At 40.4% G+C, this 230686-nt stretch carries 197 protein-coding genes and 1 pseudogene (1 of these 198 cut by a window edge); 86 read left to right on the top strand and 112 right to left on the bottom strand.

Annotation, left to right across the window (positions count from 1 at the left end; all coding sequences use genetic code 11):
* The 4 genes in view from ACNKW3_RS03625 to ACNKW3_RS03610 are tightly spaced (at most 18 nt apart) and all read left to right on the top strand, a layout consistent with a single transcriptional unit that may run on beyond the window.
* Nucleotides 1-818 carry the 3' portion of an efflux RND transporter permease subunit gene (locus ACNKW3_RS03625; RefSeq protein ID WP_427397904.1) on the top strand. It extends 1717 nt beyond the left edge of the window, so only the last 818 of its 2535 coding nucleotides appear in the window; the start codon falls outside the window, past its left edge; the stop codon is at nucleotides 816-818.
* A gap of 18 nt (nucleotides 819-836) precedes the next feature.
* Nucleotides 837-1622 (top strand): outer membrane lipoprotein-sorting protein, encoded by a 786-nt coding sequence (locus ACNKW3_RS03620; RefSeq protein WP_427397903.1) that lies wholly within the window; start codon nucleotides 837-839, stop codon nucleotides 1620-1622.
* 8 nt (nucleotides 1623-1630) lie between these two features.
* Nucleotides 1631-2935 carry a hypothetical protein gene (locus ACNKW3_RS03615; RefSeq protein ID WP_427397902.1) on the top strand — a complete coding sequence of 435 codons (1305 nt, stop codon included), beginning with the start codon at nucleotides 1631-1633 and terminating at the stop codon, nucleotides 2933-2935.
* A 13-nt stretch (nucleotides 2936-2948) separates the two neighbouring features.
* Nucleotides 2949-3170 carry a YgaP family membrane protein gene (locus ACNKW3_RS03610; RefSeq protein ID WP_427397901.1) on the top strand — a complete coding sequence of 74 codons (222 nt, stop codon included), beginning with the start codon at nucleotides 2949-2951 and terminating at the stop codon, nucleotides 3168-3170.
* 28 nt (nucleotides 3171-3198) lie between these two features.
* On the opposite strand, the gene ACNKW3_RS03605 is transcribed toward ACNKW3_RS03610, so the two are convergent.
* A complete protein-coding gene (locus tag ACNKW3_RS03605; protein ID WP_427397900.1) occupies nucleotides 3199-4491 on the bottom strand; it encodes a sigma-54 interaction domain-containing protein in 1293 nt (430 codons plus the stop codon).
* Nucleotides 4492-4705: 214 nt separating this feature from the next.
* Between ACNKW3_RS03605 and ACNKW3_RS03600 the strand changes: the two genes are divergently transcribed.
* From ACNKW3_RS03600 to ACNKW3_RS03560, 9 genes are all read left to right on the top strand, one after another.
* Nucleotides 4706-5983 (top strand): NAD(P)/FAD-dependent oxidoreductase, encoded by a 1278-nt coding sequence (locus ACNKW3_RS03600; protein WP_427397899.1) that lies wholly within the window; start codon nucleotides 4706-4708, stop codon nucleotides 5981-5983.
* A 12-nt stretch (nucleotides 5984-5995) separates the two neighbouring features.
* Complete coding sequence (locus ACNKW3_RS03595) at nucleotides 5996-6616, top strand: Tll0287-like domain-containing protein (protein WP_427397898.1); 621 nt, start codon at nucleotides 5996-5998, stop codon at nucleotides 6614-6616.
* Nucleotides 6617-6827: 211 nt separating this feature from the next.
* On the top strand, nucleotides 6828-8414 hold the full coding sequence (locus ACNKW3_RS03590; protein ID WP_427397897.1) for a cytochrome ubiquinol oxidase subunit I: 1587 nt from the start codon (nucleotides 6828-6830) through the stop codon (nucleotides 8412-8414).
* Nucleotides 8411-9547: a cytochrome d ubiquinol oxidase subunit II gene (gene cydB / locus ACNKW3_RS03585; protein ID WP_427397896.1), complete on the top strand. Its 1137-nt coding sequence runs from the start codon at nucleotides 8411-8413 to the stop codon at nucleotides 9545-9547. The genes ACNKW3_RS03590 and cydB overlap by 4 nt, the downstream gene beginning before the upstream one ends.
* A 14-nt stretch (nucleotides 9548-9561) precedes the next feature.
* Complete coding sequence (cydX, locus tag ACNKW3_RS03580; RefSeq protein ID WP_427397895.1) at nucleotides 9562-9672, top strand: cytochrome bd-I oxidase subunit CydX; 111 nt, start codon at nucleotides 9562-9564, stop codon at nucleotides 9670-9672.
* Nucleotides 9672-11282, top strand: coding sequence for an ABC transporter ATP-binding protein/permease (locus ACNKW3_RS03575; protein ID WP_427397894.1), 1611 nt, complete (start codon nucleotides 9672-9674; stop codon nucleotides 11280-11282). The genes cydX and ACNKW3_RS03575 overlap by 1 nt, the downstream gene beginning before the upstream one ends.
* Entirely contained in the window at nucleotides 11279-12865 is a 1587-nt protein-coding gene (locus ACNKW3_RS03570) for an ATP-binding cassette domain-containing protein (RefSeq protein ID WP_427397893.1), read from the top strand. Before ACNKW3_RS03575 ends, ACNKW3_RS03570 begins: the two co-directional genes overlap by 4 nt.
* Nucleotides 12858-13730, top strand: coding sequence for an MBL fold metallo-hydrolase (locus tag ACNKW3_RS03565; RefSeq protein ID WP_427397892.1), 873 nt, complete (start codon nucleotides 12858-12860; stop codon nucleotides 13728-13730). Before ACNKW3_RS03570 ends, ACNKW3_RS03565 begins: the two co-directional genes overlap by 8 nt.
* A gap of 44 nt (nucleotides 13731-13774) precedes the next feature.
* A complete protein-coding gene (locus ACNKW3_RS03560; protein ID WP_427397891.1) occupies nucleotides 13775-14179 on the top strand; it encodes a TIGR01244 family sulfur transferase in 405 nt (134 codons plus the stop codon).
* Nucleotides 14180-14256: 77 nt separating this feature from the next.
* Here the strand turns inward: ACNKW3_RS03560 and ACNKW3_RS03555 are convergent, their stop codons facing one another.
* The gene (locus tag ACNKW3_RS03555) at nucleotides 14257-15984 is read right to left on the bottom strand and encodes a RyR domain-containing protein (RefSeq protein WP_427397890.1); all 1728 of its coding nucleotides are present in this window, start codon (nucleotides 15982-15984) and stop codon (nucleotides 14257-14259) included.
* Between the two features lie 288 nt (nucleotides 15985-16272).
* Here ACNKW3_RS03555 and ACNKW3_RS03550 point away from each other — a divergent pair, with 288 nt between their 5' ends.
* From ACNKW3_RS03550 to ACNKW3_RS03540, 3 genes and pseudogenes are all read left to right on the top strand, one after another.
* Nucleotides 16273-16626 carry a hypothetical protein gene (locus ACNKW3_RS03550; RefSeq protein ID WP_427397889.1) on the top strand — a complete coding sequence of 118 codons (354 nt, stop codon included), beginning with the start codon at nucleotides 16273-16275 and terminating at the stop codon, nucleotides 16624-16626.
* A 15-nt stretch (nucleotides 16627-16641) separates the two neighbouring features.
* A pseudogene (locus tag ACNKW3_RS03545) lies at nucleotides 16642-16905 on the top strand (DUF4253 domain-containing protein); the annotation flags it as partial.
* A gap of 170 nt (nucleotides 16906-17075) precedes the next feature.
* Complete coding sequence (locus ACNKW3_RS03540; protein ID WP_427397888.1) at nucleotides 17076-17321, top strand: hypothetical protein; 246 nt, start codon at nucleotides 17076-17078, stop codon at nucleotides 17319-17321.
* 132 nt (nucleotides 17322-17453) lie between these two features.
* Here ACNKW3_RS03540 and ACNKW3_RS03535 read toward each other — a convergent pair whose 3' ends face one another.
* Entirely contained in the window at nucleotides 17454-19490 is a 2037-nt protein-coding gene (locus ACNKW3_RS03535; RefSeq protein ID WP_427397887.1) for a toll/interleukin-1 receptor domain-containing protein, read from the bottom strand.
* Nucleotides 19491-19754: 264 nt separating this feature from the next.
* On the bottom strand, nucleotides 19755-21122 hold the full coding sequence (locus tag ACNKW3_RS03530; protein WP_427397886.1) for a hypothetical protein: 1368 nt from the start codon (nucleotides 21120-21122) through the stop codon (nucleotides 19755-19757).
* 194 nt (nucleotides 21123-21316) lie between these two features.
* On the opposite strand from ACNKW3_RS03530, the gene ACNKW3_RS03525 reads away from it, so the two are divergent.
* The 3 genes from ACNKW3_RS03525 (at nucleotide 21317) to ccsA (ending at nucleotide 24124) form a co-directional block, all read left to right on the top strand.
* Nucleotides 21317-22393 (top strand): serine hydrolase domain-containing protein, encoded by a 1077-nt coding sequence (locus tag ACNKW3_RS03525; RefSeq protein ID WP_427397885.1) that lies wholly within the window; start codon nucleotides 21317-21319, stop codon nucleotides 22391-22393.
* Nucleotides 22394-22450: 57 nt separating this feature from the next.
* A complete protein-coding gene (locus ACNKW3_RS03520; RefSeq protein WP_427397884.1) occupies nucleotides 22451-23392 on the top strand; it encodes a DMT family transporter in 942 nt (313 codons plus the stop codon).
* A gap of 66 nt (nucleotides 23393-23458) precedes the next feature.
* Complete coding sequence (ccsA, locus tag ACNKW3_RS03515; protein WP_427397883.1) at nucleotides 23459-24124, top strand: cytochrome c biogenesis protein CcsA; 666 nt, start codon at nucleotides 23459-23461, stop codon at nucleotides 24122-24124.
* A gap of 52 nt (nucleotides 24125-24176) precedes the next feature.
* Here ccsA and ACNKW3_RS03510 read toward each other — a convergent pair whose 3' ends face one another.
* The 3 genes from ACNKW3_RS03510 to efpL form a co-directional block, all read right to left on the bottom strand.
* Nucleotides 24177-30374, bottom strand: a complete 6198-nt coding sequence (locus ACNKW3_RS03510; RefSeq protein WP_427397882.1) for an FG-GAP-like repeat-containing protein — start codon at nucleotides 30372-30374, stop codon at nucleotides 24177-24179.
* A 311-nt stretch (nucleotides 30375-30685) separates the two neighbouring features.
* Entirely contained in the window at nucleotides 30686-31471 is a 786-nt protein-coding gene (locus ACNKW3_RS03505) for a hypothetical protein (RefSeq protein WP_427397881.1), read from the bottom strand.
* Between the two features lie 160 nt (nucleotides 31472-31631).
* Nucleotides 31632-32213 (bottom strand): elongation factor P-like protein EfpL, encoded by a 582-nt coding sequence (gene efpL / locus ACNKW3_RS03500; protein WP_427397880.1) that lies wholly within the window; start codon nucleotides 32211-32213, stop codon nucleotides 31632-31634.
* Nucleotides 32214-32467: 254 nt separating this feature from the next.
* Between efpL and ACNKW3_RS03495 the strand changes: the two genes are divergently transcribed.
* The 4 genes from ACNKW3_RS03495 (at nucleotide 32468) to ACNKW3_RS03480 (ending at nucleotide 36457) form a co-directional block, all read left to right on the top strand.
* Complete coding sequence (locus tag ACNKW3_RS03495; RefSeq protein WP_427397879.1) at nucleotides 32468-33046, top strand: ECF-type sigma factor; 579 nt, start codon at nucleotides 32468-32470, stop codon at nucleotides 33044-33046.
* A 24-nt stretch (nucleotides 33047-33070) separates the two neighbouring features.
* Nucleotides 33071-35695: a protein kinase domain-containing protein gene (locus tag ACNKW3_RS03490; protein WP_427397878.1), complete on the top strand. Its 2625-nt coding sequence runs from the start codon at nucleotides 33071-33073 to the stop codon at nucleotides 35693-35695.
* A 151-nt stretch (nucleotides 35696-35846) separates the two neighbouring features.
* Nucleotides 35847-36260 carry a hypothetical protein gene (locus tag ACNKW3_RS03485; protein WP_427397877.1) on the top strand — a complete coding sequence of 138 codons (414 nt, stop codon included), beginning with the start codon at nucleotides 35847-35849 and terminating at the stop codon, nucleotides 36258-36260.
* Entirely contained in the window at nucleotides 36257-36457 is a 201-nt protein-coding gene (locus ACNKW3_RS03480) for a helix-turn-helix transcriptional regulator (RefSeq protein WP_427397876.1), read from the top strand. The genes ACNKW3_RS03485 and ACNKW3_RS03480 overlap by 4 nt, the downstream gene beginning before the upstream one ends.
* A gap of 61 nt (nucleotides 36458-36518) precedes the next feature.
* Here the strand turns inward: ACNKW3_RS03480 and ACNKW3_RS03475 are convergent, their stop codons facing one another.
* The 7 genes from ACNKW3_RS03475 to ACNKW3_RS03445 all read right to left on the bottom strand — a co-directional run bounded on the left by ACNKW3_RS03475 (nucleotide 36519) and on the right by ACNKW3_RS03445 (nucleotide 47736).
* Nucleotides 36519-36968, bottom strand: a complete 450-nt coding sequence (locus tag ACNKW3_RS03475; RefSeq protein ID WP_427397875.1) for a hypothetical protein — start codon at nucleotides 36966-36968, stop codon at nucleotides 36519-36521.
* Nucleotides 36969-37014: 46 nt separating this feature from the next.
* Entirely contained in the window at nucleotides 37015-38199 is a 1185-nt protein-coding gene (locus tag ACNKW3_RS03470; RefSeq protein ID WP_427397874.1) for a serine hydrolase domain-containing protein, read from the bottom strand.
* 417 nt (nucleotides 38200-38616) lie between these two features.
* Nucleotides 38617-41622 carry a tetratricopeptide repeat protein gene (locus tag ACNKW3_RS03465; RefSeq protein WP_427397873.1) on the bottom strand — a complete coding sequence of 1002 codons (3006 nt, stop codon included), beginning with the start codon at nucleotides 41620-41622 and terminating at the stop codon, nucleotides 38617-38619.
* 197 nt (nucleotides 41623-41819) lie between these two features.
* The gene (gene nagA / locus ACNKW3_RS03460) at nucleotides 41820-42935 is read right to left on the bottom strand and encodes an N-acetylglucosamine-6-phosphate deacetylase (RefSeq protein WP_427397872.1); all 1116 of its coding nucleotides are present in this window, start codon (nucleotides 42933-42935) and stop codon (nucleotides 41820-41822) included.
* Nucleotides 42936-43934, bottom strand: coding sequence for a glucosamine-6-phosphate deaminase NagB-II (gene nagB-II, locus ACNKW3_RS03455; protein WP_427397871.1), 999 nt, complete (start codon nucleotides 43932-43934; stop codon nucleotides 42936-42938). It lies immediately after the preceding gene.
* On the bottom strand, nucleotides 43931-44809 hold the full coding sequence (locus ACNKW3_RS03450) for a BadF/BadG/BcrA/BcrD ATPase family protein (protein WP_427397870.1): 879 nt from the start codon (nucleotides 44807-44809) through the stop codon (nucleotides 43931-43933). Before ACNKW3_RS03450 ends, nagB-II begins: the two co-directional genes overlap by 4 nt.
* 197 nt (nucleotides 44810-45006) lie before the next feature.
* Nucleotides 45007-47736: a TonB-dependent receptor gene (locus ACNKW3_RS03445; RefSeq protein ID WP_427397869.1), complete on the bottom strand. Its 2730-nt coding sequence runs from the start codon at nucleotides 47734-47736 to the stop codon at nucleotides 45007-45009.
* A gap of 237 nt (nucleotides 47737-47973) precedes the next feature.
* Between ACNKW3_RS03445 and ACNKW3_RS03440 the strand changes: the two genes are divergently transcribed.
* A complete protein-coding gene (locus ACNKW3_RS03440) occupies nucleotides 47974-48999 on the top strand; it encodes a LacI family DNA-binding transcriptional regulator (RefSeq protein ID WP_427397868.1) in 1026 nt (341 codons plus the stop codon).
* Between the two features lie 7 nt (nucleotides 49000-49006).
* On the top strand, nucleotides 49007-50488 hold the full coding sequence (locus tag ACNKW3_RS03435; protein ID WP_427397867.1) for a tryptophan halogenase family protein: 1482 nt from the start codon (nucleotides 49007-49009) through the stop codon (nucleotides 50486-50488).
* A 29-nt stretch (nucleotides 50489-50517) separates the two neighbouring features.
* Here the strand turns inward: ACNKW3_RS03435 and ACNKW3_RS03430 are convergent, their stop codons facing one another.
* From ACNKW3_RS03430 to ACNKW3_RS03420, 3 genes are all read right to left on the bottom strand, one after another.
* Nucleotides 50518-50955, bottom strand: coding sequence for a nucleoside deaminase (locus tag ACNKW3_RS03430; protein ID WP_427397866.1), 438 nt, complete (start codon nucleotides 50953-50955; stop codon nucleotides 50518-50520).
* Between the two features lie 57 nt (nucleotides 50956-51012).
* On the bottom strand, nucleotides 51013-53514 hold the full coding sequence (locus ACNKW3_RS03425; RefSeq protein ID WP_427397865.1) for a DUF7453 family protein: 2502 nt from the start codon (nucleotides 53512-53514) through the stop codon (nucleotides 51013-51015).
* A 119-nt stretch (nucleotides 53515-53633) separates the two neighbouring features.
* A complete protein-coding gene (locus ACNKW3_RS03420; protein ID WP_427397864.1) occupies nucleotides 53634-55523 on the bottom strand; it encodes a winged helix-turn-helix domain-containing protein in 1890 nt (629 codons plus the stop codon).
* A 223-nt stretch (nucleotides 55524-55746) separates the two neighbouring features.
* Here ACNKW3_RS03420 and ACNKW3_RS03415 point away from each other — a divergent pair, with 223 nt between their 5' ends.
* The 3 genes from ACNKW3_RS03415 (at nucleotide 55747) to ACNKW3_RS03405 (ending at nucleotide 58534) form a co-directional block, all read left to right on the top strand.
* Complete coding sequence (locus ACNKW3_RS03415) at nucleotides 55747-56550, top strand: sterol desaturase family protein (RefSeq protein WP_427397863.1); 804 nt, start codon at nucleotides 55747-55749, stop codon at nucleotides 56548-56550.
* A 361-nt stretch (nucleotides 56551-56911) separates the two neighbouring features.
* The gene (locus tag ACNKW3_RS03410; protein ID WP_427397862.1) at nucleotides 56912-57715 is read left to right on the top strand and encodes an XRE family transcriptional regulator; all 804 of its coding nucleotides are present in this window, start codon (nucleotides 56912-56914) and stop codon (nucleotides 57713-57715) included.
* Nucleotides 57716-58045: 330 nt separating this feature from the next.
* Nucleotides 58046-58534, top strand: coding sequence for a response regulator (locus ACNKW3_RS03405; protein WP_427397861.1), 489 nt, complete (start codon nucleotides 58046-58048; stop codon nucleotides 58532-58534).
* Between the two features lie 201 nt (nucleotides 58535-58735).
* Here the strand turns inward: ACNKW3_RS03405 and ACNKW3_RS03400 are convergent, their stop codons facing one another.
* From ACNKW3_RS03400 to ACNKW3_RS03390, 3 genes are all read right to left on the bottom strand, one after another.
* Nucleotides 58736-59029 carry a GIY-YIG nuclease family protein gene (locus ACNKW3_RS03400; RefSeq protein WP_427397860.1) on the bottom strand — a complete coding sequence of 98 codons (294 nt, stop codon included), beginning with the start codon at nucleotides 59027-59029 and terminating at the stop codon, nucleotides 58736-58738.
* Nucleotides 59030-59295: 266 nt separating this feature from the next.
* Nucleotides 59296-60477: an NAD(P)/FAD-dependent oxidoreductase gene (locus ACNKW3_RS03395; protein WP_427398179.1), complete on the bottom strand. Its 1182-nt coding sequence runs from the start codon at nucleotides 60475-60477 to the stop codon at nucleotides 59296-59298.
* Nucleotides 60478-60492: 15 nt separating this feature from the next.
* Complete coding sequence (locus tag ACNKW3_RS03390; protein WP_427397859.1) at nucleotides 60493-60933, bottom strand: methyltransferase family protein; 441 nt, start codon at nucleotides 60931-60933, stop codon at nucleotides 60493-60495.
* 149 nt (nucleotides 60934-61082) lie between these two features.
* Here ACNKW3_RS03390 and ACNKW3_RS03385 point away from each other — a divergent pair, with 149 nt between their 5' ends.
* Complete coding sequence (locus tag ACNKW3_RS03385) at nucleotides 61083-61973, top strand: dihydrodipicolinate synthase family protein (RefSeq protein WP_427397858.1); 891 nt, start codon at nucleotides 61083-61085, stop codon at nucleotides 61971-61973.
* Here the strand turns inward: ACNKW3_RS03385 and ACNKW3_RS03380 are convergent.
* Both ACNKW3_RS03380 and ACNKW3_RS03375 read right to left on the bottom strand, forming a co-directional pair.
* Complete coding sequence (locus tag ACNKW3_RS03380; RefSeq protein WP_427397857.1) at nucleotides 61970-62851, bottom strand: hypothetical protein; 882 nt, start codon at nucleotides 62849-62851, stop codon at nucleotides 61970-61972. The two genes, ACNKW3_RS03385 and ACNKW3_RS03380, sit on opposite strands and share 4 nt — an antisense overlap.
* 50 nt (nucleotides 62852-62901) lie before the next feature.
* Nucleotides 62902-66645, bottom strand: a complete 3744-nt coding sequence (locus ACNKW3_RS03375; protein ID WP_427397856.1) for a TIR domain-containing protein — start codon at nucleotides 66643-66645, stop codon at nucleotides 62902-62904.
* A 316-nt stretch (nucleotides 66646-66961) separates the two neighbouring features.
* Here ACNKW3_RS03375 and ACNKW3_RS03370 point away from each other — a divergent pair, with 316 nt between their 5' ends.
* Entirely contained in the window at nucleotides 66962-67789 is an 828-nt protein-coding gene (locus tag ACNKW3_RS03370; RefSeq protein ID WP_427397855.1) for a phytanoyl-CoA dioxygenase family protein, read from the top strand.
* A gap of 2 nt (nucleotides 67790-67791) precedes the next feature.
* On the opposite strand, the gene ACNKW3_RS03365 is transcribed toward ACNKW3_RS03370, so the two are convergent.
* From ACNKW3_RS03365 to ACNKW3_RS03325, 9 genes are all read right to left on the bottom strand, one after another.
* Nucleotides 67792-68265, bottom strand: a complete 474-nt coding sequence (locus ACNKW3_RS03365; RefSeq protein WP_427397854.1) for a peroxiredoxin — start codon at nucleotides 68263-68265, stop codon at nucleotides 67792-67794.
* Between the two features lie 16 nt (nucleotides 68266-68281).
* Nucleotides 68282-69082 carry a class I SAM-dependent methyltransferase gene (locus ACNKW3_RS03360; RefSeq protein WP_427397853.1) on the bottom strand — a complete coding sequence of 267 codons (801 nt, stop codon included), beginning with the start codon at nucleotides 69080-69082 and terminating at the stop codon, nucleotides 68282-68284.
* On the bottom strand, nucleotides 69063-71138 hold the full coding sequence (recG, locus tag ACNKW3_RS03355) for an ATP-dependent DNA helicase RecG (protein ID WP_427397852.1): 2076 nt from the start codon (nucleotides 71136-71138) through the stop codon (nucleotides 69063-69065). Before recG ends, ACNKW3_RS03360 begins: the two co-directional genes overlap by 20 nt.
* 78 nt (nucleotides 71139-71216) lie before the next feature.
* Nucleotides 71217-71534, bottom strand: coding sequence for a hypothetical protein (locus ACNKW3_RS03350; RefSeq protein ID WP_427397851.1), 318 nt, complete (start codon nucleotides 71532-71534; stop codon nucleotides 71217-71219).
* Between the two features lie 271 nt (nucleotides 71535-71805).
* Nucleotides 71806-72264, bottom strand: coding sequence for an N-acetyltransferase family protein (locus tag ACNKW3_RS03345; RefSeq protein WP_427397850.1), 459 nt, complete (start codon nucleotides 72262-72264; stop codon nucleotides 71806-71808).
* Between the two features lie 56 nt (nucleotides 72265-72320).
* The gene (locus tag ACNKW3_RS03340; protein ID WP_427397849.1) at nucleotides 72321-72617 is read right to left on the bottom strand and encodes a type II toxin-antitoxin system RelE/ParE family toxin; all 297 of its coding nucleotides are present in this window, start codon (nucleotides 72615-72617) and stop codon (nucleotides 72321-72323) included.
* 3 nt (nucleotides 72618-72620) lie between these two features.
* Nucleotides 72621-72839: an addiction module protein gene (locus tag ACNKW3_RS03335; RefSeq protein WP_427397848.1), complete on the bottom strand. Its 219-nt coding sequence runs from the start codon at nucleotides 72837-72839 to the stop codon at nucleotides 72621-72623.
* A gap of 149 nt (nucleotides 72840-72988) precedes the next feature.
* Nucleotides 72989-73372: a hypothetical protein gene (locus tag ACNKW3_RS03330; RefSeq protein WP_427397847.1), complete on the bottom strand. Its 384-nt coding sequence runs from the start codon at nucleotides 73370-73372 to the stop codon at nucleotides 72989-72991.
* A 344-nt stretch (nucleotides 73373-73716) separates the two neighbouring features.
* Nucleotides 73717-74475 carry a cell envelope integrity protein TolA gene (locus ACNKW3_RS03325; RefSeq protein WP_427397846.1) on the bottom strand — a complete coding sequence of 253 codons (759 nt, stop codon included), beginning with the start codon at nucleotides 74473-74475 and terminating at the stop codon, nucleotides 73717-73719.
* 338 nt (nucleotides 74476-74813) lie between these two features.
* Between ACNKW3_RS03325 and ACNKW3_RS03320 the strand changes: the two genes are divergently transcribed.
* Nucleotides 74814-75659, top strand: coding sequence for a hypothetical protein (locus ACNKW3_RS03320; RefSeq protein WP_427397845.1), 846 nt, complete (start codon nucleotides 74814-74816; stop codon nucleotides 75657-75659).
* A gap of 62 nt (nucleotides 75660-75721) precedes the next feature.
* Here the strand turns inward: ACNKW3_RS03320 and exaC are convergent, their stop codons facing one another.
* A complete protein-coding gene (gene exaC / locus ACNKW3_RS03315; protein ID WP_427397844.1) occupies nucleotides 75722-77242 on the bottom strand; it encodes an acetaldehyde dehydrogenase ExaC in 1521 nt (506 codons plus the stop codon).
* Nucleotides 77243-77397: 155 nt separating this feature from the next.
* Between exaC and ACNKW3_RS03310 the strand changes: the two genes are divergently transcribed.
* The gene (locus tag ACNKW3_RS03310; protein ID WP_427397843.1) at nucleotides 77398-78291 is read left to right on the top strand and encodes a helix-turn-helix domain-containing protein; all 894 of its coding nucleotides are present in this window, start codon (nucleotides 77398-77400) and stop codon (nucleotides 78289-78291) included.
* A 106-nt stretch (nucleotides 78292-78397) separates the two neighbouring features.
* Here ACNKW3_RS03310 and ACNKW3_RS03305 read toward each other — a convergent pair whose 3' ends face one another.
* The 4 genes from ACNKW3_RS03305 to ACNKW3_RS03290 form a co-directional block, all read right to left on the bottom strand.
* Complete coding sequence (locus ACNKW3_RS03305; RefSeq protein ID WP_427397842.1) at nucleotides 78398-80233, bottom strand: hypothetical protein; 1836 nt, start codon at nucleotides 80231-80233, stop codon at nucleotides 78398-78400.
* Between the two features lie 13 nt (nucleotides 80234-80246).
* Nucleotides 80247-81560 (bottom strand): conjugal transfer protein TraF, encoded by a 1314-nt coding sequence (traF, locus tag ACNKW3_RS03300; RefSeq protein WP_427397841.1) that lies wholly within the window; start codon nucleotides 81558-81560, stop codon nucleotides 80247-80249.
* A 75-nt stretch (nucleotides 81561-81635) separates the two neighbouring features.
* A complete protein-coding gene (locus ACNKW3_RS03295; RefSeq protein ID WP_427397840.1) occupies nucleotides 81636-82127 on the bottom strand; it encodes a hypothetical protein in 492 nt (163 codons plus the stop codon).
* A 171-nt stretch (nucleotides 82128-82298) separates the two neighbouring features.
* The gene (locus ACNKW3_RS03290) at nucleotides 82299-82787 is read right to left on the bottom strand and encodes an N-acetyltransferase family protein (protein ID WP_427397839.1); all 489 of its coding nucleotides are present in this window, start codon (nucleotides 82785-82787) and stop codon (nucleotides 82299-82301) included.
* A gap of 117 nt (nucleotides 82788-82904) precedes the next feature.
* On the opposite strand from ACNKW3_RS03290, the gene ACNKW3_RS03285 reads away from it, so the two are divergent.
* The gene (locus ACNKW3_RS03285; RefSeq protein ID WP_427397838.1) at nucleotides 82905-84050 is read left to right on the top strand and encodes a tetratricopeptide repeat protein; all 1146 of its coding nucleotides are present in this window, start codon (nucleotides 82905-82907) and stop codon (nucleotides 84048-84050) included.
* Nucleotides 84051-84097: 47 nt separating this feature from the next.
* Here the strand turns inward: ACNKW3_RS03285 and trmH are convergent, their stop codons facing one another.
* From trmH to gmk, 6 genes are all read right to left on the bottom strand, one after another.
* Nucleotides 84098-84787: a tRNA (guanosine(18)-2'-O)-methyltransferase TrmH gene (gene trmH, locus ACNKW3_RS03280; protein ID WP_427398178.1), complete on the bottom strand. Its 690-nt coding sequence runs from the start codon at nucleotides 84785-84787 to the stop codon at nucleotides 84098-84100.
* Nucleotides 84788-84802: 15 nt separating this feature from the next.
* Nucleotides 84803-85189, bottom strand: a complete 387-nt coding sequence (locus ACNKW3_RS03275) for a RidA family protein (RefSeq protein WP_427397837.1) — start codon at nucleotides 85187-85189, stop codon at nucleotides 84803-84805.
* Nucleotides 85164-87320 (bottom strand): bifunctional GTP diphosphokinase/guanosine-3',5'-bis pyrophosphate 3'-pyrophosphohydrolase, encoded by a 2157-nt coding sequence (spoT, locus tag ACNKW3_RS03270; protein ID WP_427397836.1) that lies wholly within the window; start codon nucleotides 87318-87320, stop codon nucleotides 85164-85166. The genes ACNKW3_RS03275 and spoT overlap by 26 nt, the downstream gene beginning before the upstream one ends.
* A 134-nt stretch (nucleotides 87321-87454) precedes the next feature.
* Nucleotides 87455-87727, bottom strand: coding sequence for a DNA-directed RNA polymerase subunit omega (gene rpoZ, locus ACNKW3_RS03265; RefSeq protein WP_427397835.1), 273 nt, complete (start codon nucleotides 87725-87727; stop codon nucleotides 87455-87457).
* A gap of 165 nt (nucleotides 87728-87892) precedes the next feature.
* On the bottom strand, nucleotides 87893-88192 hold the full coding sequence (locus ACNKW3_RS03260) for a hypothetical protein (protein ID WP_427397834.1): 300 nt from the start codon (nucleotides 88190-88192) through the stop codon (nucleotides 87893-87895).
* A complete protein-coding gene (gmk, locus tag ACNKW3_RS03255) occupies nucleotides 88189-88827 on the bottom strand; it encodes a guanylate kinase (protein WP_427397833.1) in 639 nt (212 codons plus the stop codon). Before gmk ends, ACNKW3_RS03260 begins: the two co-directional genes overlap by 4 nt.
* A gap of 103 nt (nucleotides 88828-88930) precedes the next feature.
* Here gmk and cyaY point away from each other — a divergent pair, with 103 nt between their 5' ends.
* From cyaY to ACNKW3_RS03215, 8 genes are all read left to right on the top strand, one after another.
* Complete coding sequence (gene cyaY / locus ACNKW3_RS03250) at nucleotides 88931-89251, top strand: iron donor protein CyaY (RefSeq protein ID WP_427397832.1); 321 nt, start codon at nucleotides 88931-88933, stop codon at nucleotides 89249-89251.
* A 9-nt stretch (nucleotides 89252-89260) separates the two neighbouring features.
* The gene (locus ACNKW3_RS03245; protein WP_427397831.1) at nucleotides 89261-89932 is read left to right on the top strand and encodes an alpha/beta hydrolase; all 672 of its coding nucleotides are present in this window, start codon (nucleotides 89261-89263) and stop codon (nucleotides 89930-89932) included.
* Between the two features lie 88 nt (nucleotides 89933-90020).
* Nucleotides 90021-90950 (top strand): hydroxymethylbilane synthase, encoded by a 930-nt coding sequence (hemC, locus tag ACNKW3_RS03240; RefSeq protein WP_427397830.1) that lies wholly within the window; start codon nucleotides 90021-90023, stop codon nucleotides 90948-90950.
* A 6-nt stretch (nucleotides 90951-90956) separates the two neighbouring features.
* Nucleotides 90957-91694 carry a uroporphyrinogen-III synthase gene (locus ACNKW3_RS03235; protein ID WP_427397829.1) on the top strand — a complete coding sequence of 246 codons (738 nt, stop codon included), beginning with the start codon at nucleotides 90957-90959 and terminating at the stop codon, nucleotides 91692-91694.
* Between the two features lie 16 nt (nucleotides 91695-91710).
* Nucleotides 91711-92907, top strand: coding sequence for a uroporphyrinogen-III C-methyltransferase (locus ACNKW3_RS03230; protein WP_427397828.1), 1197 nt, complete (start codon nucleotides 91711-91713; stop codon nucleotides 92905-92907).
* On the top strand, nucleotides 92904-94049 hold the full coding sequence (locus ACNKW3_RS03225) for a heme biosynthesis HemY N-terminal domain-containing protein (protein WP_427397827.1): 1146 nt from the start codon (nucleotides 92904-92906) through the stop codon (nucleotides 94047-94049). The genes ACNKW3_RS03230 and ACNKW3_RS03225 overlap by 4 nt, the downstream gene beginning before the upstream one ends.
* Before the next feature lie 66 nt (nucleotides 94050-94115).
* The gene (locus tag ACNKW3_RS03220) at nucleotides 94116-95852 is read left to right on the top strand and encodes a DUF4153 domain-containing protein (protein WP_427397826.1); all 1737 of its coding nucleotides are present in this window, start codon (nucleotides 94116-94118) and stop codon (nucleotides 95850-95852) included.
* Between the two features lie 20 nt (nucleotides 95853-95872).
* The gene (locus tag ACNKW3_RS03215; protein ID WP_427397825.1) at nucleotides 95873-97060 is read left to right on the top strand and encodes an RDD family protein; all 1188 of its coding nucleotides are present in this window, start codon (nucleotides 95873-95875) and stop codon (nucleotides 97058-97060) included.
* A gap of 8 nt (nucleotides 97061-97068) precedes the next feature.
* Here ACNKW3_RS03215 and ACNKW3_RS03210 read toward each other — a convergent pair whose 3' ends face one another.
* Entirely contained in the window at nucleotides 97069-98004 is a 936-nt protein-coding gene (locus ACNKW3_RS03210; protein ID WP_427397824.1) for a 2-hydroxyacid dehydrogenase, read from the bottom strand.
* 168 nt (nucleotides 98005-98172) lie between these two features.
* Here ACNKW3_RS03210 and ACNKW3_RS03205 point away from each other — a divergent pair, with 168 nt between their 5' ends.
* A complete protein-coding gene (locus ACNKW3_RS03205; protein ID WP_427397823.1) occupies nucleotides 98173-98715 on the top strand; it encodes an acyloxyacyl hydrolase in 543 nt (180 codons plus the stop codon).
* Between the two features lie 8 nt (nucleotides 98716-98723).
* Here the strand turns inward: ACNKW3_RS03205 and ACNKW3_RS03200 are convergent, their stop codons facing one another.
* Together ACNKW3_RS03200 and ACNKW3_RS03195 are read right to left on the bottom strand one after the other, a co-directional pair.
* Nucleotides 98724-99281 carry a hypothetical protein gene (locus tag ACNKW3_RS03200; protein WP_427397822.1) on the bottom strand — a complete coding sequence of 186 codons (558 nt, stop codon included), beginning with the start codon at nucleotides 99279-99281 and terminating at the stop codon, nucleotides 98724-98726.
* A gap of 106 nt (nucleotides 99282-99387) precedes the next feature.
* Complete coding sequence (locus ACNKW3_RS03195) at nucleotides 99388-100374, bottom strand: 2-hydroxyacid dehydrogenase (RefSeq protein ID WP_427398177.1); 987 nt, start codon at nucleotides 100372-100374, stop codon at nucleotides 99388-99390.
* Between the two features lie 456 nt (nucleotides 100375-100830).
* On the opposite strand from ACNKW3_RS03195, the gene ACNKW3_RS03190 reads away from it, so the two are divergent.
* From ACNKW3_RS03190 to ACNKW3_RS03170, 5 genes are all read left to right on the top strand, one after another.
* Complete coding sequence (locus ACNKW3_RS03190) at nucleotides 100831-101223, top strand: GntR family transcriptional regulator (protein WP_427397821.1); 393 nt, start codon at nucleotides 100831-100833, stop codon at nucleotides 101221-101223.
* Nucleotides 101224-101238: 15 nt separating this feature from the next.
* Entirely contained in the window at nucleotides 101239-102129 is an 891-nt protein-coding gene (locus tag ACNKW3_RS03185) for an ABC transporter ATP-binding protein (protein ID WP_427397820.1), read from the top strand.
* 2 nt (nucleotides 102130-102131) lie between these two features.
* Nucleotides 102132-102815, top strand: coding sequence for a hypothetical protein (locus tag ACNKW3_RS03180; protein WP_427397819.1), 684 nt, complete (start codon nucleotides 102132-102134; stop codon nucleotides 102813-102815).
* 47 nt (nucleotides 102816-102862) lie between these two features.
* Nucleotides 102863-104074 (top strand): acyltransferase family protein, encoded by a 1212-nt coding sequence (locus ACNKW3_RS03175; protein ID WP_427397818.1) that lies wholly within the window; start codon nucleotides 102863-102865, stop codon nucleotides 104072-104074.
* A gap of 502 nt (nucleotides 104075-104576) precedes the next feature.
* Nucleotides 104577-105293, top strand: coding sequence for a hypothetical protein (locus tag ACNKW3_RS03170; protein ID WP_427397817.1), 717 nt, complete (start codon nucleotides 104577-104579; stop codon nucleotides 105291-105293).
* A 520-nt stretch (nucleotides 105294-105813) separates the two neighbouring features.
* Here ACNKW3_RS03170 and ACNKW3_RS03165 read toward each other — a convergent pair.
* The 10 genes from ACNKW3_RS03165 to ACNKW3_RS03120 all read right to left on the bottom strand — a co-directional run bounded on the left by ACNKW3_RS03165 (nucleotide 105814) and on the right by ACNKW3_RS03120 (nucleotide 116876).
* Nucleotides 105814-107688 (bottom strand): alpha/beta hydrolase family protein, encoded by a 1875-nt coding sequence (locus tag ACNKW3_RS03165; protein WP_427397816.1) that lies wholly within the window; start codon nucleotides 107686-107688, stop codon nucleotides 105814-105816.
* 230 nt (nucleotides 107689-107918) lie between these two features.
* Nucleotides 107919-108827, bottom strand: a complete 909-nt coding sequence (locus tag ACNKW3_RS03160) for a universal stress protein (RefSeq protein ID WP_427397815.1) — start codon at nucleotides 108825-108827, stop codon at nucleotides 107919-107921.
* Between the two features lie 83 nt (nucleotides 108828-108910).
* Nucleotides 108911-110497, bottom strand: a complete 1587-nt coding sequence (locus tag ACNKW3_RS03155; protein WP_427398176.1) for an L-lactate permease — start codon at nucleotides 110495-110497, stop codon at nucleotides 108911-108913.
* A 137-nt stretch (nucleotides 110498-110634) separates the two neighbouring features.
* The gene (locus ACNKW3_RS03150) at nucleotides 110635-111741 is read right to left on the bottom strand and encodes a 1-acyl-sn-glycerol-3-phosphate acyltransferase (RefSeq protein ID WP_427397814.1); all 1107 of its coding nucleotides are present in this window, start codon (nucleotides 111739-111741) and stop codon (nucleotides 110635-110637) included.
* Between the two features lie 82 nt (nucleotides 111742-111823).
* A complete protein-coding gene (locus ACNKW3_RS03145; RefSeq protein ID WP_427397813.1) occupies nucleotides 111824-113029 on the bottom strand; it encodes a sensor histidine kinase in 1206 nt (401 codons plus the stop codon).
* On the bottom strand, nucleotides 113022-113711 hold the full coding sequence (locus ACNKW3_RS03140; RefSeq protein WP_427397812.1) for a response regulator transcription factor: 690 nt from the start codon (nucleotides 113709-113711) through the stop codon (nucleotides 113022-113024). Before ACNKW3_RS03140 ends, ACNKW3_RS03145 begins: the two co-directional genes overlap by 8 nt.
* 98 nt (nucleotides 113712-113809) lie before the next feature.
* Nucleotides 113810-114127: a diacylglycerol kinase gene (locus ACNKW3_RS03135; RefSeq protein ID WP_427397811.1), complete on the bottom strand. Its 318-nt coding sequence runs from the start codon at nucleotides 114125-114127 to the stop codon at nucleotides 113810-113812.
* Nucleotides 114128-114189: 62 nt separating this feature from the next.
* Nucleotides 114190-115206, bottom strand: coding sequence for a beta-N-acetylhexosaminidase (gene nagZ, locus ACNKW3_RS03130; RefSeq protein ID WP_427397810.1), 1017 nt, complete (start codon nucleotides 115204-115206; stop codon nucleotides 114190-114192).
* 18 nt (nucleotides 115207-115224) lie between these two features.
* Nucleotides 115225-116439, bottom strand: coding sequence for an anhydro-N-acetylmuramic acid kinase (locus ACNKW3_RS03125; protein WP_427397809.1), 1215 nt, complete (start codon nucleotides 116437-116439; stop codon nucleotides 115225-115227).
* Between the two features lie 23 nt (nucleotides 116440-116462).
* On the bottom strand, nucleotides 116463-116876 hold the full coding sequence (locus tag ACNKW3_RS03120) for a CBS domain-containing protein (RefSeq protein ID WP_427397808.1): 414 nt from the start codon (nucleotides 116874-116876) through the stop codon (nucleotides 116463-116465).
* Nucleotides 116877-117187: 311 nt separating this feature from the next.
* Between ACNKW3_RS03120 and ACNKW3_RS03115 the strand changes: the two genes are divergently transcribed.
* Together ACNKW3_RS03115 and ACNKW3_RS03110 are read left to right on the top strand one after the other, a co-directional pair.
* Entirely contained in the window at nucleotides 117188-118474 is a 1287-nt protein-coding gene (locus tag ACNKW3_RS03115; protein ID WP_427397807.1) for a winged helix-turn-helix domain-containing protein, read from the top strand.
* A 290-nt stretch (nucleotides 118475-118764) separates the two neighbouring features.
* Nucleotides 118765-119010 carry a hypothetical protein gene (locus ACNKW3_RS03110; RefSeq protein WP_427397806.1) on the top strand — a complete coding sequence of 82 codons (246 nt, stop codon included), beginning with the start codon at nucleotides 118765-118767 and terminating at the stop codon, nucleotides 119008-119010.
* Nucleotides 119011-119035: 25 nt separating this feature from the next.
* Here the strand turns inward: ACNKW3_RS03110 and ACNKW3_RS03105 are convergent, their stop codons facing one another.
* Together ACNKW3_RS03105 and ACNKW3_RS03100 are read right to left on the bottom strand one after the other, a co-directional pair.
* Nucleotides 119036-119308, bottom strand: a complete 273-nt coding sequence (locus tag ACNKW3_RS03105; protein WP_427397805.1) for a type II toxin-antitoxin system RelE/ParE family toxin — start codon at nucleotides 119306-119308, stop codon at nucleotides 119036-119038.
* A complete protein-coding gene (locus tag ACNKW3_RS03100; protein WP_427397804.1) occupies nucleotides 119305-119589 on the bottom strand; it encodes a damage-inducible protein J in 285 nt (94 codons plus the stop codon). The genes ACNKW3_RS03105 and ACNKW3_RS03100 overlap by 4 nt, the downstream gene beginning before the upstream one ends.
* Nucleotides 119590-119746: 157 nt before the next feature.
* Here ACNKW3_RS03100 and ACNKW3_RS03095 point away from each other — a divergent pair, with 157 nt between their 5' ends.
* Nucleotides 119747-121294 (top strand): bifunctional metallophosphatase/5'-nucleotidase, encoded by a 1548-nt coding sequence (locus ACNKW3_RS03095; RefSeq protein WP_427397803.1) that lies wholly within the window; start codon nucleotides 119747-119749, stop codon nucleotides 121292-121294.
* A gap of 223 nt (nucleotides 121295-121517) precedes the next feature.
* Nucleotides 121518-121853 (top strand): DUF3718 domain-containing protein, encoded by a 336-nt coding sequence (locus ACNKW3_RS03090; protein ID WP_427397802.1) that lies wholly within the window; start codon nucleotides 121518-121520, stop codon nucleotides 121851-121853.
* Between the two features lie 111 nt (nucleotides 121854-121964).
* Here the strand turns inward: ACNKW3_RS03090 and ACNKW3_RS03085 are convergent, their stop codons facing one another.
* The gene (locus tag ACNKW3_RS03085) at nucleotides 121965-124313 is read right to left on the bottom strand and encodes an EAL domain-containing protein (protein ID WP_427397801.1); all 2349 of its coding nucleotides are present in this window, start codon (nucleotides 124311-124313) and stop codon (nucleotides 121965-121967) included.
* Between the two features lie 257 nt (nucleotides 124314-124570).
* Here ACNKW3_RS03085 and ACNKW3_RS03080 point away from each other — a divergent pair, with 257 nt between their 5' ends.
* Both ACNKW3_RS03080 and lepB read left to right on the top strand, forming a co-directional pair.
* Nucleotides 124571-125374, top strand: coding sequence for a glucose 1-dehydrogenase (locus ACNKW3_RS03080; protein WP_427397800.1), 804 nt, complete (start codon nucleotides 124571-124573; stop codon nucleotides 125372-125374).
* Nucleotides 125375-126057: 683 nt separating this feature from the next.
* The gene (lepB, locus tag ACNKW3_RS03075) at nucleotides 126058-126879 is read left to right on the top strand and encodes a signal peptidase I (protein ID WP_427397799.1); all 822 of its coding nucleotides are present in this window, start codon (nucleotides 126058-126060) and stop codon (nucleotides 126877-126879) included.
* A gap of 202 nt (nucleotides 126880-127081) precedes the next feature.
* On the opposite strand, the gene ACNKW3_RS03070 is transcribed toward lepB, so the two are convergent.
* The 24 genes from ACNKW3_RS03070 to ACNKW3_RS02955 form a co-directional block, all read right to left on the bottom strand.
* The gene (locus ACNKW3_RS03070; protein ID WP_427397798.1) at nucleotides 127082-130558 is read right to left on the bottom strand and encodes an eCIS core domain-containing protein; all 3477 of its coding nucleotides are present in this window, start codon (nucleotides 130556-130558) and stop codon (nucleotides 127082-127084) included.
* Nucleotides 130555-131934 (bottom strand): ATP-binding protein, encoded by a 1380-nt coding sequence (locus tag ACNKW3_RS03065; RefSeq protein ID WP_427397797.1) that lies wholly within the window; start codon nucleotides 131932-131934, stop codon nucleotides 130555-130557. Before ACNKW3_RS03065 ends, ACNKW3_RS03070 begins: the two co-directional genes overlap by 4 nt.
* The gene (locus ACNKW3_RS03060) at nucleotides 131901-133388 is read right to left on the bottom strand and encodes a contractile injection system tape measure protein (RefSeq protein WP_427397796.1); all 1488 of its coding nucleotides are present in this window, start codon (nucleotides 133386-133388) and stop codon (nucleotides 131901-131903) included. The genes ACNKW3_RS03065 and ACNKW3_RS03060 overlap by 34 nt, the downstream gene beginning before the upstream one ends.
* The gene (locus tag ACNKW3_RS03055) at nucleotides 133378-136041 is read right to left on the bottom strand and encodes a hypothetical protein (RefSeq protein ID WP_427397795.1); all 2664 of its coding nucleotides are present in this window, start codon (nucleotides 136039-136041) and stop codon (nucleotides 133378-133380) included. Before ACNKW3_RS03055 ends, ACNKW3_RS03060 begins: the two co-directional genes overlap by 11 nt.
* Nucleotides 136038-138599 (bottom strand): hypothetical protein, encoded by a 2562-nt coding sequence (locus tag ACNKW3_RS03050; protein WP_427397794.1) that lies wholly within the window; start codon nucleotides 138597-138599, stop codon nucleotides 136038-136040. Before ACNKW3_RS03050 ends, ACNKW3_RS03055 begins: the two co-directional genes overlap by 4 nt.
* On the bottom strand, nucleotides 138592-141696 hold the full coding sequence (locus ACNKW3_RS03045; RefSeq protein ID WP_427397793.1) for a hypothetical protein: 3105 nt from the start codon (nucleotides 141694-141696) through the stop codon (nucleotides 138592-138594). The genes ACNKW3_RS03050 and ACNKW3_RS03045 overlap by 8 nt, the downstream gene beginning before the upstream one ends.
* A 15-nt stretch (nucleotides 141697-141711) precedes the next feature.
* Nucleotides 141712-142131: a GPW/gp25 family protein gene (locus ACNKW3_RS03040; protein WP_427397792.1), complete on the bottom strand. Its 420-nt coding sequence runs from the start codon at nucleotides 142129-142131 to the stop codon at nucleotides 141712-141714.
* A gap of 11 nt (nucleotides 142132-142142) precedes the next feature.
* A complete protein-coding gene (gene vgrG / locus ACNKW3_RS03035) occupies nucleotides 142143-143780 on the bottom strand; it encodes a type VI secretion system tip protein VgrG (RefSeq protein ID WP_427397791.1) in 1638 nt (545 codons plus the stop codon).
* A gap of 74 nt (nucleotides 143781-143854) precedes the next feature.
* Nucleotides 143855-144517: a peptidoglycan-binding protein gene (locus ACNKW3_RS03030; RefSeq protein ID WP_427397790.1), complete on the bottom strand. Its 663-nt coding sequence runs from the start codon at nucleotides 144515-144517 to the stop codon at nucleotides 143855-143857.
* A gap of 15 nt (nucleotides 144518-144532) precedes the next feature.
* Nucleotides 144533-144697, bottom strand: coding sequence for a DUF5908 family protein (locus ACNKW3_RS03025; protein ID WP_427397789.1), 165 nt, complete (start codon nucleotides 144695-144697; stop codon nucleotides 144533-144535).
* A gap of 1 nt (nucleotide 144698) precedes the next feature.
* Nucleotides 144699-145142 (bottom strand): phage tail protein, encoded by a 444-nt coding sequence (locus tag ACNKW3_RS03020; RefSeq protein ID WP_427397788.1) that lies wholly within the window; start codon nucleotides 145140-145142, stop codon nucleotides 144699-144701.
* Complete coding sequence (locus ACNKW3_RS03015; RefSeq protein ID WP_427397787.1) at nucleotides 145139-145573, bottom strand: phage tail protein; 435 nt, start codon at nucleotides 145571-145573, stop codon at nucleotides 145139-145141. Before ACNKW3_RS03015 ends, ACNKW3_RS03020 begins: the two co-directional genes overlap by 4 nt.
* A gap of 29 nt (nucleotides 145574-145602) precedes the next feature.
* Nucleotides 145603-147015 carry a phage tail sheath family protein gene (locus ACNKW3_RS03010; RefSeq protein WP_427397786.1) on the bottom strand — a complete coding sequence of 471 codons (1413 nt, stop codon included), beginning with the start codon at nucleotides 147013-147015 and terminating at the stop codon, nucleotides 145603-145605.
* 11 nt (nucleotides 147016-147026) lie between these two features.
* Nucleotides 147027-148025: a hypothetical protein gene (locus ACNKW3_RS03005; protein ID WP_427397785.1), complete on the bottom strand. Its 999-nt coding sequence runs from the start codon at nucleotides 148023-148025 to the stop codon at nucleotides 147027-147029.
* Between the two features lie 30 nt (nucleotides 148026-148055).
* Complete coding sequence (locus tag ACNKW3_RS03000; RefSeq protein ID WP_427397784.1) at nucleotides 148056-148625, bottom strand: DUF4255 domain-containing protein; 570 nt, start codon at nucleotides 148623-148625, stop codon at nucleotides 148056-148058.
* Between the two features lie 185 nt (nucleotides 148626-148810).
* Nucleotides 148811-149254, bottom strand: coding sequence for a YaiI/YqxD family protein (locus tag ACNKW3_RS02995; RefSeq protein WP_427397783.1), 444 nt, complete (start codon nucleotides 149252-149254; stop codon nucleotides 148811-148813).
* Nucleotides 149255-149355: 101 nt separating this feature from the next.
* Nucleotides 149356-150654 carry an NADPH cytochrome P450 oxidoreductase family protein gene (locus ACNKW3_RS02990; RefSeq protein WP_427397782.1) on the bottom strand — a complete coding sequence of 433 codons (1299 nt, stop codon included), beginning with the start codon at nucleotides 150652-150654 and terminating at the stop codon, nucleotides 149356-149358.
* Between the two features lie 3 nt (nucleotides 150655-150657).
* Nucleotides 150658-151488 (bottom strand): DUF4198 domain-containing protein, encoded by an 831-nt coding sequence (locus tag ACNKW3_RS02985; RefSeq protein WP_427397781.1) that lies wholly within the window; start codon nucleotides 151486-151488, stop codon nucleotides 150658-150660.
* Nucleotides 151489-151508: 20 nt separating this feature from the next.
* Nucleotides 151509-152042 carry a DUF2271 domain-containing protein gene (locus tag ACNKW3_RS02980; protein WP_427397780.1) on the bottom strand — a complete coding sequence of 178 codons (534 nt, stop codon included), beginning with the start codon at nucleotides 152040-152042 and terminating at the stop codon, nucleotides 151509-151511.
* A 19-nt stretch (nucleotides 152043-152061) separates the two neighbouring features.
* Nucleotides 152062-152682, bottom strand: a complete 621-nt coding sequence (locus ACNKW3_RS02975) for a PepSY-associated TM helix domain-containing protein (protein ID WP_427397779.1) — start codon at nucleotides 152680-152682, stop codon at nucleotides 152062-152064.
* A 33-nt stretch (nucleotides 152683-152715) separates the two neighbouring features.
* Entirely contained in the window at nucleotides 152716-155088 is a 2373-nt protein-coding gene (locus ACNKW3_RS02970) for a TonB-dependent receptor domain-containing protein (RefSeq protein WP_427397778.1), read from the bottom strand.
* A 239-nt stretch (nucleotides 155089-155327) separates the two neighbouring features.
* Nucleotides 155328-155528 carry a hypothetical protein gene (locus ACNKW3_RS02965; protein WP_427397777.1) on the bottom strand — a complete coding sequence of 67 codons (201 nt, stop codon included), beginning with the start codon at nucleotides 155526-155528 and terminating at the stop codon, nucleotides 155328-155330.
* A 43-nt stretch (nucleotides 155529-155571) separates the two neighbouring features.
* Nucleotides 155572-157689 (bottom strand): glucans biosynthesis glucosyltransferase MdoH, encoded by a 2118-nt coding sequence (mdoH, locus tag ACNKW3_RS02960; RefSeq protein WP_427397776.1) that lies wholly within the window; start codon nucleotides 157687-157689, stop codon nucleotides 155572-155574.
* The gene (locus ACNKW3_RS02955; protein ID WP_427397775.1) at nucleotides 157665-159281 is read right to left on the bottom strand and encodes a glucan biosynthesis protein; all 1617 of its coding nucleotides are present in this window, start codon (nucleotides 159279-159281) and stop codon (nucleotides 157665-157667) included. The genes mdoH and ACNKW3_RS02955 overlap by 25 nt, the downstream gene beginning before the upstream one ends.
* Before the next feature lie 480 nt (nucleotides 159282-159761).
* Here ACNKW3_RS02955 and ACNKW3_RS02950 point away from each other — a divergent pair, with 480 nt between their 5' ends.
* The 10 genes from ACNKW3_RS02950 (at nucleotide 159762) to moeB (ending at nucleotide 170880) form a co-directional block, all read left to right on the top strand.
* A complete protein-coding gene (locus ACNKW3_RS02950; protein ID WP_427397774.1) occupies nucleotides 159762-160292 on the top strand; it encodes a DUF5655 domain-containing protein in 531 nt (176 codons plus the stop codon).
* 34 nt (nucleotides 160293-160326) lie between these two features.
* On the top strand, nucleotides 160327-161586 hold the full coding sequence (locus ACNKW3_RS02945) for a DUF2264 domain-containing protein (protein WP_427397773.1): 1260 nt from the start codon (nucleotides 160327-160329) through the stop codon (nucleotides 161584-161586).
* A 104-nt stretch (nucleotides 161587-161690) separates the two neighbouring features.
* Nucleotides 161691-162608 carry a hypothetical protein gene (locus ACNKW3_RS02940; RefSeq protein ID WP_427397772.1) on the top strand — a complete coding sequence of 306 codons (918 nt, stop codon included), beginning with the start codon at nucleotides 161691-161693 and terminating at the stop codon, nucleotides 162606-162608.
* A 147-nt stretch (nucleotides 162609-162755) separates the two neighbouring features.
* A complete protein-coding gene (locus tag ACNKW3_RS02935; protein ID WP_427397771.1) occupies nucleotides 162756-165209 on the top strand; it encodes a TonB-dependent receptor in 2454 nt (817 codons plus the stop codon).
* 101 nt (nucleotides 165210-165310) lie between these two features.
* Nucleotides 165311-165601 (top strand): PAAR domain-containing protein, encoded by a 291-nt coding sequence (locus ACNKW3_RS02930; RefSeq protein WP_427397770.1) that lies wholly within the window; start codon nucleotides 165311-165313, stop codon nucleotides 165599-165601.
* A 771-nt stretch (nucleotides 165602-166372) separates the two neighbouring features.
* Complete coding sequence (modA, locus tag ACNKW3_RS02925; protein WP_427397769.1) at nucleotides 166373-167092, top strand: molybdate ABC transporter substrate-binding protein; 720 nt, start codon at nucleotides 166373-166375, stop codon at nucleotides 167090-167092.
* Entirely contained in the window at nucleotides 167093-167794 is a 702-nt protein-coding gene (gene modB / locus ACNKW3_RS02920; protein ID WP_427397768.1) for a molybdate ABC transporter permease subunit, read from the top strand.
* The gene (locus tag ACNKW3_RS02915) at nucleotides 167791-168855 is read left to right on the top strand and encodes an ATP-binding cassette domain-containing protein (protein WP_427397767.1); all 1065 of its coding nucleotides are present in this window, start codon (nucleotides 167791-167793) and stop codon (nucleotides 168853-168855) included. Before modB ends, ACNKW3_RS02915 begins: the two co-directional genes overlap by 4 nt.
* 28 nt (nucleotides 168856-168883) lie before the next feature.
* The gene (gene moeA, locus ACNKW3_RS02910) at nucleotides 168884-170116 is read left to right on the top strand and encodes a molybdopterin molybdotransferase MoeA (protein WP_427397766.1); all 1233 of its coding nucleotides are present in this window, start codon (nucleotides 168884-168886) and stop codon (nucleotides 170114-170116) included.
* Between the two features lie 14 nt (nucleotides 170117-170130).
* Nucleotides 170131-170880 (top strand): molybdopterin-synthase adenylyltransferase MoeB, encoded by a 750-nt coding sequence (gene moeB, locus ACNKW3_RS02905; RefSeq protein ID WP_427397765.1) that lies wholly within the window; start codon nucleotides 170131-170133, stop codon nucleotides 170878-170880.
* An 8-nt stretch (nucleotides 170881-170888) separates the two neighbouring features.
* On the opposite strand, the gene ACNKW3_RS02900 is transcribed toward moeB, so the two are convergent.
* Nucleotides 170889-171626: an MBL fold metallo-hydrolase gene (locus ACNKW3_RS02900; protein ID WP_427397764.1), complete on the bottom strand. Its 738-nt coding sequence runs from the start codon at nucleotides 171624-171626 to the stop codon at nucleotides 170889-170891.
* Nucleotides 171627-171657: 31 nt separating this feature from the next.
* Nucleotides 171658-172257 (bottom strand): hypothetical protein, encoded by a 600-nt coding sequence (locus tag ACNKW3_RS02895; RefSeq protein ID WP_427397763.1) that lies wholly within the window; start codon nucleotides 172255-172257, stop codon nucleotides 171658-171660.
* A gap of 360 nt (nucleotides 172258-172617) precedes the next feature.
* Here ACNKW3_RS02895 and ACNKW3_RS02890 point away from each other — a divergent pair, with 360 nt between their 5' ends.
* Both ACNKW3_RS02890 and ACNKW3_RS02885 read left to right on the top strand, forming a co-directional pair.
* A complete protein-coding gene (locus tag ACNKW3_RS02890) occupies nucleotides 172618-173016 on the top strand; it encodes a c-type cytochrome (protein ID WP_427397762.1) in 399 nt (132 codons plus the stop codon).
* Nucleotides 173017-173058: 42 nt separating this feature from the next.
* Nucleotides 173059-175635, top strand: coding sequence for a bifunctional diguanylate cyclase/phosphodiesterase (locus ACNKW3_RS02885; RefSeq protein WP_427397761.1), 2577 nt, complete (start codon nucleotides 173059-173061; stop codon nucleotides 175633-175635).
* 47 nt (nucleotides 175636-175682) lie between these two features.
* On the opposite strand, the gene rep is transcribed toward ACNKW3_RS02885, so the two are convergent.
* From rep to ACNKW3_RS02870, 3 genes are all read right to left on the bottom strand, one after another.
* The gene (gene rep / locus ACNKW3_RS02880) at nucleotides 175683-177692 is read right to left on the bottom strand and encodes a DNA helicase Rep (protein WP_427397760.1); all 2010 of its coding nucleotides are present in this window, start codon (nucleotides 177690-177692) and stop codon (nucleotides 175683-175685) included.
* A 104-nt stretch (nucleotides 177693-177796) separates the two neighbouring features.
* Nucleotides 177797-178684: a 4-hydroxybenzoate octaprenyltransferase gene (ubiA, locus tag ACNKW3_RS02875; RefSeq protein WP_427397759.1), complete on the bottom strand. Its 888-nt coding sequence runs from the start codon at nucleotides 178682-178684 to the stop codon at nucleotides 177797-177799.
* A 10-nt stretch (nucleotides 178685-178694) separates the two neighbouring features.
* Nucleotides 178695-179237, bottom strand: a complete 543-nt coding sequence (locus ACNKW3_RS02870; protein WP_427397758.1) for a chorismate--pyruvate lyase family protein — start codon at nucleotides 179235-179237, stop codon at nucleotides 178695-178697.
* A 144-nt stretch (nucleotides 179238-179381) separates the two neighbouring features.
* On the opposite strand from ACNKW3_RS02870, the gene ACNKW3_RS02865 reads away from it, so the two are divergent.
* Nucleotides 179382-179828 carry a flagellar basal body-associated protein FliL gene (locus ACNKW3_RS02865; protein ID WP_427397757.1) on the top strand — a complete coding sequence of 149 codons (447 nt, stop codon included), beginning with the start codon at nucleotides 179382-179384 and terminating at the stop codon, nucleotides 179826-179828.
* An 8-nt stretch (nucleotides 179829-179836) separates the two neighbouring features.
* On the opposite strand, the gene glpG is transcribed toward ACNKW3_RS02865, so the two are convergent.
* From glpG to ACNKW3_RS02845, 4 genes are read right to left on the bottom strand one after another with little or no spacing between them, the layout of a single operon-like run.
* The gene (glpG, locus tag ACNKW3_RS02860) at nucleotides 179837-180703 is read right to left on the bottom strand and encodes a rhomboid family intramembrane serine protease GlpG (RefSeq protein ID WP_427397756.1); all 867 of its coding nucleotides are present in this window, start codon (nucleotides 180701-180703) and stop codon (nucleotides 179837-179839) included.
* Between the two features lie 5 nt (nucleotides 180704-180708).
* On the bottom strand, nucleotides 180709-181032 hold the full coding sequence (gene glpE, locus ACNKW3_RS02855) for a thiosulfate sulfurtransferase GlpE (protein WP_427397755.1): 324 nt from the start codon (nucleotides 181030-181032) through the stop codon (nucleotides 180709-180711).
* 14 nt (nucleotides 181033-181046) lie between these two features.
* The gene (gene tdh, locus ACNKW3_RS02850; protein WP_427397754.1) at nucleotides 181047-182072 is read right to left on the bottom strand and encodes an L-threonine 3-dehydrogenase; all 1026 of its coding nucleotides are present in this window, start codon (nucleotides 182070-182072) and stop codon (nucleotides 181047-181049) included.
* The gene (locus tag ACNKW3_RS02845; protein ID WP_427397753.1) at nucleotides 182069-183265 is read right to left on the bottom strand and encodes a glycine C-acetyltransferase; all 1197 of its coding nucleotides are present in this window, start codon (nucleotides 183263-183265) and stop codon (nucleotides 182069-182071) included. The genes tdh and ACNKW3_RS02845 overlap by 4 nt, the downstream gene beginning before the upstream one ends.
* A gap of 239 nt (nucleotides 183266-183504) precedes the next feature.
* Here ACNKW3_RS02845 and ACNKW3_RS02840 point away from each other — a divergent pair, with 239 nt between their 5' ends.
* The 3 genes from ACNKW3_RS02840 to ACNKW3_RS02830 all read left to right on the top strand — a co-directional run bounded on the left by ACNKW3_RS02840 (nucleotide 183505) and on the right by ACNKW3_RS02830 (nucleotide 185501).
* Complete coding sequence (locus ACNKW3_RS02840; protein ID WP_427397752.1) at nucleotides 183505-183999, top strand: hypothetical protein; 495 nt, start codon at nucleotides 183505-183507, stop codon at nucleotides 183997-183999.
* Between the two features lie 240 nt (nucleotides 184000-184239).
* Nucleotides 184240-184773 carry a hypothetical protein gene (locus tag ACNKW3_RS02835; RefSeq protein ID WP_427397751.1) on the top strand — a complete coding sequence of 178 codons (534 nt, stop codon included), beginning with the start codon at nucleotides 184240-184242 and terminating at the stop codon, nucleotides 184771-184773.
* Between the two features lie 5 nt (nucleotides 184774-184778).
* Nucleotides 184779-185501 (top strand): SH3 domain-containing protein, encoded by a 723-nt coding sequence (locus ACNKW3_RS02830; RefSeq protein WP_427397750.1) that lies wholly within the window; start codon nucleotides 184779-184781, stop codon nucleotides 185499-185501.
* A gap of 21 nt (nucleotides 185502-185522) precedes the next feature.
* On the opposite strand, the gene ACNKW3_RS02825 is transcribed toward ACNKW3_RS02830, so the two are convergent.
* The 3 genes from ACNKW3_RS02825 to ACNKW3_RS02815 all read right to left on the bottom strand — a co-directional run bounded on the left by ACNKW3_RS02825 (nucleotide 185523) and on the right by ACNKW3_RS02815 (nucleotide 190099).
* Nucleotides 185523-187955 (bottom strand): polyprenyl synthetase family protein, encoded by a 2433-nt coding sequence (locus tag ACNKW3_RS02825; protein WP_427397749.1) that lies wholly within the window; start codon nucleotides 187953-187955, stop codon nucleotides 185523-185525.
* Between the two features lie 201 nt (nucleotides 187956-188156).
* Entirely contained in the window at nucleotides 188157-188918 is a 762-nt protein-coding gene (locus tag ACNKW3_RS02820; protein WP_427397748.1) for a phosphatase, read from the bottom strand.
* A gap of 140 nt (nucleotides 188919-189058) precedes the next feature.
* Nucleotides 189059-190099 (bottom strand): glycosyltransferase family 9 protein, encoded by a 1041-nt coding sequence (locus tag ACNKW3_RS02815; protein WP_427397747.1) that lies wholly within the window; start codon nucleotides 190097-190099, stop codon nucleotides 189059-189061.
* A 169-nt stretch (nucleotides 190100-190268) separates the two neighbouring features.
* On the opposite strand from ACNKW3_RS02815, the gene ACNKW3_RS02810 reads away from it, so the two are divergent.
* Nucleotides 190269-190988 carry a 3-deoxy-D-manno-octulosonic acid kinase gene (locus ACNKW3_RS02810; RefSeq protein ID WP_427397746.1) on the top strand — a complete coding sequence of 240 codons (720 nt, stop codon included), beginning with the start codon at nucleotides 190269-190271 and terminating at the stop codon, nucleotides 190986-190988.
* A 4-nt stretch (nucleotides 190989-190992) separates the two neighbouring features.
* On the opposite strand, the gene ACNKW3_RS02805 is transcribed toward ACNKW3_RS02810, so the two are convergent.
* Both ACNKW3_RS02805 and ACNKW3_RS02800 read right to left on the bottom strand, forming a co-directional pair.
* Entirely contained in the window at nucleotides 190993-191751 is a 759-nt protein-coding gene (locus ACNKW3_RS02805) for a glycosyltransferase family 25 protein (RefSeq protein ID WP_427397745.1), read from the bottom strand.
* A 16-nt stretch (nucleotides 191752-191767) separates the two neighbouring features.
* Nucleotides 191768-193234, bottom strand: coding sequence for a capsule assembly Wzi family protein (locus tag ACNKW3_RS02800; RefSeq protein WP_427397744.1), 1467 nt, complete (start codon nucleotides 193232-193234; stop codon nucleotides 191768-191770).
* A 160-nt stretch (nucleotides 193235-193394) separates the two neighbouring features.
* On the opposite strand from ACNKW3_RS02800, the gene coaD reads away from it, so the two are divergent.
* On the top strand, nucleotides 193395-193880 hold the full coding sequence (coaD, locus tag ACNKW3_RS02795) for a pantetheine-phosphate adenylyltransferase (protein ID WP_427397743.1): 486 nt from the start codon (nucleotides 193395-193397) through the stop codon (nucleotides 193878-193880).
* Here the strand turns inward: coaD and mutM are convergent.
* The 7 genes from mutM to radC form a co-directional block, all read right to left on the bottom strand.
* Complete coding sequence (mutM, locus tag ACNKW3_RS02790; protein WP_427397742.1) at nucleotides 193877-194689, bottom strand: bifunctional DNA-formamidopyrimidine glycosylase/DNA-(apurinic or apyrimidinic site) lyase; 813 nt, start codon at nucleotides 194687-194689, stop codon at nucleotides 193877-193879. The genes coaD and mutM overlap by 4 nt on opposite strands.
* An 8-nt stretch (nucleotides 194690-194697) precedes the next feature.
* Nucleotides 194698-195174 (bottom strand): hypothetical protein, encoded by a 477-nt coding sequence (locus ACNKW3_RS02785; RefSeq protein ID WP_427397741.1) that lies wholly within the window; start codon nucleotides 195172-195174, stop codon nucleotides 194698-194700.
* A gap of 125 nt (nucleotides 195175-195299) precedes the next feature.
* Entirely contained in the window at nucleotides 195300-195455 is a 156-nt protein-coding gene (rpmG, locus tag ACNKW3_RS02780; RefSeq protein ID WP_136252789.1) for a 50S ribosomal protein L33, read from the bottom strand.
* 11 nt (nucleotides 195456-195466) lie between these two features.
* Nucleotides 195467-195703 (bottom strand): 50S ribosomal protein L28, encoded by a 237-nt coding sequence (gene rpmB, locus ACNKW3_RS02775; protein WP_427397740.1) that lies wholly within the window; start codon nucleotides 195701-195703, stop codon nucleotides 195467-195469.
* Nucleotides 195704-195836: 133 nt separating this feature from the next.
* Nucleotides 195837-196667: a glycosyltransferase family 2 protein gene (locus ACNKW3_RS02770; RefSeq protein ID WP_427397739.1), complete on the bottom strand. Its 831-nt coding sequence runs from the start codon at nucleotides 196665-196667 to the stop codon at nucleotides 195837-195839.
* A gap of 2 nt (nucleotides 196668-196669) precedes the next feature.
* Nucleotides 196670-197431 carry a glycosyltransferase family 25 protein gene (locus ACNKW3_RS02765; protein WP_427397738.1) on the bottom strand — a complete coding sequence of 254 codons (762 nt, stop codon included), beginning with the start codon at nucleotides 197429-197431 and terminating at the stop codon, nucleotides 196670-196672.
* Between the two features lie 29 nt (nucleotides 197432-197460).
* Nucleotides 197461-198135, bottom strand: coding sequence for a RadC family protein (gene radC / locus ACNKW3_RS02760; protein WP_427397737.1), 675 nt, complete (start codon nucleotides 198133-198135; stop codon nucleotides 197461-197463).
* Between the two features lie 81 nt (nucleotides 198136-198216).
* Between radC and coaBC the strand changes: the two genes are divergently transcribed.
* Nucleotides 198217-199446: a bifunctional phosphopantothenoylcysteine decarboxylase/phosphopantothenate--cysteine ligase CoaBC gene (coaBC, locus tag ACNKW3_RS02755; protein ID WP_427397736.1), complete on the top strand. Its 1230-nt coding sequence runs from the start codon at nucleotides 198217-198219 to the stop codon at nucleotides 199444-199446.
* Nucleotides 199447-199463: 17 nt separating this feature from the next.
* Entirely contained in the window at nucleotides 199464-200051 is a 588-nt protein-coding gene (gene slmA, locus ACNKW3_RS02750; RefSeq protein WP_427397735.1) for a nucleoid occlusion factor SlmA, read from the top strand.
* 57 nt (nucleotides 200052-200108) lie between these two features.
* Here the strand turns inward: slmA and ACNKW3_RS02745 are convergent, their stop codons facing one another.
* Nucleotides 200109-201770: a M28 family metallopeptidase gene (locus tag ACNKW3_RS02745; protein WP_427397734.1), complete on the bottom strand. Its 1662-nt coding sequence runs from the start codon at nucleotides 201768-201770 to the stop codon at nucleotides 200109-200111.
* Nucleotides 201771-202033: 263 nt separating this feature from the next.
* Here ACNKW3_RS02745 and ACNKW3_RS02740 point away from each other — a divergent pair, with 263 nt between their 5' ends.
* The 5 genes from ACNKW3_RS02740 (at nucleotide 202034) to ACNKW3_RS02720 (ending at nucleotide 208074) form a co-directional block, all read left to right on the top strand.
* Entirely contained in the window at nucleotides 202034-203410 is a 1377-nt protein-coding gene (locus tag ACNKW3_RS02740; protein WP_427397733.1) for an NAD-dependent succinate-semialdehyde dehydrogenase, read from the top strand.
* Between the two features lie 172 nt (nucleotides 203411-203582).
* The gene (locus ACNKW3_RS02735) at nucleotides 203583-204161 is read left to right on the top strand and encodes a TetR/AcrR family transcriptional regulator (RefSeq protein ID WP_427397732.1); all 579 of its coding nucleotides are present in this window, start codon (nucleotides 203583-203585) and stop codon (nucleotides 204159-204161) included.
* 325 nt (nucleotides 204162-204486) lie between these two features.
* The gene (locus ACNKW3_RS02730) at nucleotides 204487-204810 is read left to right on the top strand and encodes a DUF1820 family protein (RefSeq protein ID WP_427397731.1); all 324 of its coding nucleotides are present in this window, start codon (nucleotides 204487-204489) and stop codon (nucleotides 204808-204810) included.
* 24 nt (nucleotides 204811-204834) lie between these two features.
* Complete coding sequence (locus tag ACNKW3_RS02725; protein WP_427397730.1) at nucleotides 204835-206583, top strand: DUF885 domain-containing protein; 1749 nt, start codon at nucleotides 204835-204837, stop codon at nucleotides 206581-206583.
* A gap of 75 nt (nucleotides 206584-206658) precedes the next feature.
* A complete protein-coding gene (locus tag ACNKW3_RS02720; RefSeq protein WP_427397729.1) occupies nucleotides 206659-208074 on the top strand; it encodes a YdgA family protein in 1416 nt (471 codons plus the stop codon).
* A gap of 1 nt (nucleotide 208075) precedes the next feature.
* Here the strand turns inward: ACNKW3_RS02720 and ACNKW3_RS02715 are convergent, their stop codons facing one another.
* From ACNKW3_RS02715 to ACNKW3_RS02695, 5 genes are all read right to left on the bottom strand, one after another.
* Nucleotides 208076-208684 (bottom strand): response regulator, encoded by a 609-nt coding sequence (locus tag ACNKW3_RS02715; RefSeq protein WP_427397728.1) that lies wholly within the window; start codon nucleotides 208682-208684, stop codon nucleotides 208076-208078.
* Nucleotides 208677-209768, bottom strand: a complete 1092-nt coding sequence (locus tag ACNKW3_RS02710; RefSeq protein ID WP_427397727.1) for a histidine kinase — start codon at nucleotides 209766-209768, stop codon at nucleotides 208677-208679. The genes ACNKW3_RS02715 and ACNKW3_RS02710 overlap by 8 nt, the downstream gene beginning before the upstream one ends.
* Nucleotides 209769-209834: 66 nt before the next feature.
* Nucleotides 209835-210623 carry an ABC transporter permease gene (locus ACNKW3_RS02705; RefSeq protein WP_427397726.1) on the bottom strand — a complete coding sequence of 263 codons (789 nt, stop codon included), beginning with the start codon at nucleotides 210621-210623 and terminating at the stop codon, nucleotides 209835-209837.
* Nucleotides 210620-211549: an ABC transporter ATP-binding protein gene (locus ACNKW3_RS02700; protein ID WP_427397725.1), complete on the bottom strand. Its 930-nt coding sequence runs from the start codon at nucleotides 211547-211549 to the stop codon at nucleotides 210620-210622. The genes ACNKW3_RS02705 and ACNKW3_RS02700 overlap by 4 nt, the downstream gene beginning before the upstream one ends.
* A 96-nt stretch (nucleotides 211550-211645) precedes the next feature.
* Nucleotides 211646-213568 (bottom strand): endo-1,4-beta-xylanase, encoded by a 1923-nt coding sequence (locus ACNKW3_RS02695; RefSeq protein WP_427397724.1) that lies wholly within the window; start codon nucleotides 213566-213568, stop codon nucleotides 211646-211648.
* Between the two features lie 338 nt (nucleotides 213569-213906).
* Between ACNKW3_RS02695 and imuA the strand changes: the two genes are divergently transcribed.
* Genes imuA through ACNKW3_RS02680 form a run of 3 tightly spaced genes read left to right on the top strand, consistent with a single transcriptional unit; the run spans nucleotide 213907 to nucleotide 219160 of the window.
* Entirely contained in the window at nucleotides 213907-214608 is a 702-nt protein-coding gene (gene imuA, locus ACNKW3_RS02690; RefSeq protein ID WP_427397723.1) for a translesion DNA synthesis-associated protein ImuA, read from the top strand.
* A gap of 15 nt (nucleotides 214609-214623) precedes the next feature.
* Nucleotides 214624-216060 carry a Y-family DNA polymerase gene (locus ACNKW3_RS02685; protein WP_427397722.1) on the top strand — a complete coding sequence of 479 codons (1437 nt, stop codon included), beginning with the start codon at nucleotides 214624-214626 and terminating at the stop codon, nucleotides 216058-216060.
* On the top strand, nucleotides 216044-219160 hold the full coding sequence (locus tag ACNKW3_RS02680) for an error-prone DNA polymerase (RefSeq protein ID WP_427397721.1): 3117 nt from the start codon (nucleotides 216044-216046) through the stop codon (nucleotides 219158-219160). The genes ACNKW3_RS02685 and ACNKW3_RS02680 overlap by 17 nt, the downstream gene beginning before the upstream one ends.
* 12 nt (nucleotides 219161-219172) lie before the next feature.
* Here ACNKW3_RS02680 and ACNKW3_RS02675 read toward each other — a convergent pair whose 3' ends face one another.
* On the bottom strand, nucleotides 219173-221230 hold the full coding sequence (locus tag ACNKW3_RS02675; RefSeq protein WP_427397720.1) for a winged helix-turn-helix domain-containing protein: 2058 nt from the start codon (nucleotides 221228-221230) through the stop codon (nucleotides 219173-219175).
* A 696-nt stretch (nucleotides 221231-221926) separates the two neighbouring features.
* Here ACNKW3_RS02675 and ACNKW3_RS02670 point away from each other — a divergent pair.
* A complete protein-coding gene (locus ACNKW3_RS02670; RefSeq protein ID WP_427397719.1) occupies nucleotides 221927-222748 on the top strand; it encodes a hypothetical protein in 822 nt (273 codons plus the stop codon).
* 3 nt (nucleotides 222749-222751) lie between these two features.
* Here the strand turns inward: ACNKW3_RS02670 and ACNKW3_RS02665 are convergent, their stop codons facing one another.
* A complete protein-coding gene (locus ACNKW3_RS02665; protein ID WP_427397718.1) occupies nucleotides 222752-223012 on the bottom strand; it encodes a calmodulin in 261 nt (86 codons plus the stop codon).
* A 396-nt stretch (nucleotides 223013-223408) separates the two neighbouring features.
* On the opposite strand from ACNKW3_RS02665, the gene ACNKW3_RS02660 reads away from it, so the two are divergent.
* From ACNKW3_RS02660 to ACNKW3_RS02650, 3 genes are read left to right on the top strand one after another with little or no spacing between them, the layout of a single operon-like run.
* Nucleotides 223409-224407, top strand: a complete 999-nt coding sequence (locus ACNKW3_RS02660) for a TRAP transporter substrate-binding protein (protein ID WP_427397717.1) — start codon at nucleotides 223409-223411, stop codon at nucleotides 224405-224407.
* On the top strand, nucleotides 224404-224907 hold the full coding sequence (locus ACNKW3_RS02655) for a TRAP transporter small permease (RefSeq protein WP_427397716.1): 504 nt from the start codon (nucleotides 224404-224406) through the stop codon (nucleotides 224905-224907). Before ACNKW3_RS02660 ends, ACNKW3_RS02655 begins: the two co-directional genes overlap by 4 nt.
* Nucleotides 224907-226208 carry a TRAP transporter large permease gene (locus ACNKW3_RS02650; protein ID WP_427397715.1) on the top strand — a complete coding sequence of 434 codons (1302 nt, stop codon included), beginning with the start codon at nucleotides 224907-224909 and terminating at the stop codon, nucleotides 226206-226208. Before ACNKW3_RS02655 ends, ACNKW3_RS02650 begins: the two co-directional genes overlap by 1 nt.
* A 21-nt stretch (nucleotides 226209-226229) precedes the next feature.
* On the opposite strand, the gene ACNKW3_RS02645 is transcribed toward ACNKW3_RS02650, so the two are convergent.
* The gene (locus tag ACNKW3_RS02645) at nucleotides 226230-227936 is read right to left on the bottom strand and encodes an SWIM zinc finger family protein (RefSeq protein ID WP_427397714.1); all 1707 of its coding nucleotides are present in this window, start codon (nucleotides 227934-227936) and stop codon (nucleotides 226230-226232) included.
* A 178-nt stretch (nucleotides 227937-228114) separates the two neighbouring features.
* Between ACNKW3_RS02645 and ACNKW3_RS02640 the strand changes: the two genes are divergently transcribed.
* Nucleotides 228115-230250 carry a diguanylate cyclase domain-containing protein gene (locus tag ACNKW3_RS02640; protein WP_427397713.1) on the top strand — a complete coding sequence of 712 codons (2136 nt, stop codon included), beginning with the start codon at nucleotides 228115-228117 and terminating at the stop codon, nucleotides 230248-230250.
* Nucleotides 230251-230686 lie beyond the last annotated feature (436 nt).

Raw genomic sequence — 230686 nt, 5'->3', positions numbered from 1 at the left:
CTCTTGCGGATGTCACAAAGATAGTGAATCGCGAGTTGCGTTCAGGTGAGGCTAGCGATTATAAAATTCCAAATTCACCTCAAGGTGTTGCCCAAACGCTATTGCAATATCAATCATCGCACCGTCCGGGAGACTTATGGCATTTTGTTACCCCAGATTATCAAAAAACGTTGATTTGGTTACAGCTTACTTCGGGCGACAATCAAGACATGACTCAGGTCATCGAACAAGTTGACAAATTTATTGAAGAGAACCCTTTGCCAGCAAACCTGACTTTGGGCTGGGCAGGTAAAGCATACTTAAACGTAGTCTGGCAAGACAACATGGTAGCTGGCATGTTAGACAGTTTGATCAGTGCCTTTTTCATCGTCTTTATCATGATGGTAGTACTGTTCAGATCCTTTGTGTTCGGCATTCTTGCGATGTTACCTTTGACCATCACAATTACCTTCATTTATGGATTAATTGGCATTGTTGGAAAGGACTACGATATGCCCATTGCTGTGCTTTCAGCATTAACCTTGGGACTTTCAGTAGACTTCGCCATCCACTTCCTTGAACGGGCGAGAGAAACTTATTCACAAACAAAGGATCTAAAACAAACCTTCGCCATTATGTTTGACGAACCAGCGACTGCAATTACGCGAAACGCTTTGGTAATTGCGCTGGGCTTCACACCTTTATTATTTGCCCCTTTGGTGCCATATATAACGGTAGGTATCTTTTTAGCAAGTATTATGGCGATATCTGCGCTGGTCACCTTGTTGATCTTACCAGCGGTAATGACAATGGCGAAACGCCTTGTTTTCGGTAAATAAATTAATTGGAGTACTAAAATGAAAAAACAAATTTTAGGATTAGCTTTAGTTGCATTGTCATTTTCTAGCTTGGCATCCGTTGATGTCGATGCTTTAGTGAAAGAAGCCGAAAAAGTCGCTTATTATGCGGGCGATGATGGTCGCTCCGATGCCAGAATGATGATTGTTGACTCTCAAGGGCGTAAACAGTTGCGCCAGTTTACTATTTTACGTCGTGACTCCCAAGACAACGGCGATCAACAAATGATGGTGTTTTTCTCACGACCTGCTGATGTCAAAGATTTTGTGTTTCGTGTAGAAAAGCATACAGCACTTGATGTTGATGATGACCGTTGGATGTATGCGCCTGGACTTGATTTAGTCAATCGAATCTCCGCTGGAGACAAACGCACTTCCTTCGTGGGTTCTCACTTCTTTTATGAAGATGTATCAGGTCGTGCCATCAGTGAAGATGACTTTACTTTGGCTGAAGAAACCGATACCAGTTATGTATTAAAAGCCGTTCCAAAAGTTCCAGATTCAGTTGAATTTGAATATTACATGGTGACTATAGATAAAGAGACCAAACTGCCTGTATTAATTGATTTTTACAACAAAGGCGACACTAATTACCGTAGAGTAGAAGCCGTAAAAATTGAGACCATTGAGGGCTTCCCAACGGTTGTGCGTTCAAAGGTCAGTGATTTAGCCAACGACGCCTATACCCTGATGGAATTTAGAAATATTAAATATAATGTCGGCTTAGAGGACGATGTATTTTCTGAGCGCAGTCTACGTAACCCTCCAAGAAAATGGTTGGATTAATAAAGCCCATGGGTAAACTTCGTAAATTAAGTGTCTTGGCCCTTTGTTTGGGTCTTAGCTCAACAATGGCTTTTTCTCAAGACGATGATTGGGATATGGGCGATTGGGGAGAGGAAGAAGAGGCTAAAGCCTACCAAATCACCGGCTTTATTGAGGGGGCACTAGGCACAAGATTAAGCTCTGATCCTGTTATTGACAGCGAAGGCACCTTGAGAGATTTAAGAGCGCAAATACAAGTCGACTATGATTTAGCCGCATCGCGTTTACAATTCAGTGCCGATGCTTACTACGACGGTGTATTACAGCAATCTAAACTCCAAGTTCGTGAGGCCTTTTGGCAAGGTAACCTAGATTCGGTAGGAGATTGGGGTAAAAACTTTGATGTTAAAATTGGCCAACAAATTCTCACTTGGGGTACGGGCGATTACATATTTTTAAACGATATGTTCCCAAAAGATTACCAGTCGTTCTTTTCGGGACGTGACGATGAATATTTAAAAGCGCCTTCTTTATCAGCAAAAATCTCCGGCTTTTTCGATTGGGCTAATGTGGATTTTGTGGTAACACCTAAATTCACTCCTGACAACTACATAAACGGAGATTATTTCTCTTTCTTTTCGCCAATGGCAGGACAAAATATAGCGCCAGGATTTGATGTCAAATCACCGCTAAAGCCCGATTCGCCAGAATATGCGATTCGCATTTATAAAAGTGTGGGACCAACGGAATACGCAGCTTATTTTTATGATGGCTTTCATAAGTCACCGAATAGTGCGACTCCTTTAGGCGAGCCTACATTTTCAGAGTTACAGGTAGTGGGTGCCAGTATGATCACTACCCTAGGGCCGGGCCTTTTTAATGCTGAATTTGCTCTATACGACTCAAAAGAAGACAGTGAAGGCACTAATCCTCTTATTCCTAACAGCCAACAACGTTGGTTGATAGGATACAAACAGGAATTAGCCAAGAATTTTACCGGCAGTGTGCAATGGTATTTAGAACGCAATGACGACTACGATGCACTAATAGCGAATAGCCCTGCTCCACAATTTGAAATTGGTCGAAGTAGAATTTGGATCACCCAACGCCTAATGTACAGAGCCTTGCAGCAAACCCTAACCTTAAGTGGATTTAACTTTTTTTCAACCACTGATCAGGATGGGTATTTTAAGTTCTCCGCCGACTATAGCCCAACTGACGACTGGCGACTATCAGGCGGGTTCAACATATTCTACGGTGATGAGCCTTTCACTTTTTTTAATCAATTTGAAGATGCGTCAAACGTCTTTGTTCGTTATCGATACTTTTATTAACTGAGGAGTAATTATGTCATCTGAACGTGCATTAACCGCTTTTGCAGGCTTTATGGTGTTATTGTCAGTAGCGCTCACTGTTTGGGTGCATCCAAATTTTGTGTGGTTTACTGTATTTATTGGTGCCAACCTATTCCAACAAAGCTTTACCGGCTTTTGTCCTGCGACCATAGTGTTGCGTAAAGTCTTTGGCTTTAAAACCGAAAAAGAGTTAGCAACAGGAATTACTGAATAACGATTTTCATATCGAAATTGGGCTGACGTTATTCATATTTCAGCCCGTATTTTTGTAGCTTCCTATAAAGTGTGCGAGTACTTACTTCCAATTTAGCTGCTAATTCATCGATTGGTAATTGCTCTGATTCACACAAATGCTGCAAATAGGATTTTTCAGCGTCATCCAAGGACATTAATTTGGTTAAGGCTTGCTTTGCGTTTGTTGTATTAGGTTTAACCTGAGCAGGTAAATCATCTAGCGATATAACATCTTCATTCGCTAACAACGCCGCCTGCTCCACTATATTTTTCAGTTCCCTTATATTTCCCGGGAATCGGTATTCAGACAGTTTTTTAAGGGATTCTGGACTAAATTTTTTATGTCGCATTTCTGATTGACTTAAAAAATGTTTGGCTAACGCAGGTATATCTTCCTCTCTTTGACTCAGAGAAGGTAGATCGATGGGAAAACCAGCAATACGATAATAGAGATCTTGTCGAAACTCCCCTTGGTCGACCAAATCGAGCAAATTCTTGTGGCTGGCACAGATCAAACGAAAATCAGCTTTGCGCTGTTTAATGCCACCAACGGTGCGGTAGCATTGCGTTTCTAATAACCTTAGCAATTTTACCTGCATGCTTAGAGGTACATCGGCTATTTCATCAAAAAATACCGTGCCACCATTGGCAATTTCAATCAACCCTTTTTTTGCATGAGTGGCGCCGGTAAAGGCCCCTTTTTCATGCCCAAAAAGTTCAGACTCAAACAAGTTCTCATTCAACCCTGTACACTCAATAACAACAAAGGGCTTTTCAGCTCTTCGACTAGAAGCATGTAAAGCTTTGGCAACTAATTCTTTACCTGTGCCGGTTTCACCGTGCAAGAGTACTGCAATTTCTGATTTTGCTGCGCGATTTATCTTAGTTAACATTTCCTTAAATGGCGCTGATGTGCCTATCATTTTGTTGTCTTGAGACTCTGCTGAAGCAAAGTTAATGCGGTCTAAAATTTCTAGATAGCCGGTAGTAATGCCATTTTCATCCTTAACCGGTTTCATCAAAATATCGCAGTAGGTTTTACCACCGGCCACATTATGAATGTGAATAACACTTGCTGCTTTTTCAGTTTTAGCACACTGCTGGATTGGACACTCCTCGCCATGCTTATCGCAAGGCTTACTATGTCCATGAGAAATTTCAAAACAACGACTGGTACCTACCTTTACTTCTGTTTCATAGGTGTCTCGATAAGCATCGTTAACAGCCAATATTTCATAATTATTGTTAATAAAAATAGCCGGTTTATCGATAGCGTTGATCATAGATTGCACGATTGACATAAAGAATTACCTAGTTTTTATTCTGTCATTGCTGTCTTTAACTTTGACAAATTTGACATAAAACGCAACGTTAAAACAACTTAATTTTTCCTTAGAGTATTTTTTCTAAAAAATTCAATTAGATAGATGTTTATCATTTTTGGCACGTCTTTTGTTTACATAAGTTTTACAAATTACAAATATTTCGGTGGCAACCGAATGAGAGGATAATTCGATGGCTAAAGTTGTGGTGTTAGGTGCTGGAACAGGTGGAATGCCTGCAGCTTATGAAACAAAAGAAATTTTAGGTAAAGATCACGAAGTCGTTGTTGTTAATGAAAGGCCTGAGTTTAGGTTCGTTCCTTCAAATCCTTGGGTTGCTGTCGGATGGCGACATGCTGAGGCTATTACCTTACCTATTGAAAAATATTTGAGTAAAAAAAATATAGGTTTTGTATGCGGTAAGGTAATCGAAATTGACGCCAAGAATAATCAATTGAAGACCGAACAAGGGGACGTTATCGACTATGATTATTTGATTATAGCTACCGGCCCCAAATTAGCTTTTGACACTATTCCAGGTGCAGGTCCTAAAGGATACACGCAATCAATCTGCACCCTTGATCACGCCGAGCAATGCTACGAAGATTTCGAACGATTGGTAAAAGACCCTGGACCTGTGGTTGTGGGTGCTTTTCAGGGCGCGAGCTGTTTTGGCCCAGCTTATGAATACGCCTTTATATTAGATAAAGCGCTACGTAACGCAAAAATTCGTCACAAAGTACCGATTCATTTTGTTACTAGCGAGCCCTACATAGGTCACCTTGGTTTGGGAGGTGTTGGCGATTCTAAATCAGTATTGGAATCTGAACTGCGTACTCGGGATATCAAGTGGACTTGTAATGCCAGTGTAGACAAAGTCGAAGACGGTACTATGTTTGTGTCGGAATTTAACCGCAAAGGCGAGGCCGAATATCAACATGAATTACCCTTTAATCATTCTATGTTGATACCACCTTTTGCAGGTATAGATGCGGTCGCTAAGGTTGAAGGCTTATGTAACCCCAAAGGCTTTGTGATCACCGATGAGTATCAACGCAATCCAACTTACCCAAACATTTTTTCAGGCGGTGTTTGTGTGGCAATTCCGCCAGTAGAAGTAACGCCAGTGCCAACGGGGACGCCAAAAACAGGTTACATGATCGAAACCATGATGACGGCTATTGCACATAATCTTAAAGCCATCATTGTCGATGGTCAGGCGCCGTCTACAAAAGGCACCTGGCATGCTATATGTCTTGCAGACATGGGGGATACTGGTGCAGCTTTTGTGGCAATGCCGCAAATTCCACCACGTAATATCACTTGGTTTAAAAAAGGAAAATGGGTGCATATTGCCAAAATTGCCTTTGAAAAGTACTTTATGCGAAAAATGAAGACGGGCACCAGCGAGCCAGTTTATGAAAAATACGTACTAAAAGTGCTTGGAATAGAAAGAACAGAACACGAGTAAAAGGATAACAACATGACAGCAAGTCGTTATATTGCGCCAGCTCTTTTATTGGTTTATTTGAATGTGTCAGCTCAACAACCCGCAGAAGGCTCTGACGCAATTTCCTTAGCTGAAAAACCAGCACTGACCGACGCTGAAATTGTCAATGAACAAGAAGCGTTAGCGCTGGAAGGCAAAATGCGAATAAGCAAATTCGCTGAAACCTTAAAGCACACCTTGGTTACAACGATTCAGACGCAAGGTTTAACTGCAGCGGTAGAAGTTTGTCATCAAGAAGCGCCTAAAATAGCGGACAAGTTATCTACCCATGGTTGGCAACTTGCTCGCACTAGTCTAAAAACTCGAAACCAAGCAAATCAGCCTGATGATTGGGAAACTCAGAATCTCATCGCTTTTGATAAGTCCTTTAAGTCGGGCGCCGCACCAGATACTTTGATGGTTACTTCAATTCAAGACAATCAATTTAGGATGATGAAGGCTATTCCTACTGGCCAAGTATGTTTAGCCTGTCATGGCACTTCAATTAGTGAAGAAGTCAGAACTGTCATTCACGAAAAATATCCTAAGGATGCTGCAACAGGGTTTACTTTAGAAGATATTCGAGGCGCTTTTACCCTAACCAAAGATCTTTAACACGCAACTAAATCCGTATTCTATCCTAAAGAAACGACTGACAAATATGTCAGTCGTTTTTGTCATCTCTGACCGAAGCCTGCATAATCAATCACGAAAGAATAAATTTTTTCATATATTTCATATACATAAATTACTTTCTTGGTATGGCACAACCTATGCTAAACGCAAAATAGTTTTTATTGTTTTTATTTAGTTTAGGAGACAAATCATGAATGAGACGCTAGTCGAGCTTTCTCGGTTGCAATTTGCCATGACAGCAATGTTTCATTTCATTTTCGTTCCGCTAACACTAGGGCTCACCTTTATGTTGGCAATAATGGAATCGGTTTATGTAATGACAGGAAAGGAAATCTACAAACAAATGACCAAGTTTTGGGGCAAATTGTTTGGGATTAACTTCGCCATTGGTGTAGCAACTGGTTTAACCATGGAATTCCAGTTTGGCATGAACTGGTCATATTATTCTCATTACGTAGGGGATATTTTCGGCGCCCCTTTAGCCATTGAAGGTTTGATGGCTTTCTTTCTTGAATCAACCTTCGTTGGTCTATTCTTTTTCGGCTGGGATCGCATGTCAAAGGTTAAGCATTTGATGGCAACTTGGTTGGTAGCCTTAGGCTCAAACTTTTCAGCATTGTGGATTCTAATTGCCAACGGTTGGATGCAATATCCAGTAGGCGCGGAATTTAACTTTGAATCTATGCGAATGGAAATGACTAGCTTTACCGAAGTCATGTTCAACCCTGTTGCTCAGGTTAAATTTGTGCACACAGTCTCCGCTGGATATGTAACCGCCGCTATTTTCGTATTGGCCATCTCTTCATATTACTTACTTAAAGGCCGAGATATTGCGTTTGCTCGCCGCTCTTTTGCTATCGCCGCTAGTTTCGGTTTGGCATCTGTATTGTCAGTAATAGTGCTTGGCGATGAAAGTGGCTACGAATTAGGTGATGTTCAGAAAGTCAAACTGGCAGCAGTTGAAGCTGAATATGAAACCCATCCTGCACCTGCACCATTTACTATAGTAGGGCTTCCAAATGACGAAACCCAAACGGTAGATTATGCAATTCAAATCCCTTATGCCATGGGTATCATAGCTACTCGCTCACTAGACGAAGAAGTTACCGGCTTAAAAGACCATAAAATACATCATCGCGAGCGCATTCTTTCCGGTATTCAGGCCTATGAAGTGTTAGATAAAGTGAGAACTAACACAGCAACAGCTGCCGAGAGACAAGTGTTTGAAGATCATAAAGACGATCTTGGTTATGCAATGCTATTGCAACCTTTCACTCAAGACATCACTAACCCAAGTGAAGAAGCTATAGCCAAAGCGGTTGATTACAGCATCCCCAAAGTTGCGCCATTATTTTGGAGTTTCAGGTTGATGGTAGCATCAGGCGTGGCAATGCTAGTGTTATTCGTTTTAGCTTTCTACTACTCAACTAAACATCAGATAACCAAACCTCGCTGGTTACTAAAAGCCGCCGTTTGGAGCTTACCATTACCTTGGATAGCCTCTGAAGCTGGATGGTTTGTTGCCGAGTACGGTCGCCAACCCTGGTCTATCGCCGAGATTTTACCTGTTCACACATCAGTATCTAACTTAACCGTAACTGACGTGGTCATCACCATGGTCGCTTACACTACTTTTTATACGTTGATGTTTATTGCCGCATTTTATTTGATGCAAAAATATGCCAAGAAAGGCCCTTCTGCGACTTTCGCAGAGTCTGAAAAAGCATTGGAAGATGCTTCTACAATTGGCGCAGAACCTCAAGGAGCACAATCATGATCGATTATGAATTTCTTCGCGTTGTTTGGTGGGTGTTAGTTGGCGTGCTGCTAATTGGCTTTGCAATAACTGATGGTTTCGATTTGGGCGTTGGAGCTCTACTCACCTTAGTCGGCAAAACCGATGAAGATCGTCGGGTGATGATTAATACCATAGGTCCTCACTGGGATGGCAATCAAGTTTGGTTTATTACCGCTGGCGGTGCTATTTTTGCTGCTTGGCCAATGATTTACGCTACCGCATTCTCAGGTTTTTATCTCGCTTTGGCGCTTACCTTAATTGCCTTGTGGATGCGACCTTTAGGCTTTGATTATCGCAGTAAATTACCGAATAAGAAGTGGCGTTTAATGTGGGATTGGGCGTTATTTGCTGGCGGTATCATTCCGATTCTTATTTTTGGTGTGGCATTTGGTAATCTGCTTTTAGGTGTGCCTTTTGAACTAGATAACACACTTAAAGCAACGTATACGGGCAGTTTTTTCGGCTTGTTAACTCCCTTTGCTTTGCTTGCGGGCTTAGTTTCTGTCGCCATGTTATTAAACCATGGTGCTACCTGGTTACAACTTAAAACCGATGGATTGCTATTACAACGCGCCAGAGCTGTGTCAGTTATCTTATCTTTGGCCACTGCTGGGTTATTTATCTTAGCGGGTATTTACCTCGCATTAGGTGTTGATGGCTATGCAGTCACTTCTATTATCGACACGCAAGCGACCAGTAACCCGTTAACCAAAACAGTAGAAGTGGTCAGCGGCGGCTGGTTAGCAAATTATGCTAATTATCCGTGGATGTTGATTGCCCCCATTCTTGGTATTGGTGGTGCCTTGGCCTGTGCTTGGATGTCTTATCAAGGCCACAATGGACTTGCCTTCATAACAAGTTCACTGACCATTACCGGCATCATACTAACCGCAGGTTTTTCAATGTTTCCGTTTTTAATGCCAAGTAGCACTATGCCAGAAGCCAGTCTAACCGTTTGGGATGCTACTTCGTCTCTACTGACCTTAAAAACTATGTTTATTGTGGCTTGTATTTTTGTGCCTATCGTTCTGTCCTACACCCTTTATGGTTTCTGGGTCATGCGTGGACGCATTAAACAAGCAGACTTAAATAAGTCTCACGCAATCTATTAATAAGGAGTTCGACTATGTGGTATTTCACTTGGATTTTAGGCGTATTACTAGCTTGTTCATTCGGCATCATCAACGCGATGTGGCTTGAATCTACCGAAGATATGGACCGTCCGGAACAAGAGTAATGCAGAATAATCAATCCCCAATTTCTGTTGAACAAACCCGTGCTTGGCTAAATCAATTAGCCAAGCCGTATCGTCAACGTCAACTGCAAATATTGGGGATTAAAATTTTACAGCTTGTTGCTCAGGTCAGTGCGTTTTGGTTTTTCGCTCACCAAATTCACTTAGTTGTAGTTGAGCAACAAGCTATTTTATTCACTCAATTTACGCCAATGCTAATAGCTATTGGTAGTTGGGCAATCTGTGCATGGGTTGCTGATTTTTTAGCACTAAATACTAAGCACAAGATAGAAGCTGACCTTGAACAGAAAATCCATCAGGTTTTGAATCAGCAACAACTTGCTATTACGCGCCAATATTCAGCTACTTTTTGGCAGCAATTACTGTTAGAAAATGTACCTGATATTGCGCAGTTTTTTACCCAATATAATGTGCAAAAGTGGTTATCCGGCATTGCCCCAATATTGGTCTTAGTGGTGATATTCCCTATTCATTATGTGGTTGGGTTAACCCTAGTTTTTACCCTGCCATTAGTGCCGCTGTTTATGATTTTAGTCGGCAAAGGCGCAGCTAATTTACATAAAAAACATTTTTTGGCGCTCGAGCGCTTGGGGGACATGTTTTCGGATAGACTTAAAGCCATGCCATTGATTACGGCTAGCTTTCAGCATGAACAGCAAACAAAGCGAATCCAAGATGCCAGTGCTATTGTCAATCGTAAAACAATGAGTGTTGTATCAGTGGCATTTCTTTCCAATACTGTACTGGATTTCTTTGCCACTATTTCCATAGCCTTGGTAGCCGTATTTATTGGTTTTACTATGCTAGGCGAAATCAACCTTGGACCTGCGATAAGTTTGCACCATGGCCTTTTTATGTTGCTTGTCAGTCCGTTGTTATTCTCAGAATTGCGCGCATTAGGTAAGTTTTACCACCAAAAAGCTAAAGCCGAAGCTGGCGCTGATCGACTATTAAATGTGCTGGTAGATATCCCACAACCACAGAAACAATCTCACTTTACCGGTATTGCCTGGCTCAACTATCGGGTACATACCCCCACTTTGGTAGCTAACAAATTACAACTATCTGCGGGTGACTGGGTAAGTTTGAATGGAAGATCTGGTGCGGGTAAAACGGCTTTATTAGAAGCCTTAATGGGGTTTAGACAAGCTTCTCACAAACTATCAGGCGATCTTGCGCTGATGACTCAAGAAACCAAAGTACTCAATGCCAGCTTAAGAGATAACTTATCTATGGGACATGCTCTCATTAATGACGGGGAGATTTTGCAGGCATTAGATGAAGTGGAATTGACTCAGTGGTATTCCAAACTCCCCTATGGCCTAGATACTTGTTTAGGAGAGTATCCATTGTTATCTGGCGGCGAAGCTCATCGTCTCGCTCTTGCTAGAATATTGCTTCAAAATAAAGAATGTGTGTTGTTAGACGAACCTACCGCACATTTAACCCAAGATCAGCATCAGCAAATAGCCCATCTAATTCATAAAAAACTCATGCATAAAACAGTTATTTGGGCTTCCCATAAAAGTCTGCCAGAAAGTTGGTTTAACCAATCTTGGCATGTAGAAGATGGGAGGATTTCGAGTCGATGAATAAACACAATACACCCAATGCTACTGTCATAAGTTGGCCAGCTACCATATTGACCCTATTTTTGATTCTGCTACATATGACAACAGGTCTTCTTATACTTATGGTCGCGTCATGGTTTATTGCGGCGAGCAGTATTGCAGGCATGGGATTCAACTATATGTTACCTGCTGTGATCATTAGAGCATTAGCCTTACTGAGAATTGCCTCTGGCTATTTCAGTATGTTATTTGGTCATCACCATCTATTACAAGTGTTGGCGAAATTGAGGCTAATAAGTTTCGCTCAACTAGAAAATAGCATAACGCCGCCAAAAGCCAATTCCCTAGATGCTTTGCAACATCAGACTGAAGAGGTTGCCAGTATTTGGATATCTTGGGTTGGGCAAAATGCGGGATTTATAATGTCTTTAGCCTTGTTAAATGGCTTCGCAATTTTTCTAACCACCGATGCTTGGCCTGTTACGCTTATTTTTACCTTAGTTTTCGTCTGCCTTTATGGGGTTTTATTAACATCTTTGTTGAGCACTAGCGCTAAACTAGTTGAAATAAAAACTCAGTTGCAATATCGCCTATTGGAACATGTGGAAGCTGCCGCTATTTGGCATCTGCATGGAAATCTAAGGGCAGTAACACCCAGCATCAAAAATCTGCAAGTTATTGAACAAAAGATTCAGTTTCGTATTCGTACGGCTGCCTTATGTTTATTCCTGATATCAATATTTGCATTGAGTTATTTTATGCAAGTAAATGCTGAAAATATGCTAGGCAATCCTCTTTTCATTATCTTGCCCATAGCATTATTGTCTATCAACGATTGGCTAACTCCTAGTCTTGCAAATCAACAGCAATTACTTAACTTTTTCAAAGCTAAACAGGCAATAGACAAGGTCGCACAAACGACCAAACAGCTTACTCCTGTGGATTTTTCTGTGGAAATGCTGAGTTTAAAAGGTTTTCAACCGGAACATTCCAATATTCCAAGAATTAATGCCAACTTCCCAATCGGAAAATGCCATTTACTCGAGGGAAGCTCTGGCGTTGGAAAGACACGTATACTTCATGCTATTGCGGGTTTAGCGGCTTTTTCAGGCGCCCGTTTTTGCTCTAAAACATCTACTAATCAAAGCCAAACAGGTCTTTTACGACAAGCTTATTACATTGAACAATTTCCTTATTGTTTAGCAGATACATTGAGAGCCAACCTACTAGTCGCTAATCCACAAGCAAGCGACGCTTTGTTGGAAGATATTTTAGGCAAAGTCGACCTAGCCTACCTTGGCTCACTGGATCAATGGTTAGGCGAGAATGGTCGCAGACTCTCTGGCGGGGAGAAAAAGCGTCTAGGCTTAGCGAGAGCTCTCCTAAGTAATGCAAAAATATTGTTGTTAGACGAACCCTTTGAATCTTTAGATGTGAAAACAATCGACATAGTGACAGAAAATTTAAATGCGCTAGCAATGTCAAAAATTGTGATAGCAACTACACATATTGCACCTCAAAATCTCAATGTGTATCAAAGCATCAATCTAGATTATTCCAAAAATGATTTATTTTCTGGAAAAGGAATCATTCATTATGAATAGACTTTCAATTCAACCTTTTTTTGATGAATCCACTAATACCGTAACCTATGTCGTAACAGATAAAGCCACATGGCAAACTGCAGTGATAGATCCTGTTTTAGATTACGATCCCAATTCTGGAACACTGTCATCGGCAAGTATAGATAAAATTATTGGTTTTATGGATGAAAATAATCTAACACTTGAATGGATCTTAGAAACCCATGCTCACTCAGATCACATTACTGCATCAAAATATTTAAAAGAAAAACGCGGTGGACAAATAGGCATTGGAGAACATATTCGCAAAGTTCAAAATACCTTTAAACGAATGTTCAACTTTAATGGTGAAGTTCCTTGTGATGGCAGCCAATTCGATATGCTATTTGAAGATGGCGAAATCATCAATCTCGGTCATTTAGAAATTGAGGTTATTCATACTCCTGGACACACGCCTGCCTGTGTTAGCTATAAAATTGAGGATAGCATTTTCGTTGGCGATACGCTCTTCATGCCCGACTACGGAACAGCTAGAACCGATTTTCCCAATAGCAGTGCTAAATCCCTTTTTTACTCTATTCAAAAGATATTATCCCTACCAGACCAAACACGCATTTTTGTAGGTCATGATTTTAAAACCACCAACCGCGATTATCACGCTTGTGAAACATCCGTATTTCATCAAAAACGTAGCAACATTCATATAAAACGCGGGATCACTGAAACTGAATTTATTCAAATCTGTAAACAACGAGATGCTAAACTTACTGCACCTCGTTTATTGCTACCAGCTATGCAACTGAATATATGCGGGGGTGAACTACCCGCAGAAGAGTCTAATGGCACTCGTTATTTAAAATTGCCGTTATCGGTTCAATTGAACTAAGCATTATTTTTTACATATAAAAGATTAGATAAATAGGAAAACCAATGACAATAACAGAACTACACGATAATTTTTCTATCTCGGGTGAGTTAACTGAAAGCGATATCGATAAACTAAAAGCAGCGGGCATCACAACGCTTATTAACCTACGACCAGATGGTGAGCAACCAGACCAAACCAACGACGCGCAATGGCAGGCGCTATGTGAAAGTCACGGTATCGAATATGTGCATATTCCTGTGAAACCTTGTCAATACAACGCTACAGATATCGAGAAATTTGCCCACAATCTGCATGATTCGTCCGTGGTGCATGCGTTCTGCAAAACAGGTACAAGAGCTGTTCATCTTTGGGCGTTGGCAAACCGCGAACACCTAAGTCTGGAGCAAATTCGTCAAGTTATAGCCCCTAAGGGTTACAACATTGATATGATTCAAGACCAGTTCTAATTGCGGCCTAAGCTGCTATGTCAGGGATACAATTGAATCTTGGACGCGGCTAGCACCGCGTTGACGGAGAAAACTGGTCATCCCGCAGCCAGCCTCCGACATCCCGCACTTGATGCGGGAGCTTTCCCCCTAAGCTCTAACAATTTAGGCAAATTCAAAATAGTGTCCCTATCTTTTTGCTTTTCGGCTTCGCTTAACTCATTGTATGGAATTAAGCTTGGGGACAAGCGGCGATTGCTGTCTTTTTCACCTGAGGTGTACTGCCAACCAGCAAGTCGTTTTTCAGCAACCCAACGTTGATGTTCCATTTCGGCTAACAGCTCAACATTTTCCTTGGATAGGGTTTGCATCAAGGTTTGTTTATCAGGAGAGGATGTTCCCGTTAAAAAACGACATTTAGTTAGCGAGTGATCCGCTTGATTGCGATTGGCGTCCTTTAATACCTCAGGTAATTCATCCCATGGTACCAAAGCGTTATTATCTTGCACGCTTAGACCTTTGGCTTCTTCTTCCGCTAGGTATGCATTGTGAATGGCCTTGGCGAGAGCGTCCTGCTTTTCTCCGAATATGCTATCGAAATCATGGATAGCATCATATGGGTTGGCAAAAATAAAATTAGTTTGATTGTAAAATTCTTCAGACAACCATGTAAACCCTTGCAAGTTGTCAGTTTCCGTGACAACTACAGGAAAATCGACACTACACCTTTGCAAGTAGTGCAAAGATAAAAGTACGGAATCAAATTCCTTCAGCAAAACATAAAGACAGTCAAATTTAGTGATTTTGGCATTGGTTTGTAAAGACTCAAGGTTGAAATCGGGTAAATGAATGTGATTTATATCCAGCAACTCGTTTAGAACAGAGCTTTGTTCTAATAAATTCTCCTCTGGCACTTTACCAACATGGATTATGCTGACTTTTAATTGGCTATTAGGACAATAAATACCAATTTCTGCTAACCGTTCGACTAATGAATTTAGCAACAAGTTGTCGCCCAAAATACCAATATGCAGATTCTGTCTGCTCGCAAAATCCTTAATCAAAATATCAGGACCTTGGTGCCCGAGTAACCACCGAGCCGTTAACTTTTTATGGTTAATGAGCTTAGTTTCCATGTTCGGATGATTAGTCGAAAAAAGTGAGCAAGAGCTAAGCACATTGATCAATGATATTTGCCGGATTTTACAGACCGCTTTAAGTAATCGGGTTTTCTCGATACTGAGCGCCTGATGCAGAATTTCAAGATTAGTTGAATCAGACGCTGTATTTGCAAATAAATATTTAGCTTGTGCCAGATTGAGTTTTTTCAATAAGGTTTTATCTGCCGGATTAGCAATTAAATAGGGGACTTTTGATTCCGCTAGTATCCCCAAATATTGGTTGTGTTCATCGTCTTCCACTACCACTGGATTTTGTCCATTTTTAAGCATAGAGCAGGCTAGTTTTGCACTATTTTTGTCTAAGCCAAACAGAATGGCATGGTCATGTTTACGACTTAGCTGGTATAAATGAAATTTACTCCTTGCGAGTGCTAAAAATGTTTTCACTATGGTGAATGTAAGCGTTAATGGCGCCAGCCAGCGGGCCATTTCTAATGTCCAAGGAAGTTTTCCTTCCGCTGGAAAATCTAAGAAAAACATTGTCAAAGAGCGATACATTAGATCGAATAGGGTCGCGGATTGGTCTATGGATTTATAGTATTCGTAGTAGCCTAGTACACCTAATACAAAAGCTATAATTACCAGCACAAGCAGGCTTATTTGCTCTTTATTGGTGAAAATGATACCCGAGTGATTAGAATTCACCGTTTTGTCGTCAGCCAAGTTTAATGATTGATGTAGTCTGACAATATACCAAACTGTTGTTTTACAATGCAATTATCTAATTGTCGTTCCATGGTTAACCATCCGTCATTCCGAGGTTAGCTATTCGTCATTCCGAGGTTACCTATTCGTCATTCCGAGGTTACCTATTCGTCATTCCGCACTTGATGCGGAACCACCTTCCTAACCTACAAAAAGATAAAAACACTGTTATGATGAAAGTCTTGCCATCGTCGGCGAGTTAATTCTTCTTAGTAAGGAAACTGATCTGTGAAATTAAAAGTGCTTTTATTGTTGCTGTTGTCTTTTGCATTTTCCAAAACATCGATTGGAAATGAAGATGAGGCGCTTTTCCTAAACAATAATATTAGCAAAGCCTCATATATTACAGTCAGTAATGCAGTAATTTCGGTAGAACAACTTTCTGCATATGATGAAAACTTTGAAATAATTGACGTCAGCGGTGTCTTGGCCAAAGTCGAACCGGACAATGGCTACAAAATTGTAAGTGAATTGAGAAGCAAACTTACAGATTCTTCCAACTACGTTTATTTATATGACACTAATTTTGGCTATCGAGAAGATGAAATCGTTATTTTTGAAGCCAAGGATGATTTAGCTTAACTACAAAGTGTTCGTACTGATGGCATGAATTACAACATAACATCAGACGATGTTTTAAAAAAATATCAACAATGGCATTCTATTTATGGTCTTAGTTTGTTTGGTGCAGGTCAAGATTGGATTGAAGCCAAAGTGACCTTAAATAAGGTAAATTGGAAACAGTTTGCCAAAGAAGTATTTAAATTTTGTCCTGACGTTGTTTGGCAAGGTACGGGCAGTATCGAAGAGTTAGAGCTCGAGATGAAAAATACTAAAACGCTCTATTGTTGGTGGGATTGAATTTCCCTCGAGGATACTTTTTATGGAAAGTATTGTTTTACGTTTTTAAATGTCGTGAATCTTTTTTGGCCTATTGCTGCTCTATTGGTACTTTTTTTAGCATAAATTTTTTTCGCGGAGGGTGATTTCATTCAATTTGTCACCTCAACTTCATTGGAGAAAACTCAGAGATGAAATGGACTATTCCACTTTTGCTGATTTTTACATTACATCATGGATTTGCATCAGATTTTCCCACAAGCCTTAGAGCTGAAAAAGCCATTGAAAGTGTTGAAGAAAAGCTGAATGATTACAAAGAGCATCAATGGTTTAGTTTTTGGAAAAACCTGCAGCAAGGGTATGAGTATTTTGAAGCAAACCGGCAACCGCCGATAGTAACTTACAAAAATAGAGAATACGTTATCGTTAGACAATAAGCTATGCAAGATATCCCCTTGTCATTGTTGCCGCATTTGGAATCCCTCACAAATCTTTTGAGAGTAAAGTTATCTCTCGGGGACATACGGGCACTTAGATTATTTTTTACTTCCCATAAGATAAGTGATTTTCTATTTTAATGGTATTTGAAATACTATTATTTCCGACCTCGTCCCATCAAGCCAAACCAGTTGTACAAAAATTGGGCCCACTGGCCATGAGTACCGCAAAATTTCGGTGGTGCTTTTATTCTGCCAATTTTTATTAACCTTAATGGCAGAGGGCTCGCTTAAACGTTCAACCAATGTGGGACCACTAATACGCACGGGCGTACCGAAGCTTAAACTGCTTTCAGACTCTTCGGTATTGTTTGCGCGTTCCTTTGCTAAAACCTTTTGGCGTCGCTCTTCCATAGTATTTTGAAATGACGTAAAATCTTCATGAATAGAAAGCATATTATTAGCATCTAGCCCAATTAATACATCTTTTATTATGCCTTTACTGGCAACGCCTTCAAATTGGGTAAAATAACAACCATTTACTCCACAAGTAACTATTCTATCGTGCAACTTCTTATATTTTGTTAAAGAAGCTTGTTGTTCAATTACGCTTAAATCTAATTGATATTGAAAGCTCTTTGATTGCCCATTTTTACCTGTCACATTCAATGTGATTTGCTTAATGCTTCGTAACTCTGACGGTTTAATATTGGTTGCAAAAAACCAACCCTGTGAATTCTGCATTTTTCTATTAACCCCAGCATAAATACTCCAACTAACTTTTTGAGTATCTGAGGCTATTAGCGGGACTAATAATTTATTTTGCTGGGAAAAGTCATTCGCTAAAAAAAGAGCTGGCGCTTTAGGATCATCTGAGTTCAATTGAACAGCTCGAAGCGTACTATTTTTTTGCGGAAGCAGGTGAATATTCCCTGTTTCGTCATTAGTAAAATGTACTTGGTAATAAGTGTTTGAGTTTGTAATAGGTATCATGATTGAAAATTTTTGCCGCCTATCAATTATTGCGCTTACTTGCCCTTGTGTACTTAGGGGGGATAAGGATACCCAATCTGACATTTTTTCAGGTGATGATCCAAAGGTAATTTTTTGGATAGAAGTTTGTAATTCGGATAACTGCTTCTCTTGGCCAATCCCACCGAAATAACAGATGGGAAAAGCGGGCACATTAGAAATTGATGAAGTACATTTTAATCCTTTTTCTAACAATTGTTGGGCTTTTGCCTGTGCTTCTGAATTTGAAGATTCCATCATTTCTTTTAACTGAGGTAGGTTAAATTCCAAAGTTTCAGTCTGTTTTTGTCGGCCAAGATCCTCAATGGTCAGGCGTAAATTACTTGCAGGGGATGAAGATGCAGGCACTTTAATTTGTACTAATGCCAGATTACTGATCTCTTCTCCATTATGCCCATTGTCCAGAGAATATTTAAATCTAACTTGTTCTTGCATTAACTCAGGACTGGGACTGAATGTTAAAAGATTGGCTTTTACAGTAATGATAATGGGTCCATTGGCAAAAGATTGATTGACAGAAACAGAAAAATCTTTTCTTTCTATTTGACTGTAACGAGTAACTATTTCTGGTGGTGGGGGCATTGCTTGGCGTTGACTGAAGAAATAGATTGCGAAGCTTACTAAGATAATTGCGGACACAAGTCCAATCGCATTTTTCGTTGAAAAGCGTAACAAGCGTGTTGCTGCACTAGGCCCTTTAATTTGAGCCGAAGAAACTTGCGTATTGGTAATTTCGGCGACTATGCCTTTAAGCCTTTCTGGGTAATCTGAACTCCATTGGTCAACCCAATGAGGTAAACCTAAAAATAACTCTATCGACTTAGGGACTTGGACATCTTGTAACCGAATAGTAAATACTTTTCGTCGATAAGACGTGGCTCGTTCCACTTCTCGTTTAACGAAGTTTGATGATTCTACGTGTTCAGATAACAGTAGAATCAAGCTTTTCGAATTGATTACTCCTTCAATGATTTCTTCACTGTAATCACGACCTACGCGAACATTTCGAGGGGCAATCCAACAGGATAAGCCTTGGTTTTCTAAATATTGGCAAAGCGCAATGGCTTCTTTTCGATTTTCAGACGCATGGCTGATAAAAACATCAAATATTTGAGGGCTTTCATTTACTGGTGACATCGCTAGATTCCCTTCTATATCATACCTTATCAGTTAAAACAGCACGCACTGATATACAAATCATATCGTTATCAATTGATTATAATATCACCAAAAACGAAAATACAAATGTAGATGTCTTAAAAGTTAGGGAGCTCAAATATTCGAGCCTCTTGCGATACATACTTCTCATCCGAATTCACATGGTGTTGGATAAAAGTTTATTTTCTACTTTAAATGAAATCGGGCCATTCGGCCTTAAAACGTGATTATCGTTAAGAAGAGTCAAACCGTTTTTGTGGTGCTTTTATTCCAAAGATTCTGAAATCGTTTTTCACTAAAAAAGTCATAAACATTCCAACAATGAGGCAATAATTCCCGCTCTCCACCATGTTTTGATTCTTTGTAAAGGAGGCTAAGAATCTCCTCTAAACGTTCTTTACTGATTTTAGATAGCAAATCTCTAGCACTTGGAAAATACAAATTCGCATCTGTTGTTACCACTAAATTAGTGCCTGAACTGGTAAATTGAAGACTACGTGTCACCGCTCGACACAAGGGTTCCCGCAATTTTTCTGGATTTAGTTGATTGACTATTGCGTATTCATATTTATCAGGGGGATTATCCGCGTGATCAGGTTGACAATACACAACGCCAAAGCCTTGAGGGAATTGCCCTACAATTTTGATAAAGGTTTTTGCCGCCTCAGCATCTACGCTGCCTGATTTTGCTAACTGATCAATAAGAAAAATGGCTTTGGGTAGATCCATCAAATCCATTTTTGCTTTTGTTGATAACACTACCGAGGTATAAACCTGAGGTATCTTTATTAAATTTCCTACTCCATCTTTAGGAGATAACGCCCCTTTGAGCAAATCTTCCATAAATTCCATTTGCTCGTCTTGCTGCTGATTAAAGACTATTCGTTCTTGTTTAGAGTTACCTATATATTTTTCTTTTCCAAGCCCTTTGGTCAAGTAATCCATAGTGGCTTTATAGTTTAGGCGTAGCAGCAATATGCGATCTTCTTTATCCAACACTCTAAATTCATCTTGGTCACCTGACTTTCCATATAAAATCTCGCGACATTTGGGATGAAATAAGCCGACGTCTTGAATCAGATTCGCAATAATCATGGGCAGCACCACAAATTGCTGAAACTCGGTATATTCAGTTTCAGGCGAAAAATACCGCTGTTTGGAATCAAAGTGCTTCAAAATATACGGATGTGTAATTTTATCTTTTGCTAGTAAGCCATCAAGTAATCTTACAGATAAAACGGCTTTGTAAATAGGTTTCATTCTTTGATGTAAGCGACGCGCCTTTGGCCCATCATAAGAACTAAGCAGAAATAATGTGCCTAACAATCTAGAGGATTGGACCTGTGTTTCTTTCCAATTTTTACCTTCGGTTAATTTTAGTAGTTGAGTGGCAATATAAATAATATTTGCCAAGCGAGCGATGCGAAGCTTTTCACCTTCCCCCGTATTCGCTTCGTTCGACATTTTAGCTTTGGATTCACCTTCTAACTCATTGAAGTATGCCAATGCAACGCCTATGGCAGAATCTTCAGCGTCAGAGGGATCGTGAAAATCTCTTAAAAGATTTTTTACTGAATTTGTAAAAACGGATTCTTGCGAGTCGCTGGGCATGTAAAACCTATATTTTCCCTAATGGATGCCAAAATAGTTTTGGATTATCTAATAATATTAGCCGAAGAAGGGTATGCCCGCTATGCTAATTGTATGAAAACATGTACTTAATTATTTTAATTTTAGGTCTTGTGGTAATATCTCAGGCACAATATTTGAGATTGCGCGCGTCAAAATACCCTAGGGAAAGGCCCATGAAACCGGCACAAACGACAAATCAAAGTAAACGTCAAAGATTCATATTTGTCGCTCGCATTACAGCCTTAATAATAGGCGTTGTCTGCACTATTGTTTTTCCACCTTGGCGCTTAGTTTTTGCTAATTTAATGCCGCTACCTGATACTATTGAAGAATATGTTAAACAAGGGACTGAACGAGGTTTTGATGGCATTATTCTGTACATAGATCGAGCCGGTGAACCACCCGCTTTTTATAGCGCAGGTTGGCATGATCGAGATAAAAAAATTCCAGCAAATCCGCATGCTTTATTTAAGTTGGCAAGTATTAGTAAGTTATATGACGCGCTCGCTATCACTAAACTAGTGAGCAATAATCAGCTTTCTTTGGATGCAAGTTTAGCTCAGTTGTTTCCAAACTTAGTGGGGAGAATTGAGAATGCAGAAGAAATCACACTGCGCATGTTGGTTCAGCATCGCTCTGGTATACCCAACATCACCGACGTAGAAAACTTTTGGGTAAAACCTCCGATAACCCAACAAGAAGCCCTTGCATTGATTCTGGATAAAGCTGCCAATTTTCCGCCCAATCAAGAGTTTGAGTATTCCAATACCAATTATCTATTACTTTCAATGTTGATTGAAAAAACCACTGGTATGGCTAAATTTGAGTATATCAAACAGGCGATTTTAGTGCCTAATGAGTTACACAACACTTATGGCTCATTATCGGAAGTTGACACTGATAAGGTCATGAGCGGTTACTATGTGGGAATCGAGCATGATATAAAAATGTCGGATTACGGCACTGAACTAACGGCAATGATAGGCACCGCCGAAGATGTAGGCAAATTTATTCGAGCATTAAACGACGGCTCTATTTTTACTGACGAAAAAGAACAGGCTATTTATTCTGAGTTATATTTTTATGGTCACACCGGTCTTATGCCAGGCTATCAAAGTATTGCCCGTTATCATCCTGATATAGACACTGTCATGGTACAGTTTGCGAACACAGCAAACTTCAGTGACTATCAGCATTGGGGGCTGTTTGAAATTCAATACAATCGTACCCTTGAGATTTTGCGACAATAATAAAACGCTGATCTTTTGTGCTAATGAATCCTTAGATTTGGAAATATGAAGTAAATTGTGAAATCTCGATATAACCTTACTCAACTAGGCGTTTTACTTGCCGTATTATCAGCGACGGGCTTTTCGTTAAAAGCTATATTTGTTAAGCAAGCCTACATGATAGCTCCCATTGAACCTATTACGCTATTAAGTCTGCGTATGATTTTTGCTCTGCCATTTTTCTTATTGATTAGCTTACATGGCTTGAAAAGTTTCCACCGACTGAGTTTCAAAGAAGTATTTCTACTTAGTTGTTTAGGAGTGGCAGGGTATTACGCAGCATCCATATTGGATTTCATGGGGCTAGAGTATATTTCCGCTGGTTTAGAAAGGATCATTTTGTTTTCTTACCCCATTCTGACTATTTTCATGGGGGTAATTTTTCTTGGTCAATCGTTTGAAAAACGATTGATTCCCCCTATTCTACTTACAACACTGGGCGTACTTTTTGCCTGTATAAGCGATTTGTCCGTGAACGAGAACAATCAGGAGATTATTTGGGGAATTTTCTTAATCGCAGGCTCAGCAATTAGTTACGCTTTTTACCAAGCATTTTCCGAACCTATGATTAAAAAACTGGGATCTAAGCAGTTTTCAGTACTGGCCATGTTGGTATCTATACTGGCTGTTGAATTACACTTTTTTATTCAATTACCGGTTTCGAATTTAGTGCAACCCATGGAGATATACACGCTTTGTTTTATGATGGCGCTGTTCTCTACTGTGCTTCCAGTGTTTTTACAATCCAGTGCTATAAAGTATATTGGTGCAGCCAGAGTCGTGCTAATAAGTACAATTGGTCCAGCGCTTACGATAATTTTTGGCTGGTTGATCTTAGATGAACCCATCACCATGTTACAGATCATTGGTATGGTTTTGGTTTTGGCGGGAGTGTTAACACTCAAGGCAAAACGCAAAGTTGTCGCCGCCGAGTCTAAAGTTGTAAACGCAAAACCATAGAGTTAATCTCAAAATATCTAGTGTAGGTTTGACTTATTTTTTGGCTAAAACCAATAATAAAAATGAATGAATAGTTTCGATACTTTTAGATTAAACACCTTAGGCGTGCCTTTGGCGCTAGTTTCTACTGGGTTAATGCTAGCGATAATCGCCGCATATCAAATATTTTATGTAGTACCGTTAGACTACCAAATGGGTGTTTATGTCAGGTGGCTTTTTCCTCATGTTGCAGCGGCATTTTCAGCAGGCATATTGTTTTTCATACTAGCCTTCATTAGCTTTAAGAAATTCGGTTCAGCAAATACCTTGCTTCTCCTATTTTTCCGAGCAATGGCCGCTTGCATAGTATTTTTAACTCTAATGACTCTATTAACAGGGGCTATATGGGCTGTTCCAGTATGGGGAGATTTCTGGGTATGGGACGCTAGATCAGGATTTACAGTATTATTTCTTGTTGTGTGTTTTGGAATATACGTTGGCACTACAAAAGTGTTAAATAACCCAAAACTTTACTTTATTTATCTACTTTTAGTTGCGGTCGCAGCAATCGTCTTATTTTTATCACACCAGTCTCCCGAATGGTGGAACACTATGCACCAAGAATCCCGCCTATCTAACTTTAAATTTGATGGCTATGCCCCAGAATATTTAAAAACAATTGCCTTTTCTTTAGGGGCTGTTTTGTTTATATCCGTTGGTTATATTCTTTCAAGTGTACGCAGGAGAATTTAGGTGAATTTGGAGAAGTCCCCGCTTTCGCGGGGCTGTCTCGCGCTGCTAGCAATTACTTAGTTACACTGCGTCTAAGGTAGATACTAACCAGTAATAACATAAACCAAACAATGCTTGTGGAACCACCGCCACTTTCACTGCCACCATTTCCACCCGAGGGCGGTGCTGGCGTCGGTGGCGCGGGTTGTTCAGACCTGTTGGGATCTAATGGATAGGCATCTTGAGCATCTGGCACACCGTCGTTGTCATCATCGGTGTCAGCATTGTTACCAATACCATCGCCGTCGGTATCAACTGATTCGGCAGGATCTAAAGGAAATGCGTCTTCAGAATCGCTAACACCGTCTCCATCATCATCTGTATCCCCATTGTTTCCAATACCATCACCATCCGTATCAATCCACTCATTTGGATCGTTAGGGAAGGCATCTTCTATGTCGGGCACGCCATCATTGTCACTATCGGTGTCATCGGTACTATCACAAAGATCACCAATGCCGTCGCCATCCATATCCGCTTGATCGGTATTCACAACACTTGGACAATTATCAAAGCCATCTGCGATATTATCGAAGTCAGAATCTAATTGCTGACCAGTGGCGCCGCCATAATAGATAAAGACATCACCCTGTCCGCCACCAAACAGATAAGGCGCACCAACACCAAAATCTGCCTGTTGGTCTGCATTTAAATCTCCAAGATAAGCAATAGCATAACCAAAATGCGACTGTTCTTCTCCTGTCCAACTGTGATAGGCGTTTGCTAAAAGCGCATCGGAATATAAGGTCACTTTGCCATGATTTTCAGTATCCGGTGCTTCATCTGTTGGCGCATTAAACTGGCTTGAACCCACCAATAACGAGGGCTGGTCTGTAAACGCCATATTTGGCATTAATTCAACCGCGAGACCAAACTGCTCAGCCTCCTGATCACCGTAGAGCACATAACTTGCTACTGGGTTTTGCGCCCCAGACCAAGGATTATCGCTACTTTGATATAAATAAACCGCGCCTTTGCCAAGATGACGATATGCGCCAATGACCAAATCTGCAATGCCATCTCCATCCACATCCTGTCCGCTGGATAGGCTATAGCCAAAGTAATCAGATTCAGCTTCACCATAGAGCGTAATGTCAGACAAAATAAAATCATCAGTGCCTTCAGTGCTTTGCGACCAGTCAATATTTCCACCTAAATAAATATCAACGCGGCCGCTATTCATATTGGGTGCACCAACGATGATATCTAAGATGTCATCGCCATCAATATCTGCGACTACCATGCTTGCGCCTGACTGATCCGAATCAGTTATGGATAGGGTTTCTGTTGGCACTGGATTCGCGTCTCGCCAGAAATCAGTGCGCCCTAGGTAAACATGCACAGCACCTGATGTATCAACACCATTGTTGCTGTAAAAAAGTGATCCAACCAACAAGTCATTCAGCTCGTCGCCATCTATATCAGCTATAGCTAATGAGGTTCCATAGGTAGCCACATTGCCTTGGCTTTCTATTTCAAAGGGAGATAAAAACCCGTTTTCAGTGCCTAAAAACACATTAACATGTAAATAGGATTGAGTGACAATATCATCAATGCCATCGTTATTAATGTCGCCTGCAGCAAGGTTTTCTCGAATAAAACCATACTCTATCATCAATACTTCGGTGGTGTTGGTTAATCCTGATTCGCTACCGTATTGCACTAGTACATATCCAAAACCGCCATCCAAATTGCTGGAATTAGGTGCCGAAGCCACTACGTCCATGTAGCCATCGCCATTAAAATCACCTGCCGCTATATTAGAGCCAAGATAACCTGAATATTCCCGATTAATATTTGCCGCAGCTGAGGTAATACGCGCAGCAGCATGAGCGGCATCGGCAATCAAAGGCGCGGTGCGGTTCTGAAACTCTGTTAGGTTAGTCGCTCCGTCTCCATCACTGTCGAGGTTGGCATCGCTGCCATCATTGGGGTTAAGTCCGTATTCGGTTTCCCATTCATCGGCTATACCATCTCCATCGGTATCATTGGCATAAACTGGATTATTGGGAAAGGCGTCTAGGTAGTTAATAGTGCCATCATCGTCGTCATCTGCCATGGATACTGTCATCTTAACTGTTCTAGACGATTCTAAACTTGGCCCAGCATCAGAATGTTGTACTTCAAAGGTGAAATGTTTTTCATCTTGGCCTACTTGAGGGTCGAAGCGAACTTTAAACTCTAATAATTTTTCTTCTTCAACCGCCAAATTACCTAGTACACAAGTCACTTGTTTGCCAGCACGAACACATCGGTTGTCTCTTTGCGTCATTTCAACGCCGTCAGGCAAATCAAAACTTACGAGATTATTTTCTGCCGTATATCCTGCCCAAGTTGAAGGTTTTTGGTTTACCACTAGCATATTCAAATCGAAATCTGCGGCTGGCTCTGCAATATCTTGCGATTCGTTGCTCAAAATGACTTGAGTAACTGAAATGGCTTTTATTGGTGGCGTTGTTTGACATAACAATTCTGTTGGATCAGGCATGTCATAGGCGGAAAAGTCAGTAATACACAAACTTATTCCCGCAGAGTCTTGATCAAAGGCTCTGGCCACTGAGACTATACCTTGACCGGGTAAGGTGTTGGTTTGCGGATCAACGGGTTCGTCATCATCGTCGTAAACACCAATATTCTGCCAACCTTCGGTTCTTTTTGAAGAGGTACCATCACCAAAAATGACTTCATCTGCCCGAGGTTGCGCTGATGATTCCCTATCAGGGTCGTTAAATTCAAACACATAAGCTTGAGAAAAACCCCGTGCAACACGAATTTCTTCATCATGTGGCAGAGTGAACTCTAATAGATCTGCTGTAGGTTCAACCTCATATTCTAAGATGAATACTTCTGAATATTTATCACCATCGGTTGCTCTAAAGCTAAAGGTATCAATTCCAAAGAAGTCTGTTGATGCATCGAGTCGATAATCAGCACGGTCAACTTGAGTATCAAGTAGCGTGAGAGTGGTATTTTCTGGTGCTTGAGTAATCTCGAACGTTAACTGATCTAAACCGCCGTAACCAATAAAGCCATCTTTATCATCTGCGAAAAAGCGTACCCAGATCGAACCTGCTTCACTTGTTTTGTCACAAGCTGTTGGTATTGTAAAATTACTATCATTGAAACATTCTACGCGCAGATTTTCAGGTGCTCGGTAAGCCCTTGACACATCGACACTAACGGTAGCTACATCGCTTAAATCAATGCCATCATCGACCAAATAAGTAAAAGTGTCTGTGCCTTGGAAATTGATATCAGAAACATAATCAACTTTTGCGCTATCAGTCGTAATATCGTAAAAGGGTAGCGTTTTAAAAATATGTAAGAAGTAGTCAGCATTTTGTGGATCTGCCTCTAACACATGAAACTCGGTACTGTTAACCGAGACATTTTCTGGACTGCCCATGTTACCTAATACAAAACTGCCGTCTTGAGTAACGCCCTCACCGGTTGATTTAGCTTCGCCAGCAAAAGTACCGTCTGCTGAAAATCGTTGTATACGTTGGTTGCCGCTGTCTACAATGTAGAGCACATCGTTAGGATCTATATCCAAATGACGAGCAAAACTAAATTGGCCAGGATTAGCGCCGTGTAAGTCTAAGTTGTCTGTTGGCCTTTCGCAGGTTTCATCTGTACATTGGAAGCCTTTTGAGACTTGATTATCAACATCACAGTAGTTATAAGGAACTCCGGTTTCTGGGTGTTGTTTGTTGCCCGTACACTTACCCATCCAGCCGATGTATTCGCCGATGTGTAGCTCGCCATCAATCATCTGAGGCGGTCCGATTTTATGGATTTCAGTAGAACAGATTTGATACAAGCTACCTTGGGTATCAGTTACCATCCAATAACCATCTCGCGAACCCGCGCCAGCTGACAAACAATTTTCTAAGAATCGCTCTTCATTTTTGGCTGCCCCTAAAAAGCGTTCAGGATCTTGCGCATCAAACATGTAAATACGGTGTTTGTCGTTGACATAAACAACACCTCTTTCGCTGTCTACATGGGTTCGGACCAAATTACCTGCATCAAATTCTAAACCGTCTTCGCTCATTTTTAACGTGGCGCGACTATATTTTGCACCTGCAGGACTAGTGGTAATGGGCTGAAGATTGGCGTTTAAGCCATTAATAAAGAGCTCTTTATCGCCACCACCGGTTAAATAGCGATACCAAATACGTTGCTCTTTATCCATTTGGAAAATATCCAAATTGCTTGGGATATTGGTATTTTCCGCCAGTAATTCGTCATCTTTGAATTTAGCAATTCGATTGCCTCGGCGGGCATCATGATTACCATCATAACAACCCCAACGCTGATCAGTGACATACAAGATGCCATCGTCGGTGATATGCATAAACTGAGGGTTGAAAATAAAGTCACCGGGAATTTGCTTGTCGCCACCTGTGCCGTCGCAATAGCACTTTTCCATGTACTCATCTTGATACTGGTAATGTAGCAGCGCTAAACTTGCCTCTAACGTTTTACCATCCATAGGGTCGCTTGGACATGCTAAGGTCTCATAGCTGATATCACCATTAATAGGGATTTCAGGTTGCAGTCGATAATCTTCGATAAAGTAAGGATATAGGGGCGCGACAAACTCACCATTAGCAGGTCTATCAACTATCCCAAAAGCCAATGGATCTGGTATGCCATCCAAAATATCGTTATCCATACCCGTTAAGGTTATCGCCACTGGCACAGAGGTGTTGGTTGAGGCTTGTTGGGCAGTCGCTGAAGGAGCCGTGTTAGTGCCAGGACTTTTAATCGTGATTATTTGTGAATATGCATCAGGATTGTTTTCGTCAGCGGCCGTGACATTACCTGTTGCATCAACGGCACTGTAATTCACCACATATCGTCGGTTTAACGCCAAGGTATCTGGTAAGTTACTACTTACTACCGGATTAGGGTTAGCTAAATCTGCCACCAGTGGAACACCAGCGTTAAAGTTCTGATCACTGGTATCCACAGGTGCTTCTGCATATTGGGAGAATCCCGCAGGCGGAACAAGTATAGGCCCTTGGGTATCCTCTACTCTGACTGTTTGAGTAATCGACATGGTCGGCGCAACATTAGGAGCATATATTCCACCGTCACTCACGGTCCAGGTAATTTCAATATTTTCGCCAATAGGCAAAAATTCTGGTGCGTTGTTGGTTAAGGTCACAGGGCGCTTACAAGGATCTGCATAAGTTAGGGTGTCGATTAAATCTGATTCAATACTTTCGAAATAGGAACCGCCAAAGTTACGCGCTTCTGCCACTACGCTTTGCTGTGAAGTAGATATTTGCGGCGTATGAATATCAAGAATCGTAATGGTTTGGGTAGCCGCATTCGAATGGGTTGGTATAGTGTCAGTCAGCATACCAATGATAAAGTTGTCATCGTAGACACCTAGTTCATTGTTCACTACATAGTCGGCGAATGAAATAGAAGCGGCTTCAGCAATGGACTTAGCTGATTTTTGCAAATAATAGCGAAATCCACGGGCCGCTTTTGAACTTTTCCCTGCCGCTTTCATTGTGACAGAAGCGCCATAACGGGTTTCGACCGATAGGTTTGGCCAAATTAGCGCAACGGGAAGAGCGATATCCCAAAAGGGTGATAAGTGACTGGTAGCTCGCCATTTAACGTCGTAGCGCCCTTCTCTTAAGGTAATTAGATCCGGTAAATCGTTGACATCACCGTACAATGTCATCGAAAGTTTTACACCTGTATTCGCGTGGCGAACCTCAGGGGTTCCAAAATCAAACCATTCGTTGTCGCCAGGTAGCGGAATAATGTCCCAAAAACCAAACCAGTTTTCGTAATCATAAGTGTAGGTATCACCTTCTTTTGTAAAATTCTGCGGAAGATGGAAATTTCGGTAGCAATCCTTGCCATAGGTGTCTAGATCGTCGGTAATACTTGCGTCTGGCAGTAAAGTTAAGTCATTGGGAATATAAAGTGCTGGCGCAACTGCTTTTAATGTTAAGTTAGTAGAGAGATCCAATAATTCCGCTGGTTTGCTTACTGGTTCAAAAGGCACGAAGCCAGCAACAATTGCTGTATCGAGCGCGCCGATTAAAAAAGATTGTTGATCGATTAAATCAGAGTTATCTGCTGGTGTTTTATCTTCCGCCAATACGCTAGGGGTAATGACTAGTAAGCCAGAAAGTACCGCCGCGCCTACTCGCGACAGGTGACTGGGAAATATCTGTTTCATTGTGTTCTCCAACTCCATGGAAAAAGTAGATATGCTTTTTTGGCTTGTTTACCAAATGCCATTGACTACCTCCAATGGGATAAAATTTTTGCCTTAATAAGGTAAAGCGCAAAGCGTAGGGAAAACCCGTCAAAAAAGTTTGAAGAGTTTACTTGGAGTCATTTAGTAGGGTGGCGAGCTTAAAAACAATGGAGCCGTAGTTCAAACAATGGAGCCGTAGTTCATTCTTTCTTAGCCGGGGATAGCAGAATCAAGATACATTTTAGAAAGAATGAACTACGGCTCCATTGTTTGAACTACGGCTCCATTATTTATGATTCTGAACTGTCTTGTTGTTTTCTGATGTGTTTCGAACCTAAATATCGTAGCTTTCGATATAGCGTGTAGATATCGCCACGAATTTTTTTCCATTGCACGATTATTTTGTACAGATAATAGAAAGTTAAAAATAGGTAGATCACCGAGACTAAAACATATTCAGCCTTTAATGCTTCTTCGCTTCCTGAGACTAGTTTCCAAGTTTCAGTAAAAAATGTGGATGCAAATTGCGTCGCTTGTTGAATATCGGAAAATGGAATGGCTAGCAATACGCCAAACCCTATGACTGAAAACCATCCTGCAAACGTCCATCGTGGAAGAAATATATTGTTTACGCTCGGTAATACAGTATCAAAAATACCGATTAAAATAGGAATTAAGGTGGCGAGCGTTAGCAGCATTACAAAAGAAATTTCTTCTTCGACTTCATCATTTAAAATTTCTAGTGCGAAGATAAACATCAAAGAAATACCAATGACTCTTAGATGTCGAATCAAATTGTTCTGTAGGGTCTTATTTACCTCACTTTGGTCTTGGAGCGGAGAACTTTCGCCTATGAGTCTGACTATACTGACGCAAAACGATATCAGCCAAAAAACCAATACTATTCCTATAAGCAGATACACCATTGGAATGATAAAGGTAAAAACAGTTTCGGAGTAGTTCCCCAGAAATCTCCACCGAGATTCGGTTAACATAACAAAGGTGAACAAATAGAGTATGAAAACTATAGAACCACTCACCAGCGCTAAAGTATTATTAAATTTCCCTGTTTTCATATCTCCTCCTACAAATGAAGTCGTAGTTTAAATAATGTAGTAGAAAAATGGAGCCGTAGTTCATTATTTCAGGAATTTTCCAGAGGTCTTATCAAATCGCGGAGAAATAATGAACTACGGCTCCTTTATTAGTCTACGGTTCCAACGTTGAAGTGGGGCACTATTTTTTAGTGTTTTCTCCGCGGCTTTGGAATTTGCGTTCTTCGATATTAATTTTTATCCATTCACCTGTGCTGATATATTCTGGTACTTGCACAACTAGCCCTGTTGATAAGGTGGCTGGCTTGGTGCGAGATGTTGCTGAAGCGCCTTTAATAGAGGGATCAGTTTCAACAACCTCAAGTTCTACACTTATTGGCAAGTCTAGCGCCACAGGAGAATCACTCACTATCAACACCTGAATACCGTCTGTCTCTTCATTAAAAAATAAAATTTCTTCCGCAATGCTGTCTTTGTTCAAGTGATAAGGCGTGTAGTCTTCTTTATCTAAAAACACATAATCATCGCCGTCAATATAGGAGAACATAGCTGGGCGTCTAACCAAATCAGCCATTTCTAGCATGTCAGAATCTTTAAAGGTTTCATCAAATTTTGCACCGCTAACTACGTCATACATACGCATGCGATATATACTGCCTCCTGCTCGTCCTTGGGGAACTGAGCGTTCGATATCTCTAACAATGCAGGTTTTACCGTTAAATACGATAGTGTTGTTCTTTTTAATTTCACTTGCCTTAGGCATAAGTCTTTCCATTTGTAAGCATGCGGGGCTGGTCAATAACACCCCAATAATTGAAGATGGTTATTCTCCGCGATTTTGACTTTATGGGGAAGTCTGAATAACATGTATTTTATCTATTGTTCTCTACAAACTAGGTAGAATAGTCGCTAACTCCCTAAACTTTTTATTCATTTACTGTCCATCAAACAAGATGTTATGATGAATTTTTAGGCAGTCTAATGAGTTCAATGCTTCTTGCTTAAGCGGTGCAAAAAATGAATCAAGCGGTAAACTTTACCCAACTGTTGCTGTCTCACAGTGGTGGTAAGAAAAATCTGGAAAAAGAACTGACCCCCATGATTTGGCAAGAGTTACATTCTCTTGCCAGCCGCTATATGAAAGGTGAAGTTGACAGCCATACTCTTCAACCAACCGCTTTGATAAATGAAGCTTACATTAAGTTAGTTGTCGGCGATGTTAGCTATCAAGATAGACGCCATTTTTTTGCGCTTGCTGCTCGCCAAATGCGACACATTTTAGTTGATCATGCTAGAGCAAAAAACGCTTCCAAACGTGGGGTAGAATTCGACCAAGTGGAATTCGAAGAAAATATCATTGGACAAGATAATCATGCAACAAGCACAGATATTCTGACGTTGGATAAATTACTCAATGCTTTCAAAACCATAGATGAGCGAGGAGCTCGCTTGCTCGAATTACGCTTATTTTGCGGTTTAACCAACGAAGAAATTGCGGAATATGAGGCTATTTCAACCTCAACGGTTGAAAGGGAATTTAGAGCAGCAAAAGCTTGGTTGCAACTGCAAATACAACAAGACGCTAGCCCGCATTAATTAAATCTGACGACAAGGTGTTAAATGGATAAGGCGCAATGGCAACTAAGTAAGGATATTTTTTATAAAATTGCTGACTTACCGCAACAAGAACAAGAAAAACTCCTACTCTCGCAAACCCAAGATCAAGAAATTATTAGCATGGTCAAGCAAATGCTTGAGCAAGACCAATATGGCATGACGCAAGTAAACAATGCTGTTGTTTCAAGCGTTGAAAATGTGATTAATAGCAATTTTGATTTACCAGCAGGGAGCCGCGTTGGGGCCTTTAAAATTACCAAACTTTTAGGTAAAGGCGGCATGGGAGCCGTTTATTTAGGCGAGCGAGATGACGCAGAGTTTCGTCAACTTGTGGCGATTAAAATAATCCACAAACATCTTTTAACTGAACAATTACTGGAACAATTTAAACAAGAGCGCCAAATTCTCGCGGATTTGAACCATCCCAATATCGCGAATTTACTAGATGGCGGCACTGTAAATGATCAAAGTGAGCACCCCATTCCATATCTAGTAATGGAATATATCGAAGGCCAACCTTTAATTGAGTATTGTCGTTCTCATAATCTCCCATTGGAACCAAGGCTTACACTGTTTTTGAACGTTTGTGATGCAATTGAATATGCGCATCAACATCTTATTATTCATCGTGATATCAAGCCTAGCAATGTAATTGTCGACAGCCAAGGAAGAGCGAAAATTTTGGATTTTGGTATTGCCAGAATCCTTAATAATTCTACTACCGAAGTAAGTTCACCTGATCACAAGGTACTGTCTTTAGAATGCGCCGCACCTGAACAGATAAAAGGAAACACTGTTACCACCGCAACTGATGTTTATGGCCTAGGGACATTGTTATACCAACTATTAACTGAATGTCCTCCTTTTATCGATAGCAAATCAAGCAGAGACAAAACCCTCGAGCGCATTTGCCATTCACCGTTAACGCCGCCTAGCAAAATTGAAAATGACAATCTCAGCTCAGCAGCTTTTAAATTTGTTTCCAAACTTAAAGGGGATTTGGACGCTATCGTAATTAAGGCAATGAACAAAGAGCCTAATCAACGCTATACAACCGTGACCGAATTACGCCAAGACGTGAAAAATTTCCTCTTGAGATATCCAGTTGCCGCAAAGAAACCGACCATAGGGTATCGCCTCACACGCTATTTACAGCGCAACGCAATTGTTTCGGCTTTAACCATTTTAATCGTTATCTCTTTAGGCGTATTTTCAGCCACTTTATATAAGCAATCAATTGCTTTAGAAAAGCAGCGTGTAGCCGCAGTGGAAGAAGCGCAAATATCAGGTTCAATGAATGATTTCTTATTATCAATTTTTGACAGTGCCGATCCCATGGAGAACTCAGGTGAGAAACTATCAGCGTTAGATTTACTAGAGAAAGCTGGCACTGATATTAAAAATATGGAAAGTACCAATACTGTAAAAATGCGGCTTTTAAACGCAATTGCGTCTGCAAATGTTAACCTCAACCAAACTGAACAAGCACGAGGTTTGCTACGTGAAGCCCAAGCGCTAGTAGACAAAAGTGAAAGCCCTCAAGTCATTATGCAAGCCAATTTATGGATAAATTGGGCCAATATTTTCCTGCAACAGGGTGAATATGAAAGCGCGATAGAAAAAGCCCAACAGACCATAGAACTGCTAGAGCATGAGTTTTCGCAAAAAGATACCAGTATTCGAAATGAAGACATGTTAGAGCTACTACGCTCAGCGCTAGCTAGCAAAGCCACCACTCACAGTGAACTTAGGCAAAATCAAATTGCTCTAGAGGATGGTCGAAAACACATGCAAGTTACCAAGCAATTATACTCGAATGACTCCAAAGAAATTGCAGACGCTCATGCTTTATTGGCTCACCTTGAAAGAAGAGTAGATAATCTTCAAGCCGCCACTGAACATATGAAAATAGCGCTTCCGATATTTAAACGAGTAAAAGGCGCTAACGATTTAGAGTATGGTTTAGCCCTTAATCAGCAAGCTCGGAATCTTTTCAAATTAGAGCGATATGAAGAGGCTTTACCACTCACCCAAGAAAGCATTGAAGTCATACGGCATAATTTTGAAGAACCCACGCCTGAGGAAGCCGCAAGCTTGGGTAATCAAAGTTCTATATTGGCTGCTTTGGGAAGATTTGAAGAAGCCATTGAAGCACGTCAAAAAGTATTCGATATTTTGGTCGCCACTGTCGGCGCAAATCACCCTTACGTGGGTATTACGCTTTCTTCTCAAGCAAAAATATATGAACAAGCTGGTGATTCAGACATTGCCGTTGAATACTTCAATAAATCAATCAAAGTATTCGATGACATTGGTGAAAATGCGGATTACTACAAAGCTGATGCTTATCTAAATTTAGGTGAGGTATATGTTGCTCAAGAACAATACGAACGGGCTCTGGAAACTTTTTTGAAGAGCTATGAAATAGCAAATTCACATTTTTCTGGCCCGGACAGACGAATTGCATTAAGCGCAAGCCATATTGGCGATACATATTGGACACTAGAGCAACCAGAACTAGCAAAACAATACTGGCAACGGGCCTTAGAAGTTTATAAAGAAAGCTCTCCATCAGATGAACAGACAATTCTAGAGTTACAATCCAAACTCTCACAAATCGCCCCCTAATACCCCCTGAAATAACTCACAAAACAATCTAGCTTGCTTGGCATAATGTCAAGCTTTAGCGATTTTATGTAAAGTATGCTTGACTTTTTAAATGATGCGCGTATAGTTTACAAAAAGTAAAGTACACTATACATTTTAAGTGAGGTTAATAATGCAACATGAAAATGCGAATCTGACACAACGATTGAATAAATCCTCTCATACTATTTTTATTTGGACAGCATCTTGGGTATTAAGCTTAGCGTTACTTGCCTTTGGTCCTAAGTTTCTCTGGGATTATTCAGTGGTCATTTCCTTAATTGTCATTCTTGTAAACTTGAGCTGTGGATACAAAATGATCATGGCAAATAAAGCACACCTTATGGCAATGGACGAGTTACAGCGAAGAGTGCACATGAATGCAATGGCCATATCCTTGGGAATCAGTATGATTTTTGGTGCGGTTTACGGATTACTTGAAGGTATTCGTTTAATCGAATCGACACCTAATCCTGCCAATATTTTGTTCGTAATGGGCATTAGCTACTTAGTCAGTGTTTTTGTTGGCTTTAGGAAGTACGAATGAAAAATAGACTTAAAGTACTCCGAGCTGAACGGGATTGGACTCAAGCGGATTTAGCAGAAGCCTTAGATGTCACTCGCCAGACCGTTAATGCCATAGAAAAGGGTAAATTTGATCCCAGTTTACCCTTAGCGTTTAAAGCAGCCAGGGTGTTCAACATGAAAATTGAAGAAATTTTCGATGATGAACACCAAAGTTAATCAGTAAATCTGTTACCTCAGAGCGACTTCCACAGGTTCCCTGACCTGGGAGGTCGCCTTTTTATAGTAAGTAAAGTCGCTTATTTTTTGGGTCAATAAGCACTTTATATTGAGCAAGAAAATCTCCACCGACAATACCTACTACTCCCAAATCTGCAAGTACTGATAAGTCTTGTTCATATTTAGCTACCTTAACAACTTGGTTATTGACGGTAAATTGCACATCATCTACAGCTGATATATCTGCTTTGCTTGGATCAAAAACCGATACTGGAGAACCAGTATCCAACATAAGGTTCACTTCTTTATTATTTAACGTAGCGCTGAAAATTAGCGGTCCAGCATCTGTGTTAAATCGAACCCCGCTTAATGTTTCTGTACTCTCTGGACTTGTTTTGTATAAATTGAAGACGCCATTTTGATAGTCAATTTCTGTAAAGTAATGACTAAAGTATCCCCACCCTACGACAGCATTAAATTCGGTGCCTATTTGCTCGGAAACAGATTCCATCTCACCTTATTTGAGTCATGGCCTTTGTCGCGATACTCTTACTTAGTTAATTATCTTCTTTGTGGAACACATGTAAGGTTTTTAACGCCAAAGCAAAAACATCTGCAGAATCATCACCATTGACATTTTTAACAACAGTCACAGCCCGCTTGTGGTCAGTGCACATGATCAACATAGTAATACCGCCCATACTGCCACCTGAATGCATCACCGCATTTGGCATTGATTCCATCATCGCGAGAACTTCTTCATTGTCCTTGTAGCTGTCGCGGTTTTTATAGCTGTTAAAGCCGACCATCCAGCCAATACCAAAATTAACCCCGTCGCCATTATTAAGCTTGGCGGGGGTGAACATGAGATTGACCGTTTCCGGTTTTAAATAGTCATTTTGCAGATGTGCTACTGCAAACCTTACCACATCAGATGGCGTTGAGATAAACCCGCCACCGGCCCATTTATAACTGTGATCCGTTTGCGGAGAATTAAACAATTTGTCTTGATAGACACTGTAAGGTTGCGCTCGATGACTGATAATTTCGTATTGGTCGTCAAAGCTAGTGTCCTTTAAACCTAGAGGTTCAAACACTTCTTGTTGAATGATCTGAGTAAAATTGCGCTTGTTATCCGCCCCTTCCATAGCCGCGCTTACTAAAGTCCATGCAAATGTAGAATAGGTAAATTTTTCGCCTGGAGTGAATAGCAGGGGATCATCTTTAAAAAGAGTTAGGGATTCATTAATGCTAGTAAAGTTTTTATTCAGTAAAAACTCATCTGCCCCAGCTTTATAATGACGAATGCCCGCAGTGTGTGATGTAAGTTGTCGTAGAGATAACGCTGGTTTATCTTGTGACCAGGCTGGCGCATATTCAATAACAGGTTTATCCAAATCTACCTTGCCTTGGTCATACAGTCGCATCAGACCGGCAGTCGCTATCAATTTGGATACACTTCCAATGCGAACCTTGTGTTCAGTGGTCATGGGTAATGAATTTTCTAAATCAGCAAATCCAAAGCCTTTAGCATAGACAACACCTTCAGGGCCACCAACAGCGACCGTAATACCAGGCACATGCTCATGCGTTACAGCAGTTTCAAACCACTTATCAATTTCTTGGTCGGGTAAACCTTTGGCCAAAGTTCCGCTTGAATACAGTGTTGCAAATAATAAAACGATTAAATAATTTCGCATTGATAACTCTTTTTTCGATAAGGTTATTTGTATAATTCCCATATACACTAACCTAAAAAACTATCTTCGACTAATTCTATTCCCAAGTCTCTTGGTAAACATAAAGCTCGTTAAATTTATCCATTTTATTGACCAAGATCCAACTTATAGCAGGTTCTGCATTTCAGTTCCTTCAACCAATGTAAACTAAAGACAATTCAATTAGTTACTTTCCATATTTTGGAATAAATAAACAGACAGGAATTTCAATGACTCAACGTAATGCCCTTGTGACAGGTGGCGCTCGTGGTTGAGCTATTTAGCAAGTGAAGCAAGTTCACATATTACGGGCACTTACAATCCTGTTTGTGGCGGAGCCTACATGGCGTAGATAACATTTTCTTAGTAGCCGAGTATACTGAAATCTTATTTTGCTCATTCAGTAAACTTGGCTCTATTTTTATGCTCATTACGGATAATTTAGCTCTTTGCCGCCCCTATGCTCGAACTCTTTGTAATGCCTATACTCATCGCTTTTATTGAGGTCTGCTGCACATCACCTTTCTCTAGTTCTATACCTCCAACTTTTAGTTTAAGCACATTGGGTAGGTAGATACCTGCAGTCAAAAAGATTAATGAGGAAAATGTCAGCACTACATAGACTTCTTGGGAAAGCCTAGATTGATATAGTATGCTCCCCTGTTCAGCCCCGATGCTTCCTGCAACAAAAAAATCGACTTGAGCAAGTATAAATACAATTACAGATAGCAGACTTATAAGTAGAGGACCGAGAGTATCAACAAGCTTGGATTTAATTTGTTGATTAAGTGTTTTGTTCAATTTGTAGATCGCAGCATCAGCTTTGAAATTTTTATCGTCGTGCTTTTTACACTGTTTAAAATCTTTTACTGCTGTTGCTAAAGAAACATTATTGCCACTAAATGAGTCTGTTTCACAAATTCTAACCCGTGCATAACCGCGCAAATAGTATACTTCTGAAAGCTCTCTATCTTTCAATAATTTAGATCCGCGTTCAGTACTGTAGCCAACATTGATAGCTTTGGTTAAATTCTCTTCTGCTACGCAGTAGCGATCTACCTCGCCATTATCGGCTAACTCAATACACAATGAGGCGTACCCTGTTAACGCATCAATATTATTAGGCGCTAGTTGAAGCAATTTTAAATATTCGGATTCGGCAGCTTCAAAACGTTCCATTTTGAAAAGTGCATCAGATAAGTGAGTTTTAGCTTCAATGTTTGAAGGTTCATATCTCAATGCTTCAGAAAAACTATTTTTAGCCCTTTTATAGCGCTCTAAATTTAAGTGTATTAAGCCTTCAATGATTTTAAAAACGACCTTTTTTTCAGGAGAATCATATATATAGGATCTGCATTTTTCTAACACTTTTTCACTGTCTATAAATGCACCCGTTTTCAGATAGAAATCAGCTAATTCAATCTGATCCTTCCAATTGTCGTCTTTGGTAATTCTTGCGTTATATATAGCGATAGTTTTCTTTACATAACAATCTAAACCAATTCCAGCGGCTGGTACAGGTGCATTTGAATTTAAGGATTCGTAATATAGTTGCGCCAAACCAGACAATGCATTTAGATTAGTATTATCATGTTCTAAAACGTCTAAATATAAAGCTTCAGCGCCAGCATAATCAGCGTCTAGCATGGTAATCAGTTGTGCTAGGGTATTTTGGTCAGATAAGCTGTAATAATCTATTTTGTCAGACTTAGCTTCATTGTATCTGGCAATTGCTGCACGCCAATTCTTCCATCCCTCTTCATATTTTCCAATTTTAAATTGGTAATGGGCAAGATTATGATAAGGAAAAGGCGAACTATTGTTCACTTTTACTGCTTTTTCGAAATAGTCAAACGCGCTTGTATACTCACCTTTTTTTGCATGTAAAACTCCCAGATTACCATAAGGAAAAAATGCTTGGTCTGGAAGGGTTTTTATGTACCAGTGTATAGACTTTTCGTAGTATTCTTGCGCTTCCTCAAAACGCTCAATGCCTTGTTCTTCTAAGCATAGTCCCAAATCATTATAGGCTTGAGCATAGGTCTCATCTACATTAATCGCTTCGAGTAGAGCTTCTTCTGCTTCCTTTAAATCTCCTTGAACTCGAAGTAAATTGCCTAAATTGCGTAAGGGGTACCGCTTATCGCCATTGTGCCCGTTGATATCATATTGGAGACAAGACTTTCTATATTCTTCTATCGCATCATCGAAATGCTCTTCTCCTTGGACTTCAAAACAAATGCCTATGTCGTTATAAACGTCTGCATAAGTAGAATCTTCAGATAATGCTTCCCGGAACTTCTCTTCTGCAGCTTGATAATCTCCTAAGTAACTTAATACGAGCCCCCAATTCCTTAGAGAATATTTCTTATCTTTTAAACCTTGCTCAGTATAAAGCTCAGTGGATTTTTTGTAATATTCTAATGCTTCTTTGATCCGAGACTCATCTTGCCTTTCTATACATATACCTAATGTATTAAATGCATCAGCATAGGTATCATCTATAGTAACAACTTCACGTAACTTTTCTTCAGCTGCTTTATAATCACCTTTTAACCTCAAAGTATTTCCCCAATTCCTCAGAGGATATATTCTGTCGCTTGAAGCTAATGAATCGTAAAGTTCACTTGATATTTTATAATTTTCAATTGCCTCATCAAACTTACTATCTCCTTGGTTTTGGAGACAAATACCTAAACCATTATACAAATAAGCCTGCATAGATTTATCGCCGAATTTAAGTCCTTCTCGATACAGACTTTCTGCTTCTCGATATTCCCCAATTTTACGAAGCAACTCTGCACAATTTTTTAAAGGATAGACTCTGTCGGGTGAAGCTAATGAATCATATAGCTGACTTGATATTCGATATTCTTCAATTGCTTCATCAAATCCCTGTTCACCTTGGTTTTCGAGACATAAACCCAGACCATTGTGCAAAAAAGCTTGCATAGGTATATCGCCAAATTTAAGTCCTTGTCGATACAGACTTTCCGCTTCTTGGAATTCCCCAATATTACGAAGCAACTCTGCACAATTCTTTAAAGGATACTGTCTGTCATTTGAATCCACTAATTCATATAATTCTATAGATCTTTTATAATCGTATTTGGCTTCGGTGTATCGATTTTCGCCTTGCTGCGTTCGGCAAAATCCTAGTTGATTGTAAACCTCAGCGCTGTCGGGGGAAGCTTCCAAATACGCTATGAATTTGGTTTCAGCCTCTTGGTATTTTCGTTGTTCGACTAATAGCTTTCCATGTTCGAGCAGTGGTATAAGGAAATCATTTGAGTTGGCTTTTTTATACAGAGCTTGGGCGTCTTCAAAATATTCAATGGCTCGCATTTGGTCATCGTCAGATCCAAACATAAGCTCATAGCCCTTGATGTATTTTGAGTAGGCTTTTTGAATTAAATCTTCATTTGGAGAGGTTGGCTGTTCTTCCATGGTGCCTCGCAAGTTGTTTTTTAGTTATTTAACCTTAAACAAACTTCGTTCATTGTTAGAATAGTGTGAATCTCTACACAATTCAATATGACCTACTGTTGGCATGATCAGAGTTTTATATGCAAAAAAATGCCGCTCTTATTTGAACGGCATTAATGATTTTGACTTTTTTCAGATTTCTAATCTGAAAATAATGATTACTTTGCCACTTCCGTACCATTCAGCCAGATAGTGTCGAGCTCAAGTTTGTCATTGACTAATAACAGATTTGCTTTCTGACCCACAGCAATACTACCAAGACTATTTTCAAGTGACATGAATTTAGCCGGCGTTTGACTCGCCATACGGCTACAATCAATAAGGGAAAAACCTAAGTCTTTGTGAGTGTTTACCACCGCTAGGTGCATATCTAAGCAGGAGCCAGCTAGGGTTCCATCTGGAGTAGTTAGTTTTCCGTCCGCACGTTTAATTACGGTATCGAAAAATTCCAGTTCGGTAAGTTCGCAACCTACGTGGGCCATTGCATCTGTAACCAACATTATATGTTCTGCACCTTTAGCTTTAATGGCTAAGGCGGCACTGCTTGGATGCACATGATGATGATCAACGATTAAACCACAGTAGGCAGAAGTGTTGTTTAGTGCCGCTCCAACCATACCCGGCGCTCGTGATTGCAATGCAGACATGGCATTGTATAGATGGGTAAAACCTGTGGCGCCAGCATCAAGCGCGGCTTGGGTTTGTTCATAGGTAGCATTACTGTGTCCAAGGGCAACCACTACGCCTTCGGCAACCAATTCTTGAATAAAACTTAAGGGCACATTGTCCGGCGCAACAGTGACCAAGACTTTACCTAAGTCTTTACGACTTAATATTGCCAATTCAGAATCTTTAGGCGTACGTATAAACTGTTTATCGTGTACACCACGTTTTAGTTCATTTATAAAAGGACCTTCATAATGCACACCAACAATTGTAGGGTGATTGGCGTCAATGGCTTCAGCGATTGCATCTGCTGCTTTCGCCATTACCTGCTCACAATCAGTGATTAACGTCGGAAGCATCGATGTGGTACCGTATTGCAAATGCGCTTTAGCAAGAACATCTAGACTTTTATAATCGAGGTGTTGATTAAACAAAACACCTCCACCACCGTTGACTTGCGTATCTACATAGCCAGGAAGTAAAGTGCCTGAAAGCACGGGTAGATCTACCGATGCTTCAATCTGAGTTATTACTCCATTTTCGATTGAAATTGCCGCGTTGTTTACAATTCCTGCTGGCGTGATTGCGCGCTCAACACAAAGCTTCATTTACACCGTCTCCGTGACTTTGTTTAATCCAGGAGGTGCATCTGGATTTAATCCCATATCTGCCGCAACCTGTTCTATATCTAAATAAAACCTTTGCATTAAAAGCAAAGGCAAGACTCTAGGGTGAAAATCGTTTGACACATTAGCAAGTTTTACCAGCTTTGCACGACGTCGACCAATATCTTCAATCATAGCACGATGATAGCTATGGGATTCATCTTGAATTTCTAAATCGATAATAGATAAAGGTTTTTCAGCCAATGTCACTGGACCATGGATAAACTCTGCGCTGCTAAAAGCCTCGGCATGAATGCCTAACACTTCTTTTAATTTCAAGGCGACCTCTCGAGCTATGGCGTAACCAAAAGCTCGGCCTAATACGATACAGTTGTGCATGGCGGTTAAATGCTCTAAGCGTAACTGCTGAGTTTGCTCGCAAACCGTATTCAAAGCGGCTGGTAATTTATCCAAAGAAGCAAGCAAATCGTCATTTTCAGACCAAACGGCGCAAAGCTGTAAAAGAGCAGATAAACTGGCGAGATAGCTTTTTGTTGCCGCAACCGCTTTTTCTTCTCCTGCTCGAATAGGCAGAACTTCATCACATAATTGAGCCAATGGCGAAGATTCGTCATTCACTAAAGCCACAGTGTAAGCTCCACCGGCTTTGGCGTCTTTGGCTTGTCTTAAAATATCCGGGCTTCGGCCTGATTGAGAAATCACAATCACCAATGCATTGGAAAGTTTTAATTGTTTATTGAACACCCCGGAAACTGAAGGCGCAGCTGCACACACTGGAATACCCAGTTCAACTTCAAAAAGGTACTTGGCAAATACGCCAGCATGATCTGAAGAACCTCGCGCTATCATCATTATCATATTGATGGGACGGTTTTTTATATTGGCTACTATTTTCTCGCACACTGATTTGTTGTGCGTTAGTTGCCCTGCTATAGCGCTGCCAGCTTGTCTAGCTTCTTTGGCCATAATGCTATTGGTCATGAAAAATCTCCTGTCTGTTTGGCCAATAAAATAGCGCCTTGTTCTGGGCTTAGCTGACAGTCTTTTATTCGTTTCTGCACAGCGTTACTTAACATTGGACGATAAATTTGAGTTAAACCACCGATTAAACAAAGACGCATATCTTCAGTAATTAATACTTCGTCAGCTAGACGTTGAATATATCCAAGCCCTTCATTTATAAATCCTGTCACCACTGCGTTTTTTTCCTCAAATAGAGGCAATAGTGGCAAAACGATCTCGGCATAATTATTGGAATTAAAATCTGCACATTTACGTACAATATCTTCTGCAGATGTTGCATTAAGATGACGACAGACTGCATGAAAAGTTGCCTCTTTCGGCCTTAAATTATCGAAAGCCTGTAGGCAAAATTGAATTGCTTGTAAACCTAACCAAGCACCGCTGGCTTTATCTCCAATAGGAAATCCATAGCCACCATAATCGGTAAACTGTCCATCAAGGTAACGGGTTGCTGATGAGCCTGTACCGCAAACGATAACAGCACCATTTTCTCCAGCATGAGCGCCTGCACAAGCTGCATGAAGATCACTGATTAACTGCACTTTTTGAAAAGGTAAATGCTGATCTAAAAACGCTTTTTTAGCAGACGAAATATTGGCACCTGCTAATCCAGCACAAAGTACAATTTGTTCGCTAGACATTTTCTGTCCAGAAAGCTTAATGGCTTGTTCAGTCGCATCCATTATAGATTTACATGCCGTTTCCAGGCTTCGCATTATATTGGCTGGGCCGCTTTCCGCGCTTGCCAGTAATTTACCGTCGTCAGACTCTAAGCGAACTCGACAGCGACTACCACCACCATCAACGCCTATGAAAAAATGTTTGCTACTCATTGTATTATTTCTCAATAATTAGTCTGAATTTAGGATTACTATTGTTGCCAAGATTGAAACCTTACTTGTCTTTTCTAAAGGCTTGATACGAAAACTACACTACAGATGTTTAAAATTGTGGTGTTGTGGTTAAAAAGCAGCTCATTGAAATGCCAATAAGCTGCCGTTTGTTTACACATTACCTGTTTTGACTTTAATTAAAAGCTATAACTAGCGCCCACAAAGATTCTACGACCGTTGGCACTTTGTGTACCGCCTAATCGAGCACCGTCGCTGGATCTTACATAGTAATTTTCCCAAATTTCATCTGTAAGGTTCAAGGCTTCGGCTTTGAAGGTTAAGTTATCGTTGAAATGCCAGCTAAATTGCGCGTCTAACTGTGATTGATCATCACGGTATGTATCGCCAATTTCAGCTTGAGCAAGGAAATATTCAGAACGATAGTTGTAATTTAAACGAGCGCTGTACACATCATTCTCGTAATAAACCCCAATATTATATGAATTTTTCGAAGTTCTTGGGAAACTCACTGTACGAGTCGCCAAAGTTGCACCAATGATATTTCCAGCATCATCCAGTACCGGAGCTGCTTCATCAATTTCTGCATCGTCAATTTCAGTGTAGGTATAGTTAAAGTAACCACCAAAACCATTTTCAAATGCATGCTGAATCTGGAATTCAAAGCCTTCAAGCGAAGTAGAACCTCCATTTTCAGGCGTGCTTAACTGGTTAATTTGTTGGCCGTTGATTTCTCTTGAAACCGTTTTAGTAAAGATAAAGTCGCTGATATCTTTCTTAAACAAGGTTACCGACGCCAAAGAAGAAGAATCAAAATACCATTCCACACCCGCTTCAAACTGATTTGCAGTTAATGGGTTAAGGGCTGGGTTACCCGCTGTTCCAGAACTGGTTTCTGGGGTTAGGTTCACTGCAGGCGCTAGTTGGAAAGGTGCAGGACGCGTAATAACGCGTGCCGCCGCGAAACGTAAAACTACGTCTTCCGATACATCATAGGCAATGTTCGCGCTAGGTAACCATTCGTTATAGTCGCCGTCAAAAGAAACAGCATCACCACTATTTAAGTCAAAACCCATAGAAGTTGTATCTGTTTCTACGTAACGTAAACCTAAATTACCTCGCAACCCTTCTGTGTCGAATTTAGCCATCACGTAAAGTGCAGTGATATCTTCTTCAATATCAAATGATGCGTCTTTTAAATATACATCGGTAGTGCGACAAAGACTTGCTGCATTGGCATCATTACACTCGGACACAGCGTAAAGGGCGTTATACATGCTATCTTTATCTGGCATGAAGTAACTAGCAGCAACGCCGTTGGTTTGCGAATGTTCAACATGGACCATATCACCTGTCCAAAAATCACTTGCTGGCCCTAAACTGCCATCACCTGTTGGCGCAAGGTTAGCTAAATCAGTACGATATCTATGTTGACCAAAGCTTCTATCTCGAATTTTAAAGCCTGACTTGATTTCAGTAATCGCACCCCACTCTACAAAATGCGAATAGTCGATTTGCAGATAGTTTTCTTCATCTTCGGTAAGGTTTGCTTGATCGAAAATACCGCCTAACCACATTTCATCATCTGGGTTAGCCAACCAAGGACTTGCGGTAGTGAAATCAATATAAGGACTTGCTCCACCAGGATTATAAAAATCAAAATTTGCGCGTTCGTCATCCGGTGTTACCCAAAATTCAGTAAAGAAGTCTCGGTTGGTGCCTTCACCCGTAGTGGTACCTAGTTGGAAATGTAGTTCACCGCTTTCTAAGGTATATTTACCTTCCAAATCCAAAATTTCAGTCGACATTTCAGAGCCATCTCGGAAGATATTGTCATAGGCCATGTGGCGCGCCCAAGCAGGACGTTGCGCCAAGCCTGTTACTGCCAAGGATTCAACGATATTATTGCTGACAGTTCCCGAGTTAGTATCGGTTCCCATGTAAGCAACGCCTCTAAATGGAATACCTATTAGGTTGGAGTTGACGTTATCTGCTTCCATTTTTGATGACAAATAGTGCACTGAGATGTCGAGGTCGTCAGTTGGTAACCATTGTGCTGTTACATCTATACCCTGACGTTTACGGTCTTGCTTGAACAAAGCTGAGCCCATGCCCCAAGGAATCGCACCTTTTTCACTGGCGCCTTGAGGAGCTTCGACTAAAGGATCGATACGCGGAATGCTTGGACCAAACCAACCAAAGTCTTCGTTTGTTTCACGATGTACTGTACGCTGCTGATAACTACCTGACACTAAAATACCGAATGTGCCTTCATCATTTTTCCAACTGTATAGGCCAGAAAGGGAAGGATCCGTTTCTTCTGCGATATCATTGTATTGTGCTTCTACCGAAACTTGAGCAGTATTCGCATCCAACTCTAAAGGCTTGCGTGTGCGCAGAATAACGGTTCCGCCTAAGGCTCCTTCGTCTAAATCTGCTTGTGACGATTTGTATACTTCAAGACCAGCGACCATTTCCGACGCTAAAATCTCAAAGTTAAAGTTACGCGTTGCATCCGACAATACAAACCATTGCGCTGTCCCTACTGCTTGGCCGTTCACTAAGGTTAAGTTTTGATCCGGTTGAACACCACGAATAGTAACCCCTTGACCTTCACCAAAATCACGGTCGATTGTGATCCCTGGAATACGAGACAAGGATTCAGCGACGTTTTTATCTGGGAATTTCCCAATATCTTCAGCAGTAATAGCGTCCACTATAGAATTGGAAAAGCGCTTGGTATTAATGTTGGCTTCTTGGCTTGCTCGAATACCGCTAATTTCGATGATTTCTGTTTCTGAGGTGCTTTCTTGTGCAACTGCGAAAGGCGCGGTAGTGGCAGTGATTGCACCTACGGCAAATGCTAACCTCAAACCACGCGTTAAATTGTTTAATTTATGTTGTTTCATCACTGAAGTCCTTGTTCTCCGAAGAAATGACAGCGCTGTCATTTATTTCAAAAATAAAATGACAGTGGTGCCTAAATTTAGCGCAAAAACTAAATGACAACGCTATCATTGAGTGTTAACGTTACAGCAACAAAATTACTTTTGTAAACATAAAATTAAAAAATAAATTTTGATTTAGTTTTAATTTATTGATTTTATTGAATATTTTTTAACATAAATTTTTAGATTGGAGGCACAGTGTCTGCCACAATTAAAAGTGTTGCTGAACATGCAGGGGTTTCGATAAAAACCGTTTCCCGTGTTATCAACAACGAAGGAACCGTAAAACCAGAAACGCTGGCGAAAGTGCAAGAAGCCATAGAAAAACTGAACTACAAACCAAACAAAGCGGCTCGAGATCTTGCAGGACGAGAAAATTTTGTCCTTGGCTACGTATACGACAACCCAAATGCCTATTACATCATTGATATGCAAAAAGGTATTTTAAACGAATGTCGTGCGAAAGGTTACGAACTCCTGATCCACCCTTGTGATGCAAGTAGCAAAAATATCATTGATGAAATTATTGGTATGGTGGAAAGCGCGAGACTAGCGGGTTTAATTTTGTCACCACCGCTATCAGAAATGCCCGATGTGTTGTCAGCACTCGATACCAAAGGCGTGCGTTATGTCCGCATATTGTCTGGTAGCAAAGCTGATAAAGATTCCCAACCTTGTGTATTGGTGGATGACTTTGAAGCCGCCTATCAAATTACCGAACATTTGATTAACCAAGGGCACAAAGACATTGCTTTTATTGCGGGTGAAGAGCAGCACAACTCAACTATTGAACGTCAAAAAGGGTTCTCCGCCGCCCTTCAAGCTCATAACATCGCTCAACATCCCGAGTTTATGATGAAAGGCACCTATTCTTTTGGCACAGGTGTTCAAAGCATAGAACAATTGCTTAACCTTACTCAACCCCCTACGGCTGTGTTTGCCTGTAACGACGAAATTGCGGCCGGGGCGCTTTTTGGAGCTCGGATGCGAGGTATAGATGTTCCAAAACAATTGGCCATTGCCGGGTTTGAAAACAGCCCCTTTTCTCGACAAACATTTCCACCATTAACCACAGCTTCTCAGCCGACGGCCCAAATTGCAGAACGAGCCACAGCAACGCTTATCCAGTCGCTAAAAGCGCGTAAATTGGGACAGGACAAAGCCAGTATACCCGCTCATGTATTTGTGCCTGAGTTAGTGGTGCGCGAATCTACTAATCAGTAATTCAACTATGATGGTGCAACTTCCAAAATCCATTGTAATTGTCGGCGGAGGAATCGCAGGTTGGATGACCGCGGCTTATCTAGCGAAAAAATGGGGGCAGAAAACCCAAATATCACTGATAGAATCTTCGCAAATTGGTACAGTGGGTGTGGGAGAAGGCTCTACTCCTTTTTTAAAGCAATTTTTTGCAGACCTTGGCTGGCATGAAGAAGACTGGATGCCTCAATGTAATGCCACTTACAAAACAGGGATTGAGTTTTCCCAGTGGACCAATAGTGAGCGGTTTGCCTCTTATTTCCACCCGTTTTTTACGCCTTTGGATTTATCCACTGGTGATGCCTTTTTCGAGCATTGCAACCGACTTAGAACCGGAAGAGGTGATGCAGATGTTAAGCCTGAACATTACTTCAGCGCGGCAGAATTAGTTCGCCAACGGCTTTCTCCATCCAGTGTCAAATTACCAGGTGATATAGATTACGCGTACCATTTTGACGCCATTAAACTCGCAGCTTTACTAAAGAATTTCGCTTTGAATTTAGGGGTGTATCATATTGAAGGTAAAATTAATGAGGTATTTACTCAGAATTCACAAATTCAATCCTTGCTCTTGGAATCAGGTGAGACACTTACCGCCGATCTTTATGTTGATTGCTCTGGATTTAGCGGCCTGTTGATGAAACAAGCCTTAAAGGCAAACTTTATAAGCTACAGCGATACCTTGTTTAATAATGCTGCTGTGGCCATTGGCACCCTGCACAGTGATCAAGCGCCTTTAGTTCCCCAAACCAAATCTATTGGATTGAAAAATGGCTGGATGTGGCAAATCCCACTAACCAGCCGTATTGGTAACGGCTATGTGTATAGTACGGAATTTTGTAGTCCTGAAGAAGCTGAAACGGAAGTTCGCCAAGCATTAAATGTTGACGAATCTGTACCTGCTCGTCATTTGAAAATGCAGGTAGGAAGATTAGAGAACCACTGGCAGGGAAATTGTGTTGCTATCGGCTTGGCAGAAGGTTTTATCGAACCTCTTGAAGCGACAGCCTTGATGTTGGTGCAATATGCGATTTATGAACTAGAAAAAGGTTTTACATCCAATCATCCATTGCAAACCGCCCAGCAAAACTATAACAACGAAATCAATCGAATGTTTGATGGCATCCGTGATTACATCGCCGCGCATTATTATTTGAACACTCGTGAAGATACAGCCTATTGGCGAGCATGTCGCGAACAAATAAAAGTTCCGGACAATTTAGCTTATCTGCTTGATGCATGGGATTCAGGCGCCTGTTTTGAAACTGCGCTGGATCATCTGGATACACAGTTGGTCTATTTGCGTCCCTCTTGGTATTGCATTTTAGCAGGTATGGGACGATTTAAAGGCACTCAGCCAAACCCTGTAGCACCTAAAAATGAGGAGTCTTTGGCGCTATTACAGAAAGCGGTAAATCATTACTTTTACAAACAACAATTTCCGATTGTTTAATTAACATAAAGATGCAAGTATGTAATCACTTACACACCTATATCTTCATTCCACAATTCTGGCTTATCAGCAATAAAGTTCTTCATCAAATCGATACAAGTCTGGTTCTGTAGCACGCTCAACTCTACTCCTCTCGAAGCAAGCAATGCTTCTTCTCCCAAAAATGTCTTATTTTCACCAATTACAATTTTGGGGATCTCATATAGCAAAATAGCACCACTGCACATGGAACAAGGAGAAAGCGTTGTGTAGAGAGTACACTCTCGATAAACCGCTGCGCTTCTGCGGCCTGCGTTTTCGAACGCGTCCATTTCGCCATGCAGAATTGGGCTACCCGACTGAACTCGTCTATTGTGCCCTCGTCCTATGATTTCATCACGGTATACGATAACAGAACCAATCGGAATTCCACCTTCTGCTAGCCCTTTTTCAGCCTCTTCTATCGCGGCTTGCATAAATTTGTCCAATGCTCTACTCCAACATTCGCTAATGCTATTAGCATACACAAAAATCTATTGATTTTACTAGTGTTTATAGAGGCGCCGATAATAAGAAATCAACAACAAAAATAGCACAAAAAGACCTAGCGACCCGCCACCGCTGTCCGATTCAGGTTCTGGCGTAGGAGGTTCTGGCTCAACATTTGTTGACGTCACCACTAAGGTTACAGCAGTAGCCGTTGCCTCCAATGATACATTCAAATTTGAGTTTGAGGTTTCGGGTAATTGAACATTATCAAATTCACCACTGATTTGTCCGGCAGTTAGTAAGTCAAATCGATCGCCAGCAGTCAAATTCATGCTATCGCTCAGTGAAATATTTAGCGTCCCAGTTAATTCAACCGCCCCACCAACATCAACAGCATCGTACTGAGTACCTCGCTCTGTACCTTGAATACGTAATTGAACATTAGCATTTGTCTGTAGCCTTAGATCTCCAGCGACCTGGATTAAATTTGGGTTTTCACCTAAATCTACGCTTCCATTTAACGAAACCAGCCCCTGCCCCAGTATGTGCTCACTACCGCTGTAATCACCGTTAATAATAAGTTGAGAGCCAGATTCAACAGAAATTTCGCCAGTATTTATTAGGTTACCAAGAACCGTCAATATTTGGTCTTGAGGTACACTGATACTGCCATCATTTTCTATTGTTGCCTCAAGATTGCCATATCCACTTAGTATGGAACCTGTTTGAATGACAATGGGTTCATTAACTGTGAATTGACTTCCTACCAAATCTAGCTGTATTTGACCTGCTCCGCCGCCGATTTCAAGTGAATTCAAACTAGTATCTGCAGATGGCCCTTGAATAATGATATCTTGATCAAAAGCGAACACTAGGTCACTAGAAGCATCAGGGAAGCCAGCAAAATTCCAATTCGTAATATCGTCCCAACTCCCTGTTGAGGCATCGTTTCGCCAACCAAAGTCAGGCTTCCAAACATGTATGCCATAAGTGAAATCCTCGTACTGAACTCTATATGCCACTGAACCTTTGTCACTAAACGCGTTTGCTGTGCCATAAGATTGATAATTTATGGTGATATCTTTTATAACTTTCCCATTAACCTCATCCCCTTGACGTGCAACGGTCTGGTAATGCACACCATCAGTGATGATTAGGATATCGTCGGTAATAAAATAACTCCCCTCATCTCCTATCACCTCTTGTGTGGCTAAATCTGCTTGGAAAAGTACTAAACCATTATTGTTGATCAAAGGATCTTGGAAATATTGCAACGTACCGTCATCGTAAATGTCATGCCTTCGAGCAACTTCAATAATCTCATCTGTTGATGCTAAAAATATCCCTTGGAGTTGGTGCCCATCCTCAGTCAAAATTGTGATATCAAATGCAGTTTGGTCGAGATCATTAAAGGCTGGGGAAATGTTACTACCGCCAGATAATTGGACAAAAGCTCCGAAGGTTGCCGCGCCATCTGGGGTGGATTGACCCTCCATGACGACAGGGCTAATTGACATGCCATTATAAAAAAATAAACCCGTACCATTTGTGACAGCAAATCCATCGGAATCAGCAATTCTGCTTACAAATGCAACATTATTTTGGTTATTAACTCTGGCTTCACTTAATCTTGAAAAAATTCTAGGCTCTGCTGATTCTACTGGCGCTGAATCGCCTTCATACACTACTTGGCCATATCCATTTCCTTGTGCCAGATAGATTCCCGTTGTATGTCCTGAATTAATGATGCCGTGATAACCAAAAAATACTGAATTTCCAATATCGTTTGAATAAGCGCCCGCAATATGACTGAAAATGCCATGAAAAGAACTATCTCCTTTTCTCACTAGTTCGACCACAGAATTGTCATTAAAACGCTTAAAGTATGCCGTATTATCAACATCACCATTTTCAGTTTCGTTTAATGCAGAAAAAAATGTCACTTCGTTGTTGTTACTCATGCCGATCAAACTGAAAACGCTGAAACCACGGTAAACACCATTTCCCGACTCCACCGGCGCTAGAGCTTCTGCTACTAGCTCAAAATTACTACCTGACTCAGCAACTATAATTGAATTGCCAAAATCTCCAGAAAAAGGCACCAAGGGCAGCATTAAAGCAAGGTTGTTAAATTCTCCTACTGCGCCCATTACTAAAATAGGATAGTCCTGCAACAAATAGTCGCTATTAAGGAAAAGATCAGCTAATTCAAACGACTTACCACCCGCATTAAAATCCGTAAATTCTCTAGCAATTTGCTCAATAGTATAAACCCCAGGTCCTATTGTAGAAGGCAATGCTACTTGGTAAATACCACTGTCATCGAAAATACCATTTGCTGTATCTGCTAATCGCGCCGTAAACACTATATTGTTGCTACGATTGATAGTCGGAACGGTAAAATTTGAAAAGGTCCCATTTCCATCCGATACACTAAAACCTGTCTGCACTACAGCCAAAGTTTGATTTGCACTTGTAAAATTACAAAACGAGAAATAGGTTAACGCGGTCAATGCCGCGACTTTTGGTGTTATTTGTGTCCTTAAAATTTTTTGCATCGTCATCGTCCTTTTTTGCACTTACTAAAGTGTAAAAACAATGACAATTAAGTGTTAGTGATGGACTACCTAATTTTTACGCATTTACTACGCAATTTTTGAAAAACGATAAACGCGCTTTAGTTTAACTTCGAATATCGCAATATAGATTCATCATCCAAACCGATACGTTTCAATAAGGTCAGGTACCTAGGATCATCTCTCAAAGGTGCTAAGCGAGGGTCTTGTCTGGTAAATACTAAACAGTTAGAGCGAGCATCAACTGCGTCTTGTAGATCTGAAAATGCCTGATCAATGTCATCTAGTAGAATATGATTTATCGCCTTTTCGTAGGGACAAACGTAACTGTCGAATGTATCAGCCCGTTTAAGTAGATCGTTAATTTTTTCTGGTTGCCCCGCATAGCCGTAGACTTGCGCTAGTGCCAAATAGGAGTATGGTGATTCTGGATCGAGTAAAATTCCCTGTTCCGCCAGTCTAATCGCATCTGAATGCTCATTTCTAAGGGAGGCTGACATACTGGCACCGCTAAAAATCATCCCTACATTCGGATAAAGCTTTGTTTTCTCTTCACTCCACTGCTTAGCAGCTTCTAATTCACCAACCACAGCCAATATCCAGTGTCCCCAATCAGCAATTTCAACATTCAAAGGATCTAACTTGTCAGCAAGTGTGATTGAATTGACAACGTTTTGAGTATCCCCCAATCCAGAATAATAAATAGCTAACCCCAATTCCGTTTGTGCAAGTCTCGGATTAAGGTCTTTAGCTGCGGATAAGGTTTGTATTGCATCTTCCCATCGCCACGCAAAGGCGTAAGCCAAACCAAGGGATGATAAAGCGTCGGCCGTGTCTACTTTATGATTAAGCGCTTCTTCGACAGCTTTGATCACTTCAGGTAATATTTTTGCCGGCGTATCGAAATACGCCATTATATTGCGATAGGCATCTGCTTTTGCTAGATAAGCCAATGCGAACTCAGGATCTAAGCTAATGGCTTGATCAAATAGAGAGATTGCATGAATTAACGCTTCATGATTTAGCTTGCTCGCTTCATATTGACCATTCACGTATAGCTCATATGCGGCTAAGTTTGATGTTGGAAAACTTGATAATGCATGCTGTTCTGCCTGACCTAACACTAGTTTCAATGAGTTAGTAACTGAACGTGCTATATCCTCTTGTACAGAGAAAAAGTTAGTATTGTCGATTGCGGTTTCATAGGCTTTATTCCAAATAAATTGTTGTTGGTCTACCTCTAACAAATCCGTTGTAATACGCACCTTGTTGTCGCCTGCAACATTCACCACAGCCGTTAAAATTAAGTTCACTTGCGGTAAATTCTCTTCAATGCTGCGGTTATTATTTTGTTGATTCAGTGAAAAGGCTGAAGTAGCTGGTACGACTTTTAACGAAGAAACTTGGCTAAGTTTGCGTATGACTTCTCGCGTCATTTGATCAGCAAAGGGCTGCCAATATTGATCGTCAGAACTTGAGATTTCAAAGGGCATAACCAAAATATGCGGATTTTGCCTTTTTGTTGGTGTTGAGGAAAAAAACCATAAAAACCCGATTAAGAAACAAATGATTATTCCATAAACTAGATAACTAAAATCCAGTGAAGACCAATTTTTAGTAGATTTTATATTACCGGAGAATCCTGATTGTTGGCTATTAACTTGTAACTCTGTATGCGTTGATATTTCTTCTACATTACCAATGAATTGGTAGCCTCTCCCCCTAATGGTTTTGATGATTTTTTGAAGCTCACCATCATCTCCCAGAATTTTCCGGGCTGACTTTATATGATTACTGAGGGTTGTATCTGAGACCGATCTATCTTTCCATATCTGGGAAAATAATTCATCTCTAGTAATAACTAAACCACGATGATTTATTAAGTAGACTATCAAATCGAATACTTTGGGCTCTACAGATATAGCCTTGCCATCTACCGAAACAGTAAATTGCAATGTATCAATCTGAATATTACCCAAATGGTAAATCATGATGAGGTTAAATCCTTATCGTTAAACATCCTTATATGAGCCCCTAATATTAACCATGATATAGAGCCTATTTCTATGGGTAATACAGCGATTTAGTTAAACAAACGAAATCATTATCTAATAATTATCTAAATATTATCTATTGATGTGTTCTTCTTCATGTTTATTATTTTCCACCGCGCATAATTTGCAGACCATTTACACCAACATCCTAGGAGCAATTATGCCAACACCAATAGAAATATTACTCGACCCAATCTCTTTGGGACTTTTAGCCATGTTCAGTACACTTTTTATATTAGAACATTTATTTCCAGCAAAACAATTGCAGCGACCGAAAGCCTGGTATGTAAAGTGTGCTATCGCCTTTATTTGTTACTTTTACTTAGCCAGTTACTTACCCCTGCTTTGGGACTCTCATTTAGCCAGTTATCAACTATTTGATCTAACCCAAGCAAATCCTTGGCTCAGTGCTATCACCGCATTTTTTACATTTGAGTTTTTATTATACGTATGGCACAGAGCTATGCATGAATCCAAATGGTTATGGCGGATATTCCACCAAATGCACCACAGTGCTGAAACCGTCGATGCAATGGGCGCCTTTTATTTTAGTCCCTTCGATATGCTTGGGTTTACAATGCTTGGCAGTTTAAGTTTAGTCGTTATTGTGGGTGTGTCACCTGAAGCCGCCACATACTTTCTTTTTATCACGCAATTTTTAGCTGTTTTCCAACATTGTAATGTGAAAACTCCTTATTGGTTGGGTTTTGTAATTCAACGACCTGAAAGTCATAGAATTCATCATGGACGCGGAATTCATAAGTATAACTATAGCGATCTTCCCATTTTCGATATCATTTTTGGCACATTTAGAAATCCCAAAACAGATGAAGTTGACACTGGGTTTTATCAAGGAGCCTCAGATCGCATCATCGAAATGTTGTGTTTTAAAGATGTATACACACCTAAGTTAAAATCATCACCTAATGACATGCAGAAGGAACCAGACACAGGGCTTAGTTAATAAAAGCTTAACTAAAAGTGGCGAGAGAAATTACAGTATTTGATGCTTTATCTTATTGTAGATACGCCCAAACTTTAAATTGCCCCTAGTGATTGGAAATTCCAATTATTGGGGCTTTTTTTATAAGTGTAGTTCAAAGTCCAGCACACTTGCTGACGATTTGCTATTTACTCCAATAATGTGCATAAAAAAATAAAAATACGCGAGTCTGTTTGCTGATATTTAAGATTAATTAATCAAGTTATTGATTTAAATGCTTTAGACCTGAACAAAATTTCTATAAGCTCTACCTTTAGTTCACGAGCAATATCTATAAGTTTATTAATAACACTTTAAATTTAATGATTAGCATATTAATATTATGACCGAAATTTTATCTACTGCCGAACGCCTTACTGAAATCAGAGCGGATTTAAAACTGTCTCAAAAGGCCTTCGCGTCGCAGATAGGAATAACACAAGGTGCGTTATCTCAACTTGAAGCAGGTAAGTCCACTCTATCTCTGCAAACGATACAGAAACTCTGTGACGTATTTAGCATAGACAGTAATTGGTTATTGCTTGGTTTAGGAACTGTGCCTTTTCGAAATAATGTTAGAAGTAATGATATGTCTGTAGACGGAACTAACCAAAACCAACAAAAGCCTTCCCACGCTTTTTATCTTGATGCTCTCATACCACTTATTAATGAAGAAGCGCATGCCGGATATGTAAAAAACTACGAAACACCTGATTACATCTCCACTTTGGATGTGTACAGAATTCCCGGCTTTGACAATGGGGATTTTAGGATGTTTGAAATTATCGGTGACAGTATGCTGCCGACGATTCACCCCAGAGAAATTGTTGTGACAGAAAAGGTTTCTCCTATCACAGCTATACAGGATGGCTCTTTATATATTGTGATCACTGCTGAAGGAATTGTTGCTAAACGCGTGTATCTGCATGAAGAAAACCACTTTATATTCAAAAGCGACAATGCTGAATTTAAATCTTACTCATTACCAAAAGAAGAAGTACTGCAAATTTGGGCAATAAGAGCCAAAATTACCACTGAGCTTGCTGCAGAGAAAAGCTCTCATGTCGCTAGGTTTGAATCGATAGAATCTGAAATAAAAGGGCTCAGAGAACAACTTTCCCAGTTAGCAAAAAATGACAATAAGTAGAGCTTTTGCATTATACGACGGGATCTGAAGCTCTTACTTACCGATCTCATTCCTTTTAATAGTGTCCGCGTGGTTAAAATATTCTATTTTTACTCAGCCGCTATCCTATGAAGACTCGCCACGACAAATTCTAACAAGAGCCCTTTAAATATAAGTAATACTTATTTATATCGCCAAAATAGTAAGTTAAAGCTCTTTATTTCAGTTGAATTAAGCCTCGGGAGTATGATAGCCTGATGAAATATTAGCTAGCTAATAAAATTAGAATTCTAATTCTAGTCTTTTGATTCTTATTTCCTTTAGCACTTGACTCCCCTTAGAGGAAATCACATGACAACAACCGAATCTCTTCAGAAATTATCTCTACACAAGGGGTATATTTTCGTTGTTGACGATGACATTGACGATCGCGAATTAATTTCTGATGCCTTAATGGAAAATAAGTTGAACAAAGATCAGATTCAGCTCGCTGCCAATGGTTTTGATTTAATCGAAAAATTACAACAAAACAATACCTTGCCCAGATTTATATTATTAGACTTGAATATGCCCAAAATGGACGGCAAAGAAGTACTAGCAACCTTAAAGAAAAGCGATACCTTTCGTCATATTCCTGTGATCATTTTTTCTACGTCTGATGCTGACAAAGACATCCAGGATTGTTATCAACTTGGATGCAGCGCATACTTGTCAAAACCTTTGGATTACACAAGTTTGCTCGATGTAATGCAGGTGACTTTAGGCTTCTGGAACAATGTGTTAACTAAACTGCTTTCTCATCCGTTATCAGTGTCTATGGAACCGAAATTAAATAGCTAGACACGCTAATTTTTACCATCTTCAGTAGTAATGTTCAGGGGGAATGAAATTATTCAGAAAATCTCACTGCGTCAGTTTTACATACATTTGAACCCCCAATGTGCCATGGGCATCTTGAGACAAATTGCGGCCTAAAAGTTAACTACGAAGAATCGTCATCGTGGCGCAGGCCACGACCTCCTTGGAAATTAATGCAGTTGGTTAATTCACAAGTAAAGCTTCATACAAATCGTCCCAATCCGGATTCTCTGTATTGATCAATTTATCTTTCCATTCTCTATGCCAGTTTTTTAAGCGCTTTTCTCTTAATATTGCATCCTCCATAAGGACAAACTGTTCAAAGTACACCAGCTTTTGCAAGTTGTACTTTTTGCTAAAGCCATCTACTTGCTTGTTTTTGTGTTGATGAATACGTTGAATTAGATTAATCGTTACGCCGATATATAGTGTTGTATTGTGCGTATTGGTAATAATGTAAACACAAGGTTGCTTCACTACTGGAATGCCCTGTAATCAAATAAAGCAAGCTTAGCGAATTTTCATTTTATTTAGACTGTTCTTTGTATCGGTTTTAATTAAATTTACTATGTTCCAAGGAGGTCGTGGCCTGCGCCACGATGACGATTCTTCGTAGTTAGCTCTGTGTTGCTTACTTCCGCTTAACGTACATTTGCGCCGTTCAGTATGATAGTTTTTTGTTTAACAAAATTTATGTGCAAACTTTAAGGGAAGCGTGCAAACTAAATTGTAAATACACAAATTCAAACCACCTGCCCTGCTACCCAGCCACTGGACCAAGCCCATTGGAAATTGTAGCCTCCTAGCCAGCCAGTGACATCTATGACTTCACCAATAAAGTACAAGCCTTTATGTTGGGTGGATTCCATGGTTTTAGAGGATAAGTACTTGGTATCAACGCCACCCAAGGTGACCTCTGCGGTTCTGTATCCTTCGGTGCCATTGGGTTTTATACGCCATTGCGTAAAGGCATCAATTACCTGTTGTAACTCTCTTAGATTGAACTGTTTAAGCGGTTTATTGCTAATACCAAAATAAGGTAGCAGTGCTTGCACCATTCGTTTTGGGTAATGATTCGACAATGCTGTAGACACCAATGCGTCTGGCGTTTTTTGTTGAGATTGGCTTAGATAATCAGCTAAATCCACCTGCGGTGATAAATTGAATTCTACTTCTTGGCCGGGCAGCCAATAGGATGATATTTGCAGCACCGCTGGGCCGCTTAAACCACGGTGTGTGAATAGAATATTTTCATTGAAATGGGTGTTATTGCACTCGGCGCTGGCATCAACAGAAACCCCACTCAAGGTGGATAACACTTCTTTATCTTGCTCGTGCAGAGTAAAAGGAACCAGCCCTGCTCTGGTAGGCACTATTTGCATACCAAATTGTTCTGCAATCTTATAACCAACGGGCGTTGCCCCTAGCTTTGGCATACTCAATCCACCGGTTGCAACAACAAAACTTTGCGCTAAGAATTGACCTTTAGCAGTATCCACCTGATACCCCGAACCAAGCTTAACAACAGCGTTAAAGTCACACCGGTTTAAGATAATAACGCCGGCTTTCTTACATTCGGCTAATAGCATGTCCACTATATATTTTGCAGTATCATCGCAAAATAATTGGCCGAGGGTCTTTTCATGGTAAGGAATTTTATACTGGCAAACCAAATCAATAAAATCCCACTGGGTATAACGACTTAGTGCGGACTTACAAAAGTGTGGGTTTTCAGAAATGTAATTTTCAGGGCTGGTGTACATGTTGGTAAAATTACAGCGACCACCTCCTGACATTAAAATTTTACCGCCAAGGCGCTTCGCATGGTCAATCACTACCACTTTTCGACCGCGCTTTCCGGCTTCAATGGCGCAAAAAAGTCCTGCCGCACCCGCGCCTAACACAACTACATCATAATCGGTTATCAAAGACATAAGAGATTAAAGCCAACGCCGCACTTTGTTTGAATATTCGATGTAGTCATCGCCGAAGATTTGCTGCAAAGCAATTTCTTCTCGTTTAATCTGTAGATAGGTCATGGATAGCATAAACAATGGCACAATGATCAACGAAAACGCGCTTCCCAACCAAAGCGCCCATGCAATCAATACAAATACCATTCCGACATACATGGGATTGCGTGTATAGGCATAAATGCCCCAAGTAACTAAGGTCGAGCTTTTTTCAGGGGAGACTGGATTCACCGTGGTGCGATGTTTTTTGAATTGCCATACACCTATAACGGCTATCGCCATACCAATAAACGCCAATCCAACGGCAATACCTCTTAACATTCCACTGTATTGCCTATCAATGATAGCCACTGTAGACATTAAAATGGCCGCAACTAGCGCTTGTACTACCGGAGGGACATTTATCATTGTTGTTGTTCTTCGAAGTCTGTTCCAAAAGTAGTATAAATGATCAAGACTGGGTTTTTAAGTGGACTTTTTCAATGAATGACGTTTTTCTACTGCGCAATTAAGTTCTATTTAGTATGCTAGGATTTTAGTTCATATAGTGTAGAAACATGTTCGAAGGTCTCGCCGCTTTTCCTCTCACCCCCTTCAAAAATGATGAAGTTGATTTTGCTGCCTTTGAAGTATTGATAGAAAGGTTGGTGTCAGCGAACGTTGACTCTATTTGCCCTCTTGGTTCAACTGGTTTATACCCTTACATGAACCATGACGAATATGCTCAAGTGACGAAAAGAGCCGTGGAACTCGCCGGTAATACACCTGTGATGGTGGGCATTGGTGCAGTGCGAACCAAAGAGGTACTCAAAAAGGCTGAAATAGCTCAGAAAGCCGGGGTTGATGCCCTTTTACTAGCGCCAGTTTCCTATCATAGATTACATGATCATGAGGTCATTTCTTTATATGAGACTGTTTGTTCTCAAATATCAGTGCCACTTTGCATTTATGAAAACCCCGGCGTCACAGGTTTTGAATTTAGTGATTCGGTATATGGATCCCTAAGCAAATTACCCAATATAGGCGCGGTCAAGATTCCCGGCATGCCTTTCGAAAATGATTCAGGAAAGCAACGGCTAGAACGCTTGAGAAACCTGTTTCCAGAACATGTAGCCATTGGCGTCAGCGGTGACAAATTTGGTGTGGCTGGAATGGCACAAGGCTGTGATTTATGGTTATCGGTGGTGGGTGGACTTTTTCCAACAACCATAAAAAAATGGATATCAATGGTAGCCGACAACCGCGCTGATGACGCCCAAACGGAATCTGATGACTATGCTGTTCTTTGGGAGTTATTTGCTAAAAATAAAGGCGGTTTACGAGTTATGGCTAGTGCTGCAAACATTTTAGGCATTACCCAAGAGTCAAACCTTCCTTCGCCATTAAAAGCCTTGGATTCTGAAGACCGAGCACAGCTTGAGTCATTTATTCGTAGCAAACAGCTTTAGGTAAGCGCATATTCAGGCGCAACAGCAAAAATCCAACCTTCAATTTGGGTTGATTCTTCAGGCAACAACTCGGTGTTCAAAGGAGTTTCATTTTCAAACACCCATCGCATGCCGGCGGCGGCGATGATTGCATCAGTGAGATGGTCATTAATACTATCAGAAGTAAAATAAGGGCGTGTATTGAAGTACGCTAATGCTTGATTTAAGTCTTCTAAAGTGCGCAGTTTTTGATTGCCCATTCCCGCTTTACGAATGAAAGTTCGTGGAAAATTTTCAGACACTACAACGGTCGCCGAGTTTATTAATCCAGCTTCAAATGGCCAAATGGCAATTTTATCGCCAAATTCTGATTTCAATTTATGCATGACTCGCATACCTGCAAGACCGCCTTTCCCTACTTGCTTCGCACCAATGAGTTTAAATGGGCTTTCAGGATCACCAAACCCTTGGCTCACTGCGGCATGTTCGGTTTTTCTGCGAAGTAATTTAGTATCAAACCAGTCAGGTTTTTTCCCTTGTGTCCAAAAGGTTTCACCATAGACTTCATGGGTCCAAAATTTACCGGCAAAAAAATTACCCTCAGCACTGCATATATTTTCAATTTCTGACCAAAGTTGCCAATAATTCATGTGATTGCCAAATTGGTTCTTAACTACATTAGCGGCGTAACCTAAATTGCAATCTATACCCACTAAGGTTTTTTTATGGTTAACAATTTGCTCGCTAATCCAATGATAAATATCTGTTCGTGACATTTTATTGGGAATTGCAACAGGGGCGTCCGTGGAATTAGCTTGGCACACAGCTAAAGACACAGCAAAGCTTCGTTGCGGCGATTTTGCGCCAGACCAATCAATTGCGGCAACTTGTTCAAACATGATCTACGCCTTTGAGTCTTAAACTAATGCTGGTTTACAACGGAATCTATTTATAACGGAATGATAAGGCGAGAATCTTCAAACAGCCCTATCAAGCTTTTGTCTTTTTCATTCAATAGTATTTGGTTAGCTTTTTTGTTTAGTTGATAGGAAAACATTAATCGGCCAGTATTTGGATCCCATAGATTTAAGATGCCGTCCAAGCCAAAACTGAGTAGGCGTGAATCTTCTGCAAGCCAAATAATGTTAACTACACCATCGTTATGGCCAGCTAATTCTAACCTGAGTTTTCCTGTCTGAACATCAAAGATACGCACCAAGCGATCAGAGGTTCCTAGGGCTAATAAAGCACCATTGTTAGAAAAATTAGCTGACAATAGTTCACCAGAAAGACTCTTGATGGTGTGAAGTTTTTTGCCATCGGACGACCAAATGCCGCTTTGTTGTCCATCTTCCGTGACAAATACTAGCTTTTGATCCTGACTGACAGCATGTACATAGTTTCCGTTGGGTTTGTAGTCTTCCAACCATGGCATTGATTTACCGGTCGCAAGATCGAGTAAACGAGCCCCTCGCCTATAGCTGGTCTTTTTCCAAGGATTATACTCATCGTATTCGTCATAAAAATCAAAGCTCCCTCTTTCATAACCGTATTCAAATAACAGCTTGTTTTGCTCAACCGAGAATAATGGCAGAATCGGCAAACTGGTATCCGTATTCAAATCCACTATTGAGTCATCAGACGTGGAAGTGTTCAATAACGTATGGATGATTTGCCCTTCAGCTACATTATAAATCGCCGTGATGCGCAAGCTATCCACCAGCAAGTTATCAGCATCTAACCAAGTACAATTATCAACGAGTTCTGGAAAATTAAATTCGCGTTCTGTGTTGCGCGGAGCATGGGTTATTTTTACGCTATTTTTTGCATAGCTAGCAGAACTGCCCGTCGTGGTATTTAAACAAGCGCCTTGCACAGTCTCAGTTTCGGAAACCACTTCTTCGGCACTAAAACGTTGCAGATTAAATGAATAAAGTTGGTCATCTTTAGTAAGCAGAACTGTACCGTCATCATAAAAAATTGGCTCCCATTCACCCAAACTAGAGGTGTAACTATCTTGCTCTTCAAAGGTGGCGGCTTGCACTGTTATTGTTTCTGAGCCTCGGCTTTGGGTTGGCATATGCCACTGTCGAATAATTTGATTTTTAGTAATATCAAATTCCAAAAAGTATTCGCCCGATGTTTGTAGTAATAGCCGCTCATTGGTTAAAAAGTTCGATTCGGCTATTCGATCGTTATTACTTAACTGAAACCAGTCAGTTTTAGGCGGATCATAGGAATTGCAGTCGAGTAAGGTAAAGATCTCATTGCTACCACTTTGACGCGCGCTAATACAAAGTCCTTGTTGATTCATAAAGGGATAGTCAATTTCTTGGGCGGTTTCTGCATTGCTTTTTTGAACTTCATTAGTAGTTTCAACCTCAGTGGTGTAAGCCCCAAGGATGTTATTTTCTTTGTCTTTAAGCCAATGCACCTGTTTGCCTTCAAATGTCTGGGTAAACCAGACACCAGACGCTACTAGTTCTCCGCTGGCATCAATTATCCCGTCATTTGTATAGTCTAGACTCGGCGTTGATAGCCTTAGATTATGTTTAGGTTTTGCTTGAAAAGCACCTAGTTGATTAGACTTATTCCATCTTTGAAACTGTCCATTTTTGGCTCCCATATAAATTTCGTTCCCTTGTTCAGAGACGAATAAGGAGGTAATGGGTTCTCCTTCAATAAACAGGGTTTTGTGATTGGTAAACTTTTCACCTGTGTACAAATGCAGACCTGAAACGCCATGTACTAAAATTTCATGGGCATTTAATCGGTGTACTTGGTAGATGGGATAATCATCCCAATCATAACCATTTTCATCGCCTAAGGTTAGCCAAGTTTCATCCTGCCAATTAAGGATTTTGACTGTATTATCGTTGCCGGCGGATAATAGGGTTTGATCGTTAATAAAACTAAGGGCATTAATTTTTGTTGACGGGCCATAGCGATCCCGAGAACTAAACGAATGTAGGCGTTTTGAGAATACTCTTTCTCCGCTTTGGGTATCATAAATTGCTACTCGATTTAGATACTCCAGCGCTAGTTTACTTGCATCAGAATTGAACGGGCTTTCTTCATCTGCATAATTACCTACCAGATCGCCGCCATCGAAGTGTTGTTGAAACTGCCACTGAGTATCCAGCATAAAAGTATCACCCATGCCAGTGAGCAATATTTTATTATGTTGACCATCTACATAAACCTCAGTGAAAGTAGCATATTCAGGTACACCTGAAGGTTGATGAAAAGCCTGTTCAAAACTGGATAAATCGATACTTGTAATTTGGTTATTCTCTAATACTAAATAGAGTTTTTCGTTATGCTCCTGGGGTTTTTGATAAATTGAAACGCCTTTGACAACAAATTGATGAAGTACTTCACCCGTTTTATAGTTTTGTACGAGCAATAAATTGCCATCGGAATATCGGTGCTGCAATCCAATCACCAAGGATTGCGCTTGATTAATTTTCCAAAGGTTATCAATTGAGATGTCATAGCGACCTTGGATATTACCAGTAGATTTATCGACCTCAATTAATGACTTCTCATTAACAACAAATATACTGCTAGTGCCATCGATGCTCTTACCTACGCCACCGAGATCCACCGTCCAAGGACGAGTATTGGATAACTTATCGAACCAATGCCATTCAATGTTACGATATTTTTCTGCGGTTTCGTGAATCACGTTGCGTACTTCGTCAATTTCGCCCCGAGAAAATAAATCCCGCGCCGCGAGCATAGACACTTTATAGAGTTCTTGCTCGGCTTTGTCTTTTTGCTGTTCTGCAATGACAGTCTGAGCTTCTGCGATCTTAGTTTGCGCTTGGGCAACCTCTCGCTGCTCCACTGCTTCTTGCTGCTTAAAGTAAGCAAAAGCGCCAGCGACAATGGCAACGGTAGCAAGACCTGCGGTTAACCCTAACCAGCGCCGAAGTTTTTTCGCTCTTTGTCGCTCTAACGCCAGCTGATATTCTTTGTCCCGCTGAGTTAAATCACTTAACGGCACACCTAAAATACCGGCAATAATTTTTAGCAGCATTAGATGCAATTGCTTTTCGTAGTCAGCCACTAGTTCGGCTATTTTTTCGTTGGCGACACCTTGATGCTTTAATTCCTCTCGTAAAGCTTGAGGGCTGGTCCAGCCTTGTTGTGCAATATTGTCTAGTGTTACTCGAAAATCAGCGGCAATGGGTTCGGCTCGTTTATCAGTTCTTGCGCCGTCCACATATTCGTATTGTAGCGGAATTGGAAAACATTCATCTTCAGCCGAGAATTGGCTAGATTGTTTGCCCGCATCCAAGCTAGCATTAGGTTCGCCATCGATAATTGCTGCGATAATGCGATCTGAACGTCCGAGTTTCTTAAAGTAATCAATTTCATCAGCAACATAAGTACTTTGCACGGCACGCGGAGAACAAAGTACGATGAGCAGGTTACTTCTATCCAATGCTTTAGTGATAGCCCCGCCTAGATCAGCATCAGCGGGTAACTCATCTTCGTCTCTAAAAATAGGATATATTCGGGATGGAATGGGTTCGCCATTAGGTAATTTGCGAGATAATAAATCTTCTGGAACTTCATAGGTTTCTATAGCTTGATGAAGCCAGGTCGCCCACTTTCTGCCTTCTTGTTTATTATCTGCATGACGGTAAGAAATAAACGCGTGATATTGCTTTTGTTTAGGTACCATGCTGTTTAATTTATCCTATTTTTGAAACTAGCAACTGCATACAACATCAAATTCCCATGGCTAAAAATAGCGAATAGATTCCCTGAACAATGTTGTGTCCCGTGTTTAATTATATCGACTACCTTTAACGACTTATTAGTCCAAGCAACCTAGGATCTTTCTTGGCATAGTTTTCCATCTCCAAGAAAATCAAATTAAAATAAAAGGTAAATCAGATTCATTTAAGCATACTTTGATAACTTGTAGAATCTGCCGCGCTAGTTTTAAATAGCTGTGATAAAATTAAGCCGATTTATTTATTCAAGGTTAATACACAATGTTGTCGGTTGAACAAAAACAATTATATGAAAATCAAGGCTATTTAGTACTACCTGAACTTTTTAATGCTAATCAAATTAGTGCATTAAAAACAGCCGCAATGAGAATTGTAGATGAGTTCGATCCCGAATCTACCAGATCCATCTTTTCAACGGAAAATGCAGACACTAATCGCGATCAATATTTCTTAACTTCTGATGATAAAGTGAGATGTTTTTTTGAAGAAGATGCGTTTAACGCTGATGGTGAACTTTGCCAAGAAAAGCAGTTAAGTATCAATAAAATTGGCCATGCTTTACATATGTTGGTGCCCGAATTTAAGCAGTTTGCTAGCGCAGATATCATTAAACAGATTGCTATGGATCTGGGTGTTGAATCACCGGAAATACGCCAATCTATGTATATTTTTAAACAACCCAAGATTGGTGGCGTAGTGCGTTGGCATCAAGATGCCACCTATTTCTACACCAGCCCTCTATCCGTAGTGACGTTTTGGTTTGCCATTGAAGATGCCACCTTAGAAAATGGTTGTCTGCAAGTTGCTCCTGATGGTGCTAATTTTCCTTTAAAAGAACAATTTAAGCGTTATCCAGATGACACAACTGGATTAGAGCAATTAGAAGATATTGAATGGCCAGATGAATCTGTGGCAACGCCAGTAGAAGTCAAAGCTGGCTCATTGGTTGTGTTTAATGGTGTGTTACCGCACTTTAGTGCAGCTAATCGCTCAGCTAAATCTCGTCATGCATTTACCTTGCATATCACTTCGGCAAACACTCACTACAGCGAATTTAACTGGCTTAAAGCTGCACCCCTTAGTTTGTAGACCTAGAGAGATTTCAGCATGGACTCAGCGTCGCTTACTTCAAAGCGACCTGGATCTTCAAGGTTAAGCGCTTTTACGATGCCATCTTCAACTAGCATGCTGTATCGTTGAGAGCGAATACCGCCAAAGTTGTCTGTATCCATGTCTAAGCCAATAGCAGAAGTAAATGCCCCTTTGCCATCTGCTAACATAAGAATTTCTTCTGCATTGGATGCTTTACCCCAAGCATCCATTACAAATGCGTCGTTAACTGACAAACAAATAATGCTATCTACGCCTTTAGCTTTGATTTTATCAGCGAGTGCAACATAGCCTGGTAAATGGGCTTGAGAACAGGTCGGTGTGAATGCGCCCGGTACAGCAAAAAGAACCACTTTTTTGCCAGCAAATAGATCATTGGTGTGTGGATTTTGCATTTCGCCGTCTTGGAGAGTCGCGAAAGTAATTTCCGGTAATGCTGCGCCTACTTCTATCATAAATACTGTCCTTTATTTAAATTAAATACACATCAAATCGATGCTTTTTAGATTTGATTGCCATGTCAGGTTTTCGGCCTGAGGCAACATGAATTGGCTCTGCTTGATTAGGTCTTTTTACCACCACTCGTTGACTTGCGCAATCCAGCGCTAGTGACATCAATTTATCACTATCAGTATCTGGCCCCAATAATCGTTGAAAAGCCTGCATTTCTTTTTTCACCATAGCTGATTTTTTCTTATGTGGAAACATAGGATCCAAATAGATAACCTCAGGTTGGATTAATTTTTCGGCTAAAACCTCACTAGCATCTTTATTAATAAGAGATAATCGACTCGCGATATCTATATTGTCATTCGTTGCTCGTATCAATGCATCTTCAAGCAAAGCGCCGACAATAGGACTTCGCTCGGCCATAGTGACATGAGCACCTACACTTGCCATGACAAAACTATCCTTGCCCATGCCCGCTGTGCAATCTAGTACATTTAAGGATGTTTTGCCTTTAATTCCAATGGCTTTAGCTAGAGGCTCATTTCTTCCACCGCCGTGCTGTTTTCGATAAGCCAAGGCTGCAGAGGCAAAATCAACACGAATGTCTCCCCAACTGGGCTCTGAAGATAAACGTAAAGATAAACCTTTTTCGGTGTACACCAGTTGCCATTGTTCTTGATTAAAGGTGCGCTTTTTATTTTCACCTTTGATCTGAAATACGGGGAAACCGGTTTTTTTAGATAGCTTTTCAGCCGATTCAAATGCACTGATGCTACCAATATCTTCGATTAAAATGACAATATTATGCGTTGCTGTAGTCATCTTTATATGCCAACCATCGATCAATTAACGCCAATGCATTTTTTCTATGCTGTTGCCAAACTACCTCAGCAATGTGTTTTACCTCAGAGACTAAAGCTGTATCTCGAACTAAATCTGCAATCTTAAGATCGGCCACACCGGTTTGTTTTGTTCCCAATAGCTCACCAGGTCCCCGAATTTCTAAATCCATTTCTGCAATGTAAAACCCGTCGTTTGATTCTCGCAATACGCCGAGGCGTTTACTCGCGGTTTTTGACAGAGGATTTTGATACATCAATACACAATGACTTTCTACTGAGCCTCTACCAACCCTTCCTCTTAATTGATGCAATTGTGCCAATCCTAGACGCTCAGGATTTTCGATAATCATCAGGCTTGCATTTGGCACATCTACACCTACTTCAATCACAGTGGTCGCCACTAAGAGATCGAGTTCTCCTTGTTTAAATTCGTCCATTATAGCTTGTTTTTCAGCAGGTTTGAGGCGTCCGTGAACTAAACCAACGTTGAGATCAGGTAATGCGGTGCGCAAACTGATTGCAGTATCTTCTGCGGCCTGACATTGCAGTACTTCAGATTCTTCGATCAGGGTACAAACCCAATAGATTTGACGTTTATCTTCCAACGCAGACTTTCTAACTCTTTCGATAATTTCAGAACGTCTGGAATCTGGCAAAACTACGGTTTTTACAGGAGTTCGTCCTGGTGGCAGTTCGTCAATAATAGAGGTATCTAAATCTGCGTAAGCTGTCATTGCCAAGGTTCTGGGAATTGGTGTTGCAGTCATTATCAATTGATGAGGATAACGTCCTTGCACCTCTCCTTTTTGCCTCAGCGCCAAGCGCTGATGAACACCAAACCTGTGTTGTTCGTCCACAATCACTAAGGCTAAATTATGATACTCAACTGCGTCTTGAAATATAGCATGAGTACCTACAAGTACTTGAGTTTCGCCACTTTTTAGCGATTCAAGAACATTAGTTCTTGTTTTCCCTTTAAGCTTTCCAGCTAGCCAACCCACGTTAATACCCAAAGGAGTGAGCCAATCAGTGAAATTTTTTGCATGCTGTTCTGCTAATAATTCAGTGGGCGCCATTAGTGCCACCTGATAACCGGCACTAATGACAGACAAAGTAGCCAAGGCTGCCACCAAAGTTTTCCCTGAACCCACATCCCCTTGCACAAGGCGCATCATGGGTAAGCCCTTGACCAAATCCGCTTCTATTTCTTGCACCACTCTTACTTGTGCTCCCGTAGGTGCAAAAGGTAATGTGCTAAGAAATTTCTGTTTTAATCCAGTATCAGGAGAAATCGAGAAACCTGGATCTTGTTTACTCTGCGCTCTAACTTTCAGCATACTTAAATGATGTGCCAACAACTCTTCGATTATTAAACGTTGTTGAGCCGGATGTTTACCTTCAGTTAGCATTTCTAAATCGACATCTGGCGGTGGTCGATGCACTAAATGCAACGCCTCGGATAACGACATTTGATTGTTATACAAACCCTGAGGTAGTAAGTCTAATAACGCACCTTTGTTCAATTGCGTTAGTGCTTGAGACGATAACTTTCGCAAGGTTAATTGATTAACGCCTTCTGTCGTCGGATATATTGGCGTCAGGGATTCTTCCATGCCTGCCGCACTGCCGTCTGAAACAACTTTATATTCTGGATGCATCATCTCCAGACCCGAAGGACCCGTCCTTACCTCACCAAAAGCCCGCACTGTAGTACCCGTGGTAAATCCTTTTAACTGCGCAGCAGAGAAATGAAAAAAACGCAAATTAATCCCACCCGTGCCGTCAGCTAATTTGACCACCAGCATCCGCTTTCGACCATATTTAATATCAGCAGAAACAACCTCCCCTTGAACGGTTACATTTAAGTATCCATAGAGGTCAGCGATAGGATAAAGTCGAGTACGATCTTCATAACGCAAAGGCAGGTGAAATATCACATCCTGTAGCGTTTTAATGCCTAATTTTGATAATTTTTCTGCTACTTTTGCCCCTACACCTTTTAAGCTAGTAACAGAAGTATCAGCAAGGGATTGCATCAATTCTTTTTCTTATTAATTGTTTTGCTACAGATTAACAAAGAATTCCGTTATCCACACCTTTTCTATACTGCAAAGTTAGTGGGTTTTGTCGAAGGGTAGTTTACTCACCACCTGAACAAAATAGCCTTTGTTGCCCTCTTCGTCGTCATCATCCATCATATCATCATCAAAATCCTGATCTAGCACATGGGTTATAATTGGCGCTCCACTTTCTATCATTTCTTTACACAGTGGACACCCACAATCAGCGAATTCTTGAATATCTTTTACCGACCTTTCCAGTTCAATCAATGCGCCGACATATTCTTCTATGGTTTTAAAGGGAGTATCAGATAAATTTTTGTTTAACCATTTTTTAGTTGAAGCAGTGACTGGCACTTTTATATTAGACATGAGTAATTTCCTTATTATCAAACGTCTCCTAAATGTAAGCTAAATGAGGAAAATATCACCTGTACTTTGTGTTGGTTTTGCGACTATCAGCATTCTAGGATTGAAAACCTTTTATTCGGCTAGTGTTCTTCTTGTGCAGTTGACATTCAACAACTGCTAAGGCTTAAGCAACGTAATATTGATGCCGCCGCATACCCCTAATCACCTAAACCAACGCATAGTAAATATGCCACGCGTTGCGAATCACCCTTAAACAGTTTGTATGTGCGTGCTAATTCAGGTACTTTTGCCAATGTTGCTGACCTTTCAAAACTACTCTGTAATCTTCGTAGTCCAATGAACTATAGAGCTTTTTAGCTGCAACATTATCATCACCGACCTCAAGTGTGATTTTGACGTAATTATTATCACGACAATACTGTTCGATACCTCTCAGTTGCGCCTTGCCAACACCTTTTCTACGAAAGCTATCAGATACCATAAAGTCATGGATATTCATCACTCTTTGCGCACGATAAGTTGAGAAAGATTCAAAACAAACCGCAAACCCGGCAGGCTTGTTGTCTACAAAACTGATAATTCCATGGAAATAAGGCAGCGCAAACAACTGATCAATAACAGAAGGATCTAATTCAACCGATAACCCAGATAGGTACTCTTTGAACAAAGTCTCGAATGTACTTTTATCCTCAATGCTTTCTATTTCGATTCGTCTAATTGTGATTTCCATATTCGTTTCCACCAAAGCACACAACGCCAGATTTGGCAGTCCGTTGCTACGCCTTGTTAGCCGCGCTCATGCCAATATCCCGGCTTTCTGTGGTTGTGCATAATAGCAACCACGATTATTTCTTTATCCTTGATGATTTTGTAAACTATCGAATACGGAAAACGACTTAAGACAAATCGCCGATGAGATTGTCCGACTTTTGCCCAAGAAGATGGCAAGGAGCGAATAGAATTTATCGATTCCTTTAATTCCTGAGAAAACTCATAACCCAACCCAAGCGATTGCTCTTGATACCAGTCGAAAGAATTTTTGATTTCAGTCTTAACTTCCGGGTGAAAAGAAACTGGTAGCATCTCTTATCTAAGATCTCTTTCAATTTCTTCCCATGAGATACTCTTAACTTTACCGGACTCTATTTCAGCGCTACGAGACTCAGCGAGTTTCAGCCATTCAGACTCTACATCGCTATCAATTTTTGCGTCCATTGCGGTCAGCAAGCAATGAGCGGCAAGAGCTTTTTCTTTAGTGCTAAGCTGATCGATTGTTTCCAGCATGACTTTTAAGGCATCGGACATAAGAAGGCTCCTAAATAGTATAATGTGATGTTACCACTAAAAAAGAAAAGAAGAACCCAAGAATATCATTCAGCGGTTAGCGGCGCCAACACAGGAGAAGCACGCAGTACTGAGACAAGCCCACGTAGTGGGCGTTGTGCTTGGCCTTGTTATAAGGCATTTGCTACTTTCCGCATTCTGGATGTGGTAGGAAACATATTTTCTTCAAGGGTTTCTCCCTCGCAGCACCAATGTTCGATGGTGTATTTATGAATATGTTGATCCTTAACTAAGGCGCTCTCTATTTTTTGCCACATCTCTTCGTTGTCTTGGCCTGAATGAATCAGCTCATCAAAGGATGCAATGATTAGTTGCATGACAGACATTTTTTGCGGCTCTGATAATTGTGCGTCTTCATATGTTAAGAGGAACTCTTCTACTCTGTTTTCATCTGAAAACTCTATTTCCCAATCTTGTTCATCGTCAGTGGCTTCAAAGCCAAACATCTTGTTTAGTTCAGCAATTTCATTCTGATTGGGCCACTGTATGTCCATGCATATGCCTTATAACAGCGTTACTATCTACACGTCTAGATATGCCCTAATTGGCAGATGCTAGATGTGGTAATGTGAGTCAATTTCATGCCAATTTAGAAGAATTGTCAATGTAAGGCTTATTCTTTCGCTTCGACAACAGGGTATAAATGATCCATATTGTGAATTCTCGATTTTTATACATCAGCTTGTTCCAAGGAGGTCGTGGCCTGCGCCACGATGACGATTCTTTGTAGCTAACTCAATGACGATTCTTCGTAGCTAACTCAATAACGATTCTTCGTAGCTAACTCAATAACGATAATTCCTTGATTACTTCAGCTACACGAAAACAAAACACGTCGTTATTTTTTTAAATATTTATCCAGTGATTTTTGAAGTTGACCATTAAACTTATCGTACTTCTGACAACCTGCGCCGCCGAATCGCCATAATGTGGCGCCACGGGTAACGGGGTCTAGAAGATCGGTTTCTGTAACTGTCATGCACGAGTCCTCAACCATAATTGTTGTTTCGTTTGGCTCAAATTCTGATAACACTATAATATTTGAGCCAGGTGGCGCGAAGTCTGCACTTTGCGCTTTTAATTGCGCATTTATACTGTGCTCTTTTGATTTATCGATGAGCGGTTTAGGTTGCCGGTATGCTTGTGCAGAGTGCTGTGATAATTCATTAAGCTTTTTTGAATTTAGGTCAGTAATGAACTTTGCTGTGCTGTTTAAGATTGTAGATGTCTGGTTCACATTAGTTGTGGCATTGTTCTGCAACGACGCTTGTTCAGCTTGTGCGTTTTTTTTTGGTTGCTCGTCAACTATTTCAATCGGAACTGTTTCTGGTACAGGCTGGTTTTGGACTGTCGTTGTCTTTTCTATCTCGTTAGCTTCTTCAACCGGCGACACTGTATTTACATGCTCAGGTTTGACTGTTGTAGGCTCTATAATGCTTGATTCGATCACCGGCGGCTTAATATACAAGTAACTTTTTAAGCTTGGCTGTTCATCAATATGCTGTTGCTCTGGTAAAGCGATGCCAAAGATTAAAACGATGATCGCCACATGAATGACTAAAGAGAGAGCAAATGGTTTTATTTTGTTGAGTTGCATCCACTGCCAAGCATAAGAATATCCGTAACTTGCCAGTTAAGAACGCAAAAACTAGATCAAGTTCATACAAAATTTCCTTTTATTCTAGATTGAATATTGGGTGTTTTTATAAGCTATGGCGGATAAATTTGGGGGGGATCGTGACGTTCGTCACTATGGCGGTTCTTCAGCTAAAAAATAATTTACACTTTTTATGGCCACAGTAACCCATTGTTTTTATTAGTATTCAAATTAATTCAAGTTAATTCAAAATGATTTTCTTGCCTGAACATCCGGTTCTTCTATAAGGTTTGTAGACAATTTTTTAAACCGACTAGGTTTATAGAAAAGGGAATTTTATGTTAACCAGAATAACTAGCATCATTGGAGCATTAGCGCTCATACTCTCGCAATCTGCTCAGGCTTCTTACATAGTGGACAATGACTTTTACACCACGGTCAATCATCTTGATTGGTTGGATGTTACCCTGTCTTTGGGGGTTGACAACAGTTGGGTTGACCAAACATTGGCTCAGGAAGCAAACAAGTTAGATGGTGATACAGCGTTAACAGGAATTTTTTTCTCCCATAGAAATGTTGGGAAAGGATGGCGTCGTGCTACGGGCTCTGATTTCGCCCAACTAATGCTCGCATTTGACTTCATTAGCGTCGATGATGAATGTTTGTTGATGCCTGCACCCAATTGTTCAAACAATGATCTGGGAAATGACAACGGAAATGTTAATCAGGCGCTCAGACTTTTAGGTGATACGGGTAGGGCAACTTTTAATCCCATAGGAGATACCGCGCTCATATCAGGTAGAGCATCAGGTATTCTCGCTGACGTCTTTACGTTGGATGACGATGGAGAGCCTATTCGTAACTGGGTCGCTAGTATTGTAGATAACGATCTTTTCAGGTTTGCTTTCGGCTCGGGCTCATCAGGATACACCCACTACAGAGATACAGTTTATACCCATGCTGAAACGCGTCTGTATACCGACCCAACGCACCCCTTCGGCCATTGGCTGATAAGAGATACAACTGATCCAAATGCACCTCCAGCCGTAACTTTTCAGGTAGACGAACCAAACACAATCTGGATTATTTTGCTCGCTTGTGCGTTTCTGTATCCTCTTAAACATCGGTTCGGAAATCGCCCCACTTTTCTAAGCTATGACGGTTCTTCAGCTAAAATAAAATAAAGCCCTGCATTCATGATATGCAGGGCTTTGTTAAGCAATAAAAAAGTTAAAGCGAACTGGCGTTAGAAGAAGCCCAATGGATTCACATCATAGCTTACCAATAAGTTTTTGGTTTGCTGATAATGTTCTAGCGCCATTTTATGGGTTTCTCGTCCTACGCCCGATTTCTTATAACCACCGAATGCCGCGTGCGCTGGGTACATGTGGTAACAATTGGTCCATACTCGACCCGCTTGAATGCCACGTCCCATTCGATAAGCCGTATTCATGTCACGAGACCATACGCCTGCTCCTAGTCCGAACTCGGTATCATTGGCAATGGCAAGGGCTTCAGCTTCGTCTTTAAAGGTACAAACAGAAATAACCGGCCCGAAGATTTCCTCTTGGAATACGCGCATTGAGTTATCGCCTTTAAATAACGTAGGCTTGATGTAGTAACCTTTGGCTAAATCTGCTTCTAAATCTTCTACTTCACCGCCCAACAAGACTTCTGCGCCTTCGTTTTTACCAATTTCAAGATAGCTAAGTATTTTGTCATGCTGTTGTTTTGAGGCTTGTGCACCCACCATGGTAGTGTCATCTAGCGGATTACCACGTTTAATTGCTTTTGCACGCTTAATCACCATGGCGATAAACTCGTCATAAATACTTTCTTGAATAAGTAAACGAGAAGGACAAGTACAAACCTCACCTTGGTTGAAGTAAGCAAGCACTGCACCTTCGACACATTTGCTTAAGTAGTCATCTTCATGATCAAGCACGTCTGCAAAATAGACATTCGGCGATTTTCCGCCTAATTCAACGGTTGAAGGAATGATGTTTTCAGCTGCACATTTTAAAATATGACTGCCAACCGGAGTTGAGCCAGTAAATGCAATCTTTGCAATGCGTTTGCTGGTTGCAAGTGCTTCGCCGGCTTCTTTACCGAAACCATTAACTACATTCAATACTCCCGGTGGAAGTAAATCACCAATTAACTCGAGCAATACTAGGATTGAAGCAGGTGTTTGCTCTGCTGGTTTCAACACCACGCAGTTACCAGCAGCAAGCGCAGGACCGAGCTTCCATGCCGCCATTAACAATGGAAAGTTCCAAGGAATAATTTGCCCTACTACACCTAATGGTTCATGAAAATGGTAGGCAACTGTATGCTCGTCGATTTCGCCCATTGTGCCTTCTTGCGCGCGCAAACAACCTGCAAAATATCTGAAGTGGTCGACACACAATGGGATATCAGCGTTTAATGTTTCGCGTACCGCTTTACCGTTATCCCAAGTTTCTGCTACGGCGAGCATCTCAAGGTTTTGCTCCATTCTATCGGCAATTTTTAATAGAATATTTGAGCGTTCTGCGACTGAGGTTTTACCCCAAGCTTCTCTGGCTTTATGCGCAGCATCTAAGGCTAAATCTATGTCGGCTGCGTCTGAGCGCGGGATTTTACAGAACACTTGACCGTTAACAGGACTCACATTCTCAAAATATTCACCATTGACTGGCTTTACCCATTCGCCCCCAATATAGTTTTCATATTGTGGCTTAAAGTTAATAAGAGCGCCTTCTGAGCCTGGGTTTGCATAAATCATATCTACCTCTGTATATTTTGTAGTTGTACAAGTTGTTATATTTATGCAATATAATTGTTAATTCGATAGTCTACTTGACTACCAGTGCTAATGATTTATCTTAGAGTACGCTTTATTTGGGATAAGTCTTTTAGGATAAGTTGTGAGGAACATCTATGATAAGTGAAAGCTTACTTAAGGTCCGAAAAAATCCGCAAACAATGGTCGAAAACAAAATTAGTTTTGCGACTTCTAGTGCTGAATTAAGTGTGTATGATACTTTTGAAAAAGCTGACCGAGTAAAGCTAAAAGCTGATCAACTGCTATATTGCGGAATGATCGCTGGTAAAAAAATAATGCACCTAGACCAGGACAATTATCATCGTGAATTTTTGCCCCATGAGTCATTTATATTGGCGCCTGGACAACTTGTGGAAATAGACTTTCCCGATGCGCAAAACATTCGGCCAACCACTTGTCTAGCCATAGAAATACCCAAAGAAAAAATAAAGCAAGTCTGTGACTATCTTAATCACTCAGCACCGTTGCCAGAGGAGCTTGGTGAGTGGCATTATAACGATCACATGGTACATACATCTCACAATCAAGAGACTCAGGCCTTGCTAAGTCGTATTGTGAACATATTTACCGAAGACCACCCGGATAAATCATTTTTAAGTGACCTCGCTGTATCAGAACTCACTGCCCGTTTGTTGCGTCATCAAACGCGAGAAATCATGGTTAATTTTAGTCGCGAAAACCCTGAACATAATGGCATTACCCAAGCGGTCTCTTATTTAGAAGCAAATTTTAATAGGCCACTTGATATAGATACTCTGTGTAAAAAGGCCTGCATGAGTCGCACCAAATTTTTCCAAAAATTTAAACAATCATTAGGCTGTAGTCCTTCCCATTTGCAACTGCAATTGCGCATACAGGGTGCTCAGAATCTATTGAAACAAGGCTACTCTGTTACTTATGTTGCTTATGAGATGGGATTTTTAAATGTGAGTCATTTTAGTCGCTGCTTCAAGCAGGTAATGGGGATAGCGCCAAGCCGTTATAATTAGGGCGTGTTTGTCTTTAATCATTAAGTGTTTTGGCTCTAAAGACTACTGAGCAAAAAAACAAAAAGCCGTTAATAAACGGCTTTTTTGTGTCGGTTGGATTGTACAACTACAAACTTAATTGTGCTGCACAAGCAGCATCTGTTGCTGGTACTTCTTCAGTCACCAATAAACCAAAGCTTTGATCTATAGATGGATTATCAGAATACCAATCAGCAAAATCATCATTTAAATTAAATCGATATTGGCCATAATTTTCACCTGGCATTTTTGGTTGAGAAGGTAGTTGAGACGATACCGGAATTTGACCGCCATCGACTTCATTTCGAATTTTCATCGATACACGTAATCCTTCTGCCACTAGTGAAAACATCCGTTGAGTAATCGCTGACCAAGATCCTACAAATCTCTCCCCAACAATATCGTCCGTTGGGTCTTGAGGATTTCGATAGGTAACACACATAATGAGCTCACCAGAATTATCACCAGGTTCACCCGTAAAGTACGAAATTACCTGACCATATTCATTGCCATCATGAATTCCAGAAATACTGAGATTATGGCCCGCAATAGAAAAATCAGGATCTTCAATATTTACTGCTGGCGTAATGTCAGTTTGCTCAAAAATTTGCTCGAAATTTAGATCTGGGTTGCTATCAGATGAATCTTTCACTTGTTTAAAAATCTCTGCTAGATCAAGATTGGGGACAGACGCCAATCCAGATTCTAAGTCAACACTTGCTCTTTGTCTTAAGCGTGCAGATAATCCATTATTTACATTGTTCAATGAACCTATGAAATTCAGTGTATTAGTTGCCTGATTAGATTCTTCAAACGCGATAGGATTTGGAATTATCCCTAACGTTGTGGTTTGAAAGGTTGCAATCTTATCCGCGCTTGAAAAACTGGTAAGATGATTAGTTGGAATTTGCGCCAAGTTCGTAATACTGGAAGACAAATTATTATTAACCACAGTATTTGAAACGCCATTACTCACTACGCTAGAAGCCACCTCAATAATTTTTGTACGGACTCGCTCCAATAAATTTTGAAACTTAACCGCGGGATTAGAATTCTGTCTTGCTGATGAAGTATTTAATTCGCCCGCTATCAGTGCCTCAACGACCGCTTGATAAATATAATCAGACGTACTGATAGGCAAACCATCCACGCCCATATCGAGATTTTCAGTCGCCTTGTCAAGATTGATAGCAATTAAATCCACTACTCGGCCAATGGTTAATTCCGCTCTAAACAATTCATTACTTAAGGCTTCATCATTATTTAATCTTGCCCAATAGTCATGGCTGAGTACTTCTTCAACTGTAGTATTAATCGGTAAACTATAGCCATTACGGGTTAGCACAGTTTCAATTGATTGACCTTCAGGTAAGAAATATGCCACTGAAGTAATCGCAGAAAGCTTAATGATACTAGCATCTAGATTATCTAACCAATCACTTGCATCGCCGGGTGGTCTTTCACCTAAATTCGCCAAAGCTTGTATGTTAGCTTTACTTTGCGCAACGGTTACTTCTGTCGTAAGTACTGATTTAAAGGGTTCGCCAGACATAACCTCTATGCCTTTGGCTGCTTTTATCACTAAATTGCCTGCATCTACACCGGTCGCTAAACAGTATTTTTGCTCATGAGCCAACGTACTTTCACAATAATTCACTCCGGTATTTGGGTTGAAACTCACAAAGCCTTCACCGTCGCTATATGCAAAAGGTTCAGAACCATCAATTGCGCCATTATCTCTAAAATCTATCCAAACGACTGCATTTGCAACATAGCCATTAAGAATGCTAACTGGGATAGCGTTAAGTGTCGCTTCTGGTATTTCGTCAACGCTGGGTAAATCTTGGTTTTCATCTGCACTTCCACAAGCTAATAAGGTACTAACTGCGGCAGAAAGTGTTAAATATTTAAAAACTTTTTTCATGATCTTGCCTCAATTAAAAACGGGATTGAACAGAAAAACTAACGAATAGTGAACGCGGCGCTTTACTGTCATCAATTTCCACTTGCTCATCACTCCATGCCACGTCTAAATCGGCATATTTAAACAAGGTGAGGCCGACAGAAAAATAACTGAGTTCTGATCCCGCTAAATTTTGACTGTATCCAAGACGTAGTTCTGGAATAAGCGCGCTTTCGAAGAAGCTAGTCGCAGAAAAATGCGCCCATTGATAAGGGTCACCAATAGGGTCATTCTTTTCGTTCAGATCCACAGAAGCGCCAAAAACTAACCCGTTGTTTTCGCCCACACTATAACTACCAGATAGAGTTGCTTGTGCAGTTGCTTGATAGGTTTCGTTACCACGGATACGGCCTGCGCCAATGGCATTTTGTGCAACTAGACAATTATCCAGTGAAATACCGCTTAGGTTTTGACAATCAGAAACCAGGCTTCCATAGTCATATTCAGGTTCGTTTACATCAGTTACGGCTAAACCAAAATGATAAAAATCACCAACCAGCTCAAGACCAAGGTCAACGCCTACACCAATACTAGAATTAGCATTTTCTTCATAGTCGTCTTCTATGGCATCGCCAATATCCTCGCCATCTTCTAGCCCGGCTAAAGAGATGATATTTTTCGATAAAGAAAAGCGGTTAATATTAGCTTTAACACCACCGTGTAAGCTAGCTGAGTCAAACTCCCAAAGAGTACCTGCATAACCAATACCGAATGACACTAGGCCTACACTTTTAACATAGACGGCAGCATCTGTATTGATAGCATAGGTATTGTTGAAACTAATAATATCAATTTCATCGTCTAACACTGTTGCTCGTAAGCTCCCGCCAAAGTGCAAATCTGTGTACAAGGTATGGTTTTCATTAATTCGAAAAATAACCGGAAAAATGGGCACTGAGCCGTAGCCATAAGCCTTTAGCATTCCGTCAACTGCAGCATTTTGCAGAAATGGATCAAATCTTTCTTTTGCGTCCAAGGCGTCTTGAGCAGTTAAATCGTCTTGCTCTAATATATCGATAAGCTCGTCTAGTTCGTCCATTAACGAGTCTATTTTACCGACCTCATACCCAAATCCAAATGGACCAAACATATTAAAATCAAAGGTTTCGTCCTGAGGAAACAAATGATTAACGCTGGCGGGGTTTACGCGTATTGAGGAATAGTCATGAATAGAGGCTACTTTACCTCGGGTAGTTGATTGACCACTCTGAGGTGCCACTAGTTGGGCGCTTACGGTTGGTGCAAGTAAGAACATACTTGCAAAAAGTGCTGACGCTGGAAATTTCACTATGCGATAGACCTATGTAGTTAACATTAGTCTCTGTATCGGACATTGTAGTAAAACTATGACAGTTAATTTTGATTAAAATTGCGACTGTAAAGATAAGCTCAAAAAGGTTGATTTTGAATCTTGGTCTCTATCACCTAATGTATTGGCAACATTCCAAGCGAGGCTTTTATCAGACGGGCGAATCAACGCAATACCGACACTGTAAAAAGTGCTCTTAGCGCCCGCTAACTTTTGTCGGAATCCGACTTTAAACTCTGGAATATAAGCATTTTCTAGAAGGTTTGACTCATTTAGGTGACGCCAATCATAGTGGTCACCTATGGGTAAATTTGAAGGATTTTCTGCAAGTAATTTGTTGAGTGTTGCATCAATGGGAGAAACTATTTTTGCTTCAACCCTAGCAGGGCTAGCAACGTAAACTTCTGTAGTAGAGGTTTCTTCTTGCTCAATAAGAGACTTTTCAACCGAATTAGTCGATGTAAACAGGTTAGCAATATTGAGATGCTCTTGGGCAAAACAGCTTACTGAAAATACACTAAGTACTGCACAAATCATTAGTTTCATTTTTTGGCCCCAACAAGACTTAACATCAACTTGGGACTGAATATAACCAGAACTATTGCGAACTAAAATATACTAGCTAACAATTGGTATACGAACTTATACCTCTTTTGGACTGAGTCTTTTTAACATACAAAATCATTGCTAACTAAAACTATTAAATACTACCTATAATCAATCAGTTAACCATTTATACATCACATAAGCGTCAACAAATCCAAGTCGCGGATGGTCAAAGGCCTTGGGCAAAATTCCAACAATATCAAACCCCAGTTTTTTCCAAAGCCTAACGGCTCCTTCGTTGGATGAAGCAACATAGTTGAACTGCATAGCCTTGTAACCTAGTTCCTGAGCAATCTGTTGCGAATGTTGGCAAAATGCAGTGGCGAGCCCTTTTCCTCTTGCCAGCTCAGACACCATATAACCGCAATTACAAACATGGCTGCCTGGACCTAAAAAGTTTGTTTTTAAATAGTAGGTGCCTAGCACGAACCCATTTTCTTCTGCAAGAAAAGTCATCCGTGGGGTATCCATCCAAAAAGACTTACCTTGTTCTTTATCGGTGTCCCTAGGATAACCATAGGTTTCTCCTGCCCTCACAATCTTTTCATATATCGGCCAAATTTGCTCCCAATCATCGTCTGTAGCTTGGCGTATTTGCATTTTTGATGTGACCTTACTTAATCGTTTAAAAACCAATACTTAGGTTTGATTTTCAAAAGTGGTTAATTAGAAATCTATCAGGTAGACTCAACTTATTGATCATGAAAGAAGTTTACTATGTTACAAAAATTTATTTACCTTGTTTTTTTTCAAAGTTTGTTAATTGTCAGTTTTATCGTTAAAGCTGCCGATACGGAAACCGTTAATTTAACCGCTTATGAGTTTATACAAGCCTATTCTACTAAAGATAACGTTGCCATGCGTGAACTATTTAACATGCAAACATTTACACGGCGGGTAGCGGACAGTGCAGGATTTAATAAAGGTTTAAGAAAACAATATCTAAACCTGTTTAATGATGAAGCGCAAAGCGTAAAATTAGTTGGCAACATGTTTGTCGCGGTAGACCCTACAACCTTTGTAGATATCGCTCATGTGAGAAACACTGACTACCAAAATAAGTCAAATTTACCAGTGATCCGCACCTTGTATAACGATGATTCCATGGAATACTATCTCATTGATGTAAGTGATAAAGGTAAAATTAACGATATTTTTATGCTATCTAGAGGGGCTTGGCTATCTGTAACAGTGGGCAGAAGTACTGCAATTATGTTAGGTCAAACTGAAGGCCTCTTTGACAAAATAGTACAAAAACTCACATTGGATAAATCGCCTGTTGAGTATTATCAACCGGTAATTGATGCGTTTGCTAAACGAGACTTTGAAGCAGCGTACAATGCAATTCAATCGTTACCTGAAAGTTTACGCAATTTACAGCCAATGCTTGAACTTTCCGTATTTACTTCTATGAATTTGAATAATGAGTTATACATGCAAGCATTAACTGATTTATATAAAGCCCACGGCGATAAACCAGAGCTTGCTTTTTTATTCATGGACTATCACTTTTTAAATAACGATCTCCCCGCTGTTGTTGAGTCTCTAGATGCATCAATGAAGGTAACGGGTATTGATGCTGAACTATCTAGTCTCAAAGGTAATATGTTTATTATGCAAGAAAAGTTTGAAGAGGCTGAAAAGAGTTTTAACGAAGGGATTGAAGCAGAACCAGATTATATCGAAACATATTGGGGTCTAGTTACTGTCTACAATAGTACCAAGCGTTACGCAGAGCTTGCTGAATTACTTTTGTTTTTAAATGATAAGTTTGATACCCAAATAAGCGGGGAAACTTTAATAGAAAATGAGTTCTATCAGGATTTTGTCCAATCTCCAGCATTTATAAACAATTTTTTATAAATATATTTGCGGATTGGGTTTTTGTGCAATCCGCATCATCACTTTTGTTAGTATTCAGGTGAAGAATACTGTAACTGTTTCCACCACTCATCCGAGGCAGAAATGCAACCATTTTCGTCTACCTTAGGGAATGGCAAATTGCGACGAACACATTCTTTATAAAGAACAGGAAAACCGCCTTTGAATAAGATCTCCTGCGCTTCGTCGTCTGGTAAGTTACAATTACCATACATTCCTTTCGCGGAACGCTGACGTTGAGCTTCATACAACACTGTAGCCGCAGCTACCGATACGTTTAACGACTGCACCATGCCTACCATGGGAATTATTATAGATTGATCCGCCTGCTCCACAGCTTCGTCAGTAGCACCATCTTTTTCTTGTCCCATGATGATGGCCGTTGGCTTGGTGTAGTCGACTTCTCGAAAATCTACAGCAGTGTCATCCAAATGGGTAACTAACACTTGCATACCCTGTTGTTTTAAATGACTGACTGCTTTGGTGGTGGATTTATGATGTTGATTATGAATCCAAATTTGACTTCCAAGGGCGGTTCCTTTACGCAAAGATGGATGCTGTTCCCAAACAGAGTGAATTTTATGTACACCCACAGCATCAGCAGTGCGCACAATGGCGGAAATATTATGCGGCTTGTGAACTTCTTCAAGTAAAACCGTTAAGTCAACTTGGCGTTGAGATAACACCTCTTGAATCCGAGCATATCGCTCAGGAGTCATACACTGTTGCAATACTTACTCCGGCAAAACCAGCACTGCATCAATTTCAATCTGAGCACCTTTAGGTAATGCACTCACTTGAACCGCAGCTCTTGCTGGATAAGGCATATCAAAGTATTGCGCCATAATTTCATTTACGGTGGCAAATTGTCCTAAATCGGTAAGGAAGATATTGACCTTGACTAAATTTGCCATGGTACCGCCAGCTGCAGTCACAACCGCTTTGATATTTTCAAAAACCTGCTTAGCTTGTTCAGAAAAGTCCTCTGACACCATTTCCATAGTGGCTGGTACCAACGGAATCTGGCCAGATAAATACACAGTGCTACCCGCTTTTACCGCTTGACTGTATGTACCTATAGCCGCTGGTGCTTGGTTAGTTTGAATGACGGACTTCGACATTGGCACTCCTATTTGGTTGTTCTTGTTGCTTGTACTGACTATGCCGCGAAATATTCTGCAAGTCAGGAAGTTTGCGGATTCTACGCATTATCTCAGCAAGATGCACCCGATTTTTAGTAGTAAGTTCAACGTCAATAAAATAATTATAGTCTTCTTTGTCATCGGTTTTTAGATGAATAATGCTGGAATCACAACTTGCAATTGCAGCAGTTAAGGCAGCTAGGGTACCTTGCCTATTCAGCAGTTCAATCCGCAGACTTGCTTTGAAATCACCTTGAGCTTCATCGTCCCATTGCATAGGAAGCACTCTATTGGGTTCTTCTCGACTCAATTTCCGAATGTTGGTGCAACCAGTTTGATGAATTACAACACCGCGGCCAGGGCTCAATATAGCAACAACATTATCGCCTGGAATGGGGTGACAACACTTGGAAAAATGGACACTCATACCTTCTGTGCCTTTGATAGCAACATTGCCTTTTTTGGTAGGAATTTCTGTAGACTCACCTACCAATCTTCGAGCAATGATGGCTGACAATTCGTTACCCATGCCGATACTCGCGAGCAAATCGTCAAACGTTGGGTACTTGGTTTCTTTAACCAATCGCGCAATTTCTTGCTCTGGAATTTCATCTAATTTTATCGTGCCTAATGCATGCCTAAGTAGACGGTTACCCATTGAAATAGCATCCCTTAGATGCTGACGTTTTAAATAATGCCGGATATTCGAACGTGCTCTAGCACTCACCACAAAGTTTAACCAATTAGCATTTGGTTTAGCTCTCGGGGAGGTGATAATTTCGACACTTTGGCCATTTTCCAGCGGTTTGGTCAATGAGTAGTTTCTATGATCTACTCTGGCACCAACACAGGTGTTACCCACATCAGAATGCACTGCATAAGCAAAATCAACCGCGGTTGAACCCACAGGTAGTTCTACAATTTTGCCCTTGGGTGTAAACACATAGATTTCATCAGGGAAGAGGTCTGACTTAACATTTTCAATAAATTCAACCGAGGTACTAGCGCGTTGTTGCAATTCTACCAGTGATTGCATCCATTGGTTTGCTCTAAGTTGAGCTGTGGTACTTTTATCGTCCGTATTTTTATATAGCCAGTGTGCTGCAACACCTTTATCCGCCATTTGATCCATTTCTTCGGTACGAATTTGCACTTCGACAGGGATACCGTGTGGGCCTTTTAAAGAGGTGTGCAATGACTGATAGCCATTGGTACGAGGAATCGCAATATAATCTTTAAACCGGTTTTCAATGGGTTTATACAATCCATGAATGGCACCCAAAACACGATAACAACTGTCGATTGAAGTAACTATGATACGGAATCCATAAATATCCATAACCTCGGTAAACGAAAGCTCTTTATTTTTCATTTTCCGATAAATGGAATATAGATGTTTTTCACGACCCACGACACGTCCTTGGATGCCTAGTTCAGCAATTTTGGTCGCCAATTCTAATCGGGTTTTTTCGATGACTTCTTTGCGGTTGCCACGAGCTTGTCCCACAGCACTTTTGAGTGCTCTGGAACGCATTGGATGCATGGCTTGAAAACCTAAGTTTTCCAATTCATTTTTTATATCATGAATACCAAGCCGATGAGCCAAGGGTGAATAAATTTCGAGAGTTTCCATGGCGATACGGCGACGCTTTTCAGGTCTTAACGCGCCTAGAGTGCGCATATTGTGTGTACGATCCGCCAGCTTGATTAATATTACCCTGATGTCTTGTACCATGGCCATTAGCATTTTGCGAAAATTTTCGGCTTGTGCTTCTTGTTTTGACCTAAACTTTAATTTATCAAGTTTACTAACGCCTTCAACCAGTTCGGCAACTGTATCTCCGAAGGCTAAACTTAAGTCATCGCGACTGTATTCTGTGTCTTCGATAACATCGTGTAAAAGTGCCGCCATCAGGGTTTCATAATCCATGCGCATGTCGGCCAAAATGCCAGCAACTGCCACGGGATGGGTGATGTAAGGGTCACCGCTGGAGCGTGTTTGACCTTCATGAGCATCTTGGGCAAGCACAAAAGCCGCCTGCACGTTTTCAACTTGCTCTCTCGTCAAATATTCAGAAATTTTAGCCTTTAGGCCTTCAAACAGATACACGCTATATTCTTTACACTTTTCCCATAGGAGTAGAATACGTTTATTTTCTCAACTTGCAAACGCAAAAACGCCGATTTTCATCGGCGTTTGTAATAAAAAGTGTTCAGTTTGTTTTTTATTTAAAAAATAACTGTTTAGCTATTCGCTAATATGCTGGCAACAGAGGCAAATTCAGCTGCTTCTTGCTCTCTTTGATCTTGCAATTCTGTCGCTTCAACAGTTTCAGCAGTCACTAAGCCTTCTTCGATTTCACGAAGTGCAGTTACGGTCGGTTTGTCATTGCCCATTTCAACTAAAGGATCTTTACCTTCAGTTGCGATTTGACGAGCACGACGTGCCGCAACAAGTACTAAATCAAATCTATTACCGATTTTATCTACCGCGTCTTCAACTGTTACACGTGCCATTATTGCTCCGGATTTTGCGATGGTTTTAAAAAATGGTCGCGAAGTATACTGTATTTTATTACCACTGACCAGACATAATCGTTACCCAAACGTCCAAATTTCTACATAAAACAGGCAGAAACTCCCCTTATTAACGCAAATAACCTACAAAGAGTTCAAAATAGATTAAAAACTTGTGTATTTAGCGCTGGTAACTTTGCGCTGTAAATCAAATTCAATGGTACATTGATGAATGTACAAGTTAAGCGCGCTGTAAGAAATTAATTCTCTGGCATGAGGTTCAATAGCAGTTGACCACTGGGCCGTTGCCAGTTGTTCTTCCACTATTACTTTTGGCATACCTTCAACAAAATTACTGCACAGGAAATATACTTCTTTACGCGCTTCGTTATAAATGAAGCCGTAAATGACCAAGAGTAAACCAACAAAAACTGCGAGATATAAGTGCTTTACGTTTACACTCATTTGGTTAGCCCATCAAACAGCTCAGAATACCGCATTGATTGTTTTGTTGCGCTTAGACTAGCGGTTTTCACAATGCTGGCCAACTGCGCCAAGGCGACATCAAAATTGTCATTAAAAATCACATAGTCAAATTCGTCAGCATGAGACATTTCACTTTTCGCTTGTGCCATTCTATTTTGGATAATTTCTTGAGAGTCCTTTCCTCTGCCCACTAAGCGTTTTTCTAATTCTTCAATTGATGGAGGTAAAATAAAGATACTGGTGACGGCATCAGTTATTGCCTTGATTTGTCTTGCACCTTGCCAATCAATGTCCAAAAACACGTCTATTCCTTGGTCCAATTTATCGCTAATGGCTGATTTCGAAGTACCATAATAATTGCTAAACACCTTGGCATACTCAAAAAATGCGTCCTGACCTATCATGGATTCAAAATCTTGTACTGATACAAAATGATAGTGTTTACCCTCTTCCTCCCCAGCTCTGGGAGCTCGGGTTGTATGAGAAACAGACAGTTGCGCAGGATTTAGTAATCCTAGGTCCTCTGTTGATTCCAAAAGTGCGTTGATTAGACTAGACTTACCAGCACCTGAAGGTGCCGCTATAATAAAAAGATTACCAAGAGGTTGAACCATAAATTCGTATTCTGGATAGTGGTTATAGATAAAGATTTTTTTATGTTAGCACATATGGTCGCGTTAGTGATCTTTGGTTAGCTTGAATTACAAGGGGAAATGAATGAAAGATGCAGAATATGACCAACTGATAGAAGATATTTTTTTAGCGCTCGAGGATTCGCTAGACGAGCAAGAAGTGGTTTTTGACTATGACAGTAATGGTGATATTTTTACTATAATTCATCCTGATAACTCTAAAATCGTATTAAATAAACAACCGCCTTTACAACAATTATGGGTAGCAACCAAATTCAATGGTCACCACTTTAACTATGAAGACGGCGTTTGGATTGATGAAAGAACAGGCGTTGAGTTCTATTCTTTTTTAGATGAAGCTGTAAGTAAACAAGCAAATACACCAATTAAATTAAACTTGAAGTAAGGAAGTGGTATGTCAGATGCGTTATTAGATGCTGTCGTTATTGAACCCGCAAATGTACACAAAGCTACCATAATTTGGCTACACGGGTTGGGTGATAGTGGCAATGGCTTTGCGCCCATTGCACCTGAATTACAGCTGCCTGAAGAACTCGGGATTAAATTTGTGTTCCCTAATGCCCCCATTCGACCTGTTACCATCAATAATGGCATGCAAATGCGCGCTTGGTATGACATAAAATCCATGGACATGGAATCAAGAGCTGATGAAGAGGGCGTCAGGGAATCTGCTGATCAAGTACAGAAACTGATCGAAAACGAAATCGCGAATGGTATTCCATCCACAAACATCCTTTTAGTGGGTTTTTCCCAAGGCGGTGTTATTGCGTATCACTTGGGCACTAGGTTTTCACAGCCTCTTGCGGGCATTGTCGGGTTATCGACCTATATGTGTAAACCAGAACTCCTAACCTTTGAAAAGCATAGTGCCAACGATAATACGCCTATTTTGTGTTGTCATGGTCAACAAGATGAGGTTGTTCCCTTGTTTTTAGGGCGAACGGCCTACCAAACTATTGTGAATAATGGTTATAAGGTCATTTGGAAAGAGTACATCATGCAACATAACGTTTGCATGCCTGAAATTAAAGACATCAGCAAATTTATTGTAGAGCAATTGAGCTAACGCAAATCTAATTGGATCTTTTCGGTTAACCTCTTTTGCGAAATTAGGTAACATCTAGCCCACAATAACGGCAGTACAAGAGGTTAATTTGTCTACTTCACGCACCATCAAGATTGCGACCAGAAAAAGTGCCTTGGCAATGTGGCAAGCTAAATATGTTCAACAACAGTTGAATCATTACTACCCAGACATACACGTTAGCTTAGTGCCAATGTCAACCCAAGGGGACAAAATCCTCGACACGCCTTTAGCAAAAATTGGCGGCAAAGGTTTATTTATCAAAGAATTAGAGATAGCCATGCAAGAAGGAAGAGCTGACCTTGCGGTGCATTCATTAAAAGATGTTCCTGTTCAGTTTCCTGACGGTTTTGGTTTACATGCCATTTGTCCACGAGAAAATCCTTACGACGCCTTCGTTTCTAATACCTATGATAATTTAGACGCTTTGCCAGATGGCAGTGTAGTGGGAACATCAAGTTTACGTCGCCAGGCACAACTAAGAGCAATTCGCCCTGACTTAATGATTAAAGATCTACGAGGTAACGTTAATACTCGTTTAGCTAAGCTAGATGCTGGAGAGTACGATGCCATCATTCTCGCTTCAGCGGGTCTAATTCGACTAGAAATGAAAGATAGAATAAAGCACCCATTAGCGCCAGAAGTGAGTCTACCCGCAGTGGGACAAGGTGCCGTTGGTATTGAATGTCGTAATGACGATCAGGAACTTATTCAAATATTAAGCGCTCTAAATGATCAAGAAACCCAATGGCGAGTGCGTGCTGAACGCGCAATGAATGCACATCTGCAAGGCGGATGTCAGGTTCCTATTGGTAGCTTTGCTGAGTTGTCAGGAGAGATGATACGTTTAAGAGGTTTGGTTGCTAGTCCAGATGGCAAAACAATTTTAAAAGCAGAGGCCGAAGGTTCAATTGAAGATCCTGAAAGCATAGGTATTGCAGTAGCCAAATCCCTGCTCGATCAGGGTGCTGGTGAAATTTTATCGGCGTTGCAAGAATAGCTTTGCATGTTTTTAATTACCCGACCGAAAGAGAAAGCAAAAACATCTGCTGATGCATTTATTGCCGCTGGATTGGTTTGCACTTGTTGTCCCGCAATGGATATTGAGTTTGTTTCGGGGGTTAAATTATCACAGAATTTTTTTGATATTGGCATTATCACTAGTACTTATGCTGCGGATTGGTTAAATCAACATACAGACGTTAGGTTTGGCACTATAATTTGTATAGGTGAAGCAACCCTAGAGACACTGAATGAGGAAGTAAAAAGTCGCACCGACATCCTACTTCCTAAACAGCATAATTCGGAATCTGTTTTGGATCTTTCTATTTTTAAGGACGTAGAAAGTAAGTCAGTACTTATTCTCAAGGGTGAAAAAGGGCGCGACCTGTTAGCCAGATCGCTTAGTGATAAACAAGCTAAGGTAAGTGTCGCTGAAGTATATAAAAGAGTGCCTTTTATTGACCAAAATACTGTGAGACAAGTTGAGGAAAAACCAATTAGGTGTATTATTGTGACAAGTAATGACATCGCTGAACAAATACTTGATAACTTTACATTTAGTTGGTTAACCCAGCGGCATTGGATAGCAGCAAGTAAGCGAATTGCCGACTATTTAAAAACACAGAACATTGTTAACGTTAGTGTAAGCAAAGGCGCTAGTGATGACGTTATGATTAGCGCAGCAAAAACATGGCAAGAGCGTGATTTAAACCTAAATGAGGGGCAAATAGCCTCCGAATGATTTTTTGGGAGACAAAATGTCAAATTCAACACCACCAGAAAACAAGGATCTGTCTACTAAGAGACGCCGTTCTGACGAAAAGGACGATCTTCAAGTAGAAGAAGCCGTGGTGATTGAAGAAAAAGCGTCTGAGACTGCGCCTGAAAAACCCTCATCAACCCCATCATCAAAGCCTTCATCTTCTAACAAAGTACTTTGGTTGTTCACTGTTATTAATTTTTTATTGATTGCTGGGGTAGTTGGAGCCGGTTATTGGTACTGGATGCAGCAACAAAACAAAGTGACCGGTGAAGAAACCGCGATTACTGAAATTCGTTCTCAGTTATCTGCAGTTGAACGAAAAAGCAATGCCCAAGACGAAGATTTACAAAGTGCGCAAAACGCGTTTTCTAATTCGTTAGAAAACCTTGTAGCAGAGCTTCAAAATAATGCGCAAACTACCAAAGCATTACAGCAACATTTAGCCGAAATTTCTGGTCGACGCCCTTCCGACTGGTTACTTGCAGAAGCAGATTATCTAGTGAATATGGCAGGTAGAAAGCTGTACTTGGAACACGATATAAGAACCGCTAAAACCTTGCTTCAAGAAGCCGATGCAAGACTCGAAGATTTAAATGATCCAACGCTTTATCCTGTTCGCACCTTAATCGCTTCAGATCTGGCCGCATTGAACCAAATTAATACGGTTTCTGTTACGTCTATTGCACTGGCAGTCAATGGTCTTGTGCCTCAGGTGCAGTCCCTTCCTATGCGTACGTTTAGATTGCCTGAAAGCAGTCAAGAAGAAGATACACAGCTATCGAGCGATGTGAGTGACTGGCAAGAAAATTTAAAGCGCACTTGGCGTAGCATTGTAGGTGATTTCATCAGCATTAAACATGTTGATGCTCCAATAGAACCTTATTTGGCTGAACGACAACAGTGGTTAATACAGCAACAACTAAAATATGCATTATCTCGCGCACAAAGCGCGGCATTGTCTGAACAAGTCACCTTGTTTCAGCAGAATATTCAAGAAGCCATGGCTATAGTGACAGAGCATTATGAATTAGATAATCCCGCGACTACGCAGTACTTAGGCGCACTTGAACAATTATTAAATACGGATTTCAGTCGCGAATATCCTGAAAATCTTCAATCCCAGAAAGGATTAAAAGAGCTGTTACAAATTCGCATGGAAGACCAATTTAACAATGGAAATAACAGTCTATGATTAAGATTATTGTACTCATATTAATCTTATTCTTGGCGTTAGCTCTAGGTCATAATCTCATTGGCTATGAAGGACGGGTTGTCATTGCCACTGAAAGCACAGTGATAGAAATGACGTTAATAAGCTCTATCATTATCGGGGGTTTGTTAATTGTTGGGGTATGGGTTGCAAAATGGCTGTTTGTGCGTATTGTTCGCATGATTTCAGGCTCTAAAAACTGGTTTGGTGCTTACAGCAAAAAACAACAAGAAAGAGCTTTCTTTACCGCACTTAATGCTTATTTAATAGGTGATACAGATACCGCACGCAAATCCATTGGAAAGACCTTTGGCGGTGATTTCCAAGGCGCTAATTATTTATTAGCCGCCGATATCAATAACAGCAATCAAGAGATTGATACTCTGCTTACTCACGCCAGCACTGAAAAAGCATCAGCCTTCGCAGCGGCAGTAAAACAAGCCCAAAAGCATTTGCATAACGCGCCTAAAAAATCTCTAGAAGCCCTTGAAGAGCTAGATAAAAAACAACAAACGCACAGTATAGTATTGAATTTAAAACTAAGAGCTTTAGGTGCTTTACATCGTTGGCGCGATGTTAAAGACCTCATCAGTGAAAATAAGAAGTACTTAGGTAATGATTATATTGAGTGGGCACACAAGGCTACTCAAGGAGAGTTTGCTGAAATTGCGAGCAAAGAAGGCGCCAATGCCCTAAAAGAAAAATGGCATAGCTTATCTCGTGCAGCCCGCAAAGACATAGCAAATCAAATTTGCTACGTACAATTACTGATTGACCAAGGGTTGTCGTCGGAAGCTGAGATTAGTTTAGTAGAATTCGCTGAGAAGCAGCATCACGCTGCATTTTGGGGATTATTTAAACAACTTAATCATAGTGAACCAACTGTTGCCAAACGCTTCATTGAAAAGTGTATAAAACAATCACCGGATAACGCTCAGTATTATTCAGTACTAGCCCATCTTGCCTTTAATGCAAAGGATTACGAACTGGCATTAAAAGCGGTTAACAAGTCCTTAGAACTTGAATATAACAGGGAAAATGCGCTCTTGTTAGCGGCTATATTGGAACAACAGCAATCTTTTGATAAAGCGAATGCTCTGTACAAAAATTTATTGCAATCATAAACTGACAACCTTTACCGTCGTTACTTTCTAAGGTTCTTACCTTTTGAAAGTTGCAAAGGATTTGCTATGAAATTTAATCCGCGTTTTTTCACTTTTGTGCTTTTCGCAGTTCAATCAGCGGTACTTTATTACTTATATGTATCTAATGAAGCAGAAGTATGGCCGGCAACCATCCCTTGGTTATTTGTACCACTTGTTGTCTTTAGTATCAGCTTTCCGCTGTTGTGGGTTTTTGTAAGTACACAGGGACTGCAAGTTAAAGCGCTACTTGTATCTTTTGCTACCAGTGCCCTTTTAGCCATTATTGGCGTCTATACGGGATTACAACAGATGCCGGTAGATATTCTTTCTAATGATTACGTCACTCAGGTTCTTGGCGTAACTAGCTTCATTGCCTGTTTTAAACTTATTATGTACGCGCAACTTAAGCTAGATAACCAACCCATTACCTTTAATAATCTGTACAATGTTTCTTGGCAAAATGCGGTGATGTTTGCCCAAAGCGCTGTCTTTACGGGTGTTTTATTTCTCATTCTGAACCTGAATGCGGCCTTATTTGAACAAGTTGAAATAGGTTTCTTTTCAGATCTTTTAGACCAGGCTTATTTCAATATACCTGTGGTTTGTCTTACTTATGGATTATCCCTGCTGTATTTTAAATCACACACAAATCTCACTAAAGCACTTGCTAAAATCCTACAAATTATTATTCAATTCTTGCTGCCTTTATTAGCCATCATCGCCATCGGTTTTGCGATAACTTTGCTATTTACTGGGACTGGCCGCTTGTGGGAGGAAGGTCCAGGAAGTCATTTACTGCTCTGGCTACAAGCCATCACATTGTTCTTTGTAAATGCTATTTACGCCAATAAAGAACAAGATCCTCCTTATAATTTGTGGGTACACAGGCTAATTTTGGTAGGCATTGCTGTGCTCCCTGTTTATTCACTGTTAGCCATGTATGGTCTGATAGTCCGCATCGACCAATATGGTCTAACCCCATCTAGACTTTGGGGCTTGCTAGTCAATCTTTTTGCTTCAGCATTTACTTTAAGTTACCTAGTTTGTATTTTACTGAAGCGTGATGGCTGGGTAAGCTACAAAAATAAAGTTAATGTTTACATGGGAATGGCAGTATTTTTAGTCTGCATTTTAGTCAACACTCCTTTCTTAAATTTCCAAGCACTGTCGGCACAATCTCAAATTGATCGCGCTTATTGGAGTGATAAAGGTATTGACTCACTGGACATCAGTTACTTTGAATGGCACTTAGGCGCTGCCGGTTATCACGCTTTATTTAAACTAAAAGAGCAACTAGATTCAGAACATCAGCCTTTAATTTCGAGCATAGAACGTGCATATCTATCAAGACGAAACGATGAACAAGTAGACGTTCAACAGGCGAAAACAGAATTTCAAAATAGAATTGTTTATTGGCCCGACAGAGAAGAATTTCCACAAACCTTAGTAGATAAAATTACTGAGTCACATTTAATCAAGTGGAACGGTCTTGTTAATGTAACAATTCGAGAGACCGATTATTTTTTGCTCGCCTATGATCTAACCAATGACGGCGAACATGAATACATTTTGCTTACGGAAAGCAACCATTTCCGTAGAGCCTATCTGTGGTTTTGGGTTGCACAAGAGGAAAAATGGAGCACCCGATACCTTGACGTAAATGATGCCAACACAGAGTCTAAGGTTAGGTTGTTAGAGCTCATTGAATCTAATCAAGTGCAAAAACAAACACCTGAGTTTGATGACTTGGTAATCGGTGACATAACCATTAAATTAAACTGACCTAATTCAGAGATTTCAAAATGACTGAAAAACAAAATTCTCAAAACGCCGTCTTTTTTAGTCGCGGTCATAAGATGACCAGAAAAGAAGTCAGAAATGTGATTACCCCATACGAATTTGGGATTTCTGAAGACCTAATAGGTACGTCACTTGCCAAACCCAGCAGAAGAGGCATAGCCATTCTGATCGACTTGCTTTTTATCGCTATTCTTACGTCATTGCCCAACATCATTCTAGCGTTGTTATCCGGCATTGCTTTTTGGCGAGCAGGTCGACAAGAACATGCCAATATTAGTGAAAAATGGTTAAGGCGGGTTTTTGGGTTTATCGCAATCATCTTATTTCTTGTTGTTATCGGCATGCTAATGGATCGATTTTCAAACGACATTGTAGAAGAAATACAAGATAGGTCATCGGCTTCTGAGGTTGTGTCTGATATTGCTGTTAACCTCATGATCAAATCTTTGCAATCTGAGGCATTTATAAACCAGGTTGTACAAGGCGATTGTGATTCGGGACAATGTTGGCGAGACTATACCAGTTCAATTGCTGAAGAGATGGCTGAACAACAAATACCGCCAGTTGAAGTGGACGAAGTTTTTGATAATATCGCGCAAGTAATTTCTGACACAGATGCGGCGAATGCGACCGCTAGCGAAGTTAAGACTGCATTAATGCAAGTTTATCGCGCCAATTATGTTGCCCCATCGCCTGAAGATCTGAACACCAGTGATGACCCCTCAATTGATGACGACGCTACCCAAGAGGTGCTATCGACAACGCAACCTGTTGCCGAAAACAAGAAATTCGAAGTACCTAATAATGATGAAGGCGATCCTAGTTTATTGCGATGGATTTTAGGAATTGCTGAAGATTTCGGTATAGGTTTTGGCTGGTCTGCACTGTATTTCACTGTATTCGCCGGTTGGTGGCGAGGTCAAACTCCCGGTAAAAAAATATGCAAAATCAAAGTCATCAAACTTGACGGTAATAGCATGACATTATGGGAGAGTTTTGAAAGATATGGTGGTTATGGTGCAGGCATTGCAACAGGCTTGCTCGGTTTTATTCAAATTTATTGGGATGCCAATCGACAAGCCATTCAAGATAAGATCGCTGAAACCCTAGTCATCCACCTAGGCCAACCTAAAGTGGATGTTTGGGCATTGGATAAACAAAATACTGAAGCAGATCAGCAAACAAGTTAACACAGCAATCAATAGCCTAAATTTCTATCAACGACATTAATCAGAGGCTGATTTTCAAGGCTACGCTTATAGTTTTCTGCTATTTGCTCACAAGCTTCGTCTAAATTTGTTACCGCTGAAATGTGTGGCGTAATGTAGAGGTGCTTTGTGGTCCAAAATGGATGATCCTCAGGTAAGGGTTCTTGGCGAAATACATCTAAATAGGCTGCCGCTATTTGCTCTGTTTCAAGCGCTTCTTGCAAATCCTGTTCAACTACATGATGGCCGCGCGCGACGTTTATTAACACCGCAGTATTTTTCATCTTTGAGAACACGCCTTGGTTCAGTATGTTTTCTGTTTGTTCAGTCAAGGGTAATAAACAAACCAAATAATCACTTTGTTCGATAATGGAATGAAACCCTTGCTCTCCGCTAACACAAAAATGGTCTTCAACACCTTTTTTTGAACGACGCCAACCCGTTACATCAAAACCCTGTTTAGAAAGCAACTTGGCGGTAGTAAGTCCCAACTCACCAAAACCTAAAATACCGACCTTGTTGCCTTTTTGTTTGCTTTTAGGTTTCCAAATTTTAGCTGTTTGATTATCTGCAAATTGCCCTAAGCCAATTCGGTGGTGCTGGATCATAGTCCAGACATATTGCGCCATATCAGTGGACATTTTGTCATCTACTATCCGCATAATAGGAACATCAGGAAGTTCGGAGTCAGCAAAGACTGCATCAACACCTGCACCAAAAGACGATATGCCCGCGAGGTTTTTATACTCAGTTAAACTACCTGCATGATGTTTCCAAACAAGAGCAAAGGTTATATCGTCGGGTTTAGATACTTCGGGCCAAACTTGGATATCAATGGGTGATATACCTTTCTGTGTCATTTTATCGGTTAAACATTGTTTGATTTTATCAACGTTTCGATTGGGTAGATTTATTAAAAATGCCATAGTGTTCTTTTTTGTAAATAGGTTACAATCTTAGTTGATGATCTCACGCTATTGAAAAATAACAAAGTTTCTTTATGTAAACCGGTTCGTTGTCGATAGCTAGATAGAATATATTGCATCACTACAGCTTAAATTTCTTAATCTATTAATTAACTCCAACGGAATAAAATGCGCTCATTTGTTTTTTGTTTAACGCTTCTTATTAGTTCTTTCAGTCTCCATTCCCATGCTCAAGAAATCAGTATCTCAGGCGGTGAAGCTTACGGTCGATGGACATTTCCAAATAGCGGTAAGTTATCCTCTACTGTTGTGCGCATTGGCTATATTTCGCCAGCTTTGTACCAATGGAACTTCGACGCTACCAGATTACAGCTAGAGTTAGAAGCTGGCGCTCATTTTTGGCAGGATGATTGGAATGACCGTGATAAAAAAGGTATTTATCTAAACCCAATGTGGCGCTTGTATTATCCGGTGGGTAATCAACAAATATATGCCGGTATTGGGGTTGGACTAGCATATTCTAATGGTGAGAATTTACTGGATCGCCAGTTAGGAACTCATTTGTTGTTTGAAGACAGATTCGAATTTGGTGCAATTTTGGCAAAGCAGCATAGAGTTTCGTTAAGTATTAATCACTACTCTAATGCCAATTTTGCTAGTATCAATCATGGTGTGAACTTATTTTACGCAAATTACGCCTACAAATTTTAAGTACCGAATTAGAGCGTGCTTTTTCTTAGCTGTTCAAATTCAGCTGATTGGTCTTCTTTAGCACTTCTTAACAATACCAGCAGTAAGCAACCGATAAAAAATGCGGCAGCTACCGCTGGTGCCGCGGTAAAGGTTAGCTTGTCTGTCTTTTCGGATACTGAATAGTCAAATTCTTCTACAGGCATGACAAATGGTTGCTTTAAGGTTGCGGAAAAAGATGAGGCACTAAAAAAACGATGCCCTAAATTCGATTTAAGAATGACAGGGGGATCGTAAAATAAGCTTTGGATACTGGTTTGATAGCCTAAGCTGTTAGGATTATCCACCCAACCGACTTGCAAGGCTAAGGGATCTGTTCCGAACAAAGACTCTTTAAATACTTCAGACTGTATTACATGAACATCTTCGGGAAGAGATTGTAGTTTAAGATCGGCATCTTCTGCAGGTACCACTACTCCCTCATATTGATCAGATGAGTATGTCTGCGACAGTATACTTGCATTCGCGCACACAGATGTGCATAAGAATAGGGCAATTAACAAGCACCTGCCGTGTCTATTGCACATTTTCTTAGTCCTTTAAAATATAACAAAACAGAAAAAATTTCCGTATGAACTAATAAAGGTAGTCCTTAAACAGAAATTGCGCAAACGCTATTTTAAATTTATTTGTTCAAGCCACAATAAAAGATAATGCATTTCCGGTTTTACCTTGCAGATATTCTTGAATATTCTCGAAGGTGGTTTGCGCTATGTTCGCTAAGGCTTCATTAGTCAAAAACGCTTGATGGGATGTAATCACCACATTATTAAAACTCATTAAACGTGCAAACACGTCATCGTCTATCACAAGGTTAGATTTATCTTTAAAGAAAATTTCAGATTCTTCTTCATAAACATCTAGTCCCGCTTTAGAAACCTGCCCGCTTTTAAGCCCCTCAATCAGTGCCCTAGTATCTATTAAGGCGCCGCGACTGGTGTTAATTATCATTACGCCTGATTGCATCTTGGCAATACTTTTAGCATTGATTAAGTGCTTATTTTCTTGAGTCAGAGGTGCGTGAAGGCTGATGATTTGAGAATGTTCAAACAAATCGTCCAAATCGACGTAATCTACCTTAGGGTTATTCTCAAACGCTTTATTTGGATAAGGATCAAAGGCCTTAATCTGACAGCCGAAACCTAAAAGAATATCTATTACACATTGCCCAATCTTACCAGTACCAATGATACCGACGGTTTTACCGTGCATATCAAAGCCCACCAAACCGTCGAGTAAGAATTGCCCGGTTCGATTACGTAAATAAGCTTTGTGTAAGTTACGATTGAGCATCATCATAAGGGCAATTGTATGCTCTGCAACTGCATGGGGTGAATAAGCCGGCACTCGAACCACATCGATGTTATGTTGTTTACAAGCTGCTAAATCTACATTATTAAAACCTGCACATCTTAGCGCAATTAGCTCTACGCCATATTTAGCTAAGGTTTCAATGGCTTGCTCATCGCATTTATCATTCACAAAAATGCATACAACTTTGCATCCTTTTGCCAAGACCGCCGTGTTAGCATTTAATGCCGCTTCTAGAGGCAATATCTCAATATTATCTGGACAATATTGGTTGAAGGCGTGGCTATCATAGGTACGAGCGTCAAACATCGCGACTTTTAAGCGCCCTTTTTCGTCGAACCCATAATCCGTATTTTGCTCATTGAGTACATTTAGAATCCGCTTTTTATTTGCATCGGTAAGTTCTGAAGATGCTTTTACTCGTGCGATCAGTTGTGCAACCGACAGATCATCTGTCATAAGTTTTGTCTACTCCATAAGACTACCCAGCATGACTACTAACTTGAGCCTGTTTATCTTTGTTAAACCAGTTTGCCCTAATACTCAAGCACATATCAAGTTTTCCGTGGTGAATATATACAGACTAAGCACTGTGTATATACAAGGTGCTCTTTTGATGCTTCATATACACAGCCATAAAAATTTTAAAGTTTATTATTTTCAATAAGTTAAATAACTATCATCTATTTTTTGTACAAATTTTATTTGTCAACTGTGTATATCTGTGTATACTGTGCATATATGATATACACAGATTAGTTTTTAATGACGATTAAACTCTTTCTTTCACAAACAGATTCTCGTCCCATGTACCTGCAGATCATGGCGCAGATCAAACAAAAAGTGATGGTAGGCGATTGGCCAACTGGCTTTCATTTGCCTTCAATTCGGGAACTCGCCGCCAGTACAGGGGTAAGCGTGATTACAGTTAAACGCGCTTATCTCGAATTGGAGCGCGAAGGGGTTATTTACACCCAACAAGGTAAAGGCAGTTTTATTGCTGATACTAACAAAATGCAAACAGCCCTTCAGTACGAAGAGCTCGATGAGAAGATTAAACAGGCCATTTCTCTTGGGATACAAATGGGACTGACTCATCAAGAATTGCTGCAACGCATAGCTAAGCTATGCGATGAGCACAAATCTGACAACGGTTAAATTTGGAAATTAATTATGGAAAATTTAGCAATACAATTGGAAAACGTAAGCAAGTCGTTTAAATATTTTCAATTGAAAAATGTCGACCTTACCTTACCCACTGGCCAGATTATGGGTTTCGTGGGCGCTAATGGCGCGGGAAAATCTACCACAATTCGTATTTTAATGGGTTTGATGCAAGCAGATTCTGGCGTAGTAAAAGTCCTTGGTCACTCCCAGCCAGAAAACCAAACGCTAGTGAAAAAGGAAGTTGGTTTTAGTTCAGAAGAAATGAAACTCTATGGCGCTAAAAATCTTGCTTGGCATATAGATTTTATTAAATCCATTTATCCACAATGGAATCAAGCATATGCCAATGAGCTACTTAAAAGATTCGATCTAAATCTAGAACAGAAAATAAAGCAATTCTCAAAGGGTCAGCAAATTAAAGCACAGTTGCTTTTAGTGCTAGCTCGCAAACCAAAATTATTGGTTCTAGATGAACCTACCACAGGTTTAGATCCAGTGGCGCGACATGAGGTCATGGCGGAATTAGCACTGATTCTAAGAGATGAAGACAGAACTGTTCTATTTTCATCCCACAACACGGCGGATGTGGAAAAAATCAGTGACCAAATCACCTTTATCGATCGCGGCCGTATTTTGGATTCCAACGATAAAGAAAGCTTTTTTGAAAATTGGAAAAAAATCCAGGTAGAACTGCCTTCTGAAACCTTGCTGTTTAGACATCACAGATCAATTGGTATTGAACAAGCAGGTAAGTTGGCCTCGGTCACAACCAATGCATTTACACCTGAAATTTTAACCGATATGCAAAAGCAAAATATTAAAGTGCTGGCAGTAGAAAAGATGTCTTTGGAAGAGATATTCATTGCTAATGTCAGCTATCGTCGTCAAGGAGAATAGCTATGAACTTACGTTTAAATCCTTCTATGATCTATAAATTAACGACCAAAGATTTTTTACTATTTCGTCCATTTTTGGTGGTTTACATACTCATTTGCGCATTAGCTGCAGGTGTTATGATTGCGCCAATAGAAGGCGCTTACTACCTAGGGGTTATATTAGTAATTACTGTCTCAATTGGTTCCGGAATTCACTTTGCACTGACCTCCGTCATCATTGAGAAAAAGGAAAACCAGATGTCTTTTATCATGGGTTTACCGATAAATGCCACAGATTACGCTGTTTCTAAAACGGTTGGTGGAATGGTGGTTTACTTTCTTAATTGGTTGCCAATGTTGGTTATAACATTGTCCTTGATTTATTTCAGCCATTTACCCAATGGGTTAATTCCGATATCGATACTTTGTTTCTTGCAAATATTGACTGGGGTCGTTGTTGTATTGTGCATTGGTGTTGGTACAGGATCCGAAGGTTTCACCATAGTGATGGTGGTTATCTTTAATATCTTATTCAACTTATTCCTAAGCGTTGTTGGTCAATTGCCAGGGATCAGTGAATTCATACAGGGCAATGAAGCCGTGTTTAATGCTACCTTCTTTAGTGTTTTCGGCATTGAAATTCTCGCCCTTATTTTAGTCTTGAGTCTTACCTTATTTATTAAATCCAGAAACGCCTGTTTTTTATAAGCAGGCACTAAACCTCCCGAAAACTTACTTTTTACAAGGTGCTTATTATGAGTAGTGATAATCGTGTCCACTACATGGACAACTTGCGCGCGTTCGCCATGCTTTTAGGGATATTTTTCCATGCAGCATTGGCGTATAGCCCCATGTTAGCAAATCTTTGGTTGACCTCAGATCCGCAAAATTCTGTGGTAGTTGATGTACTAGCTTTCTTTAGTCATACCTTTAGAATGCCACTGTTTTTCATCGTTGCGGGCTTCTTTGCTGCCCTTTTAATCCAAAAGCGCGGTATAGGTGCAACTGCTAAAAACAGAGGATTAAGAATAGTACTTCCTTTTGTGATTTTCTTGCCTTTCGTTATCATATCTATCGTTTTGATCATGGGTTGGGCGATTGAAAACGTGCAGCAGAAAAACCCTTTGTTAGGCTTTATTGCGATGATGGCGCAAAATCCCGATGCCCCAGCGCCGCCATTGACCACAACCCATTTATGGTTTTTGTATCAACTGACGTTTTTCTATGCCGTGGTACTTATCTGCAATAAATTAGGCAACAAATTTAACCAGCTTAAAGTAAACTGGGTTGGCTGGAGCAGCGCCCGTCCGTTGCTTATTGTTGCGCTGTTACCTGTGCTAATGATTCCAGCGTTAGCAACCCAATATACACCTTTTCCAGCGCCTGAAAAGTTTATGCCTCAGCTTTGGGTATTCGGTTTCTTCTTCCTGTTTTTCTTGTTGGGATATGCGTTGAATAAAGCGCCAGAGATCTTAGATAAGCTAGCGCCACATGCACTATTGCTGTTTATTGCTGGTTGTGCGGCCTATGGCGCAATGTTTTACATGTTACCTGCGCAAGTGAGTGGTCAAGAAGCGATGATGCGCATGATGCAAGGTCCTGTTTTTACCTCTACACAGGTGCTAGAAGCTTGGCTAGAAGGAATGTCCTCGGTTTTCCTAAGTGTTAGCATTATTCTTTTTGCCCGTCGTTTCTTGAACAAACAAAGCAAAAGTGTGCGCTTGATTTCAGATGCGTCTTACTGGATTTACATCATACATTTCCCTGTGCTTATGTTCATCCAATTCAAGTTGTTAGATGTGAATTACTCACTCATCACTGAGTTTGCTATAAGCTCATTACTTACTTTTGCCATTGGTTTCATCACCTACTTGATGTTTGTAAGATGGACGCCAATTGGTTGGTTATTAAATGGTCGTAAAAAAGCCAAAGCCGAACCTCAAACACTCGCTACACAACAAGTGTAGAACAAGCTAGAAATAGAAAAGGTGTACGTTGTGGTACACCTTTTTCTAGTATTTCATTCAATCGCTACCTTAATTTATAGCGCTGTGGATTGTTGTACATTATTCGCCAGCAGGAGGTTCCCAAAGCTCGATCTTATTTCCTTCTGGGTCTATTACCCATCCAAACTTGAACATCAATCCCAAGCTAAACATGCAAGCGTGATTCAGTTTGATACCGAAATAGGGATAATGTCAACGCAAAACTCATCTAATGCAAAGAGCCGAATTTCAATCAACCTCCCTCGCCTATCATTTTTTCCGTTAACACAACATTTGTTTACTGTCTAAATTGTTAAATACCAAATAAAGTTATTTTCAAAATACTCAGATTTTAGATTTTTTTTAGCTTTTTTTAGGTCTTTTTACTTTGCATTAGATAGGCTGGTTGCTTACTCAACATCCGATTAAACACTTAAGGAATAAAATGAATAAGGTCATCATCGCTTTACTATTGTCAATTGGAATGCACTTTTCGGTCTATGCTGAGATTATAAAAACCATTGATTTTGAGAACGAAACCGTAGGAGAGTTACCATCCTTTAGTTTTTCTGATTCAACTATGTTAAACGAACTTAGGTTTGGAGATCCAAAAATCCGAGAGGAAGATGGTAACAAGTATCTAGAATTGAATGCCTCTGATAATGGGGGAGCGTCCCCATATGATCAAGTTATAGTATCTCGATCTAACTATACTGACACTTTGCAATTTTCTTTTGATTTAAAAGTGTCGGAGCAAGCTACTTTTTTCTTTGATATTCCTAATATCCAACGATATGACTTTTATGCAACCGGTATCATTACAGCTGAAAACATTGACCCTACATCTCGACGCTTTGAAGGATGCTGTGTCCGATATGATAATATTTATGAAGCATCACATGATGTTGGTACCCTATTTGATTTGTCCCAATGGAATAATTATTTATTCGATGTCAACTACCTTGATCAGCTTGTTGACGTTTATATAAACAATCAATTCATGTTCTCTGATACTATCTTTTCTGATCTAAGAAGCGACAACAGAATGAGATTTACTAGTAATTCAGGTCCTTTTGGTATAGATAATATCAACATTTTAACCAACACCGGTACATTTTCTTCGGTAAACGAACCACCGATGATAATGTTATTATTTGGTGCTTTAGCTATTGTAGCTGGTGCGTTACGCAGAAGACCCTAAACGGCTGTATCTAACATATAATCCCTAACTAGTTTTGTAAGCCAGCCAATTTAGTAGGGATAAATTTTATAATAATGAAACTCTTATAGCGCGCTCGTTAATTTAAATTTTAACGGGCGCAAGACAATTTCTGCAAACAAGCCGGCGTACAACAACTCCAGTATATTTATGCCCCAAGCATGTATGTATTTATTTGAGGTCATATCTTCAATGTTTAAATGAATTGCAATGGCGCCAACGCCATAAGAGTGCCAAGTCACTGACAATTGCACGCCAGAGGGCTACTTTGGAGGCCGCGACTTTCGTCACAGCGACGGCGGTAAAATGCACAGTGATGGAGGTAGAGTCCACGGTGACGGCGGTAGAGTCCACAGTGACGGAGGTAGAGTCCACGGTGACGGCGGTAGAGTCCACAGTGACGGAGGTAGAGTCCACGGTGACGGCGGTAGAGCACTCGGTGACAGGAAAGTTCACGGTGACAGTATCCTTTCCCATTTCAGGCGTACCTACTACGTGCCTACTACAAGTGCTTATCTAAAAACTCCACCACCTCATTGTAAACTACTTCTATGTCTACATGATAATAGAAAGGATTATGCCCTGTATCTTCAAGTGTTATGAACTTAACCGTTTTATCCTTTTCTTTCATGGCTTCGAACATGTCGTCAGACTGATCATAATCCACTACATCATCATCTGTGCCCGCAATGAGTAATAAGGGCGCTTTAATTTTATCGATGTGATTGATGGGCGAAAAGTCGCTTAGCATTTTTGCATCTTGCTCTGGATGACCAACACGTCTATATACGTATCTTTCGACCTGTTTATCATCTAACTTTCCCTCGTCAAATTCGATCATTGCGTGCAAATCAGAAATGCCATTAATCGCCACAGCACACTGGTATAAGTCTGGGTCTTTTGCAATCCCCATCATGGCTGCATAACCGCCATAAGAAATACCGACAATGCATACGCGTTTAGGATCGACCAATTGCCCTTTAACCAGTTCGTTTATGCCGTCAGTCAAGTCATCTTGCATGGCTTGACCCCATTGTTTATATCCCGCTTCTTCAAAAGCTTTGCCAAACCCCAAAGAACCACGGAAATTGGGCTTAAGCACCAAATACCCACGTGTTGCGAGTAACTGTGCAAAATCATCATAAGTAGCACGGTCGCGAGCGTGAGGCCCACCATGAGGCATTATGATTAGCGGATATAATTTGTCTTCTAGGTTTTCCGGATGATACAAATAACTGCGGATAGAGAGTCCATCACGAGTGGTGTAATCAATGGGTGAAATTAGGGATAAGTTTTTACTCGCTATATTGAAATATCTATTTTGCAAAAACTCCAGTTTATTACTCTCTAAATGATAAATGAAGTACATGCCTGGATTGTCACCACCGTATACATTGACTGTAGCGGTACTGCCATCATCGGTAAAAGAGGTTATCGAATAGTTAGCTAATCCTATTTTTTGCTGTAACTGTTCATATTGCGCTTGAATCTCTTTATCAAAAAATTTATAGGTGATTACGTCTCCATCAAAGGCATAGCCAATAATGTTATTGGAACGGGTAGAGGTTAATGGATACAAAATATCTTTGTTGGGAGAACTCGCTAGCAATTCAGGCTCACTGTTTTTATCATCTAAAATAATGAGTTCATAAAAGCCTGTTTCGCTATTACGTTGTCGGTACACCAACTTATTTTCGTAGAGACCAATCAAGTCGGCTAAGGAAGTGTTTTCGTCATCTTCTTCCTCTTGCTCTAAATCTATTTCCCGCGTTCGATACCAATCGTTATCTTCATCAAGCTCAAAAATATCTATGCGCTTAGCGATTCTTAGATAATCCAGTCGATACAACAGATTACCTTCTTCGTCATTAATAAATGCATAGGTTAGTCGTCCTCCAGAAGTTAAGATTTTGGAATCTCCGGTGTACACATTAACTTTCAACAGGGCTAGACGCTCATTGCGCCAAGCCGTCATTAGAATATGTTCAGGGTCTTTTGGTAGAAAATGTCGAATTTTGGAAAGACTAACGTTCCTTCTAGCCTTTCGATCATCCTCCATTAATTGGACTAAATTGCTTCCATCTGGGTCAATTGCCACTGTCCGACTAAACATAAAATAGTCGTAAATGTTGAAATCTTCTTCTGTTTCCTGCTCCCTTCTTACAGAGTCAGTACGATAAGGTACATGGAGATGAATTAACAACCTTTTGTTATTCGCCCAACTGATAGAATATGGACGCACTACTGAATCGCCCGTACTGCTAATAATTGGTCGGTCAGCTTTACTGAGATCTTTGATTGTTACAAAGCGAGTATTGTCTTCTCGCTTGTTCCAAAGCTCAGCTAAATACCGTCCATCAGGTGATATTTTAGCCATGCGATAATCTGCTTCTCTGAGAAAATCATCAATACTAGGTTGAGCTGAAACTTGCGAAAATATAAGAGTAAGAACTAAAGCGGAAATTATTTTTTTGATACAACAATACATCTATAGCGTCCTTTGCCAGTTGTGTGGGATTACAGGAGAATTTTTAGCTAACAATATTCAATGAGATGTCATGCAAAAAACCTCTAAAACAAACTTTACCACTAAATGTATATTTTATGTTAATTGTTTAATTTTAAAATGAGGATATCACAAGGCATAGCCTGGGTTAAAGTAACGGCTGTATCTCCCATAATTCTGTCGAAGATATTGCTATCTTCATTATTTCCAATAACGACTAATTCAGCGCCAAGTGCTGCTGCTCTGCTTGGAATGACATCGTCAGGAATCCCTTCTTCAAAATGCAATTGATCATCCATTAGTGAATAGTCATGAATGTAAGATTTTAATTGCTCTAAGTGTTGTTCTTTCACAGACGCTTGGCGTTTGAATCCGCGTTTCGAGTTATAATCTACTCGCATGGAGCCGATCTCACCGTAAAAACAATCGGTCACATGCATATGCCCACCTAACAATCCGGTCAAACGATCACTGATAGATAAAATATGCTTGTTCATAAGCACATTTTCGTGCGCTTTATCTGCCATATCGATGCAGGCCATCACTTGAATGTCTTGATCCCATTCTCTAGGTTTAATCATCCAAACGGGAAGTGGGCAATCACTTACAAAATACTTATCTAATCCACTGCGGAATAGCTTTTTGAATTCACCTTGCTGTACAGGTGCTTTTATCACTAGGTCAAATTTTCTATCTTCAATTAATCTTTGAGTTGCTAGCGAGGTTTTTTCTTGCCATGAAAGAAAGGTTTTATCGAGTAATTCAACTGTTTTGAGTTGCTCAAGTTGCTCTTTTACATCTTCCCGCAATTGATCAACCATATCGCCTAGGTCGTCGTTCAGTGCTGATTTATTTTTTACCGATAACACAGCGAAACAAGAAATTAACACACTCATCTTTGCGTCCATGAGTTTGCACATTTGACTTGCTCGCGTCAGTGGTATTGCAAAATCTTCAGAGGCATCTAAAACCACTAGAATATGTTGGAAAGGCGCAATGGTGGAATCCATCCTAGGCATCCATTCGTTACTTTGTTTACATCAGTGTAACCTAGTATATGATGAAAAAATAGACACCAAAAACAACTTCAATATTAAATTAAAAGACCCGCTCCACCAGCAATAACTGCATATAACAGTAAAATAATGGCAGTCCGTTTTAAGATAACACCATCTTTATTTTGTATACCTAAGATTGAGGTAACGGCTACAATATTATTAATACAAACCATATTACCCATGGCTGCGCCTACAGACTGGAGCGCTAGAACAGTGGTAAGATTTAATCCCAGTTGAGTAGCGATTGATTGTTGAATGCCGGCAAAGGTTAAATTTGAAATCGTTGCTGAACCAGAAAAAAATGAACCTAACGCGCCTAATACAGGCGCGAAAAACTGCCAGCTTTGTCCCGTGACTTCAGCCAAATGATTACCGATTTGGGTAACCGGCGACTGGTCATCACCAAACATCATTAGATTCACAAATACTAAGGCGCCAAGTAACGCAAAGAAAGGCGATTTGATTTTATCCATAGTATTTTTTGCAGTATGTTTAATAGATCCTTTGCCAAACCAAACAATGGTAATTACACCAATCAATAAAAAAGGCAAAATAGATGGCACATATAAAAACGCATGTTGCCAAGATTCATCTGTACCCAAAATATTTTGTAAACTGACCACAAGTGCACTGCTAACTGAAAGATCGCCAAAACTGCCTAAGGATAATCCGAACGCAGGCGATTTAGCCTGCAGCATTGATTTAATTCCCAATTCTTGAATGCGCGTAATCACCAGCAGAAGTACCGTACCCAACAACGGGAAACTGGCTTTAAACAAGGTGCTTAGCGTTAAGTCGGCGGTTGTATCTTTGCTGTCAGATTGGGCAAAATCTTTGGATAATCCGATATTATATTTTGCTAACAGAAGGGTAACCACTAACCCAATCATGCCGCCAAGTAAAGACGGGAACTCATAGCTTATGAGGCTTAAAAGTAAATAGGGCAAAGTACATGCGAAGGTTGAAGCTAATACAAATATCCATTGGCGCAAGATAGCAGTTCGCTGTTGCAAAATGATGTACAGGGCAGCTATCACTATAAAAGGTGCCGCTATGGTATTCAGTAACGCCGCTTTCCAAGCAATTTCAGATATTTGGGCACTGCTGAGATCAACGACTGAAAGACCGAACCATATTGGCGTTCCAACTGCGCCAAAGGTCACTGGAATGGTATTTAATACTAAGCAGAAAATTGCGACTCTGAGGACTGGGAATCCTAGACTGTATAACACTGGCCCAGCAATCGCCGCTGGTGTCCCAAAACCACTAGCACCTTCGATTAAAAATGCAAACGCCCAACCTATAATCATCACCTGCGCTAGTTGATTTGTACTAACACTGTTTAACCATTGTTTTATCAGATCCAAGGCACCAGAAACTTCCATGGCCTTAAACAGAAATATAGCGCCAGCAATAATAGAAAGTGGAGTTAAGGCAAGCAACAATCCGCTTATCACGGTGGCATTCAGTTGCAATAGATCTTGCTTAAATACAAACAGGCTGATCAGATATATTATCAGCGCACTTAAAGGTAACGCTTTACTTGATGCCATACTCTTGGGTTTGGTCATCAAATAAATCAGAAGCAAAATAGGAAGATACGAAAAAAATAGTGAAAGCATCATGCTAGCCAAACATCCGTCTACTAACATCAGTATACGCAAAAACCTTGTTGGCTTAAGCGACTTTTAGATAAAACAAAACCCTGATTGTTTCAGATCAATAGGTTTGCGCTAGCAACCTGATTAAATTGCCTTGTTTATTTGGCATTTTTTACTGGATTAGCATAATTGGCAATGAGATATTCTTGAGCATGTTCGGGTAACTGTTTAAGTTTATCTGCTAATCGCGCTTTACAATCTTCGGTAATATCCTTGTTCGATTCACCAGCGGCTAAATAGTTGATTGGATATAGTTGATAATGCTTGTGTATTTGCTCATCAATATGTTCAGCTAGGGCGACAGGTGTCTCAAAATCAGCGTCAATTACCTCGCCGAAATTCACACTAATGCGGTATTTGTTGCCGATAATCCCTTGAATAATACTTTCGATATCTTCGAATTCGCCTTTATTGTAAATGCCTAAATCTTTGCGTTGATATAGCTCTTTTGCTTTGGCTATATCGCAAGGATCATTTTCGTAAGAAATTGCCACAGGCACAATATTCAACGATTTCATGTACTCAGAAAATGGAATACCTTGTTGCTTGCCTGCCACGTAAAACATTTTCAAAATAGCCGGATCTGTGATGTCCATGCCATCTTTAGCTCGCCCTTCCCTGTGTGCAATCCAAATAGATTTGTTGCTACTTAGGGAATCACGGATAAAATTGGATAGCTGAGTCAATGTTTTAAGCAATTCTCTTGGGCCTTTCACCGAACGCTTAACCACAAAGCCTTTATTTAGCTTCATAAGCTCAGTCACGCTGGTTTTTTTTAGCAGATTATCGCCGAAAGCTATTAAGGCTGTTTGGTGTCCCGCCCTATGCAGTGCAAAATTCACCAGAGCTGGGTCCATTGCAATATCTCTGTGATTTGAAATAAAGATATAGGCTTTATTGGGATCAAGTTTGTCCAACCCATTTACGCTGATGCCTTTACTTGTGCGCACTAGTAGCTTATCTAAGTGCTCACCGACCTCATTTTGAATATGGGCAACGGTTTTAAATTTACGCCATTTAAAGCGTAGAACCAGCTTTACAAATGGACTAAGCAAAGTAGACATCCAGCGCGGACTATGTTCAAAGCGGTGATTGACGATAGCATTGATAAACTCTTGATCGTTTATCAATCGCTCAATGGAAGCAGGCACCTGCTCGTCGTTGTATGGTTGGATATCTTGGTAAGGGCTTGGCTCTGTCAGCATTTATTTGGTTACAGCGGGCTAAAAACCGCACATTTTACCCATCTATGTGCATTTAGCTAGTGCTAACAGCAAACTCTTTGATCTAACTTGTAAGAACTTCTACTTTGTATCGATTATTACTCTGTTCTACTTTTAATTGCCAATGCATTTCTTCTGCGATACGTGTCATTAAATATTGTCCGTGTCCCAAACCCTGATAATAGGGGCGAGATTCATTTCCTGTTATCGCATTTTCAAAAATTACTGTATTGCCTTTTGAATATATGTGCATCCCTGCGCTATTACTGTGATAGAAACCATTGTTCACCAAGTTTTGACATAACAAACTTATCAGGTACTCATTGCCTGTTACCATTAATCCATTATCCACTTCTAAATCCACATTGAAATTTGCCTGAGGATATCTGTTGTAAATACTTAAAATAGATTTTTCGACGATTGGCACTATGGGCTGCTTAGTAAATTGAAGATTTTCCTGTCGAGCCAACGCAAGTAACACTTCAACGGTTTGCTCTAATTCTTTAGCAGCTTGGAAAATCACTTCTGTCGCTTGCGGGTGTAAGCTGGTGTTTTGGTTAAGCGATAAGGTATTTTTTATTAATGTGATGGGGGTTCTTAACTCATGACTCACATCTCGGGTAAAATTCTGCTCTCGTTGCAATAAGGCTTCTATTTGTGAATATGAAGCTTCTAACGCTTTGGCTAGTTGCCCGATTTCATCAGCTCGCTTAACTCCGTAAATCGCGGTTTCTTGGTTCTTAGCTCTCAAGGCCACATCTTGAGTTAGGTGCTGAATCGGGGTCGAAAGCCATTTAGCTAAATACCATGTGCTGAGTAAGCTTAAGATTAGCGCTCCGACTATCACGCTATTAAACAAAAGCGGCATAAATTGATTCAAATGTTCATTTGCTTCTAGAGTAGAGCTATTCATCAAAAGCACCCAGGCATCACTATCTTTACTACTGCCCTTTGCAAACAAATACTTGTTGCCGTCTAACCAGACGTCACCTCTTTGACCCGAAAGTGCTATAGAACTAAATTTTTCCGGTAATTTAGCTTCTTCATACAGTTGTACATAATCAGGTAACAGGTATTGATGGGAGCTTAAGTCCTCAGCCGTCATTTGTTCGAGCTGCGCGACTTGTTGATTTAAAACCGATTGATACGCATTGGTTTGGGCTGAATCAACCAATAACATAGTCATTCTTGCGAAAAATAAGCAAACCACAATCAATAGAACAGAAAATACCGCACGTAAACGACTATTCAGACTTTTGAACTTAATCATCAAGATCCTTCAATTGATAGCCTATATTACTAATGGTATACAGAACCTGTGCATCCGTATAAGCTTCAAATGCTTTGCGCAGGGCATAAGTGTGTGATTTTAAAGCATTACTTTCTGGAGGATTATCTCCCCACAAATGCTGCACGAGTTCAGAACGACTAACGGGATATGGATAAGCTTCAAGTAGCTTATGTAAAATTGAGAATCCTAGCTTGGTAATTTTTAACGGTTGGCCATTCCAGCAGGCGGAATGTGCCCTTGTATCTATGCTCAACGCGCCTTGGGTTATTTCTGTGTTGGCATGTAATTGCGGTCGTCTGGCCACAGCTTCACATCGTAAAGCCAATTCTCGTAAATCAAAGGGTTTGGTCAAATAGTCGTCCGCTCCTTGTCCAAAGCCTTTCACCTTGTCTTCAAAAGCATCTCTTGCCGTTAACATTAGAATCGGAATGTTGCGAGTAGCTGTTTGTTTGATAGTGCGACAAACTTCTAAACCATCTATGTCCGGCAGGTTTAAATCCAATATGATAATATCAAAATAATGATTCAGCGCTAACTCTATGCCTTGCTTGGCCGTAGATGAATAATCGGTTTCCCAGCCATGAACTGCCAGAAAATCTAAAATCTGAGTCGCAATGGCTTCATTGTCTTCAATCAGCAATATATGTAACTTCTTGCGCATGGTCTTCCTCTACACTAAAAATCCACGTCCATTTTACGGTTTCGCAAGTGATATTAAGGTGAAATTAACCGGCTTTTATTCGCTATTTTGCCTTGGTATTATCCAATAAAATATTGATAAAAACTAATACTCCAAACCACAAGAGCAAACATCAACGCAGTAAAAACGCCCGCCGAACCTAGATCTTTGGCGCGACCAATCAGTGGATCGTATTCCGGTTTTAACGCATCTGCTACTGACTCAACTGCGGAATTTACAATCTCTGAAAACAACACAAAAACCAAGCTAGCTATTAACAGAATCCAATGCACCAAAGTTTGCGCAATGAAAAAGCTCACAGGAAATAAGAGTGCAGAAATAACCGTGTATTGTCTAAAACCAGATTCATAGCGCCATGCTGCCCCGTAGCCTTTCATCGAGCAGCTAATAGCTCTTGGAAGCCTTTTCAAGCCACTGACATTTTTGCTGATATCGGGTTTCACTTGCTCAACAATTGGTTAAGTTCTGACAAAATAGCTTGACAATCAATGCTATCTCCCTGCTTGTGCGCTAATGCTTGTGCTTTTTCGGCTCTTGCTAAAGAAGCGCCTGATAACTTCTGTGCGACCTTACTCAGCGCTTGCATTTTTTCTATTTCACCACTGCATTGCAGCACCACATCGCAGCCAGCCGCTATTGCTTGCTGAGCTTTAGATTCGACCGTACCACTTAACGCATGCATATCGATATCGTCGGTCATAATCAAACCTTCGAATCCTAAATTTTCTCGGATTATTCCCTGAATCACTTTTTGACTTAAAGTACCAGGAAACTCAGGATCAATTTGGCTGAAATTGATATGCGCGGTCATCAGCATGCTTTGATCATTGAGAGCCTTAAAAGGTATAAAATCCCAATCCGTGAGTTCAGTTAAAGAAGCGTCTACATAGGGTAATTCTAAATGACTGTCGGCAGTTGCTCGACCATGTCCAGGCGCATGTTTAATCACAGGTTCAACGCCACAGGTCTGTAATCCCTCTATTACGGTTTTAGCTAGAGTGATAACTTGTTCAGGTGTCGCGCCAAAGGCTCGCTCAGTCACTATGGTAGACGCATTTTGTTGTGGGATATCTATCATAGGCGCACAATTGACATTTATGCCCAAGGTTTTCAGCTCATGACCAATCAATATATGGTTTAATAAACAAGCTCTTAGTGCTTTCTCTGGATCTTTAGCATACAGCTTAGCAAACACAGTTGGACTTGGAGGAATTCTCCAGTATTTTTCTGGTAAGCGAGAAACTCGTCCGCCCTCTTGATCAATAAGTACAAGCGCCCTTTCATTTTGGGTTACCTGACGAAACTTTTCGGTTAACGCTGTCACTTGAGTTGGGTTTTCTAAGTTTCGAGCGAATAAAATAAGCCCCAGTGGCTTTAACTCTGAAAAAAGTGCTATTTCTTCGTTACTCAATTGAGTAGACGCTATCCCTAAAATAAGATTGCTGGGGACTGTCATTTAACTACCTATAAAATTTTAATTGGGAAAACTGATTTTCCCCATACTGATGTTGGGTCTTTGCTCATCGCTATTGGCAAATGTTTGCGTTCTTCCGGCAACACATTCATTGGCAAGAAGCGCAAACAAAATAGCTTCCTTAGCATCAGGATCAATACCAAGAGCTTGAGTAGAGGATATTACCGCATTTTTGGATAAATTCTGTAATTTAGTTTCCAGCACCTGCATTAACAAAGGATTGTGAATACCGCCGCCACTGACATAAACAGACAATTTTGTTGCGTTGTTTATGTAGGATTCCATTGATTCAATAATAGTCTCTGCTGTAAACGCAACTAAGGTTGCCAAAAGATCTTCGACACTCATATTTTCATTGCCAGACGCTAGCTGCGCTTGTTTTACAAAACTCAGATTAAAGACTTCTGGGCCTGTGGTTTTTGGGATGCCTTGGTGAAAAAAATCATGCTGTTTTAACACATTTAACAAATCTGGACTCACTTTACCCGCGCTGGCAAGTTGAGCATCTTTATCGTAATGCAAATTTGGGAAATGCGCTCTCACAACAGCATCTAAAATTGTATTTCCTGGTCCAACATCTGAACTAATAACCTGTTCAAAGGTTGCGTTTTTAGGGAGCCAAGTGAAGTTGGCAATGCCGCCAATATTCAACAATATGCGATCTTCTTGCTGACTAACAAATTGCAAATAATCGCCATAAGTCACTAAAGGCGCACCTTGACCTCCAGCGGCAATGTGTTTTTGCCGAAAATCGCTTAGCGTAATAATTCCTGTAGATACTGCAATATGGTCGCCATCACCCAGTTGCAAAGTTGCGTTGGGGAAATCTACAAGTTTATGCTGTAGTGCAGGAGCATGAAAAATCGTTTGACCATGACTAGCAATAAGATCGACCTCTCCAGCCGTTAATTGGTTCTGGGCTAAAAACTGATTGATCAATTTAGCATGGTACAGCCCAATCCATGGATTTAGCAGACATAAATGCTGCAAGTCACCTTGGGACTGCGCAAACACTTTGAGTACTTTATCCCTGTATTCTGCATCATAATTTAAGGTAGCAAATTGCAATAATTCGAGGCGAGTATGCTGGCCACAGCCCGATACTTTACACAGGGCAAGATCAAGCCCATCTAACGAGGTACCACTCATTAAACCTAAAATAATGCGCTCATCTTTACTTGCGATTTGTTGTAATCGCGTTATATCGTCAAACACTTAGGGTAAGCCAAACAACTAATTTATTTTGGATAGCCGTCTCTCAACTGAATATCGATTGCTCGTAATACATCCGTTCGATTTATCGTGCCTTGTAAAAAGCCCTCTTCGTCAATCACTGGATACACCTTGGGTTTTTCCCCTAACATTCGTTGGGCCAGTTCCAATACTGAATCATAACTATTCACTGACAGCACTTCGGTTTTCATGATGTCTTTCACTCTCGCGACTTGCTGGCGATAGTAACTCGATTCTAACATACGAGTAAGGCAATCCTGTTCTGATAAAAAACCAACCAGTTGACCTTGTTCGGTTACTACAGGACCGCCAGTTTGGTGAGTATCTAATAACTTCTCTACCGCTTCTGCTACAGACATTTCTAGGGTGAATTTGGCGGGTCTCTTGTTCATGTAATCGCTAATTTTGAGTGATTCCATGATTACTCCTCGCAATTTTTCTTATTCGGATACATTTAGCATAACCCTTTTTGTTAATTTATCAGCTTTTTTTTGCTTAATTTTTGTATAAATAAATTGCTAATCTCTGATTTATAGGCCTTGTGAAGTAGTTGATGAATTTTTTATTCGACTAAAGAATTATCTTGTAAATCAGTCTCACCGGCACCCGTTAACAAAATGTTACATAGTGATAATATAGAGACACATCTTAAGGCATATACTGCTAACTATGACAAAACGCCATTTCTAGTTAATGGCTTTTCAATCTAAGTGCTAAATTGAGAAATCTTATGGGTCAACTTTATAAGTTTGACAATTGGACCTTTAACTCCGACACCGGAGAGGTGTCTAATGGTGAAACCGTAAAACGACTTGAACCTACGGTTGCGCGTCTATTAATCTACATGATTGAAAACCCAGACAGGTTGCTCACCCGCGATGAACTTATTGAAAATGTATGGGACAATCGCATTGTTTCCAATGAACCAGTTAATCGCTGTATTTCAATTATCCGGCATACCCTTAGTCATCAAGCCAAAAACCTTTACATTGAAACCCTTCCTCGCAAAGGCTATATCGCGCACTTCTCAAATGTAAAAATATGCCACTTACATCAAGAGCATAAAGTTTCAAACAGTGAACTTGAAGAAACTATTTCGGTTAACAATGAGAATAACCCAGACAAATCTGCTAAAAATAAATCCGTATTTGCGGCTATTATTTTATCCACCGCGCAAAGGGGTGCATCAGTAAGACCTTGGTTTCCAGTTTTTCTTATCTTTAGTCTTTTGTTATCTAGTGCTTTATTAAGCATTAATTTGTTCAAAAAAGACGGACCACCGCAAGCGTCTAAAGCGCCCAGTATTGCCGTGATGCCTTTTACCTATTTTAGTAATGAGCAGGATTCAGCCTCAATGGCATTGGAGATGACTGATACTGTGATTCATTTGCTCTCCAGAATTCAAAGTGTCGAAGTTGCTGGCAAAACGTCAACCAATGCTATCGCTAAAAAAGCGCTGACAGCCAAACAAATTGGTGACACTTTACAAGTTGAGCATATTTTAGAGGGCAGTATTCAGATTCATGATAATCAAATACGAGTCATGGCGAGAATTATCGAAGCGGCGACTGAAAAAGAGATTTGGTCGGGTCATTTTGATGGCGATGCAAATAATATCTTTCCCATTCAAGATGAATTAACGACCTCTGTAGTGGGTGTGTTAACAGGTGCTTTTGATCCCGATGCCCTTACCTATCAACCTGATTCAGAAGTGGTATCTTTAATTCGAAAAAGCCTTGTCGAAATGCAAAAAGATACGCTATCAGGCTATAACGCAAGCGTTAAAATACTTGAGCAAGTGTTAAAAATAGCACCAGAATACAGCACTGCTAATTTGCTATTAACTCAAATGCGAAACAAACAGCTAGATCCAAGGTTTATGCATGAAAATGTTTTTTTTGAAACTATCTCAGATGGAAGCCCGACCTCGGATAAAACTAAGATGAAAAGCATAATTAAAAGTTCTTTTCGTAGCTTTACCAGTGAGCCTTGTTCAGCACCGATTAGCGCCGCTTAAATATAAAAAGAATTGAATTTTAAAGCAATAAATTGGACACTTAAAAAATGAAAAAAGGATTTAGATATTTTCTTTTGTTACCCTTAGCGATTGCATTATACGGTGGATTTAAGACCGGCGAATGGTTTTTTCCTTTGTGGATAATGGTCTTTTGTTTAATTTGTTTTCTTTGTACCTTAAAAAGATTCAGCTCTGCCGTAAATAGTATTTCAGATCTTGTAGGTGGAGGAAATAATGATGGCAACAACTAAATTTATTTATCAAATCAGTATAGCTTTGGATAATTATAAATGAGAATCGGACCTGCCCTTGCTCGTTTATCTCTAAAACCCAAGCCAACTAAAGGTTGTGAACGCTGTAGTTTGAGGTTCCCTCAAGAAGATGCAGAATGTCCCTATTGTTACGGTCTTTCTGATGGCGAACTTCAACAGGTCAAGCAACAAATCAAATCCCAGCATGATGCAAGAGCTAAACTCGGGAGAATATTTTTAGCAATCACAGTTATCATTGTGATTTTACTTTTGCTTACTTACTAAAGATATGGCTGATACATCCGTTTTCTTAAGGAAAGCGCTGTTTTTGATGTAACACCCGCAAAATGTGAATAACATCATCAATTATACAGTATGAGACAATCATAGAGACCTCAGGAATTATCAATAATCTCCCAGGTATACCTTGTCTCTCAACGCCCATCAAAGGTTGCTGTAATAAATTTTCCACTTTTGATTCAATTATTAAATCGGTCTTTTCAGCAACTGTTGGATTAAACTCATACAGAAATTCAAAAATAGCCGCACGATCGTCCAATGATCGTTTTTCCCATAGGATCATTTATTCGCTCTATTTCTAATTTTTTCTTTTCTGGCTTCCATGTCTAAACTCGCTTCTTTATGCTTTACAAATTCGCTCGTACCGCTCTCTAACCCTTGAAATGCAGCATTGATTTGTTCAGAAAGCCAACTTTCATGTGTCAAAGCTCTGCGTTGCTGCTCTGCAAGTTCTTCCGTCAGCTGTCTACAGGCATCACTTAGGGTACGACCTTGGCTTTCAGCCATTTGCTGAGCCAAACGTTTGGTTTCTTCATCAACTCTAAATTGTATGCGAGTATCCATAATAGTCCCCTTTAAAATGTGCGCACAAATGTTAGCACAAGACCAATACTTTTGTGAATGTCTTGCAGACATTGAATTTATTGTGCGGAATGAATACATTAGAGCGTGTTTATCTTGATGATCATGTTAATCATCGAAAAAATAGCTAAGGCGCATCATGTTAAAAAAATCCCATACCATCTCGGTACTAGTCATCGGTATAGTAGCATTTAATCTTAACGCGGAGATTAAAGAAATCACCCTGCTACACACCAACGATATCGAAAGTGTTTATGAGCCTTTGGAAGCGGCATGGCGTGATGACATTGAGCTTATTGGCGGAACGCCTTATTTGGCAACATTGATTGAGCAAGTTAGGGCTAAAGAAACCACCAGCTTTTTATTTGATGCGGGTGATATCTATACAGGAGCGCTATCTAAAAAGTCGAAAGGCAAATTGCCTTTTGATCTGTATACCGCAATGAAATACGACGTTATTACTTTGGGTAATCATGAATTTGAATATGGTTGGCAATCATTGATCGAAACTATGCCAAGAGCCGGCTTTCCAGTACTAAACGCAAACATTGTACATAAAGATTCTGGCACTATGATCGCTCAACCTTATACCATTTTAGAAAGAGATGGCGTACGCATTGGTGTTGTCGGGGTCATGGGTATAGATGCGTTTTACAACACTACAGCCGTATTTCAAAGGGAAGAACTGACCATAAAGGATCCTATTGAAACGGCGCAATACTGGGTCGACCTTATTCGTCCCGAAGTTAATATGGTGGTGGTATTAACCCATCAAAATAAAACTGCCCCCATGCAAACCAACAAAGAATCTGACCCTTCTGTACAACGCGGCTTTCATGAAGACTATGCTATGGCGGGCAAGCTTAAAGGGGTAGATGTTATCTTTGGTGGACACTCTGATAATGGATTACCCGAGCCAGAAGTGCACCCAGATACAGGCACTGTTATCGGTATTACCTTTGGACAAGCCATGCACTTAGGCTATACCAAGTTCAAAGTGGATACCCAAGGTCATAATGTTGAGTTTATTGAAGGCAGACTCATTCCCGTAGACGCCGGCAAGCTCAAGGCAAACCAAAAAGCCTTGGGGTTAATTCAAGCACAACGAGCAAAATATCCTGAAGTGACCGAACATGTGGGAATCCTAGACAAAGCCGCCATGCGTAGATACAACAAAGAATCCAGTATCGGCAATTTGCTTACCGATATGATGCGAAAAAGTGCAGATAGCGATATCGCCATGATGAATTCTGGCGGCATTAGAGCCGATCTCAATGCTGGAGAAATCACCCGCGAACACTTGATCAATGTATATCCATTCGTTGATAAGCTTTCCGTGGTCGAACTTAGCGGTAAACAAGTTAGAGAACTTATAGAATACAGCTGTACCTTGCCTTATGGAATTGGGCAATTTTCAGGCGTTGAGATTGTTTATGACTCATCTTTACCTGAAATGCAGCGGGTGAAGAGTATTTCAATCAATGGTACTCCTCTAGTCATTGAACAAAACTATTCAGTAGCGACCACGGCTTTTGTCGCCAAAGGTGGTGATGGTTATAGCGTATTTACTAAAGGTAAACCTCTAGCCTCTGACACCATGATGGCTGACGCTTTATTTGACGGTTTACATCAATTAAAGCAGGTCACTTTGCCATCTTTGGGAAGACAAGTGGATTTAGCTGAATAGAAAAGCTTATGGACTATAATATTATAGTCCATTACTTTTTTTGATCGCCATAAGATTCACGATATCTAAATGATTTTGTTAATGATTTTTTCATCATAAGTAAATTAGAAAACAATCATTTTTTCATCACCCTTTTTTTCATTTACCGGCCTATAGTGAAATCGTCGCCAGTCAACTTGAAAGCGACATCTCTCCCAAAATAGTAAATATGATAGGTGATAACATGAAAAGCAGAGCAAAATTAATATTAGCAGTATCGGCTTCTTTAGCGTTTCTATTTTCTGTTAACGCGAATGCAGGAAGCAGCATTCAATATACAGATTCAGACAAAAGAATGTTGGTAGAAGTTTGCAAGGCAATAAAAAGCAATTCCAAAGTAAAGTTAAACAAAGTACTGCATAAAAATCGCATTACTTTTGATGAAATGGCCAAAGGTTTGGTATGTAACGGTCAGGATGCTTTATCGTTTGCGAAATACCATGATGCTGATGAAAATTTTGATTTGATAACCAAAAGAACCAAAGCCCGTGAAGAAGAAATAGTCGCGAGCCTAAATTAAAGCTTTAAAAGGTTTGTTCTAGCAATCGTCTGAAGTACGCAGCCAATACACACACTTTGGGAACACATACTGCGATAGACGATTCCCCCCTTTTGGTTAGGCAGTTTGAATTTAAGAAACGGCAACTGCATCAGTACTATAAGCGATGTACCAATCAATAAAAGCCTTAGGTTTAACTGGGTGTGATAGATAGTAGCCTTGTACCTGATCGCAACCAAATTTTTCCAACAAGCGCAAACTCTCTTTGTCTTCAACGCCTTCAGCAACTACTCGTAAATCTAACTTATGGCCCAAGGCTATGGTGGAGCTTACAATATTTTGATCAATTTCTGATTCTGATAAGGTCATAATAAAACTCTTATCAATTTTAAGCTCATCAATAGGCAAGTGTTTGAGTTTCGAAAGTGATGATTGTCCTATCCCATAATCATCTACGGAAATTTCAAAGCCAAGGGATTTCAAATAGGTAAGTCGCTCAACCACTAACTCTTCGTTATCCACTAGGTCACGCTCGGTCAATTCAATAATAATTTGCGCCGCCGAAACATCATGAATGGTCACTTGATCGAGCAGATAATTTACAAATTGCGGATGTTGGATATCTTGTGCCGACATATTAATAGCCACTTTAAAACTATGGCCCATTTTGTGCCATTGTGCTAATTGCTTAACGACAGCTCTTATTACCCAGCGGGTTAAGGTGACTATTAATCCGGATTGCTCAGCCAAGCCAATAAAGACTTCGGGATTCACAAACTCACCATCTTTGTCAATCCAGCGGATTAAAGCTTCGGCTTTATCAACACTTTGGGTTTTTAAATCTAGTTTGGGTTGATAGGTAAGATATAACTCTCCATTGTCAGCTTCTAACGCAACGCGCAAATTCTCGATGATTTGCAACTTGGATAAATAGGCTTCATCTTCACCATCCCTATAGAATCGAATTCTAAGTTGCTCATTTCTTGCAGCATTCATTGCAATAGCAACGCGTCTAACTAAAACATCGGCCGAATTTTTCTGATTAAAACTCGATACAATAGCGATTCGAAAATTTAAATTCAGAGTTAACTCACCCATGGTATAGGCGCGACAAAGGTTATTGTAAAGATCGTCTACAATATGGTTTATTTTGGTTACTACTCGGTATTGAATGCAAACCAAAAAGTCGTCACCGCTTAGACGAGCTGCAAAAGCTGCATTTTGTTCTTCGTTTGTGCCCAAATAATGAGATAACCGCAATGCGACTAATTGCAAAATTTTGTCGCCTATTTGCGGGCCCATGGTGTCATTTACTTGGGAAAACTGTCGTACGTTAATCCCAACTAAGATAAACCTGTTGCCCGTTGAGATTTCCTGCTCAATGCGAGCTAATAGATGCTGACGATTCAATAAATTGGTCAGTTTGTCATGCTCAGCTTGATAAGTAATTTCAGATTCTCGAGTTTCAATAGCGTTTTCCATCGCAATAAATGCGCTATTGAGATCTCTTATTTCTGGTGAAGATGATGCTTGTAATTCAGACACTGAAAATTCACCTTTGGCGATGCGCTTAGTGACTTCAATCAGTTGAGAGAGAGGTGTTGTTATGCGGCGAGAAACCCAGCCGGACAAGATAACTGAAAGTAAAATTACACCGAATCCTAATACAAATAATGAAGTAAATAATTGGGTCAATTCTTTATTGTTTTCCCTCAAAGATTTACTAATAACGATGGATACGTCGGCTGGCCGGTCCAACAATATACGCTTATATTCGTATTGATTTTCCCGCCAATAGGCCATCTGATTAACCATAATGGAATAACGTTTTTCGTTTAATTCAGGATTTGTCCGCTCACTAAATCCCATAACATTCTGCCCCTTGTACAAAGAAAGGGACAATCCGGTCAATTGGTTTAGTTCATTTAGTGCAGATGAATCTAGTTGATAGCCCATTACGACAAAACCTTTGGTGGACTCATACAAATCAATCTGCACTGATAGCAGCAAATGTACGTTATTGTTCATTTCGATAAATTGGAACTCTGGCGACTTCAATTTGATACTTACCAGAGCATTAGTAATTTGTTTTACTGATACCTTGTTTTTATTAGCAGCCGCATGGATTTCTTCGTTTGCACTTAACAATACGACCACATCCGCATTAGTTTGCGCGTAAAGATTGTCCATGACTAATGTCTGATTAGCTTTATTTGAAGTAAGCAGGCTTCGTTTAAACTCTGAATTTTGATTAAGACTCTTAGCTGCAGATGTGAGTAAATCTTGCTTGGCATCTATGTATTGAAGAATGACGTTTTCAGCAGCATTCATATGACGTGAAATTTGTGCCTTATTGTACTTAACCGACTGATACCAATAATTCAAAGAGAGCACACTGACCGTTAAGATGACCAGGCTCAATGTGAGTATCAATATCTGTGTACTAAGGCTTAGCTGCCGAAATTTACCTAAAAATATCATCCGGTTGTATTTCTTAGTCCCTGCAGGTAATAGTGCTTCAGTGTTTTTTATTACGGCAACAAAAATTTCTACTGCGTAAGTTTATTTCACTTTAATTTGACTTTGTTAACCTGATAATGAAAACCTTTACCTATAGGGTTTAATTAACGTTACTGGCTAACGTCCATATATTCCCATAGGGTATCGGCAGTAAAGCTTGGCAAATTAGCAATGTTTATGATATTGCTTGATTTTTATACTTTAGAAGGAGAGCAATTTTGCGTTTACAGGGTAAAACAGCTTTGGTGACAGGGGCAGCCCGAGGCATTGGCTTAAGTATTGCCTCCATGTATATAGAGCAAGGTGCAAACGTTATCCTTTCAGATGTTAATGATGAAGACGGAATGCTACGCACAAGTGAACTTGGTAACTGCGCCAGTTACCTCCATTTAGATGTTGCTAGCGCTGATGATTGGAAAACGGTGGCAAAATCAATATCAGATACCTTTGGTGGATTGGATATTTTAGTCAACAATGCAGGTATCACTGGCTTTTTAGAAACCTCAGGGCCCCATGATCCTGAGAATTTGGATATGGAAAGTTGGCACAAAGTTAATGGCGTAAACATTGACGGAGTGGTTTTAGGTTGTAAAACCGCAATAGGATTAATGAAAAACTCCAATGGCGCAAGTATTGTGAATATTTCATCACGCTCGGGTATTGTTGGTATTCCGGCAGCCGCAGCTTATGCCGCAAGTAAGGCTGCAGTGCGAAATCACACTAAAACCGTTGCCTTGTATTGTGCTCAAAAAGGCTATCCTATTCGCTGTAATTCTATTCATCCCGGCGCAATATTAACCCCCATGTGGGACGCCATGTTAGGTGAAGGCGAAGCGAGAGAACAAGCAATTAAACAGGTGTCATCTGACGTGCCTTTAGGTCGTATGGGCACCCCAAAAGATGTGGCTTATGCGGCAGTTTATTTAGGCAGTAACGAATCTCAATATGTTACCGGAATCGAACTTAATATCGACGGCGGAATTTTAGCTGGTAGCAGCGCCGCGCCAAGTCAAAAGGAATAGTGTTTTCGCTGAAAGATAAAAATGGAATTTAAAGCAAATAGAAAAAAAGTGTTTCTTTATTGGATTCTAAGCAGCTTGATTGTTGCTTTTGTAGCGACAATCCTATCGCTGTATTATTGGGACTACACCTAGGTTTCTGAGGCAAATGTAAATTGGCAACCAATTGATGACATTCTCGGAATGATTGCGGTTTTACCATTGGGTTTTCTATTTTCCTTTGCAGCACCTTGGGGTTGGTCAAGTATTTCGGGGGTGGCATTATCACTTTGGCTAAAAGACTTAAGACTGCTCTTGATCTCATTAATAAGTTGTGTAATTTTCGGTATATACTGGCCAAAAGTATTTGTGGCCTTAATGTGTAGTGCCAAAGTTAAAACACTTAATGCCTGGCTTAACCAAAGAAAACTTACCTGAAATCTGCAAGGACATTCAGATATCAGCTAAATATATAAGTGCTGGTACATGGATTTTTGATCTGCTATTAATAGCTAAATCAAAAAAACGCCCCCTTCGGGGCGTTAAAGTGTAACTTAGAAAAGTATACAGAACTGTGTCAAAGACAAGGAAAAACAGGCTGGGAATTAACCTTTACAAATTTTCACTGAATTACAGTTCGATATACAATATTTTTTAAGCGATAGCTATCTAATGAACAAAGTTAGGTTAACCAAGGAATAACTTACATGCCCAACAAATGGTTTTCTGCTGTGTTAGGGTTCTTATTTCCCCCTTTAGCTTTTATATATTTGGCAAGATTTAAGTGGGCATTGGTATACTTTTTAGCCGCTGTAATAACGGGTATATTGGACTTTGTCCTGAATAGAAAACTTGGATATTCAGGATTGGGATTTATGCTCTCTATTGTTTGTTGCATTCATGCTTTTGAAATGGCAAAAAATGTTATTTTTGAAGATGGCCGTAAATGGTATAGCAAATGGTGGGGAGTGCTTATAATTCCGGTTATACTCGTCAGTAGCATATTTTCCTTCCGGTCTTTCTTATATGAGCCATTCGAAATGCCATCTAAATCCATGTTTCCAACATTAAGCGTTGGAGACCACATTGTAGTGTCGAAGTTAGGTTATGGTCTTTATGGAACATTCGGAATCGAGGTGTTGAGTACTGAAGTTGATTCCAGAAAAAAGCCTAAAAGAGGCGAAGTATTTGTTCTATATCCACCAAACGAGTCGATGCTAGTTGTAAAAAGAATAATAGGTATACCTGGTGACATTGTAGAGTTTTCAAATAAACAACTTACAATTAATGGTGTAAAGATTGAAACAACGAGAGGAGACGACGGTAATACCTATATTGAGAATTTAGGAGAGAATCCTTATTCTGTTCAATATTCATTACAAGGCATCCCAAACCGGAATTTTCAATTTAGGGTTCCTGAAAATGCATATTTTGTAATGGGTGATAACCGAGACAATTCAAGAGACAGTAGAATGTGGGGAATGGTACCTGCAGAAAATATTGTGGGTAAATTAGTTTTGATTTGGTAGTAAACTTAACCAGAGACGCGCTTTTCTCCTGACTGAAAAAGTGCCTCGTATTCTAAACTCTACGCAAGCGTAGGCTTTGTTATTTGTTACTACTATTTAAATCAGCTCGACCATACGCTAGCTATATAAACATCCGTAAATTTCATCAAGAGCGAGATTGCCATCTCAGTGACGATTCTCAGTAGTAATAAACGTCACTACATTAGGCCTGCGCGCCACGTAAGCCTAATAACCAGCGTTTCATTGGATTCCAAAAAGCTAAATGAATACTTTTACTGCCGTCTTTGGTATGCATGTCACGGGACAGTGGAATAAAGGTTTGATTGTTCGTTCCGCCAAAATCTAGAGGAAGAAGATGATGAATTTCGGTTTGTTCTGCGATGCGGCGATCCCATGCTTGATAAAAGGTTTCAACTCTAAATTTATTCGGATGTTGATCAAAGGCAGCCAGCATATTGGCTTTACTGGCCGACTTGTTACCATAAAATTTTGCTTCTTCTGCATTGAACAAATTGCGAATAAAACGCCATTTGCGAGTGCCCGACTGTAATCCTTTTTTGTCACCTGGCAATAACCAACCTTTTTCAATTAACCAAGCAACATTTGGGCTTGTAGGTTCATCACCTCGCCACCAACGCCTTTTCGTAGTACCAAACGCGCGGCGATGCTGATCATAGGTAGTGGCTTCTTCTGGGTTGCCGCTATCTACTATGCCGACTATTCGCGGCGGCGTTGGGTATTTATCGCTAGCTTCAGAAATTGTGTATTTGACACTTTGTTGGCTACCAACAGCTTGTTTCACATACTCGTTATCTCGCTGAAATCCAACTTTACTCAGAGTAACTTGATTTCCGTTGTGTATCGCATTGGTAAACTCCCCTGAGCGTCGCTCTCTGGAATATTGCCTGATGAGCAATGTGTCACTGGGATCTAAAACATCTACGATGTCAGGCATATTTCCTGCCACTTGCTGCTCTGTAGCGCCGTTTGCAGCCTTGCCTGAATTTTCATCTAGTTCAGGATTAATTTTGGCAAATATCCACCAACTTCCATTTTTTATTCTGGGGATTAATTGCTGAAATCCATAGCGCTCTTTAATTACCCTCAATGCTCGAACAATAACAGCTTCCCCCAACCCGTTGGTTGGTAATCTTCGCACAATGGCTTTAGCCGCATCTAAACCTCGTCGTAAACGAATGCGAGGATCTCTGGGCACACCGGCTTGCATTATAAAGCCACCAATTCTTCTGGCTTGCCGTACCACCCAATCAATAGCGCTATTCAATGCACGATCTATTGGTGCACGAATACGCGTTAGAATTCTACTAATATGACCAGAAATTCCGCCTAACCCAATAAAACGTGCAAGAAAGCTAATCGCAAGGCTCAACATGCCTGCCAATGTTTGTTCAACTCTAGCAGCTGCTGGGGCTAATCTACCTGCTGCAATATCCATAATGGAATTAAGAAAAGATTGCGCAACTTGGATTATGGTTCTCATGCGCTCAACAAAAAACATGATGGTGTTGTAAATGGCCATGATGGCTTGAATAAATGCACCAGCTGGATTCAACATAGATATGATGCGGGTAACAGCAGATTGAACCACTCGTTCCAACACAAAATTCATAATACGTTCAATGGCAGTATCTCGTAAGTTAGCCAGAGTCTCTTTTAATTGCTCCCATAATGCCATAGGACCTTCTGTTACCAGCTTTCTTACAATATCGAATCCTCGCTCCATAGCAGTCACTGCGGGCTCGCCCACTTTCGTCACCAGTTTCTGGCGAATTCTTTGCCAAGTAACACCTAACACACTAAGCACAAATTTGATTATTTCGGTCAATGAAAATGAGGTCGGAATATGCACGCCGGTACCTGCAAGAGAACCTGTCAACCAATTGATAAACCCTGTTCGCAAATGGCGTAAAAATCGTTGGGCAAATTGTCTAAAGCCTAAAACGCCGGCTCGAATAAGGTTTTTCACAAAGTCAATCGGGTTTCTAATAATAGACATTAGCGACCCTCTAGCTCTGCGAAGATAGGGCATCATCCCTGGCGCTAGGACTTCAAAAATGATTTTGAGTAAATCTGCTACTGTACCACCAGCCCAGCGAATAAAATTAATAGCAAAGTTTGCAAAGGTGCCCAAAATCCGAGCAAAAACCTCGGGAATGTTAAGTAAATCTGCAACGCGTAGTGCCTCGAATATTCGCATTAGGGTGAGTGGAATACCCCTTACCAAACGACTTATTCCGGCCAAAGCAGTTTGAAACCAGACCCAAGCTCTAGGAATAGCATTTGCGCGCTTTATATTTTCCCACACTTCTTCTTGCCCAATAAACTTCATGAAGCCACCGATAAGATTTTCAGGTGAGCGCTCAACAACTTCATCAGTAATAGGGTTTCGTCCTAGCACCGCGCATAATAAATCCCAACCTCGGGTTTGGGATGCCCATTGTGCGAGTGGGATCAAAACCGCGTCTTTTATCATCTGTTTAATAGTGTTGAACAGGTTCCGAGCAAACCTGACGATTCGATCTATAGGTTCAGTAAATATGCGTTTAGCCCTTTGCCAAACCCCATCCAAATCGAAAATATCGCTCCAACTTAAACTGTCTAAAAAACGTGATAAAGAGCGAGACAAGCTGTCATAGGTGAGATTTAAACTGTCTAGTTGTTCGTTAATCCAATTACCGGCTCGTTCGAAAAGGCCATAGCGGTCCAGCACCGTGGTAATGATAATACCGCCGGGTAAAAACTCGACCACGGCCCTTAAAATATTGGCTGCGCTTCTTTCAACTCTGCTGCCACTAATAGGATTTCTGCCCAGCAATATACATAGCATGCGAAAACCAGGAATGAGATAAGCAGCATCTGCAAAAAAGTCCAAGGCGTCTTGAACACCTAAACGTTGAATACTAGGTTGCGTTCTGTGAGTAACCTCTGCTTTCCGTGATAATGCTGGAGAATTAGTGGTTGCGGAAGACTTATTAGTAGTTTTTGCTGTAGATTCTGTTTGCTTGGTGGTAGATTGCTGCTGTTGAGGCGCGGCACCTTGCTGAATGCTGTGAGTGAGTTCGTGTGCTATCAGCTGTTTGCCATCTTTACTGTCAGGTTTAAACTGATTTTCAGCAAAAAATACATGCTCTTTATAAGCAAATGCTTTTGCACTCAAACGGCGATTTAGTTTAGCCGCGGTTGTATCCGTATGGATTTTTATCTTACTAAAATCTGCTTTAAATCTGGGCTCCATAAATTTGCGAACCGACAACGGTAGAGGGCTTCCATCTGACATTGCGCGATTTATGTCCGCTTGCACATTGGCTTTCATATTCACGCTGCCTTGGGCTTTACGCGCTAATTCAGGCATTGTTTGACGTTTTATACTGGTATCTTCTTCCTCTTGCTTCTTGGTCGAGATTGCTGGCTGAGAAGAACTTACTGGTGTTTCTTCTTTTTCGGCCATTCGCATGACTTTATCTGCGGTGGCGTCGGCTTCCTTTTCTTCAGGATCATCAGGAGATGAAACTCGCATTGGTTTTAATGCAGCTTTGAAGAATTTGCCTTGAACTGGATCTTTTTCTTTGTCTTTGTTGGCAGCGGAGCGAAACACCACAGACGCGCTAGTGTCAGCACGTTTTGTGGTAGTTTTCGTTTTACTCGCCGTCTGCATCATATGCGTCTACCTTCTTTGGCAAACTCTCGCCTTAGCCCCTGCTCTATAGAGGCTAACCTAATAACTTTCGAGCCTTCGCTTAGGGTCTTCAGGCTACTAAAGCGAACAATGTTCATGATGGTGCCACCGGCTATTTCGTATTTTTTGGCTAACTGCCTTAAATCTACATCATCATCCAGTCTGGATTTTTCTGAAAACGCCCCTTGCCAAATGGCTAAACGTTCAGCTGCACTTGGCATAGGAAAAGCCACAATGCTTTGGAAACGTCGGATAAAGGCATCATCTATGTTGGCTTTTAAATTGGATGCCAATATGACAATGCCATCAAATGACTCTATACGTTGCAACAGATAGCTTACTTCTTGGTTCGCGTATCTATCTTTTGCATCATCCACTTGCGTGCGTTTACCAAAAATGGCATCCGCTTCGTCAAAGAATAAAATCCAGCCTTTATGCTCGGCAGCATCAAATACTTTGGCTAAATTCTTTTCGGTTTCACCAATATATTTCGACACCAACAAACTCAGGTCAATTTTGTACACATCTCGGTTGGTCAAATACCCTAGTAAACTCGCAGAAAACGTTTTTCCTGTCCCCGGCGGCCCATAAAACAACGCCGTGTAACCTGGTGAAAGCTTATTGTCCATCCCCCAGTCTTGCATTAACACAGGGCTATATGTGACCCAATCTGCAATTTCTCTTAATTGACTGAGTAAACTTTCTGGTAATACCAATTCTTCCCATTTGCGAGAGGTCGTAATTTTTTTGGCTGGAAAGTCTTTTCCATAAGCAGGTTCGTAAGGCCCGCCAGTGGTGAGGTGATCAAGCATAGATTTAGGCATGGTAAGAACACTACTGGTCCAAGGTTCTAAAGGCCCTAGCGACTCATGTTCAATAATCCCTTGGGTAAACAGTACGCTGGATAGAGTGAACTCTTGGGTTAGATTGAATCTCTCGTTAAGACAATCGCCACAAAGTACGAATAACGCGGTTTCTATGGTCGGAATAAAGCCACTGTGCCCCTGCGCTTGTAAGCCGCCAAATTCGGTGTGCCCTCGTTGGATATACTTGTTAGGCACAAAAAACACATCTAACAACTGCGGTCGAATGTAGGGCGCAATAACTAACGCAATAACCAGCCTTTGCGCAGCCGTTAGTGAATACTTAGTAATCAGGCGGGCTAAATTAGAGCTAGGATCTAGATCAGGTGGCTGAGCTTTTTCGAATTGAAAATGTAAGGGGCCGCCCTGGTCGTAGAAATAGGCTTGAATCCGCGCATCCAAAACCTCAGCCAACCACAGAAGCTCAAGTTCTAGGGCGTTAGCGTTAGTGTTAGCCTGTTTTACCAGGTTAGGTGAATTGGTAGTGGCATCCATGGGAGTTTCACTGTTGAAATGCTAAAAGGAAGAAAATCCAGTAATACGTCATGGGCTTTTCTGTCTATGCTCAATTGCCAGTATTCTTCTGTGTGTTGCAATAGCCCCTGTCGATGCATAAAACCGGCGCGTAACCCTTGATGAGAGATATTGCCAATTTTTCCCCAATGGGTAATAAAACTGCTCAACAGGTTATCTAAGTCATGAATGACTTTCTGTTCTAATGGTTCTTCATTTAAAGGTAAAAATGTGGCCAGCGGTAATCCCAACAATAGCTTTATGGTGCCTGATTGGTAATCAGGTAGGCTTGCATTGCCAGTGCTCAAATAACAAAGTGCTTTTGCTGCTGTGTTTATTGCCGATGCTTTTAATTGTTTTTGATCATCAAGCCATCCCTGTCCGCTAAATAATCGAGACATATAAGGGTGCAGTAAGATCAGCCCAGCAAAAGGTATCGAAATAATCTCAGCACCTGCTTGTTCTTCATGTGATCTTGGCTGATTAGTTTCAACTGATACTTGTGGAGTATCCAAGATTTGAGACCGCGCGATAGAATCAGGCAGCGAGTTGGCATCAAGGCTGCTAATTGCATTAAGAAGCCTTTTTTGAATTTGCTGTAGTTCAGATTTTGCGCTAACGCCTTGAACATTTTTGAATAGAACTGAAATAGCTCGTTCAGCTTGATCGAGGGAGCGCTTATCCAAAGTAGTTAATTTGGGCGCAGTAAACACTAAAAGCAAACTAATAATGTCGGAGTGCGTTGTTGATTGAGTATGCTGTTCGAAAAATCGAATCAATAACTTAGCCGTTTCTTGATTTATCAACTCCGAATTTAAGATAACAGTTAACAATTCAAAGTCTTCAGTATGGGTTATAAGCAGGTGTATCCAGCGCTCCCGCATGCTTTGCAAATGAATTTTCTGGTTGCAGTTTTTGACCGTTTGCTGATTTTTAAATAGTCCTTTCCATTGGCGTTCAATATCATTATCGGTTTGGCGATACCATGGCAAAATCCCCTCAGATAAGTAGTAAAACAACACATCAATTAGATTGTCTTGATTACTAAAAGCCTTTGGTTTTTTGGTACTAGCATTTCTATCAGCTTTGCCATTTTGGTTGGTCAAAATTTCACTAAATTCACCAGAAGCTAGATTGCTAGTGCTCCTAACGGCATTTTTTACGCCTTCGATTTGGCTTAACAGTGCTTTTTGAATGGCATCTAGTATGGCTTCACGATCTTGCATTTGTGTATCAGCCAGATCAATATCTAGATGTAAACTCGGAATGAACAACCAATCCTGTACCGGCATTTCTTGATCCAGCGTATGACTCAAAACGCTCTCGAGCTCAGGCACGCTGGACTGCAAGAGTTGGCGCAATGCAAAACCATTGTTTGTAGAATTAACAGAAGCGTTAAATCGCAAACGTTTAACGCGGTGCAAATTAGAATCCAAAATTCGCACCTAGTACATTTTTTAAGTTCATTTTAAAGGTCGCATTTTGACTGTCATTCGCCACATTTTCGACTTCAGCTTTTACCATGTCGATGGCTTGATCATTACCTGAAAGGGACTTACCCGTTTTGCCTAAATTTGCAATTACTTGATTGCCTTTGTCAGCGGAAATGCTGGTATTGGTCTCTACATACTTAGCTACAAACACCATGTCTTCAGCCATTTGTTGTTGTTTTTGTTGCTTTCTTGACTCAAGAGCTTGTTTTTCGTTTGCCGAAGACGCTCTTGCGATCCTGTCATCTAAAAATTGTATCTCTTTTTCAGCGGCTGCCATGCTGGACATGGCACCATCAACCAAAATATCTTCTATGGGAATGTAGTCACCGGGAATCTGAGGCGTGATTACAGATGTCTCTGGCATATAAATATCGCGCACTATGCCTATAGAATCTCTAAACACATCAAGGTAATTAGTATTACTGGAAAAGCGCTCGTCGACTTGCTGAGTAACAGAAGAACCAAAATCAAGGAAACGTTTGCCCAAGGATGGCGCTACTTGAATGCCTGGCACCCGCAACTGATCCAATGGAAACTCAAATTTAGGTAAACTGGGCAATAAAGGCACTCGCTCCACGGGCATAGGAATATAGTGAGATAACATGCCAGTACCAACAATAGTGCCACTTGAGTTATAGACCAACACGAAAGTTCCTCCGCGCACTACCCCATTGCTGACCTCAAACCCGGGAAACTCACTTAAAAATGAGGGTAATTGAGATTTTTCTTTTTCTGTTTTTTCGTCATCATCCGCCAAAATATCTAACCAATCGATCCAGCGGATGGTTGGACTGGTAATGATTTGATCAAACATAGTAGGAAAGTGGGTGGTAGAAACACTGGCTACATCGGACTTGAACATACCTGCGCTCTTTACCACCGCAGTAAGATCGGCTTTGAACATTGTCTTTTCTTCAGTGTTCAATTTATCTTTTTTAAGCAATGACATAGCGCTAGTCGCTTTGCTTCTTATTTCGTTATCTCGGGTTTGTACTTTGTCGCTGAGATCTATATCTTCCCCGTCTACCAAGGGTTGTTGCTGGGATTTTTCCACCACTTCATTTTTAAATTTGGTGCTGAAATTCGTCACATCTTGTAACTGATAACTGAGATCCTTTTTGAACATGTGCTTCAGATGGCCGAAATTATTGGTGAAAGGTCGAATAGGAATAATGACATCATTGAAACTGCCTTCAATGAGTACGCCAGTAACTGAAATAGGCAGGTGATATTGTTTTATTAACTGCTTCAACTGACTTTGTGTAGCTGAAAATGTCTTGCCTAAAACCCCCTCAATTCGATAGAAATCAAACCCAGATTGGCGTCGTTCAAGGGGAGCTTGAGCACCACCTCTGGGGTTATTTTTATCTGCATTGTATCCTAACAAATAGCGAGTTTTATTGCTTTGTGTTGCTGCGTAATCCCAAAGGTTAAAGGTATTTTCTCCGTAATAGCCGGGCAAGCTAGGCTCTACGTGACTTGAAGGAGTAATTTTAAGTGCACTGATGCGGGTCCAACCAAAACTGGCGAGAAGCTCTGTCAGTTTATTTACATAAAAATGCACAGGTTGCATGGCTTGTCTTGCATGAATAGGCGCCGCGATAAATTCAGAGCGCAATCCTTGGCCACCAATAGTTCCCAACAGAAGATGCTTACTTCCGGAATCTGCGCCAACCAAAAGTCCCGGTCGCACTTCTTCTAATGCATCTATTAATGCATTGTATGTGTCACAGAGGTCACTTAAAAACTCGTACAAATATTGATTTCTAGCATTTTCTGTTTTCGATTTCGCTAATGCGGCCTGAAGCCGGCCGGCCCAAGTTTCACTGGGGTTGCCATCAAAGTAAGGGTATAAATAATCTTTGTAGTTCGGCCAGAATGATGAAAAAGCTGCATTTAATTGTTTGCCAATATTGGCACACTGCTGACGTACTCGGCTAAACCATTCTGTTTGCGTATCAATTGAGGCATTAAAGGTTATGCTAGGCGGATATAAGCGCGCTACTTCTTGTTCCGAAGGGTAGGCAATTAAATTCGGCGAGCGTAATAGTTCTGCGTAGTTTAAATCGATAGCAAGTACTCGCATACGCGTATGATAGGTGCGACTACCGTTGTCGCAATTTGTGCCAGTACATATATCGGTATCTTCAATAACGCTTTCAGCAAACAAAATAAACAAGCAGTTTTGAATTGCTATATCGAGTTGTGAAATAGGGGCTGCTTTTGGATCATCAGCACCGACTTCGACTAACTGATACAAGGGGAGTCGCTTTTCAGCGTTCATAAAAGGCGGATACTCGGGTCCGTCATCAGGAAATTCCTTTGCACGATCAAATCTGATCGGAGCGTAATTTGCGAACAAGTCACCATCACGGGTGATACCAACGCCTTTACTTAGAGAGCATTGAGTATTAGTGGCGCTTACCACTAACCCCTCAATTATGCCGACACCACTTAATGCGGTGCGGGTTAGCCTAGTTTGATCATCTAAATAGTCCGTAATGCTATTTAACTGAGAATCAGTTAACACCTGATCTTTGGAGAATACCGTGTACTGCTGCGATATTTCTTTGAGACTTGTTATGACGCTACTCATGTTGACTCCTTAAGTGTCCCTAACGCAGTTCTTCCAATCACAAATCCTGTTTCGTCAGAATCGCAATCATGAAGGTTTTCAACGGGATAAATATTGTGTAATTGTTTAAGTGCTTCTAGCAAAGCGAGCTTTTTCTTGCTTGCATTGGCTTTTGCAGTACCTTGAAAAACCGATAGCCAATCTTTATAAGCGCGTTCTAACAGCGCCATTTGATCTTTCGCTATCCAGCAAATTTTGGGCATGATATGGGCAGGGACTTCACTTCTAATCACCCCTTCGCAATAGCGCCTAAAATCCATGTTACCCAAGCGCTTTCCATATCCGGGCAGAATAATGTGAATTTGATAGGAAAAAGGGTCTACACATTCTGTGCATGATTGATCCAGACACACTGGCAAAGTAGAATCTTGGTCACTATCGGGTAACAACCACCAATGCTCGAAGATATACATACCTTCATCGCTATAATTTATAGTCAAATAATCAATAACTTGGCGGATAGCCCGGCGGCAATCTCTTAAGGTTCTAAAATACTCTATGCGCCTAGCAACAACCTCTTGCGTATCGTCCACAATGTTGAAGTAATATCGATTATCAACCGTCTTAGCGATCACATAGTTTTGAGCTTCCATACCAAGTTTAATGGCGATGCGCATTTCTTTTTTGGCATCATTTTTTGTGAGGTAATTGGTACTACTACTGAGCAATATTTTGTCATCGATTTTATTGCGGATACGGAAGCGAAATTCATCATCAGGCGTGGTGTCTATCTCAGCATAAATATCAAAGGCGATATCACTAAGGTTCCGCCGAGAGTGATTACTGATCCCTAAAAGACGGCACAATCGTTTGGCTAAACCAGACACGTTATCTGTGTTCCAGACCTCTTGTTTAAGTGACAGATTATGACCTAGACTGCGATTTTTGCTGACCTCGGGTAACGCATTGTAAAAATCAATTTTATAACTCAGTGTTTTTTGCCAACTGGGTTCAAAGGCGTTTAACATGATGGCTGTAAGGCCGGTCATATCCTCCCCGAATCTGGCTACCATGAAATCCATGAAGCGGTTGCGTCGTTCTAAATCAATATCTATGTTTTGCACTAGCTGCTGAAGATTTGAAAGCGCTTGCGATTCAGTGCCATATAGCTTTTGCCAATCTTCAATACTCTGGGGAATTTGGGTGAAATAACTGTTCACTTGGTCTTTGTCTAAAGACAACAGGTCTTTAATATGATGGGTTTGGGCAAGAAAGTTTGCCGCCAGTTGATCAAAGAAAGATAAGAATCCTCTTAATTGCAACACTTGCGCTTTACGCAATTTAGTGGCATTGGCGCCCAAACCGGCTTCGCTGAGCCCGTATACTGCGGGAAGATCCCATTGCACGCTGTGATAATCAATAATTTCTCTGTTCTCAGAAAGGGGCGCATCTAATGAGTAATCAACTCCTTGTTGGCTAGCGTCTTGGAGATTTTTAAGCAACTTTCTATATTCGGTTAACGCGATAGATTTATCGTAAAAGGTGGGTAATTCACGCTTATAGAATGCAAGATTACCTTGTTGTGGTTTAAGCAAAGCTTGTTTGTCTGGTTGGACAGGAATCACCCAAATGTTTTCCAAAGGCTCTGTTGTCCCTTCGGGATTTATGATCAGCTCTTTGACTGCAACCACGCCCGGTAAATCCATGATGATATTGATAATATCAGAGAGGCGTATGTGAGTTTTAAGCGCGGAATTTGCAATATCTTGGTCACTGATATAGCCATGCTCCAGTAGGGGACCATTGAACAGCGACTCTGACCAGTCAAGCTTATCTACTGTTTCAGAGGGCGTTTGGTGCTGTATAGGTTGAAGTAAATGTTGTTGCACACTGAACCAAATATCAGCGCTGACTTGTACAGGATCAGCATTTTCTTCAATTTCTATATCTCCACACAAAATAAAACCCTGTTTTGCAACTAGTTCGGGGGGATAGAACCATTCACAAAGGTTGCGATTTGCTGCTAATTTATTTGCAACCTCCGATAACACCTGCTCTTTTTCTGCTTTATTTAAACCTTCTGCCAGAAGGATTTTGACCTGATAACCACCAGCCACCTTAATTTCAGTAATGGTTTTACCGCTTCTAGTTGAAAGAGTGACTGATTCATCTAGACTGTCATAGAATAAATTAACGGTAGTTGGAATGAGCCAAGCATTGTTAACATTAGGTATATCAACAATGAGTTTTCGATAATCGGCTTGAGTTAACGGCGCCGAGGGTAAAATAACGTCTGGGGCAGGAAAATGTTGGTTGAGCAGATGTTGTTTGCCACTTATATCTGCGTGCTCAATACCGTCCACCAAAATATCCGACACAGACCAGTCAGTTTTATAGGCCAACTCAGTGGTCAAATAACTTAATACTTCCCAAAAAGTGATGCCAGGATCATGTTTGTTATAATCGCTCCACACGTCCCGACTTAAGGCAATTAGTCGTTCAATACCTTGGTTATAGATATGCACTGGATCTAGATTTGTGTTTGCAACCGCTTTGCTATCGAGGGTGTATTCAGTCATCTGTCACCTCCGTAATAAGATGCTCAGATGCCGAAGTTAAAATCTGATCCGGCGACATTGCCTTCAAGCTATTAGTATCTTCATAAAATGCCGAACCGTCTTCAGACGCTTGCATAACCACTTGGGTAATAAAGTCAACATATGGCAACTCTTCGATAAAATCCATTACCACTGACTTAAATACCCTACCGCCAAATTTAGGACTTGATAATGTATCTTCAGCATTTGCAGAATCATTGGTCCAGGGCGCAAATAAACTCACCAATGCATCATTTAATTCTTGTTGATAGAAATTAAAATCTATCCCTGGCATAAAACGCACTTGAAACTGCATTCTTACATAAACATAGCTTGGATTAACCACATGAAGCTGCGCCTGCATGGCAGATTTTTGTAGGAGTAAATCTTTGATAGATTCGAGCGTGTGAGTACTTACTTTTGGTGTAAGAGGCTCTGAGGAGCTCTCCATTTCGACATAAGGTACAACCAAAAGCGTAATGTGTTGAGGTGCTTGCCAATGGCCGGGGCGAGCATGAGGTAAAGCCTTTACTCGATGAATCTGTGGGAAATTGGCCAATATCATAGACTCATAATCCCACAACGTAATTGCTCTATCTTTATGTCTTAATCTAGCTGAAACACGAGCTGCAAAGTCATCATCAGACTCTACAGACTGCCCTCCAAATCCAGCAAAGGGTTGTTCGATTTTTTTAATGGCAGAAACCGTTTTCTGCAGTTTTGAAATTGCCCCACTTGCAATCTTAGTGGCATTCATCTGCGCCTCATCCTGCACCGCTACCACTTCAATGGCGTTGGCAAAAATGTCTTCCAACTGGCATACCGACGCAGCAGACCCTGTGATAGCTAATTTAATCCAAAGGTACCCACTGGGCATTAAGCTGTGTTCAGTAGTAGCCTCTTTTGGAAAAATAACTCTGACAATACCAGTGGTTTGCAGGCCTTGAGTGTGGTCAAATATCAAGGATTTTTCATCTAGCGGTTTAAAATAATTATCACAGAGTACCGACCAAGTAATATCTGCTGGTACTAAACTGGGATTAGCACTTCCCTCTACCACTTTAAAGAGCAACTGACAGCTATCTCCCGGCTGTAAATTCTCTAACCCAAGCAACAAACTTCCTTTTTCAGTTTTATAGGGAAATAAACTCACTCGCGGATCTACTGCAAACGGCATTTGGCTGCGCTGATAGCTATGTTCGCGGCGCTGTCCGAAACAGTCTAGGTGATAAAAACGAATTGCGTCGTTAGCAAAATCTGCCGACTTGCTTCCTGCGATTTTTACACTTTGCGTATAGGCTTGATAATCCACTGAAATTGCGCCAATTTCAGGCGTGTAGGGCTCAGACACTATGCTTGAATCTACATCCTTAGCGGCCATGACACTTTTCACATAAGCTTTACGATACTCTTCGTGGAAGAAACTTTTATCTAACACAAAACTCAAACGTCGATTGTATTTTTTCTTAGTTTTGCTGGTATTTACCGCGCTGAACATCGGAGAGATTAGCGAAATTTGTCCATAGCGTTTTTGCGCCCACAGACTTTGATAACTGCCTAGAACACTGGTGTAGTCTAGGAAGTTTAGAATTTTAGGTCCTATGGGAGGGTTCTCTGAGACTGTGATTTGCTGTTGCGCTCTAGCATCCGAAGTGCTGAACAAACTGACATTTCTCTGAGATAGGTTTCTGTTATTGCCGTCCACCACACTAGCATCAGCGGTAAAATACTCGTTACTGAGTAATTCAGGCACATGGGTTTCATACTCGTGATAAGCGGTATAAATAGAAGAAAGATATCGAGGGGCTTTTTTCCACTCAATGTTAACCTTAACTTCAGCTAGGCGTTTGCTAAAGATTTCGTCGCTAGTAATTGAAAATTCGCTTCCGGCTTTAGGATTAGTACCAAAGGGAAAAAAAGCACTGTTGGTGGAAACGAGACCAGCGTCAGACTTGGCTTGAATATTGGTAACGCCGGTCACATCCACGCGCAGTTTGACTTCGTCAATGTGTGCTTTGTATATTTTTGACAAAAGAGGATGTGTTGATTCGCTATCAATAGTGACTTGAACTACTGGTGCATTAGCGTCTAAAGAAAATCCATGCAAATCTTGCGAATAATTGACAATAGCCGGCGCTTCAACATCTAACCTGACAGTTAAGGTTAATAGATTACCTTTGGCGACTGCAGATGCGAACACTCCTTGTGTCCAACCCTCTTCGCTACTAAGGTAAACCTTAAAAACGCTGTCAAAGTTCGTCTCATTCTTACTTAATGTGCTAGCAAGCGTTAGCTCAATGGAAATCTCGCGCTCTCCTTCTGCTAAATTGAGCAACGAAGAGGAAAGCGCAAATCCTATTTCACAGGCAGTGAGGTCTTGATGACCAAACCCAGACCAGACCTTTTTATCTTCTGGAAAATCTTCCCCCAATCCATCGAAAGAATCTGCAATGGGTGCAATTTTAATACCTGGTTTATCTAGGTCATCAACATAAATAGTGCGTTTTTCAGCGATTTGGCCAAGGTTTATGACAGTGTCCATAGTAGGGTTGGCCAAGATGGGATTATTGAACTCATCTTTACCTGCTAAAAATGCTTGCTCGGTGGAAATGAGTACAGGTTGGCTGGCGTTTTTTAAACTGATTATCACATGGGCATGATCTGGACTAGCCTTGTTTTTGCTGAATCTCAGTACGTCTTGGTAATAGTAATTCACATAGGAATTAAGAAAGGTATTTTGTTGCTGAATAGGCCCTTCAATCAATTTTTCAACGAATACCTTGAGTAGACTCAGGTGAGGTGAAATCTGTCCATCATGCTGCTCAAACCAAGATTCAGACTGGCCCTGTGCAAAATCGAAAAAATTTCCCCAATTGTTATCTGTAATTTCAGGATCGTTCGAATAGAACTTAATTTTTGCTGACAACTCCTTAATAAAATCAAAATATTCAGCTTCTTGGCGCTCATCGATTTTTACGTAGTCTGAGGCCAATCCTTGGGGCAGCCTCTGCGGTCGGCTACGACCTTGTTCAGGCAATAAAAGTTGAACGATATCAGGCGTTTGAAAGTTCTGTGACATATGACAAGGTCCCTATCAAAGCGCTGGCGAAACTTCGGTACCGTCATGCAAATAATATGGGTACACTAAGTTAAATCGGGAGTTGTTGGCACGTACAACATAATCTATTTGGATAACCAATTTTCCCTCTTGCAGCATGCTATCATCTAGAAAAACGTCGATGACATTTATTCTGGATTCGTAGACTAATAAGGTGCGTTTGATTTTGTCGCGCAATAACGTACGAGCGGTTGTATTGAGATTATCGAATAGTAAATGTTGCAGGTTCATACCGTATTTGGGTACTAAAAATCTTTCTCCTTGGGTTGTGCCCAATAAAATTTTAAGACTATCTTGAATATCTTGCTCATCCTCAGACATTAAGACTTCTCCGCTCGTCGCTGAAAAAGCAGGAGGGAATTGCCAACCTCTACCTAGAAAACCTTGTCCATTCATACCCTGAAGTCCTAATTTATTTTTACTAATGAGCCTTTAATTGTAGTTACTGCACCACTTTCTACAGTTGTCATTGCGCCTTTAACTTGCAAGTTCGAAGCACTTTCCATGGTCAAATTAATGCCAGCCTTAATCATTACATTTCCATCCGCATTGATAGATAAATCTGAGGCGCTATTAATTTCTATGCCACTTGGGGTCATACCGTAAGAGTTACCATTTTCATCAGTTAGCAAAATGCCACTTTCATCCTCGCTGATATCAAGCTTGTTTCCATTTGGCGTTGCTAAACTTATTGCGACTTTTTCTTCATCAAAGGTGATGGACTGCCCGCTTCTCGTCACCCATGTTTTAATATTGTTTTCTGGCTGAGGAGATTCAGTAGCGGGATGTGCACTACTATGCAACATGCCCAAAATCACGCCTTGTCGGCTATCATTTTGTAAGAAGCTAAGCACCACTTCGTCATCAATTTCTGGGCGCACAAAAAATCCTCTGTCAGGTCCAGCATCTAAGCTCGCTATTCGTACCCAAATGCCATCCGTAGTCTCATCTAACATAGGGAGTTTTACTTTGACCCTGTATTCATTTTCCGGATCTTCAATGTCGACTACCTTGCCTATCTGTAAGCCTGAACTGATTTGGTTTGAAGTATCTTCTGGTAACTCTATTCCGCCAACTTGAAAATATGTGCGCCAGCCGCTGACCGTATCTAATTCGTGGCGAATACCTGTGACCAAAGAATGCCCATTGAATGCCTGACTCAAACCCATCAGATTCACAATGTCACCGGGCATAACATCGCTCACGCCTATGGTTTTTAATGTACCCGAGACTCGATTGACCGCATTGTAAGTGGTATGGGCGCTTGCCAGTTGCTGTAACTCTGAATCTGAAGTGGCAGGTTTTCGAATGTATGACATATCTCCACCGAGGGAGTCAGCAAGTGTACTTGTGCTGTAATTGCCCGGCTGTTCCCCAAACTCATTGCGACCTGTTCGAAAGGCGATGGCTTGATTTTCGCTTTCCCATTTCATCGCTTCTATGGGAGATTTTTGGCTGCGGGCATCCGTGCTAAGATCCGCACTTAATAGAGTGGCACCATATTCTAAAGTTAGCTTAGGCTGGTCGTTAACTGCTGGCGGTTTAATGACAAGCTTATCACCTTGGGTAAAGAGCACTAAACCTGATGCAGTTAACCGAGAAAGACAATAATCCCAGTCGGTTTCATCATATTGTATTAGCTGCTCATGATAGAATTCTTCTAATATATCGATTTCGGTTTGAATGCCGTGCTGTGAAAATACTTCCTCTATTACATCTTTGTCAGACAAAGACTCAAAATAACGCCCCTGTTTGTGCAAGGTCATCTTAACCGCTTGGTGTTTGCACGTGATCACTAGTTGAGGGGATTTACGCTCATTTACTTTGACTTGCTGTCCAACAATCACACCTGAAAATAAGGTCGTGTTTTGTTCTGAATCCCCTGCTTTTATTTCTAATTGGCGACCGAATTCAAACAGACCTTCTGAGATAATAGGAAAAGAACCTGTAGACGCCTCACCATCTTGAAACACGATTTTAGCGTGGGCGATTTTATTAGCTTGAGCGACCACCGAAACAGCCAATAAGTTGTAACTGCGAGGCACCAAATTTCCCTCTACGCTGATGGTAAACTCACGGTGATTGATACTGATGGGTAAACGACGTTGAGTACTAATAGCTATTTCTCCAAAGGAGGGAATAACAAACGTGTTCCCGGACTAATATTGCGAAATTGATGCAAGGCGTTAAGCTTCGCGACCTGGGTATAAAGAGCCGCATTCCCATAGATCTCATGACATAAGTTAGGTAACGAATCCCCGGCTTTAAATACCCTGCTATGGGTCAAATCTGGTGATTGATCTTGCGCCAAAGCAACTCTGGTTTGATCGTCAGAATTGTCAGTAAAGGTTGCACTTATAACAGCGCGAAGAGGTTCACCACTGCGCTTGAAAAGCTTGTATGCAATAGAAGCCGATTTTAAGATGCAACGCCTTACCGTTAAACTGCCCCAAGCGACAATAAGATAATTAGGTCGATGAATATCTCCGTTGTACCCTGTGGTAGATTGGAAGGCTTCTATTTGCGTTTGAACGTCAATTTTCTCTCCGCTAGCGCCGGTTCCATCAAGGAAAAGTGTGACATTAAGATCACCAGGTTTGATTTGCTTAAAATCCATGCGGCTATTGGTTGTACCGCTGCCCTGAGCACTGTCGTATTCCATTTCATACGCCAACGTCAGTTCATTTGGGTTTACAAAAGCACTGAACTCAGAGAGTTTGTCTCCTGAATAATCGGCTTCTGCAAATGCCTGAATTTTTAGTTTTTCTAGTTCGCCTTTCATTAAAATTACCTAGTGTTAGGGTTCTTGCTGCTGGCGGAGAATCTCCATCACCTGTTCGACACACTCTTCAACTATTTCTTTTTTTGCTTGAGGATTTTGCCCTGACCTTGCGGTTGATCTTGGCGACCCTCGGTTGTCTACATTGATGGAAATAACAACTTCGTCGATGATAAGGGGCATACTAATCCTGCTTAATGCTAAAAAACTTGTAGTAGAACTGCAGCGATTCCACCACATAGGTATTACTGGTGGCGGAGAAATCACTGATTGACCATTTCACTGGATAAGCACCTACAAGGTACCAATGCATCAAAGGCTCATGCTCTTCGTTCAATAACTTAAGACTGATATTTCTTGGCTCAATATCGAAGTCTTCTATGCATTGCGCTATCCAATCAATCATTTGCGATTGTTTGAGTAAACCTCGCTTAAGGGTGAGTTCGGGATACTTGGTTCGCACTGGATACTTTTGCGTAAAGCGGTTTTGACCGCCTTCAGCAATTTCTTCCGTCGCCATCTCAACATTCAGCCCAGAAACATCGGTAAACCTTGAATCTGAACTATTGTCGAATCCCATCACTTCAACCGAAAAATGGAAACCTACTGGTGGATGATAGGCGGTCATTCGTTTTGCACTCTCAAGCCTTCATGAGCTAATTCAATAGACTCAATGGCGACTTCGTTACCGGTAGCTTTGAGTCCAGGCCCTTCGACTTTCACTGGAAAAGCATTATGCACCTTCCACGACATGACGGGCTCATGCTCTTCATTTAGCAGTGATACTACGATATCGCGACGTTCTACTTTGTTTAGACTGACCGTATTCAGCCAATTGAAAAAATCGTTATCACCTTTGGTAACGCCTCGTTTTAGGGTGATGTTGCTGTACTTTTTCAGTCCAGGCATTTTAATCGCGGAAAATTCTAAAAATGTGCCGTCTCTGTACTCTATGGGTTGAACTTCTTGCGTCAGGCCTGACACTTCGGAAAAGCCGATGCGGGTTCCGCCCCACTGAACCGCGAAATGAAACACTGGCAATGGATATAATTCTGACATTTTATTAGCTCCGTTCTTGGTTCAATGGATTAAGACGTTTGAAGTTTGTGAGAAAACTTCAACACAATAAATTCAGCAGGACGAACAACTGCCATGCCTATTTCAACGTTCATGCGACCTTCCAATATATCTTGAGCATTCATGGTGACACCCAAAGCACAACGTACGAAGAAAGCGTCATCGGGCTTTGCGCCAACCAAAGCGCCTTCGCGCCATTTTTGATTCAGATAAGCCTCGATCATGCCGCGCACTTTTACCCAAGTGTTGGCATCATTCGGCTCAAATACTGCCCAATAGGTAGATTTCTTCACTGACTCTTCTACCGTATTAAAGAAACGTCTCACTGAAACATATCGCCATTCATTGTCATTTCCGGCGAGAGTGCGAGCGCCCCACACTAATGTACCTTTGCCCATAAAGCTGCGAATAGCATTGATAGATTTCCCGGTAGCGGCATCTACATTAAGAGAATCCTGATATAGAGTGTCGGTTTTAATTACAGGGGAAATAACATTGTTAATGCTGACATTCGCGGGTGCTTTCCAAACGCCTCGATTGGCATCTGTCATCGCATAAATGCCGGCAACGGCAGCGGATGGCGGCAGAGTCACGTAGGCTTCTTTGATTTTGTTCATGACAAAGTTGTAGGCTGCAGTTTGGGATGTTTCTATAGTGCCAAGTTGCGCAGCTGCATCCGACCCAACAGTGACATTAACGTTGGACTTATCCGCTTTTACCTTATACACCATGCCGGTTTTTAAAAACGGATAATATGCAGCCCCGTATTTTAGGTGATTATTGCCGAAGTAAGACCGATTTGTGTCAAGCTGACTGCTATCTAATTTGGTATCCCCGTCAAAAATATCAAAAATAGAGAACCTGTCTTGTAGCGTCGCACATTGCAATAACATGGCTTGTACCAAGGCTTGATATTCGGTCGATCCCAAATTCACCGATTCAGGTACCACTAACAATGTGGGTTCGTCTTCATCCTGAACCGCTTTTATGCCATCTAATAAGCCGTATCTGACATCAATATCTGCTGAATCTGCTTCACCTTCATTGCTGATATTGGGTGAACTTTGATAAAGTCCGACGGAAACCACGTAACATTTCCCGCCGCCATTATCGAAGAACATTTTCATTGCATACCAAAGCAAATATTCAGCAGTGGGTGGCGTAAATGAAGAGGAAGTAAAGGTATCTCCGCTTGCTTCGATACTAATGGCAATTGTATCGTAATAGCAGTCACCAAATAGCTGTTCAAACTCCTTCATTGAGGTAATTTGGGTCGGTTTTAAAATTAAATCATTGTCCGTACTTTTGGTGGCTTTTTCGGTGTAACCTACAAAAGCGGGAATTGCCGTTTCCACCTCAGCTACAGAGGGAGGAAAAACCGGTATTTCTTCTATATAAACATCTGGCGTTTTGTATGCTGGCATAGATGACGCTCCTAGGGCTTAGCAACATGAATAAAAAAGTCCGCCGTGACTCTGTTACTACCCGGTATTGGCAAACTCGAAAAGAGAACTTCATCATTCAGCGTCAACTGTATGTGCTTAGGACCAACTAAACGTCGACTGACCGCTGATTGAGATTGGAATAAAATGACGTTATTGCCATTTTGTGTGAGCAAGCTACTGTCAATTTCTTGATCAGTGAAATCTGCTACTTGTAATTTATTGAAGGTAATTTCGGTTCGGTTTTGTTCTTCATAACCTGCATCTGTGACTGACAGCCCAGTCAAATCTGCCTCGGCATATTTTGTCGCCACTATGTAGTAGTTCAGCCTGTCTTCGCGCGCATTAAAATTAATGGTGAAGTCAACAGGTGAGCTATAGTGGGAACTATCCACCGTGAGAATAAGTAATCCCTGACACTGGCTAGGCAGCTCTGGGAAAAACGCAATGTTGGTCTCAGCATTATCACTGTCAGTTTGTTCCGTTATGCGATACAAGCCGTTTTCATAAAGTGCAAGTTCAAAGGTAAAAGATTGAATATTTTGCGCCGCCGTAATCTCATAACTTTCAACGGTGTCACCAGCACTGTTCAATAAAGTTAAGGTTAATGGTCTTTGTTCAAGCACAATCTCATAGGTAAATCTTTCACCTGCTTTGGTAAAGCTCTGTGCGGATAAGCTATTAGGATCAGCATCATTACGATAGATAGTTAATTGATTGGTTTTATTGCCCAATTGAGTAATCACACTAAAGGTTGTTGATGTAGGTACTAATGCAAATAGTAAATGCGCACCTGACATATTTTGCATTGGTTCTGCTAGAGGGTTTTGCTGATAAAAAAGAGACGTTTGGCCGTTTTGATTTACGCTACGCATTTTCCCCACGTGCATAAGTTTGCCGGTGTTAACAACCGGCTTCAAAATCAAGTCCCCGCATAGCCCATCGTAAAAGTCATGGGTAATGCTGACGTCCATTAACTTACTAAACTCCATCTCAGCCTTTCCTTTCTATTGCCGGTTAGTTTATTTTGAATGAATCTCGTTATTCACGGTCAATATTGGCGGGCCAATATTAGGCGATTCTTGATCACGCAAACTAACCACGCGTATTTTGTAATAAACAGAAGGTAATTGTTTACCGCCGATAAATGCCCAAATCTGATTTAGCTGGTCATAATTGGGCGACTGCAAATCCAGAGATATTCTCGATAAAGTAGTATCAAGCTCCGGATAAGTATCTGGGGTAAACAAGGGGCGAGTTTGAAAAAAGTTCATTATGTGCGACATGTACTTTAATGCCTGATCATAAATATCAAAACGAGCCGCAAAAATGACATAAAGATTAACACGAAGCTCAGGTGCAAAAGTTAACATTTTGCCCTGGGAGTAGGTAGTTTTAGGGAGTTGCTGTTTAGTTATAGCTTCTTGTTCAACATTGATTAATGATAGGGAAATACTGTTTTTATCAAGGGCGTATTTACCGCTGTCATCCACAATAGGTCCAAGCTTCACAACATCATCAGTGAGCGCTGACTTAGATTTTAGATAGCCGTTAAGTTCGTTCATAACGAACATGAGTACAGAGTCAAGCATTCCATTTCTCTCGTCTTAATCTTTCTTTTCTGATCATTCCACTTGTCTAAACGACAACGGCACAAGAAAAACTGGAAACTCTGATCGACTTCGTTCTTATCCTAAAAAAGTAAACAGAAAGTAAACTTCTGTCAACATCCAAAGGTTGGTTATTAATTAACCAGCTGAGTTATTTAGGAATTTTTTTAATACCTCGCTAGGATTCTATCCAAATGGTCAGCAAATGCTTTACGATCTTTTTGGGAAAGTGGTGGCGGGCCCGAGGTTTGAAATCCACTAGCGCGCATTGTCTCCATAAAGTCTCGGGTATTCAATCGACTTTTAATCGTTTGTTTGTCGAATAACTCTCCCCGTGGCGATAATGCTAGGGCATTTTTACTGATAATTTCGTCTGCCAAAGGAATATCCGCAGTAATGACCAAATCATCCGGTTCTGCCCGTTTGACAATTTCATTGTCTGCAATATCAAACCCAGAAGCCACTTGCAAGCGTGTGATATAGGGTGATGGGGGAATACTTATGGCGTGATTGGCGATGAGTAACGTTTGAATTTTTTTCCGTTGCGCCGCCTTAAACAGAATGTCTTTAATAACATTTGGACAAGCATCTGCATCTACTAAAATTTTCAAATAATCACCATCAACTTATAAGCCAAGCTTGGTTAGTTTACAGTCGCCAATAGACAGGTCAATGATTAGTTAATCTTATTGCTGTTTAGCGGCTAATTAACCTAATACAGGTCTCTATGATAGCGAGTTGATTGAATCATTTTTTCTTTGCCTGCCTCACCCAAAATGCGGCTGATAGCCTTATCCACGCTATCGCCCATTTTGTCTTTACTACCACACAAATAAATGTGTCCATTATTGCCTAAGAATTCCTCAATGCTACTGGCTTTTTCCAATAATATATCCTGCACATACTGTGATTTAGCTGGGTTTCGAGAAAAGGCTCTATCGACTATTGTCAGCACACCTTCTTGTTGCCAATTCAATAATTTTTCGTGTAATGGCAAATCTAATTCTGGATCGCGTTCACCATAGATCAACCAAATAGGTCCTATATTGCCAATCTTTTGTTTGGTATATGCTCTGGTTTCAATCTGCCCGACCAAACCTGCAAGACCACTACCTGCACCGATTAGCAGCAGGGGCACTTGTGAGTCTGTGATTTTGCACATTGGATTTTCGACAATATTTACCGGTAAAGCATTCCCGGGAACCATTAATTGCGTCAAATAACCAGAAGCATGACCTAAAGTTCCGTCTGAGCGTTTTTGCAATCTAACGATAAGTTTTAGCTTTTTACCCTCATAAGCACTGGCGATTGAGTAGCTTCTGGGGTGTAAATAACGCTCTTGATTGTCAGGATCTGGGACGTAAATATCCACAATATCCCCGGCCTCCCACTGGCAGTTTTCTGTTTTAAACTCCAGTAAAAACAACCCTTCACTCTGGCTGGCAGGATTTAGGTGGGTGCGCTTTTCTAAGGTAATACGCGACGTATTGCCGCTACTTTGGATACGCTCATGTGACTGCGGCATATTCGCATCTAAGCACTGAATTGAATTGACAGGTTTAGCACCACAATCGACTAGTTGATTAAAGACTTCATAACCAAAAGCACAAAACTCAGGATAGCGACTATCTCCCAAGGCCGTTAATTCGAACTCAAGATGTTGCAAAGCAGTTTTGTTTAGCTTTTTCAGTTGATGGATGAAACCTCTACCATTATCAGGGGACTCACCGTCACCATAGGTACTAACAAACAAATACACCTTTTGCACCAATTGAAGACTTTGGCTGGTAACTTTGTTAAGTGGCAACAAAGGTGCATTCTCAAGGGATGAGGCTAGTTTCTTTGCTAACGAGAAACTTTGTCCAGATTGACTTGCATACAGCACTACTGTTTGCTGCTCATCCGAAAATGAGGCTTTAGTTTTATTCTCTTGCTTGAATATGCGGTAAACCCACAATATCCAAGCAAGCGCTAAACCAAGAGCAATCAGTAGTCTAAGGTTTTCCGACATTTTTTATAAAGGCAATACTTCTAGGGTCAATGCGTAACCACCTTGTCGTCTAGTTGCTGGTGCTTTCGCTTTCTCATCACTATAACTAGCTTCGATAAAATACATACCCGCTGTTGGCCAAGTGACGCTAAATTTGCCATCAGCATCTGAGGTCAAGGTAATAGTTTCTGAGTCGTTTCGGTATCGCATGCTGCCTCGAACGATTTCTATTTCCACCCCTTCAACCGGTTCACCGTCCATTAGAAATTGAAAACTGGCTGTTTCTGTTGCAAACAAATCGTTTGGATGCGTCAACGGCTTTAATTCAAGTCCAGTTTTGGTAATCGCTAGTGCTGTTTCATCTGGAGCACCTAGACTTACGTAAGTCTCTACGCGACGAGAGGAGTAGCTGACTTGTAGTTCTTTAGCATCTTTAGGCACTGCCTGTTCAAATGTTTGTTCACCAGCACCTCTACCTCGAGGAGGCCACATTTTACGGTTACCTTCAGCATCTTTCCAAAAAGCACGTAAACCTGAAGAAGCAGATGCAATTTTATAAGTGCCCTGCTGTTGTAAATTAATATCAAATGTAGATCGATATTTACCTGTAGCAACATTTTCCAATTCTACTTTGGTTGCTGTAGGGCCGGTCACCAAAATTCCGTTTGTTCTTAAAGGTACATGCTCAGGTAAAAATAGAGTATTTGAAACGGCTGCATCAAAAGTGACGTAGTTTTGATCGCCAGATAACACAGTTTCACTGGGTTTTATCCAAGCTCTGTGTGCTGATGCCGACACCACGACCGCTGACAATAAAATGCCTGCCGCTAGTTTAAAAATTGGATGTACTGTCATTGTAATTTTCCTTGTTGAACTTAATCTGCGGTTGCTGTCAGGGTAATCTGACTAATTTCTCTGCTACCCTCTTTTGATAGAGGCAATAGTGTAGTATCTAGCGGAAGCGCAATTTCTAAATCCAGTAGCTCACGACCGCCTACTTCTCTAGCAACTTCTACTCTCAATTTATATTTACCTGGCGGTAACGAACCCATCATTTGGCCTAAATTAGCCTCAACGTGATGTCGACCAGGACCTTTAGTTGCACCTGATACACCATCCACTGGAAGCTCTAAGTTACGACCACCTCGACGCCACCATTGACGCAAGTCAGCAAGCCATTCCTCACCTTTTTCGTTGTCCATAGCAACGTCATACCAAACTTCAATTTGTGTAGCCTGACGTTTATCATTTTCTAACCATACTGCTACATATGGTTTGTGATATTCGGCAACTTGCAGCCTTGGCAATTCAATTTGTAAATGCACTTCTGTCGCTTGCTCTAATGCATGGACATTCTGGATTAATGAAAAAGTTATCAGACTAGTAGCCACCAACAGCCGTTTTAACAAAATAGTTCTCCTTGTTTGTTTAATGAACAAATAAAAGTAGTAAGATACAGGGTGCCAACAACCCCAACACTGTGATTGGCCAAGTCATGCTTCGATGATTTGCTTGTCGATATAACAATATGAGGCCGGTAACACAAAACATCACGCAGATTATGGCAAATATATCGATAAACCATCCCCAGACTACGCCGGTGTCCCGCCCTTTATGCAGGTCGTTTAGATATGCAATTACGCCTCTATCTGTGCGCTCATAACTGAGCTCATTAATGCTCAAATCAATGGCCATCCAAGCATCTACTCCTGGACCAGCCATAGCGAGATAGATCTCTTCTTCAGTCCATTCTACGGAAGCTGATGGGCTAATCTGAATATCATGCATTTGCGCTAACCAAAACTGCACCGAACGAGGAAGCTGCGCATTCATACCAGATTGTTCACTTTGTTGCTGTGCAAGCTGTGAGAGTTGATCCAATAAGTCTTGGGGTAAACTGGCTTCCACGACTTGAATTTCTGGCTCTATGGTAATGTCAGTAGCATGATTTAAGGTAATACCGGTAATCGCGAATACTAACATTCCAGCCAAAGACAAAGAGGCACTTATCCAGTGCCACTGTCTAATAGAACCCACTTCGATCCGCATGTTTACCTTTTTGCTCCTTTAAAGCAGAATCATTTAGAAACTAACAGTGACGTTCGCCCAGAAGTTTCTTGCTTTGTCTTTTACATTGTAATCGTCTGTAAACACAACTTCACTCACTGCACCTCGACCAGTGACATATTCATACACACCGTCACCGTTTAAATCTTCGTAAGTTGTTGTATAAGAGGTGAAATCTCTATCCAATAGATTGTTTACGCGCAAATTCACTACCGTATACTCGTTAAGTGTCCACGATGCACCCAGGTTAAGTAAGGTGTAATTTTTATAATATAGTTCTCTTTCCAATATTGAATCATATCCTCGATAACGATCAGAACGGAGCTCCCCTTGTAAGTAAAGACTTACATCACTTGATAGTTCCCATGACAGGTTGATGTTCGCCATATGTTCAGCCGTATTGGTTAATGGTAGGCCTTCTTCAACTCCACTTTTTTGTTCGCTGTCGGTCCATGTGTAGTTTGCATAAACAGCCCAATCTTTCAGAAATTGATATCGACCAGCAATTTCAATCCCCTGTACTTCTACTTCGTCAATATTGATTTTTTGACTGTAAGTGTCATAGCCAAGTTGATCATATTCGCCAAGGTTAACACAGGGTCTTACACCACCTGTGGTTTCACAACTTTGAATAGTATCTCCTCGGGCTATTTTATCCTCAAACTCGGTCATGAAATATGTAATATTGAAATTATGTTCGTCAGTATTCCAATACAATGCGATTTCTGAATTAACGCTAGTTTCAGGTTGTAAATCAGGATTTCCAGCAAATGGACTAGTACCTTGACCACCGAAGCCGGTAATGCCATCGTATAAATCTGTCGTTTGAGGAGTTTTGTATCCTGTACTAACACCGCCTTTTAACACCCAATCAGTTGATAGGTTGTAAACTGCATATATACGCGGCGAGGTTTGACCACCAAATACATCATGGTCGTCATATCGGACACCTGCTGTTAAGGTGAAAGTGTCTGTCATCATCCAGTTGTCTTCAGCAAAGACTGAATACATCTTCTGCTCTTGAATGGCGCCAGCATTACCTGATTCTAAGCCGAACACCCCGTCTTGCAACTCACCGTCAATTGCTTGGGCGCCTAATACGAAGTTATGATCACCTGCTAGGTTGTTTACTGGAATATCTGCTCTTAGGTCAAACGTATACTGGCTACTCTCTAAGGGTCTGTTAGGACGAGGTAAGAATGTCTCTTCAGCTATATCTCGACGCTCTTCCTCACTTAAACCGGCATAAACACCCGTACCATCATACATCTCCTGCAAAAGTAAACGCTCACTTACACTTAAAGGTAATGTCCGACCATTGTTTTGAGTATCAACATAAGAAAGCGAAGCATCTAATGAAAACGATGAAAATTCTCCTTGATAAGCGAGTGACCACCATTGACGATCAAACTCTTGTTCCGCAGCATAGCCTGCTCGCGGGTTTACCTGTCCGCGACGAGAAGCCCAAATACTGTCTATATTATCTTTTGTACCTAAAGGATAAGTGATGGTGCCAGTATCCAAATCGTATTCTGGTGTGTTGTCATATTCTTGATGTGAATTGTCATAATCAAACATCAGTTCATGATTGTCAGCTATGGTATAATTTAAACTAAAACCAAAGTGCTCATTTGTATTATCTACGGTTCGACCACCGCTACCAAAACCTAAAGCTCTTACATGAACATCACCATTTGGATCTACCGCTGGCTCAAATTGCGGAGATGAAGCCTGTTGTTCGTATAGACTTGCTCTAAGGCCCAGACTAAGGACATTCTCAATTAGAGGACCATTAAGTGTGACATCTGTAGTTATATCATCTCCAAAATCGTCATCGCTTTGCACGCTTCTTCCGTAAGTGATTGCGCCCCCCCAACTTTCACTATGCTTCTTTGTGATTATATTGATGACACCACCTAGTGCATCAGCACCGTAAAGAGTCGAAGCGGGCCCTCTAATGACCTCTACTCGTTCAATGACATCTAATGGAGGGATATGATTAAATGCGTTACCACCAAAATTATTTGGGTAGATGTCACCATGATTATTTTGACGCTTTCCATCTATCAAAAGTAAGGTGTACTCGCCTGTTAACCCTCTCATGCTAACACTGCCTTGGCCCGTCTTGTCTCTAGTCGTACCAATATCGATACCTTCTTGATACTTTACGGCATCTAAAATAGAAGTGAACGAGCGAGTTTTAAGCTCTTCCGCAGTAATGACTGAAATACTAGCGGGGGCCTCTACAATTTTTTGTTCGAAACCAGTTGCTGTAATTACGATAGTTTCAACATCTTCATACTTTGCCGTTGCTTGTACAGTAGCATTTGCACCAAGTCCTATAACAACCGCCGCTGCGATTGAAGAATATCTTGCAGATAATTTCATTTGTAACCTATTGAATGTGTTGAGTGTGTAAACGTGTTCGTTTTGTATTTCTTTACTTAATGGACTCAATGTTACAGAATGAAATCTTCATGTCAACCATAATGATAACCATTATCATTTGCATTTATTTAAATGGCCGTTTTTTAATCGATTTTAATGTTTGTAATTCAGATATTAAGGAGAAAAGGCAATTTGGGTGACCACAAACTGCCTTTTCTTTAAATGTTAAACCGTCTTATTCAAGGTTTGGCTGGTGTGGATGAAACTATTTCGCTTATTTCTTTATTACTCATTTTGGCCAACTCGAGTAGATAATCTTTCTGTAATCCATCCAGTTGCTGACCTTCCAATAGTTGTTTTAATTTATCAGCCTCATTGTTAGCGATGGCCGTTTTTATCGCTGACATACTTGCGATTGGCCCTATCTTTGTTTTACTCATTTTGATCTCCTTTCGTTACGAATTTCAAAATACAGTCAAAATTTTAAGCTGCATTAACTCTTTTGAGTTCTGCGAACCTTTCGAACAGTGCTATTTCACTAAGGACAGCAATTTTTTCTTGTTTATCTAACCAAGACCAGGCTTCTTCGCATGAAGTGGCGTCATTCAACTTGTACTCAGCACTTAACTTGTGTACCGGAGCCTGACCTCTCTTTAATCGCGGAATCGGTTGCACCATGGAAAAATGGCGTTGTTTCAGCCTTGGATTTATCGCTACGTCTAAACTGCATAACTGAGCTACTTCGTTATTGAGTTCTTCAGCAAACTTATCTCTGGCTTCAAATATGGCAAGGGACTTTTGTTCTTCTGGAATATTCAAAATACCCAGCTTTCTGAATACTTTCGCCAATATTTGGCTACCGCTTAGCGCCGACAAAGGAATCGAAAGTACCAAACCAATTAAGATTGGGGATAACCAAATCAACAGACTCGGCGCGTTAAAGTAGACTAAAGCTGTCAATCCGATGCCAATCAAGGTGTGCCAGAAATGTTGTTTGGTCACTTGCATCCAGGGTATACCGGAATATTGTCTTTGCTGTGTTGACCAGCCAGAGTCCTTACCACGAAAGATATCGATGATATGCTTGGTATGTATAAGCATGAAAATTGGCGCATACAAAATAGAGAAAAACATTTCAACTAGAGTACCTAATGTCATGCGAATGATGCCCAAAGGCTTTCGTAACGAAGTATGAAAGAATGCCCTAATCAAACCAAAGAGTTTTGGTAGCACCACTATCACCATTGTAAATATAAACAACTGGATCATGCGCTCAGAATCAAACACTGGCCAATTTGGCAGTAAGGTCATCTGATCAGAAAAGTATTCAATGTTTGCGTAATGAGTTTGCACCGCCATTACAATCCCAATCAAAATTAGTGCTAACCAAAATGGCGATGCCATATAGGCCATAACACCTGTTAACATGTGAAACCTGTTTGGCCATCGAAGTCCTCTGGCTTTTAGCACTGCAAGATGTTGAATATTGCCTTGAGCCCACCGTCTATCACGCACAGCTACATCACTTAAACTCGGTGGGCTTTCTTCCCACGAACCTTTGAGTGCGGGTAACATTCGAACTTTCCACCCAGCTCTGCGCATTAACGCGGCTTCGACAAAATCATGTGACAGGATATCCCCTTGGAATGGACGCACGCCGCCAATTTTTGGTAATCCCGCTGTTTCTGCAAACGCGCTCACGCGGATTATTGCGTTGTGCCCCCAGTAGTTACCGTCATTACCTTGCCAAGCCGTAATTCCCTGCGCCACTATGGGGCCATAAATACTACCGGCGAACTGCTGTAATCGTGCAAATAAAGTATCACCACGATACAAACAAGGAAGGGTTTGAATGATGCCGCTCTGGTCATCCGCAGCCATCTCTAGCATAAGCTGGTGTAGAGTGTCTGCAGAAAGCAGGCTATCTGCATCCAACACTAGCATGTAGTCATATCTGGCTCCCCAGCGACTCACAAATTCATGAACGTTGCCGGCTTTCTTTGCACTATTATCAAATCGCCGTCTGTACCAAACATTCATTTTGCCGCGCAAGGCTTCTTTAAGTTTAGCCACGGCTGCAGTTTCTTTTATCCAAACATCTGGATTATTCGAATCAGAAATAATAAAAATTTCGAACTGTTCACCTAAGCCTCTTGCATCCAACTCCGTGCCCATTGCATAAAGAGCCGCGCAAGTTTCGCTTGGATCTTCATTGTAAACCGGCATCAATAACACTGTCTTTTTGTCAGTAATATCGACATTATCTTTACGAGTAGATTTGCCGGAAAAGAGAAAGCCTACTAAACCAGCACAAGCGGCAAGGGCTATCCATACAAAGGTAATGCAAAACAAGGCTACCATCACCCACTGTAAAATGGTGACTTTGCCTTGAGAAACGATAAGGACCATTTGATAAGTTGCATAAACAGTCAGCGCTAATGCTCCACCAAAGGTGATAAGCCTAGCCAGTAATGCCTTCCACCCCTGAAAACCATGGTTAACCTCTGGTTTTGTAGAAAAATCTTGGGGTAACATTTGCAAACTAGCCGCTGGAGGAACGGCTTGGTTTTCAGTATTTAACGAGTCCATCTGTAAAGCCATGTTTCCCCCCATTGCTTGTCATTTTGTTGAAGACCTACGCGAATTTCTGACAAATCCTCGTCACCGGGTTCAAATTTAACAACTACTCGCAGATTTCCTGTTTGTGGTACTACTTTACTGACAGTACCTGTTATGCGACCTGTACTAGATTGAGCGTTTACCACAACATCTTCTGGGATCTGATCCGCTTTATAGTCGATGACAAACTCTCTTTGAGTATTAGACCCAATAGATAATCCAGAAGCGCTCGCGACTACTTTTGCGATTTTGTTTTTCACTGGCGCATCGCTTCCAAATGCAATCTCATAATTGAATTCGTAAGACTCACCCGCTTTTAATGGCTGCTTCGGTTGCCAAAATGCAACTATGTTGTCGTGAATTTCCATATTGGTAGGAATTTCGAATAACTCCACATGACCTTGCCCCCAATCGTTGAGAGGTGTTACCCAAGCTGAAGGTCGATCTTGATAATGAGCTTCAAAATCCTCAAAATCTTCAAAATCACGACTTCGCTGCATCAAGCCAAAGCCTTTGATGTTGTGATCTTGAAACACCGACACTTCTAATCGTAATGGATTAGCTAAAGACCGCCATACTTGCTCACCATTGCCTTTAAGCATTAATAAACCATCGGAGTCATGTACCGAAGGTCTGAAATCATCAAATCTGACATTATTCATGGCATTAAAGAGGAACATGGAAGTGAGCGGTGCTATGCCAAAATGTGTTATGTCTGTTCTTGGGTACAGAGTGCTTTTTACTTTTATGCGAGTGTGCTCGCCAGGTTTAGCCGTGAAGGTGAAAGCGCCTGTGACGGACGGACTCTCCATTAAAGCATGCACCACTAAGGCATCATCTGTTTCGCGCGGACGTTCAATCCAAAAGTCGGTAAACTCAGGAAATTCTTCACCTGTTGGCTTTCCCGTATTAATGGCAAGCCCTCGTGCCGAGAGTCCATACCAATTGGTTTTGCCCACAGCTCGAAAATAAGTTCCGCCCTGAAATACCATGAACTCATCCCACTTATCATCCCTGTTTATTGGAGTGGTAACGCTAAAACCAGAATATCCTTGCGCCTTTGTATTTTTAACTTGTTCTTGACCTTCGTCATAATTAAAAATTTCAGACGTATAAAGAACACGACGAGACACCCCGCCAACAACTAAATTTAAATTGACTGGTGTTTTAAAAAGAAACCCTGGATGTAAAGGATTAACTCTAAAGTTTCTATCTTCTCGATTCCAAATGGTCGCGCCACGCTCAAACTGAATCTTCTTATAATCGTCGTAATTTAACTGACTAAGTGGATTATCTGCAGGTATTGTTTTGGCTTCGTATGCTTTTTCAGACAGTGTTTTTGCATGACTTTCTAGCCAAGCTCTATCAAACGCATGAGTAGGACGCTTTGGACTTTCTTGTTTATCGTTTTCAGATACTTCCGCGACGGTCGTAGGTTGTTTCTGTGATACTTGCGCTTGTAGTTGGCCTGCGCCTCTGTTTAAAAACGCCGACTGAACATCAATCGCATACAAGATACTCAATATCCCAACGATGAATGCAGAAACCGTGATTAGAAAGGGCTTATTCGACATTAGCTTTCCTTAATTACCTTATATAACTTAAATTACCTGCTTCCCAAAAGGACGAATGCCGGTGTACAGGGTGACTCAAATAGGAGTCAGTTTGCGACGTTAAAAATGATTGAACATTTAATGTAGATAGCGGTAGACCGCATTTTTTATTATTTTTTAACACTACTTTTGCAGAAATTACGCCAGTTATTTAAAGGAACCGTAGAATTGGCCCTATAAGAAGCAACATATTGTTTTTATTATCTTTATGTTGTTTTTCTTGGCCATGAGATGTCAATTGAAATCCTATCCTCTAATTAGTATGCACAATAAACTGGGAAATTTTTGCTTGCGAGTGCGTAAATTTTAGAATGTGAAAACAAGAAAAATCGCTTGAAACTAGACACCTAACTAACTAATACTTGATTGACCAACATTAGTTAGCCATAGGCTTTCGTTAGATAGTTTTAGTGTCTGAATCGCCCCGTCGGAGAATTTTCCATGGAACAAAATCTTCTTGAAAAAACAGGCTTATCCTTGGCGCAGTGGAAAGTTGAACTTGCCAAATTACCTTTTACAAAACATGGCGAGTACATGAAATATCTCAAGTCAGAATTGGGAATATCTCATGGTTATGCTAATTTCATTACCCTTAAATTTCGGGAGGCTGATGCCGGCTCGTCTCAAGACAGTGAGTTAGTGAGCAATCAATATAAGGGTAAAGAGAATTTAAAACCTATATTTGATTTACTTACTGCCAAGATAACCGAGCTTGGTTCCAATGTAGAAGTCGTGCCAAAAAAATCGGCAGTGAGCTTTAGAGTTAAACGGCAATTTGCGTTGATTCAGCCCTCTACTAAAACACGCATTGATTTAGGACTAAAACTTAATGACGTTGAGCACCAAGGCAGACTTGAAACCTCAGGACCTTTTGGCACTATGTGCACCCATAGAGTTCAACTGACTAACTTAGATCAGATTGATGAGCAACTTTTGCAGTGGATTAAACTTGCGTATACACAAGCAAATTGATCCACTACCGCTACTATTAAATCAGGACAATTAAATGCAAAGACGGGAATTTTTAACCTTCGCAGGGATGGGAGCTCTACTTAGCTTAACTGGATTACCTAGCTTCTCTTTACAAGCTAAGAATACACCCAAGATTCCTCAAGATTATGATTTTTTTGTAGGTTTACTCGAGAAAATAGCTGACCCAGTTTTATCTATTTTTGCCAACCAAAATTTTCATAAAAAATTTCCTTTGCAGGTACCTAAAAATGGCGATGGTCGCGACCAACGCGTGGCTTATTTAGAATGTTTCGGACGCACTATAGCGGGCGCTGCGCCTTGGATTGCGCTAAATGAACCTGGTCCATACCAGCAAAGACGTCTAAAAATGCGTGAAAATGCTTTGCAATGCTATGAATATTCAGTTGACCCTAAAAGCCCTGATTATCTTGATTGGGATGTTGGTCATGGTCAAATGTTAGTGGATTCAGCTTATTACACTCAAGCAATGATTCGTGCACCTTTGTTATGGCAACAACAATCCAATAAAACTAAACAAAGAATTATAAAAGAAATTAAATCTCTGCGTAAAATTCAACCTCCTTATACTAACTGGTTACTTTTCGCAGCAATGAACGAAGCTTTTCTAATGAGCATCGACGAGGAGTATGATCCTATTCGCTTAGATTATGCGATTCGTAAATTCAAAGAATGGTATGTAGGGGATGGTTGGTTCGCTGATGGCCAACATTTTGCGTTTGATTATTATGGCTCTTATGTCATTCATCCAATGCTACTGGATATCTTAGAGGTTATGGCCAATAAAGAGGCTTATTTTTGGAAAGGCGATATAAAGGTAGAACTAGACACCGAAATAAAACGCTCACAACGATTCTGTGAACATCTAGAAAGACTAATTTCGCCAACTGGTACCTACCCGCCAATAGGTCGTTCTCTTACCTATCGAACTGCAGCATTCCAGCCTTTAGCTCAATTAGCCTTGAAAAATAAGTTGCCAGATTCCTTGCCTGTAGGCCAGGTGAGAGCTGCTTTAAAAGCAGTGCATGAAACTATTTTTGTAAAACACAATAATTTTTCTGAAGATGGGTTCTTAAAAATAGGATTTACGGGTGCCAATATAGCCTTAAGCGACTGGTACTCAAATAATGGCAGTATGTACATCACCACCGCGAGCTTCTTGCCTTTAGGGCTTCCCTTGAGCGACCTGTTTTGGCAAAGCCCATCTGAAGACTGGACCCAGAAAAAAGCATTTGCTGGCGAAGCATTTAAAAAAGACTATCCCGTAGAATACTAACAGGAAGTTTTTGATTAAAAATAGTTTATTTTTTATATTAAATTTTAAAAATAAACGACTTTAGTCTATAAATTAGTTTATTAGTGTATTTTGGCTTCAGATATATGAAGGTAACTTTTCTTTTTCGACAAAATCGAAATGGATTTCCTGAATTGCTTAGTAGCAAAGCGATAAGCGCCTGTCTGATTTTTATCACATTATTGCTTTCAATAGTATTCAGCAAATCCAGTAGTGCGATTGAAGTGGTATATCCTAATAGAGATGGTATAGGTACCTCTGCACTTGGTTATTCTGTTCTTAAACTCGCGCTAGAAAAATCTGGAGAAGATTATCAATTAATACTTGATGATAAAGTCGTAAATTCTCAAAGACTTATAAGAATGGCAACAACCAATCAAATCGATGTTATCGACGGCGGGTACTTACCCGCATTTTTAGAAGAACTCGATATAATCTACAAACCGATTGATATGGGGGTAAGTGGATGGCGGTTATTTATCACCCGTAAAGAAAATGTCTCCAAACTAAATAAGGTGAATGATCTGCAAGATTTAGTTGCTTTTACGGTCGGTCAAGGCACCGGTTGGCATGACAACGTCATTCTTGAAAACGCAGGCTTTAAAGTTATTACCGCGCCTACGATACAAAACCTCTTTTTACGCGTAAATGCCGAAAGGTTCCACTTATTACCTTTGGGCGCGCATGAAGCTTATGGGCTTTTAGAAAAATTTGGACCTAAAGATCATAGCCTTGTTGTGGATGAAAACATCACTTTGTTTTACCCGTTTGGGCGATTTTTTTATCTGCATCCGAGTAATAAAAAGTTAAAAGCCATAATTGAAAAAGGCCTAGAAAAGGCGTTAGAAGACGGAAGTTTGTTTCATCTTTTACGCAACCATAAGTATTCAAAAGATGCGTTTGAACGAGCAAATATGGATAAGCGTACTGTTATTCGTGTTGACACCCCAGGTTTAACCCGTGAGTTCGAAAATATTGATCCCAAGTGGTGGGTAACTCCCTGAGATTGGGAGAATGAACTACGACTCCATTGTTATAATGAACTACGGCTCCATTTTAATGAAATTTATGTGACGGTGAGATTATGACTTGATTTTAAAGTGTGTTGTTATATTATAACAATCAAAATGTAACATTATAACAATACAAAGATGTCAAAAAAATTTCTCACATATTCAATACTTTTAGGTCTTGCTAGCTCTCCTGCAATTGCTTGTCAAATCTCTGGAGAAGTTAGAGATCAGGCCGGTAATTTGGTGACTTCAGGTGAAGTACAAATTATGGGTACTCAGCTTAGGGCTCCAATCAAAAAAGATGGTAGCTTTAGCCTTCAAAATCTCGGCCAAGGACAATTCGAGCTTCACGTTTCGTCTGAAAACTTTATTCATAACACCACGATAATTAATGTACCTGAAAATGGTATCGACGATTTAGTTATCAAGGTGAAAGATGCCAGTATCGAAATCTTCGATGTCACAGCAAGTGCCTTCCACGCTTCTAATCTTGAATCTTCGATCCCTGTCGGTGTGTTAGCCGGTGATGACCTGAATAGAAGACAAGCATCTACATTGGGCGACACCTTAACAAATGAAGTTGGCGTGCATTCCTCTGCTCACGGCGGTGTCGCAGGTACGCCAATTATCCGTGGCCTAAGTGGTCCGCGGGTTTTAATAGCCCAAAATGGTCTTGATGCCTCGGACGCTTCACGTGTTGGCCCTGATCATCAGGTTGCGACTGACAGCACCTCTGCTCAGCAAATAGAAGTACTAAGAGGTCCTGCGACCTTATTTTACGGAAGTGGCGCCATAGGTGGTGTTATAAATGTAGTCGATAACAGAATTCCTAAATACGCTGAAACGACCGGTGAACTAAGCTTTAGTCGTAATTCAAATAACGCTGAGGAAGCGGTTAGCGGCAACCTTATTAAAGATATCAATGATTTCGTTTTTTCCGCCCAAGGGTACTACCGTGATGCACAGACATACTCAGTCCCCGGTGCTGCGATATTAGAAGAACATGATGACCACGATGATGAAGATGAACATGACGAGCATGAAAACGAGAGCACAGTTGAAAATACCCAATACAGGTCATCTGGATTTTCCCTTGGCTCTAGTTATTTATTCGACAACGGACACATAGGCTTTGCAGTAGAACGTCAAGATAGTTTATACGGTGTACCTGGACATGGCGGTCACGAGGAACACGAGGGTGAAGAAGAAGGTGAAGAGGAAGCCGTTGTCTTGGACATGAAGCAAACCCGTTACCAAACCCAAGCAAGTTATCAACCAGGATCTGATACCTTCAGCGCAATTAATTTTGCCGGTGCATACACAGATTATGAACATGTGGAAATTGAAAATGGCGCTCCTGGCACAAGCTTTCAAAATCAAACCACAGAAATGAGAGTTGAAGCCCTGCACCGCCATTGGTATGACTGGCGTGGTGGCTTTAGTGTCCATTATAAGCAATCAGATTTTAAAGCTGTAGGAGAAGAAGCTTTTACTCCTCCCTCTGACACTCAAACATTAGGCTTAGGTTGGATAGAAGAGAAGCACTTCGGAGATTACCTATTACAGATGGGTGCCCGAATCGAGAGAGTAAAAATTTCTGCAGCAGAACTATTCTCTTCCGATATCGAATTGGTTTCTTTAGAGGACGATCATCTAGAAGAAGATCATCACGAAGATGAAGATCACAACCACGAACATGCCGATCTAGAAAGCATAGATGTTAGCTTTACCCCTTTAAGCTTATCTTTGGGTGTCGTCTGGGATGTCACTGATGGCTATAATATGAGTTTGTCTTATGCACGAGCAGAACGTGCACCTTCAGCTGCTGAACTGTTTTCATTAGGTCCACATTTAGGCAGTGGAAACTATGAAATTGGCGCGTTTTATAACATAGATGAAGAAGGACATATTGTTCAAAATCAGGCTGATTTAGATGTTGAAGCTTCTAACAACCTCGATTTCTCTGTACGAAAATTCGACGGCGATATTGGCTTTATTTTTAATTTGTTCTACAACCACGTAGATAACTATTATTATGACGCCAACACAGCCTTTATTGCTGACTTTGAGCATGATCATGAGGAAGAAGCCGATCTTGAGGAAGAGCATGTTGAGGAAGAAGGTCACGAAGACGGCTTGCCAGTGTTGTTATTCCGTAATCAAGATGCAAAACTTTATGGTGCTGAACTTCAAGTAAACTGGCAAGCGACTGACAATCTTAAGTTAACCACTCAAGCGGACATGGTAAGAGCACGGTTAGATGATGAAAGTTCTTCTGAACTACCTCGGACCCCACCAGCTCGCTTGAGCATTGGTGCTGAATATCAAACTCAAGATTGGTATGCTGACGTCAGCGTTATGCATGTGTTCGAACAAGATAAAACAGCGCCATTGGAAGCCTCAACTGACGGTTACACCATGGTTGATGTCAATTTCAGTTATTATCTTCCAGTGCAAGATTATGAATTTGAATTATTCATCAAAGGTCGTAATCTAACCGATGAATTTGCTCGGGTACATACCTCTTATTTACGTGACCAAGCTCCTTTACCGGGCCGAAGCGTACTACTCGGCGCAAGAGCTCGGTTTTAACAATCCTCATTAGTTTGCAATGGGGCTTACTTGAATTAGTGCGGATCTAGTATATTATTTGTACAGGATCCGCAACTAGCCCACTTAGAGGCCCTAGATAAATGAAGCCCGCTGCGCGCATAACGGACATGCACATTTGTCCTCAAGTTATTGCTACTGTTCCTCATGTTGGTGGTCCAGTCATAGGTCCTGGTAGTCCAACCGTGCTCATAGGCGGTTTACCTGCTGCTGTTCAAGGGGATTCCTGCGTCTGCGTTGGTCCTCCCGATAGCATAAATATGGGCTCATCCAGTGTGTTAATTGGCGGTAAGCCAGCTGCAAGGATGGGTGATATGACTGCCCATGGCGGTTCTATCGTAATTGGATGTCCAACGGTTTTAATTGGCGATTGATAACCTTTGAAGGTTAAGTTTGTGGAAGCGTGATAAATTTGATTAGGAAGGTAGAACTTTCAGCTTGGAGCTGACCGCCTTAGCGGCCAACTCTCAATACGCTATTTTTTATCGTCTTTGAATTTCTTGATGTCTGCACCCAAAATTTTCTCGACTTTCTTGCGGCCTATGTACGCGACCGGCGCATATGGTAGCTTGGGTTTGAAGTACTTGAGTATTTTCATGATTGGCCCCCTTTGTTAATACTATAGGTAACCCTTCAGATTTGCATGTTTAGCAAGTATCTGAGAGTTAAGTATAGCACTTCATACTAAAATTTCCAGAAGTTTTTCGAAACAACTGGGAATATCCTCAGTAAATCCTTATTGCTCACTAATTTAATTCACAACCTTATACCAAATTTGTTTGGTTTCACTAACCTCGAAAACTCGGTATTTAAAAGGCATTAAAATAAAGCTCGCTGAAGTAAAAAAATTTGCCTTATTATTTTATCTGCCAATTTTTGTGAAATATTAGGTATAATTTCAGGTAATCAACTGTATTAATAAACATTTTTGATTTACTAAGATACCAAAAATATTGCAGCAAAATACTTGCCAAAATTTCACTTAGTTAAAAAATAATTCATTGATTATTGCATGCTTTGCATAGAAAAATGTATACGTCTGAGGCAAGATAATCAGATAATCAGATAAACAGGCTCTAAAATACCAAACTAATTTGAAACGAATTTATTACCTCATTCTTCTATTGTTCATAAATCTCTTTTCAATGGCATACAGCCAAGAAAAGCCTAGGTTAACTGTGGCTGTAGCGAGTAATTTTTATTATCCATTGACACAAATATTGAATAATCAAAGGTTTGACTTTGACGTTAGATTAGTTACAGCATCATCCGGCGTACTATATGCCCAGGCCTTAAACGGCGCTCCGTTTGACATTTTTCTGTCTGCTGATAAAAAGCGACCTGAATCCTTATCCGCAAAAAACCTCAGTACTGCACCTTGGCGATATGCCCTAGGAAAATTAGTCTTGTATCCAAGTAAACCCAATGAATCTATCGACACTATCATTACGAACGCTAAGCGTATCGCAATTGCTAATGAGACCTCTGCGCCATATGGACTTGCAGCTGCTCAGGTACTTGGATCTGTTTTGGTGAATCGCGCCAAAATCGTGCAGGGAAATAATGTGGCTCAAGCGTTTCAATTCGCAGATTCTGGTAATGCTGACGTTGCGTTTGTTGCTGAGTCTATGGTTATTCAGGCATATAAACAAAGTCAAAATGCGAAATATTTAACCTTTCAGTCGGTAAATTCTACACTGCATACCCCTATAGAACAGTTTGGTGTGGTTCTGCAAAAATCTAAGTTGAAAAAAGAGGCCGCTATTTTCAAAGATTTTTTGCTGTCGTGCACCAGTCAAATTCAATTGAACAAACTTGGATACCAAACAGACTTGTCCCAAATCACACATAAAGAAGGCTGTTAAATGATTTTGCCTGACTTACAAGCATTATGGCTAACATTCAAATTAGCTGCATTGACGGTTGTGATCTTATTTCTATTAGGTCTGCCACTGGCTTGGAAAATCAGTAGATATAGAGGCCGTTTCAAACCTTTTATCGAAGCCATGGTATCTCTACCCTTAATTCTGCCACCTACGGTTTTAGGCTTTTACTTATTGATTGCGTTTTCTCCAGAGAGTTTTTTAGGCGGTTTGTGGATTCAACTTTTTGGGGAACAATTTGTATTTAGTTTTGGCGGTATTCTCGTTGGCTCCATCATTTATTCTATGCCTTTTGTGATGCAGCCTTTAATAGCCGCTTTTGAACAGCAAGGCACTCAAGTTTTAATGATTGCTCAGACCTTAGGTGTATCTAAATACAGAGCGTTTTATTTCTGGTTACTGCCACAGATAAAACCAGCGTTAATCACCGCCGCAACACTAGGCTTCGCTCACACTCTTGGTGAGTTTGGGTTGATATTAATGATAGGTGGCAATATTCCAGGTCAAACTCAAGTGGTTTCTATCGCTCTGTATCAGCATGTGGAGATGCTAGATTATGCATCAGCTAACAAGCTTGCATTAATTTTACTGGTACTGAGTTTTGCAATTTTAACTCTACTTTTCCGTTTTAATCGCTCGGCTGCCAGATTCAATCCAGCAAAAGATTTCGGTGGACACTCATGACCAGTATCCCATTTCATCTGAATATTAGCTTGAAAGAGCCAAACGCTGGTGCCATACAAAAGATTGAAGAGCATCTGCTGTCAGGAAATCTTGGGATAATCGGTGATTCAGGTGCGGGCAAGACCAGTATACTAAAAACCATGGCGGGGCTTTTGCCAAATTGCCTATGCAGTGTGACCTTCGGCGACCTGAGTTGGGATAACGAGACTGCTAACAATCCCTGCGTATACGTGAGTAATACTTTTGGACTCTTAACCACATTATCAGTAGAAAAAAACCTTTTACTGGTACACAAACATTCACGATTTGGAGTAAAGGACAATGATTTCTATAACCAAATTGTTGCGGATTTAGGCATTCAAGACCTGCTAAATAAACCCGCAGCCACCCTATCTGGGGGAGAAACACAACGAGTACTCATAGCTCGCGCTATGCTATCAGGTAAACCCATATTACTATTGGATGAAGTGCTTTCCGCCATCGATAAGACGTCGCGGGAAATTGTAATGAATGTACTTTTATCTTGGCAGGACAAATATCAACGCAAGTTTGTATTGGTAAGTCACGATGCATCAGATATCGCTTTTTTTACTCAACAATGTATACGAGTCGATAAATTTGATATTTTTCCAATTCAATCGACCAATTCTGCTTTGGAAAATGATTTATCCAAAAGCCTTAGTTTTTCAATCTTGGATGTAGAATTCCTGTCAGATCTTGAAAATCAAGGGCTTCGCAAATATCGACTGAAAGATAGTCAGCAATTAATTTATACAACTTATGACCCATCAATGAATCAACCTCTGCTCACGCAAAGATTGCAAATTCCAACCACCAAAATATTGCTCAGTATTTCCGAGGTAAACCAAATAGTTGCAATGAACAAGTTGTCCGGTGTAATTACAAAGATACAGATTGGCAAAGGTAGCAACAAAAACATATCATATGTGCATTTAGAAGTAGATGGACAGCAACTAATTGCCGTAGTATCCAACTATCTGGTTGAGACCTTAAAATTGACGCCTAAAGACTCAGTGACCGCAGTTTTTAGCGATTTATAAACAAGCGCTATTATTTGGAGAGATAATTTTGCACTCACAAAGCTCAACGGGCTTGATGCCAATAGCCATTGCCCATGAGAAAATTCTACAGTTAGTTCAGCCCGTTCAAGAAATTCAGATTGTTAAAATTGTAGATGCCATCGACCGTATTGTCGCCCAGGACATAATATCGCCCATAGACGTTCCCGGATTTGATAATTCGGCCATGGACGGATATGCCATCAAACATGCTGACTTAGCAACTTCAAAGTCACTCCAATTGGTAGGCAAGAGCTTTGCAGGAACATCTTTCGAAGGGAAAATGTCGTCCGGACAATGCGTGCGAATCATGACAGGGGCAGAAATTCCCGAATATGCTGATACGGTGGTGATGCAAGAAAACGTAAAAGCAAATGGGAATGAAATCGAATTTTTACAACTCGCTAAGCTTGGTGACAATATTAGACGACAAGGTTCTGATATCAAAAAGGGACAGGTGGTTTTACCCAAAGGAAGCAAAATTACACCTGTTGATATAGGTCTTTTAGCGTCTTTAGGACTGTCTGAAATTCACGTTTTCCGGCGCCTAAAAATCGCTGTTTTTTCCACTGGAGATGAGCTGGTAGCTTCAGGAAATGTTTTACCTAAAGGTCATATATTTGATACCAACAGACCCATGTTGATCGCTATGATTAAGCGTTTAGGTTTTGAAGCAGTGGACTTGGGGATCATCAAAGACGATAAACAAGCTATTCGTGCGACTTTTGAGCAAGCCGACCAAATCGCGGATTGTATTATCACCAGTGGTGGAGTGTCGGTTGGAGAAGCGGACTTCACGAAAGAAGTATTACAAGAGCTGGGACAGATAGCATTTTGGAAACTTGCCATTAAACCAGGAAAACCACTGGCGTTTGGACAATTGCCTAATAGTATCTTTTTTGGATTACCGGGGAACCCTGTTTCATCGGCGGTAACTATGGATAAGGTAGCTATGCCAGCCTTATGTCAAATGAGCGGACAGAGTATAGATAAACCCTTTTTGCTTACAGCAATCGCCGCTCAAAAATTCCGTAAGAGACCTGGTAGGACAGATTTTCAACGTGCCTTTTGTTACCGCGATGACAATGGGCAACTTATGGTTACCAGTGCAGTTTCACAAAGTTCTGGCATATTATCGAGCTTTCGACAGAGTAATTGTTTTGCTGTGATTGATCAGGAAGCTGGTGATATTGAAGCCGGCGCAAGTGTGCAAATTCAATTATTTTCTTCCCCCCTTATTTAGGCCTAGCAAAAAGTATGAAGACCATCTCTCACCAACAAGCACTAAGATACAACAGACAGATAGTGCTCAATGGTTTTGATTTGGACAAGCAAGAAGCCCTGATCAACAAAACGGCTTTAATTGTCGGATTAGGCGGTCTTGGCTGCGCGGTAGCGCAATATCTAGCTGCAGCTGGCGTTGGCAAACTAACCTTGATTGACTTTGACAAGGTGGACTTGAGTAATCTTCAACGACAAATATTACATACTGAAGCACGCCTAGACTCCCCAAAAGTGGAATCCGCTAAACAAGCTCTGTCCGAAATCAACAGCGAAATTGAAATTGAGGCTTTGCATCAAGAAGCCACTCAGCCAGTATTGAATCAACTAATCCCTGAGCAAGACATCGTGCTTGATTGCTGTGATAACCTCGTCACTAGAAACACAATAAATCAGGTTTGCTGGCAACATCAAGTAGATATGGTTTCAGGGGCTGCAATCAGGATGGAAGGACAGATTTTTTGCATGCAACCCAAAAAGCAAACCGCTTGCTACCAATGTTTAAGTCAGTATTTTGCAGCACCAGAATTGAGCTGTGTAGAATCCGGTGTGATGTCACCTTTGGTAGGCATTATAGGTGCAACTCAAGCACTTGAAGCAATTAAGGTGCTGACTGATTTTGGACAATTAGCTACCAACACCTTACAAATGTACGATGCCAGTATATCTAAATGGAGGTCTTTTAGCGTACCTAAAAACCTAAGCTGTAACACCTGCAGTAGCTAATCCGATTACTAACTAATTGCCGCTGACCCGACTTCCAATTTATCAAACCATTCTAAAAAACGCTTAACATTGTCCCCAGTAAATATGCGCCCATGCTGAGGACACATCATATCAATCTCGAGTTTGCTCACTCGCTCAACCCAATTGCTTTTGGCTGTATTTGAAGGCATCCAACGACGATGAAAACCCTCCATAAATTTACAATGCGCATCAAAGTCTTCTACTTCCATAGGTGCATCTACAGGTTCTATAGCGGCGCCTATATCGCCGGACATCAAAATTTTAGCTTCAGGATCATATACATTAAAGTTACCCGACGAGTGCAGATAATGTGCAGGAATGAATTGCAATTGAATACCGTCAATATTCAACTTGTCTCCTTCGTCAGGAATCCCTTTAAATTTCATTGTTTCCATACCGAAATGACGTAAAAAACCTTCCCAAATTCGAGGTGCAAACAAGGTCGCATCTGTAAGCGCTTTATCCCATAAACCTAAAGAAGAAATAATGTCGGGATCTTGGTGAGACGCAAATACGTGTTTAATCTGTTCTAGGGGTATTTCTTTGACAATACTCGCCAGCATTGGAGCAAAGAGCTCGATACCACCGGGATCCATTAAGAAGGCATTTTTTGAGGTTTTAATCATGTATTGATTAGTATCGATAATTTTATTCGGTTTACTCGGATCTCGTCCAAACACAAACCACTGATGTTTTACATCTGAGTATATTTTTTGACAAATCATAGGTTTCCTCTAGATCTAAGTAGATTAAATCTTATCGAAAAAGCGCAAGCGCATTATCAACATGGGTTTCAATTTGTTTAGCAGCATCTGATATTTTTACTGCGTTATCTGTAAGCGCAGCGCGATACTCTTTATCTGCTTGTGAAGATTCAACTAGCGACATAGTGGCAATAATCTTTGCCGATTCGAGTTCTTTTTTAAGATCTAATAGTTGACTGTAAAGCTTATTAACTTCTTGGTTAAATAAGATCTGCTCTCGCGCGGTTGATTCTTGAATATTTTCCAATGGCATTTGCAAACTGTCTATGTAAGGCGCATCTTTTGCGTCTCTCATTACTTTTTGCATTTGCTTGATAGTGCTGTCTGTACGTAAGAAATTTGAAGACATCTGGCTGATTTTAATCGCCCGTTGATTGATGCCATTTGCCATAGTACCCGTCTTTTTCGAAAGCTCGGCAAGAAAACCTGTTAATGCACCAAATCCCGCGGCTCGCTCACCTGCTCTGAAAGCCAGAACACCTGCGTTGCTTGATGCCAAGGCAATTTTCTCCGCCACTCGCATAGCTTGAAACAGCTCACCAGCCACTGCCGCAGAAATGATAAAAAAATCTTTTCCAGTATTTTTTTTCACTTGATTCTCTTGATGTGTTTTTCACTTAACAGCTAGTCTTTTATCGACATTAAAGCGGGAAATACTTAATTTCATTTAGCATCGCTTTGATTAAGTAAAGGTATGTCATAACACACTGCATATCAAAAAATATACTCAAAACACTGGAAAAAAAGTAAGCATTCCGTATTCTAGCCGATAACAGTTATGCAACGTGACTGCTACAAGCTGCCAAATTCAAACAATAAATTAGGTTTATTATCTGTGCATTTTTAGCAACACCACTATAGTCTTAATCATCAATCAGAGGTTGTGCAAAGTCATATTCGGGTTATAATCGCACGGATATTATTTAAGCAAGCATATTCTCGGGAGAGTTGAGTGAAATTCAAAACAGGTATTGCTGTGATGTTGGCTGTCTTTGGTATTTCTTCTGTAATCGCACAAGAAATGACCGAAGAAGACATTATTGAAAGAATTAAGCCAGTTGGACAGGTCAAAGTTGCAGGAGCAGCAAGTGAGACAGCTTCAGCCCAACCCAAAACGGGTAAGTCGATTTATGAGTCTGCATGTCAAGCCTGTCATGCTGTTGGAGTTTTAGGTGCGCCTAAATTCCAAAATGCAGCTGATTGGCAACCTAGGCTAGAAAAAGGGTTTGACCAAGTATGGCAAAATGCCATAAATGGTATCCCGCCTGGTATGCCAGCCAAAGGTACTTGTAGCAGTTGTACTGATGAAGACATCAAGATTGCTATTGAGTACATGACTGAAGGCATCTAGACTACAAATAGGCTGCAGCGTCTCCAACGAGAGAGTTTTTACATGCAAAAATCGAGCGTTGGTGATCTGGATGAATTGGAGTTGCGGGCAATGGTGCCGCAACTTCAAGATATTACGGAAAGATATAAAAGAGCCGAAAGGATTCAAAAAGCCCTCTATAGCATTAGTGAGCTATCATCTTCTTCGAGCAACCTAGAATCTCTTTACAGGGAAATTCACGATATCGTGCGTGGATTTATGCCTGCAGATAACTTTTTTGTTGCCTTTTATGATAAACAAGATGACAAAATAAAATTTAGTTATTTTGTTGACGAATTTGACGAAAAAGTCGTCAGCGACATTCCCTACGAAAAAGTCCGCAACGGTATCACGGCCTATATCCTACGGTCGGGTGAAACCCTGGTGCTCACCAAAGAAAACTATGAAAAACAAAGCGCCGAAAAAGGCTTTGAAATAGTCGGCTCACCACCAGTGGATTTCATGGGTATTCCATTAAAAAGAGACGGCGAAACTATAGGTTCATTAACGGTTCAAAGCTACAACGATGACATTCGCTACTCTGAAGATGATCTTGATATTCTTAGCTTTATTTCGCGTCACATTATCACCGCCGTTGACCGCGTTAAACATCGTGAATTAACAGAACAAATTATCCAACAACGCACATACGAACTCGAGCAAACTAACAGTCAATTAAAAACACAAATTGCTGAGCGGGAACGCATGGAAGCGCTGCAAAAGGCGCTTTTTGAAATCAGTGAGTTATCTGCGGCAGGCGATGAAAATATTGTGACATTTTACGGCAAAATTCACACAATTCTTAATCGTTTAGTGCATGCGCCTAACTGTTACATTGCAGTGTTAAATGAAAAACGAGACCAACTATCTTTCCCTTATTTTGTTGGAAAACACAACGATTCAAATGAACCAAGAAAGCTCAAAAATGGATTAACTGAATATGTCATTCATCGGAAAGAAGCTGTATTGCTAGACTCTGCTAAAATGAACAATATTCGGGGCACAGGCGCAATTGATGAAACAACCGTTGTTGGCATGTTACAAAGTGGCAACTCTTGGTTAGGCGCACCTTTGATCATCGATAATAAAGTAGAAGGTGTACTTGCCGTGCAAACTTATGGCGCCAGTGCAGATTACACAGACAAAGATTTAGATATACTACGTTTTGTATCCCATCATATTTCGGTCGCGATAGAAAGACGCAAAGCACAGCAGGAAGTGCTTTTGTATAACAAACAATTGTCTAAAATGGTCAGTGAACGTACAGCGGAGTTAGATCAATCTAACCGTTCGTTGAAAAAGCAAATTGAACAGCGTAAAGAGATTGAACTTAAGTTAATTCATGACGCCCATCATGATGCGCTAACAGGCTTGCCTAATCGCGTGCTATTCAATAGTCGACTTGAGCTAGCGATTGCCAGTAAACAACGCTACGAAAACCATAACTATGCGCTTTTATTTATCGATTTAGATCGGTTTAAAGTCATAAATGATACACTTGGTCACCATGCTGGTGATGAATTCTTAAAAGAAGTCGCTATTCGAATTAATCATTGTAAACGCAGTCATGATTTATTAGCTCGTTTAGGTGGTGATGAATTCGTTGTATTGTTGGATAGTTACATTAACCTATCAGACGTTGAACACATTGCGCAACGCATCGTTGAAGCTGTATCAGCCCCATTTGATATTGAAGGCAAAGAAGTATTTTCTGGCGCCAGTGTGGGTATTGTAGAAATATCATCAGAGTATGAAGACGGTGATCTCGCACTTCGAGATGCCGATGCTGCTATGTACCATGCTAAAAATCTCGGGCGAAACCGCTTTGTATTTTTTGATATCAGCATGCGAAACCAATTAATCAAAGAAGTGGCATTGGAGCTTGAATTTAGAAAAGCATTTAAACAAGGCGACTTCGTTTGTTTAGTTCAACCTGTGAAATCGTCACATGATGAATCTATTTTATTTTACGAATTTACGCTGGGCTGGCGCCGAGAGAATAGCTTAATTACTCGGGCAGAATTTTGGCAATTAGCTAACAACACTGGTTTGAATCATGCGGTAAATCAATACTTGATTGATTTGGCATTTAAGCAGCTAAAAATGTGGCAGGCAAACAAAAATACGCAAGATTATAAATTAGGTTTAACCTTATCCGCTGAACATCTAATGCACAAGGACTCCTACGAGAATTTATTGCAATTGCTTGAGTGGTCTGAAATTGATAGTAGCAACCTTGTATTTGAGTTAACTGAGCAATCATTGGCAAAATTTCCAAAGTATTTACCCTCTATATTGGCAAAAATGCAAAGTCTAGGCGTCAGCTTAGTCTTGGATAACTTTGGTAATCAATCGGCTTCCTTAACCCATTTGTTTAAGTTTGATTTTGACTATATCAAGCTAAGTGCAGCTCTGGTACAGTCCATTGACATGTCGTTAAAGTATCAACAGCTAGTTGAATCTATTATTTTAATTGCCCAAAACAATGAGATTCAAGTCATCGCAGATGGGATTGATGATGCTGAAATTCAGATGGAAATCAGTAATTTAGGCTGTCACTATTTGCAAGGAAAAATGCTCGGTGAAGCTTCGATATTGTAAAAAAACCAACCCTATAAAAACGATAACGCCCAATTGGGGTTAACTATTTAGTCAAAAATATTACGAAGATTTGCAATGCCTTTTTGTGCAGTCGCTTTACGCTGTTCTGCGTCTGGTTTTCGTTTTTCCCATTCCCATTCAATGTCATCTTGTGGTAATTCGTGTAAGAAACGACTTGGTTCTGGTTCGTAAAGTTCTCCCATCTGACGTCTCTCTCGGGCGATAGTAAAATACAACTGCTGTTGAGCTCTTGTAATACCCACATAGGCGAGTCGGCGTTCCTCTTCAATATTGTCTTCATCAATACTGCTTTGGTGGGGTAATAAACCTTCTTCCATGCCAACCATAAACACGTAAGGAAATTCGAGACCTTTAGATGCATGTAATGTCATCAATTGTACCTGGTCGGCATGATCGGCATCTTCCCCTCTTTCCATCATATCGCGTAGTGTTAGCCGTTGGACCACTTCAGGCAATGTCATGGGCGCTTGTAATTCGTCGCCTTTAATCATGTCTTGTACCCAACCAAATAGCGTAGAAATATTGGCCATGGCCATTTCCGCAGCTTTGGGACTTGGACTCTGTGAGAACAACCATTCTTCAAAATCTAGTTGTTTAATAAAATCTCTTAATACGGCTTGAGTATCGCCCCGCCTTGCATTGTCAGAGGTCATCACAATTAATTTGGCAAATTGTGCTACTTTACCACCAGCATTTTGACCAAGGGTTGAGGTTAAACCGCTATGGCACATGGCCTCAAACAAACCAATGTGATGGGTATGAGCAAATTCACCTATTTTAGCTAAGGTAGCTCTGCCTATTCCTCTGGAGGGTGTATTGATAATGCGTAATAAGGCATTGTCGTCTTCTTGGTTTGTTAGCAAGCGTAAATAGGCCATTATATCTTTTACTTCTGCTCGACCGAAAAAAGACATTCCACCACTAATTCGGTAGGGAATGCGGTTTTTCATAAGCAATTTTTCAAATACGCGGCTTTGATGATTACCTCGGTATAAGATAGCGTAATCTCGGTATTCAGTGTCATTCATGAACCTGTGAGCCATGAGCTCGGCAATTACTTTTTCAGCTTCATTCTCTTCGTCTTTTGCGACCAGAACTTTTAACGGATCTCCGTAACCTAGTGCAGAAAAGAGCTTTTTATCAAATACATGGGGATTATTTTGAATTAGGATATTAGCTGAGTGTAAAATCCTGCCTGAAGAACGATAATTTTGCTCTAACTTTATCAATTGCAACTGGGGAAAGTCTTTTTGTAGCAATACCAAATTCTTCGGTTGCGCACCACGCCAAGAATAAATTGACTGATCATCATCACCTACCACGGTAAAGCGCGCTCGCTGTCCCACCAGCAATTTTACCAAGGTGTATTGACTGCTGTTGGTATCTTGATATTCGTCGACTAATAAATACCGAATGCGTCTCTGCCAGAGCTCCCTTACCTCTTCGTTTTGCATGAATAACAAGGTAGGAAGCAATATCAAATCGTCAAAATCCAAGGCGTTATACGCCTGAAGGTGACGTTGATATTCAGCGTAAAACTGTGCTAACTCTTGCTCTTCAGCCTGAGTTGATAATTTAGTTGCTTGAGCTGGCATGACCAACTCATTTTTCCAAAACGAAATCTTCTTTTGTAAGGATTGTAGTGCGTCTTTGTCACCATCGTAGACGTCTTGTGTAAGGTCTTTTAACAAGGCTAGACTGTCTTTATCATCAAATAACGAAAAGCCTGGTTTATAGCCTATATCTGACGCATGGCGCTTTAAAATATTGAGTCCCATTGTGTGGAAAGTTGAAATCTTGATACCCCGAGATGACTTCTTACCCAATGTATCAGCAACGCGCTCCTTCATTTCCCGGGCCGCTTTGTTTGTGAAGGTAACCGCCGCAATTTGACTAGGTTTATAGCCACATTGATTGACTAAATAAGCAATTTTATTGGTAATAACTCGGGTTTTACCGCTTCCAGCACCAGCTAGCACCAAACAGGGGCCTGTCACATACTCTACTGCTTGTTGTTGAGCGGGATTTAGTTTCATATTTTATTAGTTAAAAATTCGGGCTAAGAATTATAACAAATGATGTAAGATCATCTGCCATAATTTAGTGCTACTTTTTATATTTAATTTAGATGATTTGGTCGTTATAAAGAAAATATGACGGAAATCATGACACCAATACCAATGCACATTCCGGCAATGTGGTTATTTAAAAACGCTTGGAAACACGCGTCCCTGTCTCTATTTTTAGTGCTTATCCATTGTCGAATAAATAACAAGTAGCCTAGTCCTAACCCAAGATAAGCTGGCCATGTCAGTGTGAAATACCAAAATACGCCAGCCAACATGAGGGCGCAACTTGTTTGTAAAATGGCAATAATCAACAAATCATACTTTCCAAAAAGTACAGCTGTTGATTTAATGCCTATTTTTAAGTCATCGTCTCTATCTACCATGGCGTATTGTGTGTCGTAAGCTACGGTCCAGAGTAAATTGGCAAAATAAAGCACCCATGCCCAGTAAGGCACCGTCTCTAATATAGCCATTGCTGCCATTGGAATGGACCAACTATATGCCGCGCCTAACACTACTTGTGGAAAGTGCGTGTGGCGTTTCATAAAGGGATACACTGAAGCTAAAAGAAGGGCGACTACAGAAAGCAATATTGTTTGCCAGTTAAGCTGTAATACCAAAATAAAGCTCAGCCCAATTAATATAGAAAAAAGCTGCAGCGCTTCTTTTTCCGATATTTCGCCTGTCGCCAGTGGCCTTGACTTTGTTCGTTCTACACTGCCATCAAAGTTTCGGTCTGCATAGTCATTTATTACGCAACCAGCACTGCGCATTAAAAATACGCCCATAACGAAAATACAAATAATGTCTATTGGAGGAACACCTGTACCCGACAATTGGTATGAAGATAAAAATACTGACCACATGGTAGGCCATAGTAGCAAATAGCTTCCTATAGGCCGGTCAGCCCGCATCAGCCGCCAATAAGCATTAAAATGTTGAGTTTTCAATGACAGCAAAGAGGATTTCCTAAGCAATATTTTGGTAACAAGGGCAATCAGGCAAAAATGCCTCTGCTACTAGCAATTGTTGACCCTGCATAGTGAAACAAGAACGTCTTGCATACAGAGCATGTCCGGTTTTGCTTTGATTAGTTAAAGGATGCACTAGCATTCGACCTACCTCAAATTCACTGCGCACAAATTCAGGATCATTAAAAATCCGTTTACCCAAAGGTTTAGAGCCTAAGTTTTTTAATTCTGCTTCACATAAAGCCAAAGGCAGTACTGAGCGAGCAAACACCCAAGGTTGATCATCGCCATGTAAAATAACTTCTCTAACCTGCCAATCTTGGTCGCTTTGCGTATATAGCAAGCGCTTTTCAGAATTATCTAAAGCGACCGATGCCTGTCCTAAGACTTGCACTGAAAATCGTTCACAATGACCTTCTAAACGTTCCGTTAAACTACCTGTGTTAAGCAACCAATCTTGCAACTCAGGTTGTACTGGAGAGAATCTTTCTGTATCGACCCAGTCTACTTGTAATCCAAAGGGAAATCTATTTAACAACAAAGCTGAAGAATTCTTAAAATTAACCGATAAAGGTAGTCTAACATAGTGATTTTTAATAACCCTAAAATTTGCTCGCTTTTATGCTCTAGTTGAGCTCGCTACATAGGCCTTAAGGTAAGTAAAATGCAAGAACAGACAAGATTAATGAGAAGTACGTGGGCAGGATGCTTTGCATATATGTTTGTACTGGCGATCTTGGTACTCCTCAATTCTCCCGTTTCTGCCCAAGAAGAAGAGGAAGGGGAAGAAAGTGCAAAACCCTCTTATGCCTATATTGCATTGGAACCAGACATCATTACTAACTACGTGAGCGATAACTCGAAACGCTTAGGATACTTACGCGTTACTATTGAAATCATGTTAGCCGACCCCGCAAATATTCCAAATGTGGAACACCACATGCCACTTTTACGTGCCACGGCAATCGAAATTATTGGCGCCCAGACAGACCAAAACATTCGCTCGTTGACGGGTCGCGAGAACATTCGACGCTCAATTTTAAAAAGCTTTAAAGATATTATGGTAAGAGAAACAGGGAAAGAAACTGTGCGCGACGTAATATTTACTAAGTATTTACGACAAGGCGGTTAATTACTCAATTAAGCTCGCTGTTTCGATTTTATCCAAATATGCAACAATAAAGCGAGCAAACAACCTGATACTAATCCAAATAAGTGCGCTTGATTGGCCATGTTTACAGGCAGAATTTGTAAGAAACCCAGTACCAGCCAAACTAAAATAAACACAATATAACTGGTGGGTAAGGAGACATTCCATTTAGGCCTTAACCAACCAATCCACCATACAAAACCAAACAACGCATAAACCACGCCGGATAATCCACCGAACTCAGGTCCAGTTGCTAGCAGTTGACTTAAGTTTGCAAATAAACTGGAAATCACAAACAACACCACTAACCAAAAAGTGCCAAACACCCTTTCAAGTTGCTCTCCCAGTATCCACCACCAAAGTAAATTGAAGGCAATGTGTAAAATTGAAAAATGAATGAAATTAGGCCCAAACAAACGCCACCATTCATGATTTTCAGCCATTAATGACAAGGGTTGTATGCTTAGTAGGTTTCTAACAGCGTCGAAAAAACCAAAGAAGAAACTAATGTATATGACCAGACAAAGCAGCATAATTAGTGAAGTAAAAGGTACAGCTAACAAGCGCGCTGGCTGAAAATTTACGCTACCGAATTTGATACTTTCTTGTATTTCGCCGGTTTCCCAAGCGGCTTGTTGGAACTCCTTAGCTTGAGGATTTGCTGCAAACTTTTTCGCTAACTCGGAAACAAGCTCAATTTTTTCAGGGTCTTGAATGAATACTTGATATTGAGGATTGTTAGCATTCTCCACCACTTCCTCAACACGGCTTTGAATACCTTGGCATTGTAAAAACCTAGCAAAGGTTAAGCCTAATCCTTTGTTGTTAAAAGCTACTACAGGGATCCACTGGTGCATGTTAATCAGGAATTACCACTTTCATACTCATATTGAGTTCGCCATGCTTCAAAACCACCATCCATGCTATATACTTCTTCAAACCCTTGATGAATAAGATATTGCGCTGCCTGCTGGCTACTGATTCCGTGATAGCAACAGACAACTATAGGTACTTCGAAGTCATTTTCGTTCATGAAATTGGTCAAGCTTCCATTAGTTAAATGGTATGCCGAAGGAATGTGGCCAACTTCGAACGATTGCTCATCTCTAATATCCACAACTTTAATTTCACCCTTATCTAAGCGTTCTTTTGTTAGCTCTGGTGAAATATGCTGGAACTGCTCCATTAATTTTCCTCTTACTAGGTCCAATTTAAAATGACTTTGCCTGACTGACCAGATCCCATCACATCGAATGCATTTTGGAAATCCAATACATCAAATCTGTGGGTGATAATAGGACTTAAATCGAGTCCACTTTGAAGTAAAGAAACCATCTTATACCAAGTCTCAAACATTTCCCGCCCATAAATGCCTTTAATGGTGAGACCTTTAAAAATTACATTGTTCCAGTTCACTGCCACGTCTTTAGGCGGTATTCCTAACATAGCAACTTTGCCACCATGATTCATGTTATCTAACATATCTCGAAACGCCATAGGAACACCTGACATTTCTAAGCCAATATCAAAACCTTCTGTCATGCCCAAATCTCGCATCACATCTTTAATATTGGTATTGCTCACGTTGACTGCACGGGTAGCTCCCATTTTAGTTGCCAGTTCCAACCGGTAATCGTTGACGTCAGTTACGACTATATGGCGCGCTCCTACATGTCTAGCAACAGCTGCTGCCATAATCCCGATAGGGCCTGCGCCGGTAATTAAAACATCTTCGCCAACTAAATCAAAGGACAATGCTGTATGTACCGCATTGCCAAAAGGATCAAAAATAGCCGCCATATCGTCGCTGATATTATTCGGTATCTTAAATGCGTTAAACGCGGGAATAGATAAGAATTCAGCAAAGGCGCCAGAACGATTTACCCCAACGCCGGTAGTATTTCGACAAAGGTGTCGACGTCCGGCTCGGCAATTACGACAATATCCACAGGTAATATGCCCTTCTCCAGACACTCTATCACCTATTGAAAAGCCGTTTACTTCGCTGCCAATGGCTACCACTTCTCCCACGTATTCATGCCCCACAATCATAGGGACTGGAATAGTATTTTGTGACCATTCATCCCAGTGGTAAATATGCATGTCTGTTCCGCAAATAGCCGTTTTACGAATTTTTATCAGAATGTCATTATGACCCACATTAGGTTTTGGGTTTTCAGCTAACCAAATACCTGGTTCTCTTTTCAATTTTGCCAACGACTTCATGCAATAACGCCCATTTCGCGACCAACCTCAATAAATGCATCAACCGCTTTGTCGATTTGCTCAATAGAGTGTGCGGCTGACATCTGGGTACGAATTCTGGCTTTTCCCTTGGGCACTACAGGAAAGGAAAATCCGATGACATAAATACCCTTTTCGAGCAATTTATCCGCCATTTCACTGGCAATTTTCGCGTCACCCAACATGACAGGAATAATAGGGTGATCTTTGCCCGCTAAGGTAAATCCAGCTTGTTCCATTCGAGTTCTGAAATGTTTGGCGTTTTGATGCACCTTGTTTCGCAACTCACTGCCATCTTGCATCATGTCAAACACTTTTAAAGATGCCGCAACAATTGGAGGAGCGACGCTATTAGAGAATAAGTACGGGCGTGAACGTTGTCTTAGCCACTCAATGACTTCTTTTTTGCCGGAAGTATAACCACCAGATGCCCCACCTAAGGCTTTACCCAAGGTACCAGTGATAATATCCACTCTGCCCATAACACCACAATATTCATGGGAGCCTCTGCCGTTTTCGCCAATAAAGCCAGTAGCATGACAATCATCCACCATTACTAAGGCATCATATTTATCTGCAAGATCACAAATGCCATTGAGGTTGGCAATAACGCCATCCATTGAAAACACACCATCAGTAGCTATGAGCTTAAATCTCGCGCCTTCTTCAGTGGCTTTTATCAATTGCGCTTCTAGTGCTTGCATATCATTGCTTTCGTAGCGATAACGTCTAGCTTTCGACAAGCGAACACCATCAATAATACTGGCGTGATTTAGGGAGTCTGAAATAATGGCGTCCTGTTCTGTTAAGATAGTCTCGAAGAGGCCACCATTTGCATCAAAACAAGACGGATATAAAATAGTGTCTTGCATACCTAAAAAGTCACTGATTTTTTGTTCCAGTTGCTTGTGGATATCTTGGGTTCCACAAATAAACCTGACGGAAGCAACACCAAAGCCGTGACTGTCTAACCCCGATTTAGCTGCGTCTATTAACGCACTATTATTGGCCAGCCCTAGATAATTATTGGCGCAAAAGTTAATCACATGACCGCCGTCAGTGACTTCAATATCAGAAAATTGTTGAGACGTTATGACGCGCTCTTTTTTGTAAAGCCCATCTGTTTTTGTTTGTGCTATTTGCTCCTGAAGATATTGGACAAAAGCATTCTTCATTGGCTTACCCTGTAGTTAAAATCTGTGGTCGGCGTAAAGTGTAGCCGACCGCGAATAATTAGAAAAATATTAAATGTCATTATTTAATATTTAAATGCAGTTACAACTAATTTTAATGGATAAACGCTGTTTTACGCCGATTTGATCACTAAAAGTCTTTAACTGTAGATTTTTGATTCACTTTTGCGTTAAAAAGCATACAATATTGCTATTAACAACATTTTAACAGTTCGCGCAACATGAAATCTTGGATACTCAAAATTTGTTCTTATTCTTTGGTAACGCTTTCTTTTGTTGGTTTTTTACATGCAAAAGAGCCAAACCCTTTTGTCGTATACGATGATGAGCTTAAAAATGGTTGGGTCAACCATAGCTGGGCGCAGGTAGAGTTTTCCGTGCCCGCAGGGAATGCAAAGCCTATAAAGGTGTCAGGTAAACCCTGGTCTGCTCTATCATTACATCATGACGCATTTGATATCAGCCAATTTACCACCTTAAGCTTTGTCATCAATGGCGGTATGGAAGGCGGTCAAACTTTAGCGGTGAAGTTGATATCTAATGGGCAACCCTTGGAATCCACCTATCTGATAAAACCGCAAACCAAACAATGGCAATATGCTGAAATTTCATTAGCGGACTTAGGTGCGCAGGATCAGCAAGTTGAAGGCATTTGGTTGCAAGCCCAAGATAAAGATATAGCCGCGTTTTATATCACTCGGATAGAATTCCGTTAGTTAAACGTTTAGAAAAGCGAATATTTGCCCTTTTTCAACTGTTTCTATGCTGTTCAAGAAAAAAACAGTTGAAAATCACATTAAATTAACAAATGATGACGTATTAAGGCATGGACGTCTTTGGCGAATGTTCGCAGTATCCCCAATGTCATGACTGCAACCTCTGACTGCTACTTAGCTTTGTTTATTTGTATGAGTAAGCAGTTGGCATTTTAGATTAAGGATATTGGGGACATTCACATGGGCTGGCTTAGCACTCTATTTAGTAAATCAACAACCGATGTAGTCACTTCTGTTGGTAAAGCACTCGACGATCTCATCACATCAGATGAAGAAATCGCACTTACCGAAATTGAACAACAAAAAATTAAGACGGCTTATCGTTTACGCTTGCAAGAACTTCTTATGCAAATGGATCGCGAAGCCGCTATGCATGAAGAAAAACAAGAACAAGAACTGACCGAGCGTCTGAGGCTCGACATGAAAAGCGATAGTTGGCTGTCAAAAAATATTCGGCCAATGACACTAATATTCATGACAGTTTCTATCGTTATCCTGATGTTTTTAACCATTTTTAACAGTGGTCTAACCCCTGATCAGGTTAAGCTAGTTGAAGAATGGATCCCCTTCTTTCAAACCATAATGTTGACCATCTATGGCTTTTATTTTGGCTCAAGAGGTATCGAGAAAATTCAAAAGATCCGTTCTGCACGGGAAAGTAACAGCCGTATAAAAAATATGATTTCGGCCTTTGACCAAGAGCCTAAAGGATAAGCCTCATGAAAAGAGGACGAGTAAAACCTGACTCAGGCTTAAATTTACGGGAAAAACCCAACGGCACTAAAGTCGCTGTATTACAGCATAATCAAGAAGTAGAAATTGTTGATGAGGTCACCTTTTACCGAGTGAAAACTCATGCTGGGAAGGTAGGTTATGTGCATGGTGATTATATTGAAAAAATCCCTCCTAAAAGCTTAGAGAAATCCCAAACGGGTATTGAGGCTGGCACTCAATCGTTAATTCATCCTTCAGAGGAGTTTGTTTTAACCACTTTTGCTGGATCTGAATTCATTGGGGAAAGTGTTAAAGTAGACAAAGACTTCGTACCTGAACTAAACCGGGTAAATGAATTTGCCAAACAATCTAAGGTCAAAATTTGGGTCACTTCTTCGATACGCAATGTAAGTGAACAAGTGATGGGTGCTATAGTGCCGCCCGCCACTCGTAGTTGTCATTTTGTAGGCCATGCCATCGACATGAATGTGATGTGTGACGGTAAGTTGTATAATTCTAAAGCCTTAGTTAAGGAAAATTTAGATAATCTTCCTGAGGGTGTAAGACGTTTTATTAAGTCATTATGCGATGATGATGTACTTCGTTGGGGAGGCGAATTTTCCACCGCTGATCCGGTGCATATCGATGACAACTTTTACTATCGGAATCAATTAATGTACAAGGCCAAACTACTCAGTCGTGTGAGCCAGTTAAATGCCAGTCTATAATTGAGAAACCTAGAGCAAGCCCTAATGTTGTCTTAATGCCACGTATTCTAATAATTGCTCATAAAAGTGACTCTTAGTCGCCAGTTTATTCAACGATTCCAAAGCTTTACTTTGATAATGCATAAGTTTATCTTGTGCATTATCTATTCCTAGCAAAGTCACAAATGTTGCTTTAGAGCTCTTAATATCTTGTTGGGTTGGTTTTCCCAAGATTACTGCATCACCTTGAGCATCAAGTAAATCATCTTTCAATTGAAATACTAGCCCAAGGTATTTTGCAAAACGCTTGAGGTGCTCTTTTTCAATGTCATTCACCCCTGCCAAGATGGCCGGAATTAGAATCGCAGCCTCAATCGCCAAACTGGTTTTTAAGAAACAGATTTGCTCTAAGTCTTCAATAGAGGTTTGTTGATTGTGGGACTGTAAATCCAATAGTTGCCCTTCACAAATAGCCTGCGTGGTATTCGCCGCATATTGAATTGACGCAAGAATGTGCTCAGGAGCAATATTCTGAACACGAGTTTGTACCTCTACAGCTTTCATCATCAAATAAACGCCCGCCAGCTCTGCTTGCGCCTCACTCTTGCAGTGTGTGTGTAGTGCTGGCTTGCCTCGACGAAAAGAGGCATTGTCTTGACTAGGCTTATCATCAAAAATTAATGATGCAGTATGCATATACTCCAGCAGTTGCAACACTGGAATGGTTTGATTTTCAGAAAAACCGTACCTTTGAGTCAAGGATATGTATGCCAGTACCGGACGAAGTCTTTTTCCACCGGCAGCCAAAGCATAGTTAGCTGATTCGGCTAACTGCGTGTTGGGTATTCTATGGTGTTGAGATAACTCGATATGCTGATTAATAAAGTCCTGCGCTGCGACAAACTCCTGCTTAAATTGCTCTTTAACTCGACGCTGTTTCTCAAAATAATCTGATACTTCTCGGCTGATGAGTTTATCGAACCAAGCTACTTGATTTGGTAAATGCACTAATCGAGAAATTAACTTATCAAATGCTTGATTACCGGTTGTTAGGAGTGATTTCTCTAACTTCTTATATTCAGCATCGCCAATGTCATTTTTAAGGCTTTTATGAGCGTTGATACTACGTTCTAAAAATAATGCTGTTACCTTGCTATCATTTTCATATACCTGAGAGATTAAGTGATAAACAACCGCCCAATAAACTCTATACGGATTTATATTGTTTTCATGAGCCGAGGGATGCATATAGTAATAGCTGTAAGGTGTGAGGTTATCTTCGGCGATGTCCGAAAATAAATCTTTGATGTCGTCATTAAATTGATTGTAAATACCAAAACAAAATGTTCGATAATCGAAGTCTTCATCCCTGTGATTATGCACTATATCTCTAGCTAACAGCCGACTACCCGATGATTTAAGAATCACTGGTAAATACAAACTTTCATCTGAATATTCGTTAGAATTTAATGATTTTTTACGGTCAATGTTTTGGGCCTCAAAAAAGACAAAGGCTTGTTCAAAAAAATACTTTGCTTCTTGATCCGATAAATAGGATTGAATACATTTGAATGCAGCTTCCAATTCCTCATAAATAAAGCTCATAACTTCCTTATGGGCATGTTTAAATTCTGGAAACGCCGTGACTTTGCCACACAAAAGACTTTCTCGTATAGCCTGATTAAACGCTTCTTTTTCATCGGAATCTAAAAAATTCGACGAATCTTGGATGTCATCGATTAATGGATAAGTCAGCCCGTAGCAATAACCTAAACGTATTGCCTTATCTAAACGTTCAGCCCGCTGTTTGTTTGATATGTCTTTGGGCAATTCTATTAACTGGTGCATAACAACACCCGCCAATACTTTGACCAGTTTCCGTAACCCGTTATTTTTATCCAACGATTCCGGAAGCTTTTGCTCTAACACCTGCAACTTACTTTTGAGCCAGTTGACAGCATCTGTAACCTGATATTCCATAGCTTTTTGCTCAATAAAGCTATTTTCAATCACCGTTTTTTCACTTCGTGATTGTTTCTTTCTCACCCATTTTTGAATTCTCTGAGATAAACGGGAAATTTGCTCGGCCACCGCCTGATCTCGGATAGACTTTCCTAGGTCGCGCATAAAAATATAGGAAAGTGACTTGTCTAAATAATCTTTTAGTTGGTTATCCATTGATAACTTTTGCAAAAACGAAAGGCTGTCAAAACCTTCTCCTTGCTGCATTTTTTTCTCAATTTCAGATAGCGCCAGATTCTGCTTACTGTTGATTTGAGTATTGGCCCATTGTTGATATTCTGAGGTAAGTTGAGTTAAAAAGTCATCTTGTACGCACAGGCTATGTAGTTGGGTAAAATACCATCGCGCTTTTTGCTCCATCTTAGGGTAACAGCTCGGGTCGATAACAGAAGAAGCACGTTGAGCTGCTTGATGATCCTTAGATCGTTGGCCTGTTCCTTTTATCGGTGTCAAATCTAGCTCTCCTTATAGACTTTGTCAGAAAAACTGCTGTTACTAGCTACTAGAAACTACTTAAGCAAAGCAATTTGCACACCAATAAAAATATCAATAAATTTCAAATAGTTAACATTTTACTTAGGAAGCAATATTCCATTAATTTGTGCAACAGACCAACATTTAGTCTAAAACTCAGGGCAGAAGTTCCAATCCTTGTTAAGTCGAAGTGAGCTGCTTACACCATTCTGAGAGCTCATCAGCAACATCTTTATTATGCTGTTTTAAGAAAGATAAAAAGGTTTCTGCATTACGATTTACAATGCGTTCAATGGGAAATCCAATAGTATTGGCATGTTGAATACTCGCTGAGTAGTCGCCGAGATGGTGAGCTATATGAGCATCGCTAGAAAACACTACTTTCCAATCTAAGCTATCAATAAGTTCTAAAATCCGAATGCAATTGGGTTCACTGCCGCGACGAGAATGGGTGAAAGAACTATTGTTGATTTCCAGCAACACATTGTTGTCTTTGGCCGCACGAATTACCTCTTCATAATCCAAAGGATAATTGGGGTTTCCAGGGTGGCCTAGAATTTGGCAATCAGTATTTTTAAAAGTGTTTACCACAGCTTTTGTGTGTTCAGATTTGTTTGAGGGAGCAAATACGGGTTCGTGAAAACTGGCAATTACAAAATCCAAATAAGGGTACATGCCAGCGGGTACATCCAAACCACCTTCAGGTGGTAAAATATTTGCCTCAATGCCCTTTAAACAAGCTATGTTGTCAATTATTCGTGGTATTACGTGGCGATTGCCAAAATGCCAAGGATGCGGTGAATCTGGCATTTCGGGTCCATGATCAGTAAGCGAAAACATTTGCATACCCTTTACCTTAGCTTCACGAAAATAATCATGAACATTGCTATATGCATGTGTACTAGCAACAGTATGGGAATGAGTATCTACCAATATTTTCATTTTACCTCGCTCGGGATTTCTAGGGTTTACATGAGTCAGTAATTAACTGTTCTATCAACAGTAATGATGTTAACAAGGCAAGATTGCGAAGCTATGACAAGGGTTACAGTTTTATCTCGAATCTCTTTTTAAAAAGTATGCTAAACGAGAGAATCGGATTTGCTCGCTAAAACCTTATCAATAGCCTCTATCACGGTCTCGACTTCAATTAAGGCCATTAGATCTTTTCCCTTAGCGCGTTTACCCCAAGGTAATTTTTGCCAAGGCTTGCCCGTTTGTTGTTGTATACATTGATCATACACTGAAACTACGGAATCAAGATCATTATAAGGCCCAGTGCGTCTAGGATTACTATGAGCATACAAACCAATGACCTTAGTCCCTTGCGTAGTGGCCATGTGAGCAGGCCCAGTATCAGGCGCAATGACTAAGCTAGCGCGACCTAATACGGATAACATCTGTTTCAAATTTGTTTTACCGACCAGATTAAGACTAACAGCGTTGGTTTTGCTTAGTATGCTCTGGCTAATCTCTTTATCTAAATCGCTGGGGCCTCCACATAGCACGACTGACAGACCTTTTTTAGCTAAATAGTCGATAGTGGCTGCATAACGTTCTGGTAGCCAGTTACGCTCTGCCTTTGAGGCCGCCGGACTAATAACAGCAAATTCGCCTAGGTCTTTAAGTTGTTCAGCAGCCCAATCTTGCTCCTTTTGCTCAATGGGTATTTCCCATTGCACAGGCGACTCTTTCATTACCCCTATGGTTTCAGCAAAGCCCAAAAACCCATCGAGTACATGGGCAGTTTTCTGCGCCCTGATACGAGAATTTGCAAATAACCAATGAGCTTCTTTGCTGCGATGCCAATCGAATCCAACCCTTTTCTTAGCCTTTATTACCCGAGACAATAAATTTGCCCTTAAAGCAACTTGCATCACAAATAATACATCAAAGGTAATATTTGACAGGGCTTGTTTAACTTGATGATTTGCTTGTTTTCCTTGTTTCTTATCGTAAACAACAAAGTTAATACCTTGCATGCCTTTCAATAATTGATATTCGAGTTTGCCAATAATCCAAGTGATTTCAACGTCTGGACGCTGATGCTGGATTGCAGTCACCATAGCGACCGCGTGACAAACATCACCCAATGCGGAAAGTCTTAAAATGCAAAGTTTCAAAGTGGATTTCTACTAACAGTTAGCCGACGGATTAATATAATGCTAAATTACCATAACCGGTAAAGAGGATAAACAAAGTCTTTTGAACAAGGATGTTAGTCGCTGAGATCATTATTCTCATTAGGCCGATTAGCTACTTCAGTAAGCAAAATGAGAATTTAAAATAATAATGCCAATTTCTGTTCGACAAATTAGCGCCAATGAATACATATTAGTTAGCGATCCAAGTTACTTTGATTTAATACAAGATGTTCATTTTGATCCAGACTTTCTGGCCGAAAATGGCATGGTAATTAAGGTACAATCGGGTCGAGGCAAGGTATTTTTTTTCCAATTGAGTGATAATCAACTCGTGCTGAGGCATTATCGAAGAGGCGGCTTGGTCGCTAAATTTTCAGAAGATAAATTTATTTGGCAGGGCATCGAAAATACCCGCGCTTTTAAAGAACTCTACATTTTAAATCTAATCCAAAAACAAGACATCTTAGCGCCTCAACCTGTAGCAGCAAAAGTACAGAAAAAAGGGCCATTTTATACTTGTGATATTCTAACCAAAGCTATTCCTGAGACAAAAGAGCTGCACCAAGTATTACAAGAACAAATATTCTCTAGTCAAGGTTGGATAGCAATTGGAAAACAAATTCGACGTTTGCATAACGCAAACGTTTGGCATCCAGATTTAAATGTAAAAAACATCCTAATTGATAAGCAAGAACAGGTATTCTTGATAGATTTTGATAAGTGTAAAGTGCGTAACGATGGGAATTGGAAATCAGACAATCTAGCCCGACTTCAACGCTCCATTTTAAAGCAAAAAAATCAATATCCGGTTTACCATTTCAGCGATGAGAATTGGCATTCTCTATTAGATGGGTACGCTAAAAACTAATTAGTTAGCGAAATTGAATTGTGGATTGCTGTGCAACTTCACCCTGTAAAAACATAGGCTCTTTACAAGCAAAATTATGTAGCGGGAAAGATGATTTGTGGTAATAAAAAATCCTATCAGCTTGCAGCTTTATTGGGGTTTGGTAAGCCAAGTATTTTTTAGCTGCGTTTAAACTCACAGCATATGCGTGGGAACCTGAAAACCGACCCGATAAATAGAAATATTGGTTAAAATCCCGCATTAGCATTTGGTCTATTAATTCCACTGGCACTTTATGCCAATTAGCAATGTGCAATTTATGGAACATCTTATAGGTTGCTTGTTTTAACTTACCTTTAAAATCCTCAAAATGTGCATCGTAATAATCAAAAATGACCGTATCCCAATCTTGCGGAAGCGTTGCCATTTGTTGCGCGAAATTAGCCAAAACCTTGGGGTTAGGCACAGCATCATCTTCGAATATGGCGACTCTTCGGTATTGGTTTTCTACCGCATCTTGGTAAATTCTGCGATGAGAATCAGCACAACCCAGTTCACCTAGATTCATTGACCTAGTAGTGCGCTTTGTATGTCTATGAGCCGCATCATCGTAAAATGCGGTATCTTGGAGGATGTCTTGGGGTAATTTGCGTTTGTCGGTTCCCCACCACAAAGTATAATCTAAGCCCGCCATGTATTTTTCAATACTTTTATGTCTGTCTTCGTAACCCTCTAAGGTCACTATGTAGATCTTGTCAAAATATTGATTAAAGGCCTCAAACATCTTTTTATCTCACAGATTAGAATACATATTGCGCTTTTAAGTACAACAAGGCGTCTGTTGTAGATTCTGAGGGTAAATCTCTGTTGGCAACAGTGCCGCCAGCTTTTAGCAACCAATCCCCATAAGGTTGTTGATAAAACCCAGATAATTCTACTACATCTTCACTAGCCCCTTCTGTCAGTACAGGTGAGGGCCTTATTCCATCTTTGTTGAGCTCTGCACTGCGCAAATAAACTTCAGCGATAGCACCACTTTCAAAACGATAGTTTGCCCCCAAAGTAATTTGTTTGGCATCGCTATCAAAAGTACTGCCTATCGCCCTGTCATAAAGTCGATAGCCATCCGGATATTCACCGCTTTCATAATAACAATTAAGATTATCAGTGAAATTTCCATCACAATTCACATTGGTATCACTGGTCTCTAAGAAAATCTTAGCATTTTCAATATAAGTCGATACCCCAAACAAATTTGCATTGTCGGTTATTCTGTAATAATCCACAGCGTCTTCGCCAATACGTTGTGCATAAAAGGTGACGGGGCGGTCAAATAATTGGGTAGAATAACTGATATCAAAGCCTGCAATATGGTTTCCACGTTTGGTGAGTCCTGATTCAGAGCAGTCCCCATCGGCAGCACCACAAATACCTTTGAAAGTAATCACATCGATGAATGCACTCAGTCCACTTGGCCTCCCCTCGCCACCCCACATAGCCACCCAAGAAACCCCTACTTCAAGTCCGTCAAATGGTCTTGCATTGAATCGATTCATTAGTATTTTGGTATCGGGAACACTTCTAGAGGCTTCCATTTGGCCAATTTGTGTTGTTAAGTACCAGGGTCCCATCCAGCTTAACCAAGGGCTTTGTGAAGCGGTAGAAGATGAACGTGAAAGGGCTAACGACTTAATCGGACGGGCATTATTGGACATAATCAAGCTACTTGACTGAGCTGGGCCCCAAAACTGCTCTATTGCACCTAAACGTAAATTCCAATCGCCAAATTGGTAAGCAATAAAGCTATCATCTAGATTCTTATTTCCACCAGAGGTGTAGTTGACGCTCAATTGCCCTGACCAACGCTCGTAGTAAAACTCGCTACTGATGGTAAGTTTACCTGTGTCATCAACACCGTCGTCTAAAGAGCGGAATCTAACATCATCACTGGCTCCTTCGATGGTTAGATATCGACGGGATTGTTGGCTTTTGTGCAAATTTAGATAATGCCGTATGCGCATCAAGGCTTGTTGAGGTCTGAAAGGCATTTCTTGATCTAAGGATATCTCTTCAATTGCTTCAGCCACGCCTTTCCAAGGAACTGGATAAGCGGTGACCGCCAAATCTACATATCCCCATTCAGCCAAGGTCTGCAAATCGTAGTGCAACTGTTTATCTACTGTTCCAACCCATGGGGACGCTTGAACAGCTGTAGTACTAAGACTGGAGGTGACTAAGGCGGCGACTGCTAGTAATTTAAATCTCATCTTGTCCGTGAAGTAAATTGTAAAATCGTTAGATCCAATAGCCCGATCATAGCTTAAAATAAGTTTAGCTACATTTTTTTTTGAATAAGTTTGCTTTTCAACAGGATTTCTCGTTTACTGCATGGCGAATGGAATGTGTTAAAAGTTAAGGTTAAGAGACATGACATATCAAAAAGCGATTTATCCTGGAACATTTGATCCTATAACAAACGGGCATGCGGACCTTATTGAACGGGCTGCGAAGATGTTTTCCGAGGTCATAGTCGCGATTGCGGCTAACCCAAGTAAAAAGCCGCTGTTTAGCTTAGAAGAGCGGGTAGAGCTTATTACTGAAGTCACTAAAGACTTGGACAATGTCACCGTAAAGGGGTTTAAAGGATTGCTTGCTGATTTAGCCCAAAATGAAAACGCGAATATTTTGGTACGTGGTCTAAGAGCTGTATCAGACTTTGAATACGAATTTCAGTTAGCCAATATGAATCGCCGGTTAAATCCTAATTTAGAAAGCGTGTTTCTAACGCCCTCAGAAGAAAACTCCTTTATTTCGTCAACCTTGGTAAAAGAGGTCGCTCTACACAAAGGAAGCGTTGAGCAATTCTGTCATCCTTATGTCAACCAAGCGTTGATCAAAAAGCTTCACGGTTAACGCTGGCAACTGGTACAAAAAAATGTATTTCTCTGACCAATCACTAAAGATTTGATTGGTTGTAGGCAATTGACACAAGGCTCGCCAGCTCGACCATACACATTCAATTGTTGAGCAAAATAACCGGGATTTCCGTCGGCCTGCGCAAAATCTCGCAAGGTGGTACCACCTTGTTGGATAGCTTTTTGCAGCACGAGTTTGATATTGGTGGCCAGAAGTTCATAACGTTTAGCACTAATTTTGTTAGCTTGACGTCTAGGATCTATACCAGACAAAAATAACGCTTCATTGGCATAAATATTCCCCACGCCAACGACTACTGCATTGTCCATAATAAAGGTTTTTACGCTGCTCTTCTTGGTTCGAGATAAGTCAAAAAGACGTTTCCCATCAAAATCATCAGTCAATGGCTCAGGACCCAGGCTACTCATTAGCTTACTCTCTGGTTCATCCTTACCTTGCCATAAGCAAGAGCCAAAGCGTCTAGGATCATTGAGCACAAGTTTTTTACCAGTAGCCAGATAGACTTCAATATGATCGTGCTTTTTACGTGCAAGTTCAGCATCCACAACCCGCATTTTGCCAGACATCCCTAAATGGAAAATTAGGCTCCCCTTTGATGTATTCAAAAAGAGGTATTTTGCTCGCCTGACCACGCTGTTTATCGCTTGCTGTTCGGCAATATGCACTTCAACCGGCACCGGCCATCGCATTCTTCTCTCGTGCACAAGAATTTTATCAATCACCTGATTTTCAACATGGGGTGAAATACCAAGCCTAGTCACTTCTACTTCTGGTAATTCTGGCATTTTTATCTCTAAGGTTGCGGAACTAACTGCTCAAGGCTTGGGAAGTCTAATACATAATATCGAGCATCATAAATGACATATACTTGCTCATTTAGGGTTTTGAACGAATAGACCAAAGGGGTGCCTTCTCCCGACACAAATAAGGTAACCACATGATCTAAAGGAAATAGGCTAGACTTATCAATTTCTACATCAGGTTGCTTGATAGTCGCCGACTGCCACATTTTTACCATGTCTTCTATGGCGTTAGTATCCAAGTCAGGTGATAAGGCTTGTTTGGGTGCATTTACTCGCCAACTGGTGCCGATGCGTTCAAATACCACTTGATCTATTTGCATGCTCAATACAACTGAACCTGTGGGCACTAGTTGCATACGATCATTGGTCGCAATCCCGAAAAAACGCTCCCAATTGAAGATAACAATTAGAATCAACATGGAAAAAATCAATACATTGTTCCAAGCTTTCTGGGATAGTTTACGCATTTAATTTCTCAAACAAATCGATAGCTTTAATATCTTAAAATAATCTGAGGCAAAAACCAAAAAACCCCGCCAAAGCAGGGTTTTAAATGGAGACAAAACCACTCTAAACGAGTGAAGGCCTAGCCTTACTTAATTTTTGCTTCCTTGAACATAACATGTTTGCGCACTTTAGGATCATATTTTTTGATCTCCATTTTGCCAGGCATGTTACGCTTGTTTTTATCTGTGGTGTAGTAGAATCCAGTGCCAGCAGATGATACTAATTTGATTTTATCACGCATGAATATATTCCTTAAACCTTCTCACCACGAGCACGGATGTCAGACAATACTGCATCAATACCTTTTTTATCTATAACGCGCATACCTTTAGTAGATATACGAAGTTTTACGAAACGGTTTTCGCTTTCAACCCAAAAACGGTGGGTTTGTAAATTTGGTAAGAAACGACGACGCGTTGCGTTTTTCGCGTGCGAACGGTTGTTTCCTACAACTGGACGTTTTCCAGTTACTACACATACTCTTGACATTTCTTTGTCTCCAGAACAACTAACCTTGCTGTTTATTTTTTAGCAAACATCTAACTTGCTTATAAACGCTATTAAATATGAGGGCGCACTTTATACAGTAATTAGCACAAAAAAACAACTCAAATTGGAAAAATTACTGATCTTTTTCGATCCCGTAAGGGGTTCTTGTTAGTCTTTGCTGCTTTGTTGTTTTACGAATCGCCGCGTTTTTATCACGCATTTCCTGAGTCACATAACCTCTGGCATGATCTAAATGTATACAAATTGCAGAATATCGAATTTGTTTAGATTTTATACCTGCATTAAACAAACGCTCTCCCAATTCCCTATCTTCACCACCATATTGCATGCGTTCATCAAACCCATTGGCTTTAAAAATATCTTCGCGCCAACCAGATACGTTATGGCCATTCCAAGTTGCCTTGGTTGGGGTTAGAGAATTTAATAGCTTTGCTTTTAGTCCCTTTGCACTCAGTTTCATAGTTTTATGCGTTTTTTTGAGTCCATTTGCTAACAGCCACTCGAGTTCAAAGGCCTTCCCATTTGCTATTTCTTCGCGAGTAATCTTCTCACTAGTTTCCATTGGCAATTTAAAATACCCACCTGACAAAAAGTATCCTGGTTCGGCTAATGAAACATGCACGGCAAGGAAATCTTTACGTAGTATACAGTCTCCATCTGTAAACACTATATAATCGCCTTTGCTTTCTACGAGGGCCTTATTAAGAATTTTAGTTTTTTGAAATCCATGATCTGGTTGCCAAACATGCTTCACTTCGCGACCAGTTTCAGCTTTAAACCTATCAATAGCTTCTTTGGTTTCTTCTGTTGAACCGTCATCCGCAATGATAATTTCAAAATTCTGGAATTCTTGGTAATGAAGACCCCAAAGCGTTTTCATCATCCAATTGATGGAGTTATAGGTTGAAAAAATTACGCTTACGAGTGTGGGAGTCTGTTTCATATTTACTTCTTACCATCAGGGTATTTTTGCTTTAAAGCTCGAACACGTTGGTTTGTTTTTATTATATTTTGAGTAGTAAATGCTAGTTTTTGGCGCACTTGCTTGTAAAAGCTTTTCTCAGCCTTTTTACGACCTTTACCGTTATTATCAATAGTACTTTCTTTATTTGTATCAATTAGAACAGGGTAAGGTTTTAGTCCAAAAATATCTAACTGCATCTCCCACCAATATTGAAAATCGATATCAACAGGTCGTGCCACCTTTTCTGCATGGGCTAACATTTTTTTTGCGCCTGAAAGACTAATAGCATATGCACCCGTTCTAGCTGGTACTTTGTTGTAAACCACTAATTGCCACTGTTGAAAAGGCAACTCAAAAACAGCATGTCGCTTTGCTGGATGTTCCGCTAGTTTTAAACAGTCCCATTCTATTGGCAAATTTGAAAGCTGCTGTACCACAGCGGGAAAACTTTCTGTTAATAAAAAGTCGTCTTCTAAAACAATCGCATACTCGATATTTTGCTTAACAATAATTTCCCAGCAATTCTTGTGACTTAAATAACAACCTAATTCGGCATTTGAAAGCTTCTTATAATAGCCACTAAAATCATCGGCTATAATATTATCGAATTTATTTGGTAAGGGGGATACACCATCAACTGCTTGTATCCTTTGAAACGCAATACTATATTCTCCCAACTGTTTTGCTGAGAAAGCGTATCTATCTGGAGATCTGTCTAAATTAATTAGAAATACTGGTGTCATAGAGTCCGTTGACGTAATAGTTTAAGTTTTTATAAGTAACCACGCTGGGCGAATGATACCGCAGTTCCATCGCCAATAACAAAGTGATCAAGCACTGTTACATCAATTAATGCCAATGCTTCTACTATCTTTTTGGTTATGTATCGATCCGCCTGACTCGGTTCTGGTAAACCTGATGGATGATTATGCGCTAATATAACAGCCGCGGCATTATCTTCTAGGGCTTGCTTCACGATTTCTCTCGGATAAACGGCTGCACTGTTTATGGTGCCGGAAAACATTTCTCGATTAGCAATCAATTGATGTTGAGAATCCAACATTATTACTGAAAAAACCTCTTTTGATTTATCTCGTAAGTGTTGTAGAAGAAATTTGGATGCATCTTCGGCCCTAGTAAAGCTATGTTCTCGCACCATTTGTTCTGTCATTGAACGACGATTAAGTTCAACGCAAGCCTGTAACAGAACATAGCGAGCGATACCAAAGCCCTTGGCTTTTAATAACTTTTGTTTAGGCGCATTGAGTAATTGCCGAATCGAACCAAAAGATGACAAGGCTTCTCTTGCTAAGTTAACCGCATTCGCGTCTTTGGTGCCTGTTTGTATGAATATGGCTAAGAGTTCTGCATCGCTTAATGTACTTGCCCCAAAATGCAGAAGCTTCTCCCGCGGCCGCTCTTGCTCAGGCCAATGCATAATTTTCATGTTTCCTTCCTTGAATAACAATGTTTTAATGATGAAAGAGATTCCGTTCCCTAACCTTTATTGAACCTGATTTAGAAAATTATGCAACTTGTACAAAAGAACGTTTTATTAGGTATCTGCGGCGGCATTGCTGCGTACAAAACACCAGATTTAGTCAGAAAATTAAAAGCGCAAGGAGCAAATGTACGCGTTGTACTGACAGCGTCTGCCAGTCACTTTGTTTCAAGCCTGTCATTACAAGCAGTATCAGGAAACAAAGTTAGCACCAACTTACTTGATGAAGACGCTGAACTTGGAATGGGTCATATCGAATTAGCCAAATGGGCAGATGTTTTTCTAATAGCGCCCGCGACTGCGAATACCATAGCAAAACTAGCAAATGGGTTTGCCGACGATTTGTTAACCACTCTAGCGTTAGCAACAACCGCTCCATTGCTTATCGCTCCAGCGATGAATCAACAAATGTGGGCTGCGCAAGTGACCCAAGAAAATATGCAACGTTTGCTTGATAGAAAAGCCCTTCAATTAGGTCCTGCATCAGGAGAGCAAGCTTGTGGCGACGTAGGATTCGGTCGCATGCTTGAACCTGATGAGATAGTGCAATCTGTGGTGAGTTTTGTTGGTTTACAAGAATCACCTTCAAACGAACTATCTGGAATCAAAATTATGATTACCGCTGGGCCAACGCGCGAAATCATAGATCCAGTGAGATATATCAGCAACCATAGCTCAGGTAAGATGGGCTATGCGCTGGCAGAGGCGGCAGCTCAGATGGGGGCAGAAGTAACCTTAGTATCAGGTCCGGTAAATATCCAACCGCCGGAAAACGTAAATACGCTTAACGTCATCACAGCGCAAGACATGCTAGCACGGGTTAATGACAGCATAGAGCAACAAGATATTTTTATTGCTTGTGCGGCAGTGGCTGACTACCGCGTTGAATCTGTGAGCGATGAAAAAATCAAAAAGAAATCTGATGACCCCATGCAACTTACCTTGATTCAAAATCCAGATATTTTAAAAACGGTTGCAGGCCGAAAAAATCCGCCTTTTACTTTAGGCTTTGCGGCGGAAACTCAGAATGTTAAAGATTATGCAAAAGATAAGCTGCGCCGAAAAAAACTGAATATGATTGCAGCAAATGATGTATCTAACCCAGAATTAGGCTTTAATTCTGATGAAAATGCGCTTATAGTTTTAACTGCTGACAATGAGTACCAATTAAAACAACAAAGTAAGCGCTCACTTGCTGGCAAGCTATTGAATCTTGTTTATCAAGAATACAAACATTATAAAGAACAACTTATATAAGAAGTAGGGAACAAGCTATGCCCGCAACAAAAAAGCCTAATCGCAAGGCGCAAATCTTACAAGCATTAGCTGGCATGTTAGAAACTAACAATGGACAACGTATTACCACGGCTAAGTTAGCCGAAGAAGTAGGCGTTTCAGAAGCTGCTCTTTATCGTCACTTTCCCTCAAAAGCTCGCATGTTTGAAGGATTAATTGAATTTATTGAAGAAACTATTTTCTCTCGTATAAATAAAATTATTGCTGAAGAAAAAGACGCAGCCAACCGCTGCCAATTGATTTTACATTTATTACTTGGATTTGCTGAGAAAAATCCCGGAATTACGCGTATCCTAAATGGAGATGCATTGACCGGTGAACAAGAACGTTTGAGAGAGCGTGTAGCTCAGTTATTCGATCGTGTCGAAGTACAAATTAAGCAGGTTTTACGAGAAAGAAAACTAAGAGAAGGTAAAGAGGCCGTTATCAATGAAGCCGTTTTAGCCAATATTCTAGTTTGTTTTGTCGATGGACGTATTAATCAATTTATTCGCAGCAAATTCAATCGTAAGCCGACTCACGAATTTGGTGAGCATTGGATGGCGTTTAAAACTAAGTATTTCTAAACTATAAAAAAGGCGTTTTGATAAAATCTCAAAAACGCCTTTTTATTATCAATACCTTTATTCTTGAACAAACACCTTACCAAAGGTCTTTCCAAAGAAACTCTCTTTATACCAAGCAGGTCTTGCTTCTTGTTGGGCAAGCTCCAGACCGATTTCAAAATTTACTTGAGCAAAGGTTTTCGCCGCAGGCCACACAAAGGCTTGGCTGAGATCGTCTGAAGGGCGATGATAATTAGTTTTCAGGAAATTACTCAATACCTTATCACCCTCAATGCCTGGGGTTTTTGACTCTATTCCCGTTACCAAAAAGACCGCTGGAATGCCTTGTTTTACAAAGGCGTAATGATCTGAACGAGTAAACAAATTCAATTCTGGCCATGGATCTGGGCTAAGGCTAATGCCAGCATTTGCTACTGCATTTTCTACAGATTTACCCATGGTACTGTGCGCAGCACCAAAAGCAATAACGTCAGCTGATTCATAAGTTAGTAGCGGCATGTCTAAATTCACATTGGCTACCATCTCACCCTCAACACTTGGGTTTTGTGCATAATAATCAGCACCTAACAGACCTTTTTCTTCCCCTGTTACCGCCAAGAACAAAATTGAACGTTTGGGCGCTTCAGCTAGGGTTGAAAACATACGCGCAGTTTCCATCAATACTGAAGTACCTGTGGCATTATCCATAGCGCCATTATTAATACGATCTTTTTCAACCGATTTTGAAATACCGATATGATCATAGTGCGCAGTAAACACTACAAACTCATCTGCCAATTCAGGATCTGAACCTGGCAACACACCAGCCACATTTGGGCTAGTTAAATCTTCATGGGTCGACTGATAAGATAACTCCATTGTAACGGGCAATTCAAAACCTACAGGTACTTCATCATTTTCTAATTGCGCATAAACTTGTTCTAAGTCTTTGCCGGCATTTTCAAATAATTTCTTCGCCGTGGGCATACTTAAATATGCAGAGGCTTGAATTTCTGGATGCACATTGCCGGGGATTCCATCTTCGCCAATCCAACGCATTCTTGGTGTATGAATATAATTCAATGACGTCTGATAGGGACGAACTTTTTCACCGGCAGGGGTTTGCAATGTGATGATACCAATTGCACCGCGCTCAACCGCGTATTTAGACTTCTGACTTCCCGATGCTACGTGAGCACCTTCTTCAGACGGAAAAGAGGCAGGTTTGCCTGACAGCATAACAACAACTTTATCTTCAACATCTAAATCGGCATAGTCATTATGCTCAAATTCAGGCGCCACAATACCATAGCCAACGAAGACCAGTTCAGCATTTACTTTTGAATCCACTCTAGCGGCACTTGGACCAACAATATAGTCACTCGGATAGTCCAATGCTAAGGTTTGTTCGCCACTGAAAGTAAGTGAAGGTGACTCTTGGACAAGTAAAGCTTTGCGAAAGGTGACTCGCTGAAAAAACGAATCATTCCCAGCGCCAGGGGTTAATCCATATTTTTTAAATTCACTGGCAATATAAAGCGCTGCCAACTCAGCACCTCTAGAGCCTGTATCTCGACCTTCCAGTAAATCATCGGCCAAGAAGTTCATGTGGCCTTTTATATTTTCAATGTTTGGAGTAGGTGATGAAATTGCTGGGTTGCTTTGGTTTGAAGGCTGTGTAGATGTGCAGCCTAGGATGCTAGTAACAGCAACTAGCGTTATAATAAACTTCTGTCTCACGTATTAGTTCTCTTGTTGTTATTTAACTATCAATTTATACCATAAATAGGGTCATATTTGATCGCTTTCCTACAATTTACCTAAAATCTATCCAATCAGGACAGAATAGTAAGGTGTGAAAAAACTACTCTTATAAATGAAAACCGTGTAAACCATTCTAGTCGCCCCCATCAATAAAAACATAACCAGTTGAAATTTATAGTATTAATTTGTGGCCTCTGTTTTGCTAAATGGAATTCAATATGCAAAATAGGAGACTTATCGTGGCCAATAAAGTTAAAACAATTAATCCAACGACAGAACAAACGGTTGCTGAATATACTCTAGCTACAGAGCAAGAAGCAAACGAAGCAGTTGATGCTGCACACCAAGCCTTTTTAGAGTGGAAAAAAACTGACTTTGATGAACGAAAGAGGCTAATGAATAACTTAGCTGATGAAATTGAAAAGCAATCTGACACTATTCTCAATTTAATGGTAAAAGAAATGGGAAAAGTTGTAGAACAAGGCAAGCAAGAAATTGAACTCTGTGCCGCTATTTGTCGTTACACGGCAGACCAAGGAGCTTCTGTATTGAAGGACGAAGATCGAGAATATGAAGGCGGTTCCGCTATAATTACATTTCAGCCGATCGGTGTCATATTAGGTATTCAACCTTGGAACTTTCCTCTATATCAAGTCATTCGTTACAGTGCAGCTAATATTATGGCAGGAAATACAACTGTCATGAAACACTCGCAAAATGTTTTCGGCATGGCCGAACTCATTACAAAATTATATCAGGACGCGGGTTTTCCAAAACATGTCTACCATTCGTTACTTATAGACGGTAAAACTGCTAGCGCGCTTATTCAACACGATAAGGTACGAGGTGTTACCTTCACAGGTAGCGATGAAGTAGGTAAATCAGTAGCGGAAACGGCTGCTGGTCTATCTAAAAAAACTGTCTTAGAATTGGGGAGCAACGACGCCTATGTGGTGTTGTCAGACGCTGATATTAAAACCGCGGTAGAGGCTTGTGTGCAGGGACGTATTGTGAATAACGGAGAGACTTGTGTAGCTGCAAAACGTTTTATCATTTCCGCTTCAGTCTATGACGAATTTAAACAACAATTTTTAAGTGCTTTTAAAGCGCTGAAAGTTGGAGACCCAGAGGCTAAAGATACTGATCTCGGCCCAATGGCTCGTGAAGATTTAAGAGATAAACTTCATAACCAAGTGAAAGAATCTATAGATAGTGGCGCTAATCTTTTACTAGGAGGGGAAATTCCTGATACTACAGGGTGGTTTTATCCCGTCACGGTATTAGAAAATATAAAACCAGGTATGCCAGCATACGATGATGAGCTGTTTGGCCCGGTTGCTTCACTGATCAAAGCTGAAAGTGACGCAGACGCTATGCGCATCGCTAACGATTCACGTTATGGACTTGGTGGAGGTATCTTCACTAAGGATAAGAAGAAGGCGATAAAACTTGCTCGAGACGAGTTTGACACTGGCATGGTGAACATTAATGGCTATTCTTTGGCTCAACCAAATCTGCCTTTTGGTGGTGTGAAAAACAGTGGGTATGGCCGAGAACATGGTGGTTTTGGGATGCGAGAGTTTGTCAATGAGAAGACTATTTTTATTGCTGATTAACTAGAGCTAAAAATTTCTCAAAGTAGTAACCTACGCGCTTGGTGCCTCACCAAGCGTTTTTTATTGTATGATGGTGTAACAATCAAATACCCAAATTCTACTTGTTTTTAAATGTGTTAAGGCGTATAAGAATATTCATTCTTGAATGATGCTATTGGTTGCTGGAGATAACATGTCACAAAAACCTAAGTATCAGCTTGAGCTAGTCTTAGACTACGCGCTCCCAGTTGTACTTGAACGAGGCTTTGCAGGCTGTAATATGCAAACCTTGCTCGAAAAAACGGGCTTTAATCGCCGTGCCTTTTATCAACACTTTGATACCAAAATACGCTTTTTCGAAGCCTTGGTCGCCCACTACATTGAGCACAAACTCAATCCGCTGTTTTCTCAGTTTAGTACAGGAAGCTCAGTTTATCAGTCAATATCGAGTTATTTTAATGCTTATGAAAAGGTCATAACTCCCAATGGTTGCTTGCTCGTCAAAATGCTCATGGAAGTAGGACATCAAAGCGAAACTATTCAAGGTCTTGGGCGCCACTTCTACGATAACCTAACTCAACAGTTAATCGGCACATTAGAAAAAGCGCAAATTTCTGGCGAACTTAGCCCACAACTAAACGTGGAAAAAGAAGCCTTACAATTAACTTTTCTTACTCAAAGTTTTGCTGTCTCAGCCAACTTAAAACAAGGTAAAGAAGATATTCATACCTTGATTCAAGCGCTATTCGAATCACCCGCAACTTCGATTTGACCTCGTATATTGTGATCTTTTTATAGCAAAAGACGTGGAGAAGTAATAGCCAAATTTAAAAGCTAGGTAATCATGGTAGTTATGGCATGGGGGGAGTTACACCTAATTTTAAAAGCTTCGAAATCATGGATGATTTCGTAGAGCGCCCATGGATGGGTTCACAGCGTCTTTTAAAATTAGGTGTAACTCCCCCCATGCCATAAGACTCGATTGAAAGAATGAATAAATAACCTATCAAGCCTTGAAAGCCTATGAAATAACGCCATTTATAGGCTATTCTATACATTAATAAATCGGTATTAGACGGTTAGAGGTTATCGGTTGTATGAGTCAAAAATCTCCTATTTATAAAGTACAATTTATCAGTAATGGACAACGCTACGAAGTTTTTGTGAAGGAGCTGACTACCAGTTCAATCTTTGGATTTATTGAAATTGGCGATTTTGTGTGGAATAACCACACAGAAATTGTGCTGGATCCCAGTCATGAGAAACTAAAAGACGAATTTGCAGATGTAGAAAGAACTTTTGTGCCAATGCACAATGTTTTGCGTATAGATCAGGTAGCGAAACAAGGAAGCGCGAAAATCACGCAGCTTTCTGATAAAGTAACCGCAATTAATTCGCCCATCTACACCCCAAAAAAATAATTCTTAAAGGCAGGTAACATGAAGATGAAAGGACTTAAGAAGTTGTCCATGGTTAGTACTCTAGTGCTTTTACTGGTGAGTACACACCAAGCACTTGCCACCACAGCTTCGGAAAATTTAAGCCAACTACTGGATGAAATTTGGTCTTATGAAGTTTCTCAGTTTCCTAACTTAGCAAGAGCAGAAGGTGTCGCGTCAGATTCCTATTTTACCGATATTACTATGCCGGCAATGAGCGCTCGCAACCTGAAGTTCAAAACTTTTCTACAACAACTGGACGAAATAGAAAGCGATCAGCTCACAGACGATGAAAATATATCGGTATACATGCAAAAATATCGATTACAGAACTATGTTGATCAATTTGAGTTTCATGAATATCGAGTCCCAATAACGTCTGAATATGGTTTTCACAGCAGTATTGCCTCATCAATTTCGAATTTCTCTATAAAAAACCAAGAAGGCCTAAACAACTTCATCAAGATGCTATCTGCAGTACCTGTTCAGTTCGAACACAATATTGCTTACATGAAGCAGGGAATTGCCCACGCTCATGTACAACCAAAAGCCGTGTTAGTGGGTTACGAAGACACCATCACTCCTTATTTTGATAAGAAGTTTAAGCAACATCCATTTTATGCCCCGGTTAAAAATAGCCAACTTACCTTAACCGATAAGCAAACAGAGCAGCTAAAGCAGGCAATCAATGCTGCTTCGGGTGCTTATAAAAATTTCTACGACTTTTTCGTCAACACCTATAAACCGTCGGCTAAAGACGATATAGCAGCGAAAACCTGGCCTCAGGGTGAAGAATTTTATAACAACAGAATTCGTTATTACACCACCACGGATTTGAGCGCTGAAGAAATTCACCAAATGGGCTTAAAAGAAGTCGCTCGTATCCGCGCGGAAATGCAAGGTATTGTGGATGAATTAGAATTTGATGGTGATATTAATGCCTTTATTAATTATCTTAGAACAAGCCCATTGTTTTATGCAGAAACGCCCGAAGAGCTCATAATTAATGCGTCTTATATTGCGAAAAAAATTGATGCCAAATTACCTAAGCTGTTTTATAAATTACCTCGCACACCTTATGGCGTTGAAGCAGTACCAGATAGCATAGCGCCTAAGTACACAACAGGTCGCTATATTTCTCCCCGTCGTGACGATCAGCCAGGTTATTATTGGGTCAATACCTATGCTTTAGATAAACGCCCATTGTACGCCTTGCCTGCACTCACTTTACATGAAGCTGTACCGGGCCATCACTTACAAATTTCACTGGCTGCCGAAATGGATCATCTACCAAAAGTCCGGCGTAATACTTATATCTCTGCGTTCGGAGAAGGTTGGGGTTTATATGCTGAATACTTGGGCATAGAAGTAGGTATGTACGAAGATCCCCACGACGATTTCGGACGATTAAGTTATGAGATGTGGAGAGCCTGCCGATTAGTGGTTGATACAGGAATGCATTTATATGGTTGGTCTCGCGAAAAAGCATTAAATTACATGATGGAAAATACTGCGTTGAGTGAACATAATGTGCGCACAGAGATAGACCGTTATATTTCGTGGCCAGCTCAAGCCCTGTCTTACAAAATTGGGGAATTAAAAATCAAAGAATTGCGCGCAAAAGCAGAACAAGCATTAGGTGATAAGTTTGATTTGAGAGCATTTCACGATAAAGTGCTTGCAAGTGGCTCTATTCCTCTATCAATTTTAGAAAACAACATTAATACATTTATAGCGACAGAACTAGAGGAGTAAATAACCTTTGATTTGTGTTATGCCGTTTAACCCTGAAATGCAGAATTTTAATTACTTAGAAAACAAGGATGTAGAATGAAGAAATTTTTCCTCGCACTTTTACTTTTAGTCGTAGTTATTGGTCTCGTGGGACCAAAATTTGCGGGTAACTCATTTAACAATCAACTAGATTACTTTGCTGAAAAGCTCAGCGAACAACCTTTTTATAAAGCTAGCATAGAAGACCGCGAGCAGGGCTGGTTTTCAACCTCAGCCTCTTTAGTAATTAGCTTAGATATGGGTGAGCTAGCCGGCTCGATGAACAGTGCAGACCAAGACGCATTGTCTTTTACTGTTCCAATAAAAGCTCAACATGGCCCTGTTTTGACCCAATCTGGACTAGGCTTAGGCTGGGTAGATTGGCAAGTGAATCTGACATTATCTGAGCCCAGTGAAAATCTTGAATTGCCAGAGGGTAACGCCTTTATTTATTCTGCTGAAGGTATCTATGGTTTACTTGGGACTACCTCATACAGTGACTTGGTTCCAGCATTAACTTACACAGATCCAGAGAGCGGACTGACGTTTTCAACCACCGGCTGGCAAGGAAATGCTCGTTTAACAACGGATACCTTCGATTACGAAAGTGACCAAGCATCTTCTTTCGAGGTATCGGTTTTTGGTACTAAAGTAGCGTCTGTTGAAAATATGACCGTCAAATCAGACATTGAAGCAGGTCTCATGCAGACATGGGAACAATCCTTATATAATGGTGTGGCTACAATTAGCATCGGCACCATGAGCTTTGTGAACCCAAGCACCAGTGAAGAAACTAGACTGGACAATGTAGTTATGGATCTAGATAGCGATTATGATACGTCAACCGAGTTGGGTGATATTTTAATTTCAACTAAAATCGCTAGTTTTGTAAACAGTACCTTTACCATGCAAGACCTGCAGCTTGACTACGCTATTAATAATTTGCAAAGAAGCTTTTTTAAAGCCTATCAGAAAATGTCTGAAGATATTATCGACTCTCCAGAGCAAGCAGACGTGATAATGCAGGCATTTTTACAAGATTCCGTACTTGAGCAGCTGCAAGCAAACCCAGAATTGAATCTACCCCAAATTAAAGGGGTAATTAACGAATCTAAATTTGATGGTTATGCAAACTCAAAACTTGTGGATGTTCAAGCTTTACCCGATACCTTAGATGACCCAGCGTTTTGGGCTGAGCATGCAGTTGTTGATGCTAAGTTGTTAGTTGAAGAGGGTGCAGCTCTGTTCATTGCAGAGATGACCCTAAGAAGTCAACTTCGTGCTAATCCTCAATTCTCCCAAATGAGTGAGGAAGATAAAAACGCCATAGTGGCGCAGCAATCTCAGGCTACAATTGAAGCCTTAGTGCAACAAGGTCTGCTGACCAAGATAGATGAAGGTTATGAATTCACCTTCACCATGGAAAATGCACAAGCGATGCTAAACGGTAATCCTATGCCGTTGCCTTTTTAGGTTATAACCAACCTTTTTGACGAGCAATTCGAGCAGCTTCAACGCGATTTTTGGCGTTAAGTTTGCTCGAAGCATTAGATAAGTAATTTCTAACAGTGCCCGAAGAAAGAAAGAGCTGATCAGCTATTGCCTGAGTAGAAAGTCCATCAGCCGCTAGTTTTAACACTTGTCGTTCTTTATCTGAAAGTGGGTCTATTTGATCATAGGCATCGACAATTAGTTCAGGGTCTATGACCTTTCGACCTGAATGAATTTTTCGAATGGCGCCGGCAAGTTGGTCACTTGGCGAATCTTTTAACATGTAGCCTTTCACGCCAACTTCCATCGCACGCTTTAAATATCCAGCACGGGAAAACGTGGTTAATATCATCACATTAACTCTTAGCTCTAACTGCTGGATCTCTCTGGCGACATCTAATCCTGTCATTTTAGGCATTTCAATATCCGTCAGTAACACATCCGGCTGTAAACTTTTTACCAATTGTAAGGCTTCAGCGCCATCTTTAGCCCTTCCAATCACGTTGATATCTTCTTCCAAGGTCAAAATTGACGCTAATGCGCCTAGCAACATATTTTGGTCTTCTGCAATTACAACTCGAATCTCAGACATGGTAGGGCACCTCGATTTGCAATTTAACTCCATTGTCAATATTCACTGAAAACTCTCCATTTAAGCTTTCAACACGTTCTTTGATACCCGTAAGTCCGTTACCATAGGATAGATCTTGAGCGTTACCATTATCCTGAATATAGAACATCAGATGTTGGTCTTTACTATTAAGCAAGACTCTGACAATAGAAGCTTCTGAATGACGACAAATGTTAGTCATTGCTTCTTTCAAAATATAGGCAAAAGCATGATTAATATGGTCGGGTAAATCTAGCTGTGGAATATCTGATTGAAATTCCAATTCTGCGGCCTCACACAAATACTTAGCAGCGGTAAGTTCATTTTCCAAAGTGGTAGTTCTGTAACCTGAAACTGCTTCTCTCACCTGACTCAATGCTTGACGACTCTCATTCTCTATATCAGCTAATTCACTCTCCGCTTTTTGCACATCTATTTTAAGTAGTTTTTGTGCCAGTTCAGCTTTTCTGGTTATCAAAGAAAAAGTATGCCCGATGAGGTCATGTAGATCTCTTGCAATGCGTTCACGCTCTGCAATGGTGGCCAATTGCTGTATTTCTTGTTGCGATTTTTTAATGATAAAGTTTTTGCGCGCGGTATCCGCAAAATAGATATTGGTCCCACCGACTAATAGTGCGAAAAACATGGCAGGCGCATAAAAAACTAATGGTAGTTGAAAAATTAGAGCATAAAGTCCAATGCCTACAATGATTAATAGGACACCGGTAAAGCCGTGTTTAGCGTTTGGAAACTGAGCACAAAAAGAGGCTGCGTACACCATAAAAACACTAGCACCTAGATTAATAAATACACATAAAGCACCAATTAAGAAAAAAGCGAGAATATGCAGAGCTAAAGCAAGTCCTTGACGACGGTAGGCTGAAAAATACAGAACTAAAAATACCAAGGTTGCAAGGATAGATAGAATGAGCTCTGGAGGACTTGGTAACTTGAAGAAAAAATTAAAATAATACAACGCCAAGTATAATAACCAGACGTAAGGCAAGAAGCCAAGTTGCCGCCTAGGCGGCAGCAACCATTGGTGGATTCGGTGTAAAAATCCCATCTACCTAGAATCCCTGTTTGTTAAAAATGTTGACTGTAGATACTGAGTATTTCATATGTTGTGTCCTTAGGCTATTGCTTGCTTTTTAAATGCCCGAGTGGCTAACAATAAAAAGACGATGCTCATAATTAACAACACTCCTGCATGAATATAGACTGAGTATCCCAAATGAAACTCTTGAATTGCCAAGGTTAACTGGGCCAAATGAAAAGTCGGCAGTGCCCACGCAAATGACTGCATCCAATCAGGAAAAATACTGATGGGGACCCACAATCCAGAAATGATCGACATGGGTAAATAAATTAAGTTAACTATTGCAGGCGCTGCTTGCCCTTTTACCGTTAAACCTAACCAAAGTCCCAACGCGCAAAACGGTAAACTACCTAGCAATAAACTTATTAATGTCAGGCCCCACTCCATGCTCGTCATATTGACGTTTCCAAATAAAGCACCAAGGGTAAACAGCTCCAAGATGATAATTAATCCAAATAACAATGATGCAATAATTTTGGCAAAAAAGTAGGCACCTATGGGCATAGCGCTGCATTGCTTTAATGCTAACCACCCTTGGTCTTTTTCTATGGCTACACCGACGCCAAACGAGAATAGTGCAGGACCTATTACGCCAAAGACTCCATAAGTCGCTAACATATATGCTGGCATCTGGCCGTCTAAACCATCGCGATTAAATATCAGTCCAAAAAATACATAAAACATGACCGGAAAGACTAAGCTTGGAAGAGTAAATGCTGGTACCCTAAAGGTTTTCAGCAATTCTGATTTTGCCTCCAGATAGTATATTTTGATTATTTTTGCATATGGCATCTTCACTTCATTAGATACTAGCGTGCTCATACGGCCTCCTTAATATTGTCTAGTTGATGCTCAGGTGTGGAATTGGATGACATCTGTAAAAATGCATCTTCTAGTGAAACTTGAGAAACAGTAAGGTCATGTAGCTCTATCTTCTGTGCAAATAAGTAACCTAGTGTGTCTTCGGCACATTGACTGACCAGCTCAACAAACTGCCCCCTTGATTGAACTTGGGTAATGCCTGCTATGCCAGTGTGAAAATCTTGCATGGATGAAGTTTTAAACCGAATGACTTTACCGCCCATTTTATTTTTTAAGGAATCGCAGGTACCTTCATGTAAAAGCTTACCTTGCGACAATAAATAGGCTTTTTCGGCAAGTGCGTCGGCTTCTTCCAAATAATGTGTGGTGAGTAATACACTGGTTCCGTGCTGGGCAAGTTCTCTGATACATTGCCAGAATTGGCGTCTAGCTTGCACATCAAGTCCAACCGTCGGTTCGTCTAAAAGCACCACTTGCGGATTTCCACAGATTGCCAATGCAAAAAATAATCGTTGTTGCTGTCCGCCAGATAATGCTTTGAATCTGCGTTTACGCAAGTCCGTTAAACCCGCGATATTTAATATTTGAGCCAAAGGAAGAGGGTTTAAGTAATAACTACTAAACAACACTATGTGCTCTTCAATGGTCAGGGTTTCAGGCATTTTCGCCGATTGCAAAATGGTACCAATACGTTGTCTTGCGGGAAGACTTCCGGGCTTGTATCCAGCAATACTGATATTACCGCTGTCGGGTGTTAATCGACCCAATAGATGATTGATTAGAGTAGTTTTTCCAGCGCCATTGGCACCCAACAAGGCAATAATTTCGCCTTGGTTAATAGTCAAACTGACATCGCAAAGTGCATCCAGTTTTCCGAATTTTTTCGATACATTTGAGACCTGTATCAATGGGGTTTGTTCTGACATAGTGCCTCCTATTGTTGAGTATATTGTGTCGGAGGCGTTGCATTCTATGTAGAAACAAATGTCACAACTTTGATGTGACATTTGTCACTTTGTTTTTTAGCTACCAGGTAAAGTCACCACTACCTGATTAATTAAAATCTTATCATCAGTGCCTGAAGTTAAGGGGCCATTAAATTGAATTGATACACGTTCGATCAAGGCTAGGCTACCGTTTCCATCATCCACAGGTGCAAATGTAAAGGTATTCGTACCTGCAATTAAGGCTTCTTGAGGACCGTATATTCGGGTGTAATTTGGCGCTCCGGTTTGCACGTATCCCTGTGCACTCAGCCCTCCATCAATTTGAGCTTGGGTTACAGTAATGCTGTATTCAATACTGGCACCGGTATAGTCGGTTAACGCTATTTGGCCAATGATATTTTGCGTATTTGCCGACCAGTCTGGCGTCACTTCCAAAGCCTGCTCAGCAGCATTATGGGCGGTTGTTGCAGTGGTCCCATAATCTGCCCTGAATCCTTGAGCGTCATTTACGAAATCGTAAGTGATTATGATGGGATCTGGTTCACCATCCACAGGCACCACCAAATCTAGTAAGCGGCTGACATGGTCATCCACTTTCACTTGTACCAATAGATGATTTTCACCTGACTCTAAGGTGCCAGCTACCGTGACAGTGCCAGTAGCGGCATCTATTGCAAAGGCTTGTGAACCGTCGCCACCAAGTAATGACCACTCCACACTTGCTTCGGCATCTATGTCTGCGCCATTTGGACCCGTTGCCGTTAAGGTTACAACTTCAGTTCCTTCACTAGTGTCTTGTGCCAAGATTGTAATGGCACCAGGAGCAACTATTTCAGGTTCTAGCCCCCTTACATAGCTATTTAACCAAACGAGTGCAGGTTTCTCCGAATCATCTTCTCGCACTAAGGCTGCACCTTGTTCATCTCGCCACAAGCCCGGACGATAGCCCCAAAGAGTGATACCTTTTACCGACGGATGCTCCCAGAAAATTGGGAAAATGCGTTGATATTCCTGAAGTTGTGTTAGCTCGGTCGGCCCATCTATATCAAGTTCAGCGATGTAAATATCGAGTGCTGTTGCGGCTAGGGTCTCTAAGTTAGTTTGCATTTGTGCACTGGTACCTGAAAGTGAAAATGCATGGGCTTGAAAGGCGATGGAATCGATTAGTTCACGATCTTTTAATAGCATCGCTAGCTCTGCTAGTTTCGCAGTTCTACTTGGTGAGTTGATCACATTGTATTCATTAATCATCAAGTTAGCAGTAGCAGGGAAGGTATTTCTGGCCATCTGAAATGCATTAATTATCCAATCAAATTCTGCTGCTTTAGCTTCGGCGTCTGATTGTGTTAATCCATCCGCTAAATAGGCATCCACTAATTCTGTGGTTGTTTCGGGGGCAAATAGCCTTAACGCATCAATATAATTTGGACCATCATTTTCAGCATTCGGTGGATCATTATCAAACTCATTTACAACTTCAATATAATCGAGTTCTGGGTATCTTTCATTGACCGCATCAAACCATTCTTGGATCTCTACAAGCTGCTCTGCGGTTGGTAAATCTCGTATCCAGTTAGGTTGCTGGTTTCCCCAAACTAGCACGTGCATTTTAAATGGGTATCCATTGTCTTTTGCAAGCTCGTATGCTTCATCTAAGTTATCCCAAGCAAAGGCATCCCTTGTGGCTTCTGTACTCCCCCATTTACCCGCATTTTCTGGTGTTACCTGATTAAAGTAATCAGAAAAATTCACTGCCTGATTACCACAGCACACACTGCCAAGGAACTTGTCTTGGCCTTCCGCCATTGGACCTTCTTCAGGCGGTGGTGGAGGTGACGGCGGTGGTGGAGGCGGTGGCGGTTCAGGTGGCGGTGGTACTGTTACCTCTGGTATAGGTTGTGTTCCATTTCTATTATCGCAGCCCGCTAGCAGAACTAACGAAGCTGTTAAAGCGGTATACGCAAGTATTTTTTGCAGCTGATGTGTCGCTAATCTCATCGGTTGTCATGCCTCTTTAAGGTTTGAAAAGTATAAATTCAGGCCTTTTAAACTAGTCAAAAATCTTTTTATATTGCTCATTTTGCGCCCTTGAGCAGAGTGAATACTAAGCCCATAGAAAATAAATAAAATTACTAAATTTACTTTTTAAATAATTTTTTAACAAATAATTAACCTTGGTGATTTTTCTAAAAATCACTTATATTCACATAACTTTAAAAATAATATTCAGTAAATTCATTTAGTTATAGATTAGGTTTGAATTCTATCGAGGACTTCTATTGATCAATTAAGTAAAATATTTATACTGTATTTATATACAGTATTTAAGGTTGCTTATGAATCCTATTTTGCATGAACTACAAAACAAGCAATGGGTTTGGTCAGCCACTTGTGCTAAGCAACAAGAACAACAAAAAAAACGCTCGACCACCGGCTTTGCTTCTTTTGACAATATTCTCTCGTCTGGATTTCCAGATACGGGCATGGTGCACATTGGCTCCCGACAAGGTAGTGGTGAGCTAAGCTTCTTGCTATACATACTGGGTCATCAATTAGATACAAAAGATGCTAGGTTTTGGGTATTTATTGCTCCTCCGGGACATATTAATGCCGAATTTTTATTGGCCAACAATGTTGACCTTGAGCATTTGTTCATTATTCACAATGCCTCCTGTGAAGATGCTTTGTGGAGCGCTGAACAATGCGCTAAAAGTGGTGCTTGTGCCAATGTGTTTGTATGGCAAAAAAATCTATCTCAAGTGCAAGTAAGAAAATTAGAAGTGGCCGCTCAACGAGGGCGTTGCCGTTGTTTTTGGTTTGATTATAGCCAACAACTACAGCAAAACTTGCCTTTAACCTTGTCGTTATCTTTGCAACGTCAACAAGATTGGATTCAGGTGGGTATCAATAAGCAAAAAGCAGGATGGGCGAAGACACCGGTAAAAATTCCATTTCCTTTGCGTTGTAAAAAGTCGATCAGATACACCTCATCTGAATCAGCTAATCTGCAACACAATGTTGTTAATCTACACAATTAAGCGCTCGGGGATAAGATGCAATTTGATACCCAATCTTTATGGTTGTATTTGCATTTTCCAATGCTGCAACTGAATGTACTTGAGCAGTCTCAGGTATCAGAAACACAAGATATTGATAAACCTAGGGCCATTTATCAAAGTACCAATAATCAAATTGTGCAAGTCAATCAAGCGGCCTTTAATCAAGGGATTCGTATAGGCATGGGATTGGCGAAAGCCAGTTTATTATTCAGTGATTTAGCCTTGCATGAATACATGCCTGAAATAGAAGAAAATACCATTCAACAACTGGCTCAAAGCCTTTATTTAATTACCTCAGATATTGCGCTTTCACCACCATCAGGGATCATTTTACGCGCTCAAAATATGTTGCATTTGTATGGCGATTTGAAGAGCTATTGGCGCATTATTAGTTATTGTCTTGGGCAACATGGTTATGACTATCAAGCTGCCAGCGCTTATTCCATTCAATCGGCAAAGCTATTAGCTCTACAAGGCAAAACCCTCATTACAGAAGAGCGAAAAGCCATTCAGCAACAGCTTGAGAAGTGCACGATTTCGCTTTCTGAAATAGATGCTAAAGATGTTGAAAAACTCGCTCGCATTGGCGTACATACGGTAAAAGAGTTACAAAAATTACCTGCGGCAGAATTGGCCAATCGCGTCAGTCGATACAGTATGAACGTGATCAATGAATTACGCGGCCACTCACCTGCAAAAGTGCGTTTCTTCCAACCCGCCACAGAATTTCAAGATTTTATTGAGTTAATTTATGAGATCGAAGATCTGCAAAAACTCTTACCCGTGCTCGCTCGCAGTTTGAGTAAATTGGAACATTTTTTATATGTCCGTAATGCCAGATGCATGAGTATTGCGCTGGATTTATTGCAGCGAGAAGAAAGCCCTTTGAAATTGGAGTTTAATAGTGCACTACCCATTTATCGGAGTAGTGATTGGCTCGAGATTATTGGACTAAAACTTGAACGCACAGCGTTATCTGCACCTGTCTATGGTGTCGAGTTGTATTGTGTCAATTATGAAATAACTCCCGTTCCCAATGACGATATGTTTGCCCAAAAATCTTACCATATTGAAGGTCTTTCGCTGATTTCAAGACTCATTAGTAAGCTCGGGGAAGATAAGGTTAAAAGCCTTAGTTATCACGCAGATTTTAGACCTGAGAAATGCAGTCAGCTATCTCCTGTCGGCCACAAAAGAAATAAGCAACCATCCACCGCTTATGCTGATCGTCCTGGCATTTTACTTCCACAACCTCAGCTACTAACCCATCAAATATCCATCATAAAAGGACCAGAAAGAATTATTAGTGGTTGGTGGGACGAGCAACAAATACAGCGTGATTATTTTGTTGGTCAAGATGCTCAAGGGCAGCAAGTATGGGTATACAAAACGCCAGACAATCAATGGTTCTTGCATGGCTACTTTGTCTGATAACCCACAACAACTAAGCTTTGCTGAGCTAGTTTGCCAAACTAATTTTTCTTTTTTACAAGCGGCTTCGCATCCTGAAGAACTGGTGCGTCAGGCGTATTTTTTAGGATACCAGGCCATTGCGATTACCGATGAGTGCTCCATGGCTGGGGTGGTTCGCGCGTACACCGAAATCCGTAATAACCATTTACCTATCAAATTGATTGTCGGCAGTAAATTTGTGCTCAACCAACAAACAATGGTCCTCATTTGTCCAAACCGCCAAGCTTATAGTGAATGTTGCCGAATCATCACCAACGCTCGCCGACGAGCGGAAAAAGGTGAATATCAGCTATCCGAATGGGATTTAAAAACCATTAAGCACTGCTTTTGCCTTTGGTTACCCAATGAATCTCCCCAAAATAATAACCTTGAATGGGGGGAGTCACTAAAAAAGCACTTTAAAGAACGTTTATTCTTATGTGTAAAACGCTGGCTAACCGCCAACGAAGAAGATTATATAGTAGCATGTCAAACCCTCGCCAATGCACTATCATTGGATATAGTAGCAAGCTCTGCGGCCTTAATGCATGATCCTTCTCGACTCTCATTATTACAATGCTTACAAGCCATTCATCAAGGATGCACAGTAAGCGAACTCGGCAGAAATACATTAGCAAATGCCGAAGCATGTTTACGCCCGCTAAATAAACTCAATCGCATATTCCCTGCCAATTGGCTAGTAAATGCTAGTCTATTAGCCACTGCTTGTGATTTTTGTTTATCTGAGCTGGCTTATGAGTATCCTGCAGAGGTTGTCGCAGATAAGATGACACCTTCCGAATACCTCAGGCAACTAGTTGAAGAAGGGATAAAAAAGCGCTTTGCAGAAGGATTACCAACCGACGTCCGTGCAACCATAGAAAAAGAACTCAGGTTAATTAAAGAGCAATCTTATGAGCACTTTTTTCTCACCATATATGACATCGTACAATTCGCCAAGGCAAAGGGTATTTTATATCAAGGCCGTGGTTCTGCTGCCAACTCAGTTGTTTGTTACTGCTTAGAAATTACTGCGGTTGACCCGCGCCAAATAGACGTGTTATTTGAACGTTTTATCTCTAAAGAACGCAATGAACCGCCAGACATAGACGTAGACTTTGAACATGAAAGGCGCGAAGAAGTTATTCAATATATCTATCAAAAGTACGGGCGTCAGCGCACAGCACTAACCGCCACAGTTGTATGTTATAGATTCAAAAGTGCCTTGCGCGAAGTAGGTAAAAGCTTAGGGGTTAATCAGGTCGATTTAGATTTCTTTATCAAAAACGTTAATCGTAGAGATCGGGCAATTAGTTGGCAATCGCAACTTTGTGAACTCGGGTTAGATCCTATGTCGACTCAAGCTAAACACTTCGTTACCTTGGTAGAGCAGCTTGTTGGTTTTCCTCGTCATCTTTCTCAACATGTTGGCGGTTTTATTATTTCGGCAGGTCCTTTGTATGAACTGGTCCCCATTGAAAACGCAGCCATGCACGAACGTACCGTAATTCAATGGGATAAAGATGATCTGGAAAGTCTAAAACTTCTTAAGGTGGATGTACTAGCACTGGGAATGTTAACGGCAATACGCAAAAGTTTTGATTTATTGCGCCGGCATTATGAACAGGATTGCAGTATTCCATTCATTACTAAATTGGGGGACGACAAACAGGTATATGCTCGTGTACAGCGAGCGGATACAGTGGGTGTATTCCAAATTGAATCACGAGCGCAAATGTCTATGTTGCCTCGGCTAAAACCAAGCTGCTATTACGATCTTGTGGTACAGATTGCCATTGTCAGACCAGGACCTATTCAAGGTGATATGGTGCATCCATACCTATTAAGGCGAGATGGTAAAGAAGTCATCAATTATCCATCTAAAGCTGTTGAAAAAGTATTAGCTCGCACCATGGGCGTACCTATATTTCAAGAGCAAGTCATTGCCTTGGCCATGGTAGCAGCCGGTTTTTCAGGTGGGGAAGCCGACCAACTGAGAAGAGCCATGGCCAGTTGGAAGAAAAATGGTGAGCTTACCAAATTTCGTGCAAAACTGGTCACCGGCATGACCGAAAGAGGGTACTCAGCAGAATATGCAGAGCGTATTTTTGAGCAAATTACAGGTTTCGGGGAATATGGGTTTCCTGAGTCTCACTCAGCATCCTTTGCTGTTTTAGCTTATGTATCTGCTTGGTTAAAGCATTACTACCCAGCCGTATTTTATATCGGATTGATGAATAGCCTACCGATGGGATTTTATACGCCGGCGCAAATTGTACAAGACGCCAAACGACATAATATCTCTGTGTTACCTTGTTGTATTCAGCAGTCTGAATATGATCATAAATTAGTGCCCCATAAAAAAGCCTATGGCATACGCCTCGGGATGCGTTTAGTAAAAGGTCTAAAGCAAAGCTCGGTAGAAAAAATACTGTCTTACCGAGAAAAAAATGTCATTTATTCCATTCAGCAAGTACGCAATTTAGATATTCCTATCAATTGCTTACAGGCACTGGCAAGTGCAAATGCGTTTAGCAGTATCAGCGATAATCGATTTGCTAGTCGCTGGGAATTACTTGATGACAGGGGCAACTTACCTCTATTCAAACAAGGGAATAAAGTAGCCTCTAAGCCACAAGCCTATTTACGTCAACCCAGTTTATTTGATGATCTGATAGAAGATTATGCCAGTGTCGGTTTATCTATTAATCAACATCCCATTTCCTTGCTAGCCAATGCTGACTTGTTACCTAGATTTACTACCGCGAATCAGTTGCACAAGCTACCTCATAAATCCTTGGTATCTGTTATCGGTGTTGTTTCCTGCAAACAAAGTCCAGGCACTGCCGCTGGAGTCACTTTTATTACATTAGAAGATCACACTGGCAATACAAACGTTATTATCTGGCAAGCGTCAGCTCGTGCACAAAAGGCGGCTTATTTAAATGCCAAAATTTTACAAGTGAAAGGAATATTGGAACGAGGAGATGGCGGGGTTACTCATGTTATCGCCGGTCGACTAATCGATCTGACCCATCTATTAAAAACCCTCGATAGTAAATCCAGAGACTTTAAATAGCCTGCAGATTTGCTAAAAGATCTTAGTAAACCCAGCTGTTTGTTTCAATTTTCTATTATGAACTTCGCTTTGAATAAGCATTAATTCCTTATGTAAAAGGTCAACAGCCAACATATGAGCACTTGGCTCTTGAGTCATCGATTGAGTATGAATTTTTTCGTCTTCAAACGTCAGAGTGTGAATAATGTTCGGGGAATCTTTTTGAATAAAACTAATACCTAACGGATTAAACGCAAATGAATTTTTGCTGTCAATTTTTACATCTATGATGGATGATTCATCCTTGTAGACCTTAAGATTACCTTGAGTGTCTAAGGTTAGCTGCCACTCTTGATTGATAGGAAAAGATATCAACATATTTTGAGATATTCTTTCATAAACGCTTTGTTCCATCTCGAATTTGAACACATTGCTGCCAATTTGAGGATCAATAGAAGAAAAATAAAGTAATCCCTCGTCAGTAAAATCAAAAAGCGGATACTGTGTCTTCGGCATAGGTAAATTTGCGAATTTAAACAAATTTGAATTTAACGTTAGGGTAAATATTTTATCGTTAAGCACTCCGGCTAACATGGAAGCATCTGCGTTAATACTTAAAGATTCAATGACAACAGGTTGCTCAAATAGCTTTAAAGTTGAAAGTTCCCCAGACACTAAATTCAAAAGTTGAATTCGCGTTTGTTTTTGACTGATATCTATGTCTGCAAAAATAAGCGTACTGTCTTTTCGAACAATTGAAGTTACCAATCCCGTATCTAATAATTTCTTACCTAGTAGAATGCCTGAACCAACACCTGCTTTTTCAGAAAATTGAAGAATCTTTTGCACGCCGTCTTCAACTATTCCAGTAATACAACCTTCTCCGCACTTCCCAATAAGCTGTGATGCTCCCCAAAAGGGTTCACTCATAATATCTAATAAATTTTCGGCAATTCGCCATGTGTAAAGCTTATATTTATCAGATAAAAATAAGAGCGATAAACTATCGCCAGACCAAATCCAATGACGAGCGGCAAACCCCAGTTTTTTTTCCACTAGCAAAGTACCTTTCATATCCAAGATTTGCACCAAGGTCGATAAAGGATATGCATCCAGTAAAAAAATTCTATTTCCTTCAGGGCTAATACTAAGATAAGTAGATTGACTAAAAGCACGTGTCTGTAACTGTAATTGATCAGTTGTTTTTGTCGCTATGTCATACACATATAATTGAGCATTTAGATTCGATGCGTCAGCATCAGTAGCGTTATGGCGAAAATATAATTTTCCTTGTTCGCTATCAAATGCAAATAAGCCACTAAGATCTTGGGGGATCAATAAGCTAGATGTTGGACCTAAAGTAAATCCGCTGTTTAATTGCCACACATCAATGTAACTTTGGTCATTCTGTTTTCTAACAAAATAAACTTGTTGGTGGTTTAGCGAGTATCCGTGATGCTGTAAATCCTCTTCTTCGTACCTTGCTTGATACTCAGAAACTTTGTTTAACGTTTTATAGACTATGGTATTTTTGTTCAGTGAAAGGCTTTGAATTCTTGAACCATTAAAGAAGTAATCACTCACTTCACCTTCTATATCCAAAATCATTCTGTCAGATAAATTAGATGTTTTAGGTGCAGGCTCAATGGTATCGTCAGTGAAAATTGGCAAGACAAACACATAAAACATCAACAAGGTTACGCATAACATTAACCCTGAAAAGGTTAAAAACTTAATTTTTGACTTATGCTTTTCTTGTTTCGAATAAAAAGAAACGCTGGGCAGAAAGATGTAACCACTTCTGGGAATCGTTTTTATAAAAACTGGTGAACGCGCATTGTCGCCTAAAACTTCTCTGGTTTTTTTAATCAAAGCTCGCAATGCTTCATCATTCACATCTTTGCTTTGCCACAAAGTATCAATCACGGATTCTTTACCGATAACTTTGTTCGGTTGACTTACCAAAAGCGCTAAAAACTGATGAATTTTAGGTTCAAGATTTATCTCCGAACCATGTCTTATCAAGATGCCTCTTGTAGTGTCAAACACAAGGCCTTCAAAACTTGCCATTTCAGCTTTTAACGTGGTCATTTTGTTATCCGATCAAAATATACATTACTGTGTAGATAGCACTTAAACTACTTGTGATTTTTTGTGAACAACAACCTACACCAACAAAAATAGCACATATATCAATAATTAGAAAACCTTTGTAACGTTGTGATTTGTTGTGAATAGAAAACAATGGGCAAAAATTCATATTTTCTGCTCACTCAAAGAAAATGTGGTCCCTAATTCTGAAATTCATTACAACCTAGTGAAATAGCAGCAACTGAACCACAAAATTGGCTAGACAATATCTGAACGCGAGGCAAGATAAATATCAGCCTGCAATTTTTATTTGACTTGAATATTCTTACTCAATTTCAGCATAAAAACTCTGGAGACTATTAGCAATTTAAACAGCCGTTTTTGAATCAACGCAAACAAATCACAACGCCCTCATAATAGTAGAAAAACTTTTGTCTTCTTAAAATTTTGCCTAGATAGCTTGAGCCGATTTTCGAATTTTTTATAGTGCTTTCCAAAGTAGATTGATTTAGAAACAAGATTGAAACAAAATTTGGCAAAACCAAAATTTGTAAGCACTTACTGACAATAATTATCGTGTTATTTTGTGAAAATGATATTTATGTAGTTAAATTTGCTGGTCTTTATTTATGAAATACGCGAATTCACCGATAAATTTATAAATCCATGTGTACTTTCCTAGGGTATCTTAGTTCCGTGTATAAAGAGATGTTAATTCGCAGCTTCATTATTTTACTTTTTATTAGTTTTGCTAGTTTCTCTTTGGCTAAAGAAAAACCACCTAAAGTCTTCAAAGTTGGCGTTAACGAGTTAGATCATTATCCGCTATTTGATTTTAATCGAAATGAAGATAAAGGCTTAGCTTGGACCATTTTAGAAGGTTTCGCCAAAAAGAATAATTATGAATTCGAATATATCGTTATGAGCTCGGTTAAATTACAAAACGCCATGGAATCTGGCCAAGTAGATTTTGTTTTCCCCGATAATCCTCTGTGGAGTATTTATCGATATGCCAGAGATCCCAACATATTTAGCTTACCCGTTGTGAATGCGGTATCAGCTACCTTTGTAACATTAGAAAATAGAGATATCGAATTAGAGCAAGTTTCTACTGTTGCTATTCCTTATGGTTATTCAGCGGTCACTTGGTTAGCGCCTTTAAGCGATTATGAAATTGATACGTTAACAACATCAAGTCTTAAGAAATCCATTCAATCACTTTATAGAGGCACTTCAACCGCGGCTGATATTGAATACAACATTGCTCAGCACTTAATTGAGCAAAGTACCAACCCCGTAACCTTAGTCGTTAATCCGAATTTACCCAATGTGCCAATTGGCTACCACCTATCTACAATTAAGCATATCTTGATCGTTGAGAGATTTAGTCATTATTTAATTAACAATGCTGAACTGATAGATCTTTTGAGACAAAAATACGGAGTAAAAGAATACGAGGAAGTGTTTGGTATCGATGGCAGCCAAGCGAAAAAGCGCTGGCTACCCAAAAACGATTAGGCACTAAATATCTAGATCCGCCACTTCAAATTCTTTGTAGGTAAGCTCGCCGTTCTTATCTACATCTAAGGAATCAAACATTTCCTTTAATATTGAATGTACACTTGCTTCTGCTTTTGAGATTGTGCCATTTTCATCGGTGTCTAGAATTTCAAATAAATCATTTTGTGCCAATACACTTGTACTTATTGTTACTATAGCAACTAAAGTGAGTGTTTTAAGCCTTGCCCTGCGCAAATTACCTCCTTTACGAAACTCATTCAAATCATCCTAAGTTGAGAATTTTTAATCACTTAGATTTTTCAAAATTGTTCTTCGTTAACTAACCAAATTAAGCTTGTACTACCAAGCCATTCTTCATTTCTGTATCGGTATTATTAGACCTATGCGAGCATTACTAACTTTCACATTTTTATTTCTTACTTATGCCGAATTTGGAAATAGGTTAGCAATCCTGTTGGCGAGTTTAACTAGAAAACATAATGAGGATTACCAGAATCTGTTCACCTTCATTTGTAAACCATATGTATAATATATTGTTAAAATATTGGATTTAAACCCAAATTATTAAACTTTAGTTTAATTTATCACACATCAAACTCTAGGTCTCAGAAAAATTTTAGTCAATAGTTAGAGATTTGCCTGACAGTAAGGAGGATTATGAAGTTCTGTATAAGGTTATTTATACTTGTCAGTATCTGTTTACTTTCAAGTTGCTCTCAAGAGAATGATAAACAAAAGGTCATTCGACTAGCACATACCTTAGATGTGAATCATCCCGTCCATTTCGCAATGGAATATATGAAGCAGCGCCTTGAGTTTCATAGTCAGGGCAAAATGTCTATGCTCATTTATGCTTCTGGGCAATTGGGTTCAGAGCGGGAATCTTTAGAATTGCTACAGATTGGAAGTTTGCCGATGACCAAGGTATCCGCGAGCTCATTAGAAGCTTTTGTGCCTGAAATGAAAGTCTTCAGTGTACCTTATTTATTTAGCTCTAGCGATCATCTATGGTCTGTCCTAAACGGCGAGGTAGGACAAGAACTGTTGCAAGCTGGTACCCCTTATCTATTCATGGGGCTAGGCTATTATGATGCTGGAAGTAGAAGTTTCTATACTACAGAAGCACCGGTAAATACTCCTGACGATTTAGTCGGAAAAAAGATCCGAGTTATGAACAGCCAATCTGCGGTGAACATGGTAAATACCTTAGGTGGTTCTGCCACACCTATTTCATGGGGAGAGTTATACACATCGCTACAACAAGGCGTGGTGGATGGTGCTGAAAATAATCCTCCAAGTTTCTACCTTTCAAAACATTATGAAGTAGCTAGGTATTATGTTTTGGATGAGCATACTTCAATTCCAGATATTTTGGTATTCAGCACAAAAGTTTGGAATTCACTTAGCTCACAACAACAAAGCTGGTTACAAGCAGCCGTTAATGACTCCGTTGTTAAACAAAGAGAATTATGGGAAATCGCAACCCAAGATGCCATTGATAATGTTATCGCTGACGGCGTCACCGTTATTCAAGCCGATAAATCTCATTTTGTAGAAAAGACCGAAAGTATTCGTGATGAATACAGGGGTTCTGCAATCGGACAGCTTATCAAGCGAATACAAAAGCTAGACACGGCGAAGAGTACAACACCATGAAAAATATTATTGAAAAAGTCGACCAAGCTTTACAGAAGTTACTAATTTTTTTGATGGCATTGCTTTTTGTTGATGTCATGTGGCAAGTTATTTCTCGCTTTATTTTAGAACGCCCTAGTTCCTTTACTGAAGAGCTGGCTAGATTCTTACTTATTTGGATAGGGTTGCTAGGTGCAGCTCATGTTTATCGCCATAAAATGCATTTAGGTGTCGATATTCTTTTGCACAAAGTTGGCCATAGAACACAAGTTTTGATGGTGAAAACCGTGCATGCTATGACGGCAGCTTTTGCCCTAAGTGTATTGCTGTATGGCGGTATAGAACTCATGTTACTGTCTTTTCACCTAGAACAGTTTTCTCCGGCCATGGAGATTAATATGGGATTGGTGTATTTTGCCTTACCTCTTAGTGGTCTGTTGTTCTTACTTTTCGCGGCACAAGAATTATTTACTTCGAGTAAACAGTTGGAAACTGAAACTACTAATCAGGAGTTAATCTAATGGATATTTCATTCCTGGTATTATTTATTAGTTTTGTATTGTTGCTGTTGCTTAGTACTCCCATTGCCATTGCGATTGCCGTTTCTACAATGCTTGCAATGCTGTTCACCATGGGGCCAGATATAGCGCTCACCACTATCGCCCAAAGAATGGCTACGGGTCTAGATAGTTTCGCTTTATTGGCAATTCCATTTTTTATCTTATCTGGCTACTTAATGGGGCAAGGAGGTATAGCTAAACGACTGATCAATTTTGCAATGGTATTAGTTGGTCGACTTCCAGGTGGCTTAGCTTTTGTAAACGTAATTTCCTGTGCCTTATTTGGTTCTATTTCAGGTTCAGCGGTAGCAGCAACCAGTGCTATAGGCGGATTTATGATACCCGCAATGAATAAAGAAGGTTACGACAAAAATTTTAATACCGCGGTTACAGTGACTGCGTCCACTACCGGTATGTTAATTCCTCCAAGTAACATATTGATTATTTTTTCTTTAGCCAGCGGAGGAGTGTCTATCGCCGCACTTTTCATGGCTGGTTATTTACCTGGCATTCTAATGGCAGCTGGGCTGTTATTAGTTTGCGCAGCTTATTCCACTAAGAACAACTTCCCCCGTGGAAAAAGCTACACAATAAGAGAAAGCTTTGGTTATTTAGTAGCGGCTATCCCAAGTTTATTGCTTATACTGATAGTCATTGGCGGGATTATCAGCGGTATATTTACCCCCACAGAGGCTGGCGCGATAGCAGTTGCTTACGCCTTACTACTATCCCTTTTTGCCTACCGTGAAATAACCGTTAAGGATCTACCTGACATTCTATTGCGCTCCGTACAAACGACCGCAATCGTCATGTTACTCATAGGCGCATCGGCAGCAATGTCATGGATGTTATCTTATGAATTTATTCCGCAGCGTTTTACACAATTCATATTAGCGCTCTCTGAAAATCCGCTTCTCTTGTTGTTATTGATAAACTTAATGTTGCTTTTGGTAGGCACGTTTTTAGATATGACGCCTGCTGTACTCATATTTACGCCTATTTTACTGCCTGTAATGGCAGAACTAGGAGTGTCTCCCTTACACTTTGGCATCATGATGATAATGAATTTGTCTATCGGACTGTGCACACCTCCGGTTGGCGGCGTGCTATTTGTTGGATGCAGTATAGGAAAAACCACAATCACAGCAGTGATAAAACCTTTAATTCCACTTTATATTGCCATGTTTGTGTGCGTTTTGATTGTTACATTTGTGCCGCAAATCAGTGAATGGTTACCGAGAATGTTTGGGCTGATTAAATAATTATTACTAAATTATGCGCTACTAGAGCTCTGAAAAATTGAGCTCTAGTAGCTTTGTGAAAGTAGGCTTATTCGTATGGGTCGACATTAATTCGGTAACAATTTGGCGTAAGCTTTGTCTCTTGTTAGGGAGGTAGTTTTCATTTTCTTCTAGCTCCAAAAGGAGATCTAAAGCAAATTGGTAATCCTTGTTCTGTCCTTTTAATACAAAATGCGTGATCAGTTTTTTATATAACTCGACGCCTTTTTCAGCCAGATTATTTTGTACACAGACAAAGGCTAACTCATGTAATTGATATTCTGGAAGCTCATGATTTTCCACTAAATCACTGGCTTTTTGGTACTGTTTTGTGGCTATATAAAACTCAATTAAAGGGGCGTAATTTTTTAAGTGATCTGGGACATTAGATTTAAAAGACTTTTTAATCTCAGATTCAGCTTTAGAATATAAATCCTCTTTTTCAAAACCAAGTTCTTTATTAATGTTAGCGACGCGCTCAAAGTCTTCCGTCGAAAGTGTCGAACAAAATAAATCCCATGCAACCGTTAAAGCGGCGGGTAGATCGTTCAGATTTAAATTAACGTTAAGTTGGCAACGATTAAGTTTGTCGATGTCATCTTTATGCTTAGCAAGAGTTTTGGCATTTTTAAGATATTTACAGGCTAGTTTAAATTGATTGGCTTGAAGTAAATCTTCAATAATGGTGAATCCATCTGAGAAAGTTTTAGCAATGCTAGCCAACCAACTTGCAGACTTATCATAATCACCTCGCACATATGCGTAACGGGCTAGAGAATGAACCATTTGTTGGTAAATGTTAGATGAGACACTTTGTGTTTTGTCTTTTTTAATGGTCTCGATTCTTTTTTCTAATTTACCATAGAAAGCAATAGCAAGAGGCGACGAAGTTGAATCAATGAACTTTTTACCCACATCACCAAAATCAATATGCAAGTACTCACTATCATAAAGTCCCATTAATATTTGAGCCTTTTTTTCGTCTTCGATAGTTAAACGCTGGAAAGATTTAATGAATTGTTTTTCTATTAAATAGTAAACGCCGAATCTATATCCGCCCGAGTCGTCCACTCGCTCCACAATTTTGTCATACCTGGCCAACATGAATTCAGCCAATTCGACCGCTTGCATAGCTTCAAGCCTATCCATAACTTCAAACAGAATTGACAATTGTGCTCTTGCTTTATCGAAGTAATTTCTTACTTGGTCATAGCGCCATAGGTCACGTAACGGCAAAGCCTTAATGATTCGTTTCCTAAATTGCTTTATATCGAAGCTATCTAGCGCTATATCAGCAAAAAGAACCCACTTGTCTAACTCTTCAGAATTACTTTTTATATAGCTATACAAATGCTGCTTTGCTTCCCCCTCAGTCAAAGAATCTAAATACCCTTTAACCCTATCTGCAGGACCACCGTTTAACAGTATCTGGTATTTTTCTTGTTGTTCTTCGTAATGCAACACTGTTGCTACGCAATGCTTGCAAAAATCAAAGCCTTCTGAAGCCGGGCAAGAACACCCGCCATCGAAAGAATCAGATAAGATGGTTAAGCTTACATCATAAACATAAGTGCCTTGGACTTGTGCGATGATTTTATTATTTTCATTTCTAAAATTAATTACTGCATTCTCACGAAATAGCGCTACGCCTTTTTCGTAAGCCGACTGGCCCGCAAGTCTTTGAATGATAGCGTTTATATTAGAAGACATTTGTTTGTAGAAACTGAAATTATGGGCAAAGGATCAATAGTATCAATAGGCATTTACGTTGTGAAGTGGGTTTAATAATTCTTCGATTTTGAGCAAATCTTTTACTAAAGTATAATTTTACTAAGTAACTGAATTTAATATATATTTTTTAATTTGTTTAGGTAATAAAAACGCCATTTTGGCCGATAAAATTAATATTACTTTGCCTTTGTTTTTTAGTTGCTTTAAGGCTTTACATTTGAATAGACTATTCTCATCAAAATTTATCTTTTGGCTTATTGTACTAAGCTTTTTGCCGCTTATTGCTTATTTCTCAGGCGCATTGACCAAGCGATTAAATGCGTTAGATATACAACAAGAAGTAGTCCTGTCTTCTGTCGTAGTAAATGACAATGTAAAGAATAATTACTTCGTGTCAGGCAATTACCTAATTTCACATTGCGAAGTAATAAAAGACGATCCAAACAACCTTTGTGGATTTGCTTTTGATATTGGTGCTAATTCTGCTGAAGGATTGGATTTATCAGGTTTTGATTCAGTTGAAATTGACATAGTTGCAACAGGACCAAAATTACCAAGAAAAATAAGATTTGCGCTAAAGAATTTTAGTCCTGAATATTCATCAATTGACGACCCAGTTTCAGCGAAGTATAACGCTGTTTTAATTGACCCTACTACGACCAAACGCAAAATTAAACTACCTCTCTCATATTTTCGTGTAGAGAGTTGGTGGATTAGTTATTTTGATTTACCGGCGGAACAATCCCTTACTGATTTTAATAACATCACCAATATCGAAATATTGCATCTAGATGCAACAACTAAAGGTGAATATACCTTTAGTGTTGAGGGAATCACTTTTATCGGAAGTTACGTTACCATAAATACGATTCTTATTACCGTAATGCTTTGTTGGATTGTCGTTATAGGTCTACTCATAATTCGAAATCATAAGGATTTAATCAGTGTTGTAGAAACTGATTTTCTAACAAAAATATCAAACAGAAACGGCATGATTCGCTTTTTAGATTCATTAGAAGCAAGCGAATCCACTCCGGTAAAATGCGGGATAATTTATATCGATTTAGATAATTTTAAATATGTAAATGATACTTTTGGACACGATGAGGGCGATAATTTACTGACGTCATTTAGTGAAATAATTAAAAATGCACTACACCATTCCGTATTTAAACCTAATACTTATAGATTTACGCGTTTATCAGGTGATGAGTTTGTAATTATTATAGCTAATCCAAGCGAAGTGCAGTTGTCTAAACTCGCTACGAATATACTTAGTGATCTAAAGATGCCTATACAGTTAGCTGGAAAAGATTACAAAATTGGTGCGAGTTTGGGTGGAGCGATAGCCGAGATAATTGATAGTAAAGCTTCTAAATTGTTTAAAAACGCAGATATTGCGATGTATGTATCAAAACATTCGGGTAAAAATCAGTTTACTTTTTACAACGAAACTATTGAAAAATTAGAAAATAATGAAAGACAAATCGTTGAACATGTGAAACAAAGTTTAAGAAACAACAATAGTCATTTGAGCATGTTTCCACTGTTTCATACAGATGACAAAACCTTGGATTTAGTCGAGTTAAGATTACCCAATCAGCAAGCAATATTTAATGAGTATTCAAAAAAGCAAATCGATGAAATCGCGAAAAAGTATGATTTAGACTGTCCAATCGATATGTTCGTAGTCGAAAAAGCCATGTCACTATTATCCAATTGGGATTTTACAAAGACACCTAATTTGAAGTTTTTGCTGCCAATATCTAACTCATCAATTGAAAGTGCACATTTTCTTGAGAACCTTTTACATATTTTGCGCGGCGCAAGTTTTGATTTAAACAGGATTATTCTGCAATTTGATGAGCCCAAAAATGAAGGTGCGCAAAATAACATATTTAAACATTTATTGAGATTGGCAGAAGAAAATATTCAGCTTTCAATTAATAACTTTGGTCAGTTTCAAGGCACCATTAGTTGGCTCAAATCGTTAAATTTAAGCCTAATTACCATACATCCAAACTTACTTTCTAATGCAAAAGAAAAGGAAGTTAGAGAATTTTCTGACAAACATTTAATTAATTATCTCAAATTAAATAATGCAAAGATCCGTATATATAAAGCCAATACCATGGAAGACCTTTATCACTTTTTAAACCTAGAGGTTGATTATATGGATGGATTCCTTATATCAACAACATTAACAAAATCAAAAATAATTAGCATAACCAAAAGCACAACAAAAGATCTTACACATCCACCACAATCAACAATGCAAAAAATGGAGCCGTAGTTCATTTTTTTAAGCCCCTACATCCCACGAACGTCAACGCCTAACAACCCCCACTAACAATGGAGTCGTAGTGCATTGTTGCTATCCCTTGATTTAAATAATGGAGTCGTAGTTCATTGTTTTAGCATGGCTGGAGGCTTGGTGCTTGTTGGGTTACAGAGCAGTGTAATTAATGCACTACGGCTCCATTATTTTTTATGCATAAAAAAAGCCCCAGTCTCTCGACTAGGGCTTCTTCTAAATGGGAGTCCCGGTAACCGGATGAGGCCATGTGCTACTCTCACATGGGGAGACCCCACACTATCCCCGCGCCGGTCACCGGTCGTCGCAAATACGTTTCATTTGTGCGTAGCACAAACAAAAAAGCCCCAGTCTCTCGACTAGGGCTTCTTCTAAATGGGAGTCTGGCGATGTGCTACTCTCACATGGGGAGACC

The organism is Glaciecola sp. 1036 (assembly GCF_050306235.1).
Classification (GTDB): Bacteria; Pseudomonadota; Gammaproteobacteria; order Enterobacterales; family Alteromonadaceae; genus Glaciecola.
This window is presented reverse-complemented; position numbering and strand designations above follow the sequence as displayed.

Bases quoted from the DNA above. Each gene is read 5' to 3' on its own strand.
- ACNKW3_RS03330 (WP_427397847.1), bottom strand. From the start codon at position 73,372: ATGGACATACAGTGGCCCAATCAGAATGAAATTGCTGAACTAAACAAG.
- ACNKW3_RS03420 (WP_427397864.1), bottom strand. From the start codon at position 55,523: ATGATTTACCATTTGGGTAATATTCAGATTGATACATTGCAATTTACT.
- ACNKW3_RS03505 (WP_427397881.1), bottom strand. From the start codon at position 31,471: ATGAAAACAGGGAAATTTAATAATACTTTAGCGCTGGTGAGTGGTTCT.
- rpmB (WP_427397740.1), bottom strand. From the start codon at position 195,703: ATGTCAAGAGTATGTGTAGTAACTGGAAAACGTCCAGTTGTAGGAAAC.
- mdoH (WP_427397776.1), bottom strand. From the start codon at position 157,689: ATGGCTTTACAGATGGACTCGTTAAATACTGAAAACCAAGCCGTTCCT.
- cydB (WP_427397896.1), top strand. From the start codon at position 8,411: ATGATCGATTATGAATTTCTTCGCGTTGTTTGGTGGGTGTTAGTTGGC.
- tdh (WP_427397754.1), bottom strand. From the start codon at position 182,072: ATGAAGTCGTTGGCAAAATTGAAAAGAGAACCAGGTATTTGGTTAGCT.
- ACNKW3_RS02965 (WP_427397777.1), bottom strand. From the start codon at position 155,528: ATGAGTAAAACAAAGATAGGGCCAATCGCAAGTATGTCAGCGATAAAA.
- ACNKW3_RS03425 (WP_427397865.1), bottom strand. From the start codon at position 53,514: ATGCAAAAAATTTTAAGGACACAAATAACACCAAAAGTCGCGGCATTG.
- ACNKW3_RS03415 (WP_427397863.1), top strand. From the start codon at position 55,747: ATGCCAACACCAATAGAAATATTACTCGACCCAATCTCTTTGGGACTT.
- ACNKW3_RS02650 (WP_427397715.1), top strand. From the start codon at position 224,907: ATGGATATTTCATTCCTGGTATTATTTATTAGTTTTGTATTGTTGCTG.
- nagZ (WP_427397810.1), bottom strand. From the start codon at position 115,206: ATGACAGTCCCCAGCAATCTTATTTTAGGGATAGCGTCTACTCAATTG.
- ACNKW3_RS03480 (WP_427397876.1), top strand. From the start codon at position 36,257: ATGAAAAATAGACTTAAAGTACTCCGAGCTGAACGGGATTGGACTCAA.
- ACNKW3_RS03390 (WP_427397859.1), bottom strand. From the start codon at position 60,933: ATGATAAATGTCCCTCCGGTAGTACAAGCGCTAGTTGCGGCCATTTTA.
- ACNKW3_RS03220 (WP_427397826.1), top strand. From the start codon at position 94,116: ATGAAATTTAATCCGCGTTTTTTCACTTTTGTGCTTTTCGCAGTTCAA.
- ACNKW3_RS02800 (WP_427397744.1), bottom strand. From the start codon at position 193,234: ATGAGATTTAAATTACTAGCAGTCGCCGCCTTAGTCACCTCCAGTCTT.
- moeB (WP_427397765.1), top strand. From the start codon at position 170,131: ATGAAGACCATCTCTCACCAACAAGCACTAAGATACAACAGACAGATA.
- rpmG (WP_136252789.1), bottom strand. From the start codon at position 195,455: ATGCGTGATAAAATCAAATTAGTATCATCTGCTGGCACTGGATTCTAC.
- glpG (WP_427397756.1), bottom strand. From the start codon at position 180,703: ATGCACCAGTGGATCCCTGTAGTAGCTTTTAACAACAAAGGATTAGGC.
- ACNKW3_RS02685 (WP_427397722.1), top strand. From the start codon at position 214,624: ATGCAATTTGATACCCAATCTTTATGGTTGTATTTGCATTTTCCAATG.
- glpE (WP_427397755.1), bottom strand. From the start codon at position 181,032: ATGGAGCAGTTCCAGCATATTTCACCAGAGCTAACAAAAGAACGCTTA.
- ACNKW3_RS03375 (WP_427397856.1), bottom strand. From the start codon at position 66,645: ATGGTACCTAAACAAAAGCAATATCACGCGTTTATTTCTTACCGTCAT.
- ACNKW3_RS03285 (WP_427397838.1), top strand. From the start codon at position 82,905: ATGTTACAAAAATTTATTTACCTTGTTTTTTTTCAAAGTTTGTTAATT.
- ACNKW3_RS03610 (WP_427397901.1), top strand. From the start codon at position 2,949: ATGTCATCTGAACGTGCATTAACCGCTTTTGCAGGCTTTATGGTGTTA.
- ACNKW3_RS03465 (WP_427397873.1), bottom strand. From the start codon at position 41,622: ATGGAAGAACAGCCAACCTCTCCAAATGAAGATTTAATTCAAAAAGCC.
- ACNKW3_RS03380 (WP_427397857.1), bottom strand. From the start codon at position 62,851: ATGTTTGAACAAGTTGCCGCAATTGATTGGTCTGGCGCAAAATCGCCG.
- ACNKW3_RS03140 (WP_427397812.1), bottom strand. From the start codon at position 113,711: ATGCGCAAGAAGTTACATATATTGCTGATTGAAGACAATGAAGCCATT.
- ACNKW3_RS03525 (WP_427397885.1), top strand. From the start codon at position 21,317: ATGAAACCGGCACAAACGACAAATCAAAGTAAACGTCAAAGATTCATA.
- ACNKW3_RS03000 (WP_427397784.1), bottom strand. From the start codon at position 148,625: ATGCTTGACTCTGTACTCATGTTCGTTATGAACGAACTTAACGGCTAT.
- mutM (WP_427397742.1), bottom strand. From the start codon at position 194,689: ATGCCAGAATTACCAGAAGTAGAAGTGACTAGGCTTGGTATTTCACCC.
- ACNKW3_RS03620 (WP_427397903.1), top strand. From the start codon at position 837: ATGAAAAAACAAATTTTAGGATTAGCTTTAGTTGCATTGTCATTTTCT.
- ACNKW3_RS02765 (WP_427397738.1), bottom strand. From the start codon at position 197,431: ATGACACCAGTATTTCTAATTAATTTAGACAGATCTCCAGATAGATAC.
- ACNKW3_RS03090 (WP_427397802.1), top strand. From the start codon at position 121,518: ATGAAAAGCAGAGCAAAATTAATATTAGCAGTATCGGCTTCTTTAGCG.
- ACNKW3_RS03590 (WP_427397897.1), top strand. From the start codon at position 6,828: ATGAATGAGACGCTAGTCGAGCTTTCTCGGTTGCAATTTGCCATGACA.
- ACNKW3_RS03405 (WP_427397861.1), top strand. From the start codon at position 58,046: ATGACAACAACCGAATCTCTTCAGAAATTATCTCTACACAAGGGGTAT.
- ACNKW3_RS02845 (WP_427397753.1), bottom strand. From the start codon at position 183,265: ATGAAGAATGCTTTTGTCCAATATCTTCAGGAGCAAATAGCACAAACA.
- recG (WP_427397852.1), bottom strand. From the start codon at position 71,138: ATGCAATCCCTTGCTGATACTTCTGTTACTAGCTTAAAAGGTGTAGGG.
- ACNKW3_RS03230 (WP_427397828.1), top strand. From the start codon at position 91,711: ATGTCAAATTCAACACCACCAGAAAACAAGGATCTGTCTACTAAGAGA.
- ACNKW3_RS03530 (WP_427397886.1), bottom strand. From the start codon at position 21,122: ATGCCCAGCGACTCGCAAGAATCCGTTTTTACAAATTCAGTAAAAAAT.
- gmk (WP_427397833.1), bottom strand. From the start codon at position 88,827: ATGGTTCAACCTCTTGGTAATCTTTTTATTATAGCGGCACCTTCAGGT.
- radC (WP_427397737.1), bottom strand. From the start codon at position 198,135: ATGAAAATTATGCATTGGCCTGAGCAAGAGCGGCCGCGGGAGAAGCTT.
- ACNKW3_RS03340 (WP_427397849.1), bottom strand. From the start codon at position 72,617: ATGCTACCAGTTTCTTTTCACCCGGAAGTTAAGACTGAAATCAAAAAT.
- ACNKW3_RS03135 (WP_427397811.1), bottom strand. From the start codon at position 114,127: ATGAAAGGCTACGGGGCAGCATGGCGCTATGAATCTGGTTTTAGACAA.
- ACNKW3_RS03305 (WP_427397842.1), bottom strand. From the start codon at position 80,233: ATGAAAAAAGTTTTTAAATATTTAACACTTTCTGCCGCAGTTAGTACC.
- ACNKW3_RS03370 (WP_427397855.1), top strand. From the start codon at position 66,962: ATGTTGTCGGTTGAACAAAAACAATTATATGAAAATCAAGGCTATTTA.
- ACNKW3_RS03540 (WP_427397888.1), top strand. From the start codon at position 17,076: ATGAAATGGACTATTCCACTTTTGCTGATTTTTACATTACATCATGGA.
- ACNKW3_RS03605 (WP_427397900.1), bottom strand. From the start codon at position 4,491: ATGTCAATCGTGCAATCTATGATCAACGCTATCGATAAACCGGCTATT.
- ACNKW3_RS03040 (WP_427397792.1), bottom strand. From the start codon at position 142,131: ATGAATGGACAAGGTTTTCTAGGTAGAGGTTGGCAATTCCCTCCTGCT.
- ACNKW3_RS03310 (WP_427397843.1), top strand. From the start codon at position 77,398: ATGATAAGTGAAAGCTTACTTAAGGTCCGAAAAAATCCGCAAACAATG.
- ACNKW3_RS03170 (WP_427397817.1), top strand. From the start codon at position 104,577: ATGCACTTTTCGGTCTATGCTGAGATTATAAAAACCATTGATTTTGAG.
- ACNKW3_RS02770 (WP_427397739.1), bottom strand. From the start codon at position 196,667: ATGAAACAGACTCCCACACTCGTAAGCGTAATTTTTTCAACCTATAAC.
- ACNKW3_RS02940 (WP_427397772.1), top strand. From the start codon at position 161,691: ATGAAGGTAACTTTTCTTTTTCGACAAAATCGAAATGGATTTCCTGAA.
- ACNKW3_RS03495 (WP_427397879.1), top strand. From the start codon at position 32,468: ATGAATCAAGCGGTAAACTTTACCCAACTGTTGCTGTCTCACAGTGGT.
- ccsA (WP_427397883.1), top strand. From the start codon at position 23,459: ATGAATAGTTTCGATACTTTTAGATTAAACACCTTAGGCGTGCCTTTG.
- cydX (WP_427397895.1), top strand. From the start codon at position 9,562: ATGTGGTATTTCACTTGGATTTTAGGCGTATTACTAGCTTGTTCATTC.
- ACNKW3_RS03335 (WP_427397848.1), bottom strand. From the start codon at position 72,839: ATGTCCGATGCCTTAAAAGTCATGCTGGAAACAATCGATCAGCTTAGC.
- ACNKW3_RS02725 (WP_427397730.1), top strand. From the start codon at position 204,835: ATGAAAGGACTTAAGAAGTTGTCCATGGTTAGTACTCTAGTGCTTTTA.
- ACNKW3_RS02710 (WP_427397727.1), bottom strand. From the start codon at position 209,768: ATGGGATTTTTACACCGAATCCACCAATGGTTGCTGCCGCCTAGGCGG.
- ACNKW3_RS03070 (WP_427397798.1), bottom strand. From the start codon at position 130,558: ATGATGCAGACGGCGAGTAAAACGAAAACTACCACAAAACGTGCTGAC.
- ACNKW3_RS03245 (WP_427397831.1), top strand. From the start codon at position 89,261: ATGTCAGATGCGTTATTAGATGCTGTCGTTATTGAACCCGCAAATGTA.
- exaC (WP_427397844.1), bottom strand. From the start codon at position 77,242: ATGATTTATGCAAACCCAGGCTCAGAAGGCGCTCTTATTAACTTTAAG.
- ACNKW3_RS03475 (WP_427397875.1), bottom strand. From the start codon at position 36,968: ATGGAATCTGTTTCCGAGCAAATAGGCACCGAATTTAATGCTGTCGTA.
- ACNKW3_RS02990 (WP_427397782.1), bottom strand. From the start codon at position 150,654: ATGTCGGAAAACCTTAGACTACTGATTGCTCTTGGTTTAGCGCTTGCT.
- ACNKW3_RS02945 (WP_427397773.1), top strand. From the start codon at position 160,327: ATGCAAAGACGGGAATTTTTAACCTTCGCAGGGATGGGAGCTCTACTT.
- ACNKW3_RS03175 (WP_427397818.1), top strand. From the start codon at position 102,863: ATGAGTAGTGATAATCGTGTCCACTACATGGACAACTTGCGCGCGTTC.
- ACNKW3_RS03600 (WP_427397899.1), top strand. From the start codon at position 4,706: ATGGCTAAAGTTGTGGTGTTAGGTGCTGGAACAGGTGGAATGCCTGCA.
- modA (WP_427397769.1), top strand. From the start codon at position 166,373: ATGGCATACAGCCAAGAAAAGCCTAGGTTAACTGTGGCTGTAGCGAGT.
- nagB-II (WP_427397871.1), bottom strand. From the start codon at position 43,934: ATGACCAATAGCATTATGGCCAAAGAAGCTAGACAAGCTGGCAGCGCT.
- ACNKW3_RS03010 (WP_427397786.1), bottom strand. From the start codon at position 147,015: ATGCCAGCATACAAAACGCCAGATGTTTATATAGAAGAAATACCGGTT.
- ACNKW3_RS02950 (WP_427397774.1), top strand. From the start codon at position 159,762: ATGGAACAAAATCTTCTTGAAAAAACAGGCTTATCCTTGGCGCAGTGG.
- ACNKW3_RS03385 (WP_427397858.1), top strand. From the start codon at position 61,083: ATGTTCGAAGGTCTCGCCGCTTTTCCTCTCACCCCCTTCAAAAATGAT.
- ACNKW3_RS03180 (WP_427397819.1), top strand. From the start codon at position 102,132: ATGAACTTACGTTTAAATCCTTCTATGATCTATAAATTAACGACCAAA.
- ACNKW3_RS03595 (WP_427397898.1), top strand. From the start codon at position 5,996: ATGACAGCAAGTCGTTATATTGCGCCAGCTCTTTTATTGGTTTATTTG.
- ACNKW3_RS02900 (WP_427397764.1), bottom strand. From the start codon at position 171,626: ATGATTTGTCAAAAAATATACTCAGATGTAAAACATCAGTGGTTTGTG.
- ACNKW3_RS03445 (WP_427397869.1), bottom strand. From the start codon at position 47,736: ATGAAACAACATAAATTAAACAATTTAACGCGTGGTTTGAGGTTAGCA.
- coaBC (WP_427397736.1), top strand. From the start codon at position 198,217: ATGCAACTTGTACAAAAGAACGTTTTATTAGGTATCTGCGGCGGCATT.
- ACNKW3_RS03225 (WP_427397827.1), top strand. From the start codon at position 92,904: ATGATTAAGATTATTGTACTCATATTAATCTTATTCTTGGCGTTAGCT.
- ACNKW3_RS03320 (WP_427397845.1), top strand. From the start codon at position 74,814: ATGTTAACCAGAATAACTAGCATCATTGGAGCATTAGCGCTCATACTC.
- ACNKW3_RS03615 (WP_427397902.1), top strand. From the start codon at position 1,631: ATGGGTAAACTTCGTAAATTAAGTGTCTTGGCCCTTTGTTTGGGTCTT.
- ACNKW3_RS03015 (WP_427397787.1), bottom strand. From the start codon at position 145,573: ATGTCAGAATTATATCCATTGCCAGTGTTTCATTTCGCGGTTCAGTGG.
- ACNKW3_RS03045 (WP_427397793.1), bottom strand. From the start codon at position 141,696: ATGTCACAGAACTTTCAAACGCCTGATATCGTTCAACTTTTATTGCCT.
- ACNKW3_RS03435 (WP_427397867.1), top strand. From the start codon at position 49,007: ATGATGGTGCAACTTCCAAAATCCATTGTAATTGTCGGCGGAGGAATC.
- ACNKW3_RS02865 (WP_427397757.1), top strand. From the start codon at position 179,382: ATGAGAAGTACGTGGGCAGGATGCTTTGCATATATGTTTGTACTGGCG.
- ACNKW3_RS02680 (WP_427397721.1), top strand. From the start codon at position 216,044: ATGGCTACTTTGTCTGATAACCCACAACAACTAAGCTTTGCTGAGCTA.
- ACNKW3_RS03100 (WP_427397804.1), bottom strand. From the start codon at position 119,589: ATGGATACTCGCATACAATTTAGAGTTGATGAAGAAACCAAACGTTTG.
- ACNKW3_RS02675 (WP_427397720.1), bottom strand. From the start codon at position 221,230: ATGACCACGTTAAAAGCTGAAATGGCAAGTTTTGAAGGCCTTGTGTTT.
- ACNKW3_RS03570 (WP_427397893.1), top strand. From the start codon at position 11,279: ATGAATAAACACAATACACCCAATGCTACTGTCATAAGTTGGCCAGCT.
- ACNKW3_RS03275 (WP_427397837.1), bottom strand. From the start codon at position 85,189: ATGTCGAAGTCCGTCATTCAAACTAACCAAGCACCAGCGGCTATAGGT.
- ACNKW3_RS03490 (WP_427397878.1), top strand. From the start codon at position 33,071: ATGGATAAGGCGCAATGGCAACTAAGTAAGGATATTTTTTATAAAATT.
- ACNKW3_RS03325 (WP_427397846.1), bottom strand. From the start codon at position 74,475: ATGCAACTCAACAAAATAAAACCATTTGCTCTCTCTTTAGTCATTCAT.
- efpL (WP_427397880.1), bottom strand. From the start codon at position 32,213: ATGCCTAAGGCAAGTGAAATTAAAAAGAACAACACTATCGTATTTAAC.
- ACNKW3_RS03575 (WP_427397894.1), top strand. From the start codon at position 9,672: ATGCAGAATAATCAATCCCCAATTTCTGTTGAACAAACCCGTGCTTGG.
- ACNKW3_RS02645 (WP_427397714.1), bottom strand. From the start codon at position 227,936: ATGTCTTCTAATATAAACGCTATCATTCAAAGACTTGCGGGCCAGTCG.
- ACNKW3_RS03165 (WP_427397816.1), bottom strand. From the start codon at position 107,688: ATGGCTAAAATATCACCTGATGGACGGTATTTAGCTGAGCTTTGGAAC.
- ACNKW3_RS03120 (WP_427397808.1), bottom strand. From the start codon at position 116,876: ATGGAATCACTCAAAATTAGCGATTACATGAACAAGAGACCCGCCAAA.
- ACNKW3_RS02885 (WP_427397761.1), top strand. From the start codon at position 173,059: ATGCAAAAATCGAGCGTTGGTGATCTGGATGAATTGGAGTTGCGGGCA.
- slmA (WP_427397735.1), top strand. From the start codon at position 199,464: ATGCCCGCAACAAAAAAGCCTAATCGCAAGGCGCAAATCTTACAAGCA.
- ACNKW3_RS03200 (WP_427397822.1), bottom strand. From the start codon at position 99,281: ATGTGCAATAGACACGGCAGGTGCTTGTTAATTGCCCTATTCTTATGC.
- ACNKW3_RS02660 (WP_427397717.1), top strand. From the start codon at position 223,409: ATGAAGTTCTGTATAAGGTTATTTATACTTGTCAGTATCTGTTTACTT.
- ACNKW3_RS03115 (WP_427397807.1), top strand. From the start codon at position 117,188: ATGGGTCAACTTTATAAGTTTGACAATTGGACCTTTAACTCCGACACC.
- modB (WP_427397768.1), top strand. From the start codon at position 167,093: ATGATTTTGCCTGACTTACAAGCATTATGGCTAACATTCAAATTAGCT.
- ACNKW3_RS02655 (WP_427397716.1), top strand. From the start codon at position 224,404: ATGAAAAATATTATTGAAAAAGTCGACCAAGCTTTACAGAAGTTACTA.
- ACNKW3_RS03145 (WP_427397813.1), bottom strand. From the start codon at position 113,029: ATGATTAAGTTCAAAAGTCTGAATAGTCGTTTACGTGCGGTATTTTCT.
- ACNKW3_RS03085 (WP_427397801.1), bottom strand. From the start codon at position 124,313: ATGATATTTTTAGGTAAATTTCGGCAGCTAAGCCTTAGTACACAGATA.
- ACNKW3_RS02985 (WP_427397781.1), bottom strand. From the start codon at position 151,488: ATGACAGTACATCCAATTTTTAAACTAGCGGCAGGCATTTTATTGTCA.
- ACNKW3_RS03030 (WP_427397790.1), bottom strand. From the start codon at position 144,517: ATGAAAGGCGAACTAGAAAAACTAAAAATTCAGGCATTTGCAGAAGCC.
- ACNKW3_RS03110 (WP_427397806.1), top strand. From the start codon at position 118,765: ATGAGAATCGGACCTGCCCTTGCTCGTTTATCTCTAAAACCCAAGCCA.
- ACNKW3_RS02840 (WP_427397752.1), top strand. From the start codon at position 183,505: ATGAAATCTTGGATACTCAAAATTTGTTCTTATTCTTTGGTAACGCTT.
- ACNKW3_RS03205 (WP_427397823.1), top strand. From the start codon at position 98,173: ATGCGCTCATTTGTTTTTTGTTTAACGCTTCTTATTAGTTCTTTCAGT.
- ACNKW3_RS03565 (WP_427397892.1), top strand. From the start codon at position 12,858: ATGAATAGACTTTCAATTCAACCTTTTTTTGATGAATCCACTAATACC.
- ACNKW3_RS02715 (WP_427397728.1), bottom strand. From the start codon at position 208,684: ATGTCTGAGATTCGAGTTGTAATTGCAGAAGACCAAAATATGTTGCTA.
- rep (WP_427397760.1), bottom strand. From the start codon at position 177,692: ATGAAACTAAATCCCGCTCAACAACAAGCAGTAGAGTATGTGACAGGC.
- ACNKW3_RS02695 (WP_427397724.1), bottom strand. From the start codon at position 213,568: ATGAGATTAGCGACACATCAGCTGCAAAAAATACTTGCGTATACCGCT.
- coaD (WP_427397743.1), top strand. From the start codon at position 193,395: ATGACATATCAAAAAGCGATTTATCCTGGAACATTTGATCCTATAACA.
- imuA (WP_427397723.1), top strand. From the start codon at position 213,907: ATGAATCCTATTTTGCATGAACTACAAAACAAGCAATGGGTTTGGTCA.
- ACNKW3_RS02935 (WP_427397771.1), top strand. From the start codon at position 162,756: ATGTCAAAAAAATTTCTCACATATTCAATACTTTTAGGTCTTGCTAGC.
- ACNKW3_RS03365 (WP_427397854.1), bottom strand. From the start codon at position 68,265: ATGATAGAAGTAGGCGCAGCATTACCGGAAATTACTTTCGCGACTCTC.
- ACNKW3_RS02975 (WP_427397779.1), bottom strand. From the start codon at position 152,682: ATGCGGATCGAAGTGGGTTCTATTAGACAGTGGCACTGGATAAGTGCC.
- ACNKW3_RS02970 (WP_427397778.1), bottom strand. From the start codon at position 155,088: ATGAAATTATCTGCAAGATATTCTTCAATCGCAGCGGCGGTTGTTATA.
- nagA (WP_427397872.1), bottom strand. From the start codon at position 42,935: ATGAAGCTTTGTGTTGAGCGCGCAATCACGCCAGCAGGAATTGTAAAC.
- ACNKW3_RS03410 (WP_427397862.1), top strand. From the start codon at position 56,912: ATGACCGAAATTTTATCTACTGCCGAACGCCTTACTGAAATCAGAGCG.
- ACNKW3_RS02785 (WP_427397741.1), bottom strand. From the start codon at position 195,174: ATGCGTAAACTATCCCAGAAAGCTTGGAACAATGTATTGATTTTTTCC.
- ACNKW3_RS03155 (WP_427398176.1), bottom strand. From the start codon at position 110,497: ATGCTTTCACTATTTTTTTCGTATCTTCCTATTTTGCTTCTGATTTAT.
- ACNKW3_RS02835 (WP_427397751.1), top strand. From the start codon at position 184,240: ATGGGCTGGCTTAGCACTCTATTTAGTAAATCAACAACCGATGTAGTC.
- ACNKW3_RS03185 (WP_427397820.1), top strand. From the start codon at position 101,239: ATGGAAAATTTAGCAATACAATTGGAAAACGTAAGCAAGTCGTTTAAA.
- ACNKW3_RS03095 (WP_427397803.1), top strand. From the start codon at position 119,747: ATGTTAAAAAAATCCCATACCATCTCGGTACTAGTCATCGGTATAGTA.
- trmH (WP_427398178.1), bottom strand. From the start codon at position 84,787: ATGACTCCTGAGCGATATGCTCGGATTCAAGAGGTGTTATCTCAACGC.
- ACNKW3_RS03470 (WP_427397874.1), bottom strand. From the start codon at position 38,199: ATGGGAATTATACAAATAACCTTATCGAAAAAAGAGTTATCAATGCGA.
- ACNKW3_RS02810 (WP_427397746.1), top strand. From the start codon at position 190,269: ATGCCAATTTCTGTTCGACAAATTAGCGCCAATGAATACATATTAGTT.
- ACNKW3_RS03055 (WP_427397795.1), bottom strand. From the start codon at position 136,041: ATGAGTAGCGTCATAACAAGTCTCAAAGAAATATCGCAGCAGTACACG.
- ACNKW3_RS03025 (WP_427397789.1), bottom strand. From the start codon at position 144,697: ATGCCCCTTATCATCGACGAAGTTGTTATTTCCATCAATGTAGACAAC.
- ACNKW3_RS02930 (WP_427397770.1), top strand. From the start codon at position 165,311: ATGAAGCCCGCTGCGCGCATAACGGACATGCACATTTGTCCTCAAGTT.
- ACNKW3_RS03260 (WP_427397834.1), bottom strand. From the start codon at position 88,192: ATGAGTGTAAACGTAAAGCACTTATATCTCGCAGTTTTTGTTGGTTTA.
- ACNKW3_RS03050 (WP_427397794.1), bottom strand. From the start codon at position 138,599: ATGACTGAATACACCCTCGATAGCAAAGCGGTTGCAAACACAAATCTA.
- ACNKW3_RS03005 (WP_427397785.1), bottom strand. From the start codon at position 148,025: ATGGAGTTTAGTAAGTTAATGGACGTCAGCATTACCCATGACTTTTAC.
- ACNKW3_RS02705 (WP_427397726.1), bottom strand. From the start codon at position 210,623: ATGAGCACGCTAGTATCTAATGAAGTGAAGATGCCATATGCAAAAATA.
- ACNKW3_RS02700 (WP_427397725.1), bottom strand. From the start codon at position 211,549: ATGTCAGAACAAACCCCATTGATACAGGTCTCAAATGTATCGAAAAAA.
- ACNKW3_RS03235 (WP_427397829.1), top strand. From the start codon at position 90,957: ATGTTTTTAATTACCCGACCGAAAGAGAAAGCAAAAACATCTGCTGAT.
- ACNKW3_RS02820 (WP_427397748.1), bottom strand. From the start codon at position 188,918: ATGAAAATATTGGTAGATACTCATTCCCATACTGTTGCTAGTACACAT.
- ACNKW3_RS03215 (WP_427397825.1), top strand. From the start codon at position 95,873: ATGACTGAAAAACAAAATTCTCAAAACGCCGTCTTTTTTAGTCGCGGT.
- ACNKW3_RS03350 (WP_427397851.1), bottom strand. From the start codon at position 71,534: ATGTCTAATATAAAAGTGCCAGTCACTGCTTCAACTAAAAAATGGTTA.
- ACNKW3_RS03065 (WP_427397797.1), bottom strand. From the start codon at position 131,934: ATGGATGCCACTACCAATTCACCTAACCTGGTAAAACAGGCTAACACT.
- ACNKW3_RS03020 (WP_427397788.1), bottom strand. From the start codon at position 145,142: ATGACCGCCTATCATCCACCAGTAGGTTTCCATTTTTCGGTTGAAGTG.
- ACNKW3_RS03360 (WP_427397853.1), bottom strand. From the start codon at position 69,082: ATGACTACAGCAACGCATAATATTGTCATTTTAATCGAAGATATTGGT.
- ACNKW3_RS02730 (WP_427397731.1), top strand. From the start codon at position 204,487: ATGAGTCAAAAATCTCCTATTTATAAAGTACAATTTATCAGTAATGGA.
- ACNKW3_RS02735 (WP_427397732.1), top strand. From the start codon at position 203,583: ATGTCACAAAAACCTAAGTATCAGCTTGAGCTAGTCTTAGACTACGCG.
- ACNKW3_RS03450 (WP_427397870.1), bottom strand. From the start codon at position 44,809: ATGAGTAGCAAACATTTTTTCATAGGCGTTGATGGTGGTGGTAGTCGC.
- ACNKW3_RS02805 (WP_427397745.1), bottom strand. From the start codon at position 191,751: ATGTTTGAGGCCTTTAATCAATATTTTGACAAGATCTACATAGTGACC.
- ACNKW3_RS03160 (WP_427397815.1), bottom strand. From the start codon at position 108,827: ATGGATTCCACCATTGCGCCTTTCCAACATATTCTAGTGGTTTTAGAT.
- ACNKW3_RS02915 (WP_427397767.1), top strand. From the start codon at position 167,791: ATGACCAGTATCCCATTTCATCTGAATATTAGCTTGAAAGAGCCAAAC.
- ACNKW3_RS03560 (WP_427397891.1), top strand. From the start codon at position 13,775: ATGACAATAACAGAACTACACGATAATTTTTCTATCTCGGGTGAGTTA.
- rpoZ (WP_427397835.1), bottom strand. From the start codon at position 87,727: ATGGCACGTGTAACAGTTGAAGACGCGGTAGATAAAATCGGTAATAGA.
- ACNKW3_RS03210 (WP_427397824.1), bottom strand. From the start codon at position 98,004: ATGGCATTTTTAATAAATCTACCCAATCGAAACGTTGATAAAATCAAA.
- ACNKW3_RS03290 (WP_427397839.1), bottom strand. From the start codon at position 82,787: ATGCAAATACGCCAAGCTACAGACGATGATTGGGAGCAAATTTGGCCG.
- ACNKW3_RS02955 (WP_427397775.1), bottom strand. From the start codon at position 159,281: ATGTCGAATAAGCCCTTTCTAATCACGGTTTCTGCATTCATCGTTGGG.
- ACNKW3_RS03485 (WP_427397877.1), top strand. From the start codon at position 35,847: ATGCAACATGAAAATGCGAATCTGACACAACGATTGAATAAATCCTCT.
- ACNKW3_RS03345 (WP_427397850.1), bottom strand. From the start codon at position 72,264: ATGGAAATCACAATTAGACGAATCGAAATAGAAAGCATTGAGGATAAA.
- ACNKW3_RS03535 (WP_427397887.1), bottom strand. From the start codon at position 19,490: ATGTCACCAGTAAATGAAAGCCCTCAAATATTTGATGTTTTTATCAGC.
- lepB (WP_427397799.1), top strand. From the start codon at position 126,058: ATGCCCAACAAATGGTTTTCTGCTGTGTTAGGGTTCTTATTTCCCCCT.
- ACNKW3_RS03295 (WP_427397840.1), bottom strand. From the start codon at position 82,127: ATGAAACTAATGATTTGTGCAGTACTTAGTGTATTTTCAGTAAGCTGT.
- ACNKW3_RS03195 (WP_427398177.1), bottom strand. From the start codon at position 100,374: ATGTTTGACGCTCGTACCTATGATAGCCACGCCTTCAACCAATATTGT.
- ACNKW3_RS03150 (WP_427397814.1), bottom strand. From the start codon at position 111,741: ATGCTGACAGAGCCAAGCCCTTACCAAGATATCCAACCATACAACGAC.
- ACNKW3_RS02830 (WP_427397750.1), top strand. From the start codon at position 184,779: ATGAAAAGAGGACGAGTAAAACCTGACTCAGGCTTAAATTTACGGGAA.
- ACNKW3_RS03190 (WP_427397821.1), top strand. From the start codon at position 100,831: ATGACGATTAAACTCTTTCTTTCACAAACAGATTCTCGTCCCATGTAC.
- cyaY (WP_427397832.1), top strand. From the start codon at position 88,931: ATGAAAGATGCAGAATATGACCAACTGATAGAAGATATTTTTTTAGCG.
- ACNKW3_RS03105 (WP_427397805.1), bottom strand. From the start codon at position 119,308: ATGATCCTATGGGAAAAACGATCATTGGACGATCGTGCGGCTATTTTT.
- ACNKW3_RS03510 (WP_427397882.1), bottom strand. From the start codon at position 30,374: ATGAAACAGATATTTCCCAGTCACCTGTCGCGAGTAGGCGCGGCGGTA.
- ACNKW3_RS02720 (WP_427397729.1), top strand. From the start codon at position 206,659: ATGAAGAAATTTTTCCTCGCACTTTTACTTTTAGTCGTAGTTATTGGT.